At 68.9% G+C, this 222,747-nt stretch carries 220 protein-coding genes, 3 tRNA genes and 1 pseudogene (1 of these 224 only partly in view); 117 read left to right on the forward strand and 107 right to left on the reverse strand.

The window, feature by feature from the left end:
* Positions 1 to 15: 15 nt before the first annotated feature.
* Positions 16 to 1,806 carry an aminopeptidase P family protein gene (locus tag ACMGER_RS02220; RefSeq protein ID WP_436810492.1) on the reverse strand — a complete coding sequence of 597 codons (1,791 nt, stop codon included), beginning with the start codon at positions 1,804 to 1,806 and terminating at the stop codon, positions 16 to 18.
* A gap of 165 nt (positions 1,807 to 1,971) precedes the next feature.
* Between ACMGER_RS02220 and ACMGER_RS02225 the strand changes: the two genes are divergently transcribed.
* Positions 1,972 to 2,109 carry a hypothetical protein gene (locus ACMGER_RS02225; protein WP_436810493.1) on the forward strand — a complete coding sequence of 46 codons (138 nt, stop codon included), beginning with the start codon at positions 1,972 to 1,974 and terminating at the stop codon, positions 2,107 to 2,109.
* Between the two features lie 193 nt (positions 2,110 to 2,302).
* Here ACMGER_RS02225 and ACMGER_RS02230 read toward each other — a convergent pair whose 3' ends face one another.
* Together ACMGER_RS02230 and ACMGER_RS02235 are read right to left on the reverse strand one after the other, a co-directional pair.
* Entirely contained in the window at positions 2,303 to 2,530 is a 228-nt protein-coding gene (locus ACMGER_RS02230) for an AtaL-like protein (RefSeq protein WP_436810494.1), read from the reverse strand.
* Between the two features lie 22 nt (positions 2,531 to 2,552).
* On the reverse strand, positions 2,553 to 3,416 hold the full coding sequence (locus tag ACMGER_RS02235) for an NmrA/HSCARG family protein (protein WP_436810495.1): 864 nt from the start codon (positions 3,414 to 3,416) through the stop codon (positions 2,553 to 2,555).
* 108 nt (positions 3,417 to 3,524) lie between these two features.
* Between ACMGER_RS02235 and ACMGER_RS02240 the strand changes: the two genes are divergently transcribed.
* Positions 3,525 to 4,415 (forward strand): LysR family transcriptional regulator, encoded by an 891-nt coding sequence (locus ACMGER_RS02240; protein ID WP_436810496.1) that lies wholly within the window; start codon positions 3,525 to 3,527, stop codon positions 4,413 to 4,415.
* A gap of 146 nt (positions 4,416 to 4,561) precedes the next feature.
* Here the strand turns inward: ACMGER_RS02240 and ACMGER_RS02245 are convergent, their stop codons facing one another.
* A complete protein-coding gene (locus ACMGER_RS02245) occupies positions 4,562 to 4,777 on the reverse strand; it encodes a hypothetical protein (RefSeq protein WP_436810497.1) in 216 nt (71 codons plus the stop codon).
* A gap of 45 nt (positions 4,778 to 4,822) precedes the next feature.
* Positions 4,823 to 5,827: a fumarylacetoacetate hydrolase family protein gene (locus ACMGER_RS02250; RefSeq protein WP_436810498.1), complete on the reverse strand. Its 1,005-nt coding sequence runs from the start codon at positions 5,825 to 5,827 to the stop codon at positions 4,823 to 4,825.
* A gap of 111 nt (positions 5,828 to 5,938) precedes the next feature.
* On the opposite strand from ACMGER_RS02250, the gene ACMGER_RS02255 reads away from it, so the two are divergent.
* Both ACMGER_RS02255 and ACMGER_RS02260 read left to right on the forward strand, forming a co-directional pair.
* On the forward strand, positions 5,939 to 9,301 hold the full coding sequence (locus tag ACMGER_RS02255; protein WP_436810499.1) for a PAS domain-containing protein: 3,363 nt from the start codon (positions 5,939 to 5,941) through the stop codon (positions 9,299 to 9,301).
* Positions 9,302 to 9,370: 69 nt separating this feature from the next.
* Positions 9,371 to 10,660: an adenylosuccinate synthase gene (locus tag ACMGER_RS02260; RefSeq protein ID WP_436810500.1), complete on the forward strand. Its 1,290-nt coding sequence runs from the start codon at positions 9,371 to 9,373 to the stop codon at positions 10,658 to 10,660.
* 16 nt (positions 10,661 to 10,676) lie between these two features.
* On the opposite strand, the gene ACMGER_RS02265 is transcribed toward ACMGER_RS02260, so the two are convergent.
* The 9 genes from ACMGER_RS02265 to ku form a co-directional block, all read right to left on the reverse strand.
* On the reverse strand, positions 10,677 to 10,898 hold the full coding sequence (locus ACMGER_RS02265) for a hypothetical protein (protein WP_436810501.1): 222 nt from the start codon (positions 10,896 to 10,898) through the stop codon (positions 10,677 to 10,679).
* Positions 10,899 to 11,070: 172 nt separating this feature from the next.
* Positions 11,071 to 12,138, reverse strand: a complete 1,068-nt coding sequence (aroC, locus tag ACMGER_RS02270) for a chorismate synthase (protein ID WP_436810502.1) — start codon at positions 12,136 to 12,138, stop codon at positions 11,071 to 11,073.
* A complete protein-coding gene (locus ACMGER_RS02275) occupies positions 12,135 to 12,662 on the reverse strand; it encodes a GNAT family N-acetyltransferase (RefSeq protein ID WP_436810503.1) in 528 nt (175 codons plus the stop codon). Before ACMGER_RS02275 ends, aroC begins: the two co-directional genes overlap by 4 nt.
* Before the next feature lie 9 nt (positions 12,663 to 12,671).
* Positions 12,672 to 13,475 (reverse strand): enoyl-ACP reductase FabI, encoded by an 804-nt coding sequence (gene fabI / locus ACMGER_RS02280; protein ID WP_436810504.1) that lies wholly within the window; start codon positions 13,473 to 13,475, stop codon positions 12,672 to 12,674.
* A complete protein-coding gene (locus ACMGER_RS02285; protein ID WP_436810505.1) occupies positions 13,472 to 14,422 on the reverse strand; it encodes a YihY/virulence factor BrkB family protein in 951 nt (316 codons plus the stop codon). The genes fabI and ACMGER_RS02285 overlap by 4 nt, the downstream gene beginning before the upstream one ends.
* A gap of 5 nt (positions 14,423 to 14,427) precedes the next feature.
* The gene (locus ACMGER_RS02290; RefSeq protein WP_436810506.1) at positions 14,428 to 15,363 is read right to left on the reverse strand and encodes a DnaJ C-terminal domain-containing protein; all 936 of its coding nucleotides are present in this window, start codon (positions 15,361 to 15,363) and stop codon (positions 14,428 to 14,430) included.
* Between the two features lie 108 nt (positions 15,364 to 15,471).
* Positions 15,472 to 17,949, reverse strand: coding sequence for a DNA ligase D (gene ligD, locus ACMGER_RS02295; RefSeq protein WP_436810507.1), 2,478 nt, complete (start codon positions 17,947 to 17,949; stop codon positions 15,472 to 15,474).
* Positions 17,936 to 18,064, reverse strand: coding sequence for a hypothetical protein (locus ACMGER_RS02300; RefSeq protein ID WP_436810508.1), 129 nt, complete (start codon positions 18,062 to 18,064; stop codon positions 17,936 to 17,938). Before ACMGER_RS02300 ends, ligD begins: the two co-directional genes overlap by 14 nt.
* Complete coding sequence (gene ku / locus ACMGER_RS02305) at positions 18,057 to 18,941, reverse strand: non-homologous end joining protein Ku (RefSeq protein WP_436810509.1); 885 nt, start codon at positions 18,939 to 18,941, stop codon at positions 18,057 to 18,059. The genes ACMGER_RS02300 and ku overlap by 8 nt, the downstream gene beginning before the upstream one ends.
* 112 nt (positions 18,942 to 19,053) lie before the next feature.
* Between ku and pdxH the strand changes: the two genes are divergently transcribed.
* Genes pdxH through ACMGER_RS02325 form a run of 4 tightly spaced genes read left to right on the forward strand, consistent with a single transcriptional unit; the run spans position 19,054 to position 22,206 of the window.
* Positions 19,054 to 19,629 carry a pyridoxamine 5'-phosphate oxidase gene (gene pdxH / locus ACMGER_RS02310; protein ID WP_436810510.1) on the forward strand — a complete coding sequence of 192 codons (576 nt, stop codon included), beginning with the start codon at positions 19,054 to 19,056 and terminating at the stop codon, positions 19,627 to 19,629.
* Positions 19,629 to 20,576 (forward strand): cation diffusion facilitator family transporter, encoded by a 948-nt coding sequence (locus ACMGER_RS02315; RefSeq protein WP_436811646.1) that lies wholly within the window; start codon positions 19,629 to 19,631, stop codon positions 20,574 to 20,576. The genes pdxH and ACMGER_RS02315 overlap by 1 nt, the downstream gene beginning before the upstream one ends.
* Entirely contained in the window at positions 20,573 to 21,370 is a 798-nt protein-coding gene (locus ACMGER_RS02320) for a PhzF family phenazine biosynthesis protein (protein ID WP_436810511.1), read from the forward strand. Before ACMGER_RS02315 ends, ACMGER_RS02320 begins: the two co-directional genes overlap by 4 nt.
* Positions 21,371 to 21,426: 56 nt before the next feature.
* Positions 21,427 to 22,206, forward strand: a complete 780-nt coding sequence (locus tag ACMGER_RS02325) for a hypothetical protein (RefSeq protein ID WP_436810512.1) — start codon at positions 21,427 to 21,429, stop codon at positions 22,204 to 22,206.
* Positions 22,207 to 22,530: 324 nt separating this feature from the next.
* Here the strand turns inward: ACMGER_RS02325 and mnmA are convergent, their stop codons facing one another.
* Positions 22,531 to 23,643 (reverse strand): tRNA 2-thiouridine(34) synthase MnmA, encoded by a 1,113-nt coding sequence (gene mnmA, locus ACMGER_RS02330; RefSeq protein WP_436810513.1) that lies wholly within the window; start codon positions 23,641 to 23,643, stop codon positions 22,531 to 22,533.
* A 111-nt stretch (positions 23,644 to 23,754) separates the two neighbouring features.
* Here mnmA and ACMGER_RS02335 point away from each other — a divergent pair, with 111 nt between their 5' ends.
* The 3 genes from ACMGER_RS02335 (at position 23,755) to ACMGER_RS02345 (ending at position 24,800) form a co-directional block, all read left to right on the forward strand.
* Positions 23,755 to 23,979, forward strand: a complete 225-nt coding sequence (locus ACMGER_RS02335; protein ID WP_436810514.1) for a hypothetical protein — start codon at positions 23,755 to 23,757, stop codon at positions 23,977 to 23,979.
* A gap of 103 nt (positions 23,980 to 24,082) precedes the next feature.
* Positions 24,083 to 24,382 carry a CtrA inhibitor SciP gene (sciP, locus tag ACMGER_RS02340; protein ID WP_436810515.1) on the forward strand — a complete coding sequence of 100 codons (300 nt, stop codon included), beginning with the start codon at positions 24,083 to 24,085 and terminating at the stop codon, positions 24,380 to 24,382.
* A 166-nt stretch (positions 24,383 to 24,548) separates the two neighbouring features.
* On the forward strand, positions 24,549 to 24,800 hold the full coding sequence (locus ACMGER_RS02345) for a GlsB/YeaQ/YmgE family stress response membrane protein (RefSeq protein WP_436810516.1): 252 nt from the start codon (positions 24,549 to 24,551) through the stop codon (positions 24,798 to 24,800).
* Between the two features lie 66 nt (positions 24,801 to 24,866).
* Here the strand turns inward: ACMGER_RS02345 and ACMGER_RS02350 are convergent, their stop codons facing one another.
* Both ACMGER_RS02350 and ACMGER_RS02355 read right to left on the reverse strand, forming a co-directional pair.
* Positions 24,867 to 25,586: an SIMPL domain-containing protein gene (locus ACMGER_RS02350; protein WP_436810517.1), complete on the reverse strand. Its 720-nt coding sequence runs from the start codon at positions 25,584 to 25,586 to the stop codon at positions 24,867 to 24,869.
* 93 nt (positions 25,587 to 25,679) lie between these two features.
* A complete protein-coding gene (locus ACMGER_RS02355) occupies positions 25,680 to 26,069 on the reverse strand; it encodes a GlsB/YeaQ/YmgE family stress response membrane protein (protein WP_436810518.1) in 390 nt (129 codons plus the stop codon).
* A gap of 99 nt (positions 26,070 to 26,168) precedes the next feature.
* Here ACMGER_RS02355 and ACMGER_RS02360 point away from each other — a divergent pair, with 99 nt between their 5' ends.
* The 3 genes from ACMGER_RS02360 to ACMGER_RS02370 all read left to right on the forward strand — a co-directional run bounded on the left by ACMGER_RS02360 (position 26,169) and on the right by ACMGER_RS02370 (position 31,855).
* Positions 26,169 to 27,374 carry an efflux RND transporter periplasmic adaptor subunit gene (locus tag ACMGER_RS02360; RefSeq protein WP_436810519.1) on the forward strand — a complete coding sequence of 402 codons (1,206 nt, stop codon included), beginning with the start codon at positions 26,169 to 26,171 and terminating at the stop codon, positions 27,372 to 27,374.
* Positions 27,371 to 30,529 (forward strand): efflux RND transporter permease subunit, encoded by a 3,159-nt coding sequence (locus tag ACMGER_RS02365; protein WP_436810520.1) that lies wholly within the window; start codon positions 27,371 to 27,373, stop codon positions 30,527 to 30,529. The genes ACMGER_RS02360 and ACMGER_RS02365 overlap by 4 nt, the downstream gene beginning before the upstream one ends.
* Positions 30,530 to 30,646: 117 nt before the next feature.
* Positions 30,647 to 31,855 carry a DUF445 domain-containing protein gene (locus ACMGER_RS02370; RefSeq protein WP_436811647.1) on the forward strand — a complete coding sequence of 403 codons (1,209 nt, stop codon included), beginning with the start codon at positions 30,647 to 30,649 and terminating at the stop codon, positions 31,853 to 31,855.
* Positions 31,856 to 31,974: 119 nt separating this feature from the next.
* On the opposite strand, the gene ACMGER_RS02375 is transcribed toward ACMGER_RS02370, so the two are convergent.
* A complete protein-coding gene (locus ACMGER_RS02375; protein WP_436810521.1) occupies positions 31,975 to 32,649 on the reverse strand; it encodes an HAD family hydrolase in 675 nt (224 codons plus the stop codon).
* Between the two features lie 62 nt (positions 32,650 to 32,711).
* Between ACMGER_RS02375 and ACMGER_RS02380 the strand changes: the two genes are divergently transcribed.
* From ACMGER_RS02380 to ACMGER_RS02395, 4 genes are read left to right on the forward strand one after another with little or no spacing between them, the layout of a single operon-like run.
* On the forward strand, positions 32,712 to 33,818 hold the full coding sequence (locus tag ACMGER_RS02380; RefSeq protein ID WP_436810522.1) for an ABC transporter permease: 1,107 nt from the start codon (positions 32,712 to 32,714) through the stop codon (positions 33,816 to 33,818).
* Entirely contained in the window at positions 33,818 to 34,633 is an 816-nt protein-coding gene (locus ACMGER_RS02385; protein ID WP_436810523.1) for an ABC transporter ATP-binding protein, read from the forward strand. The genes ACMGER_RS02380 and ACMGER_RS02385 overlap by 1 nt, the downstream gene beginning before the upstream one ends.
* A gap of 9 nt (positions 34,634 to 34,642) precedes the next feature.
* The gene (locus ACMGER_RS02390; RefSeq protein WP_436810524.1) at positions 34,643 to 35,623 is read left to right on the forward strand and encodes an MlaD family protein; all 981 of its coding nucleotides are present in this window, start codon (positions 34,643 to 34,645) and stop codon (positions 35,621 to 35,623) included.
* The gene (locus ACMGER_RS02395) at positions 35,620 to 36,204 is read left to right on the forward strand and encodes an ABC-type transport auxiliary lipoprotein family protein (RefSeq protein ID WP_436810525.1); all 585 of its coding nucleotides are present in this window, start codon (positions 35,620 to 35,622) and stop codon (positions 36,202 to 36,204) included. The genes ACMGER_RS02390 and ACMGER_RS02395 overlap by 4 nt, the downstream gene beginning before the upstream one ends.
* A 64-nt stretch (positions 36,205 to 36,268) precedes the next feature.
* Here the strand turns inward: ACMGER_RS02395 and ACMGER_RS02400 are convergent, their stop codons facing one another.
* Positions 36,269 to 37,159 carry a peptidylprolyl isomerase gene (locus ACMGER_RS02400; protein ID WP_436810526.1) on the reverse strand — a complete coding sequence of 297 codons (891 nt, stop codon included), beginning with the start codon at positions 37,157 to 37,159 and terminating at the stop codon, positions 36,269 to 36,271.
* A gap of 44 nt (positions 37,160 to 37,203) precedes the next feature.
* On the opposite strand from ACMGER_RS02400, the gene ACMGER_RS02405 reads away from it, so the two are divergent.
* Positions 37,204 to 37,294, forward strand: a tRNA-Ser gene (locus ACMGER_RS02405).
* A 231-nt stretch (positions 37,295 to 37,525) separates the two neighbouring features.
* Here the strand turns inward: ACMGER_RS02405 and ACMGER_RS02410 are convergent.
* The 3 genes and pseudogenes from ACMGER_RS02410 to ACMGER_RS02420 form a co-directional block, all read right to left on the reverse strand.
* A pseudogene (locus ACMGER_RS02410) lies at positions 37,526 to 38,431 on the reverse strand (serine hydrolase domain-containing protein); the annotation flags it as partial.
* A gap of 52 nt (positions 38,432 to 38,483) precedes the next feature.
* Positions 38,484 to 38,924: a putative quinol monooxygenase gene (locus tag ACMGER_RS02415; protein ID WP_436810527.1), complete on the reverse strand. Its 441-nt coding sequence runs from the start codon at positions 38,922 to 38,924 to the stop codon at positions 38,484 to 38,486.
* Between the two features lie 44 nt (positions 38,925 to 38,968).
* Positions 38,969 to 39,763, reverse strand: a complete 795-nt coding sequence (locus tag ACMGER_RS02420; RefSeq protein ID WP_436810528.1) for a carboxymuconolactone decarboxylase family protein — start codon at positions 39,761 to 39,763, stop codon at positions 38,969 to 38,971.
* Positions 39,764 to 39,904: 141 nt separating this feature from the next.
* On the opposite strand from ACMGER_RS02420, the gene ACMGER_RS02425 reads away from it, so the two are divergent.
* From ACMGER_RS02425 to ACMGER_RS02465, 9 genes are all read left to right on the forward strand, one after another.
* Positions 39,905 to 40,798, forward strand: coding sequence for a LysR family transcriptional regulator (locus ACMGER_RS02425; protein WP_436810529.1), 894 nt, complete (start codon positions 39,905 to 39,907; stop codon positions 40,796 to 40,798).
* A gap of 78 nt (positions 40,799 to 40,876) precedes the next feature.
* On the forward strand, positions 40,877 to 41,044 hold the full coding sequence (locus ACMGER_RS02430; protein WP_436810530.1) for a hypothetical protein: 168 nt from the start codon (positions 40,877 to 40,879) through the stop codon (positions 41,042 to 41,044).
* Positions 41,045 to 41,457: 413 nt separating this feature from the next.
* The gene (locus tag ACMGER_RS02435) at positions 41,458 to 42,282 is read left to right on the forward strand and encodes a cyclase family protein (protein WP_436810531.1); all 825 of its coding nucleotides are present in this window, start codon (positions 41,458 to 41,460) and stop codon (positions 42,280 to 42,282) included.
* A gap of 150 nt (positions 42,283 to 42,432) precedes the next feature.
* Complete coding sequence (locus ACMGER_RS02440) at positions 42,433 to 45,273, forward strand: TonB-dependent receptor plug domain-containing protein (protein WP_436810532.1); 2,841 nt, start codon at positions 42,433 to 42,435, stop codon at positions 45,271 to 45,273.
* 316 nt (positions 45,274 to 45,589) lie between these two features.
* The gene (locus ACMGER_RS02445) at positions 45,590 to 48,202 is read left to right on the forward strand and encodes a TonB-dependent receptor domain-containing protein (protein ID WP_436810533.1); all 2,613 of its coding nucleotides are present in this window, start codon (positions 45,590 to 45,592) and stop codon (positions 48,200 to 48,202) included.
* Positions 48,203 to 48,234: 32 nt separating this feature from the next.
* Positions 48,235 to 49,122 (forward strand): 2-hydroxy-3-oxopropionate reductase, encoded by an 888-nt coding sequence (locus tag ACMGER_RS02450; protein ID WP_436810534.1) that lies wholly within the window; start codon positions 48,235 to 48,237, stop codon positions 49,120 to 49,122.
* A gap of 40 nt (positions 49,123 to 49,162) precedes the next feature.
* Entirely contained in the window at positions 49,163 to 51,334 is a 2,172-nt protein-coding gene (locus ACMGER_RS02455) for an alpha-amylase family protein (protein ID WP_436810535.1), read from the forward strand.
* A gap of 32 nt (positions 51,335 to 51,366) precedes the next feature.
* Positions 51,367 to 53,535 carry an alpha-amylase family protein gene (locus ACMGER_RS02460; RefSeq protein WP_436810536.1) on the forward strand — a complete coding sequence of 723 codons (2,169 nt, stop codon included), beginning with the start codon at positions 51,367 to 51,369 and terminating at the stop codon, positions 53,533 to 53,535.
* Between the two features lie 80 nt (positions 53,536 to 53,615).
* A complete protein-coding gene (locus tag ACMGER_RS02465) occupies positions 53,616 to 54,410 on the forward strand; it encodes an FCD domain-containing protein (protein WP_436810537.1) in 795 nt (264 codons plus the stop codon).
* A 10-nt stretch (positions 54,411 to 54,420) separates the two neighbouring features.
* Here ACMGER_RS02465 and ACMGER_RS02470 read toward each other — a convergent pair whose 3' ends face one another.
* Both ACMGER_RS02470 and ACMGER_RS02475 read right to left on the reverse strand, forming a co-directional pair.
* Positions 54,421 to 55,290, reverse strand: coding sequence for a 2-keto-4-pentenoate hydratase (locus ACMGER_RS02470; protein WP_436810538.1), 870 nt, complete (start codon positions 55,288 to 55,290; stop codon positions 54,421 to 54,423).
* Positions 55,272 to 56,900: an L-lactate permease gene (locus ACMGER_RS02475; RefSeq protein WP_436810539.1), complete on the reverse strand. Its 1,629-nt coding sequence runs from the start codon at positions 56,898 to 56,900 to the stop codon at positions 55,272 to 55,274. Before ACMGER_RS02475 ends, ACMGER_RS02470 begins: the two co-directional genes overlap by 19 nt.
* A 437-nt stretch (positions 56,901 to 57,337) precedes the next feature.
* Here ACMGER_RS02475 and ACMGER_RS02480 point away from each other — a divergent pair, with 437 nt between their 5' ends.
* Positions 57,338 to 58,624: a glycerate kinase type-2 family protein gene (locus ACMGER_RS02480; protein WP_436810540.1), complete on the forward strand. Its 1,287-nt coding sequence runs from the start codon at positions 57,338 to 57,340 to the stop codon at positions 58,622 to 58,624.
* A 33-nt stretch (positions 58,625 to 58,657) separates the two neighbouring features.
* A complete protein-coding gene (locus tag ACMGER_RS02485; RefSeq protein ID WP_436810541.1) occupies positions 58,658 to 58,909 on the forward strand; it encodes a hypothetical protein in 252 nt (83 codons plus the stop codon).
* On the opposite strand, the gene ACMGER_RS02490 is transcribed toward ACMGER_RS02485, so the two are convergent.
* The 5 genes from ACMGER_RS02490 to ACMGER_RS02510 all read right to left on the reverse strand — a co-directional run bounded on the left by ACMGER_RS02490 (position 58,906) and on the right by ACMGER_RS02510 (position 62,923).
* Positions 58,906 to 59,184 (reverse strand): substrate-binding domain-containing protein, encoded by a 279-nt coding sequence (locus ACMGER_RS02490; RefSeq protein WP_436810542.1) that lies wholly within the window; start codon positions 59,182 to 59,184, stop codon positions 58,906 to 58,908. The two genes, ACMGER_RS02485 and ACMGER_RS02490, sit on opposite strands and share 4 nt — an antisense overlap.
* A 182-nt stretch (positions 59,185 to 59,366) precedes the next feature.
* Positions 59,367 to 59,951 carry a hypothetical protein gene (locus tag ACMGER_RS02495; RefSeq protein WP_436810543.1) on the reverse strand — a complete coding sequence of 195 codons (585 nt, stop codon included), beginning with the start codon at positions 59,949 to 59,951 and terminating at the stop codon, positions 59,367 to 59,369.
* A 17-nt stretch (positions 59,952 to 59,968) separates the two neighbouring features.
* Positions 59,969 to 61,051, reverse strand: a complete 1,083-nt coding sequence (locus ACMGER_RS02500; protein WP_436810544.1) for an MBL fold metallo-hydrolase — start codon at positions 61,049 to 61,051, stop codon at positions 59,969 to 59,971.
* A gap of 48 nt (positions 61,052 to 61,099) precedes the next feature.
* Positions 61,100 to 62,101 carry a L,D-transpeptidase gene (locus ACMGER_RS02505; protein WP_436810545.1) on the reverse strand — a complete coding sequence of 334 codons (1,002 nt, stop codon included), beginning with the start codon at positions 62,099 to 62,101 and terminating at the stop codon, positions 61,100 to 61,102.
* Positions 62,102 to 62,149: 48 nt separating this feature from the next.
* Entirely contained in the window at positions 62,150 to 62,923 is a 774-nt protein-coding gene (locus ACMGER_RS02510; protein ID WP_436810546.1) for a transporter substrate-binding domain-containing protein, read from the reverse strand.
* 176 nt (positions 62,924 to 63,099) lie between these two features.
* On the opposite strand from ACMGER_RS02510, the gene ACMGER_RS02515 reads away from it, so the two are divergent.
* Genes ACMGER_RS02515 through ACMGER_RS02530 form a run of 4 tightly spaced genes read left to right on the forward strand, consistent with a single transcriptional unit; the run spans position 63,100 to position 65,411 of the window.
* Positions 63,100 to 63,768, forward strand: coding sequence for a DUF3011 domain-containing protein (locus ACMGER_RS02515; protein ID WP_436810547.1), 669 nt, complete (start codon positions 63,100 to 63,102; stop codon positions 63,766 to 63,768).
* 22 nt (positions 63,769 to 63,790) lie between these two features.
* Positions 63,791 to 64,192 (forward strand): lysozyme inhibitor LprI family protein, encoded by a 402-nt coding sequence (locus ACMGER_RS02520; RefSeq protein WP_436810548.1) that lies wholly within the window; start codon positions 63,791 to 63,793, stop codon positions 64,190 to 64,192.
* A 46-nt stretch (positions 64,193 to 64,238) separates the two neighbouring features.
* A complete protein-coding gene (locus tag ACMGER_RS02525) occupies positions 64,239 to 64,862 on the forward strand; it encodes a trimeric intracellular cation channel family protein (protein ID WP_436810549.1) in 624 nt (207 codons plus the stop codon).
* A gap of 51 nt (positions 64,863 to 64,913) precedes the next feature.
* Positions 64,914 to 65,411: a hypothetical protein gene (locus tag ACMGER_RS02530; RefSeq protein WP_436810550.1), complete on the forward strand. Its 498-nt coding sequence runs from the start codon at positions 64,914 to 64,916 to the stop codon at positions 65,409 to 65,411.
* A 77-nt stretch (positions 65,412 to 65,488) separates the two neighbouring features.
* Here ACMGER_RS02530 and ACMGER_RS02535 read toward each other — a convergent pair whose 3' ends face one another.
* Both ACMGER_RS02535 and ACMGER_RS02540 read right to left on the reverse strand, forming a co-directional pair.
* On the reverse strand, positions 65,489 to 65,746 hold the full coding sequence (locus ACMGER_RS02535; RefSeq protein ID WP_436810551.1) for a hypothetical protein: 258 nt from the start codon (positions 65,744 to 65,746) through the stop codon (positions 65,489 to 65,491).
* A 359-nt stretch (positions 65,747 to 66,105) separates the two neighbouring features.
* A tRNA-Gln gene (locus tag ACMGER_RS02540) sits at positions 66,106 to 66,179 on the reverse strand.
* A gap of 181 nt (positions 66,180 to 66,360) precedes the next feature.
* Between ACMGER_RS02540 and ACMGER_RS02545 the strand changes: the two genes are divergently transcribed.
* Positions 66,361 to 67,365 (forward strand): Ppx/GppA phosphatase family protein, encoded by a 1,005-nt coding sequence (locus ACMGER_RS02545; protein ID WP_436810552.1) that lies wholly within the window; start codon positions 66,361 to 66,363, stop codon positions 67,363 to 67,365.
* Positions 67,362 to 68,027, forward strand: a complete 666-nt coding sequence (locus ACMGER_RS02550) for an RlmE family RNA methyltransferase (protein ID WP_436810553.1) — start codon at positions 67,362 to 67,364, stop codon at positions 68,025 to 68,027. Before ACMGER_RS02545 ends, ACMGER_RS02550 begins: the two co-directional genes overlap by 4 nt.
* A 44-nt stretch (positions 68,028 to 68,071) precedes the next feature.
* On the opposite strand, the gene ACMGER_RS02555 is transcribed toward ACMGER_RS02550, so the two are convergent.
* Genes ACMGER_RS02555 through recQ form a run of 5 tightly spaced genes read right to left on the reverse strand, consistent with a single transcriptional unit; the run spans position 68,072 to position 73,133 of the window.
* The gene (locus ACMGER_RS02555; RefSeq protein ID WP_436810554.1) at positions 68,072 to 69,652 is read right to left on the reverse strand and encodes a GMC family oxidoreductase; all 1,581 of its coding nucleotides are present in this window, start codon (positions 69,650 to 69,652) and stop codon (positions 68,072 to 68,074) included.
* Complete coding sequence (locus ACMGER_RS02560; RefSeq protein ID WP_436810555.1) at positions 69,586 to 70,542, reverse strand: sterol desaturase family protein; 957 nt, start codon at positions 70,540 to 70,542, stop codon at positions 69,586 to 69,588. Before ACMGER_RS02560 ends, ACMGER_RS02555 begins: the two co-directional genes overlap by 67 nt.
* Positions 70,543 to 70,552: 10 nt before the next feature.
* Entirely contained in the window at positions 70,553 to 70,942 is a 390-nt protein-coding gene (locus ACMGER_RS02565; protein WP_436810556.1) for a hypothetical protein, read from the reverse strand.
* Complete coding sequence (locus tag ACMGER_RS02570; protein WP_436810557.1) at positions 70,939 to 71,370, reverse strand: TIGR01244 family sulfur transferase; 432 nt, start codon at positions 71,368 to 71,370, stop codon at positions 70,939 to 70,941. The genes ACMGER_RS02565 and ACMGER_RS02570 overlap by 4 nt, the downstream gene beginning before the upstream one ends.
* The gene (gene recQ, locus ACMGER_RS02575; protein ID WP_436810558.1) at positions 71,367 to 73,133 is read right to left on the reverse strand and encodes a DNA helicase RecQ; all 1,767 of its coding nucleotides are present in this window, start codon (positions 73,131 to 73,133) and stop codon (positions 71,367 to 71,369) included. Before recQ ends, ACMGER_RS02570 begins: the two co-directional genes overlap by 4 nt.
* A gap of 422 nt (positions 73,134 to 73,555) precedes the next feature.
* Between recQ and ACMGER_RS02580 the strand changes: the two genes are divergently transcribed.
* Positions 73,556 to 75,346, forward strand: coding sequence for an ABC transporter ATP-binding protein (locus tag ACMGER_RS02580; RefSeq protein ID WP_436810559.1), 1,791 nt, complete (start codon positions 73,556 to 73,558; stop codon positions 75,344 to 75,346).
* A gap of 161 nt (positions 75,347 to 75,507) precedes the next feature.
* Here the strand turns inward: ACMGER_RS02580 and ACMGER_RS02585 are convergent, their stop codons facing one another.
* Entirely contained in the window at positions 75,508 to 77,322 is a 1,815-nt protein-coding gene (locus ACMGER_RS02585) for an ABCB family ABC transporter ATP-binding protein/permease (protein ID WP_436810560.1), read from the reverse strand.
* A gap of 109 nt (positions 77,323 to 77,431) precedes the next feature.
* Between ACMGER_RS02585 and ACMGER_RS02590 the strand changes: the two genes are divergently transcribed.
* Positions 77,432 to 77,839 (forward strand): hypothetical protein, encoded by a 408-nt coding sequence (locus tag ACMGER_RS02590; RefSeq protein ID WP_436810561.1) that lies wholly within the window; start codon positions 77,432 to 77,434, stop codon positions 77,837 to 77,839.
* Between the two features lie 78 nt (positions 77,840 to 77,917).
* Here ACMGER_RS02590 and ACMGER_RS02595 read toward each other — a convergent pair whose 3' ends face one another.
* The 5 genes from ACMGER_RS02595 to ACMGER_RS02615 all read right to left on the reverse strand — a co-directional run bounded on the left by ACMGER_RS02595 (position 77,918) and on the right by ACMGER_RS02615 (position 82,828).
* Positions 77,918 to 78,862: a phytoene/squalene synthase family protein gene (locus ACMGER_RS02595; protein ID WP_436811648.1), complete on the reverse strand. Its 945-nt coding sequence runs from the start codon at positions 78,860 to 78,862 to the stop codon at positions 77,918 to 77,920.
* Positions 78,862 to 79,443, reverse strand: coding sequence for an LOG family protein (locus ACMGER_RS02600; protein WP_436810562.1), 582 nt, complete (start codon positions 79,441 to 79,443; stop codon positions 78,862 to 78,864). The genes ACMGER_RS02595 and ACMGER_RS02600 overlap by 1 nt, the downstream gene beginning before the upstream one ends.
* Positions 79,440 to 80,921, reverse strand: coding sequence for a phytoene desaturase (locus ACMGER_RS02605; RefSeq protein WP_436810563.1), 1,482 nt, complete (start codon positions 80,919 to 80,921; stop codon positions 79,440 to 79,442). Before ACMGER_RS02605 ends, ACMGER_RS02600 begins: the two co-directional genes overlap by 4 nt.
* Positions 80,921 to 82,081 (reverse strand): lycopene beta-cyclase CrtY, encoded by a 1,161-nt coding sequence (gene crtY / locus ACMGER_RS02610; protein ID WP_436810564.1) that lies wholly within the window; start codon positions 82,079 to 82,081, stop codon positions 80,921 to 80,923. Before crtY ends, ACMGER_RS02605 begins: the two co-directional genes overlap by 1 nt.
* Positions 82,082 to 82,210: 129 nt before the next feature.
* Positions 82,211 to 82,828: a glutathione binding-like protein gene (locus ACMGER_RS02615; RefSeq protein WP_436810565.1), complete on the reverse strand. Its 618-nt coding sequence runs from the start codon at positions 82,826 to 82,828 to the stop codon at positions 82,211 to 82,213.
* A gap of 85 nt (positions 82,829 to 82,913) precedes the next feature.
* Between ACMGER_RS02615 and ACMGER_RS02620 the strand changes: the two genes are divergently transcribed.
* The 3 genes from ACMGER_RS02620 (at position 82,914) to ACMGER_RS02630 (ending at position 86,297) form a co-directional block, all read left to right on the forward strand.
* Positions 82,914 to 83,504 (forward strand): TetR/AcrR family transcriptional regulator, encoded by a 591-nt coding sequence (locus ACMGER_RS02620; protein WP_436810566.1) that lies wholly within the window; start codon positions 82,914 to 82,916, stop codon positions 83,502 to 83,504.
* Between the two features lie 59 nt (positions 83,505 to 83,563).
* Complete coding sequence (locus tag ACMGER_RS02625) at positions 83,564 to 84,892, forward strand: PQQ-dependent sugar dehydrogenase (protein ID WP_436810567.1); 1,329 nt, start codon at positions 83,564 to 83,566, stop codon at positions 84,890 to 84,892.
* A 112-nt stretch (positions 84,893 to 85,004) separates the two neighbouring features.
* Positions 85,005 to 86,297, forward strand: a complete 1,293-nt coding sequence (locus ACMGER_RS02630) for a homoserine dehydrogenase (protein WP_436810568.1) — start codon at positions 85,005 to 85,007, stop codon at positions 86,295 to 86,297.
* A gap of 173 nt (positions 86,298 to 86,470) precedes the next feature.
* Here ACMGER_RS02630 and ACMGER_RS02635 read toward each other — a convergent pair whose 3' ends face one another.
* The 4 genes from ACMGER_RS02635 to ACMGER_RS02650 all read right to left on the reverse strand — a co-directional run bounded on the left by ACMGER_RS02635 (position 86,471) and on the right by ACMGER_RS02650 (position 90,838).
* Positions 86,471 to 87,352 (reverse strand): helix-turn-helix domain-containing protein, encoded by an 882-nt coding sequence (locus ACMGER_RS02635; RefSeq protein WP_436810569.1) that lies wholly within the window; start codon positions 87,350 to 87,352, stop codon positions 86,471 to 86,473.
* 48 nt (positions 87,353 to 87,400) lie between these two features.
* On the reverse strand, positions 87,401 to 89,680 hold the full coding sequence (gene ptsP / locus ACMGER_RS02640; RefSeq protein WP_436810570.1) for a phosphoenolpyruvate--protein phosphotransferase: 2,280 nt from the start codon (positions 89,678 to 89,680) through the stop codon (positions 87,401 to 87,403).
* A 67-nt stretch (positions 89,681 to 89,747) separates the two neighbouring features.
* A complete protein-coding gene (locus tag ACMGER_RS02645; protein WP_436810571.1) occupies positions 89,748 to 90,446 on the reverse strand; it encodes a hypothetical protein in 699 nt (232 codons plus the stop codon).
* An 89-nt stretch (positions 90,447 to 90,535) separates the two neighbouring features.
* The gene (locus tag ACMGER_RS02650; RefSeq protein ID WP_436810572.1) at positions 90,536 to 90,838 is read right to left on the reverse strand and encodes a hypothetical protein; all 303 of its coding nucleotides are present in this window, start codon (positions 90,836 to 90,838) and stop codon (positions 90,536 to 90,538) included.
* A 241-nt stretch (positions 90,839 to 91,079) separates the two neighbouring features.
* On the opposite strand from ACMGER_RS02650, the gene ACMGER_RS02655 reads away from it, so the two are divergent.
* Positions 91,080 to 91,394 (forward strand): hypothetical protein, encoded by a 315-nt coding sequence (locus tag ACMGER_RS02655; RefSeq protein ID WP_436810573.1) that lies wholly within the window; start codon positions 91,080 to 91,082, stop codon positions 91,392 to 91,394.
* 293 nt (positions 91,395 to 91,687) lie between these two features.
* Here the strand turns inward: ACMGER_RS02655 and ACMGER_RS02660 are convergent, their stop codons facing one another.
* Both ACMGER_RS02660 and ACMGER_RS02665 read right to left on the reverse strand, forming a co-directional pair.
* Positions 91,688 to 92,716, reverse strand: coding sequence for an NAD(P)H-dependent flavin oxidoreductase (locus tag ACMGER_RS02660; protein ID WP_436810574.1), 1,029 nt, complete (start codon positions 92,714 to 92,716; stop codon positions 91,688 to 91,690).
* A gap of 50 nt (positions 92,717 to 92,766) precedes the next feature.
* Positions 92,767 to 94,035, reverse strand: coding sequence for an aspartate kinase (locus ACMGER_RS02665; protein WP_436810575.1), 1,269 nt, complete (start codon positions 94,033 to 94,035; stop codon positions 92,767 to 92,769).
* 51 nt (positions 94,036 to 94,086) lie between these two features.
* Here ACMGER_RS02665 and ubiG point away from each other — a divergent pair, with 51 nt between their 5' ends.
* The gene (ubiG, locus tag ACMGER_RS02670) at positions 94,087 to 94,824 is read left to right on the forward strand and encodes a bifunctional 2-polyprenyl-6-hydroxyphenol methylase/3-demethylubiquinol 3-O-methyltransferase UbiG (protein ID WP_436810576.1); all 738 of its coding nucleotides are present in this window, start codon (positions 94,087 to 94,089) and stop codon (positions 94,822 to 94,824) included.
* A 150-nt stretch (positions 94,825 to 94,974) separates the two neighbouring features.
* Here ubiG and ACMGER_RS02675 read toward each other — a convergent pair whose 3' ends face one another.
* Positions 94,975 to 96,054 (reverse strand): alkene reductase, encoded by a 1,080-nt coding sequence (locus ACMGER_RS02675; protein ID WP_436810577.1) that lies wholly within the window; start codon positions 96,052 to 96,054, stop codon positions 94,975 to 94,977.
* A 57-nt stretch (positions 96,055 to 96,111) separates the two neighbouring features.
* Here ACMGER_RS02675 and ACMGER_RS02680 point away from each other — a divergent pair, with 57 nt between their 5' ends.
* The 5 genes from ACMGER_RS02680 to ssb all read left to right on the forward strand — a co-directional run bounded on the left by ACMGER_RS02680 (position 96,112) and on the right by ssb (position 100,603).
* Positions 96,112 to 97,056: a DMT family transporter gene (locus ACMGER_RS02680; RefSeq protein ID WP_436810578.1), complete on the forward strand. Its 945-nt coding sequence runs from the start codon at positions 96,112 to 96,114 to the stop codon at positions 97,054 to 97,056.
* The gene (locus ACMGER_RS02685; RefSeq protein ID WP_436810579.1) at positions 97,049 to 97,708 is read left to right on the forward strand and encodes a COQ9 family protein; all 660 of its coding nucleotides are present in this window, start codon (positions 97,049 to 97,051) and stop codon (positions 97,706 to 97,708) included. The genes ACMGER_RS02680 and ACMGER_RS02685 overlap by 8 nt, the downstream gene beginning before the upstream one ends.
* A gap of 193 nt (positions 97,709 to 97,901) precedes the next feature.
* A complete protein-coding gene (locus ACMGER_RS02690) occupies positions 97,902 to 98,171 on the forward strand; it encodes a FeoA family protein (RefSeq protein ID WP_436810580.1) in 270 nt (89 codons plus the stop codon).
* Positions 98,172 to 98,208: 37 nt separating this feature from the next.
* The gene (gene feoB, locus ACMGER_RS02695; protein WP_436811649.1) at positions 98,209 to 100,053 is read left to right on the forward strand and encodes a ferrous iron transporter B; all 1,845 of its coding nucleotides are present in this window, start codon (positions 98,209 to 98,211) and stop codon (positions 100,051 to 100,053) included.
* A 10-nt stretch (positions 100,054 to 100,063) separates the two neighbouring features.
* Positions 100,064 to 100,603, forward strand: a complete 540-nt coding sequence (gene ssb / locus ACMGER_RS02700; RefSeq protein WP_436810581.1) for a single-stranded DNA-binding protein — start codon at positions 100,064 to 100,066, stop codon at positions 100,601 to 100,603.
* A 29-nt stretch (positions 100,604 to 100,632) separates the two neighbouring features.
* Here ssb and ACMGER_RS02705 read toward each other — a convergent pair whose 3' ends face one another.
* From ACMGER_RS02705 to metX, 4 genes are all read right to left on the reverse strand, one after another.
* The gene (locus ACMGER_RS02705) at positions 100,633 to 101,649 is read right to left on the reverse strand and encodes an LLM class flavin-dependent oxidoreductase (RefSeq protein WP_436810582.1); all 1,017 of its coding nucleotides are present in this window, start codon (positions 101,647 to 101,649) and stop codon (positions 100,633 to 100,635) included.
* Positions 101,650 to 101,731: 82 nt separating this feature from the next.
* A complete protein-coding gene (metW, locus tag ACMGER_RS02710; protein WP_436810583.1) occupies positions 101,732 to 102,325 on the reverse strand; it encodes a methionine biosynthesis protein MetW in 594 nt (197 codons plus the stop codon).
* Positions 102,303 to 102,755 (reverse strand): GNAT family N-acetyltransferase, encoded by a 453-nt coding sequence (locus tag ACMGER_RS02715; RefSeq protein ID WP_436810584.1) that lies wholly within the window; start codon positions 102,753 to 102,755, stop codon positions 102,303 to 102,305. The genes metW and ACMGER_RS02715 overlap by 23 nt, the downstream gene beginning before the upstream one ends.
* Positions 102,748 to 103,881, reverse strand: a complete 1,134-nt coding sequence (gene metX, locus ACMGER_RS02720; protein ID WP_436810585.1) for a homoserine O-acetyltransferase MetX — start codon at positions 103,879 to 103,881, stop codon at positions 102,748 to 102,750. The genes ACMGER_RS02715 and metX overlap by 8 nt, the downstream gene beginning before the upstream one ends.
* 95 nt (positions 103,882 to 103,976) lie before the next feature.
* Between metX and hisC the strand changes: the two genes are divergently transcribed.
* Both hisC and ACMGER_RS02730 read left to right on the forward strand, forming a co-directional pair.
* Positions 103,977 to 105,077: a histidinol-phosphate transaminase gene (gene hisC / locus ACMGER_RS02725; protein ID WP_436810586.1), complete on the forward strand. Its 1,101-nt coding sequence runs from the start codon at positions 103,977 to 103,979 to the stop codon at positions 105,075 to 105,077.
* Positions 105,077 to 105,985 (forward strand): prephenate/arogenate dehydrogenase family protein, encoded by a 909-nt coding sequence (locus ACMGER_RS02730; RefSeq protein WP_436810587.1) that lies wholly within the window; start codon positions 105,077 to 105,079, stop codon positions 105,983 to 105,985. Before hisC ends, ACMGER_RS02730 begins: the two co-directional genes overlap by 1 nt.
* Here the strand turns inward: ACMGER_RS02730 and ACMGER_RS02735 are convergent.
* From ACMGER_RS02735 to ftsE, 5 genes are read right to left on the reverse strand one after another with little or no spacing between them, the layout of a single operon-like run.
* Positions 105,979 to 106,470: an anthrone oxygenase family protein gene (locus tag ACMGER_RS02735; RefSeq protein WP_436810588.1), complete on the reverse strand. Its 492-nt coding sequence runs from the start codon at positions 106,468 to 106,470 to the stop codon at positions 105,979 to 105,981. The genes ACMGER_RS02730 and ACMGER_RS02735 overlap by 7 nt on opposite strands.
* Positions 106,471 to 106,475: 5 nt before the next feature.
* On the reverse strand, positions 106,476 to 107,174 hold the full coding sequence (locus ACMGER_RS02740; RefSeq protein WP_436810589.1) for a lysophospholipid acyltransferase family protein: 699 nt from the start codon (positions 107,172 to 107,174) through the stop codon (positions 106,476 to 106,478).
* Positions 107,171 to 107,713, reverse strand: a complete 543-nt coding sequence (locus ACMGER_RS02745; RefSeq protein ID WP_436810590.1) for a YdcF family protein — start codon at positions 107,711 to 107,713, stop codon at positions 107,171 to 107,173. Before ACMGER_RS02745 ends, ACMGER_RS02740 begins: the two co-directional genes overlap by 4 nt.
* Complete coding sequence (locus ACMGER_RS02750) at positions 107,710 to 108,609, reverse strand: cell division protein FtsX (RefSeq protein WP_436810591.1); 900 nt, start codon at positions 108,607 to 108,609, stop codon at positions 107,710 to 107,712. The genes ACMGER_RS02745 and ACMGER_RS02750 overlap by 4 nt, the downstream gene beginning before the upstream one ends.
* A complete protein-coding gene (gene ftsE, locus ACMGER_RS02755) occupies positions 108,606 to 109,310 on the reverse strand; it encodes a cell division ATP-binding protein FtsE (RefSeq protein WP_436810592.1) in 705 nt (234 codons plus the stop codon). Before ftsE ends, ACMGER_RS02750 begins: the two co-directional genes overlap by 4 nt.
* 178 nt (positions 109,311 to 109,488) lie before the next feature.
* Between ftsE and ACMGER_RS02760 the strand changes: the two genes are divergently transcribed.
* Positions 109,489 to 110,268, forward strand: a complete 780-nt coding sequence (locus tag ACMGER_RS02760) for a zinc-ribbon domain-containing protein (RefSeq protein WP_436810593.1) — start codon at positions 109,489 to 109,491, stop codon at positions 110,266 to 110,268.
* A 3-nt stretch (positions 110,269 to 110,271) separates the two neighbouring features.
* Here ACMGER_RS02760 and ACMGER_RS02765 read toward each other — a convergent pair whose 3' ends face one another.
* Positions 110,272 to 111,615 (reverse strand): MATE family efflux transporter, encoded by a 1,344-nt coding sequence (locus ACMGER_RS02765; protein ID WP_436810594.1) that lies wholly within the window; start codon positions 111,613 to 111,615, stop codon positions 110,272 to 110,274.
* Positions 111,616 to 111,727: 112 nt separating this feature from the next.
* Between ACMGER_RS02765 and ACMGER_RS02770 the strand changes: the two genes are divergently transcribed.
* Positions 111,728 to 111,814, forward strand: a tRNA-Leu gene (locus tag ACMGER_RS02770).
* 25 nt (positions 111,815 to 111,839) lie between these two features.
* Here ACMGER_RS02770 and ACMGER_RS02775 read toward each other — a convergent pair.
* From ACMGER_RS02775 to flgB, 13 genes are all read right to left on the reverse strand, one after another.
* Positions 111,840 to 112,745 (reverse strand): flagellar motor protein MotB, encoded by a 906-nt coding sequence (locus ACMGER_RS02775; protein WP_436810595.1) that lies wholly within the window; start codon positions 112,743 to 112,745, stop codon positions 111,840 to 111,842.
* Between the two features lie 4 nt (positions 112,746 to 112,749).
* Positions 112,750 to 113,613 carry a flagellar motor stator protein MotA gene (gene motA, locus ACMGER_RS02780; RefSeq protein WP_436810596.1) on the reverse strand — a complete coding sequence of 288 codons (864 nt, stop codon included), beginning with the start codon at positions 113,611 to 113,613 and terminating at the stop codon, positions 112,750 to 112,752.
* A 104-nt stretch (positions 113,614 to 113,717) separates the two neighbouring features.
* The gene (flgL, locus tag ACMGER_RS02785) at positions 113,718 to 114,620 is read right to left on the reverse strand and encodes a flagellar hook-associated protein FlgL (RefSeq protein WP_436810597.1); all 903 of its coding nucleotides are present in this window, start codon (positions 114,618 to 114,620) and stop codon (positions 113,718 to 113,720) included.
* A gap of 11 nt (positions 114,621 to 114,631) precedes the next feature.
* The gene (flgK, locus tag ACMGER_RS02790) at positions 114,632 to 115,963 is read right to left on the reverse strand and encodes a flagellar hook-associated protein FlgK (RefSeq protein WP_436810598.1); all 1,332 of its coding nucleotides are present in this window, start codon (positions 115,961 to 115,963) and stop codon (positions 114,632 to 114,634) included.
* Positions 115,960 to 116,277, reverse strand: a complete 318-nt coding sequence (locus tag ACMGER_RS02795; protein WP_436810599.1) for a rod-binding protein — start codon at positions 116,275 to 116,277, stop codon at positions 115,960 to 115,962. Before ACMGER_RS02795 ends, flgK begins: the two co-directional genes overlap by 4 nt.
* Positions 116,274 to 117,368, reverse strand: a complete 1,095-nt coding sequence (locus ACMGER_RS02800; protein ID WP_436810600.1) for a flagellar basal body P-ring protein FlgI — start codon at positions 117,366 to 117,368, stop codon at positions 116,274 to 116,276. The genes ACMGER_RS02795 and ACMGER_RS02800 overlap by 4 nt, the downstream gene beginning before the upstream one ends.
* An 11-nt stretch (positions 117,369 to 117,379) precedes the next feature.
* Positions 117,380 to 118,063, reverse strand: coding sequence for a flagellar basal body L-ring protein FlgH (locus ACMGER_RS02805; RefSeq protein ID WP_436810601.1), 684 nt, complete (start codon positions 118,061 to 118,063; stop codon positions 117,380 to 117,382).
* Positions 118,064 to 118,072: 9 nt separating this feature from the next.
* Complete coding sequence (flgG, locus tag ACMGER_RS02810; RefSeq protein ID WP_436810602.1) at positions 118,073 to 118,861, reverse strand: flagellar basal-body rod protein FlgG; 789 nt, start codon at positions 118,859 to 118,861, stop codon at positions 118,073 to 118,075.
* Between the two features lie 15 nt (positions 118,862 to 118,876).
* Positions 118,877 to 119,626, reverse strand: a complete 750-nt coding sequence (gene flgF, locus ACMGER_RS02815) for a flagellar basal-body rod protein FlgF (RefSeq protein ID WP_436810603.1) — start codon at positions 119,624 to 119,626, stop codon at positions 118,877 to 118,879.
* 28 nt (positions 119,627 to 119,654) lie between these two features.
* Positions 119,655 to 120,983 (reverse strand): flagellar hook protein FlgE, encoded by a 1,329-nt coding sequence (locus ACMGER_RS02820; protein ID WP_436810604.1) that lies wholly within the window; start codon positions 120,981 to 120,983, stop codon positions 119,655 to 119,657.
* Positions 120,984 to 121,012: 29 nt separating this feature from the next.
* Positions 121,013 to 121,699, reverse strand: a complete 687-nt coding sequence (locus tag ACMGER_RS02825) for a flagellar hook assembly protein FlgD (RefSeq protein ID WP_436810605.1) — start codon at positions 121,697 to 121,699, stop codon at positions 121,013 to 121,015.
* 2 nt (positions 121,700 to 121,701) lie between these two features.
* Positions 121,702 to 122,112: a flagellar basal body rod protein FlgC gene (gene flgC / locus ACMGER_RS02830; RefSeq protein ID WP_436810606.1), complete on the reverse strand. Its 411-nt coding sequence runs from the start codon at positions 122,110 to 122,112 to the stop codon at positions 121,702 to 121,704.
* A gap of 2 nt (positions 122,113 to 122,114) precedes the next feature.
* Positions 122,115 to 122,462: a flagellar basal body rod protein FlgB gene (gene flgB, locus ACMGER_RS02835; RefSeq protein ID WP_436810607.1), complete on the reverse strand. Its 348-nt coding sequence runs from the start codon at positions 122,460 to 122,462 to the stop codon at positions 122,115 to 122,117.
* A gap of 296 nt (positions 122,463 to 122,758) precedes the next feature.
* Here flgB and ACMGER_RS02840 point away from each other — a divergent pair, with 296 nt between their 5' ends.
* The 8 genes from ACMGER_RS02840 (at position 122,759) to ACMGER_RS02875 (ending at position 128,987) form a co-directional block, all read left to right on the forward strand.
* A complete protein-coding gene (locus tag ACMGER_RS02840; RefSeq protein ID WP_436810608.1) occupies positions 122,759 to 123,418 on the forward strand; it encodes a motility protein A in 660 nt (219 codons plus the stop codon).
* Entirely contained in the window at positions 123,415 to 123,921 is a 507-nt protein-coding gene (locus ACMGER_RS02845) for a flagellar motor protein MotB (RefSeq protein WP_436810609.1), read from the forward strand. The genes ACMGER_RS02840 and ACMGER_RS02845 overlap by 4 nt, the downstream gene beginning before the upstream one ends.
* Complete coding sequence (locus ACMGER_RS02850) at positions 123,918 to 124,451, forward strand: flagella basal body P-ring formation protein FlgA (protein WP_436810610.1); 534 nt, start codon at positions 123,918 to 123,920, stop codon at positions 124,449 to 124,451. The genes ACMGER_RS02845 and ACMGER_RS02850 overlap by 4 nt, the downstream gene beginning before the upstream one ends.
* A 66-nt stretch (positions 124,452 to 124,517) precedes the next feature.
* Positions 124,518 to 124,829 carry a flagellar biosynthesis anti-sigma factor FlgM gene (gene flgM / locus ACMGER_RS02855; RefSeq protein WP_436810611.1) on the forward strand — a complete coding sequence of 104 codons (312 nt, stop codon included), beginning with the start codon at positions 124,518 to 124,520 and terminating at the stop codon, positions 124,827 to 124,829.
* The gene (locus ACMGER_RS02860) at positions 124,816 to 125,127 is read left to right on the forward strand and encodes a flagellar protein FlgN (protein ID WP_436810612.1); all 312 of its coding nucleotides are present in this window, start codon (positions 124,816 to 124,818) and stop codon (positions 125,125 to 125,127) included. Before flgM ends, ACMGER_RS02860 begins: the two co-directional genes overlap by 14 nt.
* 177 nt (positions 125,128 to 125,304) lie before the next feature.
* Positions 125,305 to 126,147, forward strand: a complete 843-nt coding sequence (locus tag ACMGER_RS02865; RefSeq protein ID WP_436810613.1) for a lytic transglycosylase domain-containing protein — start codon at positions 125,305 to 125,307, stop codon at positions 126,145 to 126,147.
* A gap of 3 nt (positions 126,148 to 126,150) precedes the next feature.
* Positions 126,151 to 128,235 carry a flagellar biosynthesis protein FlhA gene (gene flhA, locus ACMGER_RS02870; RefSeq protein ID WP_436810614.1) on the forward strand — a complete coding sequence of 695 codons (2,085 nt, stop codon included), beginning with the start codon at positions 126,151 to 126,153 and terminating at the stop codon, positions 128,233 to 128,235.
* The gene (locus ACMGER_RS02875) at positions 128,232 to 128,987 is read left to right on the forward strand and encodes a sigma-70 family RNA polymerase sigma factor (protein ID WP_436810615.1); all 756 of its coding nucleotides are present in this window, start codon (positions 128,232 to 128,234) and stop codon (positions 128,985 to 128,987) included. The genes flhA and ACMGER_RS02875 overlap by 4 nt, the downstream gene beginning before the upstream one ends.
* 360 nt (positions 128,988 to 129,347) lie before the next feature.
* Here ACMGER_RS02875 and ACMGER_RS02880 read toward each other — a convergent pair whose 3' ends face one another.
* The gene (locus ACMGER_RS02880; protein ID WP_436810616.1) at positions 129,348 to 130,163 is read right to left on the reverse strand and encodes a flagellin N-terminal helical domain-containing protein; all 816 of its coding nucleotides are present in this window, start codon (positions 130,161 to 130,163) and stop codon (positions 129,348 to 129,350) included.
* A gap of 300 nt (positions 130,164 to 130,463) precedes the next feature.
* Between ACMGER_RS02880 and ACMGER_RS02885 the strand changes: the two genes are divergently transcribed.
* From ACMGER_RS02885 to ACMGER_RS02975, 19 genes are all read left to right on the forward strand, one after another.
* On the forward strand, positions 130,464 to 131,732 hold the full coding sequence (locus ACMGER_RS02885; RefSeq protein ID WP_436810617.1) for a sigma-54 interaction domain-containing protein: 1,269 nt from the start codon (positions 130,464 to 130,466) through the stop codon (positions 131,730 to 131,732).
* Complete coding sequence (gene fliE / locus ACMGER_RS02890; protein WP_436810618.1) at positions 131,729 to 132,091, forward strand: flagellar hook-basal body complex protein FliE; 363 nt, start codon at positions 131,729 to 131,731, stop codon at positions 132,089 to 132,091. The genes ACMGER_RS02885 and fliE overlap by 4 nt, the downstream gene beginning before the upstream one ends.
* Positions 132,092 to 132,094: 3 nt before the next feature.
* Positions 132,095 to 133,768 (forward strand): flagellar basal-body MS-ring/collar protein FliF, encoded by a 1,674-nt coding sequence (gene fliF / locus ACMGER_RS02895; RefSeq protein ID WP_436810619.1) that lies wholly within the window; start codon positions 132,095 to 132,097, stop codon positions 133,766 to 133,768.
* Complete coding sequence (gene fliG, locus ACMGER_RS02900; protein ID WP_436810620.1) at positions 133,765 to 134,772, forward strand: flagellar motor switch protein FliG; 1,008 nt, start codon at positions 133,765 to 133,767, stop codon at positions 134,770 to 134,772. The genes fliF and fliG overlap by 4 nt, the downstream gene beginning before the upstream one ends.
* Complete coding sequence (locus tag ACMGER_RS02905; RefSeq protein WP_436810621.1) at positions 134,765 to 135,505, forward strand: FliH/SctL family protein; 741 nt, start codon at positions 134,765 to 134,767, stop codon at positions 135,503 to 135,505. Before fliG ends, ACMGER_RS02905 begins: the two co-directional genes overlap by 8 nt.
* A complete protein-coding gene (locus ACMGER_RS02910) occupies positions 135,502 to 136,821 on the forward strand; it encodes a FliI/YscN family ATPase (protein WP_436810622.1) in 1,320 nt (439 codons plus the stop codon). Before ACMGER_RS02905 ends, ACMGER_RS02910 begins: the two co-directional genes overlap by 4 nt.
* Positions 136,814 to 137,236 carry a hypothetical protein gene (locus ACMGER_RS02915; RefSeq protein ID WP_436810623.1) on the forward strand — a complete coding sequence of 141 codons (423 nt, stop codon included), beginning with the start codon at positions 136,814 to 136,816 and terminating at the stop codon, positions 137,234 to 137,236. The genes ACMGER_RS02910 and ACMGER_RS02915 overlap by 8 nt, the downstream gene beginning before the upstream one ends.
* Before the next feature lie 37 nt (positions 137,237 to 137,273).
* Positions 137,274 to 139,034 (forward strand): flagellar hook-length control protein FliK, encoded by a 1,761-nt coding sequence (locus tag ACMGER_RS02920; protein WP_436810624.1) that lies wholly within the window; start codon positions 137,274 to 137,276, stop codon positions 139,032 to 139,034.
* Positions 139,035 to 139,052: 18 nt separating this feature from the next.
* Positions 139,053 to 139,670, forward strand: a complete 618-nt coding sequence (locus tag ACMGER_RS02925) for a flagellar basal body-associated FliL family protein (protein WP_436810625.1) — start codon at positions 139,053 to 139,055, stop codon at positions 139,668 to 139,670.
* A gap of 6 nt (positions 139,671 to 139,676) precedes the next feature.
* Positions 139,677 to 140,633, forward strand: coding sequence for a flagellar motor switch protein FliM (locus ACMGER_RS02930; RefSeq protein WP_436810626.1), 957 nt, complete (start codon positions 139,677 to 139,679; stop codon positions 140,631 to 140,633).
* Positions 140,630 to 140,926 carry a flagellar motor switch protein FliN gene (fliN, locus tag ACMGER_RS02935; RefSeq protein WP_436810627.1) on the forward strand — a complete coding sequence of 99 codons (297 nt, stop codon included), beginning with the start codon at positions 140,630 to 140,632 and terminating at the stop codon, positions 140,924 to 140,926. The genes ACMGER_RS02930 and fliN overlap by 4 nt, the downstream gene beginning before the upstream one ends.
* Positions 140,926 to 141,180, forward strand: a complete 255-nt coding sequence (locus ACMGER_RS02940; protein ID WP_436810628.1) for a flagellar biosynthetic protein FliO — start codon at positions 140,926 to 140,928, stop codon at positions 141,178 to 141,180. The genes fliN and ACMGER_RS02940 overlap by 1 nt, the downstream gene beginning before the upstream one ends.
* Before the next feature lie 56 nt (positions 141,181 to 141,236).
* Entirely contained in the window at positions 141,237 to 142,013 is a 777-nt protein-coding gene (gene fliP, locus ACMGER_RS02945; RefSeq protein WP_436811650.1) for a flagellar type III secretion system pore protein FliP, read from the forward strand.
* A 4-nt stretch (positions 142,014 to 142,017) separates the two neighbouring features.
* Positions 142,018 to 142,287: a flagellar biosynthesis protein FliQ gene (fliQ, locus tag ACMGER_RS02950; RefSeq protein ID WP_233784395.1), complete on the forward strand. Its 270-nt coding sequence runs from the start codon at positions 142,018 to 142,020 to the stop codon at positions 142,285 to 142,287.
* A gap of 154 nt (positions 142,288 to 142,441) precedes the next feature.
* Complete coding sequence (fliR, locus tag ACMGER_RS02955; RefSeq protein ID WP_436811651.1) at positions 142,442 to 143,212, forward strand: flagellar biosynthetic protein FliR; 771 nt, start codon at positions 142,442 to 142,444, stop codon at positions 143,210 to 143,212.
* On the forward strand, positions 143,212 to 144,342 hold the full coding sequence (flhB, locus tag ACMGER_RS02960; protein WP_436810629.1) for a flagellar type III secretion system protein FlhB: 1,131 nt from the start codon (positions 143,212 to 143,214) through the stop codon (positions 144,340 to 144,342). Before fliR ends, flhB begins: the two co-directional genes overlap by 1 nt.
* A gap of 47 nt (positions 144,343 to 144,389) precedes the next feature.
* Entirely contained in the window at positions 144,390 to 145,769 is a 1,380-nt protein-coding gene (gene fliD, locus ACMGER_RS02965) for a flagellar filament capping protein FliD (RefSeq protein WP_436810630.1), read from the forward strand.
* 9 nt (positions 145,770 to 145,778) lie between these two features.
* Positions 145,779 to 146,174 (forward strand): flagellar export chaperone FliS, encoded by a 396-nt coding sequence (locus ACMGER_RS02970; protein ID WP_436810631.1) that lies wholly within the window; start codon positions 145,779 to 145,781, stop codon positions 146,172 to 146,174.
* Between the two features lie 113 nt (positions 146,175 to 146,287).
* Positions 146,288 to 146,824, forward strand: coding sequence for an NADPH-dependent FMN reductase (locus tag ACMGER_RS02975; protein WP_436810632.1), 537 nt, complete (start codon positions 146,288 to 146,290; stop codon positions 146,822 to 146,824).
* 50 nt (positions 146,825 to 146,874) lie between these two features.
* Here the strand turns inward: ACMGER_RS02975 and ACMGER_RS02980 are convergent, their stop codons facing one another.
* The 5 genes from ACMGER_RS02980 to argH are packed head-to-tail and all read right to left on the reverse strand — an operon-like array spanning position 146,875 to position 151,443.
* Positions 146,875 to 147,819, reverse strand: coding sequence for a zinc transporter ZntB (locus ACMGER_RS02980; protein ID WP_436810633.1), 945 nt, complete (start codon positions 147,817 to 147,819; stop codon positions 146,875 to 146,877).
* A complete protein-coding gene (locus tag ACMGER_RS02985; RefSeq protein WP_436811652.1) occupies positions 147,816 to 148,568 on the reverse strand; it encodes a precorrin-2 dehydrogenase/sirohydrochlorin ferrochelatase family protein in 753 nt (250 codons plus the stop codon). The genes ACMGER_RS02980 and ACMGER_RS02985 overlap by 4 nt, the downstream gene beginning before the upstream one ends.
* On the reverse strand, positions 148,565 to 149,821 hold the full coding sequence (gene lysA, locus ACMGER_RS02990) for a diaminopimelate decarboxylase (protein WP_436810634.1): 1,257 nt from the start codon (positions 149,819 to 149,821) through the stop codon (positions 148,565 to 148,567). The genes ACMGER_RS02985 and lysA overlap by 4 nt, the downstream gene beginning before the upstream one ends.
* A 12-nt stretch (positions 149,822 to 149,833) precedes the next feature.
* The gene (locus tag ACMGER_RS02995; protein WP_436810635.1) at positions 149,834 to 150,070 is read right to left on the reverse strand and encodes a hypothetical protein; all 237 of its coding nucleotides are present in this window, start codon (positions 150,068 to 150,070) and stop codon (positions 149,834 to 149,836) included.
* Complete coding sequence (argH, locus tag ACMGER_RS03000) at positions 150,067 to 151,443, reverse strand: argininosuccinate lyase (protein WP_436811653.1); 1,377 nt, start codon at positions 151,441 to 151,443, stop codon at positions 150,067 to 150,069. The genes ACMGER_RS02995 and argH overlap by 4 nt, the downstream gene beginning before the upstream one ends.
* Before the next feature lie 28 nt (positions 151,444 to 151,471).
* On the opposite strand from argH, the gene ACMGER_RS03005 reads away from it, so the two are divergent.
* Entirely contained in the window at positions 151,472 to 152,065 is a 594-nt protein-coding gene (locus ACMGER_RS03005; RefSeq protein ID WP_436810636.1) for a TlpA family protein disulfide reductase, read from the forward strand.
* A gap of 117 nt (positions 152,066 to 152,182) precedes the next feature.
* Here ACMGER_RS03005 and ACMGER_RS03010 read toward each other — a convergent pair whose 3' ends face one another.
* On the reverse strand, positions 152,183 to 152,812 hold the full coding sequence (locus ACMGER_RS03010; protein ID WP_436810637.1) for a peptidylprolyl isomerase: 630 nt from the start codon (positions 152,810 to 152,812) through the stop codon (positions 152,183 to 152,185).
* Positions 152,813 to 152,979: 167 nt separating this feature from the next.
* Here ACMGER_RS03010 and ACMGER_RS03015 point away from each other — a divergent pair, with 167 nt between their 5' ends.
* From ACMGER_RS03015 to ACMGER_RS03030, 4 genes are all read left to right on the forward strand, one after another.
* Positions 152,980 to 153,891: a tetratricopeptide repeat protein gene (locus ACMGER_RS03015; protein WP_436810638.1), complete on the forward strand. Its 912-nt coding sequence runs from the start codon at positions 152,980 to 152,982 to the stop codon at positions 153,889 to 153,891.
* Positions 153,892 to 154,015: 124 nt separating this feature from the next.
* A complete protein-coding gene (tilS, locus tag ACMGER_RS03020) occupies positions 154,016 to 154,990 on the forward strand; it encodes a tRNA lysidine(34) synthetase TilS (protein WP_436810639.1) in 975 nt (324 codons plus the stop codon).
* Between the two features lie 80 nt (positions 154,991 to 155,070).
* The gene (gene ftsH, locus ACMGER_RS03025; RefSeq protein ID WP_436810640.1) at positions 155,071 to 157,035 is read left to right on the forward strand and encodes an ATP-dependent zinc metalloprotease FtsH; all 1,965 of its coding nucleotides are present in this window, start codon (positions 155,071 to 155,073) and stop codon (positions 157,033 to 157,035) included.
* A gap of 95 nt (positions 157,036 to 157,130) precedes the next feature.
* Positions 157,131 to 157,529, forward strand: coding sequence for a hypothetical protein (locus tag ACMGER_RS03030; protein ID WP_436810641.1), 399 nt, complete (start codon positions 157,131 to 157,133; stop codon positions 157,527 to 157,529).
* 87 nt (positions 157,530 to 157,616) lie between these two features.
* Here the strand turns inward: ACMGER_RS03030 and ACMGER_RS03035 are convergent, their stop codons facing one another.
* Entirely contained in the window at positions 157,617 to 158,522 is a 906-nt protein-coding gene (locus ACMGER_RS03035) for an SDR family oxidoreductase (protein ID WP_436810642.1), read from the reverse strand.
* Between the two features lie 98 nt (positions 158,523 to 158,620).
* Between ACMGER_RS03035 and ACMGER_RS03040 the strand changes: the two genes are divergently transcribed.
* Entirely contained in the window at positions 158,621 to 159,496 is an 876-nt protein-coding gene (locus ACMGER_RS03040; protein ID WP_436810643.1) for a helix-turn-helix transcriptional regulator, read from the forward strand.
* 39 nt (positions 159,497 to 159,535) lie between these two features.
* On the opposite strand, the gene ACMGER_RS03045 is transcribed toward ACMGER_RS03040, so the two are convergent.
* Positions 159,536 to 160,609 (reverse strand): DUF3667 domain-containing protein, encoded by a 1,074-nt coding sequence (locus ACMGER_RS03045; RefSeq protein WP_436810644.1) that lies wholly within the window; start codon positions 160,607 to 160,609, stop codon positions 159,536 to 159,538.
* Positions 160,610 to 160,659: 50 nt separating this feature from the next.
* On the opposite strand from ACMGER_RS03045, the gene ACMGER_RS03050 reads away from it, so the two are divergent.
* The 6 genes from ACMGER_RS03050 (at position 160,660) to ACMGER_RS03075 (ending at position 172,160) form a co-directional block, all read left to right on the forward strand.
* Positions 160,660 to 161,907 carry a glutamate-5-semialdehyde dehydrogenase gene (locus tag ACMGER_RS03050; protein ID WP_436810645.1) on the forward strand — a complete coding sequence of 416 codons (1,248 nt, stop codon included), beginning with the start codon at positions 160,660 to 160,662 and terminating at the stop codon, positions 161,905 to 161,907.
* Positions 161,908 to 162,175: 268 nt separating this feature from the next.
* The gene (locus ACMGER_RS03055) at positions 162,176 to 164,371 is read left to right on the forward strand and encodes an autotransporter assembly complex protein TamA (protein ID WP_436810646.1); all 2,196 of its coding nucleotides are present in this window, start codon (positions 162,176 to 162,178) and stop codon (positions 164,369 to 164,371) included.
* Complete coding sequence (locus tag ACMGER_RS03060) at positions 164,371 to 168,594, forward strand: translocation/assembly module TamB domain-containing protein (RefSeq protein ID WP_436810647.1); 4,224 nt, start codon at positions 164,371 to 164,373, stop codon at positions 168,592 to 168,594. The genes ACMGER_RS03055 and ACMGER_RS03060 overlap by 1 nt, the downstream gene beginning before the upstream one ends.
* Positions 168,595 to 168,755: 161 nt before the next feature.
* Entirely contained in the window at positions 168,756 to 169,076 is a 321-nt protein-coding gene (locus ACMGER_RS03065) for a hypothetical protein (RefSeq protein WP_436810648.1), read from the forward strand.
* Between the two features lie 537 nt (positions 169,077 to 169,613).
* A complete protein-coding gene (locus ACMGER_RS03070) occupies positions 169,614 to 171,527 on the forward strand; it encodes a ribonucleoside-diphosphate reductase subunit alpha (RefSeq protein ID WP_436810649.1) in 1,914 nt (637 codons plus the stop codon).
* 147 nt (positions 171,528 to 171,674) lie between these two features.
* Positions 171,675 to 172,160 carry an endonuclease domain-containing protein gene (locus ACMGER_RS03075; RefSeq protein ID WP_436811654.1) on the forward strand — a complete coding sequence of 162 codons (486 nt, stop codon included), beginning with the start codon at positions 171,675 to 171,677 and terminating at the stop codon, positions 172,158 to 172,160.
* A gap of 2 nt (positions 172,161 to 172,162) precedes the next feature.
* Here the strand turns inward: ACMGER_RS03075 and ACMGER_RS03080 are convergent, their stop codons facing one another.
* Positions 172,163 to 172,405: a DUF2171 domain-containing protein gene (locus ACMGER_RS03080; RefSeq protein WP_436810650.1), complete on the reverse strand. Its 243-nt coding sequence runs from the start codon at positions 172,403 to 172,405 to the stop codon at positions 172,163 to 172,165.
* A 161-nt stretch (positions 172,406 to 172,566) separates the two neighbouring features.
* On the opposite strand from ACMGER_RS03080, the gene ACMGER_RS03085 reads away from it, so the two are divergent.
* Genes ACMGER_RS03085 through ACMGER_RS03105 form a run of 5 tightly spaced genes read left to right on the forward strand, consistent with a single transcriptional unit; the run spans position 172,567 to position 174,968 of the window.
* Complete coding sequence (locus ACMGER_RS03085; protein ID WP_436811655.1) at positions 172,567 to 172,866, forward strand: hypothetical protein; 300 nt, start codon at positions 172,567 to 172,569, stop codon at positions 172,864 to 172,866.
* A 34-nt stretch (positions 172,867 to 172,900) separates the two neighbouring features.
* The gene (locus ACMGER_RS03090; RefSeq protein WP_436810651.1) at positions 172,901 to 173,056 is read left to right on the forward strand and encodes a hypothetical protein; all 156 of its coding nucleotides are present in this window, start codon (positions 172,901 to 172,903) and stop codon (positions 173,054 to 173,056) included.
* A complete protein-coding gene (locus ACMGER_RS03095) occupies positions 173,053 to 173,256 on the forward strand; it encodes a hypothetical protein (protein WP_436810652.1) in 204 nt (67 codons plus the stop codon). The genes ACMGER_RS03090 and ACMGER_RS03095 overlap by 4 nt, the downstream gene beginning before the upstream one ends.
* A 5-nt stretch (positions 173,257 to 173,261) precedes the next feature.
* The gene (locus tag ACMGER_RS03100) at positions 173,262 to 174,320 is read left to right on the forward strand and encodes a ribonucleotide-diphosphate reductase subunit beta (protein ID WP_436810653.1); all 1,059 of its coding nucleotides are present in this window, start codon (positions 173,262 to 173,264) and stop codon (positions 174,318 to 174,320) included.
* A gap of 3 nt (positions 174,321 to 174,323) precedes the next feature.
* Entirely contained in the window at positions 174,324 to 174,968 is a 645-nt protein-coding gene (locus ACMGER_RS03105; RefSeq protein ID WP_436810654.1) for a DUF4145 domain-containing protein, read from the forward strand.
* Between the two features lie 26 nt (positions 174,969 to 174,994).
* Here ACMGER_RS03105 and ACMGER_RS03110 read toward each other — a convergent pair whose 3' ends face one another.
* Positions 174,995 to 175,279, reverse strand: a complete 285-nt coding sequence (locus ACMGER_RS03110; protein ID WP_436810655.1) for a type II toxin-antitoxin system RelE/ParE family toxin — start codon at positions 175,277 to 175,279, stop codon at positions 174,995 to 174,997.
* A complete protein-coding gene (locus tag ACMGER_RS03115) occupies positions 175,276 to 175,443 on the reverse strand; it encodes a hypothetical protein (protein ID WP_436810656.1) in 168 nt (55 codons plus the stop codon). The genes ACMGER_RS03110 and ACMGER_RS03115 overlap by 4 nt, the downstream gene beginning before the upstream one ends.
* Positions 175,444 to 175,564: 121 nt before the next feature.
* Here ACMGER_RS03115 and ACMGER_RS03120 point away from each other — a divergent pair, with 121 nt between their 5' ends.
* Positions 175,565 to 176,206, forward strand: coding sequence for a hypothetical protein (locus ACMGER_RS03120; protein ID WP_436810657.1), 642 nt, complete (start codon positions 175,565 to 175,567; stop codon positions 176,204 to 176,206).
* 349 nt (positions 176,207 to 176,555) lie between these two features.
* On the opposite strand, the gene ACMGER_RS03125 is transcribed toward ACMGER_RS03120, so the two are convergent.
* The 4 genes from ACMGER_RS03125 to ACMGER_RS03140 form a co-directional block, all read right to left on the reverse strand.
* Positions 176,556 to 177,944 carry an alpha,alpha-trehalose-phosphate synthase (UDP-forming) gene (locus ACMGER_RS03125; RefSeq protein WP_436810658.1) on the reverse strand — a complete coding sequence of 463 codons (1,389 nt, stop codon included), beginning with the start codon at positions 177,942 to 177,944 and terminating at the stop codon, positions 176,556 to 176,558.
* The gene (locus tag ACMGER_RS03130; RefSeq protein ID WP_436810659.1) at positions 177,941 to 179,737 is read right to left on the reverse strand and encodes a glycoside hydrolase family 15 protein; all 1,797 of its coding nucleotides are present in this window, start codon (positions 179,735 to 179,737) and stop codon (positions 177,941 to 177,943) included. Before ACMGER_RS03130 ends, ACMGER_RS03125 begins: the two co-directional genes overlap by 4 nt.
* Positions 179,734 to 180,486 carry a trehalose-phosphatase gene (gene otsB, locus ACMGER_RS03135; protein ID WP_436811656.1) on the reverse strand — a complete coding sequence of 251 codons (753 nt, stop codon included), beginning with the start codon at positions 180,484 to 180,486 and terminating at the stop codon, positions 179,734 to 179,736. The genes ACMGER_RS03130 and otsB overlap by 4 nt, the downstream gene beginning before the upstream one ends.
* A 264-nt stretch (positions 180,487 to 180,750) precedes the next feature.
* A complete protein-coding gene (locus ACMGER_RS03140) occupies positions 180,751 to 181,140 on the reverse strand; it encodes a response regulator (protein ID WP_436810660.1) in 390 nt (129 codons plus the stop codon).
* 33 nt (positions 181,141 to 181,173) lie between these two features.
* Here ACMGER_RS03140 and ACMGER_RS03145 point away from each other — a divergent pair, with 33 nt between their 5' ends.
* The 4 genes from ACMGER_RS03145 to ACMGER_RS03160 all read left to right on the forward strand — a co-directional run bounded on the left by ACMGER_RS03145 (position 181,174) and on the right by ACMGER_RS03160 (position 183,712).
* The gene (locus ACMGER_RS03145) at positions 181,174 to 181,437 is read left to right on the forward strand and encodes a DUF3572 family protein (RefSeq protein WP_436810661.1); all 264 of its coding nucleotides are present in this window, start codon (positions 181,174 to 181,176) and stop codon (positions 181,435 to 181,437) included.
* On the forward strand, positions 181,434 to 182,081 hold the full coding sequence (locus ACMGER_RS03150) for an HAD family hydrolase (RefSeq protein ID WP_436810662.1): 648 nt from the start codon (positions 181,434 to 181,436) through the stop codon (positions 182,079 to 182,081). The genes ACMGER_RS03145 and ACMGER_RS03150 overlap by 4 nt, the downstream gene beginning before the upstream one ends.
* Complete coding sequence (locus tag ACMGER_RS03155; RefSeq protein ID WP_436810663.1) at positions 182,078 to 182,554, forward strand: RidA family protein; 477 nt, start codon at positions 182,078 to 182,080, stop codon at positions 182,552 to 182,554. Before ACMGER_RS03150 ends, ACMGER_RS03155 begins: the two co-directional genes overlap by 4 nt.
* 354 nt (positions 182,555 to 182,908) lie before the next feature.
* Entirely contained in the window at positions 182,909 to 183,712 is an 804-nt protein-coding gene (locus tag ACMGER_RS03160; protein WP_436810664.1) for a TorF family putative porin, read from the forward strand.
* Between the two features lie 134 nt (positions 183,713 to 183,846).
* Here the strand turns inward: ACMGER_RS03160 and ACMGER_RS03165 are convergent, their stop codons facing one another.
* The 8 genes from ACMGER_RS03165 to ACMGER_RS03200 form a co-directional block, all read right to left on the reverse strand.
* A complete protein-coding gene (locus ACMGER_RS03165) occupies positions 183,847 to 184,278 on the reverse strand; it encodes a DUF3035 domain-containing protein (protein ID WP_436810665.1) in 432 nt (143 codons plus the stop codon).
* A complete protein-coding gene (gene lspA, locus ACMGER_RS03170) occupies positions 184,271 to 184,777 on the reverse strand; it encodes a signal peptidase II (RefSeq protein ID WP_436810666.1) in 507 nt (168 codons plus the stop codon). The genes ACMGER_RS03165 and lspA overlap by 8 nt, the downstream gene beginning before the upstream one ends.
* 1 nt (position 184,778) lies before the next feature.
* Positions 184,779 to 187,616, reverse strand: coding sequence for an isoleucine--tRNA ligase (ileS, locus tag ACMGER_RS03175; protein WP_436810667.1), 2,838 nt, complete (start codon positions 187,614 to 187,616; stop codon positions 184,779 to 184,781).
* A 116-nt stretch (positions 187,617 to 187,732) separates the two neighbouring features.
* Positions 187,733 to 188,662 (reverse strand): bifunctional riboflavin kinase/FAD synthetase, encoded by a 930-nt coding sequence (locus ACMGER_RS03180; RefSeq protein WP_436810668.1) that lies wholly within the window; start codon positions 188,660 to 188,662, stop codon positions 187,733 to 187,735.
* A gap of 19 nt (positions 188,663 to 188,681) precedes the next feature.
* Positions 188,682 to 189,851 carry a dipeptidase gene (locus tag ACMGER_RS03185; RefSeq protein WP_436810669.1) on the reverse strand — a complete coding sequence of 390 codons (1,170 nt, stop codon included), beginning with the start codon at positions 189,849 to 189,851 and terminating at the stop codon, positions 188,682 to 188,684.
* A 113-nt stretch (positions 189,852 to 189,964) separates the two neighbouring features.
* On the reverse strand, positions 189,965 to 190,435 hold the full coding sequence (locus tag ACMGER_RS03190) for a dihydrofolate reductase (RefSeq protein WP_436810670.1): 471 nt from the start codon (positions 190,433 to 190,435) through the stop codon (positions 189,965 to 189,967).
* 7 nt (positions 190,436 to 190,442) lie between these two features.
* Positions 190,443 to 190,601, reverse strand: coding sequence for a hypothetical protein (locus tag ACMGER_RS03195; RefSeq protein ID WP_436810671.1), 159 nt, complete (start codon positions 190,599 to 190,601; stop codon positions 190,443 to 190,445).
* Between the two features lie 67 nt (positions 190,602 to 190,668).
* Complete coding sequence (locus tag ACMGER_RS03200; RefSeq protein WP_436810672.1) at positions 190,669 to 191,463, reverse strand: thymidylate synthase; 795 nt, start codon at positions 191,461 to 191,463, stop codon at positions 190,669 to 190,671.
* A gap of 129 nt (positions 191,464 to 191,592) precedes the next feature.
* Between ACMGER_RS03200 and ACMGER_RS03205 the strand changes: the two genes are divergently transcribed.
* Positions 191,593 to 191,982, forward strand: a complete 390-nt coding sequence (locus ACMGER_RS03205; protein WP_436810673.1) for a JAB domain-containing protein — start codon at positions 191,593 to 191,595, stop codon at positions 191,980 to 191,982.
* Here the strand turns inward: ACMGER_RS03205 and ACMGER_RS03210 are convergent.
* From ACMGER_RS03210 to ACMGER_RS03225, 4 genes are all read right to left on the reverse strand, one after another.
* Entirely contained in the window at positions 191,960 to 192,718 is a 759-nt protein-coding gene (locus ACMGER_RS03210; protein ID WP_436810674.1) for a class I SAM-dependent methyltransferase, read from the reverse strand. The two genes, ACMGER_RS03205 and ACMGER_RS03210, sit on opposite strands and share 23 nt — an antisense overlap.
* Entirely contained in the window at positions 192,715 to 193,842 is a 1,128-nt protein-coding gene (prfB, locus tag ACMGER_RS03215; protein WP_436810675.1) for a peptide chain release factor 2, read from the reverse strand. Before prfB ends, ACMGER_RS03210 begins: the two co-directional genes overlap by 4 nt.
* Before the next feature lie 117 nt (positions 193,843 to 193,959).
* Complete coding sequence (locus tag ACMGER_RS03220; RefSeq protein ID WP_436810676.1) at positions 193,960 to 196,488, reverse strand: penicillin-binding protein 1A; 2,529 nt, start codon at positions 196,486 to 196,488, stop codon at positions 193,960 to 193,962.
* Positions 196,489 to 196,525: 37 nt separating this feature from the next.
* Entirely contained in the window at positions 196,526 to 197,704 is a 1,179-nt protein-coding gene (locus tag ACMGER_RS03225; protein ID WP_436810677.1) for an N-acetylmuramoyl-L-alanine amidase family protein, read from the reverse strand.
* Positions 197,705 to 198,098: 394 nt separating this feature from the next.
* Here ACMGER_RS03225 and ACMGER_RS03230 point away from each other — a divergent pair, with 394 nt between their 5' ends.
* The 5 genes from ACMGER_RS03230 to ACMGER_RS03250 all read left to right on the forward strand — a co-directional run bounded on the left by ACMGER_RS03230 (position 198,099) and on the right by ACMGER_RS03250 (position 204,771).
* Complete coding sequence (locus ACMGER_RS03230; RefSeq protein WP_436811657.1) at positions 198,099 to 200,660, forward strand: Rne/Rng family ribonuclease; 2,562 nt, start codon at positions 198,099 to 198,101, stop codon at positions 200,658 to 200,660.
* A gap of 79 nt (positions 200,661 to 200,739) precedes the next feature.
* A complete protein-coding gene (locus tag ACMGER_RS03235) occupies positions 200,740 to 202,116 on the forward strand; it encodes a M48 family metalloprotease (protein WP_436810678.1) in 1,377 nt (458 codons plus the stop codon).
* On the forward strand, positions 202,113 to 202,829 hold the full coding sequence (locus ACMGER_RS03240; protein WP_436810679.1) for a DsbA family protein: 717 nt from the start codon (positions 202,113 to 202,115) through the stop codon (positions 202,827 to 202,829). Before ACMGER_RS03235 ends, ACMGER_RS03240 begins: the two co-directional genes overlap by 4 nt.
* A 251-nt stretch (positions 202,830 to 203,080) precedes the next feature.
* Complete coding sequence (locus ACMGER_RS03245) at positions 203,081 to 204,004, forward strand: ABC transporter ATP-binding protein (protein WP_436811658.1); 924 nt, start codon at positions 203,081 to 203,083, stop codon at positions 204,002 to 204,004.
* Positions 204,004 to 204,771 carry an ABC transporter permease gene (locus ACMGER_RS03250; protein WP_436810680.1) on the forward strand — a complete coding sequence of 256 codons (768 nt, stop codon included), beginning with the start codon at positions 204,004 to 204,006 and terminating at the stop codon, positions 204,769 to 204,771. Before ACMGER_RS03245 ends, ACMGER_RS03250 begins: the two co-directional genes overlap by 1 nt.
* 40 nt (positions 204,772 to 204,811) lie before the next feature.
* Here ACMGER_RS03250 and glpX read toward each other — a convergent pair whose 3' ends face one another.
* The gene (glpX, locus tag ACMGER_RS03255) at positions 204,812 to 205,780 is read right to left on the reverse strand and encodes a class II fructose-bisphosphatase (protein ID WP_436810681.1); all 969 of its coding nucleotides are present in this window, start codon (positions 205,778 to 205,780) and stop codon (positions 204,812 to 204,814) included.
* 119 nt (positions 205,781 to 205,899) lie between these two features.
* Here glpX and ACMGER_RS03260 point away from each other — a divergent pair, with 119 nt between their 5' ends.
* On the forward strand, positions 205,900 to 206,202 hold the full coding sequence (locus ACMGER_RS03260; RefSeq protein ID WP_436810682.1) for a hypothetical protein: 303 nt from the start codon (positions 205,900 to 205,902) through the stop codon (positions 206,200 to 206,202).
* Here the strand turns inward: ACMGER_RS03260 and murI are convergent.
* Positions 206,123 to 206,920, reverse strand: a complete 798-nt coding sequence (gene murI / locus ACMGER_RS03265) for a glutamate racemase (RefSeq protein ID WP_436810683.1) — start codon at positions 206,918 to 206,920, stop codon at positions 206,123 to 206,125. The two genes, ACMGER_RS03260 and murI, sit on opposite strands and share 80 nt — an antisense overlap.
* Before the next feature lie 122 nt (positions 206,921 to 207,042).
* Here murI and plsY point away from each other — a divergent pair, with 122 nt between their 5' ends.
* From plsY to topA, 4 genes are all read left to right on the forward strand, one after another.
* Entirely contained in the window at positions 207,043 to 207,666 is a 624-nt protein-coding gene (gene plsY, locus ACMGER_RS03270) for a glycerol-3-phosphate 1-O-acyltransferase PlsY (protein ID WP_436810684.1), read from the forward strand.
* Positions 207,659 to 208,741, forward strand: a complete 1,083-nt coding sequence (gene dprA / locus ACMGER_RS03275; RefSeq protein ID WP_436810685.1) for a DNA-processing protein DprA — start codon at positions 207,659 to 207,661, stop codon at positions 208,739 to 208,741. The genes plsY and dprA overlap by 8 nt, the downstream gene beginning before the upstream one ends.
* Positions 208,738 to 209,388, forward strand: coding sequence for a glycerophosphoryl diester phosphodiesterase membrane domain-containing protein (locus ACMGER_RS03280; protein ID WP_436810686.1), 651 nt, complete (start codon positions 208,738 to 208,740; stop codon positions 209,386 to 209,388). The genes dprA and ACMGER_RS03280 overlap by 4 nt, the downstream gene beginning before the upstream one ends.
* Positions 209,389 to 209,506: 118 nt before the next feature.
* Positions 209,507 to 212,017, forward strand: a complete 2,511-nt coding sequence (gene topA / locus ACMGER_RS03285) for a type I DNA topoisomerase (protein ID WP_436810687.1) — start codon at positions 209,507 to 209,509, stop codon at positions 212,015 to 212,017.
* A gap of 101 nt (positions 212,018 to 212,118) precedes the next feature.
* On the opposite strand, the gene ACMGER_RS03290 is transcribed toward topA, so the two are convergent.
* Both ACMGER_RS03290 and panC read right to left on the reverse strand, forming a co-directional pair.
* Positions 212,119 to 212,415, reverse strand: a complete 297-nt coding sequence (locus ACMGER_RS03290) for an SEL1-like repeat protein (protein ID WP_436810688.1) — start codon at positions 212,413 to 212,415, stop codon at positions 212,119 to 212,121.
* A gap of 68 nt (positions 212,416 to 212,483) precedes the next feature.
* A complete protein-coding gene (gene panC / locus ACMGER_RS03295; protein WP_436810689.1) occupies positions 212,484 to 213,332 on the reverse strand; it encodes a pantoate--beta-alanine ligase in 849 nt (282 codons plus the stop codon).
* Positions 213,333 to 213,418: 86 nt separating this feature from the next.
* Here panC and ACMGER_RS03300 point away from each other — a divergent pair, with 86 nt between their 5' ends.
* The 4 genes from ACMGER_RS03300 (at position 213,419) to ACMGER_RS03315 (ending at position 217,435) form a co-directional block, all read left to right on the forward strand.
* Complete coding sequence (locus tag ACMGER_RS03300) at positions 213,419 to 214,216, forward strand: division plane positioning ATPase MipZ (protein ID WP_436810690.1); 798 nt, start codon at positions 213,419 to 213,421, stop codon at positions 214,214 to 214,216.
* Positions 214,213 to 214,470, forward strand: coding sequence for a J domain-containing protein (locus ACMGER_RS03305; protein ID WP_436810691.1), 258 nt, complete (start codon positions 214,213 to 214,215; stop codon positions 214,468 to 214,470). Before ACMGER_RS03300 ends, ACMGER_RS03305 begins: the two co-directional genes overlap by 4 nt.
* A gap of 443 nt (positions 214,471 to 214,913) precedes the next feature.
* On the forward strand, positions 214,914 to 216,296 hold the full coding sequence (pgmG, locus tag ACMGER_RS03310) for a phosphoglucomutase/phosphomannomutase PgmG (RefSeq protein WP_436810692.1): 1,383 nt from the start codon (positions 214,914 to 214,916) through the stop codon (positions 216,294 to 216,296).
* A 383-nt stretch (positions 216,297 to 216,679) separates the two neighbouring features.
* Positions 216,680 to 217,435, forward strand: coding sequence for an exonuclease domain-containing protein (locus ACMGER_RS03315; protein WP_436810693.1), 756 nt, complete (start codon positions 216,680 to 216,682; stop codon positions 217,433 to 217,435).
* 336 nt (positions 217,436 to 217,771) lie between these two features.
* Here the strand turns inward: ACMGER_RS03315 and ACMGER_RS03320 are convergent, their stop codons facing one another.
* Both ACMGER_RS03320 and ACMGER_RS03325 read right to left on the reverse strand, forming a co-directional pair.
* Positions 217,772 to 218,752 carry a DUF6607 family protein gene (locus ACMGER_RS03320; protein WP_436810694.1) on the reverse strand — a complete coding sequence of 327 codons (981 nt, stop codon included), beginning with the start codon at positions 218,750 to 218,752 and terminating at the stop codon, positions 217,772 to 217,774.
* A gap of 11 nt (positions 218,753 to 218,763) precedes the next feature.
* Positions 218,764 to 221,034, reverse strand: coding sequence for a TonB-dependent hemoglobin/transferrin/lactoferrin family receptor (locus ACMGER_RS03325; protein ID WP_436810695.1), 2,271 nt, complete (start codon positions 221,032 to 221,034; stop codon positions 218,764 to 218,766).
* A gap of 141 nt (positions 221,035 to 221,175) precedes the next feature.
* On the opposite strand from ACMGER_RS03325, the gene ACMGER_RS03330 reads away from it, so the two are divergent.
* Positions 221,176 to 222,210, forward strand: a complete 1,035-nt coding sequence (locus tag ACMGER_RS03330) for a glycosyltransferase family 2 protein (RefSeq protein WP_436810696.1) — start codon at positions 221,176 to 221,178, stop codon at positions 222,208 to 222,210.
* Here the strand turns inward: ACMGER_RS03330 and ACMGER_RS03335 are convergent.
* Positions 222,132 to 222,747: the 3' portion of a class I SAM-dependent methyltransferase gene (locus tag ACMGER_RS03335; protein WP_436810697.1), read on the reverse strand. The gene runs 125 nt beyond the window's last position; 616 of the gene's 741 nt are visible here — the last part of the coding sequence; its start codon lies beyond the right edge, outside the window; it ends in the stop codon at positions 222,132 to 222,134. The two genes, ACMGER_RS03330 and ACMGER_RS03335, sit on opposite strands and share 79 nt — an antisense overlap.

Genomic DNA, 222,747 nt, shown 5'->3' on the forward strand with positions numbered 1-222,747 from the left:
ACCGCGCCGCGAGGATTAGATCGGCGCGCATTTGGCGAGCAGCCAGCGACGATGCTCGGCGTCGAGGCCGGGGCCGAGCACGTCCAGCACCTCGGCATGATAGGCATTGAGCCACTGCCGCTCGGCGTCGCTCAGCAGCCGCGGCTCGATCAGCGCGCGCTCGATCGGGGCGAAGGTGAGCGTCTCGAACGCCAGCATCGGCGCGTCGCCGCCAAGCACCTCGCGCTCGACGACCAGGATCAAATTCTCGATGCGGATGCCGTATTCGCCCGCCTTGTAATAGCCGGGCTCGTTCGAGAGGATCATGCCCGGCCGCAGCGGCTCGGCCGGGCCGCCGCCCGGATAGTTGGGCTTGGCGATGCGCTGCGGCCCCTCATGGACCGACAGATAGGCGCCGACGCCGTGGCCGGTGCCGTGGGCGAAATCGAGGCCGGCTTCCCAGAGCGGCCGCCGCGCGAACGAATCGAGCTGGCCGCCGGTGGTGCCTTCCGGAAACACGGCGGTGGCGATGGCGATATGGCCCTTGAGCACGCGGGTGAAGCGGTCGCGCATCTCCAGCGTCGGCTCGCCGACGGGCACCACGCGGGTGATGTCGGTGGTGCCGTCGCGCCACTGGCCGCCCGAATCGATCAGGTAGAGCTGACCCGGCGCGATCGGCGCGTTCGATTCGGCATCGGCCTTGTAGTGCGGGCTGGCGCCGTGGGGGCCGGTCGCCGAGATGGTGTCGAACGAGAGGTCGACCGCCCCCGCCTCCTCGCGCAGCGTCTGGAGATGGTCCGAAGCCGCGATCTCGGTCAGCCCGCCCTTGGGCGCCTCGGCCTCGAGCCACTTCAGGAACCGGACCATCACCACACCGTCGCGCGCCTGCGCCGCCTTGTGGCCGGCGATCTCGGCGGGATTCTTCTGCGCGCGCGGCAGCACGGTGGGATCGCGCAGCGCCAGCACGGTCGCGCCTCCCGCATCGAGCGCATCGAATACCGCCGCCACCGACCGCTCGGGATCGACGACGACGCGCTTGCCGGCGAAGCGGCCCAGCGCCGGCGCGAACTCGCGGCGATCGTGGATGCGCACCGCGTTGCCGAGGTGCTGGGCGACCTCCTCCGTCATCTTCTCGGGCGCGACGAACAGGTCGGCGGTGCCGTCGGCATTGACCAGCGCATAGGCGAGCGCAACCGGCGTATGCGCGACGTCGCTGCCGCGGACGTTGAAGGTCCAGGCGATCGAATCGAGTGCCGAGAGCACCGCCGCGTCCGCGCCCTGACCGGATAGCCAGTCGGCCACCTCTGCGCGCTTGGCGGCCGAGGATTTGCCGGCCACCGCATCGTCCTGCACGATCAGCTTGGCCTCGGACGGCGCCGGCCGATCGGACCACACCGCGTCGACCGGATTGGTATCGACCGCCACCAGCTCCGCACCCTGGCCGGCGAGGGCCTTCCCCGCTTCCTCGACCCAGGCGCGGGTGTGGAGCCAGGGATCATAGCCGATCCGCGCTCCCTGCCGGGCATTGGCCCGGAGCCATTGGGCGACGCTGGTCTCCGGCACCGACACGAACTGCCAGTCGCTGCCGTCGACTTGGCTGCGGACCTGCAGCGTATAGCGCCCGTCGGTGAAGATCGCGGCGCTTTCCGGCAGCACCACCGCGGTGCCGGCCGAGCCCTGGAAGCCGGTCAGCCATTCCAGCCGGCGTGCATAGGCGCCGACATATTCGGACATATGCTCGTCGGTGAGCGGCACGACGAAGCCGTCGAGCTTGTCAGCCTTGAGCTGCTCGCGGAGCGCCGCGAGGCGGTCGTGATGGGTGGACATCGGCAGGCTCGTTCCGGTGAAAATGTTGACTGGATTGACTCCGCTTCGTGCCTGATGCGTCAGGCGGCGCCCTCCACGCCGATGTGGCAGATGCCGTCGATGTAGGAAAGAGCCGCACCGCCGGCGAGGCCGGAACAGGTGCGGCGTCCATGCATTGCCGCCGCGATGACGAGGACGGTCGAGTTGGTGGTCGGCACCTATGCCGCGCAGGGCGGCGCAGGGCTGGTGCCGGTAACCTATGATCCCGCGGCGGAAGAGCGCTTTCCGCCGGGTCTTTACGCCCGCCAGCAACAGGCGGCGTGAAACGCAGGGTGGCGGGAGCACGCGTCCGCGTTCCCGCCACCCCCAAGGACTTTAAAGCCTGCCGTCGGCCAGCAGCTCGCGGGTGCACTTCAGCCCCAGATGGCAGTAGAAGCAGAGCTGCAGCTGGCGGCTTCGTCCTCGAACAGCTCGTTGACGATCGCGCCCTCGCGCGGGCCAGTGGCCTGAAAGAGGGTCACCTTGGATCGCGGCTCCAGCACGATGGGTCGGCATCGGCGATCGTCGCCTCGCGGACGAAGTGGCTGGGGCTCTCCTCCGTGACGCCGCAGCGGGTGCATAGGCCCGGCGGCAGGAACAGGCGGGCGTCGCGCGCCTTGCGCTCGAGGCCCTTCCACACCTGCTCGTGGGTGAGTTTCGTCTCGCCATCCGGGTTCACCGACACGGTCGCAGTCGAATAGATCATGTCAGGTCTCCAGATTTGAGGATCAGGTCGCGACCTGCGCGGCGAAGTCGCGGTAGGAGCGGAGCGGACGGCCGAGCAGGCTCGTCAGCCGGTCGACGTCGCCGGCCTCGGGCACCATCCCGTGCTCGAGGAACCGCTCGGCCATCACGCGCATGTCGAGCGCCATCCAGCTCGGCATGAACTGGCGCAGATTCTGCTCGAACCCGGCAGTGTCCTCGCCCGGATAGACGACGGGACGGCCGAGCACGTCCGACCAGATGGCGGCGACATCCGCACCGGTCAGGGTGTCGGGGCCGACCAGGTTGATACGGGCCAACGGCAGCGGCGTGGAGGATTGCTCGCGCCGGATCAGCTCGATCGCGGCTACCTCGCCCACGTCGCGAGCATCGACCATCGCCAGCCCACTGGCGCCGATCGGCATCGGGTAGATGCCATAGTCGGTGATCACGTCCTTCACCGTGGCATCGTTGTCCATGTAATAGGCCGGGCGAAGGATGGTGGCGGGGATGTTCATCGTCTCGATCATCCGCTCGACGCCGAACTTGCCCGCGAAATGCGGCACGTTCACGTACAGGTCGCTGTGGATCACTGATAGGTAGACGACCCGCTCGATTCCGGCCTCGCGCGCCAGGTTCAGCGCGATCAGCGCCTGGGTGTATTCGTCCGCCACCACCGCGTTGAGCAGGAACAGGGTGGAGATGTCGGTGAAGGCGCTCCGCAGCGCGTCGACATCGAGCAGGTCGCCCTGGACGACTTCCACGCCTGCGGGGAAGCCGGCCTTCGACGGCTCACGGACGAGCGCGCGAACCTTGGCGCCGCGATGCACGAGCTGTTCGACGACGTGGCGGCCGACGTTGCCGGTGGCGCCGGTTACGAGAATGGTCATGGGAGGTCACTCCTGTGGTTGAGCCGATTGGCTCATCCGAAATGATCGATCCACATTCGTGCCGGTAGACGCTATATCTGGACACACCGTCTCACAGATGGAACGCATATGGACCTGCTCGCGCTCGCCGACTTCATCCTCGTCGCACGCCACGGCGGCTTCGGCCGTGCCGCACGGGCGGCCGGGCGCCCAAAGGCGACGCTCTCGCGGCGCGTGGCGGAGCTGGAGGCGCGGCTGGACCTGCGCCTGTTCGAGCGCGGCGCACGCACGCTGAAGCTGACGGAGGAGGGGCGCGCGCTGTTCGAGCGCGCCGGGCAGCAGCTCACCGAGTTGGAGGAGACGGCCGCCGCGATCGCGTCGCGCGGCGAAACGCCGCGGGGACGGCTGCGGATCAGCGCGCCGCTGCTCTTCTCTCAGATCGCGATGGGCAAGCTCGCCGCCGGGTTCGCGCTACGCTACCCGGAGGTACGGCTGGAGGTCACGACCGAGGACCGGCCCGTCGACATGATCGAGGAAGGCTATGACCTGGTCATCCGGGTCGACCCAAGCCCGGACGAGAGCCTGGTCGGTCGCGCTTTCCTGCGCGACCGGATCGTCGTGGCGGCGGCGCCGGAGCTCATCCGACCTTCGGCGGGCGGATCGGTACCGGTGGTGGTGCGGTCCATGGGCGATCGGAGCGCCTGGCGCGTGAAGGCGGGCGACGAGGTAGTGAGCATCACCGTCGAGCCGGTGCTCGCCCTTTCGTCGCTGGTGATGATCCGTGACGCGGTACGCGCCGGGATTGGCGCTGCGCGTCTTCCGATCTCGCTCGTCATGCACGACCTGGCCGACGGAACGCTGGTGACCTGGGGCGACGTCGATGCACCGGAAATCCCATTGTGGTCGCTCTACCCCTCACGGCGACTGCTGAGCGCGCGCGTATCGGCGTTCCTCGACCATCTGAAACAGGCGTTTCCCGCCGGCACGCCGGACGAGCTGGCCGCCTATGTCGGCAAGTGAGAGCGGTGGCCTATGTTGCCTCACGCGCCGATGCAGCGGGCGAGCCAGCATGGCTATCCCCTGCCGTGCGAGCGCCGTTGAAGGACAGACCGATGAGCGCTGCCACTGCCAGCCTGGCCTCTATGCCGGCTTTCTCTGTCCGCCCTCTAAAGCGGCCGGTCGGCAAAGTCCCAAAGCCAGCCATCCCGCTCTGATCGCTGCCCCAACAGGCCGGCAACGCCGGAGGCCGCGATCGCCTGCCCGAAGACGAGGTCATCTTCCTCGTGATGCCGGACCGCTTCGCCAACGGCGACCTTGCGAGCGATCGCGGCGGGCCCGCCGGCGACCGGATGCAGACCGGATATGCCTGGTTGGATCGACATTCAAATCCTCCCCCGCCTGGGGCAGGATTGAAAAGGGGGCCGGTCCTAGATGCCGACCAGCTGCTCGATCACGCCGAAGATCGGGTGGTGCCGGTCGTCCTCCGCCCAGATCCGCACGGTATCGCCATGCTTCAGGAACGGCGTCCGCGGAGCGCCTTCGCGGATCGTCTCCACGGTCCGCACCTCGGCGATGCAGGAATAGCCGACGCCTCCCTCCGCGATCGGCCGGCCGGGCCCGCCGTCGGCATCGCGGTTGGAGACGGTGCCGGAGCCGATGATCGTGCCCGCCCCCAGCGCCCGCGTCTTCGCGGCGTGCGCGATCAGCGTGCCGAAGTCGAAGGTCATGTCCTCGCCCGCCTCGGCGCGGCCGAACGGCTGGCCGTTGACGTCGACCATCAGCCTGCGGTGAAGCTTGCCGTCCCGCCACCAGTCGCCGAGCGCATCGGGGGTCGCGAACACGGGCGAGAAGGCGCTCGCCGGCTTGGACTGGAAGAAGCCGAAGCCCTTGGCCAGCTCGCCGGGGATCAGGTTGCGCAGCGACACGTCGTTGGTGAGCCCGACCAGCCGCACCGCCGTCAGCGCCTCCTCGCGCGAGGCGCCGAGCGGCACGTCGCCGGTCACCACTACGACCTCGGCCTCGAGGTCGCAGCCCCAGCTCTCTTCGGCGAGCGGGATCGGATCGCGCGGTCCCAGGAAGCCGTCGGAGCCGCCCTGGTACATCAGCGGATCGTGCCAGAAGCTCTCCGGCATCTCCGCCCCGCGCGCCTGCCGCACGAGGGCGACATGATTCACATAGGCCGAGCCGTCCGCCCATTGATAGGCGCGCGGCAGGGGCGCCGCCGCCTCGCGTTCGTGGAACCGCTCGCGTGGGATCGCTTCATGCTCCAGGTCCGTGGCGAGGTTCCGGAGCGCGCCTTCGACCTGCTCCCAATCGTCGAGCGCCGCCTGCAGCGTCGGCGCGACCAGGCTCGCGTCCGCGCACCAGGCGAGATCGTTCGATACCACCACCAGCCGCCCATCACGGCCGCCCTTCAGGCTTGCGAGCTTCATCCGCCTCTCCTTGCTGCGTCGGTCCATGGCGGCAGCAGACGGCGATGTCGAGCGGTGGTGACGCAGGTGCGCGGTTGACTCGGGAGACCGCGGGGGCACAATCGCCGAGCCATGCCCGCGCGGACCTTTCTCAACCATCCCGGCGAGATGGCGGCGCGAATCCGCGATACGGACTGGTCGGACCATCCGCTCGGCCGGCCGGAGACCTGGCCGGACGCGCTGCGGGTGGCGATCAACATCTGCCTGGGTTCGAGCTTCCCCACCGCCATCTACTGGGGGCCGGAGCTTCATCTCCTCTACAACGACGCCTGGGCGCCGGTCCTCGCCGAGCGCCATCCCGGCGGCCTCGGCCGGCCTGCCGCCGAGGTGTGGCCGGACATCTGGGAGATCATCGGCCCGCAATTCGCGGCGGTGCTGCGCGGCGAGGCCTGCTCCGCCTATGACCAGATGCTGCCGATGCTGCGGGGCGGCGTAGTGCGCGAGACCTATTGGAACTACTCGCTCTCGCCGATCCGCGACGACGGCGGCGCGATCGCCGGCGTCTTCAACCAGGGCAACGAGACCACCGCCCATGTGATCGCCGAACGCGAACGCAGGATCGAGATCGACCGGATGCGCGAGCTGTTCCAGCAGACGCCCGGCGCCGTCGCGGTGCTGCAGGGCCCCGATCATGTCTTCGCGCTCGGCAACGACGCCTATATGGAACTGATCGGCCGTCGCCCGATCCTCGGCATGACCGTCGCCGAAGCGCTGCCGGAAGTCGTCGAGCAGGGCTTCGTCGACCTGCTCGACAGCGTCTATGCGACCGGCAAGGCCTTCCGCGCCAGCGCACAGCCGGTCCGGCTGATCCGCACGCCCGGCGCTCCGCCGGAAGAGCGCATCCTCGACTTCGTCTATCAGCCGATCCTCAACCGCCGCGGCGAGGTCACCGACATCTTCGTTCAGGCGACCGACGTCACCGACCGCGCGCGGGCCGAACAGGCGGCGCGGGCCAGCGAGGAGCGGCTCGAGCTCGCGCTCGACGCGTCGATGGGAATCGGCATCTGGGACTGGGACATCGTCAACGGGCTGGCGCGATCCGACACCCGCTTCGCCAAGCTCTATGGCCTCCCCACCGAGGAGGCGATGGCAGGCATCCCGCTCGCCGCCTTCTTCGAGCGCGTCCATCCCGACGACGCGCCGCGCGTGCTGGCGGCGGTCGAGCATTCGGTCGAGACCGGCGCACCCTTCAACGAGGAATATCGGCTGCTCGGGCCCGATGGCGCGATCATCTGGGTCGCGGCGCAGGGGCGGGCGGTCTATGACGCGGGTGGTCGGCCGGTGCGGTTCCCCGGCGTCAGCTTCGACGTCACCAAGCGGCACGAGGCCGAGGACCGCGCTCGCGCCGCCGCGGACGACCTCAGGATCGCGACCGAGGCGCAGGGCTTCCTGTTCCGCCTTGCCGAGCGCCTGCGCCGGCTCGATTCGCCCGCCGCGATCATGCGGCTGTCGGCGACCGCGCTCGGCCGGCGGATCGTTGCCGACCGGGTCGGCTTCTACCGTGCGCTTTCGGGGGAGGAGGAGATCCAGTTCCTCGCCTGCTGGACCAGCGAGCGCCTGCCGCCGCTCGGCGGAACCATGGCGCTCGCGGACATCGGCAGCGCCGGGCTTGCCGCCTATCGCGTCGGCGAAACCCGCGTGGTCGCCGATTTCGGCAGCGATCCCACCACTCGAGACGCGGCGATCGGCCGGCTGATGGCGGCAGCGATCAGCGTGCCGCTCCGCCGCCACGGGCAATGGGCGGGCTGCCTGTTCGTCAACCAGGCCGTACCGCGCCGCTGGACCGCCGACGAGATTGCACTGGTCGAGGCGGTGGCGGAGATCGCCTGGGATGCGGCCGACCGCGCCAATGCCGCCGCGGCGCTCCGCGAGAGCGAGGAGAAGTTCCGCGCGATCGCCAATTCGATCGACCAGATGGTGTGGTCGTCGCTCGCCGATGGCCGGCACGATTTCTACAACGAGCGCTGGTACGCGTTCACGGGTGCGGCGGAGGGATCGATCGAGGGCTGGAACGACCTCGTCCACCCTGACGAGCGCGATCGGGCGCGTGCCGCATGGCAGCGCAGCCTCGCGACCGGCGAACCCTATCGGATCGAATATCGGCTGCGCCATCGTCCCTCCGGCGGCTATCGCTGGGTGCTCGCCTCCGCCCAGCCGGTACGCGACGAGCAGGGCCGGATCAGGCGCTGGTTCGGCACCTGCACCGACATCCAGGAGATCGTCGAGGCGCGCGAGGTGTTGGCCCGGTCGCGCGCCGACCTGGAGGCGGCCGTGGCGGAGCGGAGCGAGCAGCTCATGGCGGCCGAGGAGCAGCTCCGCCAGGCGCAGAAGATGGAGGCGATCGGGCAGCTCACCGGCGGCATCGCGCATGATTTCAACAATATGCTCGCGGTGGTGATCGGCGCGCTGGACATGATGGAGCGTCGGCTCGGCCAGGGCCGCACCGATGTCGGCCGCTATGTCGAGGCCGCGCGCGACGGCGCTGCCCGCGCCGCCGCGCTCACGCAGCGGCTGCTCGCCTTCTCGCGCCAGTCGCCGCTTGCGCCCGCGGCGGTCGACATGAACGCGATGATCGCCGGCATGGTCGATCTGCTCGCGCGCACGATCGGCGAGAGCATCGTCGTCGAGACCGCGCTCGACGACGGGCTGTGGCCGGCGACCGCGGACCCGAGCCAGCTCGAGAACGCGATCCTCAACCTCGCGGTCAATGCGCGCGACGCGATGCCGCAGGGCGGCCGGCTGACGATCGCAACCGCCAGGCGCACCCTCGGCCAGGGGGAGGCGCGCGCGCGTGGCCTTTCCGCCGGCGACTATGTCGAAGTCGCCGTCAGCGACACCGGCGTCGGCATGAGCTCCGATGTCGCCGTCAAAGCGTTCGATCCGTTCTTCACCACCAAGGCAGTGGGCAGGGGGACCGGGCTCGGCCTCAGCCAGGTGTTCGGCTTCGTCCACCAGTCGGGCGGCCATGTCGCGCTCGAAACCGCGCCGGGCGAGGGCACGACGGTCCGGCTGCTGCTGCCGCGCGACGGCGGCGCCGCGGTGCCGGCGCCGGGCCGGCGCGGTGCCGGCGCCGAGCTGCCGCATGGTAACGAGGTGGTGCTGGTGGTCGAGGACGACGAGCGCGTCCGCGCCTATTCAGTCGAGGCGCTGAGCGATCTCGGCTATCGGGTGGTCGAGGCGCCCGACGGCGGCACGGCGCTCAGGCTGATCGAGGGCGGCCAGGCGGCCGACCTGCTGTTCACCGACGTGGTGATGCCGGAGATGACCGGCCGCGAGCTCGCCGAGGCGGCTCGCGCGCGGCTGCCGGCGCTGCGCGTGCTCTACACCAGCGGCTATACCCGCGATGCAGTCGAACCGGTCGGCGGCACGGTGCTCCGCAAGCCGTTCGATGTCACGACGCTCGCCGTCCATATCCGCGAGGCGCTGGACGCCTGACGGCTTGGGCATGGACCTGCCAGCCGCGCTGCTCTAGGGCCGCGCGCGGCAGTTGGAGGACTTGGGAAATTGGCCAATGTCGCGGTGATCGGCGCCCAATGGGGCGACGAGGGCAAGGGAAAGATCGTCGACTGGCTCGCCGAGCGCGCCGACGTGGTGGTGCGCTTCCAAGGCGGGCACAATGCCGGCCATACGCTGGTGGTGGGCGGCAAGACGTACAAGCTGGCTCTGCTGCCCTCGGGCGTGGTGCGCGGCACGCTGAGCGTGATCGGCAACGGCGTGGTGTTCGATCCCTGGCATTTCCGCGACGAGGTGAACCGGATCGCAGAGCAGGGCGTGGCGATCACCCCCGAGGTGCTCCACGTCGCCGAGACTGCGCCGCTGATCCTGCCGCTCCACCGCGACCTCGACGCGCTGCGCGAGGACGCCTCGGGCGCGGGCAAGATCGGCACCACCCGCCGCGGCATCGGCCCCGCCTATGAGGACAAGGTCGGCCGCCGGGCGATCCGGCTGTGCGATCTCGCCCATCTCGACGATCTCGAGCTCCAGCTCGACCGCCTGTGCGCGCATCACGACGCGCTGCTCGCCGGCTTCGGCAAGCCGCCGGTCGACCGCGCCGCGCTGATGGAGGAGCTGCGCGACATCGCCGGTTTCGTGCTGCCCTATGCCAGGCCGGTGTGGGTGACGCTCAACGAGGCGCGCGACCGCGGCGCCCGCATCCTGTTCGAAGGCGCGCAGGGCGTGCTGCTCGACGTCGACCACGGCACCTACCCGTTCGTCACCTCGTCGAACACGGTGGCGGGCACCGCCTCGGCCGGCTCGGGGCTGGGGCCGAGCCGGGTCGGTTTCGTGCTGGGGATCGTCAAGGCCTATACGACCCGCGTCGGCTCGGGACCCTTCCCGACCGAGCAGGACAACGAGATCGGCGACTATCTGGGGACGCGCGGCCGCGAGTTCGGGGTCAACACCGGGCGCAAGCGGCGCTGCGGCTGGTTCGACGCGGTGCTGGTGCGCCAGTCGGCGGCGGTGAGCGGCATCACCGGCATCGCGCTGACCAAGCTCGATATCCTCGACGGGCTCGAGGAGATCAGGATCTGCACCGGCTACAGGCTCGGCGACAGGCACTTCGACTATCTGCCGCCGCACCCGCAGGACCAGGCGGCGGTCGAGCCGATCTATGAGACGATGCAGGGGTGGAGCGAATCCACCGCCGGCGCACGCAGCTGGGCGGAGCTGCCGGCTCAGGCGATCAAATACATTCGGCGGATCGAGGAGCTGATCCGCTGTCCGGTCACGCTGGTCTCGACCAGTCCGGAGCGCGAGGACACGATCCTAGTCCGCGATCCGTTCGCGGACTAGGAACGCTTCCCACTGATTACATCGTCGCGTTCGGCGGCGTACCCGTGTCCGGAGTCGTGGAGGTGTCCGGCGTGGTCGTGGTGTCCGGCGAGGTCGGGGTGGTCGAATTTTCCGGCATCGTCGAGTTGTTGGCAGACCAGTTCTGCGGACCCGAATCCGCCGGAGCCGACGCAACGTGAGCGATGGCGGCGGTGGAGCCGCAAAGAATCAGAAGGCTGGCAACAGTAGCTTTGCGCATGACTTACTCCCTCATGGACGCCGTGATGGCGTACCCGAGGAATTAACGCGCCGATCCCGGCCATGGCACCAATTGTGGCAGAAATTCGTCCTGCAAAAGGTGCGGTTAGCCGTGCATTGTGCTTGCGAAACGATTAGCCGATCAAGCTAGATCATTCATTTCTAGTTCATTTTCAGCCGCATTGTGCCCGATGAAGCAGCTTCTGGTCGGCAAGGACCAGCGCCATCATTGCCTCGACTACGGGTACTCCGCGGATGCCGACGCACGGGTCATGGCGGCCTTTGGTGGCGATCGTCGTCGCCTCGCCCTCGCTGGTTATTGTCTCGACCGGGGTCAGGATCGAGCTGGTCGGCTTGAACGCGACACGCATCCTCACCGGCTGCCCCGTCGAGATGCCGCCTGCGATCCCGCCCGCGTGATTGGAGAGGAAGCGCGGGCCTTCGTTGCCAGGCCGCATCGCGTCGGCATTCTCCTCGCCGGAGTGCGCCGCCGCGATGAAGCCGTCGCCGATCTCGACGCCCTTTACGGCGTTGATCCCCATGCAGGCGTGAGCCAGTTCGGCGTCGAGCTTGGCGTAGAGAGGTGCGCCCCAGCCGGGGGGCACGCCGGCCGCCTCGCAGGCGACCACGGCGCCGAGCGACGATCCCGCCTTGCGCGCGGCATCGATCTTGACCTCCCAACGCGCGGCCGCTGCGGCGTCGGGGGAGAAGAAGGGATTGCGGTCGATCTCCTCGGGATCAAAACTGGCCGGGTCGATCGCATCGCCGCCGATCGACTCCACCCAGCCGCGGATCGTCACTTCCGGGATCACGAGCCGCGCGACCGCGCCGGCCGCGACCCGCATCGCCGTCTCGCGCGCGGAGGACCGCCCGCCGCCGCGCGGGTCGCGGAATCCGTATTTGGCGTCATAGGCATAGTCGGCATGTCCGGGTCGGTAAGCGCGCGCGACCTCCGAATAGTCCTTGGAGCGCTGGTCGACATTCTCGATCAGCAGGCCGATCGGCGTGCCGGTCGTCCGCCCCTCGAACACGCCGGAGAGGATGCGCACCTCGTCGGGCTCGCGCCGCTGCGTGGTGAAGCGCGACTGTCCCGGCCGCCGCTTGTCGAGCCAGGGCTGGATGTCGGTTTCCGACAGCGCGATCCCCGGCGGGCACCCGTCCACCACCGCGCCGATCGCCGGGCCGTGGCTCTCCCCCCAGGTGGTGAAGCGGAAGACGTGGCCGAAGCTGTTGTAGCTCACGCCGCTTCCCCCAGTGCCGCGAACGCCGGCGCATGGACCGCCGCGCCGCGCACGCCGCAGGGCATGGCCCCCTGCTGCAGCGGCAAGGCCATGAAATACTCTCCGGCATAGGGGGAGTCGAAGCCCTGCGCCCAATCGGCGGCAAAGCCGAATCGCTCGTAGAAACCAGGCTCGCCGAGCACGAAGCACAGGATCGTGCCGGCATCGGCGAGATGGGCCAGCCCCGCCTGGATCAGCGCCTCCGCCACGCCCTGGCGGCGATAGCGATCGGCGACCGCGACCGGCGCCAGTGCGACCGCGGCGATCGGTCGGCCGGCGATGTCGACCGTCATCCGGCTGAACGCGATGACGCCCGCCAACTGCCCGGTGTCCTCGTCGTCGGCGATCAGCGTCAGCACCATGTCGCCGTCCACGCAGAGCCGCTGCACCAGGTGCGCCTCGTCGGGCGCGGGGAACGACGCGCGCAGCAGCGCGTCGATCGCCGCCACGTCGCCTCCGGTCGCGGTTCGGATCGCGAAGGTCATGCGCCGCGGTCAGGCCAGCGCGATGTCGGGCGCGTCCTCGGCCTTCATGCCGATGACGTTATAGCCGGCGTCGACGTGGTGGATCTCGCCGGTCACGCCCGAGGAGAGGTCGCTCAGCAGGTAGAGTCCGGCGCCGCCGACGTCCTCGATCGTCACGTTGCGGCGAAGCGGCGAGTTGAGCTCGTTCCATTTGAGGATGTAGCGGAAGTCGCCGATTCCGCTCGCCGCCAGCGTCTTGATCGGACCCGCCGAGATCGCGTTCACGCGGATGTTCTCCGGTCCCAGATCCATCGCGAGATATTTGACCGACGTGTCGAGCGCCGACTTGGCGACGCCCATGACGTTGTAATGCGGCACCACCTTCTCCGAGCCGTAATAGGTCAGCGTCAGCAGCGAGCCGCCGTTCGGCATCAGCGGTCGCGCGCGCTGGGCCACCGCGGTGAACGAATAGACGCTGATGTTCATCGTCATCAGGAAATTGTCGAGGCTGGTGTCGTAATAGCGGCCGCGCAGCTCGTTCTTGTCGGAAAAGCCGATCGCGTGGACGACGAAGTCGATCGTCGGCCAACGCTCCTTGAGCGCATCGAAGGTGCGGTCGAGCGCCGCCATGTCGGAGACGTCGCAGTCGATCAGGAAATCCTGCCCGAGCTGCTCGGCGAGCGGGCGCACCCGCCGCTCGAGCGACTCGCCCTGGTAGCTGAACGCCATCTCGGCGCCATGGTCGGCGAGCTGACGCGCGATCCCCCAGGCCAGCGACCGATCATTGGCGAGCCCCATGATCAGCCCGCGCTTGCCCTGCATCAATCCGGTCACGCCGTCCGCGCCTCCCTGTGGTTGGTTTCGGCGGCTTCTAGACCTTTAGCATCCGGCTCCGCCAGTGCCGCGTTCAGATGCGCGCCGAACACGAGGCCGAGCCCCACCAGATAGAAGAACAGCAGCGCCACGATCACCCCGGCGAGACTGCCATAGGTGAGGTCGTAGTTGGTGAAGCGTGCGATCACCGCGGGCAGCAGCGCGGTGATCCCCACCCACCAGGCGGTGGTGAACAGCGCGCCCGGCCATTTGCGGCACGCCGACTTGCGATACTTGCCCGGCGTCACCGACAGGAACAGCATGTAGAGCGCGCCGAACATCACCACGCCGGGAATCGCGCGCGAGATGCCGATCCAGCGGGCGACGTCCTCGGCATGGGGCAGCAGCCGGTATACGAACTGCTCGACGCCGAGCAGGACGCCCTGCACCACCAGCGACAGCAGCGCCAGGATCACCGCGGCGACGATCACCGCCGCCGATCCCAGCCGGTACCGCCAGAAGGAACGCGTCGCGCGCACGCCATAGGCGCGGCGGAAGATGTCGCGCAGCGTCTCGACGAAGCTGCCCACGGTCCACAGGCCGACGAGCGCGCCGAACCACAGCACCGCCCCCTGCCGCGCCGCCAGCACGTCGCGGATCGGCTTGCGCAGGATGTCGCTCACCTCGGGCGGCAGGACGTGGAGGAAGGAGGCGACCGCGCGCTGCGTCTCCGGTCCCTGGCCGAGCAGCGAGGCGATCGCCGCGGCGACGATGAAGAAGGGAAACACGGTCAGCAGCGCGAGATAGGCGAGGTTGCCCGCGTGGATGAAGCCGTCGTTGTAGACGCCGATCGCAGCGCGCTTGACGATCTCCCAGGCCGAGACGAACGGATGGCGTCGGTCGAGCCGACGCTCGCTCTCGGGGTGCTCCGCGCGTTCCTCGGGGGAAAGGGGCGAGACCTCGGCCACGCCGGTCAGACGTCCATCCGGCCCCTGGGGTTCCCGCGGTCCTTGCCGGGCCAGCCCTGCACGAATTCGACCAGCGCGTCGTCGTCGACCGGCAGGTCGACCATCAAGGTCACGAGCTGGTCGCCGCGCCCGCCGCCCTTCCGGTGGAAGCCGCGGCCCTTGAGGCGGAGCACCTTGCCCGAGGTCGAGCCCTTCGGGATCGACAGCATCACCGCGCCGTCGACGGTGGGCACGCGCACCTGGGCGCCGAGCACCGCCTCGGCCAGGCTGACCGGCAGGTCGAGCCGCACGTCGTCGCCGTCGCGGGTGAAGAAGCGGTGCGGCTGCACCTCGACCGTGACGATCGCGTCGCCGAAGCCGCCCGGTCCCTCCTCGCCCTTGCCGGCGAGGCGCATCTGCGTGCCGGTCTCGACGCCGGCGGGCAGCTTGATGTCGATCGTCTTGCCGTCGCGCAGCGTCACCCGCTGAGGGGCGAGCGTCGCCGCATCCTCGAAGCGGACGGCGAGGCGGTAGGGGACGTTCGCGCCCTTGGCCGCGCCCCGGCGCCCGAACCCGCCGAACCCGCCGGTGAAGCCGCCGCCACCGCGCGCGGCGCCGCCGAACAGCCCCTCGAAGATATCGGTGAAGTCGCTGCCGCCGTCGTTGAACTCGAAGCCGGCGGTGCCCGGCCGCGCCCCGGCGCCCGCGCGCCCGCCGCCGAAGCCGAACGGCATCGTCGGGTTGCCGTCGCCGTCGATCTCGCCGCGGTCGAAGCGGGCGCGCCTGTCCTTGTCGGTCAGGAGGTCATAGGCCGAGGTCACCTGCGCGAATCGCTCGGCGGCCTTGGGATTGTCCTGGTTGCGGTCGGGATGCAGCTCCTTGGCGAGCTTGCGATACGCCTTCTTGATCTCGTCTTCGGACGCGCCGCGGGCGACTCCAAGGGTTGCGTAGGGATCTGCCATATCCACGCCTATTTGGGTGAAGCGGCGCCGGAGCGCAATTCGCTCGTGAATCGCGCCTGTTGAAGCACCAGTGCTCCTGCCTTCGCAGGAGCACGAGTCCGCTCGATTCTAGAGGTCCGGCAGCACCTGGGCGGATTCGCCCCAATGCTCCAGCGTATGGCTGTTGGCGCGTTCGATCAGCCGGGCGACATCGCGCACCGTGAAAGCCGCCGGGCTGTCCACGTCCCGGAGCTCGGTCCAGCTCACCGGCGCCGCCACCGGCGCGCCCGGCCGCGCCCGCACGACATAGGGGAGCACCGCGGTCGCGCCGCGCTGGTTGCGCAGGTAATCGAGGAAGATGCGGCCCTTGCGCTTGGCCTTGGCCATGTTGGCGGTGAAGCGCTCGGGCTCGGCCTCGCCCAGGGCGCGGGCGAAGCGTTCGGCGAAGCTCCTGACCGCCGACCATTCCGCCTGCGGCTGGAGCGGCACGACGACGTGCACGCCCTTGCCGCCCGACAGCATCGGATAGCTGGTGAGGCCGATGTCGGCGAGCTGCTGCTTCAGATCCTCTGCGGCTTTCTTGACCGCGGCAAAGCCGAGCCCCTCGTCGGGATCGAGGTCGAACACCATCCGATCGGGCTTCTCGATGTCCGCGACCAGGCTGCCCCAGCCGTGGAACTCGATCGTCCCCATCTGGACGCAGGTGAGCAGCCCTTCGAGATCGGAGACGTAGAGATAAGGTTCGACCGACCCGTCCTTCTCGCGCACGTCGACATGGTGGACGTGCTCGCCGAAGCTGCCGGCGTCGTGCTTCTGGAAGAAGCATTTCTTGGCGCGGCCCTGCGGGCATCGCACCAGGCTGATCGGCCGATCGGCGAGCCAGGGCAGCAGGATCGGCGCGACCGCGGCATAATAGTCCGCGAGACCGCCCTTGGTGAGCCTGCTGCTAGGCTCGATCACCCGGCCCGGGTTGCTGATCCGGATCGGCAGCTCGGGCGCTTTCGGCACCGGCACCGGCTTCTCGGCGACCACGTCCTTCGGCGTCTTGTCCTCGCGTAGTCCGATGAAGCTCGCGTGCCGCACGACATCCTCCGCGGTGAATTCGCTGAACGCGATCTCCGCGACCAGCTCGGGCCTCACCCAATGCGCGCCCCGCGTCGCGGCACGCGGCGCCTTCACCGTCGGCGTATCGGCGGCGAGACGGTCGAGCCGTTCGCGCAGGTCGATCATCGTCTCGCCGTCGAAGCCGGTGCCGACCTTGCCGGCATAGGTGAGCCCCTCGGGTCCATTCACCGCCAGCAGCAGCGCGCGGAAGCCGCGTCGCGCCTTGTCGCTCGGCGTCCAGCCGACGATCACGAACTCCTGGCGGCGGATGCACTTGGTCTTGAGCCACGCCTTGGTGCGCTCGCCGCGATAGGGGGCGTCGGCGCGCTTGGAGACCACGCCCTCGTAGCCCTCCTTGCACATCGCCTCGAACAGCTGCTCGCCGGAGCCGACGACATGCTCGGAGAAGCGCAGCGGCTCTCCCGCCTTGTCGAGCAGCGGGCGCAGCCGCTCCTTGCGCTGGACCTGCGGCAGGCGCGTCAGATCCTCACCGTCGAGCTCGAGCAGGTCGAAGGCGAAGAAGATCAGGTCCTGTCGCCCCTCCGACAGCGCTTCCTGCAAGGTCGAGAAGTCAGGCTTGCCGTCCGTGAACGCCACGGCCTCGCCGTCGATCAGTGCGGTCGCGACCGGCAGCTTCGCGGCGGCGCGGGCGATGTCGGCGAACTTGTCGGTCCAGTCGAGGCCGGTGCGGGTATAGACCTTGGCCTTGCCCCCGCCGACCGCGATCAGGGCGCGGTAGCCGTCGAGCTTCATCTCGTGCAGCCAGCCGTTGCCGGCGGGGACGGTGTCGACCAGCGTGGCGAGCTGGACAGAACGGAACTCCGGCAGCTCTCCGTCGCCCCGGCGGAGGCCTGGGCCGCCGGGTTTCTTCTGACCGCCCGATCCACCGGCCGGCCCCAGCCTCCGCCGGGGCGACGCATGAGCCTTCCTCCCCTCGGCGATCTCCTGCATCGTCCGGCCGGTCTTGATGCTCGTGAGCCCGGTCTCGACCAATTCGTCGGTACCGCCCGCCGCGGCGTCGTCGATCTTGCGCAGCAGCCAGTTCTCGGTCCGCTCCCTGGCGCGGGGCCTCAGGCGGATCAGCAGCCATTCGCCCTTCATACGCTCGCCGTCGAGGCGGAAGTGGAGGTGGCCCTTCTCCAGGTCCTTCGACGATTTGCCCTCGACCGGCGCCCAGATGCCGTCGTCCCACAGCATCACCGTGCCGCCGCCGTACTCGCCCTTGGGGATCGTTCCCTCGAAATCGGCATAGGACAGCGGATGGTCCTCGGTGCGCACCGCCAGCCGCTTCTCCGCGGGGTCGAGGCTGGGGCCGCGCGTCACTGCCCAGCTCTTGAGCACCCCGTCCAGCTCCAGCCGGAAGTCCCAGTGCAGCCGGGTCGCATCGTGCTTCTGGACGATGAAGCGGCGGCCCTTGCCTTCGGCGATCCGGCCCGCCGGCTCCGCCGTCTTGGTGAAGTCGCGCTTGGCGTTGTATTTCGCGAGGAGATCAGCCTTCGCCATCGCGATGCGCCTCCATCGGTTTGGGTTCGATCAGGCGCGCCAGCGTCAGCAGCGCCACAGGCTTCCAGCCGATCGCAAGCAGGACGGGCACGTTGAGATCCATCGCGTCAGGCACGCTTGCGCGCCGGCGCCTTCCGGGCGGCCGGCTTGCGCGCGGTGGATTTGCGTGCCGGCGCCTTCTTCGCCCCCTCGCTCGCCGGCGGGCCCGGGCGCTCCAGGCTCTTCTTGAGCGCCGCCATCAGGTCGACGACGTTGTGGCCGGTCGGCCGGCCCTCGTCCTTCTCCTCGATGATCTTGCGGCCCTTCGACTTCACCTTGCGCTCGATGAGGTGCTTGAGCGCATCGACGTAGCGGTCGTGGAACTCCTTGGGATCGAACTTCGCCGTCTTCTTCTCGATCAGCGTGGTGGCGAGGTCGAGCAGGTCCTCGTCGGGCTCGCTGTCGGGGATGTCGCGGAAATAGCCCTGCGCCTTGTTGACCTCGTCGGCGTAGCGCAGCGTCTCCAGCACCATGCCGCGCCCGCAGGGCTTGAGGCTCACCACATATTCGCGCCCGCGCATCGCCAGCTGGCCGAGGCCGACCTTGCGGCTGCGGCGCAACGCCTCGCGCAGGACGATGAACGCCTCTTCGGCGAGGTCGTCGGCGGGCACCACGAAATAGGGGCGCTCATAATAGAGCACGTCGATCTCGTCGGCGTCGACGAATTGCGTCAGCTCCAGCGTCTTCTTCGATTCGAGCTTGACCGCGTCGATCTCGTCCTGCTCGAGCAGGACATATTCGCCCTTCTCGAGCTCATAGCCCTTCATGATCTCGTCGGGGTCGATCGGACCGATGCCGGGCACGACCTTCTCGTACTTGATCCGCTTGCCCGAGGGCTCATGGACCTGGTGGAAGCTGATCTGCGCCCCCGATTTGGTCGCGGTGTAGATCTCGACCGGGATGGAGACGAGCGCCAGCCTGATCTGTCCCTGCCAATAGGCGCGTGCCGCCACCGGACCTTGCTCCTTCGTTGCGAGACCGATTCAAAGCATGGGCGGGGGAGTCGTTCCGGCAGGCGGCGGTTCATGCGTTGGCGGAGGCGGTTTCAGGGTTTAAAGGCGCGCGATGGCCGACGATCCCTTCGCTCTGTTCGCCGCCTGGCTCGCCGAAGCCGAGGCGAGCGAGCCCAACGACCCGAACGCGATGGCGCTCGCCACCGCGGACGCTCATGCGTGGCCCTCGGTCCGGATCGTGCTGCTCAAGGGGCATGGGCCCGGCGGCTTCGTCTTCTACACCAACCGCGAGAGCCGCAAGGCGGACGAGCTCGAGGCGAACCCGCGCGCCGCGCTGCTGTTCCATTGGAAATCGCTGCGTCGCCAGGTGCGGATCGAGGGGCTGGTGAGCCGCGCGAGCGATGCCGAGAGCGACGCCTATTTCGCCTCGCGCGGCCGCGATTCGCAGCTGGGCGCCTGGGCGTCGGACCAGTCACGCCCGCTCGATGCGCGCGTGACGTTCGAGGCGCGCTATGCCGAGGCAGGCGCGCGCTTTCCGGGCGCCGTGCCGCGCCCGCCGCATTGGGGCGGCTATCGCGTCGTGCCGGAGCGGATCGAGTTCTGGGAGGATCGCGCGCATCGGCTCCATCATCGCCGCCTGTTCGTTCGTGAAGGCAATGGCTGGTCGGAAGGGCTGCTGTACCCATGATGACCGAGAGCGAACGCCGGCGGATCATCCCGCTCGCGACGCGTGCGGCGCTGTTCAGCGTCGGCATGGCGTGCTTCCTGTTGTGCCTGAAGGGCTTCGCGGCATGGCAGACCGGGTCGGTGGCGATGCTCGGCAGCCTGGCCGACACGGGGCTCGACCTGCTCGCGAGCCTCGTCACCCTCTACGGCGTCCGCCTCGCCGCCGAACCGGCGGATCACGACCATCGCTTCGGCCACGGCAAGGCGGAGGCGCTGGCGGCGCTGTTCCAGGTCGCGCTGATCACCGCGTCGGCCGGAATCATCGCCTGGCGCGCGATCGATCGCTTCCGCAATCCGCAGGCAGGCGCCGACGCCGAGTTCGGCATCGGTGTCTCGCTGGTCGCGATCGCCGCCACCTTCGTGCTGCTCGCCTATCAGCGCCACGTCATCCGCCGCACCGGATCGGTCGCGATCCTCGCCGACAACGTCCATTACCAATCGGACGTGCTGCTCAACCTCGCGGTGATCGCCGCGCTGGCGCTCGACCAGTATTTCGGCGTCACCGGCGCCGATCCGGTGTTCGGCGTGGCGATCGCATTGTGGCTCGCCTGGGGCGCGTTCCAGGCCTCGTCCAACGCGATCGACCAGCTGATGGACAAGGAATGGCCGGAGGCGGATCGGCGCGCCTATATCGAGGTCGCCGCGCGCCAGCCCGGCCTGCTCGGCATCCACGATTTCCGTACGCGCCGCTCGGGCAGCCACGACTTCGCGCAGTTCCATATGGAGGTCGCGCGCGACCTCACCGTCGCGGAGGCGCACGATATCGTCGAGCGCGTCGAGCGCGCGCTGCGCGACGCCTTTCCCAAGGTCGAGGTGCTGATCCATCTCGATCCCGAAGGTCATGTCGACACCGACAATCCGCTGGTCGAGGCCGATGTGACCCCCCATTGGTTCGGGAAACGCCTGTGAGAATCCCTTTCGCGCAGATCGACGCGTTCGCGAGCAAGCCGTTCGAGGGCAATCCGGCGGCGGTGATGCCGCTCGGCGCCTGGCTCGACGACGCGGTGCTCCAGGCGATCGCCGCGGAGAACAACCTCAGCGAGACGGCCTTCCTGGTCCCCGACTCCGGCGCTGATGCGGATTACGAGCTGCGCTGGTTCACGCCCGGCCACGAGGTGCGGCTGTGCGGCCATGCCACGCTGGCGAGCGGCCATTATCTTCTTCAGGGCGATCCGGCGCGATCCGCGGTCCGCTTCCGCACGCGTCGGGCCGGAATCCTCGCCGTCTCGCGTGCGGACACGGGCTATGAGCTCGCGCTGCCGGCCTGGGCGCCGTCGCCCAGGCCTCTGCCCGAAATGGTGGCGGCGCTCGGCGTCGAGGGCGTGGTCGAGACGCTGTGGCGCGAAGGCGGCTACGGCGTGGTCGTGCTCGAATCGGAGGAGGCGGTGCGTGCGCTCCGCCCGGACCTGCGCGCGCTCGCCGCGACGGGAGACCATCAGGCGATCGTCACCGCGCCCGGCCGCAATACCGATATCGTCAGCCGCATGTTCGCGCCGGGTGCCGGCGTCGACGAGGATCCCGTCACCGGCTCCGCCCATGCGGTGGTCGTCCCCTATTGGGCGAAGCGCCTCAACCGCGACCGCTTCACCGCATTCCAGGCGAGCGCGCGCGGAGGCCATCTCGACTGCCGGCTGGAGGGCGAGAACGTCGTGCTCGGCGGCCGCTGCGTGACGGTGATCGAGGGCAGCTTCCTGCTCGGCTGACGCGTTCCGCATCGCGGGCATTGCCCGCGGCCGCGACCGGTCCTAGCTGCGCCTCCATGCGTGCGGCGTCCTACCGCTCTTCACCGGATTCGGGCGGTACCTCGCCGCGGCGGCGCGTCGTCTCGCTGGCGCTGACGGCGATCGTCCACCTTCTGCTGCTGCTGATGCTGCTGCGGATCGCGCCGTTCGTCCCGTCGTCCGAGCCGCCGCAGTCGGAGACGGTCACCTTCGATGTCGCCGCCGAGGGCGAGAATGCGACGCCGCGCCCCGCCGCCAAGGCCAGGGAGAAGGGCGGCAGCGCAGCCAAGGCCGCACCGACTCCGCCGCCTCCGCCGCCGCCGAGGCAACCGCCGCAGGAGCGGTCGGCGCCGGTCGCCTTGCCGCCGGGATTCATCATGATGAGCCGGGATCAGTTCGCCTCCTCCGATATCGACCGGATGCCGCGCTCTCCGGGCAACGCGGGCGCGGCGAAGGCGGAGGGCAGCGGTGACGACAGTGCCGACGCCGACGCGGGCGGCTCCGGCGGCTCGGAACGGCTCTACGACGTCGATTGGTATCGCAAGCCGACCTCGGCCGAGCTCGGCTTCTACCTGCCGAAGCGCCCCGGCCTCAGCGGCTGGGGGATGATCGCGTGCCGGACGGTCGAGAACTACCGCGTCGAGGATTGCCGCGAGATCGGCCAGTCCCCCGCCGGCTCCGGCTTCGCCCGCGCGGTGCGCGAGGCGGCGTGGCAGTTCCGCGTGCTGCCGCCCCGCGTCGGCAGCAAGCCGATACTCGGCGCCTGGGTCCGCATCCGCATCGATTATATCGAAGGCGTGGCGAAGTCGTCCGACTAGGGTGTGTCCGTTCCTCGCCGTCGCTTGCAATGTAGGATTTCGCCTGACAGCCTCGCGAACCGGTTCCTTGTCGTTCATGGAGACTCGCTGTCGTGACCGGGCTCGTGCGTGCGAAGGATTCGCGCAACCAGAGTCAATTTGGTCAACGTTTTGCGAACTTTCATGTAACATTATATCACGAAAGTCACAGTCGGCGTCCACCCATGACTTTCGTGACCTTCGACGGATTTCCGCGGGTTTCGGCGCCTGCCATCACCGGTACTTCGGGGGGAGGGGGTGGCGCGATTTCAGTCGAGGGCGACAGGTGGACCGGGGAGCGACGACTCAGGCGGCTGCGGCGAGCTCCGCCCGCTCCGTCTCGGCGATCCAGCCGCCGCCGAGCACGCGGTCGCCTGCGTAGAGCACGGCTGCCTGGCCGGGCGCCACGCCATATTCGGGCGCGGCGAACACCACCCGGTCGCCCGCCAGCCGCGCCGGCACCGGCTTGGCGAGGCTGCGCACCTTGACGGCCATCGGTCCCTCATAGGCGCCGCCGATCCAGTTGATCCGCTCGATCCGCGCCGCCGATACCGCCAGCGCGCGCTTCGGCCCCACCACCACGCGACGCGTCTCCGGCTCCAGGCGGATCACATAGAGCGGTTCGGCGAGCCCGCCGATCTCGAGCCCGCGCCGCTGGCCGACGGTGAAATGGATGAAGCCGCGGTGCGTCCCCAGCACGCGGCCGCTCTCGTCGACGATCTCGCCTGCGGTATCGGCATCGGGCCGCGCCTTGCGCACCACTGCGGCATAGTCGCCGTCGGGGACGAAGCAGATGTCCTGGCTGTCGGGCTTATGGGCGACACCGAGACCGAGCTCGGCGGCGATCTCGCGCACCGCGGCCTTGGGCAGCCCGCCGAGGGGAAAGCGCAGATAGTCGAGCTGCTCCGCGGTGGTCGCGAACAGGAAATAGCTCTGGTCGCGCGCGGGATCGGCGGCGCGGTGGAGCTCGGCGCCGGCCGGCCCCTCGACGCGGCGGACATAATGTCCCGTCGCCAGGCAATCGGCGCCGAGATCGCGTGCGAGGGTCAGGAGGTCGGCGAACTTCGGCCCCATGTTGCACTTGACGCAGGGGATCGGCGTGCGTCCGGCGAGATACTCGTCGGCGAAGTCGTCGATCACCGCCTCGCGGAAGCGGCTGGCATAGTCGAAGACGTAATGCGCGATGCCGAGGCTGTCGCACACCGCGCGCGCATCGCGGATGTCGCGGCCCGCGCAGCAGGCGCCGGCGCGGCCGACCGCCTCGCCATGGTCGTAGAGCTGGAGCGTCACCCCGATCGTCTCGGCGCCGCTGCCCGCGGCAAGCGCGGCCACGACCGAGCTGTCGACGCCGCCCGACATGGCGACGACGATCCGCCGCCTCGCCAGCGGCCCGGGAAGCTGGAAATCGCCGGGAATCATCGCGGGTCCTTTAGTGGCTCGTGGTGCGCAGTGCAAAAACGGGGCTTTACCTGCTCTTCAGCAATGCTGCGCTAGCCGAGTCGTCTCGTTTCGACTCGCAGGACGGTGCATTTGGACTTCAGCTTCGCCCGTGCCCATGACCGCCAGGTCACCGCGCTCCCCACCGAGCTCGCGGTGCTGATGGTCGGCATTGCCAGCCGGCAGGCGGCGAGCCCGACCGCACAGACGCAGGCGCAGCTCACGTTCGCCGCGCCGGACGCGGAGCCGCTGGCGCCGGCCGCGGGCGCCTTCCACGCCGTTGCGGCGGCGTCGCTGACCCGGCGGCAAGGCGAGTGAACGGCGCGTTTACCCTAGGGGTTGAGGGAGCGTTCAAGCTCCGGCGCTAACCGTCGTTTTACGGAATGAGCGTAGGGGGCTTGTCCCAGTATTGAGGGTTGGAATGATCGAGAACCAGAAAATCCGGCCAGCCAAGGTGATCGGTCCGCTCGGCGAGCCGCTGACCCTGGACACGCTGCCGCCGCCCGACACCACCCGCTGGGTGGTGCGCCGCAAGGCCGAGGTGGTGGCCGCGGTCAACGGCGGGCTGCTGACGGTCGACGAGGTCTGCGAACGCTATGGCCTGACCGCGGAGGAGTTCGCCGGCTGGCAACGGGCGATCGATCGTTCCGGGATGCCGGGCCTGCGCGTCACGCGCATCCAGCATTACCGCTCGCTCTACGAGCGCCAGCAGAAGTTTTGAGCGTTCCCTTGCCGGGAAACGCAGGCGGCCCGCCGTCCCTTCGGGGGATGGCGGGCCGCTCTGCCATGTGCGACAGTCAAAACGCGAGCGGAACTAATCGGACGCATCGCGAGTCATGCACAGCGAAGGTCGGTCGACCGGCCCGGCTCAATGGAGGGACTTGAATATGGGCATCATCATCTGGCTCGTTATCGGCGGCATCGTCGGTTGGCTCGCCAGCATCGTCATGCGCACCGATGCACAGCAGGGCATCGTCCTGAACGTCGTCGTCGGCATCATCGGCGCCTTCATCGGCGGCCTATTGTTCGGCGGCTCGATCAATCAGGCGGTCACGCTCTACACATTCCTGGCTTCGCTCGTCGGCGCGATCATCCTGCTCGCGATCGTCAACCTGGTCCGCCGCGGCACCGTCCGCTGACCGGACCGGCCGGAAAGATATAGGAGGAAGGGGCCGCCCGGCGACGTCGGGCGGCCCCTTTTCCCGTCACTTGAGCAGGAAGCGCACCGTCACGCTGACCGTCACGTCCTGCTCGCCGGCGGCGATCTTGGAGTCCGCGGCTTCCTGCGGAGCGGCCGCCATGCGCGCCATCATCATCGGCACGGGCGGCGGCGGCGCGAAGCCGCCCTCGCTGATCGAGACGATCCGCTCGACGCGCAGCCCCGCCGCCTTGGCATAGAGCTCGGCCCGCGCGCGCGCCTTGGCGACCGCATCGGTGCGCGCCTCGTCCTCGGCCGCATCAGGTTGGTCGATGGTGAGGCTGGGGCCGTCGATCTGGTTGGCGCCTTCCTTCACCAGCGCATCGAGGATCGCGCCGCTCTTACCGATGTCGCGGAAGCGGACCTGGACGTTGTTCGAGGCCTGATAACCGGTGATCACCGGCGCCTCGTTCTGTTGGTAACGATACTGCGGCTGCAGCGCGATGTTGGCGGTCTGGACGTCGCGGTCGGCGACGCCGGCGCGCTTCAGCGCCGCCAGCACGCGCGCCATGCGCTGCGCATTGTCGGCGAGTGCCGCCGCCGCGGTCTGCGCCTGGCTCACCACGCCCGCGCGGATGATCGCGACGTCGGGGATGCGCGTGGTCTTGCCGGTCGCGGTCAGATCGAGCAGCGTGCCCTCGGGCAGCGCCACCGGAACGGTCGCGACCTGCGCATTCGCCGCTGCCGGCATCGCGAGGGCGAACGAAAGAAGGGCGACGGATCGCATAGAATTCTCCTCAGCAATTGGCCGGAGCCGGTCCCCGGGCCCGTGATTGTCGGCACAGCCCTAGCCGGCCCCGGCCAACCGGGAATGAACGGCTCAGGGTGTGCGGCGCGACATCACGACGCGGTACAGCGCCAGCAGCACGATCGCACCGACGGTTGCCGCGGCGTAATTCATTATTCCTCCCTGGATCGTGACTCCGGCCGCCTGCGCGATGAAGCCGGCGAGCAGGGCGCCGACGATGCCGACCAGGATCGTCACGATGATGCCGCCGGGATCCTTCCCCGGCATGATCCACTTACCCAGAATTCCCGCCACAAGTCCGATCAACAACCAGCCGATGATACCGCGTTCGGGCATTTTCTGTCTCCCATGTGGTGCGCGTCGACTGCGCGCGGGAGAGAGCGTTGCTCCAGAGCCGCGGCAACGCAACCATTTCTTGAACGCAACCTTTGTTCCGTTGCCTTTAGGCACCGGAATCGTCATGAAGCCGCGCTCCCACAATGACCCGCTTGAGGTCGGTGACTTATTCATATAATACAGCACCGCATGAACGCCTAAGGGGGCGGGACGAGAGTGGCGCATATGAACTACGAGACGAAGATGGTGGGCGGCGAAGCGGGCGGATATGCAGCCCTGCCCGGAGAGGTCGCGCCGCCGCGGCGGCGGCGCTGGCTGATCGTGACCGCGATCGTCGCGATCGTCGTCGTGCTCGCCGCGGCGGCGATGTTCATGCGCGGCGGCGCCGCCGAACCCCCCAAGGGCAAGGCCGACGCAGCCAACAGCCAGATCCCGACCGTCACGGTCGCGGCGCCCGGCCGCTCTTCGATCCGCAACATCATCTCCGGCACCGGCAGCCTTGCCGCCAAGCGCGACATGCCGGTCGGCGTCGCCGGCGAAGGCGGCATCGTGACGCGCGTGCTGGTCGAGCCCGGCCAGTGGGTCGACGCCGGCCAGGTGCTGGCGACGGTCGACCGCTCGGTGCAGGTCCAGACCGCCGAATCGCTTGCCGCGCAGATTCGCGTCGCGCGCGCCGACGCCCAGCTCGCCCAGTCCAATTACGACCGCGCCAAGCAGCTCGTCGGCAACGGCTTCATCTCCAAGGCAGACCTCGACCAGCGTGAGGCGACCCGCGACGGCGCGCTCGCGCGCGTCCGGGCGGCCGAGGCGGCGTACAAGGAGGCGCTGGCGCGCAACCGCCGGCTCGACATCCGCGCGCCCACCGCGGGCCTGATCCTCACCCGCGAGGTCGAGCCGGGGCAGATCGTCAGCTCCGGCAGCGGCACGCTGTTCCGCATGGCGATGGACGGCAAGATGGAGATGCGCGCACAGCTGAGCGAGGCGGACATCCAGCGGCTCCACGTCGGCATCCCGGCCGAGGTGCGTCCGGTCGGCACCGGCAAGGTGTTCCACGGCCGCATCTGGCAGGTATCGCCGGTGATCGATCCCCAGACGCGCCAGGGCATCGCGCGCATCGAGCTCAACTATGATCCGGCGCTGCGTCCGGGGGGCTTCGCCTCGGTGCAGATCGTCGCGGGCGCGGCGGTGGCGCCGCTGCTGCCGCAATCGGCGGTTCAGAGCGACGTGACCGGCAATTTCGTCTATATCATCGACGACAGGAATCAGGCGGTGCGGCGCAAGGTGACCACCGGCGAGGTCTCGGATGAGGGCATTGCCATCACCAGCGGGCTATCGGGCAACGAACGGGTGGTGCTGACCGCCGGCGCGTTCCTCAATCCGGGGCAGAAGGTGATTCCGGTCCTCAAGAAGGCGGAGCAGGCGAACCCATGAGCTTCCGGAACATCTCCGCCTGGTCGATCCGGAACCCGGTTCCGCCGATCGTCCTCTTCCTGTTCCTGACCGTCGCCGGGCTGGTCAGCTTCTGGCGGATGGACGTCAACAACGATCCGGACATCGATTTCCCGATCGTGTGGATCTCGATCTCGCAGCCGGGCGCGGCGCCGAGCGAGCTCGAGACCCAGATCACCCAGCAGGTCGAATCCGCCGTCCGCAGCCTGCAGGGCATCGACGAGATCAACTCGACGGTGACCGAGGGCCAGTCGCAGACCGTCGTCCAGCTCGACATCGGTATGCCGGTCGATCGCGCGGTCGAGGACGTGCGCAGCGCCATCCAGCAGATCCGCGGCAACCTGCCCGACGGCATCCTCGAGCCGCAGATCGGGCGGGTCGACACCTCCAGCGACAACGATGTCGCGAGCTTCACCGCGCTCGCGCCCGACATGACCGTCGAGCAGCTGAGCTGGTACATCGACAACACCGTGCGCAAGGAGCTGCTGTCGATCTCCGGCATGTCGGCGGTCAACCGCAACGGCGGCGTCGACCGCGAGATCCGGGTGATCCTCCACCCCGACAAGCTCCAGTCCTACGGCCTCACCGCCAGCCAGGTGAACCAGCAGCTCCGCCAGGTGAACCTCGACGCCGCCGGCGGCAAGGCCGAGATCTCGGGCTTCGAGCAGGCGGTGCGCGTGCTCGGCAACGCCAAGGACGCCTATACGCTCGGCCAGACCCAGATCGCGGTCGGCAACGGCCGTACCGTCCGCCTGTCCGACATCGCCGACGTCAAGGACCTCTACGCCGAGCAGAAGAGCTTCGCCCGCTTCAACGGCCAGCAGGTGATCTCGTTCGACATCCAGCGCGCCAAGGGTGCGTCGGACGTGACCGTGTTCCACGCCGCCGAGAAGAAGCTCAAGGAGCTTGAGAAGAGCAATCCCAAGGTTCATTTCGAGCTGCTGTTCAACCAGAGCAAATATGCCGAGGAGCAGTTCCACACCGCCATGGAGGCGATGGTGGAGGGCGCGGTGCTGGCGGTGCTGGTGGTGCTGCTGTTCCTGCGCGACTGGCGGGCGACGGTGATTTCGGCGCTGGCGATCCCGCTGTCGGCGATCCCGAGCTTCTGGTTCATGGACCTGATGGGCTTCACGCTCAACCAGATGACGCTGCTGGCGCTGAGCCTGGTCGCCGGCGTGCTGGTCGACGACGCGATCGTCGAGATCGAGAACATCGTGCGCCACATGCGCATGGGCAAATCCGCCTATCAGGCCTCGATCGACGCCGCGGACGAGATCGGCGTGGCGGTGCTCGCCACGACGATGTCGATCGTCGCGGTGTTCCTGCCGGTCGGCCTGATGCCGGGCATCTCGGGGCAGTTCTTCAAGAACTTCGGCCTCACCGTCGTTGCCTCGGTGCTGATGAGCCTGGCCGTCGCGCGCATGGTGACGCCGATGGTCGCGGCCTATTTCCTGAAGGCGCATGGCCATGCGGAGCACGCCGGCGGACCGGTGATGGGCGTCTATATCAAGCTGCTGAGCTGGACGCTGCGTCATCGCTGGTCGGCGGTGGTGGCGGGCATGATCTCGCTCGGGCTCACCATCTGGCTCGCCTTCTCGGGCGTGATCCCGATGACCTTCCAGCCCGAGCAGGACCAGGACAACGTCACCGCGACGATCGAGATGGTGCCGGGCACCTCGCTCGAGCAGACCCAGACGGTGGTGACGCGCGTCGCCAACCTGCTCCGCCGCGAGCCGATCGTCGAGAACGTCTACGAGCGCAGCTTCGTCGGCAACGGCCGCGTGATCGCGATGCTCAAGAAGGAACGCGACGAGAAGAGCACTGCCTTCGAGCGCCGGCTGACGCCCGAGCTGCTCAAGATTCCGGACGCCCGCGTCGGCTTCCGCTCGCAGTTCGGCTGGGGTTCGAGCGGCCGCGATCTCACCATCACGCTCGGCGGCGAGGACCCCAAGCTCCTGACCGAGACCGCGCTCAAGCTGGTCAACCAGATGGCGGGGATGAAGCAGGTGGTGGCGCCGCGCATCGCCGGCGATCTCAACCGGCCGGAGATCGTGATCCGGCCGCGGCTTGACCTTGCCGCAGACCTCGGCGTGACCACGGCGGCACTGAGCAACGCGATCCGCATCGCGACCTTGGGGGACATCGACCAGAACAGCGCCAAATTCTCGCTGAGCGACCGGCAGATCCCGATCCGCGTCGCGCTGCAGGAAAGCGCGCGGGCGCGGCTGTCGACGATCAAGAACCTGCCGGTGCAGACCGAGAGCGGCGGATCGGTGCCGCTCGGCGTCGTCGCCGATATCGGCTTCGGCGCCGGCCCGACCAAGATCGAGCGCCTCAACCTCCAGCGCCGCCTGATCGTGGGCGCCGATCTCGCCCAGAACCCGGCGACCGGCAAGCCCTATGTCTCGGGCGAGGTGATGAAGCAGATCCACCAGCTGCCGATCATGAAGACCCTGCCGGTCGGCGTCGGCGAGCTCACCGTCGGCCAGGCCAAGTGGCAGGCGGAGATGATCACCAACTTCCTGATCGCGCTGGTGTCCGGCGTGTTCCTGGTGTTCGCGGTGCTGGTGCTGCTCTACCGCAGCTTCATGTCGCCGCTGGTCAACATGGGCTCGCTGCTGCTGGCGCCGCTCGGCGGCCTGATCGCGCTGGCGATCGCGGGCGAGCCCCTGTCGCTGCCGGTGCTGATCGGCGTGCTGATGCTGTTCGGCATCGTCGCCAAGAACTCGATCCTGCTGATCGATTTCGCGCTGGAGGAGATGAACAAGGGCGTCGACATGTTCACCGCGCTGGTCGACGCCGGGCACAAGCGCGCGCAGCCGATCGTGATGACCACGGTGGCGATGGTCGCCGGCATGGTGCCGACCGCGCTTTCGCTGTCGGGCGACTCCTCGTGGCGCGCGCCGATGGGCACGGTGGTGATCGGCGGCCTGATCCTCTCGACCTTGCTGACGCTGGTGATCGTGCCGGCGAGCTTCAGCCTGGCGGTGGGGATCGAGCGCTGGATCGGGCCGAAGCTCGGCCGCCGCCTGCTCACCTATCGCCCGGGCGACGACGGCAAGCCGGTGATCGAGCATCAGCCGGGCGGACGCATCGAGCACAAGCCCGGCGACGGCGAGGTCCAGCCGGCGGAATGACGAGAGTGGCGCTCCGGCCTTGAACAATCCCCGCTTTCGGGGATTGTTTCGGGCATGACGCTCGCGCCGCGCGCTCTCAACCTCAACGGAAGTGCGGCGCCGCCTGCGCTGAGGCGGATGCGGCTGGTCGCGACGGGACTCCTGGTGGCGATGGCCGGAGTCTATCTCGCCGCGCGCTATTTCCAGCCGGTGCACCCCGCGGTGGGGTTCGTGCGCGCCTTCGCCGAGGCGGCGATGGTCGGCGGGCTCGCCGATTGGTTCGCGGTGACGGCGCTGTTCCGTCATCCGCTCGGGCTGCCGATCCCGCACACCGCGATCATCCCCCGGAACAAGGATCGCATCGCCGGCGCGCTCGCGGCATTCCTGCGCGACAATTTCCTGATCCCGCGGGTGGTGGCGCGGCGGATGCAGCGCGTCGACCTCGCCGGGGCGGCGGGGCGCTGGCTCGCCAACCCCTCGCCGGCAGGCGAGGGCAAGCTGCGGCGCGGCGCGAGCCGGCTCGCGGCCGACGTGCTCGAATCGCTCGACCAGGAGCGGTTGGGCGGCATGGTGCGCGGCGCGCTGGCGGGGCGGCTGCGCGCGCTCAACCTCGCGCCGCTGCTGGGGCAGGCGCTTGCGGCGGCGATCGCCGACAACCGCCATGTGCCGCTGCTCGACGGCATCATCCGCTGGGCGGGACATGTGGTCGAGGCGAACGAGCCGATCGTCCGCGACATGGTGCGCCAGCGCGCCGGCGCGGTGCTGCGGTGGACCGGCCTCGACGCGACGCTCGCCAACGCGATCCTCGACGGGCTCACCAAGCTGATGACCGAGATGGCGGATGACCCGGACCATCCCTTGCGGGAGAAGGCGGAGGAGGGGCTGGCGAAGCTCGCCCATGACCTCCAGCACGATCCGGCGATGCAGGAGCGGGTGGCGGCGTTCAAGAATGAGCTGCTCGACAATCCCGCGCTCGCCGACTGGTGGCAGGGGGTGTGGGAGCAGATGCGCGCGGCGATGCTCAAGGCCGCGCGCGATCCCGACGCGGTGATCGCCGGCCGCTTCGGCGAGGCGCTGCGCCAGCTCGGCACCACGCTCCAGCAGGATGCCAGGCTCGCCGCGACGATCAATCGCTTCGCGCGCCGTACGGCGGTCGGCACCGCCGCCGACTATGGCGACGCGATCGTGCGGCTGGTGTCCGATACGATCCGCAGCTGGGACGCGCGCACCATCACGGGGCGGCTCGAGAACACTGTCGGCCGGGACCTTCAATATATCCGCGTCAACGGCACGCTGGTCGGCGGGCTGGTCGGCGTGCTGATCCACGCCGTGGACATGGCGCTGTGATCCACGCACTTTCCTGTCATGCCGGACTTGTTCCGGCATCCACGGTGCAACAATGCACGGCAGTAGGTGAGGATGGGTGGACCCCGGCACAAGCCCGGGGTGACGGATGGGGTGAGGGGCTAGCGCCAATCCAGAAGCGGCCAGCCCCGCTTCGCCGCCAATGTGCGGAGCGGACCGTGGGCATTCACCGGGAACGGCTCGTCGGCCCATTCCAGCGTCGGCGCATCGGAAACATGGTCGCTGTAGAAGCGGATGTGAGCCTCACCCCGCGCGATCCCCTCCGCCGCCAGCCAGGCTTCGATCATCCGCAGTTTGGCGGGACCGTAGCAATTCTCGCCGGCGATGCGCGGCAGGATCGCGTCCGCCGCGCCGCGCTCGCTGTCGGTTGCGATCACGTCGTCGAAGCCGAGCCGCCGCGCGATCGCCCGCACGTAGAAGGCATAGGAGGCGGTCGCCATCACCAGCCGATAGCCGGCCGCGCGATCCGCAGCGATCCGGTTCCGCGCTCCGTCGAGCACGCCGCCCGCAAGCAGCCGGTCGGCGAACGCCTCCGCCAGCACCCCCGCCCGCGCCGCGGACAGCGAGCGGCCAAGCATCCAGCGCTGCGTCGCCTGCTTGAGCCGTGCCCGATCGATCAGCCGGGCGCCATAGGCGAGCGTCGCCGCGCCCGCCGCCGGCCACAGCACCGCGCGCCGGCCCCCGCTGTGCGCCACCGCGAAGCGCAGGAATCGCGTCCAGGTCGGATGGCGCGTGATCGTCTTGTCCATGTCGTAGATGGCGATGCGGTGCGGCATGAAGGCGCGCTTCGCACCCTTCTCCTTGCGGTGCCAGCCGAATGTGGTGCAAGGACGGGCCGATGAGCGCCCAGGCCGACTTCGTCGAGGATGCCGCCGATGGCGGGACGCTGCGCTTTTCCGGCCATCTCTCGCTCGCCTATCTGGGCGACGTGCCCGAGCGGCTGGCGGCGCTGAGCGGGGATGTGGCGCGGATCGATCTGTCCGGCATCGACCGCATCGATACGATCGGCGCCTGGGTGATCCACCGCTTCGCGCGCAATCGCGGCGCGACGGTGGAGGGGCTTTCCGCCGACGGGAAGCATCTGCTCGACCAGGTCGAGAATGCCGACCAGCCGATCGCGATGCCGGAGCGCCCGCTGCCGGCGTTCCTGCGGGTGATCGCGGAGATCGGCCAAGCGATCATCACGGCGGGCAAGACGCTGGTCGGCCTCCTGGGCTTCATGGGCGCGACGGTGATCGCGTTCCTCACCCTGATCCGCCACCCCTCGCGCTTCCGCTTCAACGCGACGGTGCAGCGCTTCGAGGTGGTCGGCGTCACCGCGCTCGGCATCATCGGCCTGATGAGCTTCCTGATCGGCATCGTCATCGCCCAGCAGGGCGCGGTGCAGCTGCGCCAGTTCGGGGCCGAGGTGTTCACGATCAATCTCGTCGGCCGCATCACGCTGCGCGAGCTCGGCGTGCTGATGACCGCGATCATGGTCGCCGGCCGCTCGGGATCGGCCTTCGCCGCGCAGATCGGCACGATGAAGCTGACCGAAGAGATCGACGCGATGCGCACCATCGGCGTGTCGCCGATGGAGGCGCTGGTGGTGCCGCGCACGCTGGCGGCGGTACTGATGATGCCGTTGCTCGGCTTCTACTCCTCGGTGATCGCGATCATCGGCGGCGGCCTGCTCTGCTGGGTCAATCTCGACATTCCGCCGATCACCTTCGTCCAGCGCATCCGCGAGGTGGTGCCGATCACCGACCTCTACGTCGGCCTGGTCAAGGCGCCGGTGTTCGGCGCGATCATCGCCATCGCCGGCTGCTTCCAGGGGATGCAGGTCGAGGGCGACGCCGAGCAGGTCGGCGCGCGCACCACCGCCGCGGTCGTCCAGGCGATCTTCCTGGTGATCGTGCTCGACGCCTTCTTCGCCGTGTTCTTCACCTGGATCGGCTGGATCTGATGGCGCCCCCCTCCTCGAATGACGACATCGTCATCCGCGTGCGCGGGCTCCGGAACAGCTTCGGCGAGCAGGTCGTGCACGAGAATCTCGATCTCGACGTGCATCGCGGCGAGATCCTGGGCGTGGTCGGCGGCTCGGGCACCGGCAAGTCGGTGCTGATGCGATCGATCATCGGCCTTCAGGTTCCCGACGAAGGCGAGGTCGAGGTGTTCGGGGAACCCACCATCGGCCGCGACGACAGCGAGACGATCGACATCCGCAAGCGCTGGGGCGTGCTGTTCCAGGGCGGTGCGCTGTTCTCGACGCTGACCGTTTCCGAGAATGTGCAGGTGCCGCTGCGCGAGTTCTATGGCGGCATGGACCCGGTGCTGATGGCCGAGATCGCCGCCTACAAGGTGGTGATGACCGGCCTGCCGCCCGACGCCGGCCCCAAGTTCCCGGCGGAGCTGTCGGGCGGCATGAGGAAGCGCGCCGGCCTCGCCCGCGCGCTCGCGCTCGATCCCGAGCTATTGTTCCTCGACGAGCCCACCGCCGGCCTCGACCCGATCGGCGCCGCCGCCTTCGACGACCTTACCAGGTCGCTCCAGAAGACGATGGGGCTCACCGTGTTCCTGATCACGCACGATCTCGACACGCTCTACGCGATCTGCGACCGGGTCGCGGTGCTCGCCGACAAGCGGGTGATCGCCGTCGGCACGATTGACGAGCTGCTGGCGCTGGATCACCCGTGGATCCAGGAATATTTCAACGGCCCCCGCGGCCGCGCCGCGACGGCGAGCGTCGCGCGCGCCGGGGCACAGGCGACGGCAGGGTGAGGTAAGGCGATGGAAACGCGATCCAACCACGTCCTGGTCGGCGCCGTGACGCTGATCCTGCTGCTGGTGCTGGCGGCTTTCACCGTCTGGCTCTCGCGCTGGGGCAGCAGCGAGGCCAAGGAATATGACATCTTCTTCAAGCAATCTGTCGACGGGCTCAACAAGGGGTCGCAGGTCGCCTTCTCGGGCGTGCCCTCGGGGCAGGTGAAGGACATCTCCCTCTACAAGCCCGATCCGCAGTTCGTGCGCGTGCGCATCACCGTGAACGAGGACACGCCGGTGCTGGAGGGGACTACCGCCACCATTCAGGGCGTCGGCTTCACCGGAGTCAGCCAGATCCAGCTCGACGGCGCGGTCAAGGGCGCGCCGCCGATCCGCTGCCCGACCCGCGACGCGTCGGCCGCCTGCCCCTACGGCGTCCCGGTGATCCCGACCAAGCAGGGCGGGCTCGGCGCGCTGCTGAGCTCGGCGCCGCGGCTGCTCGAGCGGCTGACGACGCTAACGGAGCGGCTGACGGAGCTCCTCTCCGACAAGAACCAGGCATCGATCGCCGGCATCCTCGCCAACACCAACCGCCTGACCGACGCGCTCGCCGATCGCGGGCCGGAGATCGCGGCAACGCTAGCGCAGACGCGCATCGCGATCCGGCAGGCCGGCGACGCCGCCGAGAAGATCGGCGATCTCGCCGCCACCAGCAACGGCCTGCTCCGCGACGACATCCGCCCGGTGGTCGGCAACCTCAACAAGGCCGTCGCCGCCGCCCAGCACAGCATGGAAAGCCTCGACAGCGCGATCGGCGATGCCAAGCCCGCGATCCAGGGCTTCTCCAAGACCACGCTGCCCGAGATCAACCAGCTCATCCAGGATCTCCGCGTGATGTCCGCGTCGCTGTCGCACGTCGCCGAGCGGCTCGATCAGGGCGGCGCCGGATCGCTGGTCGGCTCGCCCAAGCTGCCCGATTACGAACCCCGGAAGGGAGAGCGCCGATGAAGAAGCCCGCGATCCTTGCCCTGCTGCCGCTGGCCGCCGCCGTCGCGGGCTGCATCCGCTTCGGCGCCGAGCCGCCGCCGTCGTTGCTGACGCTGAACTCCCAGGCGGCGCCCCAGTCCGGCGCGGTGCAGGGCGGCGGCACGCCGATCGCGATCGTCGTTCCGTCCGCGCCGCAAGAGATCGCGACGCAGCGCGTGCCGGTTCGCGCCACCGGCACGAGCATCGCCTATGTCAAGGATGCCGTCTGGGTGGAACAGCCCGCGCGGCTGTTCGCACGCCTCCTGTCCGATACCCTGACCGCGCGCGCCAACCGGATGGTGGTGTCGGGTCGGCAGGCGCTGTCCAACCCCGGCGCGATCCTCGGCGGCGAGCTCAGGAGCTTCGGCGTCGAGGCTTCGAGCAACGAGGCAGTGGTGATCTATGATGCTAGCCTCACGCGCGAGCAGGGCGACAAGCTCGAGAAGCGCCGCTTCGAAGCGCGGGTGCCGGTGAGCGCGGTCGAGCCGGGCCCGGTCGGCGTCGCGCTCAACCAGGCGGCCAACCAGGTCGCGACCGAGGTCGCGGACTGGGTGGGGCGGTAGGATCTCTTGTCCGTCACCCGGCCTTCGCCGGCGTAACGGCAGATGCCTTTCAGCTCTTCGGAGCCTACGGCGCCCGGCGCACGCCGACCGGCAGGTCGCAGACGTTGGCGCCGACCGGGACCATCGGCGGCTCCGGGCGCTCGCGCGATCGGATATAGGCGGCGAAGCGCGGGTTGTCGGTCGCGCGATATTGGAAGTGCGGCCGCTCGGCGGCAGGGATCTCGCTCGCCAGGCGCACGCCGACGATGCCGGTGCGCTCAGCCGCCGTGGCGTAGACGCCCATCGGCGCCTCGCTCCGGGGCAGCGACGACAGGTTCGCCATCCCCTCGACGATCCGGCCCACCACCGTATAGTTGCGGTCGAGCCGCCGCGCCGACTGGCCGATCGGAGTGAACAGCTCCGATCCGCTGCCGGTGTTGGGCAGCGCATCGCGCGCCACGCCGACCGAGCCGTAGCAATGGGTGAGCCACGCCGCCTTGCCATCGGTCGCGACCGGCCAGCCGTCCGCGGTGAAGCCCGCGGCCGTCGAATAGGCGTCCGCCTTCCCCATCCGCTGCGCCGCCTCGAACGCGCCGATCTCGAACTCGGCGGCGGGGGAGGCAACGACGCCCGCCGGCAGCGGCTTCTTCTCGGTAGGGTCGCCCCATTGCGCGACCCAGTTCTCCTGCACGCGATAGACGCTCTCGCCGTCCCACCAGCGCGCGGCGATCAGTCGTTTGATGTTGGCGACATGCTGGGGGGCGAAGCGCGTGGCGAGGCGCACGACTACGGTGCGGTCGCCGGTGAGCGTGATCACCATGATCTCGTCGTCGGGGATCGGCCGCCAGTCCTCGGGCACGGGATCATAGGGTTTGGGCGGCGTCGGCGGCGTGGCCGGGGCGGCTTGCGCGAGGAGCGCGGCGATGATCGGCGTCAGCATGAACCCGAACGTCGCACGCACGCCGACGTCGCGCAATCGCTTGCCTCCCAGCCTCGCGTCCCTTAGGGCGCTTCGCTCGCGGAGCGGTGGCCGAGTGGTCGAAGGCGCTCGCCTGGAAAGTGAGTATACGGCAAAACCGTATCGAGGGTTCGAATCCCTCCCGCTCCGCCATAAGATGTTGATCTTATTAGAATTCCTCGCACCACCCCTCCGCAACCCGGTTTCCGGCGCGAATTGCCTCGCAGCGGAGGCACCTTTCTCCGCTGCGGGGATGATGCCGTCGGAGAGCAGCGCATAGAGCGCAGGCACATGGCTTTCCGCCCGCGGATGCGACGACGGATCGGAGATCATCACCACCGTCAGCGCGAGATCGGGCACGATGAACAGCATCTGCCCGCCATAGCCCCAGGCGAAATGGATGTCGTATCCCCTCACGCGCTGCGAGAACCAGCCAAAGCCATAGGGATTACCACTCCATGGGGAGGTCGTGCGCTCCCGCCAGCTTTCGGCGACCCAGCCTTCCGGAAGAATGCGCCGCCCGTTCATCACCCCGTCCCGTCGGTAGAGCTCGCCGAAGCGGACCAGCGCCCGCGGCGACATCAGCATATCGTTGCCGCCGAAGTAGATGCCCTGCGGATCGCGCGGCCAGGGCGGCAGGTCGATACCGAGCGGCTCGGCGAGCCACTCCCGTGCCAGATCGTGGGTGGACCGTCCCGACGCGCGCGTCAGCACTGCGGAGAGCAGGTGCGACGATCCGGTCGAGTAGAGCATCGCGCCGCCCGGTTCGTCGACGAACGGACGCGACAGCGCGTAGCGGATCCAATTCGGGCTTGCGACCCAGGCGCCATAATTGGGGCCGGAGGTTCGATCGAGCCCCGCCTGCATGGACAGCAGATGACCGACCTCGATGCGCTCGATCCGCGGGTCGGCGCCGGGCGGTATGTCGGCGCGGAGAATAGGTGCGATCTTCTGCTCCGGCCCCTCCAGAATGCCGCGCCCGATGGCGATCCCGACCAGTGCGGAAAGGACGGACTTGGATGCGGACTTGATGTTGACCGGCTGGTCGAGTGCGGGGCCGCCGAAGCGGTGCTCGGCCATGATCTCCCCATGCCGTGCCACGATCAGCGCGCGCAGCCGCGGAAGCGCCTCGGCCCGGATGGCAACTTGCCGCATGAGCGACGGATCGAGGCCCCGGGTTGCCGACCGTCGTATCGACTGCTCCTGGCTCGAACCGGTCGGCTCCGGACTGGAACAAGCGGCAACGGCTACCGCCGGTAGAGCGAGCAGGAAGGGAAAAACGCATCTCATTGATTGCAGATAGGCATTACCAGGCCATCGCAAGGACTGCTCGGCCCGGTGCTTACAGGCAGGTCATCGGGCCTCCCGCCCGACCCCGCGACTTTGCGCACAGCAGGATCGGATCGGTGGGAACCAGCTCCAGCGACCTCACCATTCGCTCCGTCGAAGTCTTGTATTTGATGAAGTGGGGTGACCTGATATGCGCCTCGTAGGCGGCGCGGCTGGCATAGACCTCGAGCAGCCGGATCTGCGTGGGATCATTGGCGAACTGGACCGAGTGGAGCATCATAACTCCAGGTTCCAGTCGCACCGAGGCCTCCTGTTCCTCCCGCAGAATCGCCTTGTAGGCGTCGAGTTGCGCCGGATCGATCTCCAGCACGGCGATGCGGACCATGAGTCCTTCCTTGGGAGCGGCACCGCTCTCCGCGCGGGACTGCCGCCAAGCCAGAGCGGTGCCCGCCAGCACGATCCCGGCGCCGAGCATCAGCGCGGCTCGCTTCATTGTTGTCCCGCGCATTTTCGACTCCCGTTGAGCGCATCGCCGGATCAGTTGCCCGATCGGGCGTCGCTGCGGCTGGCGAACACCTCCTTGGCGACCGGCAGCGCCGACATCGCATTGGGCCAGCCGGCATAGAAGGCGAGATGGGTGATGACCTCGGCAGCCTGCCCCTGGGTGAGGCCGTTGTCCATCGCGCGGTTGAGATGGAAGGTGATCTGCTCGGTCTTGCCCGAGGCGATCAGCGCGGCGACGGTCACCAGGCTTCGGTCACGGGGGACGAGATCGGGGCGCAGCCACAGGTCGCGGAACAGATAGTCGGTCGTGTATTCGACGAGTCCGGGAGCAACGGCGCCGAACCGATCGCCGACCGTCCCGGCGCGCCGCGTTTCGGCGACCTCGTCCAGCGGCAGGGGCTGCGGCGTCTCTTGCGGAAGCTGATCGCGACCGATCCCGCGCCTTGCGAACACCTCGCCCACCGGCCCGACCGCCGCCATCGCATCCCCCCAGCCCGAATAATAAGCGAGATGGACGATGGTCTCGGATAGCTCGCGGGGAGTGACGCCGTTCTCGAGCGCCTGGTCGCCGTAATAGCCGAGCGCCGGCGCTTGACCGCGGGCAATCAGTGCAGCGACCGTGATCAAGCTGCGGTCGCGGCGATTGAGGCCGGGGCGGCTCCAGACTTCGCCATAGAGACGCTCCTGCGTGTATCTCTCCAGCGCGGGCACGACCGAGCGGACCTGCTCGGGCGAGAGACGGCGGCCTTCGACGTTCGGCTGCTGGGCCTCGGCGGGCGATGCGCCCATGACGATTACTCCTGCGATCGATGCGGACAGATGCTTCACGTCTGAGCTCCTCGGCTCGATTGGATCGTGGCCGGTTCGTCCTGGACGGGACGGGAACCGGCTCGCCGGGACGATGTAGGTACTGCGTGGTTGCTCAATTAGACGCTAAAGATCGCACGAACCGTTGAAAAGGATTCATCAATGGCACGCGAGACGATGGCTGACCTTATGGCCCTCCTGGCCGTCGCCCGGGAACGCAGCTTTACTCGCGCGGCGGCTAAACTCGGCGTTTCCACATCCGCCCTCAGCCATGCGATCCGCGGGCTTGAGGGCCGCGTCGGCGTTCGGCTGCTCACGCGCACGACGAGAAGCGTTGCGCCGACCGAAGCGGGTGAGCGGCTGTTGCGGAAGATCGGGCCGCATCTCGACGAGATCCAGACCGAGGTCGCACGCCTTAGCGAACTTCGCGACACGCCCGCCGGCACGATCCGGATCACCACGGGAGATCACGCCGCGGAGACGATCCTCTGGCCCGCGCTGGAGAAGCTTCTGCCCGCCTATCCCGACGTCCAGGTCGAGATCAGCGTCGACCTGGGCTTCGTCGATATCGTAGAGGAGCGGCTCGACGCCGGTGTGCGAATGGGCGAGACGGTGGCCCAGGACATGGTGGCCGTGCGGATCGGACCTGACATGCGCATGGCGGCGGTCGCATCGCCGGCGTATTTCGCCAAGCGGTCCGTCCCGCAAACACCGCACGATCTGGCTGGCCACTGCTGCGTCAACCTGCGTTTTCCGACCCTTGGTGGCCTTTACGCCTGGGAGTTCGAGAAGGCCGGTCGCGCCCTCAACGTTCGCGTCGAGGGACAATTGGTGGTCAACGATATCGCGCTTGCAAGAGCGGCGGCGCTTGGCGGATCGGGAATCGCCTATTTGCCGGAAGATTATGTCGAGCCCCATATGGAAGCTGGAAGGCTTCAGCGCGTGCTCGGAGACTGGTGTCCCCCTTTCCCTGGATACCACATATATTATCCGAGCCGTCGACAGCAGTCGCCCGCTTTGGCGGTGATCGTCGATGCTCTTCGATACCGAAAATGACCCATCTTCGTCGATGTGGAAGCTTCAGCCGGCTCGCCGGTCTCCGACGCGGCTGATCTCGACCGGCTCCACGCCGCGGTGAAGGCCGAGCGCGGAACCCTCGACATCGTCTTCGCCAATGCCGGGGCTGGAAGTCCGCTTCCCCTCGGCGCGATCACCGCCGAGCATATCGACGAAACTTTCGGCACCAATGTGAAGGGCAACAAAACCCATACTGAAAAACGCCCGCACGTCCCCTCATGCTAGGTTGCTATCTTATGCGACCTGGACTTGAGAGTATGTGTTGCGTCGCGCGTCGACTGAGTGTGCGATGTTGCATCATCTCGCGTTCGGCTTGGGCTGGTTGAGAACTCCCTGTGAACGCGACTTCCTCAAGCAAAACCTCCAGCTCCTGTCAGCTTCGATTTTGCTAGCTTCCTCTCATTCTCACTGAAGGCATTTCGGAGACGGGTCAAATTTTAAAATAATTCAAATATTTATGGATGATCCTATGAAAAATTGTACATAAACTTTCCAATTGAGATACACGGTAATAAAATATATCCAATCCTTGGAACGGTCTCAAATGGTCGTCATGAGGAGAGGATCGTTATGATATCCCGGATGGCACTTAGCCGTGGCGTGCGGATCGCCGACGGCGCCGCGGCTGGCCAGACCACATGAAAGCCCTTGCCGTCGACCGCCGTACGCTCCTCTCCGGCGGTATGGTCGTTGCGGCGGCGCTCGCCAACGGCGGGCAATCTGACGCCGCGGTGATTGCTGGTGGGGCGGTCGAGGTCATGCTGGGCCGGCGACCGTTGCGGATCGTCGACCTGACCCATGCCTTGACGACCGCCTTCAACTGGATGCCTGCGCGGCCGCGCATCGCGATGGATCCGATCGTCGGATCGGGGCTGGCGGTCGGCATGAACCTCAACCGGCTCATGCTGGTCGAGCATACCGGCACCCACGTCGACGTGCCGCGCCATTTCAGCGATGACGGAAAGAGCCTGGGAGAGATCCCGATCGGTGACCTGGTCGTCCCGCTGGCGCTGATCGATCTCAAGGCCAGGGCCGAAGCCGATCCGGATGCCGGCCTGTCACCCGGCGACATCCTCGCTTGGGAGCACACGAACGGGCGGCTGCCCGACGGCTGCTGCGTTGCCATCAACAGCGGTTACGATCCGATCGCGCGGATGCGGGACATGGCGGCGGGAGGTCGGCGGGGGAGCCCGGGCTTCAGTCCGGAGGCATCCGCCTTCCTGATCGGCGAGCGCAAGGTGAAGGGAATAGCGGTCGACGCCATGTCGATCGACCAGGGCAGGAACGGGCCTGCCTATCCGGTCCACCAGCAATGGCTGCGGAGCGGCCGCTGGGGGATCGAAGGGCTCACCAATCTCGATGCCGTGCCCGCGGTGGGCGCGCTGCTGTTCGTCGGTGCCGCGCCGATCGCCGACGCGACCGGCATTCCGATCCGCGCCATCGCGATGTTCGACGCGCGATAGCGCCGCCGGGACCGGCCCCGGCGGCGTCGGTCCCACAATCATATCGGCGACGGCGAGCAACGCCGCGCTCGGCTGGAGGGGAGGATGATGACGATGATACGAGCTTCGCTTCGCGCAGCGCAGATCTGCGGGGTTTCGGCATGGGCTTTGATGGTCGCATTGCCGGCCTTCGCGCAGCAGGCGACGCCCGCGCCGGCGGGCCCGCCCACCGACGCCCTGGACCAGCAGGCAGCGAGCGACGGCGCGCAGCCGGCGACGGCAAGCGACATCGTCGTGACCGGATCGCGTATCGTCCGCTCGGGCTACAATGCGCCGACGCCAGTCACGGTGATCGGCACCGACACTTTGACCAGGACCGCGCCGAGCAACGTGCCCGACGCGCTCAACCAGCTCCCCCAGTTCCAGGGCTCGATCAGCCAGAACGCCCAGGCCGATACCGGCGCGTCGAAGGTGCGGTCGGGCAATTATCTCGACATCCGCGCATTGGGCCCCCAGCGCGTGCTGATCCTCGAGGACGGTCGCCGCCTGCCGCCGACCAGCAGCAATGGCGCGACCGACGCCAATCTGATCCCGCAGATGCTGGTCGAGCGCGTCGAGGTGGTCACCGGCGGCGCTTCGGCCGCCTATGGATCGGACGCGGTGTCGGGCGTCGTGAACTTCATCATGGACAAGAAGTTCGAGGGCGTGAAGCTGAACGCCCAGGGCGGCGTGTCGCACTACGGCGACAACGGCTCCTACAAGCTCGGCATCGCCGCCGGTGGCGGGTTGCTCGACGATCGGCTGCACGTGATCGCCAGCGCCGAATATTATCGCTCCAACGGGATCGGCAATCGCGCCTCGCGCTTTACCGCAACGGGCGAAAATACCGAATCCGCGCTGACCATCGCCGGCCTCGGTACCGCGGCGGACCCTTATTATTACATCGGCGGCATCCACAACAATGCCAGCGCCTATGGCGGCTTCATCGTCAACGGGCCGCTCGCCAACCTCCAGTTCCTGCCGTCGGGGCTGACCGCGCCGTTCGTCAAGGGAATGACGCTGACTGGACGCCCCGGCTACGGCATCGGCGGCGACGGCGTCGTCAATCCGTCGGTCGGCCGCACCGGCGTCCCGACGCTCGATACCAGACAGATCTTCGGCCGGGTCTCGTTCGACGTCAGCGACGGCGTCACCGCCTTCGCGGAGGTGAGCTACAACACCGGCAAGAACACCGATACCAACAGCACGCCGGGTACCATCGGCGCCGGCGCGATCATCTTCAGCGACAATGCCTTCCTCCAGCCGAGCGTGCGGGCGGCGCTGGGTGGCACCACCAGCTTCACCCTCGCGCGGCCGTTCGCCGAATGGTCGCTCAACCGCCAGAGCCAGGAGAGCCGCAACACGGTCATCAACGCGGGGCTCGAGGGCAGGATCGGCGGGTTCCGGTGGAGCGCCTATTACACCCACGGCTATTCGTCGTTCCTCACCCGCGCCGAGGGCATCGACAACCAGCGCTTCTTCGCCGCGGTCGATGCGGTGCTGAGTCCGAGCGGGGAGGTCGTCTGCCGGGTGACGCTGACCAATCCCGGCCTCTACCCCGGCTGCGTGCCGCTCAACATCATCGGGGTCGGCAACGCCTCGCTCGCCGCGCAGAGCTATGTCCGCCGCGACTCGATCTGGCGCGCGAACAACGTGATGGACCTGGGCGCGGTGACGATATCGGGCGAGCTGTTCTCGCTGTGGGCGGGGCCGGTCGCCTTCGCGGCCGGCGCAGAAATCCGCAAGCAGTCGCTCGAGCAGACCAGCAACAGCAATCCCGCCGTGCCGATCGACACCACGGGCCTGCGCGGCGTCACCAGCACCAACCAGTTCCAGTCGGTCAACATCGGCTTCGCCAGGGGCTCCTATGTGGTGAAGGAGCTGTTCGGCGAACTCGACGTGCCGCTGGCCAAGGATTCGGCGATCGGCACGCTCGACCTCAACGGCGCGGTGCGCCTGACCGACTACAGCACCTCGGGCACGGTCACGACGTGGAAGGTCGGCAGCACCTACACGCCGATACCGGACGTGCGTCTGCGCGGCACCTATTCGCGTGACATCCGCGCACCATCGCTGTTCGAGCTGTTCGCCGGCCGACAGCAGACCACCAGCCCGCTGACCGATCTGCACACGGGTCTGTCGCAGGGGGTGAACGTGATCTCCTCGGGCAATCCCGACCTCAAGCCCGAGGTCGCGACCACCGTCACCGCCGGCGTGGTGCTCAGCCCGACCTTCATGCGCGGGTTCAACCTGTCGGTCGACTTCTACAGCATCCGTATCCGCGATGCGATCGCCCAGCCCTTCACCTATATCCAGCTCGCCGACTTCTGCGAGCAGAGCAACGGCACCAGCCCGCTATGCGCCCAGGTGATCCGTCCCTACGGCTTCGACAATCGCGCCCCGGAGAATTTCCCGACCGAGATTCGCCTGCAGAACCTCAACCTCGCCAAGGTGCAGACCAGCGGCCTCGACTTCGAGGCGAGCTATCGCGGCGAGATCGGTACGGGCGCGTTCAGCGCGCGCCTGCTCGCGACGCGGCTGATCAGCTATCGCCAGCAGAACTCGACCGTGCTGCCCGAGCGGCAATATGCCGGGAACGCCGACTTCATCCAGGGCTTCTATCCGCTGCCGATGCCCAAGTGGCGCGGGACGCTCAACCTCAACTATGCGGTCGACGGCTTCGGCGTCGGCATCCAGGAGCGCTACGTCGGCGCGTTCAACATCTCCGACATCTTCCAATACAAGAACAACCGGGTTCCGGCGACCTTCTACACCGATCTCAATCTTTCGATCGACATCGGGCCGAAACAGCCGAAGGGCTTTCAGTTCTACGTCACTATCAACAACCTGTTCGACCAGAAGGGGCGGCTGTTCCTGATCAGCCCCGTGCCTGGGCTCAACATCCCGACGTCGCGCAACGTCTACGACGTCATCGGGCGCTACTACACCGCAGGCGTGAAGGTTGGCTTCTGACCGACTTCGCCTCCGTCGCCAAACATCGCGCTAAGGCAATAAGGCCATAAAAAATGGCCGTTGCATATCTTGGTATAAATTGTTATCCAAAATTATCGACAAAGTCGACGACGTGGCAATGGCCACTGAAAGCAGGGAGGGGAGAATGGGGATAGTATCCCGGTCAGCCGCGCTCATCGCGGGCGTCAGCGCAGTAGCGCTGTGTCAGCCGGTTTTTGCGAGGGCCGCTGACGCTCCTCAGGACATTGCGCCAGCGCAAACTGCCGGCAATGTGCAGGACGAGGCCACTCAGGGTGCGACCAACGCGGATATCGTTGTGACCGGCAGTCGCATCGCGCGCTCGACGTTCGAGACGCCGACGCCGGTGACCGCGATCGGCGAAGCCCAGCTCGAGCAGAAAGCGGCGACCAATGTGGTCGACCTCCTGCGCGACGTGCCGGCGCTTCGCCCCAACCGGGTCAACGGCAGCGGGCGCAACATCGGCCTCAGCACGTTCAACATGCGGTCGCTGGGCTCGACCCGCACCCTGCTGCTGCTCGACGGACAGCGCGTGCTCGACAGCAGCCCGGTTGCGGGCGGTTTCGACATCAACATCATCCCCGCGCCGCTGGTCGAGCGGATGGAGATCGTGACCGCTGGCGCCTCGTCGGTCTACGGGTCCGATGCGATCACCGGGGTCGTCAACGTCATCCTCAACGACAAGATCACGGGCGGCAAGCTCGACGCCCAGTACAATGTCTCGACCCATGGCGACCTCCGCCAGCTATCGGTCAGCGGCATCTACGGTCTGAAGTTCGGCGGCGGCCGGGGCCACGTCGTCATGGCCGGCTCCTATTTCGACACGCCGGACATCGTGTATCAGGGCGCGCGCGATTGGGGGCGCCAAGGCTACACGCTTGTCCCCAATGCCGCATACACGCCGACAAACGGCCAGTTCCGCCAACTGATCATTCCCAACCAGCGCTATTCGTCGATGACCGCGGGCGGCGTGATCGTCACGCCCGGACCGCTGCAGAACATCCAGTTCGGCGAGAACGGCGTACAGAGCCCCTTCCAGCGCGGCACCAACGTCGGCAGCGTGTGGATGACCGGCGGCGAGGGCCTGATGCCGCAGCCCGACTTCGGGATCATCCAGGTCGCGTCGAGGCAGTACAGCGGCTTCGGGCGCCTGACCTATGACGTCACCGAGGACATCACGCTGCGCGCCGATGTGCTCGCGGCCCACACGGAGGCGCGCGCCACCAACAACTTCAACTACAATAACGGCGACATCACGATACGTCGCGACAACGCCTTCCTGCCCGCCAACATCCTGGCGGCGATGATTGCGAACAATCTGCAGACGATCCGCGTCGGCCGCTACAATCCCGAGACGGGGATCAATCTCAACACCACCGCCAACAATTACTACCGCTACGGCATCGGCTTGACCGGATCCTTCTCTTCCGTATGGAAATGGGAGCTCGGCGGCAGCTACACCTATGCCAAGTCGACCAATCTCGGTCACAACAATCGCAACAACATCAATTGGAACCTGGCGCTCGATTCGGTGATCGGGCCGAACGGCCAGCCGATCTGCCGATCGACGCTCGCCAACCCCGACAACGGCTGCGTGCCCGCCAACATCTTCGGCATCAATTCGCTGACGCCTGCGGTCGTCGCCTATGTGACCGGCACGTCGTCGCAGGTGTCGAAGTCGTACAGCGGCATCGTCAACGCCAACGTGAACGGCGAGCTGTTCGATACCTGGGCGGGGCCGATCAAGGCGGCGTTCGGCGCCGAATATCGGCGCGACACAGTCAACAGCATTTCCGATCCCATTTCCGACATCAGCGGCTGGCGCCAAGGAACGTTCGGCTCCTACCGGGGCAAGCTGGAGGTGAAGGAAGGTTATGGCGAGCTGAGCATCCCGCTGGCCAGGGACGCAGGCTTCGCGAAGAGCCTCGATCTCGATCTGGCCGGCCGTGTCGTCGATTACAGCACGGTCGGCTCGACCGCGGTGTGGAAGGTCGGCGGCAACTGGGCGATCAACGACAGCATCCGCCTGCGCAGCACCTATTCGAAGGATTTCCGCGCGCCGAAGATCAACGACCTGTTCTCCCAGGCCAATCTGCGGGCGGGCAACACCGTCATCGATTTCCTCACCAACCGCAGCGTCAACGTCAATCTGCTGCAGGGCGGCAATCCGGACCTGAAGCCCGAGACGGCCTATACCTTCACCGGCGGCATCGTGCTCCAGCCTTCGTTCATCCCGCGCCTGCAGCTCTCCGCGGACTATTTCAACATCGACCTGCGCGACGCCCTGATCGTTCCCGGAGCGCAGGAGGTCGTCGATCGCTGCGGTCGCGGCGACCAGACGTTCTGCGCCGGCATCACGCGCGATTCGACCGGCCAGATCACCCAGGTGAACGCGACCGTATTCAATGCGCAGACGCTGAAGACGAGCGGCATCGATTTCGAGGTGAACTATCGGGTCCCAGTGGGCAGCGCCAACATCGGCGCGCGCATCGTCGCCACCTATACCGACAAGCTCGTCGCCTCGACGCTGGGCGGCGACGTGGATACGGCGGGGCAACTCACCGGCACCTACGCGACGCCCAAATGGCGCGGCTCCGCCACGCTGACCTATGACGACGGTCCGTTCAACTTCAGAGTTCTGTTCAACTATGTCGGCAAGGGCAAGTACAACAACAGTTACGGCTCGCTCGACCTGAACAGAAACAACTATCCAGCCTATCTCTATACCGACATCTCGATGTCGTACGACGTGACCGATGCGTTCCAGCTGTACGCGAAGGTCGAGAATCTGCTGGATACCGACCCTCCGTTCCTGGCCGACAACACTATCACCGTCGCGAACACCGCGTCCTCGCAATTTTACGATCAGCGCGGCCGGGTGGTCGGCATCGGCACGCGCCTTCGCTTCTGAAGGTGCTTTCAACAAGGGATGAGAAAAGGCGCATGAGGATCGGGTTCATCGGCGTCGGCATCATGGGGCGGCCGATGGCCGGTCATCTTCAGGCGGGCGGGTATCAATTGCTGCTGGTGTCGCACCGCTCACCCTTGCCGGAGGAGCTGATCGCCGGCGGCGCGATCAAGTGCGGCTCGGTGCGCGAGGTCGCGGCGGGGTCCGAGGTCGTCATCCTCATGCTCCCCGACACGCCGGACGTGGCGGCGGTACTGTTCGGCGACGATGGCGTCGCGGCCGGGCTCAGGCCGGGCACGGCCGTGATCGACATGAGCTCGATCGACCCGGTCGAGACGTGCGGGTTCGCCGAACGGATCAAGGCTTTGGGCTGCGACTATGTCGATGCGCCCGTCTCGGGCGGCGAGGTGGGGGCGAAGGCGGCCAGCCTGACCATCATGTGCGGCGCCGATCCCGCGGTGTTCGACCGCGTACGTCCGCTGTTCGAGCTGATGGGCAAAAACGTCACCCATGTCGGCGGCATCGGTGCCGGACAGGTCGCCAAAATCGCCAACCAGATCATCGTCGCGCTCAATATCGAGGCGGTGGCCGAGGCGCTGGTGTTCGCCGCCAAGGCCGGTGCCGACCCCGCCAGGGTGCGCGAGGCGCTGATGGGCGGTTTCGCCGCGTCGCGCATACTCGAGGTTCACGGGCTGCGCATGATCGAGCGCACCTTCGCACCGGGCTTCCGGATCGCGCTGCATCAGAAGGATCTTAATCTCGCCCTATCGAGCGCCCGTGCGCTGGGCGTGGCGTTGCCGAACACGGCGAGCGTGCAGCAGCTGCTGAACGCCTGCGTCGCGCAGGGCGGCGGGGATTGGGATCATTCCGCGATGGTCCGCGCGCTCGAAATGCTAGCCGATTTCCGGGTTGCGGGCGACTAGCCTGTCCGCACCTCGCAGAACGAACAGGGGAGGAGAGGACATGGACGGGCAGATGATCCAGACGGGTACCTCGCGCCGCACGGTACTGGGGGGTATGACCCTCACCGCGCTGGTGCTGGGAAACGGCGGTGCCGGAAAGGCCCTGGCTCAGGCGGGGGTCGCCGCCGGCTTCGATCCGCGCCGCTGGTACGAGCACGACTATCGCATCGTCCAGACGAACCTTCGCGAGATCGACGCGCTGGAGAAGCCACGCGACATCGCCAAGGCGGTCAAGGAGTTCGGCGGCAACGTCATCGTCTCGAACATCGGCGGCATCATCGCCTTCTATCCGACCGACCTCCAGTATCACTATCGCAACCCCTATCTGAAGGGCGACTTCGTCGGCGAGATGATCGAGGCCGCGCATTCGGAAGGGCTCGCCTATCTCGGCCGGTTCGACCTGGCGAAGGGGATGAAACCCGCGTTCGACGCGCACCCCGAATGGTTCTCGCTCCGGCGCGACGGGCAGCCACGCGAGTATAACGGCACCTATCAGGGCTGTCCCACCGGCGGCTGGATGCAGGATTATGGGATCGAGATCCTGAAGGAGGCGCTGACCCGCTACAAGCCGGACGGGGTGTTCTTCAACGGCGTCTATTTCCCGTCGACCAACTGGTACAACGGCAAGGACGAAGGCAATTGCACCTGCGACAATTGCCGTCGCGCCTTCCGCGCGATGTATAACCGCGAACTCCCCAAAGGCGACAATGCGACCGATCCGGCGTGGAACGACTATCAGGCGTTCCAGCGCCGCGTGCTCGGCGACCTGCTGAAGAAGATCGACGCCGCCACCGGCCCGCTGCTGCAGGGCGCGCCGATCATGGGGCGCAGCGTCGTCGGGCGCGGCGAGCTGCAGCGGGGCGTCCATCGTCCTCCGCCCGAATGGCCGTACCAGGGCGGCGAGCAGTCGCGCCAATATATGGCGGCCAATCCCGGCAAGCCGTGGTCGGCGACCTCCGCGAGCTTCGTCGACTTCCCCTGGCGGAAGGTGACCGAGACCGCGGCCTATCACGAGCTGCGGCTGGCGCAGGTGATGGGCGTCGGCGGGCACCTCGACCTCTATCTCATGGGCACGCTGGCCGATCAGGTCGAGCCCAGCTGGCTGCCGCCCGTCTCGCGCATGTTCAAATGGCGCGCGGCCAACGCCGCCGCCTATGAGGGAATGGTTCCCGATGCGCGGGTCGGCCTGTACGATTCCGGTGCGACCAAGCGCTTCACCGGTGCGATCGACTTCTTCGGCGCCTATGAGACTCCCTATCGGAAATACCAGATCGGCGCCGGCCGCGGCTCGTACATGATGCTGGTCGACTCGCGCGCGCCGTTCCGTATGGTGAGCGACGCGCGCGTCGCCGACGGAACGACGAAGCTCGGCGACGGCCTCGACGTCCTTTATCTGCCGAACACGATGGTGCTGACGCCGCCCGAAGCGGCCGCGATCGATGCGTTCGTGGAGAACGGCGGCCTACTGATCGCGACCGGCATGACCGGCGGCTTCGACCCAAAAGGCGAGCGCATCGCCACCGTGCCGCTCGCCTGCCTGCCGACCGCGCGCTACGGCGAACCCGCGGAGGCGGAGGGCTGGTCGCTCGATCCGGTCAAGGGCGCGCTCAAGGTGACGGGGCGGGTGCCGATCGACGCCTTCTACTACGGCGGCGATCTCCGCGCCGGCGTGACCGACCTCATCCCCTTCGCGCCGGACCAGCGCTACGGGCCGCCGGAATTCAGCTATGCGGTGCCCGGCGCGCCGGTGCGCACGGTGCCGGGTATCGCCATCCGCAAGCACCGCAAGGGCCATGCGGTGCACATCCCGTGGCACATCGACTGGATGTACTATCGCGACGGCCTGCCCGTGCATCAGGAGATCATCGCCGCGCTGATCGCGAGATATGCGCCCGCGCAGAGATACGTCCTCACCGGTGACGGAGCCGTGGAGCTGATGCAGCTCGGGCGGAAGGATGGCCAGGCGCTGCTCCACCTCGTCAACTACGCCGGCCAGCGTAATGGACGCTACAATCCCGCGCCGCGGCTGACCGGCCTGCGGCTGGGCGTGCAGGGGACGGCGGGCTCGCTGCGCACGCTCGTCAGCGGACAGATCCTGCGCGGCCGCATGGAGGGCGGGCGGACCTGGTACGACCTGCCGCCGCTCGGCGCCTATGAGGCGATCCTGGTGTGAAGGCGCAAGACCATGAGCCGGGGGAGGATAGGGTGGAGGAAAGCACGACATCGAGCGGAATCAGCCGGCGCCTGATCCTGCAGTCGCTTTCGCTGGCGGGGCTGTCGGTGACCGGCGGCGCATTCGGCCCGGCCGCGCGGGCCGCGGGCCAGGCGTCCGGCGGTTGGAACCCCAAGCGCTGGTGGACGCAGGACTATCGCATCGTCCAGACCAACCTGCGCGAGACCGACGCGATCGAGAAGCCGCGCGACATCGCCAGGGCGATCAGGGAGTTCGGCGGCAACGTCATCGTCTCGAACATCGGCGGGATCGTCGCCTTCTACCCGACCAGGCTCGGGCTCCAGTACAAGACGCCTTACCTCAAGGGCGATTTCGCCGGCGAGATGATCGAGGCGGCCCATGCCGAGGGTCTCGCCTATATCGGGCGCTTCGATCTGTCGAAGGCGATGAAGCCGGCGTACGACGCGCATCCCGACTGGTTCATGCTCAACCGCACCGGCAAGCCGCGTGTCTATGAGGGGACGTATCAGGCCTGCCCGAACGGCGGCTGGGCGCAGGATTACGGGTTGCGCATCCTGGAGGAGGGGCTGACCCGATACAAGCCGGACGGCGTGTTCTTCAACATGACCGGCTATCCGCGGACCGACTATGCCAACGTCAACCATGGCATCTGCGTGTGCGGAAACTGCCAGCGCGTGTTTCGCGAGATGTTCGGCAGGGAGTTGCCGAAGGCGGATGATTTCTTCGATTCCGCCTGGCGCGATTATCTGACGTTCCAGCAGCGCACGTCGCGCGCGCTGTCGGACAAGATCGAGGCGTTCGTCGGCCCATTGATCCCCGGCGTGCCGATCATGCGCGGAGACGGCTTCAAGCAGGTCGGCCGCGGTGAAGTGCAGCGCCGCGTCGATCGGCCGGCGCCTGAATGGGCGTACCAGTCGGGCGAGCAGTGCCGCGTCGCGATGGCACGCAATCCGGACAAGCCCTGGTCGTCGACCTCGGCCGCGCACGTCGACTATCCCTGGCGCCAGGTGACCGAGACCGCCGCCTATCACCAGCTGCGGTTCGCGCAGATGCTGGGCGTGGGCGCCAGGCTCGACCTCTATCTGATGGGCTCGCTCGCCGATCAGGACGATCAGAGCTGGCTGCCGCCGGTGTCGGAGCTGTTCAAATGGGAGGCGGCGAACGGCGCGCATTATGCCGGCATGGCGCAGGCCGCGCGCGTCGGCCTCTATCATTCGTCGGTCACGGACCGGCTGGCGGGGCTGACCCCGTATCGCGCCTACCAGACCGCGTCGTTCCGCGGCGCTTATTCGGCGCTGGTCGATTCGCGTATCCCGTTCCGGATCGTCAGCGATGCGCGGGTCTCCGACGGCACGACCGGGCTGGACGGCTTCGACGTGATCGTCGCGCCGAACGTGATGATGCTGTCGGCGGCGGAGGCTAAGGCGCTCGATGCGTTCGTTCGGGGCGGCGGCTTGCTGATCACCTCCGGCATGACCGCCGGATATGACGAGAAGGGCGAGCCGGTCGGCGCGATCCAGCTCGAGTCCTTCCCGCTCGTGCGTTACGCCGCGCCGGAGCACGCCAAGGGCTGGACGCTTGATCCGGTGCCGGCGGGGAACGACCTGGGGCTGGCGGGGCGCGTGCCGCTGGACGCCTTCTATTTCGGCGGGCCCTCCAGGCCGGGAGCCACGAGCCTCTTGCCGTTCGCGCGCGACCAGCGTTGGGGACCGCCGGAGTTCAGCTATGGCATCCCGACCGACACGCCGCGCAAGAGCCCCGGCGTGTCGCTCCTGCCCTATGGCAAGGGCCATACGGCGCACATCCCCTGGCTGATCGAATGGCACTATTATCGCGACGGACTGCCGGTGCATCAGCAGCTGATCGCCGGTCTGATCAATCGTTATGGCGCGCCGCAGCGCGTGACCCTGAAAGGCGCCGGCCCGGTCGAGCTCATGTACCTGCGTAGGCTGGGCGACGGCGCGTCGCTGCTTCACATCGTCAACTATGCCGGTCAGCGCAACGGCCGCTACGACGCGCCGCCGCAACTCCATGGATTGAGCGTCGGCGTGCGCGGAACGCCCCCTGCCGAGGCCCGTGCGCTGGTCAGCGGGCAGAGCGTCCGCGGTGTCGCCCAGGATGGGATGATCTGGTACGAACTGCCGCCCGTCGGCCCGTTCGAAGCGCTGCTGCTCACCTAGGATGAAAGGCTTTGCCGTGACCTTCCGATCGTGAAAAGCAGGGGCTATATCTCTTGGAAACATCGCGAATGGTTCCCCGCATGACCACCCAATCAATCAGGCCCGCCAAGCTGGCGGATGCGATCGCCGAACATATCCAGCAGCTGATCCTCGAGGGATCGCTGCAGCCCGGCGAGCGGCTGCTGTCCGAGCGCGAGCTGTCGGCCAAGCTGGACGTGTCGCGCCCGTCGCTGCGCGAGGCGCTCGACAAGCTGATCGGGCTGGGGCTGCTCACCACCAACGCCCAGGGCGTCGCCCATGTCAGCGAGGACGTCGGCAAGAGCCTGCGCGATCCGCTGGTCCTGCTGATGGACGCGCCGGAGGCGCAGTTCGACTGCCTCGAGCTGCGCTCGATCGTGGAGGCGGCGGCGGCGGCGTTCGCGGCGGAGCGGGCCTCCGACGTCGATCGCGACGCGATCCGCCGTTGCTTCGAGGCGATGGTCGCGGCGCATGGGGAGCAGGACGTCGACCGGATCGCCAAGACCGACGCCGAGTTCCACTTCGCGATCTACGAGGCAAGCCACAATCTCATGATGCTGCACTTCATGCGCAGCCTCGAAAGCATCCTGCGGTCGAACGTCTATCTCAACCGCAAGAACCTCTACGAGCACCGCACGCAGAAGGATTCGCAGCTGCGCGAGCATCAGGCGATCTACGAGGCGATCATGGCACGCGACCCGGACCGCGCCCGTGCCGCGGCTGCCGAGCACATGACAACCGCGATGCGCACCCAGCGCGAGATCTACGAAGCGGAGCAACGGCTCAAGGCCTCGATCCGCCGGCTCGCGCGCAATGATCTGGTCGCCGCCCGCAAACCGCGCGTTTCGGCGGATTAGGCGCCTCTGCTCAGCCGGCGCAGGGCGTCACCGCGAAGCTCACCGTTCCGAGCGGCCCGTAGTCGGCGCGATAGTCGCCGGGCAGGAGCCAGTCGCGCTCGCCGATCTTGCCGGTGATCACGAGGTCGCCGGCGTCGACGCGGCGGCCCGAGGCGAGGATCTGCCGCACGACCATCGCCAGGCTCGCCCATTGATTGCCGAACGATTCCGACCCGCGGCCGGATGTCAGCGGCCGGCCGTCGCGCGCCATGGAGACCGCGAGCGCGTCCAGGTCGAGATCTTGGGGCTCGTGCTCGGTGCCGCGGACGTAGCGGAAGGCGGAGACATTGGCCGCGACCATGTCGACCGCCGAATATCTGTCCGGGTTGCGATAGGCGATGTCGGGCAGGTCGACGACCGGAACGATCCCGGCGACGGCCTCTGTCAACGCCGCGCCATCGGCCGGCGGTGTCGCGACGGTGCGGGAGAACAGGAAGCCCAGCTTCATCTCGAACGATGCCTTGCGATAGCCGCACAGCGAGACCGGCGATCCGCTGTCCCGCCGGTCGGAGCGGAACAGCACGCCGACCAGCGGCTCGCTCACGCCGCGCGCCTTGAGCGACGCCTGCGACATGAGGCCGCCCTTGTATCCGGCGACCCGGTCGCCCTTCGCGATCCGTCGCGCGACCAGCCGGCGCTGGAGCCTGTATGCGCCGGGAAGATCGAGCCGCGGCTGGCTGTCGGTAACCGGCGCGAACGGGACGGCAGCGCGCGCTGCGGCCTCGAAACCCGCAATATAGGCGCGATCCCGCGCCGCTGGCCCGGCGCAGGATGCGAGCACGGCGGCGGCGAGCGTCGCGGCGAGCGGACGGCCGGCCGCGATCACTGCGGGATCACCCATGGGAAGACATGCTGCTGGAGCATCACGATGATGCCGAGGATCAGCGTCAGCACGACGCTGTGCTTGAAGGTGCGGGCGAGGATCGCGCCTTCCTGGCCCTTGAGGTCGGTGGTCGCGGTGCCGGTCGAGATGTTCTGCGGCGAGATCATCTTGCCGAGCACGCCGCCCGATGCATTGGTCGCGGCCATCAGCACCGGGCTGAGGCCGAGCTGGTGTGCGGCGACGACCTGCAGGTTGCCGAACAGCGCATTGCCCGAGGTGTCGCTGCCCGACAGGAACACCGCGAGCCAGCCGAGGAACGCCGAGACCAGCGGGAACAGGATGCCCACCGAAGCGATGCCGACGCCCAGCGTATAGGCGATGCCCGAATAGTTCATCAGATAGGCGAGGCCGACGATGATCATCGTCGTCGCCAGCGGCAATCGCACCTGGCGCAGCGTTCCGCGGAGCGCGGTCAGGAACTGCGCGGGCGACAGGCGCACGAGCAGCGCGGTGATCAGCGTCGCGACCAGGATCGCGGTGCCGGTCGCCAGCGGCTGGAAGCTCCATATCGCGGCATAGGGCTTGCCATAGGTAGTGACGAACACGGCATCGTGGAGACCGGGCCACTGGACCTTGATCTCGCCGATGAGGTTGACCTTGAAGTGCACCCAGACGATCACCGTGACCGACAGCACGATCCACGGCAGCCAGCCCTGCCAGGCGGAGATCGCCGGGCGCTCGACATGCTCGGCCGCCTCGATCCGGGCGAGCGCGCTTTCCTGGTCGACGCGCAGGGCGAAGGCGGGATCGGGCGCGACCTTCCACAGCCGCACGAACAGCAGCGCCGCACCCAGCGAGGCGAGCGACGACAACACATCGGTCAACGCGTAGCTCAGATAGTTGGCCGACAGGAATTGGACGAAGGCGAACGAGCCGCCGGCGACGATCAGGATCGGCCACACGCCGCGGATCGCCCTGAGGCCGCCGTAGACCGCGATCACGTAGAAGGGGAGGAACAGCGCGATCAGCGGCAGCTGACGCCCGATCATCGCGCCGAGCGTGACGTCGTGCAGCTGGGTCACGGCGGCGAGCGTGGTCACCGGCGCCCCGAGCGCGCCGAACGCCACCGGGGCGGTGTTGAACATCAGCGTGAAGACGATCGCGTCGATCGCGCGGAACCCGAGCGCGACGAGCAAGGCAGTGGTGATCGCGATCGGCGTGCCGAATCCCGACACGCCTTCGAGCAGGCAACCGAACGAGAAGCCGATCACCACCAGCACGACGCGGCGATCGTTGGGCAGGTTCTCGACCATCCACGCGCGGAACGCCTCGAACCGCCCCGACACGACCGAGATATTGTAGAGCAGCAGCGCGTTGACCACGATCCACATCACCGGCCAGGCGGCGAAGGTCGCGCCCGCGGCGATGCTGTTGAGCGCGAGCGCGACGGGCATCTGCCACACGGTCACGGCGAGCAGCAGCGCGACGGCGACGCCCGCGATCGATGCCTGCCAGGCCGGCCGCCGCACGATGCCGAGCAGGACCAGCACCACCGCGATCGGCAGCGTCGCGGTCAGGAACGAGAGCGCGAGATTGCCGGCGACCGGCGTGACCAGCTGATGGAACATCCCTCTCCCCTTTTCGGGAGCACATGATCGGCTCCTCGGGTTCCTGTCTATATCATTTATACCAGGATCACAATTGGTAAGAAAAAATATCCAATGTGCGACAGGGCGGCCGGCAATGTAGGCAGATTGCTGCGATCCGGCCTGGCCAGCCGGGTGGTGTCCCGGCGTTTCAGTGAGAGTCGGATTGATCGATGGCTTTGATCGCGGCTAACGGCGACCTCATCGAGGCATCGGCGCGGTGAGCGAGTGCAAATCTCTGTTTGGTAAAAAAGTCTATCCAATCTTGCGAAAAATGCATAATGAGGCCGGGCAATGGCGCGAACGATTGAGATCGGGGGGAAAGCGATGGCTCATGGCGCCGGTGTCGGCGGGTTGATTGCTGCGGATCGTTTCCTTGGTCGGGCGGCGTGGTGTCGGCACCGCCAGGGAGCGCGCCGGTGAAGCTGTCGGCAAGCCGGCCTGCGGCTCCGGACGAGCGAACGGCGCGCGCGCTCCTGCGGCAGATGTTCGATGCGGCGGTCGACGCGGCCGATCCGCTGAAGGTGCTTGCGCCGCACCTGCCGCCGAAGCCGGCCGGCCGCTGCGTGGTGGTCGGCGCCGGCAAGGCTGCGGCGGCGATGGCGATCGCGGTCGAGCGGGCGTGGCCGGATGTCGACATCTCCGGCGCGGTCGTCACGCCCTATGGTTATGCCAGGCCCGCCAGCCGCATCCGGGTCCGCGAGGCCGCGCATCCCGTACCGGACGCCAACAGCGAGGCGGCGGCAAGGGAGATGCTCGAGCTGGTGCAAGGCTTGACCGGGGACGATCTGGTGTTGTCCCTCATCTCCGGCGGCGGGTCGGCGGTGATGTCGCTGCCCGCGCCGGGGCTGACGCTCGCCGACAAGCAGGGCGTCAACCGTGCGCTGCTCGCGTCGGGGCTCGACATCCGTTCGATGAACGCGATCCGGCGGCGCCTGTCGGCAATCAAGGGCGGCAAGCTTGCGCTCGCCGCGGCACCCGCGCGGGTGGTGACGCTGGCGATCAGCGACATCCCTGGCGACAATATCGCCGCGATCGCTTCCGGGCCGACCGTTCCCGATCCGGACGCGGAGCGCGATCTCGCTCCGCTGGCGGCGCAGCTCAGGGAGCATATCAGCGCCGCCGCCTATGACCGGCTCGTCGCGCCGCCGGTGCCGGGTCCGCCGCACCGGCCGGTGGATGTGCGGCTGATCGCCACCCCGCGCGCGTGCCTGGAGGCCGCGGCGGAGGTCGCGCGGCGTGCCGGCGTCGACGTCGACCTGCTCGGCGACGACCTGGAAGGCGAGAGTCGCGATCTTGGCCGGCATATGGCCAAGCTGGCGACCCGCTCGACCGGGCGGCCGCGCGTGCTGCTTTCGGGCGGCGAGACCACGGTCACGCTGACCGGCCAGCGCACCGGGCGTGGCGGCCGCAATACGGAATTCGCGCTTGCCTTTGCGATCGCCGCCCGCGGCATCCCGGATGCCTGGGCCTTGGCAGCCGATACCGATGGTGAGGATGGTGCGAGCGGAGGCGGGGCTGGAGCCGTTGTCTCACCCGACACGCTGTCGCGTGCCGCGGCGCTCGGCTTCGATGCCGACGCGCATCTCGCGGGGCACGACAGCGGCAGCTTCTTCGAGGCGCTGGGCGATCTGCTCGTGACCGGGCCGACCTGCACCAACGTCAACGATTTTCGCGCGATCCTGCTCCTGAGCGGCCAAGGATAGCGGGATGAGATAATTCTAGCTGTGGTGGATGATATGTTTGACCAAACCTCGCATTTCCGCGCCTCCTTGAGCGCCCGGCCGGTCGATCCCGCAGTAGCAAGGGCGATGAAGGCGATGGTCTACCGTCAGACGGATGAGGGGCTGACCGAGCAGTTCGGGCTGAGCTACAACACATGGCGCAAGGTCAGGTCAGGTCTTCCGATCCGGGCGTCGGTTGCCGAACGGGTCGAGCTGCGCGTGCGTAAGCTGATGGAAGCGACTGTCGCCGAATCGGTTGCATCCTAGGTCTGACATAATCGACAGGTCGCAGGCGAGCAGGGTTTGCCGGTATCGAACCCGACGCGCTGATAGGCTTGGCTAATCGTCGTCGGTGAAAAGCCGGCGACCGCAAGGTCATGCGGAATATTGAGGCCGCGCCGCTTCGCGGCCGACATGACGCCAAGCGCCATGCCGTCGTTCGCGGCAAGGACAGCCGTTGGCGGTCGATCCTGCGACATGAGCCGCTCGGCGGCCATGGCACCGGTGAGGAAAAGGAAATCGCCGGGGACGATGAGGTCCAAGGTCTGTTTTTCTCGGCTCGAGAGCCAAAAAGCTGCCGGTCAGCAATCGGACCAGTTCCCGCCATGACAGCTATGCGCCTTAATTCCATCATTCATGAAGATTCAGTGATACTGAAAGCTGTCGCGCAGACTAGCAATTCTGGCGCAAAGGCACAGGTCGCATTGGTTGTGACTTGGCTATTTTAAACCGCCAGGACGGTGAAATACTCGAAGACGAAATAGGCGATCTGATAAGCCAATGCTGCGGCCACCAGGGCGATCTGGGTCTGCCGGCTCTTTGACGATATGCCGATGACGGCGATCCCCAGCATCAACACCGCGTGAACGGGATATGCCGCCCCCAACGCATGCCAGCGGCTGACGCCTTTGAGCACGGTATCGACGAGATCCATGACGGTGATCATCGCGATCAGCCCGAAGAACCAGGGACGCCGGTGAAGAAGATAGCCTTCGTAGCTGCCGTATTCGTCGACATCGGACGGGAAGAGCAGAGCTGTCAGGACGAAATACAGCGATCCATAGATAATGATGAATAGATAAGATTCGAACGTCCAGCTTTTGACCTCGACCAGTCGGAATTCCCACCACCAGAAGGTGACGATGGACAGCAGCGCCCAAATCACCCAGCCCATATGGATCCAGGACCATTTGTAGCGGCGAGGATGTTCGACGATCGACGTGATGCCGGTCAGCAGCTTGGTGATCGCCAGCCCCAGCAGGATGCCGAGCACGACGCGGATGTGCATGTAAAGCTGATCGATATCCATCGCTGATCACCTCGCCGCTATGACGGAGCCAGGCGGGGAACGTCCCAGCTTTGTCCTGCCTCCAGCGTTCGGAAGCTGCCGGGATCGAGCCTTTGCTTCATAAGCGTCTCGCGCAGCCGCGCCGGCGGCCCGTCGATCGGCTCCTCACCCAGTTCGAAGGTTCCCCAGTGGACCCCGAGCGCATAGGGCGCCCCCGTCTGCCGGAACGCGGTGACGGCGTGCTCCGGATCGATGTGGTTGCCGGTCGGCGGCGACGTCACATGGTAGGGGGCGATCGGCAGAACGGCCAGGCGGACGGGGCCGTAGTGGCGCGCTGCCTCGGCCCAGCGCATGTCGCCCGCTCCGGTGTCGCCGGCATAATAGAGATTGCCGCCGGGAAGGGTCACGGTGAAGCCCGTCCAGAGGGCTCGATCATGATCGTCGGTCCAGTGCGCGCTCCAATGATGCACGCGGTTGAGGATGACGTCGACGCCGGGGCGTATCGCCACCCGCTCGCCCCAGTCGCGTGCGGTCGCCTCGATGCGATGCTCGCGCAGCAGCGTGTCGTTGCCGAGGCCGGTCACGATCCGCGGACGGTCGCGGGCGACGATCGCCTTGAGCGCGCCGATGTCGAGATGGTCGTAGTGATTGTGGCTGATCAGGATCAGATCGATCCGGGGCAGGTTCGCCAGCCGGACTCCGGGGGCGCGGACGCGTTTCGGACCGACGATCTGGACGGGCGAGTCGCGATGCGCCCAGACCGGATCGAGCAGGATGTTGAGCCCCTGGGTCTGGACCAGCGTCGTCGCATGGCCGATCCAGGTGACGCGGAGAGCCTCGCCTTCGACGCGGGGAGCCGGAACAGAGGGTGTGACGGGGACCGTTTGCGGCCAGCCCTTATGGCCGCCGCCGAGGCCGATCGACAGGAACCGCTTGGCGCCGTCGCGCTGCGCGCCGCCGGAGCCTTGCTCGCCGTCGGGATTGAAGAATTTCTGGCCGTCGAAATGATCGCTCACCGGTCCGCTGTGGTAGATGCGCGATGCAGGCGCCCTCCCGCCATGGGAGCAGCTCGCGGCAACAGGAGCCAGGAGACCGAGCAGCAGCAGCTGTCGACTAGGCATCATGTTCAAACCTCCCTGTGATGACGCGACATGACGGCGAGGCCATGCTCATTTGCTGGCGATCACCGTCATCGGTTCGGCGCGACCCGTCGCCGAGAGCGAAAGATCGGTGATGACGAGGGTGGTTCCAGCCTCGATCATCGGCAGCAATTGCACGAGGAAGCCGCTTGGAACCGAGACCCTCGCGAGAGCCGCCGTGCCGTCCGCGTTGTCGGATGCGGCGGACGGCAACGTGACCTGGTGCCAAGTGTAGCCGGCCTTGGCGAATTCGCTTGAATTCGAGTCTTTTCCGTTCCCCGCGACCAGCGTCAGCGCGTGCGTGCCGAGAGGATCGCCGCCGCCGAGCTCGAGCTGCGTCCAGCCGATCTCGACGCCGTTGCGCATGACGACCAAACGTCGATCCGCGCCGCTGATGATGATGCTGAGCGGACCGGCCGGTGCGCGGTCGGGCATCCATCCCGATGCGGCGCCCTCGCCCGCGATCGCTCCGTTCCGCCCCTTGGGATCATAGGCGGCAAGCAGCGCGGACGCCGTGGGCGTGGCCGGGCGAACGGGTTTGTCGGTGATCACGACGGTCATGCCCGTGGTCGTGACGCCGAACAATTCCTTCGCGAAGGCCAGAGGGAGGTGGATGCACCCATGCGATGACGGGTAGCCAGGAAGGCCGCCCGCGTGCAGCGCTACCCCCGACCAGGTCAGGCGCTCGGTATAGGGCATGAGCGCCTTGTTGTAGATCGATGAATGGTGGTTGGCGTCCTTCTGGAGGATCGTGAAGACGCCGGTCGGAGTCGTGAACCCAGGTTTCCCGGTGGACACGTTCGTCGCGCCGATGCGCACCCCGTTTCGATAGACCACCGCGAACTGCTCGGCGAGATTGACGAGGATCACGACCGGTCCCTGCGGCGCCGCATCGGGTTCCCAGACGAACTGGCCCGGCTTCAGATCGAAGACGCGCTCGCTTGCGGGCTCGGATGTCTTCGCTCCCTGCGCCCGCGCGCCGATCGGCAGGCAGAACGACAGCAGCAACAACGCCGGTACGAACGGGTGCATCGCCATACCCCGGAAATGGATCTCAACGTCGCAGGCGGTTCGCGGCCCTTATCTGGCGGCCCGTTGCGGCTTCAAGTCGCCCTCGGCCGCCCTCAGCCATTTGTGGCCGTCGAACCAATGGGTGCCCACATTGCCGATGAAGCCGTCGATCTGGCGCGCCGCGATCCAGTTGTTGGCATAGGTGAGCAGGCGGACGTCGTCCGGGCGGAAGGCGAAGGCCTCGCCGGTCCGTTCGAGGGGGCCGCCGATCAGGCGCAGCTTGGCATCGTAAAGCGATGCCGCCATGCGCGGCACCGGCGAGGTTGCGACCATGGCCTGCGCCTGGCCATCGATCAGCGCCGCGAGTGCCGCGGCCGCCGTCGGGTAGGTGACGACGCTCGCCTTGGGAAAGGCATTCCGCGCCGCCGCCTCGTCCGTGGACTTCGCCAGGACCGCGATCCTGAACGACGGCTTCTCCAGCGCGGTGGCGGGATCGGTGCCGAGTGCCTTGCGATCGGCGACGGTTCCGATCTCCTGCATGCCCGTTGGGGCGGAGAATGCGACGCTGCGTGCGCGTTCGGGCGTGATCGCGATCCCGGCCGCGATCATGTCGACATCACCTTTGGCGAGGCGCGGGACGAGATCGGCGAACGGCATCTCCACGAATTGCGCCGTGACGCCGAGATCTTCGGCGAAGGCTTCCACCAGGTCGATGTCGTGGCCGGCGAAGCTGCCGTCCGGCTTCTTGATGACCCAGGGAGCGTTGGGCGCGACGCCGACTTTCAGGACCTTGGCCGCGATCACGCGCTGGAGACTGTCGTCGGCAGCAACAGCCGGAGACATCGGAGACATCAACGCGATCAGCAGCACAAGCAACCAATGCGAGTACGCACGCATAGTCCATCCCCCTGTTAGTCGAACCGTAACATTAGAAATGGGCTGTTGTCACAACCTGCGCATAGTGCCACAGTTTCGCCGCAAGTCGAATCATTTCCAACGACTTAGTTGGGAGAATTGCGATGCAGCCAACCAACAGGGGTATCGGTCTTGGCGTCTTCGGCCTGATTCTGGCGAGTGGAAGTCCCGAGCGTCTCTCGCTCGCGCCGACTTCGGCAGCGGCGGCAACCAAGCTGGTGTGCTCGAGCGTGAATTATGACTATTCCTATTGTCCCATCGACACGCGTAACGGAGTAAGGCTGCTCCAGACGCTCTCGCGATCACCGTGCATCGAGGGGCGGACATGGGGCAAGGACCCGCGCGGGATATGGGTCGATCGCGGCTGTTCGGCGCAATTCTCGGTCAGTTCGGGTGGCGGCGACGCCGGTTCCGTCATCGGCGCGGCGATCATCGGCGGCATCGTCGGTGCGCTGCTTGGCGGCAGCTCGCATGGGGACGGCGATTCCGGTCACCACCATCATCACCACGATAACCCGTCGCCTCCGCCCTATGACCGGTACGGCAACGCCAATTACGACAGGAAAGGCCGTTACGTGGGCTGCCATGGCCTGGGTTGCACGGTCGACAATCCCGACGACCATTCCCAGGACGTCGATACCACGCCGCAGTTCGACAAGGACGGGAATCCCAATTTCGATACGCACGGGAATTATATCGGCGCCCATGGACTGGGATCGCTGGTCGACAATCCCGATGCACCCTCGTCGGACGGCAGCAACCCAAATCAATGACGCGCGGAAGGAGAGATGGCGTATGAGGATTTTCCTGACGGCAGTCGCGCTTGCGACGTGCGCCCTGCTTCTTCCCATAAGCTCCGCGCGAGCGGATGGTCTCTACGACAAATGCGTCAATGCGGCGAGCGACAACGCTTCCTGGAGCCAGTGCGGAAGCGACTCTGTCAAGCGCGAGGACGCCAAGCTCAATGCGGTCTGGAAGCAGGTGTATGGCCGGACTAACGGACAGACCAAGACGGACCTGCTTGCCGAGCAACGCGCTTGGATCGCGTTCAGGGAAGCAGCGTGCAAATTCTACGCGAACGGCGATTTCGGACGTGAGGGTCAGGTCCTGAGCTATCCCGCCTGTATCGCGAGGGTGATCTCCGATCGCACCAACGCGCTGGCCGAGCTGGGGAAGGAATTCAGTCAAGGGCAGTAACCCGCCCGCTCGACCACCGCCACCAATCGGAACCTGGCATCGGCGCATGAGCAGCATATCCGGTACCGCGGCGATCATCCGCGTTGCCGATCTCGCAGGAACCTTCGTCTTCGCCGTCGAGGGCGCGTTGATCGCGATCGGTGCCGGCTTCGATCCGGTGGGGATCGTGACGCTCGCCTTTGCGACCGCGCTCGGCGGCGGCGTCATCCGCGATCTCCTGATCGGTATCCGCCCCGCCGCCGTCGCCGACTGGCGATACGGGATGATCGTGCTGGGGGCGGCGATCGCCACGATCATCCTTCACCCGCTCGCCGGGACGCTGCCGTCGTGGATCATGATCGTGCTCGACGCCGCGGGGCTGGGATTGTTCGCGGTTGCCGGCACCGAGAAGTCGCTCGATCATGGCGTGCATCCGCTGCCGGCGGCTTTCCTGGGTACCGTCGGCGGCGTGGGCGGGGGTGCGATACGGGATATTCTGCTCAACGATGTTCCCCGCATTCTGCATGTGGATATCTACGCCAGCGCGGCTTTCCTCGCGGCCGCGATCGTCGTGCTGGGAAGGTCGGCGGGGGCGAATGCTCGCATCGTCGCGCTCCTCGCGGGAGCCGCGTGCTTTCTGCTCCGCATCGCGGCCGTCGCGCTGGCATGGCAGCTGCCGCGTTTCGCCTGATCGTCGTAGAGGAGCGGGACTGCTATGATGACATCGAACGGAACGTCGACCATGCGTGCAAACCGTCCGACCCTGTTGCTTGCCGCACTGCTGCTGACCGGATTTGATCAGGGGCCGTCCATATCTGCGGCGACGGCGAATGCGGCCGATCTGAGGATTCGCGTGACAGTGTCGCGCGCGGCGCAGGCGAAGCTGAGCTCCAGCAGGGAGCTGATCTCGGTCGATGCCTCCTTCTACGGTGATCCGGCGCCGAAGGCGCGACGGCATGCGGACGAGAGCGGCCGCGTGCCGTTGCTCAACCGGATCAGGACATTGCCGGCTGGGGGCGGCATCGCCACCTTCCCGCTCGGCGAGATTCCTCCGGCAAGGAGAAGATGGATATCGGGACCGATCAAGGTCAACGTGAACGTCTATTCGGCGCGCAGGAGCAGTCCGGACAATGTCCTGGCCTGCGATTTCATGGACGGACCGCTGTCCGCTTCACGCATACCGGTCGAGCTGCGCTGCTCGTTGATTACCGAAGGGACGCAGACGCGCTTCGCCTCCTGACGAGGCGAGGCGGCTCCCGAGCTTGCTTCGCCTGGCCGGAGCGCCGAGATGACGGGGCACCTTGCCTCGAGCGTGTATCACTTCGCCTTGCGGTAACCCTTGGCCTTCATGCATTTCTTGATAAGGCTCGTCTGCTCCATTCCGGCCACGATGCCCGAGCTCACGCCGTCGCTGACGGCCTCGGACGTGCTCTTTGGCCGGTCATTCGTCCCGATCGTGGCGGTGGCGGCGGCCGCCTCCCTGGTGCCCAGCGCGCGCTTGCGGCCGCCGCGCCGCCGCACTCGCAGGTTCTCCTCACGGTAAATCCGTCGCAGCTTCTTGTGGTTGGGCGTCATGCCCTCCCCCGCCGCGAAGCGCGCGGCGAACTCCCCCTCTCAAGAAGTTGTCCGCGTTGAACCCTGCCCGGGGACCGTCTGCCGCTTGCCAGCACGAAGCGCCGCGCGGAGCGGTTCATCGATGCTCAGAACGCACAGGGATCAAACGCACTTCGACTCCATTCCGGAAGGCTTAGCTGATCGATTCATGGCGGATTTCCGGGTGTTTGGCCTGCACTCCATGCTCCATCTGGGGTGCATGGAGCAGCCGGTGCTTGATAGAAATCAGCGAAATTCAAGGGGAAGCGGCGGAATCGCTCAAAGGGCGGCTCAGCCAAGCCTTGCGCCTGCGTAACTTGCTGATTTACATAGTTTTATATTGGATGCCCCGCGTGGATTCGAACCACGATTGACGGAGTCAGAGTCCGTAGTCTTACCATTAGACGACAGGGCAATGGGCCGCGCCAATTAGGGCGCGCCTCCCGCGCTGTCAACGCCCGGGAGGCATCCGGCTTGTCGTTTCGCCGCCATGCCGCTAGCATCCGCGCCAAGCACCGAGCGGCGCAATACGGCGCCGTGACGGACGAGAACATAAGTAGTGAGTACGACGGCACGTGGGGGATCGACCCGCCAACATGCCGACCGCCCGGCGCCATGACGCGCCGCGACCGGCTCCAGAGGTTCCAGCGCGCGGGCGCTGGCCGCACGCGCGGCATTATGCCGCGCTCGATCTCGGCACCAACAACTGCCGGCTGCTGATCGCGCGCCCGCAGGCGAACGGCTTCGCGGTGGTCGACGCCTTCAGCCGGATCGTGCGACTCGGCGAAGGGCTCGCCGCCACCGGCCGGCTTTCCGAGGAGGCGATCGAGCGCACGATCGCGGCGCTCAGGGTCTGCGCCGACAAGCTGCGGCGGCGCGACGTCGCGCTCGCGCGCTCGGTCGCGACCGAAGCCTGCCGCCGCGCCGCCAACGGCGCCGAGTTCATCGCGCGCGCCCATGCCGAGACCGGCATCCTGCTCGACATCATCTCCGCCGAGGAGGAGGCGAAGCTCGCCGTGCTCGGCTGCCATGCACTGATCGAGCCGGGCGAGGGGCCGGCGCTAGTGTTCGACATCGGCGGCGGCTCGACCGAGCTGGTGCTGGTCGACACCCGCTATGCCAGCCCCGCGATCCTCGACTGGCACAGCGCACCCTGGGGCGTGGTCTCGCTCACCGAAAGCGTCGGCATCGGCGGCCCCGGCACCTATCAGGTGATGCGCGACAAGGTGCGCGAGGCGATCGCGCCCTTTGCCGAGCGCCTGCCCGCACGCGAAGGACGCCTCCGCCTGCTCGGCACCAGCGGCACCGTGACCACGCTCGCCAGCGTCCATCTCGGCCTCGCCAGCTACGACCGTTCGGCGGTGGACGGGCTGCTGATGCCGACGGGGGCGATGCGCGAGGTGAGCCGGCGCATCGCCAGCCTGGACATGGCGGGACGCGCCGCGGTACCGTGCATCGGGCACGAGCGCGCCGATCTGGTGGTGGCAGGCTGCGCCATCCTCGAGGAGATCCTTGACCTCTGGCCCGCCGAACAGCTCGGCATCGCCGACCGCGGCATCCGCGAGGGCATCTTGCGCCGCTTGATGGGATCGCGGCATTGAGCCGGGGTGGCGGCCTGCGCACGCGCGTGCGCACCGCACGCGGCCGCAGCGCGCAGTCGACGCGCTGGCTCGAGCGGCAGCTCAACGATCCCTATGTCAAGCGCGCCAAGGCGGAGGGCTATCGCAGCCGCGCCGCCTACAAGCTGATCGAGCTCGACGAGCGTTTCGGCATCCTGAAGGGCGCGAAACGGGTGGTCGACCTCGGTATCGCGCCGGGCGGATGGACGCAGGTGGTGCGGCGGCAGGCACCCAAGGCCGCCGTGGTCGGCATCGACCTGCTGCCGGTCGACCCGATCGAGGGCGTCACCATCTTCCAGATGGATTTCCTCGACCACCGCGCGCCCGAGCGGCTGAGCGAGGCGATGGGCGGTGCGCCCGACCTCGTCCTTTCGGACATGGCCGCGAACACCGTGGGTCATCCGCAGACCGATGCGTTGCGGACGATGGCGCTGGTCGAGGCTGCGCATCAGTTCGCGATCGAGGTGCTGGAACCGGGCGGGACCTTCGTCGCCAAGGTATTTGCGGGTGGCGCGGATGCCAGCCTGGTCGCCGAGATGAAGCGCAACTTCGCCACGGTGAAGCACGCCAAGCCGCCAGCGAGCCGCAAGGGCTCGTCGGAATGGTATGTCGTGGCGCAGGGGTTCAAGGGGCGGACGGAGTAACCCCGATAAATCCTCCCCGAACGGGGATTATGGATGGCGCCGCCTCACCGCAGATCAGCCCGCACGAAATCGGCGCAGCGCTCGCCGATCATGATCGTCGGCGCGTTGGTGTTGCCGCTCACCAGCCGGGGCATGATCGAGGCATCGGCGACGTAGAGCCCGCCCACGCCGCGCACGCGGAGCATGGGGCCGCAGACCGCCTCCGCATCGCTCCCCATTCGCGCCGTTCCGACCGGGTGATAGATGGTGTCGGAGCGCGCGCGGATCATGGCTTCGAGCGCTTCGTCGTCGTCGGGATTGATCGGATAACGCTCGCGCCCGCCGTAAGCGGCGAGCGCCGGTGCGGCCATGATGCGGTACATGAGGCGCACGCCCCGCTTCAGCAGCGCCATGTCGCGCGGATCGGCGAGGAAGGCCGGATCGATCAGCGGCGCGTCGGCGACGTCACCGCTGGCGAGCCGCACGCTGCCCCGGCTCTCGGGCCTCAGCACGCAGGCGTGGCAGCTGTAGCCGTGCCCGCCGACCGCGGCACGGCCGTGGTCGTCGACCGGCGCGATCACGAAATGATACTGGACATCGGGCGCCGGCGAGGCCGGATCGACCGTCACGAACGCGCCGCTTTCGGCGAAGGGCGTGGTCATCGCGCCGCTGCGCTTCAGGTGCCACTGGGCGATGGCGCAGAGCGCGCGGAAATTGCCCTTCAGCGACTTGCCCATCAGGCCGGGCGCGTCGCTCTCGTAGATCGCGGTATAATCGCAATGGTCCTGGAGGTCGGCGCCAACCGCTGGTCGCTCGACCGCCACCGGGATACCGTGTTCCGCGAGTTGACCACCCTCGCCGATGCCCGACAGCATCAGCAGCTGCGGCGTCGCGAACACGCCGCCGGCGAGGATCACCGCACCCTTCGCCCGGATCGTGCGGCACTCGCCCCTGCGGCGATAGGCGACGCCGGCAGCACGGCCCTCCTCGAACAGGATGCGCTCGGCCACGACGTCGGTGAGAATGCCGAGGTTGGGCCGCGCCTCGCCGAGATAGGCCCGCGCCGAGGTCCAGCGCTCGCCGCCGCGCTGCGTCACCTGGTAGAGCCCGGCGCCCTCCTGCCGCTCGCCGTTGAAGTCGTCGTTGCGCGGGATCTGGAGGCTGGCCGCCGCTTCGATGAAGGCGAAGCTCGCCGGATGCGGGCAGACCTGCTCGCTCACCCATAAGGGCCCCTCGCCGCCGTGCCAGGCGTCGGCGCCGCGGCCATTATGCTCGGCGCGGCGGAACACCGGCAGCACGTCGGCATGGGACCAGCCGGTGCAACCCAGCGCCGCCCAATTGTCGTAATCCCAGGGATTGCCGCGCACGTAGAGCATCGCGTTGATCGCGCTCGACCCGCCGAGCCCCTTCCCGCGCGGCTGGTATCCGCGTCGGCCGCCGAGCCCCGGCTGCGGCACCGTCTCATAGGCCCAGTTGGTCTTCGGCGTCTGCCGCGCGAGCATCGCCGGCATCAGCGTGGCGGCGGAAGCGTTGCGCCCGCCCGCCTCCAGCACCGCGACGCGGTACTTCCCGCCCTCGCTCAGGCGGCCCGCGGCCGCGGCGCCTCCCGATCCGCACCCGATGACGATGATGTCGGCGTCGTCCATTGGCCCTCCTGCCGCGCGGCCCAGGCCGCACGGATCCCCTCCGAAGTCTCGCGGCTGCCGTCGTGGCTCCAGCCCGGCGGCGCCGTCATGTATCTGATCTTGCTGGCGATGCCCGGCGCGCGCCACACGTCGCGGGCGATGCCGATCCACTCATGGAACGCGGCCCAGAGGACGTTGAAGCTGCCGAGGTTCCTGACGATGCCGTAGCACGGCTTGTCCCCGTCCCGCTCGGGCTCGAAGGTGCCGAACAGCCTGTCCCATACGATGAACACGCCGGCATAGTTGCGGTCGAGGTAACGCGGGTTGATCGCATGGTGGACGCGGTGGTGCGACGGCGTGTTCATCACCGCCTCGAACCAGCGCGGCATCCGTCCGATCGCCTCGGTGTGGATCCAGAACTGGTAGACGAGATTGAGCCCCGCGACGAAGAACACCATGGCCGGCGGGAAGCCGATCAGGAACAGCGGCAGGCGGAAGAGGAAGCTGAGGGCGATGAGGCCGGTCCAGGTCTGCCGGAGCGCGGTCGAGAGGTTGTAGTGCTGGCTCGAGTGATGGACGACATGGCTCGCCCAGAACCAGCGCACGCGGTGGGCGGTGCGATGGAACCAGTAATAGGCGAGGTCGTCGAGCACGAACGCCGCGGCAAACCAATACCATTGCCAGCCGATGTCGAAGAGCCGGAAGCGATAGACCCACAGCGACACCGCCAGCACCGCCCCGGCGCTCAGCACCCCGGCGATGGTGCTGCCGAGCCCGAGCAGCAGCGAGGTCAGCGTGTCCCTAGGCTCATAGCGCGAGGGATCGCGGACCCGCGCGATCAGCATCTCCAGCGCCACCAGCAGCACGAAGGCGGGAATCGCGAGCGTGACGGGATCGGGCAGGTCGGGCACCCGCCGTCACTTACACCAGTGTCAGCGACGCTTCCAGCCTGCGCACGTCGTCGGCGATCACGCCGGTCAGCGTGACCGGGCCGAACCAGCGCTCGCCGGTGTCGATCGTGATCCCCTCGACCGCCTCGCGGATGCGCAGCGGCGGCACCAGCCGCCGCGCCGCCACCCGCGCGCCGTGGCGCTTCAGCACCGCGATCGTGCCGTTGCCCGCGACCAGCGCGGCGCGGCCGTCCTCGCTCAAGAGCACGCGGCCGGCCTCGAACCCGGCGAGCAGCGCCTCGGCATGTTCGCGGGCGCGGGCGGGATCGTCGATCCGGCTTTCACCGAGCCGCAGCCACCGTGCGAACCCCGCCAGCGCCAGCACCGCGGCCAGCGATCCGGCGAGGATCGTCCAGCTCACTTGTGCGCGGCGGCCAGCGTGTCGAGCATCGCCCGGATGCCCGAGATGTCGTAGCCCGCGTGATGCGCCTTGGCGACCAAAGTCTCGGGATCATCGCCCATCCGCGCCCGCGCCAGCGCCCACAGGTGCACCGATCGCGTGCCCGAGCGGCAATAGGCGAGCACCGGCCCTTTGGCGGCGGTCAGCGCCTGCGCCATCGCCTCGACCTGACCGCCGGAGAAGCCCGCGTGCGTCACCGGGATCGCGCGATATTCGATGCCGGCCTTCTCGGCGGCGGCGGCGATCTCGGCGCCGGTCGGCTGGCCCGGCTCCTCGCCGTCGGGACGGTTGTTGACGATCTCGGCGAAGCCGGCGTGCGCGGCCTCGATCACTTCCCGCACGGTGATCTGCGGTGCCACCGAAACATGATCGTCGATTCTGCGGATCATGCCGCCCCCCGAATGATGGATAGGAATGCCTCGCCATACGCATCCAGCTTGCGCGCGCCAACGCCTGAAATGCGACCCATCGCCGCGAGGCTGTCCGGCTTCGACGCGGCGAGCTCGCGCAGCACCGAATCGTGGAAGATGACATAGGGCGGCACGCCCGCCTCCTGCGCGAGCTCGCGGCGCTTGGCCCTCAGCGCATCGAACAGCGGATCGCCGACGGGATTGGCAGCGGCGTCGGCGCCCGCCTTGCGTCGCCGCTCGCGCTTGGGCGGCAGCACCAGCGCCAGCGTCGCCTCACCCTTTAGGATCGGCTTGGCGGCGGGCCCGAACTCCAGCCCTCCGTGCGCGTTGGTGCGCAGCGCATCCCGCAGCAGCAGCGCCCGCGACACCGGCTTCAGCAACGCCGTCTCCTCGCCGTCGACGATGCCCCAGACCGACAGCCGCTCGTGGCCGTTCATCAGGCTGCGCTCGCTCGACTGGCCGAGCAGGATCGACTCGACATAGCCGACGCCGAACATCTGTCCGGTGCGGAACACTGCCGAGAGGAACTTCTGCGCCGTCGTGGTCGCGTCGATCGCGGCCGGCGGGTTGAGGCAATTGTCGCAATTGCCGCAGTCCTGCGCCAGCGTCTCGCCGAAGTGGCGGAGCAGGATGCGCCGCCGGCACCCGCCGGTCTCGACCAGCGCGCCGAGCGCGTTGAGCCGCGCCCGCTCGCCCGCCTGGCGCGCCGGCTCGACCTCGCCGATCCGCTGGCGCGCGCGGGCGAAGTCGTCGGCGCCCCAGAACAGATGCGCCACCGCCGGATCGCCGTCGCGCCCGGCGCGGCCGGTCTCCTGGTAATAGGCCTCGATCGACTTGGGCAGGCCGGCATGGGCGACGAAGCGCACGTCGGGCTTGTCGATGCCCATGCCGAACGCGACCGTCGCGACCATCACCATGCTTTCCGAGGCGACGAACGCCGCCTGGTTGGCCGCCCGCACCGCCGGATCGAGCCCGGCATGATAGACGCGCGTCTCGCGCCCGGTCCGCGCGAGCCCCTCGGCGAGCTTCTCCGCGGCGGCGCGGGTCTGGGTATAGACGATGCCCGGCCCCGGCTGCTCGGCGATGAGGTCTGCGACCTGACGGCCGACATTGTCGCGCGGCGAGATGGCATAACGGATGTTCGGCCGGTCGAAGCCGGCGACGATCAGACCGTCCTCGGGAATGCCGAGCTGGTGAAGGATGTCGGCACGGGTATGCGCGTCGGCGGTCGCGGTGAGCGCAAGCCGCGGTACCGCCGGAAAGGCATCGAGCAAAGGCCTCAGCAGCCGATAGTCGGGCCGGAAATCGTGCCCCCATTCGCTGACGCAATGCGCCTCGTCGATCGCGAACAGGCAAACGCGCCCGCGCTCCATCAGCTCGCGGAAATCGGCGCCCGAGGCGCGCTCCGGCGCGACGTAGAGCAGGTCGAGCGCACCGTCGAGAAAGCGCCCACGCGTCTCCGCGCGGTTGGTGTCGACGCTCGTGAGGGTCGCCGCGCGGATGCCGACCGCCTCGGCGGCGCGGAGCTGATCGTGCATCAGCGCGATCAGCGGGGAGACCACGACGCACGTCCCCTCCTGCATGACGGCGGGAAGCTGATAGGTGAGCGACTTGCCCGCGCCGGTCGGCATCACCGCCAGCGTGCTGCGGCCCGTGAGCACGCGCTCGATCACCGCGTGCTGGACGCCGCGGAACTCGGAAAAGCCGAAGACGGTCTGGAGCGTCGCGCGCGGATCGGTCACGCTCCGTTCTATCCCCTGTCCGGCGCAGGTTGGCAACTTGGGTCGGCGCGTCGTGGCGACGGATGCTTCATAAGGAGACGAAATCCGCATCACCAATCCAGCGTCCCCCCGGCCTTTGTGCCGGGGGCCACCGGGCAGCGCTTCCTCATGTGTGAGGATCAAGGGCACGGTGGATGCCGGCACAAGGCCGGCATGACGATGGAGGTTCGGCAGTTGGCAATGCGTGCCGCTTTTGCTAAACGGCGCCCCGGTCACGCCAGCAGCAAAGGAGGGCATGATGACGACATCACATATGCGCCTCCGCCGTCGGTTCGGGCACCGCTTCCGTTAGGTCCGCGCGAGAGGTCCGCCTCGTCGCCGTGACCGCTCGCCCTTCCCCTGATCCGTAAAGAGGACGCGCGGCGACCCCGCGCGCTCACTGCATGACCGAGTCTCCCCGTCGCGGCGACGCCGCGATTCGTGCCGTCCTGTCGTTCCTGTTCGCCCGCTGGGGGCGGCATCCCTGGAACGTCGCGCTCATCGCCGCCGCGATCACTGCGGCGACGCTGGCGGAAATCCTGGTGCCGCTGTTCGCCGGACGGCTGACCGACGCGCTGGCAAGCGGCGCCGCCGGGCGCTTCGCGGCGCTCGACGCCTTCGCGGCGATGGTGGCGCTCGGCCTCGCGACGGTGGTGCTGCGCCATCTCGCCTGGTCGGCGGTGACACCGCTCACGCTCGGCGTGATGCGCGATGCGGCGCTCGACGCCTTCCACCGCGTCCAGCGCTTCTCGACCGACTGGCACGCCAACAATTTCGCCGGTTCCGTGCAGCGCAAGATCACCCGCGGCATGTGGGCGTTCGACATTCTCACCGACATACTGCTGATGATGATGCTGCCGTCGCTGGTTGCGCTGCTCGGCACGATGGTGTTGCTCGCGCTGCACTGGCCCGCGGTCGGGCTGGTGATGGCGCTCGGCGCGACCGCCTATGGCGCCTTGACGATGGGGCTGGCAACGCGCGTGGTCGCGCCCGCCTCCAGCCTCTCCAACCAATGGGATACGCGCGTCGGCGGTATGCTGGCCGACGCGATCGGCGCCAATGCCGTGGTCAAGGCGTTCGGCGCCGAGGGACGCGAGGACGCGCGGCTCGGCCGCATTCTCGCGAAGTGGCGCCGCCGCACCCGGCGCGCCTGGCGCCGCGCGGTGTGGAGCGGGTCGGCGCAACTCGTGCTGCTCTGGGCGGTGCAGGCCATGGTCACCGGCAGCGCGCTATGGCTATGGTGGCAGGGGCAGGCCAGCGCGGGCGACCTCGTCTACGTCCTCACCACCTATTTCGTCGTCCACGGCTATCTGCGCGACATCGGCCAATATGCGCATCAGCTGCAGCAGGCGGTGAACGAGGCGGAGGAGATGGTCGAGCTCGACCGCCATCCGCTCGGCGTCGCCGACCGGCCCGACGCGCGGCCGATCCGTGTCGCGGCAGGCGGCATCCGCTTCGAGCATGTCGATTTCCGCTACGGCGGGCACATGCGGCCGCTGTTCGAGGACCTCGACGTCGCCATTCCGGCCGGCCAGCGCGTCGGACTGGTCGGCCGCTCGGGATCGGGCAAGACCAGCTTCGTCAAGCTGATCCAGCGCCTCTACGACGTCAGCGGCGGCCGGGTGCTGATCGACGGGCAGGACGTCGCGCACGCCACGCAGGAGTCGCTGCGCCGGCAAATCGCGATCGTGGCGCAGGAGCCGATCCTGTTCCACCGCAGCCTGGCCGAGAACATCGCCTATGCCCGGCCCGACGCGAGCCAGGCCGAGATCGAGCACGCGGCGATGCTCGCCAACGCGCACGGCTTCATCGCACGCCTGCCGCGCGGCTATCGCACGCCGGTCGGCGAGCGCGGGGTCAAGCTCTCCGGCGGCGAGCGCCAGCGCGTCGCGAGCGCGCGCGCGTTCCTTGCCGATGCGCCGATCCTGATCCTCGACGAGGCGACGTCGAGCCTCGATTCGGAAAGCGAGGCGGCGATCCAGCAGGCGATGGGGCGGCTGATGGCCGGCCGCACCGCGATCGTGATCGCGCACCGCCTGTCGACCGTGCGCGCGCTCGACCGCATCCTGGTGTTCGACCACGGCCGCATCGTCGAGGACGGCCCGCACGAGGCGCTGCTCGCCCGCGAGGACGGGGTGTACCGCGCGCTGTTCGATCGGCAGGCGGGAGGGATACTGGTGGATGCCGCGGAGTAGGCAGGGAGGGAGGGCCATCCTTCCTGCCATCTGTCCGCGGGGCTCGCGCTCCTGCGAAGGCAGGAGCCCTGGACCACATGCCACGCCGCTTGCGGCCATGGCTGCTGCCTTCGCAGGAGCACTCGTATTGCTTGGGGAGAGAGTGGGCCCCGACAGTGCCTCTACTCCGCCGCGATCGCCGCCTCCTGCTCGGCCGCCTGCCGCGCCCACATCTCGGCATAGAGCCCGTTGCGCCGGAGCAGCTCGGCGTGCGTCCCGCGCTCGGCGACGCGGCCGGCCTCCAGCACGACGATCTGGTCGGCGTGGACCACGGTCGACAGCCGGTGCGCGATGACGATGGTGGTGCGGCCCGCCTCGATGCCCTCCAGCGTCGCCTGGATCTCGGCTTCGGTGCGGCTGTCGAGCGCGCTGGTCGCCTCGTCGAGGATCAGGATCGGCGGGTCCTTGAGCAGCGTGCGCGCGATCGCGACGCGCTGCTTCTCGCCGCCGGAGAGCTTGAGCCCGCGCTCGCCGACGCGGGTCTCATACCCGTCGGGCAATGCCTCGATGAATGCGGCAATCGCCGCTCCGCGCGCCGCCGCGCGGATCTCGCTCTCGCCCGCGCCCTCGCGGCCATAGGCGATGTTGTAGCCGATCGTGTCGTTGAACAGCACCGTGTCCTGCGGCACGATCCCGATGGCGGCGCGCAGGCTCCGTTGGCTGACTTGGGCGATATCCTGCCCGTCGACGGTGATGCGCCCGCCGGAGAGGTCGTAGAAGCGGTAGAGCAGCCGCGCGAGCGTCGACTTGCCCGCGCCCGACGGTCCCACCACCGCCACCGTCGCCCCGGCGGGGATGTCGAGGTCGATGCCCTTGACGATCAGCCGGTCGTCGTCATAGCCGAAGCGCACGTCCTCGAACCGCACATGACCCTGCACCACCGCCAGCGGCGGCGCTCCGGGCGCGTCGACCACCTCGGACGGGGTATCGATCAGGTCGAACATCGCGCCCATGTCGATCACCCCCTGGCGGATGGTGCGATAGACCATGCCGAGCAGGTCGAGCGGCCGGAACAGCTGCGACAGCAAGGTCGACACCAGCACCACCTCGCCCGGCGAGAACTCCCCACGCGCCCAGCCATAGGCGACCAGCGCCATGCCGCCCGCCAGCATCGCATTGGTGATGAACGCCTGACCGACGTTGAGCCAGGCGAGCGAGTTCTCGCTCTTGACCGCGGCATTGGCATAGGCGGCGACCGCTCTCTCGTAACGCCGCGCCTCGCGCTCCTCCGCGTTGAAATATTTGACGGTCTCGAAGTTGAGCAGTGAATCGACCGCGTGCGCGACCGCACCGGTGTCGAGGTCGTTCATCGTCTCGCGGAGCTTCGCGCGCCAGTCGGTCACCACCCGGGTGAAGACGATGTAGAGCGCGACCATCACCAGCGTGCCCGCGACCAGCCACCAGCCGAACCGGCTGGCGAAGATCTGGAGGACGAGGCCGAGCTCGAGCACGGTCGGCGCGATGTTGAACAGGAGGAAGTAGAGCATCGTGTCGATGCTCTTGGTGCCGCGCTCGACCACCTTGGTGACCGCGCCGGTACGCCGCTCGAGATGGAAGCGCAGCGACAGATCGTGGAGATGACGGAACACCGCCGCCGCCAGCCGCCGCGTCGCGTCCTGGCCGACGCGCTCGAATATGGCGTTGCGCAGATTGTCGAACACGATCGTGCCGAACCGCGCGGCGGCATAGCCGATCACCAGCAGCACGACGAGGGTGATCGCGTCGCGCGGTCCGCTCGCCATGCGGTCGACCGCTCCCTGCAGCGCGAAGGGCGCACCATAGACCTGCACCAGCTTCGACAGCAGCACGAAGACGAGCGCGCCGACGATGCGGGCCTTGAGCATCGGCTCGCCGGGCGGCCAGAGATAGGGAAGGAAGCGCCGCAGCGTGCCGATCATGGGGCGCTCGGCGCCGCCGGCGGGGAAGGCGGGGGGCATGGGCCCAGAAGTTAGGCGCATGGGACGCCGATGCAACCGCAGTGCGCGCCGTGCGTGATCGGCGGCGCGAAATACTGTAGAAATGGGGCGAGGCAGGGAAGAGATCGCCATGCGCAAACTCCTGGGAGTGATCGCCGGCATCGTCACCGCGATGGTGGTGATCTTCGTCGTCGAGATGATCGGCCACCGGATCGCGCCGCCGCCCGCCAATCTCGACATGACCGACAAGGCTGCGCTCTCGGTCTATGTCGAGGGCGTGCCGTTCGCGCTCGAGCTGATGGTGGCGCTCGCCTGGTTCCTGGGCGCGCTTGCGGGCGGCCATGTCGCACTGCGCATCGCCCATTGGCCGCCGGCGAGCTGGATCGTCGCGGTGGTGATCGCCGCGGGCGGCATCGCCAACGTCATCCAGCTCCCCAGTCCGCTATGGATGCAGGCCGCCGCGGTGCTGGCGCCGCTCCTCGGCGGCTGGGCGGCGTTGCACGTACCGGGCTGGCGGAAGGTGGCGGCATCCATATGAATCCGTTCGGGCCGAGCTTGTCGAAGCCCGAGTTCGCGATCGAGAGTTCGCCCCTCCGACAGGCTTGGAGCGAGCGGATCAGGATCGCGGCCGCGTCCATAGGCCGGCGGGTCTCGGCACCGGCCGATAGAGCCGCTCGCGCCCCGCCGTCTCCCACCAACTCGCCCCGATTGCTGAGAGCTTCTCGGCTGCCGAGGTGGAGATGCGCCGCTCCCATGCTGCTCCACCCGCCGTCGTGACCTTGCGTCCGATCCCGCCATAGATGCGCGCGGCCGCCAACGCCGCCCAGCCCGCCCGGAAGCCGAGCCGTCGCGTGCCGACTCGCGCGCTCGCCTCATAGGCGGCGGCGCGCTCGACCAGCCGCGCCGCCAGCACCACCAGCCCGGGTCGGAACGCCGGATCCATAAGCCGCTCGCGCGCGATTCCCTGCTCGGCCAGCCATGCCTCGGGCAGGTAGCAGCGCCCCATGGCATGATCCTCGCCTATGTCCCGCGAGATGTTGGCGAGCTGGAAGGCGATGCCGAGATCGCTCGCGCGGTCGAGCGTGTCCGCATCGGCCGCATCGGCTCCCATCACCACCGCCATCATGCAGCCGACCGTGCCGGCGACGTGATAGCAATAGCGATGGAGATCATCCTCGCTCCGCGGCCGCCATCCTTCGGTATCGAGCGCGAAGCCGGCGACCAGGTCGTCGATGAAGCCGCGCGGCATCCCCGTCTCGGCGACGACGAAACGCAGCCCGTCGAACGCCGGATCGCCGACCCATTCGCCCGCCAGCACCGCGTCCGTCCGCTCGCGGATCGCTGCCAGTCGGGCCGCCGGATCGCCCGCCGCTTCGTCGCCCTGCCCCAGCAGCTGGCCGTCGGCGAGGTCGTCGCACGCGCGGCACCAGGCGTAGAGCAGCCAAGCCCGCTCCCGGCTGGTACGGTCGAGCAGCCGGCTCGCCGCGGCAAAGCTCCGCGAGCCCACACCGATGATCTCGCCCGCCGTGGCGACGAGTGCCGCTCGACTGGGTCGCTCGATCACAGATCCTTGGCGCCGATCTGGGCGATGGTGGCGGCTGGCCGGAACTCAGCCATCTTTCCGAGCAGCCCGTCCAGCGTCTCGTCGACGATCAGCAGCCCCTGGTGCTGCGGGCGCAGGAAACCGACCTCGCCCATCGTCCGCACGAACGCGATCAGCCCGTCGTAGAAGCCGGCGACGTTGAGCAGGCCCACCGGCTTGGCGTGATAGCCGATCTGCGCCCAGCTCATCGCTTCCCACAATTCGTCCATCGTGCCGGTGCCGCCGGGCAAGGTCACGAAGCCGTCGGACAGGTCGGTGAACGCCTGCTTGCGCTCGTGCATCGTGCCGACGATGTGCAGTTCGGTGAGACCGCGGTGCGCCACCTCGGCGTCGACCAGCGCCTGCGGGATCACCCCGATCACCTCGCCGCCGGCCGCGAGCGCGCTGTCCGCCACCGCGCCCATCAGTCCCTTGCGTCCCCCGCCGTAGACCAAGCCGATGCCGCGCTCGGCGAGGGCGCGGCCGACCATGCGGGCGGACTCGACATAGACCGGATCGGCCGGTGTCGCCGAACCGCAATAGACCGCAAGACGCTTCACTTCACGCTCCCTTCCAACATCAGCCCCGCGGTCGCCTTGGCGCTCGCGACCACGCCGGGGATGCCCGCGCCCGGATGCGTTCCCGCGCCGACCAGATAGAGGTTGGGGATCGCGTCGTCGCGGTTGTGCGCGCGGAACCAGGCGCTCTGCGTCAGGATCGGTTCCAGGCTGAACGCGCTGCCCAGATGGGCGCCCAGGTCGTCGCGGAAATCGGTCGGCGCATAGCTGAACTTGGTGACGATCCGCTCGTGGATGTCGGGGATCAGCCGCCGCCCGACCTCGTCGAGGATGCGCTTCTCCAGGATCGGGCGGACCTGCTCCCAGTCGGCGGGGAACTTGCCGAGGTGCGGCACCGGCGCCAGCGCATAGAAGGTCGAATGGCCCGGGGGTGCGAGGTCCGGATCGGTCACCGTCGGATGATGCAGGTAGAGCGCGAGATCCTCGCTCAGCAATCCATGATCGTAGATATCGGCGAGCAGCTCCTGATAGCGCGGCCCGAACAGCACCATGTGGTGCGGGATACCGGGCCAGCTTCCCCTGATGCCGAAATGCACGACGAACAGCGACGGCGAGAAGCGCTTGCGCTCCAGCCGCTCCGCCTGCCGCTGCGCCGAGCGCGAGGCGCGCAGCAGGTGGCGGTAGGTATGGACGAGGTCGGCGTTGGACGCCACCGCATCGGCCGGGATCGTCTCCCCGCCCGCCAAGGTCACTCCGGTCGCGCGGTCGCCGAGCGTCTCGATCGTCTCGACCCGCGCATCGAGCCGCAGCGTCCCGCCCAGCCGCTCGAACTGCCGCGCCATCCCGGCGACGAGCTGCCCCGTGCCGCCCATCGCGAACCACACCCCGCCGTCGCGTTCGAGCTTGTGGATCAGGGCGTAGACCGCGCTCGCCGTCATCGGGTTGCCGCCGACCAGCAAGGTGTGAAAGCTCAGCGCCTGCCTCAGCTTCTCGTTCTTCACGAAACGCGATACGGTGGCGTAGACCGACCGCCATGCCTGGTGCTGCATCAGCGCCGGCGCGGCCTTCGCCATCGACCGCCAGTCGAGGAACGGCTGCGCGCCGAGGCGGACATAGCCTTCGTCATAGACCGCGGTCGAATATTGCAGGAAGCGCGCATAGCCGGCGATGTCGGCAGGATCGAGCCTGGCGATCTCGGAACGCAGCCGCGTGTCGTCGTTGGTATAGTCGAAGCTGGTCCCGTCGGGCCAGCTGAGGCGATAGAAGGGATCGACCGGCACCAGGGTGACGTCGTCCGCCATCTCGCGGCCGGACAGCCGCCACAGCTCGCGCAGCGCCTCGGGCGCGGTGATCACGGTCGGCCCCGCGTCGAAGGTGAAGCCGTCGCGCCGCCACACGTACGCGCGCCCGCCGGGCTTGTCGCGCGCCTCGACGATGGTGGTGGCGATGCCCGCCGACTGCAGCCGGATGCCGAGCGCGAGCCCGCCGAAGCCGGCGCCGATGATCACCGCGCGCTGCATTATCTCACTCCCCGGATCGCCGCGAACGCGCGGCCGAGCGGCACCGGCGGCCTGCCGGCGAGCACCCGCGCCTTGTCCCATAGGCTCGACTGGCCGGCATAGAAGCGTCCGATCAGCGCTTCGTCCAGCCCGTAGAAGCGCCGGAGCACCCGCCACCGCTCCCTCGGCTCGGCGGCACGGAACAACATCGCTCCCAGCAGGCGGTAGAAATAGCGCGTCCGCCAGGCCTTCATCGCATGGTCGCGAAGCAGCGCGTGCAGCCCCGCACCGGACAGGTCCTCGGCTTCCGCAACCAGAACCGCCGCCCGCACCGCGTCGGGCAGCGAATAGCTGGTGGTGGGGTGGAACAGCCCCGCGCGCACTCCGCCCTTCGCCACCTTGTTGCCGCCCGACCGCCAATAGGCCGCGAAGTCGCCGCCGATCACCACCGGCAGTGATCCCGCCTCCTCGCGTGCCACGCCCGCGATCGTCCAGCCGCGCGCGCGGGCATAGTCGTCGATCCGCCGCGCCAGCGCCTTGCGGTCGACCGGCCGGCGATCGGAATAATAGGTGTCCTCGACGAAGACGCGGTCGGGCGCGAGCGGCAGCGTATAGACGAAGCGATAGCCGTCGATCTGCTCGACGGTCGCGTCCATGATCATCGGCCGCTCGAGCCCGTGCGGCGCCTCCAGCACCAGCTCGCGCCCGAGGAACTTCTGCCAGCCGAGCTTCAGCGCGGTGAGGTCGCCCGCGCCGCGGCAGTCGATCACGCCGCCCGCCTCGATGCGCTCGCCGCCGTTCAGGATGACGCTGGTCGGGCTCGCCGCCAGCGCCTTGCGGCCCCCCAGGATCGCCCCCTCGGGCAGCCGCTTACGCACCGCCGCGTCGATCCGCTCGGAGGTGATCGTTCGATAGGGCATGGCGATATGCCGGGTCAGGCCGCGGAAGGCGACGTCGTAGCCGCGCCAGGCGTGGACGACCAGCGGCTCCACCAGCCAGCGATGGGCTGGGGCGATGTCGCGATCGAAGAACGACCAGAGATGATTGCCGCCGAGCCGCCCGCCCGCCTCGACCAGCCGGAGGCTGAGCTCGGGTCGCCGCTCGGCGAGCGCGAGCGCGAACAGGCAGCCCGAGAGCCCGCCGCCCACGATCGCGACATCGCAGGTGATGACCGCTGCCATTCGCTCAGCGCCTAGCGGATCGCAGTCGGCGCGTTAAGTCCTGACGGCAGTCTTTATGGAATAGCTTCGCCTCGTATCCGCCGTCATCCCCGCGAAAGCCGGGATGACGGCAAGAGGGGGGAGCGTTCCTTAGGCCGCCTTGAGCAGCGGCATCTCCTCGGCCATCGCCTGCGCCACCGAGGGCCGCCGCCGGATTGCGGCACGCCAGGCCTTCACCGCCTGCCACTCCTCGATCGGCACGCCGGCGTGCTCGCACCAGTTGAGCACCGCGAGCAGATAGGCGTCGGCCACGCTGAACGTCTCGACCAGGAACGGCCGTCCCTCCGTGAAATGCGCCTCGAGCACCGCGAAGGGCCGCGCCGCCCGCGCCTTCGCCGCCGCGCGCTCCTCGGGACCGGCGGTCCGGCCCATCAGCGGCGCGAACACCGATTTGTGCAGCTCGGTCGCGACGAAATTGAGCCACATCGTCATGCGGTAGCGCTCGTCGCTGACCAGCGGCGGCGCCAGCACGCCCTCGGCAGCGAGATCGGCGATATAGGAGAGCACTGCTGCGCCCTCGGTCAGCATCAGGCCGGCCTCGGTCTCCAGCGCGGGGACGTAGCCCATCGGGCTCACCGTCCGGAACGGCCGCCCGTCGGCGAGCACCGCGTCGGGCGTCACCTGCACGAACTCGGCATCGAGCTCGGCTTCGATCACCGCGATCCGCGCCGCAAGGCTGCAGGCGAAAGGAATGAAATAGAGTTTCATGACATAGGACTCCTTGGCGACTCCATTGGACTTGATTTTCATACTGTCTCGCATGAAATTGGTCGGGTCAAGGATTCCTTGCGAAATGGTACAAAAAACTTCCGGCCGTCCTCGCGGCCGTCCGCGCAGCTTCGATCCCGACCGCGCGCTCGCCGCGGCGACGGAGCGGTTCCGCACGCGCGGCTATGCCGGCACCTCGCTCGACGAGCTGGCGGACGCGACCGGGCTCAACCGGCCGAGCCTCTATTCGGCGTTCGGCGACAAGCGCGCGCTCTACCTGGCAGCGCTCGAGCGCATTCATGCGCGTGCGATGCGCGGCTTCGATCGCCTCGCCGAGCAGCGGCTGCCACTGCGGCCGATGCTGGAGACGATGTTCCGCGTGATCATCGACGGCTATCTGACGGGCGAGGACCGCCCGTCCGGCTGCGTCTTCATCTCCACCGCCGCCACCGCCGCCGTTGCCGACGAGGAGGTTCGCGCGCAGCTCGCCGGGTTCCTCGCGATGGAGGATGAGCGGATCGAACGCCTCCTCGCCGATGCAGGGGACGAACACGCGAGGACGCACGCCCCCGTCATCGCCGGCATCGTCCATTCCCTCAGCGTCCGCGCACGGGCGGGCGCTCCCAAGGAGGAGCTGGACGCGCTGGCGAGGAATGCGATCGATCTGATCGCCTGACCCGCGCGGCTGGCTGCGGCCGATTGCGTGCGCGCACGCCGGGCCTTAGGCTGGTACCCATGCGCAGACATATCCTGATCGTCCTCGCTCTCGTGCTGGCGGTGGTCGCCGCCGGCTGGTGGTGGATCAGCCGGCCCGACCAGGCGCGGACGCCGATCGAGCAGGTCATGGGTCCGCGCCCCGATATCACCGAGCCGCGCCGTCAGACGGTGCCGACGGTCAGGATCGCCGACGTGGTCGGCTGGCGCAGCGGCGCCAGGCCGCAGGCGGCGCCGGGCCTTCAGGTCCAGGCCTTCGCCGCGGGACTCGATCATCCGCGCTGGCTTTATCGCCTGCCCAACGGCGACGTCCTGGTCGCCGAGACCAACTCGCCCCCGCGTAAAGGCGGCGGCATCCAGGGCTGGGTGATGCGCCGCCTGATGGGCCGCGCGGGCGCCGGCGTGCCGTCGGCCAACCGCATCACTCTGCTGCGCGACGCCGACCATGACGGAGTGGCCGAGGGAAGGACGGTGCTGGTCGGCGGTCTCAACTCGCCGTTCGGCATGGCGCTGATCGGCGACTGGCTCTACGTCGCCAACACCGACGCGGTGGTGCGCTTCCCCTTCAGGCCGGGCCAGACCAGGATCACGGCGAAGCCCGAGCATGTGACGCGGCTTCCCGGCGGCGGCAATCACTGGGCGCGCAACCTCCTCGCCTCCCCCGACGGCAAGCTGCTCTACATCACCGTGGGTTCGGCCTCGAACATCGCCGAGAACGGCCTGGATGCGGAGAAGTATCGCGCCAACATCCTCGAATATAATCTGGAGACGAAGGCGCTACGCATCTTCGCCGCCGGGCTGCGCAATCCCAACGGCATGGCGTTCGAACCCAAGACCGGCCGGCTGTGGACGGTGGTGAACGAACGCGACATGCTCGGCTCCGACCTGCCGCCCGATTATCTGACCGAGGTCGACCTCGGCGACCATTTCGGCTGGCCCTGGTATTATTGGGGCGGCTATCCGGACAGGCGCGTCGAGCCCGCCAATCCGGCGCTGCAGGAATATTCGAAGCGTCCCGACTATGCGCTCGGCGCACATACCGCCGCGCTCGGCCTCAGCTTCGCCGCCGACGCCAAGCTCGGGCCGACCTTCACCAACGGCGCCTTCATCGGCCTGCATGGCTCGTGGAACAGGGTGCCCCCGGCGGGGTACAAGGTGATCTACGTCCCCTTCGGCAACAACGGCTTCCCCCTGCCGAATGCCAAACCCGTCGATGTGCTGACCGGCTTCCTCAATGCCGAGGGCAAGGCCCAAGGGCGCCCGGTCGGGGTGATCACCGACGCGACCGGCGCGCTGCTGGTCGCCGACGACGTCGGCAACGTGATCTGGCGGGTCAGCGCGGCGCGGTAGACGAACGCACGCATGGCCGACCGAGCCAAACCAAGAAATAATTCTTCGAGGTCGGGCTTGTTCCGGCATCTCTCCTTCCGCTAGCGCAGCCGGCGCTTGGAAGGGTTATCGAATGACTGAACCGTTGCGCGTCGCTCTGGCAGGCCTCGGCACCGTCGGTGGCGGGGTGATCCGGCTGATCGACGCCAATCGCGAGCTGATCGCGCGGCGGGCGGGGCGGCCGATCGAGGTGGTGGCGGTATCCGCGCGCGACCGCGCCAAGGATCGCGGGGTCGACATCTCGCGCTTCGCCTGGGTGGATGATACGGCTGCGCTCGCCAATCATCGCGACGCCGACGTGGTGGTCGAGCTGGTCGGCGGTTCGGACGGGCCCGCGCTGGCGCTCGCGCGTGCGTCGCTCGCCGCGGGCAAGGGCTTCGTCACCGCCAATAAGGCGATGATGGCGCATCACGGGCTCGAGCTCGCCGAGGCGGCCGAGGCCAAGGGCACCCCGCTCAAGTTCGAGGCGGCGGTCGCGGGCGGCGTGCCGGTCGTCAAGAGCCTGCGCGAAGGCGCCGCCGCCAACGAGATCAGCCGCGTCTACGGCATCCTCAACGGCACCTGCAATTTCATCCTGTCGAAGATGGAGTCCGAAGGCCGCGGCTTCGGCGACGTCCTCGCCGAGGCGCAGGCGCTCGGCTATGCCGAGGCCGATCCCAGCTTCGACATCGACGGCGTCGATGCCGCACACAAGCTGTCGATCCTTGCCAGCCTCGCCTTCGGCACGCGGCCGGCGTTCGACCGGGTCGAAGTGACCGGAATCCGCCACGTCATCGCCGCCGACATCGCCGAAGCGGCCGCGCTCGGCTTCCGCGTGCGGCTGGTCGGCATCGCCGAAGCCGGTGCGCACGGGCTGTTCCAGCGCGTTCATCCGCATCTCGTCCCGCTCGACCACCCGCTCGCGCATGTCGTCGGCTCGACCAATGCGGTGGTGGCGGAAGGCAACTACGTCGGCCGCCTGCTGTTCCAGGGCGCCGGTGCCGGCGACGGGCCGACCGCCTCGGCCGTCGTCGCCGACCTCATCGACATCGCGCGCGGCGAGTTCGGGCCGCCCTATGCGATGCCGGCCGCCTCACTGAGCGAGCTGCCCATCGCCGATTCGGGCGAGCGGCGCGGGCGCGCGTATCTGCGCTTCACCGTGCCCGACAAGGTCGGCGTGCTCGCCGAGATCGCGGCGGCGATGCGGGATGCCGGCGTCTCGATCGAGAGCCTGATCCAGCGCGGCGCCGCGGAGGACGGCCGCGTGTTGGTCGCGATCGTCACGCACGAGGTGCCGGAACGCGCGGTCGCGCAGGCGCTCGACAAGTTGCGTGGATCGCAGAGCGTGGCCGGCCAGCCGATGTGGATGCCGCTGCTGGGCGGCTAGGTGTTTTGTGTGGACGGCGCCCGCGGGACAAGAGGTTTGAAGTTGGAAATGACGTTCTGGCCGACAGCAGCCATGTGTCCGGCCTGTTTAGGCGGCGTATGTGACCGCTGGCCCTGATGAGATCCGCGGGTCGGGTTCCAAACAGTCCCGCGCGCTCGTGAAGCGCGAAACACCTAGGGGGTGGCAGTGGCGTTCGATCCGTCCACCGCGGCCGGCGGCGCGGTGCGGGCGAGCAGCGCGGTCGCGCTGACCGGCACGTCCTTGATCGCGACCCGGCCGTCGCCGAGCGGCGCCACGCGCGATCCGTTGACGGTGACCTGGAGCTTGTCCGGCCGGCCGATGTTGATCATCGGCCCATTGGCGTCCATCGGCACATCGTAGCTCTCGCCGGGCGCCAGCGTCTTCATCAGCAGCGTGTTGTTCACGGCATCGTAGACGCGCACCCACACCTCGTCGGTGGCGGTGAGCGTGACCTGGCCGCCGGTCGGCGCGGGCGCCGGCGTCGGCACCGCGACGGCCACCGTGTCGGCCGGCGCCGCCTGCGGCTCCGCCGGCGCCTCGGCCGCCGTGGGCGCGCTGTCGCCGCGGAAGATGCCGGTTCCGTACCACAGGCCGATCCCGGCCAGGATCAGCAGCGCGAGCAGCGCCCCGCCCCATACCAGCCCGCTCGGCGGGGTTCGCGAAGGCTCGTCGGCCTCGTAGAGCGGCGTCGGCTCGCGCCCCGGCATCACCGACAGCTCGCTCCGCACCTGCGCGCCGAGCGTCACCTCGTCGACACCGACCGCGCGGGCATAGGATTTGGCGAAGCCGATCGCATAGGTGGTCGACGGCAGGCTCGCATAGTTGCCCGCTTCGATCGCCTCAAGGTGGCGCTGGGGAATGCGCGTGCGCGCGGCGACGTCGGCGATCTCCAGCCCCTGCGCGATCCGCGCGTCGCGCAGGACCTCGCCCGACTGTTTCGGGAACAAATTCGCGTCGCCTTGCGCCTCGCCTTCGACCATTGCCGTCTCCGTGGGGAGCCACGCCACGAGCCGCAGCGCGCGGGTGTGTCCCATGCGGTCGAAGCGCTTGTCAATGGCGGAAAAGCGCGATTCGTTGCCGAGTCAGTCGAGCACCACCCCATGCGCCCGCGCCCATTCTTCCAGCACGCCCCTCAGGTCGCGTGACGGCGGCGCAGCGAGCCACTCGCGCATCTGCGCCACGATCGCGGCGCGGTCGAGGCTGCGCACCATCGCCTTGATCGGCCCCACCGCCGCCGGCGTGATCGAGATGCGGTCGATGCCGAGCCCGATCAGCGCCATCGCCTCCAGCGGCCGCCCACCCATCTCGCCGCACACCGCTACCGGCTTGTCCAGCGCCTGCGCCGGCGCCGCGACCCGGGCGAGGAAGCGCAGGATCGACGGGCTCAGCCAGTCGTAGCGCAGCGCCAGCTTGGGATGCGCGCGGTCGGCCGCGAACAGGAACTGCGTCAGGTCGTTGGTGCCGACCGACAGGAAATCGAGCCGCGGCAGCAGCTGGTCGAGCACCTCGGCCAGCGCCGGCACCTCCAGCATCGCGCCATAGCGGATCTCGTGCGGCATCTTGCGATTGCGCCCGGCCAGCCATTCGCGCTGCGCCTCGAACAGCGCCTTGGCCTCGTCGAACTCCCACGGCTCGCTCACCATCGGGAACATGACGTTGAGCTGCCGCCCCGCCGCCGCCTCGATCAGCGCACGCGCCTGCGCCTTCATCAGCCCCTCGCGCTCCAGCGCGAGCCGCAGCGCGCGCCAGCCCATCGCCGGGTTCTCCTCCTCCCCGTTCTCGTCGTGGTTGAGGTAGGGGAGCGCCTTGTCCCCGCCGATATCGACGGTGCGGAAGATGACGGGCTTATCCCCGGCGGCGTCGAGCACGTCGCGGTACAGCCGCTGCTGGCGCTCGCGCTGGGGCAGCGTCGCCGAGACCAGGAACTGGAACTCGGTGCGGAACAGCCCGATGCCGTCGGCGCCGGTCAGGTCGAGCGCGGCGACGTCGTCGCGCAGCCCGGCATTGACCATCACGGTGATCCGGTGCCCGTCCTTGGTCACCGGCGGCTGGTCCCGCAGGGCGGCAAAGGCGGCGCGGCGCTTCTGCCCGACCGCCAGCTTGGCCTCGAACGCCTCCTCCATCGCCGCCGACGGGCGGACGATCAGGCTCTCGGAGGTGACGTCGAGCAGCAGCCGGTCGCCTTCCCCCACCAGCCGGCGGATGTCGCGCGCGCGGCCGAGCACGGGCACGCCCATCGCCCGCGCGACGATGGTGACGTGCGCGGTCAGGCTGCCCTCCTCCAGCACCACGCCCTTGAGGCGCCGGCGGTCGTATTCGAGCAGCTCGGCCGGCCCCAGGTTGCGCGCGAGCAGGATCGAATCCTCGCGGAGGCCCATCTGCGCCGCCGTGCCGAGCCGGCCCGAGACGATGCGCAGCAGCCGGTTGGAGAGATCCTCCAGATCGTGCATCCGATCCCTGAGCAGCGGATCGTCGATCTCGCGCATCCGCATCCGGGTGCGCTGCTGCACGCGCTCGATCGCCGCCTCGGCGGTGAGGCCGCTGTCGATCGCCTCGTTGATCCGGCGCGACCAGCCCTCGTCATAGGCGAACATCTTGTAGGTCTCGAGCACCTCGTCATGCTCGCCGCCGACGCCGAACTCGGCCTGCGCGGCCATGCGTTCGATCTGGTCGCGCATTTTGTCGAACGCGGAATAGACGCGGCGCCGCTCCTCTTCGATGTCCTCGGCGACGGTGTGCTCGATGACGATGCGCGGCTGGTGGAACACGGCGACGCCCGCGCCCATGCCGTCGACCAGCTTGAAGCCGCTGATGCGCGCGGTCGCGGTCGACTGCGGGCGAGTGGTGCCGCCGCCCGTCATGTCGATCAGGCCGGCGTTGGCGATCAGCTCGGAGAGCACCATCGCCACCGTCTGCAGCGCCTCGATCTCGACCTCGTCGTAGCGCCGCGGCTCGACATGCTGGACCGCGAGCACGCCCACCGCACGCTCGCGGCGGATGATCGGCACGCCCGCGAAGCTGTGGAAACGCTCCTCGCCGGTCTCGGGCCGATAGGCGAAGTCGGGATGGCTCGCGGCCTCGTCGAGGTTCAGCGTCTCGACGTTCGCGGCGATCGTGCCGACCAGGCCCTCGCCGGGCGCGAGCTTGGTGACGTGCACCGCCGCCTCGTCGAGTCCGCGCGTCGCGAACAGCTCGAGCACGCCTTCGCGCAGCAGGTAGATCGAGCAGACCTCGCTCTCCAGCGCCTCGCCGATGATGTCGACCACGGCATTGAGCTTGGCCTGCGCGGTGGTGCGCGCCGCCATCACGTCATGAAGGCGGACCAGGATCTCGCGGGCGGAGGCGGCGGCGGTGAAGGCCATGGCGCAGCGCTATCAGATAGATCGGGCGGGTGCCAACGCAAGCGCCTGCAATACCGGCGCCTGCTATTCAGGGCACGCCAGCGTTCGTGAAGGTCCGAGCCCGCAGGCGGGGGAAAACGTCCTCGATCGGCTTGGTGTCGGGCAGTACATAGACATATCCGCCCTTCTTCCGGAAAAGCGGACGCACGCCCTTGTTGTAAAGCGCCAAGGGCACGTTGATGCACCCGAATGTTATGCGGTTGTCGTCCGCCGTCGGCGACAGCATCCGCTGGCGGCGCCGTTCCTTCTTGCTGGCGCCTGGCGGGATCGGATGGAGCGCCACCGACGTGGCATAATCGACCCAGAGCACCCGTTGCCGTCCGGCCGCCAGCCCGTATTTCGCCAGGAATCGCCCGGCCGGCGTCGTCTTCTCCGCGGGACCGATCTCGGCGAGATTCTTGCTGCCGACGCCAGGGGTGGCGTCATCCCCGACGGCGACGCCGATCAGGACCGGAGCCTTGCCGAGCGGCTTCCCCTTGGCATCGAACAGAAAGAGCGACGCCGCCTTCTTGTCGATGATGATGTACGGCAGGGAACCATTGTCCCCCGACGCGGCGATCCAATCGGCGACGCGCGTGGTCGTCGCCGAGCGGATCACGCCGCTCTCGGCGTTCCGACTCCCCGGCCGCGACGGCGTTGTCGTTTCCGGCGGCCGACCGCCCTCCGCCCGTGCAGGCACGGGAACGGTCAGCGCAAGTCCGGCAAGCGCCACAAGGACATGGATCATCGCTCGGGGCGTTCGAAACGTAACGCCCGCCCCGAGAAAAGGCCGACGCGGGAAATCACGATCCGATCAGCATTCGCTCGCGTGCGGCATCAATTACGCGGCCGCTTCCGCTGATTCTCCTGCATCCGCTGCTCGATGCCGTCCACGCGGGCATTGAGCTGATCGAGACGCTGGCCATTGTTCTGCGCCTGCCCGGATGCGGCCTGCGCCTCCGACAGTGCCGACTTCGCCGTGCCGTCGGTCTCCTGCAATCTCGCCTCGAGTGCGTCGACGCGCTGGCTCACGGTGGCGACCTGCTCTCTCACGAACCCCTTGGTGGCACAGCCACCCAGCCCCAGCGCACCAACCAAAATCACAACCGCAGGGGCCAGTTTCGTCACGGACGGCGACATTGCATTCTTCCAATGGTTAACGAACCGTTACAGTCAGAGCCGAGCGCTCCTGTTCCAACAATCCGATTCTGTCCGGCTGTGCATCTGCTCGGGTGAGTGGACGATGCCGGCGTGCTCATCGCGCGGGTCCGGCGAATTTCCTGCTTGCATGGGGCAGGCATCCCTGCTCGTCGCAAATCGATTGCCTTGCGTCGACCGCCAGGTGAATAATGGGCGCGAGGGCATGGAGGGGCGCATGTTCATGAAGTTCGGTTCGTTTGCCTGCGCGCTTGCAACGAGTGCAGCGCTGCTGCCGACGGCGGCGCTTGCCGACGATCCGCGCGATCCGACGAGGCGCGGCGCGGCGGCGCGCGAGCGCGATCGCGCGATCATCAAGCGCATGAATCAGGACCAACTCGCCCATGTCCGCCAACGCGACGCCAGGAACTGGCAGAGCTACCGCGAGGCGCGCGACACATATGCCGACGCCCATGCCGAATATGCGCGCAAGATGGCAGCCTGGCGCCGCGCAGTCGCCGCCTGCGATGCGGGCCGCTGGGAATATTGCGACGATTGAGCCGCGGGCGGGCGTCTGGGCCTGAACGGTTTGCTGTCCGTTTCATCGTCGACCGCCGGGACATGCCTCTGGCCGCTTATCCTTGAAATGTAGGACTTCGCCTGCCACGCGGGACGGGCTCTTTCTCAGGACCGACTTCCCTCGTCACGATTGCGCACCTCACGCGCACACGCGACGGCAGAGTCAACTTGGTCAACATTTTCGGGTATCGCGATACCGCTCCGGAGTGCTGCCCCGCGCGCGTACGCGAAAGAGGTGCGACTTTCGTGACTTTCGGCAACCGGCGGTGACGGTCACCCCGCCCGCTTCTCCAGCGCCTGCGCCGCCTCGGCCATCAGCGTAGCGACGATCTCGGCGACCGGCTCCTCGCGGGTCACCATGCCGACCGACTGGCCCGCCATCAGGCTGCCGTGCTCGACGTCGCCGTCGATCACCGCGCGGCGCAGCGCCCCGGCCCAGTAATGCTCGATCTGCAGCTGCGCCTCGGCCATCTCGATGCCGCCGTCGTCGAGCGCCTGCGCCACCTCGCGCTGCTTGGCGGTGAACAGCTCGGTGCCGGCGTTCTTGAGCGCGCGCACCGGGATCACCGGCAGCCGCGGGTCGACCTGGACGCTGGCGACCGCGTCGCGGGCGGAGGCGCGCAGGAACGCCTTCTTGAAGTTGGGATGGGCGATGCTCTCGCTCGCGCAGACGAAGCGGGTGCCGAGCTGCACCCCCGCCGCACCCATGTCGAGATAGCCCGCGATCGCCTCGCCCCGGCCGATGCCGCCGGCGACGAACACGGGCACGTCGGCGGCGACCTCGGGCAGGATCTCCTGCGCGAGCACGCTGGTCGAGACCGGGCCGATGTGGCCGCCGGCCTCCATCCCCTCGATCACCAGCGCGTCGACGCCGGACCGGATCAGCTTCTTGGCCAGCGCCAGCGCCGGGGCGAAGCAGATCAGTTTCGCGCCATTGCCCTTGATCGCATCGAGGCTCCCCGCCGGCGGCAGCCCGCCCGCGAGCACGACATGGCTCACTTCGTGCTTGCGGCACACGTCGATCAGGTCGAACAGCTGCGGATGCATGGTGATCAGATTGACGCCGAACGGCTTGGTCGTCAGCGCCTTGGTCCCGGCGATCTCGGCGTCGAGCAGCTCGGGGCTCATCGCCCCGCACGCGATCAGGCCGAAGCCGCCCGCGTTGGAGATGGCGGCGACCAGGTTACGCTCGGACACCCACGACATCGCTCCGCACAGGATGGCGACGTCCGAGCCGAGGAACTGCGCGCCGCGCGCCATGCGCCGGGCCAGGCGCTCGCGGCCGATCGAGGAGTCAGTCATCCGCGCGCCGGTAGCCCCGCCGACCCGGCGCGGCAAGCGGCATCGCCGCCTCAGGCCGCCGCATCCTCCGGCGCGTCGAGCCCATAGGCGGTGTGAAGCACGCGCACCGCGAGCTCGGTATAATCCTCCTCGATCAGCACGCTGACCTTGATCTCGCTGGTCGAGATCGCCTGGATGTTGATCCCGCGCTCGCCCAATGTACGGAACATGGTCGAAGCGACGCCGGCATGGCTGCGCATCCCCACGCCGACGATCGAGATCTTGGCGACGCGCGTATCGTGCATCAGCTCCGCGAAGCCGATCTCCTCCTTGGCGCGGGTCAGCATGTCGATCGAGCGCGCGAGGTCGGCGTTGGTCACGGTGAAGGTGACGTCGGTCGACCCGGTCGTGTGCGCGATGTTCTGGATGATCATGTCGACGTTGATCCCGCCGTCGGCGAGCGGCGCGAAGATGCTCGCCACCGCGCCGGGGCGGTCGGGCACCTTGGTCAGCGTGATCTTCGCCTCGTTCTTATCGTGGGCGATGCCGGTGATGAGCTGGCGTTCCATGTCTCCGATCTCCTCTTCCCCGACGATCATCGTGCCGGGCTCCGCCCCACCCCCGCTGCTGCCTTCCTCGTCGACGAACGACGAGAGCACCTGGACGCGGACATTCTCCTTCATCGCGAGCCCGACCGAGCGCGTCTGCAGCACCTTGGCGCCGACGCTGGCGAGCTCGAGCATCTCCTCATAGGTCACGCGCTTCAGCTTGCGCGCCCGCGGCACGATGCGCGGGTCGGTGGTGTAGACGCCGTCGACGTCGGTGTAGATGTCGCAGCGGTCCGCCTTCATCGCCGCCGCCATCGCCACCGCCGAGGTGTCGGAGCCGCCGCGGCCGAGCGTCGTCACGCGCTCGCCGGCCGCAAGGCCCTGGAAGCCCGGGATCACCGCGACTTCGCGGTCGGCGAGACTGTTGTTGAGCGCGGTCGTGTCGATCTCGGCGATGCGCGCCGAGCCGTGGCCGTCGGAGGTGCGGATCGGCAGCTGCCAGCCGAGCCAGCTCCTCGCCGGCACCCCGATCGCCTGCAGCGCGATCGCGAGCAGCCCGCTCGTCACCTGCTCGCCCGAGGAGACCACCACGTCGTACTCGCGCGGATCGTAGAGCGACGACGCCTCGCGGCAGAAATTGACCAGCCGGTCGGTCTCCCCGGCCATCGCCGAGACGACCACGGCGACCTCGTTCCCCGCCTCCCATTCGCGCTTGACCCGCGCGGCGACGCTGCGGATGCGCTCGATGCCCGCCATCGAGGTGCCGCCGAACTTCATCACGATGCGGGCCATGGGTGTCGCTTATCCCTTGGGTGAGGTGGGGCGCCCTGATAGGGAGACGGCATGGGTCACGCAACCGTAACAGCCGCAACTATCGATCCGGCCGAGGCCGCCCATTTCGGCAGGCTCGCCGCCGACTGGTGGGACCCGAAGGGATCGTCGGCGATGCTTCACCGGCTGAACCCGCCGCGCCTGGCTTACCTCCGCGGGCAGGTCGACGCGCATTGGGGCGGCGATCCGGCGAGCTTCACGCCGCTCGCGGGCAGGACCGCGCTCGACATGGGCTGCGGCGCCGGGCTGCTTGCGGAGCCGCTCGCCCGGCTGGGCGCGGCGGTGACGGGTGTGGACGCGGCCCCGGAGAACATCGGCGCGGCCCGCGCTCATGCGGCGGCGGGCGGCCTCGCCGTCGACTATCTCGCGGGAGGAGTCGAAGCCGTCGCCGGCCGACGCTTCGACCTGGTGGTGAGCTTCGAGGTGATCGAGCACGTCACCGACCCCGCAGCCTTCGTCCGCGGGCTGGCGGACGTGCTGGCGCCGGGCGGCCTCATGCTGCTGTCGACGCCCAACCGCACCGCATTGTCGCGCCTCGCGATGATCACCATCGGCGAGGGCACCGGCCAGATCCCCAAGGGCACGCACGACTGGCACAAGTTCCTGACCCCCGACGAGCTCACAACCCTGGTCGAGGATGCAGGGCTGAAGGTGATCGACACGCGCGGGCTCAGCCTGTCGCCGGGTCACGGCTTCTTGCTCAGCGACAGCCGCGCGCTCGATTATTTCGTGACCGCCCGTCGCGCTTAAGAGCGGATCGGCATTCGAGGAGAGGACTGACGTCCCGCCCCTCCTCAGCGTCACCCCGGAACAAGTCCGGGTGACGGCTGGAAACCAGGCTACGGAAGGAGCCTTCCCAAAATGTCGACCGATCCCAGGCCGTGACCATGCGGCCGTTGATCACGCAGCCTTGGTCTCGGGCAGCGCCGGATAGTCGGTGTAACCCTCGGCCCCCGGCGTGTAGAAGGTCCTGGGGTCGACCGGGTTGAGCGGTCCCCCGCGGCGCAGGCGTTCGACCAAATCCGGATTGGCGATGTACGGCCGGCCGAAGGCGATCGCATCGGCCAGCCCCGCGTCCAGTGCCGCCTGCGCGCCCGCGAGGTCATAGTCCTGGTTCAGCACCAGCGGGCCCGGAAAGACCTCGCGGATCTTCGGACTGAGCGGAGGCACGTCGCTCTTGCCGAAAGTTCCCTCCGGCGTGAGCTCGCGCAGCTCGAGGAAAGCGATGCCGCGCTCGGCGAGCGCCTTCGCCGCCGGCATGAACACCGCTTCGGGATCGCTGTCGTCGGCGCCCTGGGTCTCGCCGTTGGGCGACAGGCGCACGCCGGTTCGCGCCGCGCCCGCCTCGGCGATCAGCCGGTCGACGACTTCGAGGAGCAGGCGGGTGCGGTTCTCCGGCGCGCCGCCATAGTCGTCGTCGCGCTTGTTGACGCCGTCACGCAGGAACTGGTCGATCAGATAGCCATTGGCAGCGTGCAGCGCGACGCCGTCGAAGCCGGCGCGCAGCGCATTGCGGGCGGCGGCGGAAAAATCATCCAGGACACGCTTGATGTCGTCGAGCGTCGCCGGCCGCGGCTCGTCATAGGGGTTGGGTTTGCCGGGAACATAGGGCGCCTGGATCGACGAGGAGGACAGCGACTGCTGGCCGGTGATGTCCGGCCGCGCCAGCCGGCCCATGTGCCACAACTGCGGCACGATCCGCCCGCCCGCCTCGTGCACCGCGTCGACGACCGGTTTCCAAGCCTCGACCTGCTGGTCCGTCCACAGGCCGGGCGCCTTGGGCCAGCCGAGCCCTTCGCGGCTGATGCCGGTGCCCTCGGTGATGATCAGCCCGGCGCCGGCCCGCTGGCGGTAATAGTCGATCATCAGCGGCGTCGGCACATGGTCATCGGTCGAGCGGCCACGGGTCAGCGGCGCCATCAGGACGCGATTGGGCGCGCGGATCGCGCCGAGATCGATGGAGTCGAACAAGCTGGGCATGACCGATAAAACCTCCCTCGGGGGCGACGCCGCGAAGCTAGGACGTTACAGGGCCACATGCACCGGAGCGGAGACCCAAGAAAAGCTGCACCGCAGCAAAGCCAGATCTTACCCTTGCTGGCCGTGGCGGGGGCGAACGTCGCGCTCGCCTTCGGCCCGTGGTTCGTGCGGATGTCCGATACGGGGCCGGTCGCGGCGGCCTTCTGGCGCATGATGCTCGCCGCGCCTCTGCTGCTGGCGGCAACGGGGCTGCTGCGCCAGCGGACCATTGCCAGCGCCAAGGGGCTGTGGTGGGTGCTGGGCGTGAGCGGCCTCGCCTTCGCCGCCGATCTCGGGAGCTGGCACGCCGGCATCCATCAGACCACGCTCGCCAACTCGACGCTGTTCGGCAACATCGCCACGCTGGTCTTTCCGATCTATGGCTTCGTCGCCGCGCGGAGCTGGCCGTCGCGCTCGCAGGCGACGGCGCTCGGCATCGCCGCAGTGGGTGCCGCGCTGCTGCTCGGCCGCTCGGCCGAGCTGTCCTCGCGCCATCTCGTCGGCGATCTCCTCTGCCTCGCCGCGGGCCTGTTCTACGCCTTCTACTTCATCCTCATGTCGCAGGTGCGTGAGCGGATGGCGCCGCTGCCTGCTCTCGCCCTGTCGAGCGTCGCCAGCGTGCTGCCGCTGCTCGCTGCCGCCTGGCTGCTCGGCGAGACGATCCCGCCGCAGCGCTGGGGGCCGCTGGTCGCGCTGGCCGTGGTGAGCCAGGTGGTGGGGCAGGGGCTGATGATCTACGCGCTCGGCAAGCTCTCGCCGCTGGTGGTCGGCATCGCGCTGCTGATCCAGCCGGTGGTGGCGGCGGCGATCGGCTGGGTCGTCTATGACGAGCGGCTCGGCACGCTCGATTTCGTCGGTGCCGCGCTGGTCGCGCTCGCGCTGGTGCTGGTCCGCCGGGGCGGGCGCACGCCGGTGCAGCTTGCGCCCGTCGGCGCGCAGGCGCAAAGGAGCCGGGATGGCTGACCTCACCGACGCCACGCTCGACGAGATTCGCGACGCGCTGATCGGCGATGTCGCGGTCAACGCCGCGTTCGACGGCTGGACGCCACGCGCCATCGCCGCCGCCGCCGCGATGCGCGGGGTCGATCCCGACGTGGCGAAGCTTGCCTGGCCGGGCGGCGCGGTCGAGATGATCGACGCCTGGTTCGCCCACATCGACCGCGCGATGCTCGCCAAGCTGCCGCCCGAGGCGCTGGCGGCGATGAAGGTGCGGCAGAGGATCGCGGCGCTGGTCGAGGTGCGGCTCGATCTGCTCGCCCCGCTGCGCGAATCGCTCCGGCGGACCTATGCGGTGCTGGCGCTGCCGCAGAACCTGCCGCGCGCGGCGAAACTCGGCTGGCGCTCGGCCGACGTCATGTGGCGCGCGGCGGGCGATACCGCGACCGACTACAACCACTATACCAAGCGCGCCATCCTCGCCGGCGTCTATGCCGCGACGATCCAGGTGTTCCTCGGCGACGAGAGCGAAGGCCATGGCGACACCAGCGCCTTCCTCCAGCGGCGCATCGACGGCATCATGGCGTTCGAGAAGGCCAAGGCCGGCTTCCTTGCCCGCACCGCCAACCGGCCGAGCCTGTCGCGCTTCGTCGGGCGCCTGCGCTATCCGGTACGTTAGAAGCTGCCTGGACGGAGGTAGCATCGGGCTCCCGCGAAGGCAGGAGCCCTGGATTACGGGCGCATCGCTTGCGGCCCAAGCTCCTGCTTTCGCAGGAGCACCGATGCTCCTTCAATCAGAGCGGGAAGACACAAGAAAAGAAGTGCAATTTGCACTGGCATCGCTGCGCTCCTATTGATAATCACTCGCAGCAATGAACGCTCCCGCCATCTTGTCCGCTCCCGTCCGACTCGGCCACCTCCCCCGTCGCGTGCCCGGCACCGTCGCCGCGGTCGACTGGGACACGCTGAGCGTCCCGGAGGCGCGGCGGCTGCGCGAGCTCGGGCTCGACGAAGGCGTCGAGGTCGAGCTGCTGCACAAGGCCTCGCTCGGCAGCGGGCCGATCGCCTGCCGGATCGGACGGATGACGGTGGCGATTCGCCGCCACGTCGGCCACGCCATCCACGTCGCCCCCGCCAGCTAGAGTAGGTCCGACGCACGCCCCCGCCACCCTCGCGCCGCTGGTCGCGGTCGTCGGCAATCCCAATGCCGGCAAGAGCGCGCTGTTCAACGCGCTCACCGGCGCGCGGCAGAAGGTCGGCAATTATCCCGGCGTCACCGTCGAGCGCCATTCGGGACGGATGGCGCTGCCCGACGGACGCCCGATCGAGCTCATCGATCTGCCCGGCGCCTACAGCCTCGACCCCGCCTCCCCCGACGAGCGGGTGACGCGCGACGTCGTGCTGGGACGGCAGGAAGGCGAGCGGCTGCCCGATGCGATCCTGGTGGTGGTCGACGCCGCCAACCTCGACAATCACCTCCGCTTCGCGCTCCAGCTCATCGCGCTCGGCACGCCGGTGGTGGTCGCGCTCAACATGATCGATCTCGCCGAGCGCGACGGGCTGGTGCTCGATCCGGCGCGGCTCGAGGAGGAGCTCGGCGTGCCGGTGGTGCCGACCGTCGCGGTCCGCAAGCGCGGCACCGATCAGCTCAAGGAGCGGCTCGCCGAGGCGGTGCAGGTCGCCGGCGCGCGGCCGGTCCGGGCCGGCGGCGGGGCGGTCGACGACATCGCCACGCTCCAGCGCCTCGCCCGCTCCATTGCGGCGAAGGCCACCGTCTCCGAGACGGCGGTGCGGCGGTGGACGCATCGGCTCGACGCGATCGCGCTGCATCCGGTGGCGGGGCCGGTGCTGCTGCTGACGCTGTTGTTCGTGATGTTCCAGGCGGTGTTCACCTGGGCGACGGTCCCGGCCGATGCGATCGACGCCGGCTTCTCCTCGCTCGGCAATTGGATGCGGGAGGTGATGCCGGACGGCTTCGTCCGTTCGCTGATCACCGACGGCCTGATCGCCGGCGTCGGCGCGGTGATCGTGTTCCTGCCGCAGATCCTGATCCTGTTCCTGTTCATCCTCGTGCTCGAATCGACCGGCTACATGGTGCGCGCGGCGTTCCTGATGGACCGGCTGATGGCGAGCGTCGGCCTGTCGGGCCGCGCCTTCATCCCGCTGCTGTCCTCCTTCGCCTGCGCCGTGCCGGGGATCATGGCGACGCGCACGATCGACGACGAGAAGGACCGGCTCACCACCATCCTGATCGCGCCGCTGATGACCTGCTCGGCGCGCTGGCCGGTCTATACGCTCATCATCGGCGCGATGATCCCCAACACCCAGGTGCTGCCGTTCGTGCGGCTGCAGGGGCTGGTCATGTTCGGCCTGCTGATCGTCGGCGTCGCGGGCGCCTATGGCGCGGCGCTGGTGCTGCGGCGCACGGTGACCAAGGGCGCCTCCTCCGGCTTCATGATGGAGATGCCGAAGTACCAGTGGCCGAGCGTGCGCGACGTGCTGATCGGCCTGTGGCAGCGCGCGCTGATCTTCCTGAAGCGCGCCGGCACGATCATCGCCGCGACCACGGTGGTGCTGTGGCTGCTGCTGAGCTTCCCCAAGCCGCCCGAGGGCTCAGGCATCTCGCCGGTCGATTACTCCGTCGGCGGCCGCATCGGCCAGGCGATCGAGCTGGTGGTGAAGCCGATCGGCTTCAATCGCGACATCTCGCTGGCGCTGCTGCCGGCGATGGCGGCGCGCGAGGTGGCGGTGGCGGCGATCGGCACCGTCTATGCGATCGACGGCACCGACGCCGCCAACGAGGGCCGCATCCAGGACCAGCTCAAGGGCCGCTGGACCTTGCCGACCGCGCTCGCCTTCCTGATGTGGTTCGTGTTCGCGCCGCAGTGCATCTCGACCATCGCCGTCACCCGCCGTGAAACGAATGGATGGAAGTGGCCCGCCTTCATGGTTGGCTATCTGTTCGCATTGGCCTACATCGCTGCGGGGGCGACCTATTGGGTCGCGACGGCAATCGGATTGTAGGAATTTTTGAATGGCGGGCAGCGTCAACAAGGTCATCCTGGTCGGCAACCTGGGACGCGATCCCGAGAGCCGCAGCTTCCAGAACGGCGGCAAGGTCGTCGAGCTGCGCATCGCGACGTCGGAAAGCTGGAAGGACCGCGCTACCGGCGAGCGCAAGGAAAAGACCGAGTGGCACACGGTCAAGGTCTTCAACGAGGGCCTCGCCAACGTCGCCGAGCGCTATCTGCGCAAGGGCAGCAAGGTCTATGTCGAGGGCGCGCTGCAGACCCGCAAATGGCAGGACCAGCAGGGCCAGGACCGCTATTCGACCGAGATCGTGCTGCAGGGCTTCAACAGCGTGCTGACGATGCTCGACGGCGCGCCGGGCGGCGGTGGCGGCGCCCCGCGCGGCGGTGACGACTGGTCGGGCGGCAGCGACGATTTCGCGGGACAGAGCTCGGGCGGTCGCGGCGGCAACTTCAACTCGGGCGGGCAGCGCTCAGGCGCGGCCAAGGGCAACGACTTCGGCGGCGGCCTCGCGGACGACCTCGACGACGATGTGCCGTTCTGACGACTAAGGTCCAGATCGCGCGGTAAGGGTTACCGCCATCCGAGCGCGGGGGCCACGTACTTGAGTATCGCCTCGATGACATGGGCATTATACTCGACGCCGAGCTGGTTGGGGACGGTGAGCAAAAGCGTGTCCGCTTCCGCGATCGCCTCGTCCGCCTTCAGCTCCTCCGCCAGCCTGTCGGGCTCGGCGGCGTAGGATCGGCCGAACACCGCGCGCATGTTGTCGATGATGCCGATCTGATCGCTGCTGTCGCTGCGCCCGAAATACATGCGGTCACGATCGTCGACGAGCGCGAAGATCGACCGTGAGACCGACACCCGCGGCTCGCGGGAATGGCCGGCCTCCTTCCACGCCTCGCGATAGGCACGGATCTGCTTCGCCTGCTGGACGTGGAACGGCTCTCCCGTCTCGTCGGCCTTCAGCGTCGAGCTCTGCAGGTTCATGCCCATCCGCGCCGCCCAGACCGCGGTCGCGTCGGACGCCGAGCCCCACCAGATGCGCTCGCGCAACCCTTCCGAATGAGGTTCGAGCCGCAACAGGCCCGGCGGATTGGCGAACATCGGGCGCGGATTGGGCTGCGCGAAGCCGTCTCCCTTCAGCAGCTCGAGGAAGACCTCGGCGTGACGGCGCCCCATGTCGGCGTCGCTCTGCCCTTCCGCCGGTGCGTAGCCGAAATGGCGCCAGCCATCGATCACCTGCTCGGGCGAGCCGCGGCTGATGCCGAGCTGGAGCCGTCCGCCGCTGATCAGGTCCGCCGCGCCGGCGTCCTCGGCCATGTAGAAGGGATTCTCGTAGCGCATGTCGATCACGCCGGTGCCGATCTCGATCCGCCTGGTCCGTGCGCCGACCGCCGCCAGCAGGGGGAAGGGCGAGGCGAGCTGACGCGCGAAGTGATGGACGCGGAAATAGGCGCCGTTCGCGCCCAGCTCCTCCGCCGTCTCTGCGAGCTCGATCGATTGCAGCAGCACGTCGGCGGCGGATCGTGTCGCCGACTGAGGGGACGCGGACCAATGTCCGAACGAGAGGAAGCCGATCTTCTTCATGGAACGGAGCTGGCGCCGCCCCGCTCACGCTGCAAGCCTCCCATTGGAATAGCAGCGTTTACGATTCTGTTGCTTGCGCCGGTCAGCGCTTCAGCAGGAACACGGCGTGCTCGGCGAACAGGTTCGCCGCCGCCGGCCGGGCGGGAGCACCATTCGCGAGGAACCATGCGCCCTCCACCGTGATCCCGCGCTGCCTCACGAAGGCGCGGAAGTCGTCGACGGTGACGTGGTGGATGTTGGGTGTCTCGTACCATTCGAGCGGCAGCAGCCGCGTGACCGGCATCCGCCCGCCGAACAGCAGCGACGCACGCACCCGCCAGTGCGCGAAATTGGGGAAGGAGACGAACGCCCGCCGTCCGATCCGCAGCAGCTCGTCGAGCACATGGTCCGGCCGCCGCGTGGTCTGGAGCGTCTGGCTCAGGATCGCATAGTCGAAGGCGTCGGTCGGATAGTCCTTGAGGTCGGCGTCGGCGTCGCCCTGCACCACCGACAGCCCGCGCGCGACCGCCGTCGCGACGTCGCCCGGGTCGAGCTCGAGCCCGCGCGCGTCGACGCCGCGCTCGTCGCGCAGCGCCGCCATCAGCGCGCCGTCGCCGCAGCCGACGTCGAGCACGCGGCTGCCCGGCGCGACGTTGGCGGCGATGATCGCGAGATCAGGACGCAAGCTGCTCGGCATCGCTCTGCATCAGCCGGATCGCCCAGGGCGCCAGCCGCTCCATGAAATAGTCGGGCCGGTGGAGCGGCGTGAAGCCGCACGCCGCATAGACGTCATGGGCATCGCGCGTGACGAGGCCCGTGCGCCGGATCGTGGCGAAGTCCGGATGGTCGAGGAACCAGCGCACCATCCGCCGGGCGATGCCGAGCCCGCGCGCCGCCTCGTCGACCCAGACGTCCGCCAGCCAGGCGAAGGTGGCGTGATCGGTGATCATCCGCGCGAAGCCGAGCTGCTCGCCATCGCGATAGGCACCGAGGCAATGCGATCCCGCGATGGCCCGCTCGACCAATGCCCGCTCGATGCCGGGGGACCAATAGCTGGAGGCGAGCCAGCCGTGGATGCGCTCCACATCCAGTCGCGCGCGATCGTCGGAGAGGATGGTCTCAGCCATGTCCGTTGGTCCGCAGGAAACCGTCGACGACCCGGTTCAATTCGGGCGATTCGAGCAGGAAGGCGTCATGGCCGTACGGCGAATGGAGCTCGACGAAGCTCGCCGCGGCGCCGGCGGCGTTGAGGGCATGGACGATGGTGCGCGATTCAGCGGTGGGATAGAGCCAGTCGGTGTCGAAGCTCACCAGGCAGAAGCGGGTCCTCGAGCCGCGAAAGGCGTTGGCGAGCAGGCCGCCATGCTCCTCCGCCAGGTCGAAATAGTCGAGCGCGCGGGTGATGTAGAGATAGGAGTTGGCGTCGAACCGGTCGGTGAAGGTCAGCCCCTGGTGGCGCAGGTAGCTCTCGACCTGGAAATCGGCGTCGAAGCCGAAGGTCTTGGCGCCATTGGGTTTGTCCGGCCGCGCCTGGAGCTTGCGGCCGAACTTCTCGGTGAGGCCGGCTTCGGAGAGATAGGTGATGTGCGCGGCCATGCGGGCGACGGCGAGGCCCGCGGTCGGCGGATCGCCGGTGCCGTAATAGTCGCCGCCGCGCCATTTGGGATCGGCCATGATCGCCTGGCGACCGACCTCGTGGAAGGCGATGTTCTGCGCCGAATGCCGCGCGGTCGAGGCAATCACCACCGCCGCGCGGACGCGCTCGGGATAGGTCGCCGCCCAGCTCAGCGCCTGCATCCCGCCCATCGACCCGCCGACGATCGCCGCCAGCGTCGGGATGTCGAGGTGGTCGAGCAGCATCGCCTGCGCGCGCACCATGTCGCGGATGGTGATGACCGGGAAGCCCATGCCATAGGGGCAACCGTCGGGTCTCGGGCTGGCGGGGCCGGAGCTGCCCATGCAGCTCCCCAGCACGTTGGTGCAGATGACGAGGTAGCGGTCGGTGTCGATCGGCTTCCCCGGCCCCACCATCCGCGTCCACCAGCCGGGCTTGCCCGTGCGGGGGTGATTGGAGGCGACATGCTGGTCGCCGGTCAGCGCGTGGCAGACGAGGATCGCATTGTCCTTCGCCGGCGAGAGCGTGCCGTAGGTCTCGTACGCGATCTCGACCCCCGTCAGGCTGGCCCCACTGTCGAGCGACAATGGAGAATCGAGACGGGCAATGCGGTCGAGACCGAAGCGGGCGTCGCTCATCGCCTCGCTGCTAGGCCGTTTCCCCGGCAACGCAAGTCCCATGCCGTGCCGCAATGCTTGCCAGCGCGCGTGCATTGGGCCATCGCCTCGCCCTCATGAACGCTCCTGTCCCCAAGCCCTGGATCATGGCGATCGCGCCCTACGTGCCCGGGCGATCGACCACCGACGACGGCCGCAAGGTCGTCAAGCTCTCGTCGAACGAGAATCCGCTCGGCACCAGCCCGGCCGCGCGCGAGGCGTTCGCGAGCGCCGCCGGCCGGCTGGAGCGCTATCCCGACGCCGGCGGCGCCGAGCTGCGCGAGACGCTGGCGGCGAAATACGGGCTCGATCCGATGCGGATCATCTACGGCAATGGATCGGACGAGATCCTGCACCTTGCGGCGGGCGCCTTCGCCGGCCCGGGCGACGAGGTGATCTTCGTCAAATACGGCTTCGCGGTGTACGAGATCGCCGCGCGGCGCGTCGGCGCGACGCCGGTGGTCGCGCCCGACAAGGACTATGCGACCGACGTCGACGCGATCCTCGCCGCGGTGACGCCGCGCACGCGCATCGTCTACATCGCCAATCCCAACAACCCGACCGGCACCTATGCGGGCAAGGCGGAGATCGCCCGGCTGCACGCGGGCCTGCCGGGCGACGTGCTGCTGGTGCTCGACCATGCCTATGCCGAATATATCGAGGGGGAGGCCGAGGATGGCGGGATGGCGCTCGCGGAGAGCGCGTCCAACGTCCTGGTCACGCGTACCTTCTCCAAGATGTACGGGCTCGCCGCCGAGCGGATCGGCTGGGGCTATGCCTCGGCTGCGATCATCGAGGCGATGCACCGCATCCGTCTGCCTTTCTCGATCACCATCGCCGGCACCGCCGCCGCGATCGCCGCGCTCGGCGACACCGGGTTCGTCGAGCACACCCGCGCGCACAACGCCGAATGGCGGCGCTGGTTCGCAGAGGAGGTTGCCAAGCTCGGCAACGCAGGGCTGCGGGCGGTGCCGAGCCAGGCCAATTTCGTGCTGGTGCTGTTCGAGGGCAAGCTGACCGCCGAGGCAGCCTACAAGGGGCTGATGGACGCCGGCTATATCGTGCGCTGGCTGCCGGGGCAGGGGCTGCCGCACGGCCTTCGCATCACCGTCGGCACGGAAGACGAGACGCGCGGTGTCGCGGCGGCGTTGCGCGACCTTGTCGAGAAGGCCGGCTGATGCTGCCGTTCTCGCGCGTCTCGATCATCGGGCTCGGGCTCATCGGCTCGTCGATCGCGCGCGGCGTGCGGGAGGCGATGCCGAGCGTGGCCTTGTCCGGCTACGACGCCGATCCCGAGGTGCGGGAGATCGCACGCGCCCTCGGTCTCTGCGACGACATCGCCGACAGCGCCGGCGCGGCGGTGATCGACGCCGACCTCGTCGTGCTGTGCGTCCCCGTCGGCGCGATGGGCACGGCCGCAGCGGAGATCGCTGCCGACCTGCCGGCCGATGCAATCGTCAGCGACGTCGGCTCATGCAAGGCGAGCGTGGTCGAGGCGCTGGCGACGGCGCTGCCGGGCACGACCATCGTCCCCGCCCATCCCGTCGCCGGCACCGAGAACAGCGGCCCCGAGGCGGGCTTCGCGACGCTGTTCCACAAGCGCTGGTGCATCCTGACACCGCCCGACGGCACCGATCCGGTCGCGGTCGAGCGCATAGCGGAGTTCTGGCGGCGGCTCGGCGCCAACGTCGAGCAGATGGCGCCCGACCATCATGACCGCGTGCTCGCGGTGACCAGCCACCTGCCGCACCTCATTGCCTATACGATCGTCGGCACCGCCTCCGACCTCGAGGAGGTGACCAGTTCCGAGGTGATCAAATATTCGGCCGGCGGCTTCCGGGATTTCACCCGCATCGCCGCCTCGGACCCGACGATGTGGCGCGACGTGTTCCTGGCGAACCGGGAGGCGGTGCTCGACATGCTCCAGCGCTTCTCGGAGGATTTGACCGAGCTCCAGCGCGCGATCCGCTGGGGCAAGGGCGAAGTGCTGTTCGACAAGTTCACCGAGACGCGCGCCGTCCGCCGCTCGATCATCGAGCAGGGCCAGGACGACGCGCGGCCCGACTTCGGCCGCTCGGATCATTGACGGCTGAGATCCCGCCAGCCGAAGATCAGCAGCACCATCGCCGCCACCGCCGCCCAAGTGCGGATCGTGTTCCAGAAGGTCCAGTCCTTGAGGTAGGTCGCCCACAGCGCTGCGGCTTCCTGCGTCGCCGGGTCGGCCGCGGCGAGCCGGTTGTTGAGCGGTACGTTCAACGCCATCGTCACGCCGAAAGTGCCGATCGCGTAGGCGAGCCCGCCGACGATCGCGAGCACCGCGCCCGGCGTCCCCAGCCGCAGCAGCCCGCCGCCGGCAAGCACCAGGCCGACGACGGCTGTCCCCATGAACACGGACAGGAACAATGGGTTCAGCACCACGACATTGACGTGCTGCATCGCCGCGGCCCCCTGCGCCGGCGGCATCCGGCCGAGCGCCCCCATCACCGTGTTCGAGAAGGCGAAGAAGAACCCCGCGATCAATCCCGACCCGATCGCGCCGATCAGCGCCAGCCAGCACAGCACCATCTTCATCTTGGCTATCCTCTCACGTTGGACTCCAGCACGTTGATCGCGGCATGGACGCGCGCCTCGATCTCGCGGCGCGGCAGGCCCGGGGGGATCGGATCGCCGAAGGCGATGGTGACGGTGCCGGCGCGCTTGGGCCCTCGCTTGGGCCACAGCCGGCCGCTGTCGAGCGCGACCGGGATCACCGGCAGGCCGAGCGCGCGGTAGAGGCCGGCGAAGCCGGGCTTGAGCGGCGGCATCTCGCCGGGCTTCACGCGCGTGCCCTCGGGGAAGATCACCACCGGCCGGCCCTCGGCCAGCGCCTCTTCGGCATCGCGCATCATGCGCCTGAGCGCCGTGGCGGAGGCGCTGCGGTCGACCACGATCACGCCGTAGCGCTGCGCCGCCCAGCCCCAGATCGGGATGCCGGCAAGCTCGCGCTTCATGATCGGCGCGGGCGACCCCAGCATCCGCGCGACCTCGAACGTTTCGAACATCGCCTGGTGCTTGCAGGCATAAAGCGCGGGCCCCTCCGCCGGCGCGCCGATCACCCGCGTGCGGATGCCGATCAGCCAACGCGTCGCCCAGCTGTGGAAGCCGAGCCAGGCTCGCGCATAGCGCCGAAGCGCCGGCCGCCCGAACAGCGCGGCGATCGGCGCGCCGAGCACGAACGGCACCGATCCGCCCCAGAAGACGAGGATGAACAGCAAGGTGCGCGCCCAGGCGATCATCCGCCGATCCCGAACAGGATCGCCGCGCGGCGGACGAGATATTTGTTGTATTCGCGCGTCAGCGTACCGACCCTCGGCCGGGTGACGACGGCGTCGCCCACCACCTCGATATCGGGCCCCAGCGCGTGGGTGAGCTCGAGCCGCGCGCGTGGCATATGCCATTCCGCCGTCACCAGCCGCACCGACCTGAAACCGTGCGCGCGCACCCATTCGGCCGTCTCGTCGCCGTTGGAGCGGGTATCGACCGCCTCCTGCCCCAGGTCGATGCAGCAGGTGAACCATCGCGGCTCGACGCCATATTCGATCGCGAGCTCGATCGGGCGCACGTCGGGCGCGGTGCCGCTGATCAGCATCCGCTTCGCCTCGCCTGCCTTGAGCACCGCGATCCCGCGCGCGATCCGGCCGGGGCCGCCGGTCGGCACCACGATCGCATCGGTCTTGCGCGCGCCCAGAGGACGGCCGAGCGAGAAGCCGAACAGCGCGAAGCCGAGCAGATAGAGCAGCGCGGCAAGCGCGAAGAGGCGGACGAGGATCCTCACAGCACCTGCCTCAACGCCCGGATCACGGTGATGCGGGCCGCGGCCATCGCCAGCAGCGCGAAGGCAAGCGGCATCAGTGCGAGCAGCAACCAGTCGAATGCCGAGAGGCCGATCCCGCTGGCGAGCGCCGAATCGAGGCTGGCGATGCGGCTCCCGAGCAGTGTGACGGTCGCCAGCGCGAACACCGTTCCGATCGCGCCCCCGACGAGCGTGTCGATCGCAATGCGCCGCTGGAACAACCGCGCGACCTGCACGTCGGTCGAGCCCAGCATGTGCAGCACCTCGATGGTGTCGCGGTGCGTGTCCAGCCCGGCGCGCGCAGCCAGCAGCACGATCGCCGCGGTCGCGCCCGCCATCAGCAGCACGAGGCCACCCGCCAGCCAGGCGAGCGACAGCACGAAGCTGCGCACCGGCGCCAGCCAGGCGGCGTTGCGATCGACCCGCACGCCGGACGCGGCGGCGCGGGCGGCTGCCGAAACGCGCGCGACGGTGGCGTCCGCGGAATCCCGAAGGTCGACATCGATCATCGCCGGCATCGGCAGGTCGGCGTCGAGCCCGGCGTCGCCCAGCCAGGGCTCGAGCAATTCCGCCAGCTCGGTGCGCGGCACCTGCCGCACGGCCTTCACCTCGGGCATCGCGCGCAGGCGCTGGGCGAGGTCCGCCGCCGCGTCGTCGTCCGCGCCCAGGAGCTGCACCGTGAGCCGCCCCGCGAGCTGGCTGTCCAGGCCGGTCGCCGCGCCGAGCGTGCCGAGCCCCAGCGCACCGGCGAGCACGGTCAGGAACAGCATCACTGCCATCACCCAGCTCATCGCCCGCGTGCGCCGGCCGTCGTCGAGCAGCCGCCAGCGCGGCCTGACGCGGCCGCCCTCCGCGATCTCGTCCTCGACCTCGCTCATGCCGGCCGTCCCGGCGGATGGCGCAGGCTGCCGGTCGGGTCGAGCAGCCGGCCGTGCTCGATCCGCATCATATGCGCGTTGGAGATGCGGCTCAGGAGATGGAAATCGTGCGTCGCCACCACCACCGTGGTACCGAGCCGGTTGAGGCTGTCGAACAGATGGAGCAGCCGCGCCGCCATCTCGGGATCGACGTTGCCGGTGGGCTCGTCGGCGACGAGCATCTCCGGCCGGCCGATCACCGCGCGGGCGATGGCGATGCGCTGCTGCTCGCCGCCCGACAAGGTCGGCGGCCTGGCGTGGGCGCGTTCGGACAGGCCGACCCAGGCAAGCATCTCGCGCACCGGCGCCTCGATATCGCCCTCGGGCACGCCCGACAGGCGCAGCGGCAGCGCGATATTGTCCCAGGCGGTGAGGTGCGGGATCAGGCGGAAATCCTGGAACACCACGCCGATCCGTCGCCGGAATCCCGGCAGGCGCGAGCGCGGCAGCGTCACCGCATCCTCGCCGAACAGGCGGATGGTGCCGCGCGTCGGCCGCTGCGCGAGGTAGAGCAGCTTCAGGAGGCTGGTCTTGCCCGCCCCGCTGGCGCCGGTCACGAAGTAGAAGGCGCCGGTCGCCAGCGTGAAGCTGACGTCGGACAGTGTCTCCAGTCCCGTGCCGTAGCGCAGGCCGACGTTCTCGAACTGGACGATGTTCGCCATGCCGGCGCCGGCTTACCCGCTGCTTGCCCCGATGCCCACAGCCATCGCACAGGCGCCCTCGTGCCACAATATGTCTCTTGACTCTTTCGAGACTCTTGCTCCCCGAGTCGTTTCGTGTTTAGATTCAGCGCGGTTGATCGGGTGTGATGAGCCGAACAGCCTGTGTGAGTGACGACGCATGATCCTAGAATGCGCCGAGTGCGGCACGCGATACCTCGTTCCCGACAGCGCGGTCGGTGCGGACGGCCGCACTGTCCGCTGCGCCAATTGCAAGCATAGCTGGTTCCAGGCGCCGGCGTCGGCTGCGGTCGACCGATCGACGCCGGCGGTCGAGCGTGCGGCGGCGCCGCCTATTCCGCCCGCTCCTCCGGCAGAGGCGCCTGAAACGGCGCCGGTCGCGGCAACAGCGGCTGAAGCCGCGCCTCCCGCCGCCGGACCCCGGCCGGCGCCGGTCAGAAGCTTTGTCGACGATGCCGTGGCCGAACCTCGGCGCGACTTCGACGCCTTCGCACACCATCCGCCGTTCAAGCCGCGGCGCAATCCGGCGCGGCGGTGGACCGCTGCGGCGATGGTCGCGGGTGCCTCGATGCTGATCGGCGCGGGGGCGATCCTCTATACGGGCCAGCCCGGCATCGCCGCGCAGCTCGGCCTGCCGCTCGGCGATGCCGAGACGCCGCTGCGCTTCGCCGACAAGTCGATCGACCGCCGCAACCTCGCCAGCGGCAACGAGCTGTTCGCGGTCTCGGGCCGGGTGGTGAACCCGACCGGTGCGGTGCAGCGCGTGCCCGACATCCGCGCGGAGCTGCGCGACGCGCAGGGGCGACTGGTCTACAGCTGGACGATCGAGCCCAAGGTGCGCTCGCTCTCCCCTAACGGCGGGATCGAGTTCAACTCGGCCAAGCTCGACGTGCCGGCCAATTCGCATGTACTCGAGCTGAGCTTCGCGCGGGGGATCTAGTCTTCACAGCCTCCGGCTCACCCAGGCGAGCCGGAGGCCGTTGAGCAGCGCCGCCGCGACCATGCCGATGCCCGAGGCCCAGACCAGCGCCATCGGGCCGACGCCCTGCTCGACCAGCAGCCAGCCGAGCCCGCCGGTGACGACGAAGAAGGCGGCGATGCCGTTGAGGCCGGCCGCGACCTGGTCGCCGAGCGAGCGCAGCGTATAGACCAGCACCACCTGCACCCCGTCGAACAGGATGAAGGGCGCCCAGACGAGCAGCATCGCCGCGGCGAGCACATGCACCTCGGCGGCGGCGGGGAAGGCACCGGTGATGCCGCGGTCGAACACGAGCAGGATGACGGCGCACACCCCGGTCGCCGCAGCTGCCAGCGCGGTCGCGATCGTGGCTCGCCAGGGCGCCTCGCGCGGCAGGCCCTCGCCCACCGCATTACCCACGCGCACCCCGGCCGCCGATCCCATGCCGAGCGCGAGCGCAAAGGTCACGTTGTGGATCGAGAAGACGATCTGGAAGGCATGGGTGGCCGCCTCGCCGAGCCGCGTCGACAGCGCGATCAGCACCGAGAAGCCGGCGAGCTCCAGCGCGGAAGCGATCGCGGGCACCAGGCCGAAGGCGGCGAGGCGGCGTACGCCCTCTCCCGTCGCCCGCCACCGGCGCACCTCGCGCGCCTCGGCCTGCGCCAGCGTGAGCGCGGCCGCGATCATCAGCACGGCGCCGAGCACCGACGCGATCGCCGTCGCCGCCGCCGCGCCCACCGCGCCGAGCGCGGGCAGCCCGACGTGCCCGCCCGACAGCGCCCAGGCGAGCACTGCGTTGACCGGCAGCGTGATGACGTTGACGACCGTCACCCGCCGCGGCCGGCTGACCCCCTCGAGGAAGAAGCTCGCCGCGATGATCAGCGTCTGGAACGGATAGGCGAGCGCCATCACCCGCACCACCGCGGCGGCATCGGGCGCGATCGCCGGTGCCACGCCGATCGCCAGCAGCATCGGCTCGGCAAAGGCGAAGAGGAACGCCCCCGCGGCGAGGCCCAGCGCCAGGCCGAGCACCAGCCCCTCCTGGAACACACGGCCCGTCGCGGGCAGGTCGCGGGCGCCGTCGGCGCGGGAGGCGAACACCAGGATGCCCGTCAGCCAGCCGAGCACGGCGACGATGCCGATGAAGGTGAGGGCCCGGCTCGCCCCCAGCGCCGCCGCCTGCTCGGTCGAGACCAGCCCGACCACCACCACGTCGGTGACGTGGAGGATCGTCCAGTTGAGGCTGGTCAACACCACCGGCCAGGCGAGCGCCAGCAGCCGCCGGGTCTCGGCCGCGACATGGCGGCTGGGAACGGTGTGCTCGGACATGGTTCCGCCGGTAACCGTTCCCGCGCGATCAAGGAAGCTTGCCAGCGCGATCCGGCTGCGCTAGGGGCGCTCGCCTTACCAGCCGCCGGCACTCGTCCGGCGGGTTTCACGTGCGGTCGTGGCGGAACTGGTAGACGCGCAACGTTGAGGTCGTTGTGTCCGAAAGGACGTGGAAGTTCGAGTCTTCTCGACCGCACCATCATCCCGGCTGAGCCCCTGGCGGCTCAGCCCCCGAACATCCCCCGCCGATAGAGCAAAGTGATCGCGACACGGCGGTTGCGCGGGTCGGCCGGGTCCTTCACGATCATCGGCTCGCGGTCGGCGACTCCCTCGATCCGCTCGAAATGGGTCTCGGGCACGCCGCCCAGCGCCAGCCGGCGGCGCGTCGCCTCCGCGCGGCCTGACGAGAGCATCCAGTTGTTCATCGCGCGGGGATCGCCCCAGGCGAGGCTGTCGGTATGGCCACGGATCATGATCGGGTTGTCCATGCCGCGGATCGATTCGGCGACGAGACCGATCAGCTCCGACGCGTCGGGCACCAGCGCAGTGGTGCCGAGCGCGAACATCGAATAATCGGCATCGTCGAGCAGGTCGATGCGCATCCCGTCGCGCGTCGCGACGAATTTGACGTGCTTGCCGAGCTTGGCGAGCCGCGCGTTCTGCTTGATCTTGAGCTCGACCTGCCGGCGCAGGCGATTGAAGTTGGCCTCGTCCTCCGCGAAGATCGAGGCGCGCTTGAACGATCCCTTGTCGCCCGAACCCTCGCGCAGGCCGCCCGTCGCGCTGGCCGGCACGGTCAGCGATCGCGTGCCGGTCTGCGAGGCGCGGTGCGGGTAATTGTCCTTGTCGATGAGCGAGGCGCCGCCGAACAGCCCGTTGGAGCCGGCGCTTTCCTGGCGCAGCTCGACCAATGTCGGCGCGAAATAGTCGGCGATCGACTTGCGCTGCTTCTCGGTGGTCGCGCCGAGGATCCACAGCAGCAGGAAGAAGGCCATCATCGCCGTCACGAAATCGGCATAGGCGACCTTCCAGGCCCCGCCATGGTGGGCGCCGTGCTCCTCGATGTAGACCTTCTTGACGATGATCTTGGGCGGCTGGTTCGAGCCGTGCGGCGCCCTGGCGGCGGGCATGACGTTACCGCCCCCTCAATCCGTCGAACACCTCGCCGAAGCCAGGCTGGTTCTTGTGCGCGATGCCGGAGCGCGCCGCCTCGATCACCAGCGGCTGCGGGTGACCGTGGAGCGAGGCGATGATGATCTGCTTGACGACATGATAGATCGCCCCGTCGGCATCGATCACCTGCTTCAGGCGATTGGCGAGCGGGCCGACGATGCCATAGGCGAGCAGCACGCCGAGGAAGGTGCCGACCAGCGCCGACCCGATCATCGCGCCGAGGATCGCCGGCGGCTTGTCGATCGAGCCCATCGTCTTCACCACCCCCAGCACCGCGGCGACGATGCCGAGCGCGGGCAGCGCGTCGGCGAGCGACTGCAGTGCCGTCTGGGGCCCCTGCACCTCGTGGTGGTGGGTCTTGATGGCGTTGTCCATCACCTCCTCGACCGCATGGACGTCGAGCGTGCCGGAGGAGACGACGACCAGGCGCAGCGTGTCGGCGATCAGGTTGACCAGCGTATCGTCGGCGAGGAGGCGAGGATAGTCGGCGAAGATCGCGGAGGATTTGGGATCCTCGACATGCGGCTCGAGGGCGATCGGGCCGTCGGTCCGCAGCATCTTCATGAGCTTCGAGACCAGGAAGATCGTGTCGAGATAATCCTGCTTCTTGTACTTGGGGCCCTTCAGCACCTTCATCACGCCGCCGCCGAGCGCCTTCAGCTCCTTGCCCGAGTTGCCGATCACCAGCGCGCCCAGCGCGGCGCCGCCGATGATCAGCATCTCGTGCGGGATGGCGTGCAGGATCGGGCCCAGCGCGCCGCCGGTGATGACGAAGCCGCCGAAGACCATCGCGAGCAGGATGACGAGACCGATCGCCGGAAACATGAACTCGATTACCCCCTGGCGAAGACCGTCCCTGTCAGGGTTAACGGCCGTTTCGGGTTATCTTTGAGGGCTGGATGTGGGAATTTGGTTAAAGACGCCGCGGTTCAGCTCAGATAGTTGAACAGCGACAGCGAGGTGAGCTTGGAAAAGCTCGCCTGGGTCGCCTGCAGAACGGTCATCGTCTTCTGGAGCTCGATCACCGCGGCGGTGACGTCGGTGTCCTCCAGCGAGCTGCGCGTCTCCTCGCGCGCCGCACCGGCGTTGGTGAGGCGCTGCTGCTCGAGATCGAGCCGGGCGCCGCGCGCGCCGAGCGAGGCGCGGGCATTGCCGACCGAATCGAGCGCGGTCTTGAGGTCGTCGATCGCGGTGCCGGCATCGCCGCCGGTCTTGAGCGAGGCGGACAGGTCCTGGAGGACCTTGAACATGTCGGTGGTGGTGCCGTCCGCCTTGGGCAGGTTGTCGAACACCTCCTCGCCGGTGATCGTCGCGCGCAGGCTCGAGCCTTCGCCGATCGGGATCGCGCCCGGCGTGCCGGTGCCGGCGTAGCTGATCGTGCCATCCGCCGCCTGGGTGTAGGCGGTGTCGCCGCTCGCGCCGCCGAACAGCGGAGCGCCGCTGGTGTCGCGGGTGTTCACCAGCTTCAAAAGATCCTCGATCATCGCATCGAGCGCGGAGGCGATGGTTGTCTTCTGATCGGCGGGCAGCGCGCCGCTGTTGGCCTGGATCGCCAGCTCGCGCGCCTGCTGGAGCTGCTCCTCGATGTCGCCGAGCGTTGCGTCGGAGGCGCTGAGCAGGGTGCTCGCCAGCGTCACGTTCTTGGCGTTCTGGGTTGCATCGGCGCCGGTACGGGTGACGTTCGACAGCTGGCGATAGGCGACCGCGTCGCTCGACGGCGCGGTGAGCCTCTTGCCGGTCGAGATCTGCGTCTGCAGCTCTCCGGCCCGCTCGCTGAGCGTGCCGAGGGTGGCGGTGGCCTGGTTGTAGAAGAGGCTGGAGGCGATGCGCATGGAAAGGGTCCTCAGCGGATATCGAGGATGGTCTGGAGCGTTTCGCGCGCGACCTGGATGATGCGGCTCGACGCCTGATAGGCCTGCTGGAAGCGGATCAGCTCGACCGCGCTCTCGTCGAGATCGACGCCGGCCGCCGAATCGCGCGCGGCGACCGCGGCGTCGCGGATCGAGTTCTGCGCCGCGGCGACGTTCTTGCGCGCGGCGAGGGCGGCGGCGTTGGTGGTGATGGTATCGGACAGCCCCGCCTCGAACGCGCCGTCGGTGCGCAGCGTCGCGAGGTTCTGGAGATTGGAGTTGCCGCGCGTGCCCTCGCCCGGCGCCGCGGCGGCGATGCCGCGCGGGTCGGTCAGAACCAGCGCGATCTCGGTCGGCGGATCGCCCGCGGCGAACATCGGCGAGCCGGCGGCGCCGTCGAGGTCCTGGCCGCTCGCCTGCACCGCATTCACTCCGTCGACGAAGCGCGTGGCGAGATCGTTCAGCGCGTCGCGCGCGTCGACAAGCCGTTGCGCCCCTTCGGTGATGCCGGCGAAGGCGCCGCCCTGCGCCGGGATGATCGTCGCGGTGGCGCCGCGGTGGAGCTGGAACTGCGCGGCGCCGGTGGCGCTCATCGCGAAGCTGACCTGGCTGGCGCCGGCCGCGTCGACCAGCACCGGTCCGGACGCGCCGCCGGCGCGGACGATCGCGCGACTCTGGGCGTCGAAGGTGACGTCGATGTCGACCAGCGCGCTCATGCTCTCGAGCAGGCGGTCGCGCTGGTCGAGCATCGACATCTGCATCGCCGAACCGGCATCGGCGCGCGAAAGCCCCTGGTTCACCTGATAGAGCTGCTGCGCGAGGTCGTTGAGGTCGCGCGCCGCGTCGCGGCCGGTAAGGCTGAGGTCGCCGATCGCGGTATCGAGCGCGCGGCCGGTGGCGGTGAAGGCATTGGCGAGGGTCGCCGCGCTCTCGACCATCACCCCGCGCGGCGCCACCGCGGCGGGATCGGCGGCGACGCCCTGCGCGGCATTGAAGAAGGCGGTGAGCTGCGCGCCGAGCTCGTTGCCGGTCAGCACCTGCTCGACCCGGTCGAGCCAGACGATGCCGGCTTCGGTCCGCGCGAGATCGGAACCCGACGTGCGCACGTCGGTATTGCGGAACTCGTTCGCCGAACGGGTCAGCGCGGTCGCGAGCGAGCCGTTGCCCGACATGCGCAGGCCCTTGGTCGCGGGGATCTCCTGCACCTGGACCGCGCGGCGCGCATAGCCGGCGGTGCCGACGTTGGCGATGTTCTCCGACGTGGTGCCGAGCGCCGACTGATAGGTGCGGATGCCCGAGGCGCCGATGTAGAGCATGTCGCTCATGTCGTCGTCTCTCCGGTGGGCGACGCTGCCTTGGCGAGGAACTCGGTCATCGCCTTGCCGATGCCGATCGGCGTGTGCGCGGCCATGCTCTCGGCGAGCTGCTGGTCCTGCATGTCGCGGAACTGCTCGCCCGCCTTGTTGTCGAACAGGCCGTCGGCGAGCCTGGCCGAGCGCATCGACTTCAGCATCATGTTGACGAAGATCGCCTCGAAGCGCTCGCCGGCTTTCTCGAGGTTCCCGCGCGAGGCGGTGCGCGACGTGTCGTTGGACACGCCGCCCGCGGTCGAGGCGACGGGGGTGCCGATCGCCGTCACAGTACCACCAGCTCGGCGTTGAGCGCGCCGGCCTCCTTCAAGGCTTCCAGGATCGCGACCAGGTCGGCCGGCGAGGCGCCGATCGCGTTGACCGCCTTGACCACGTCGCTGAGCTTGGGGCCGGGCTCCAGCAGGAACATCGGGCGCTTCTCTTCCTCGACGCCGACCGCGCTCTGGCGCTCCAGCGCGGTCTGGCCGCGGCTGAACGGCGCGGGCTGGCTGATCCGCTGCGTCTCGTCGATGCGGACGGTGAGCTTGCCGTGGGTCACCGCCGCCGGGCTGACGCGCACCGCCGAGTTGATGACGACGGTGCCGGTGCGCGCGTTGACGATCACTCGCGCCGGCGCCTCGGCGGCGGCGACCGGCAGGTTCTCGATCTCGCTCATGAGCGTCGCGCGCACGTCGCTGCCCTGCGGTGCCTGCACCGCGACCGACACGGCATCGACGGCACGGGCGGTGCCCAGGCCGAAGCGGCTGTTGATCGCGCCGGCGACGTTCTGCGCGGTGGTGAAATCGGCGCGGGCGAGGTTGAAGGTCAGCGTCGGCGCGGTGGCGAAGCCGGTGTCGACCGCGCGCTCGACCGTGGCGCCTTCCGGAATGCGGCCCGACGAGGGGATGTTGACGACGATCTTCGAACCGTCCGCGCCTTCCGCGCCGAGGCCGCCGACGGCGAGGTTGCCCTGCGCCATCGCATAGATCTGCCCGTCGGCGCCCTGCAGCGGGGTCAGCACCAGCGTGCCGCCGCGCAGGGACTTGGCCTTGCCCATCGCCGAGACGGTGATGTCGAGCTTCTGCCCCGGCTTGGCGAAGGGCGGCAGCTCGGCCGTCACGATCACCACCGCCGAATTCTTGAGGCTCGGGTTGACGCTCTGCGGCAGCTGGAGGCCGAAGCGCGAGGCGACGCCCTTCATCGACTGGACGGTGTATTCGAGGTTGTCGTCGCCCGTGCCCGGCAACCCGACGACGATGCCGTAGCCGGTGAGCTGGTTGGTACGGATGCCCTGGAAGGCGCCGAGGTCTTTCACACGCTCGGCGTTTGCCGGAGCGGCGATCAACAACGCTGCAAGGGTGGCGAGGATCAGACGAAGCATCGGGTGCATCCTCAGAACGGGCTGATGACCTGGAAGAAGCGGCTCAGCCACCCCTGGCGGCTGGCGCGGGCGACGTCGCCGCGGCCGGTGTAGGCGATGCGGGCATCGGCGACGCGGGTCGACAGCACGCGGTTGTTGACGTCGACATCGGCCGGGCGGACGAGGCCGCGGATCTGGACGAACTCGTCGCCGCGGTTGAGCGTCACCGTCTTCTGGCCCTGCACGACCATGGTGCCGTTGGGCAGCACCTCGGCCACCGTCACGGTGATCTCGCCCGACAGCGCGTTCGACTGGTCGGCGGTGCCGGTGCCGTTGAAGTTGCGCCTCCCGCTGGCGCTGGCGTCGGTCGGGTCGAACAGGTGGAGCGCGCCGGTGCTCGGGCCGGTCAGGCCGAAGCCGCCGCCCGAATCGAGCTTGGAGCCGGCCGACTTCGACGCCGAGGTGCGCTCGACCAGCACGATCGTCAGCGGATCGCCGACCGATCGCGCGCGGGCGCCCTCGTAGAGACCGGCATAGCCGCGGGTCGGCTGGAAGATCGCGCCGTTGGCGGGCTCCGGCGGCCGTATCGGCTGCGGCGGGGTCGCCTGATATTCGGGCGGCGGCACTACCTTCTTCTTGCCGCCGAAGATGCCGGCGTGGGCGGAGGCCGGCGCGAGCATGGCGGCGAAGGCGCCGAGGATGAGGGAAGACCGCATCATCCAGCCTCAGATGTTCTGGTTGACGTATTTGAGCATGTCGTCGGTCGCCGAGATCATCTTCGAATTGACCTCATAGGCGCGCTGGGTCTCGATCATGTCGACCAGCTCCTCGACGACGTTGACGTTGGAGCCTTCGAGCATCCCCTGGCGGATCTGCCCGCGGCCATCCTGTCCGGCGATGCCGAGATTGACCGGGCCCGAGGCGGCGGTCTCGATGACATAGTTGTCGCCGGTCGCCTGCAGCCCCGCCGAATTGGGGAAGCTCGCGACCTGGATCTGGCCGAGCTGGCTCGCCTCGGTCTGGCCGGGCACGGTCGCGGAGACGGTGCCGTCGGTGCCGATGGTGATGTTGGTGGTGCCTTCGGGAATGGTGATGCCCGGCATCACCTGATAGCCCTCGCTGGTCACCAGCAGCCCCTCGGGCGAGCGGGTGAAGTTGCCGGCGCGGCTATAGGCGAGCTGGCCGCCGGGGAGCTGGACCTGGAAATAGCCGTCGCCGTCGAGCGCGAGGTCGAGGCTGTTGCCCGTCGTCTGCATCGACCCCTGGGTGTCGATCCGCGCGGTGCCCTGGATGCGCACGCCGGTGCCGAGGTTGAGCCCGGTCGCGTAGCGCGTCTCCTGGGTGCTGGCGGCGCCGGGGGCGGTGACGATCTGATAGGCCAGCGTCTCGAACGCGGCGCGGTCCTTCTTGAACCCCGTCGTGTTGACGTTGGCGAGGTTGTTCGAGATCACCCGCATCCGGGTGTCCTGCGCGTCGAGCCCGGTGCGGGCGATATGAAGAGCGGCGGACGACATCGCTTATTTCCTTCCTCAGACCGGCATCCGCATCAGCGATGCGGAGCTTTCGTCGAGAGATTTGGCTTCCTTGAGCAGGCTGGCCTGCACTTCGTAGCTGCGCTGGTTCTCGATCATGTCGACCAGCGCCTGCGTCAGGTTGACGTTCGATCCCTCCAGCGCGCCCGACTTGACCCGCGCCTCGGCATCGTCGGGGAGCACGCCGCCGCCCCGGACATGGAGCAGGTTGTCGAGCCCCTTGACGGTGTCCGAACCTTCGGCGCTGGCGAGCCTGATCTTGTCGATCTCCTGCGGCGCCTGGCCGGGCTCGGCGCCCAAGGGCACGATCGAGAGCGTGCCGTCCTCGCCGATGATCACCTTGTCGGCGGGCGGCACGGTGATGGGGCCCCCCGACCCCATCACCGGGAAACCGTCGCCGGTCTCCAGCACGCCCGAGGCGTTGATGCGAAGATCGCCGCGCCGGGTGTAGGCTTCGCTGCCGTCGGGCGCCTGCACCGCGATCCACGCGGTGCCGGTGACGGCGACGTCGAGCGGGTTGCCGGTGTCCTGGATCGCGCCGCCGCTCCTGTCGGCGTCGCGCACCTCCTCGCCGGTCGGTGCGCGCGATTCGAACCCGCCGCCGCCTTTCAGCATCATCGTCTCAAAGGCGACGCGATCGGCGCGATAGCCGGTGGTCGAGGCGTTCGCGATGTTGTTCGCGATCGCCGCCTGCGCCGCCATCTGGCCCTTGAGCCCCGACAATGCAGTGTAGACCAGCCGGTCCATCGTTCAGCCTTTCCCGAGCCGCCTCTGGTTACGAACGGATGTTGAAGATGGCCTGCGAGATCTGGCTCGACGTATCGAGCGCCTTCGCATTGGCCTGGAAGTTGCGCTGGGCCGCGATCAGGTTGACCAGCTCCTCGGTGATGTCGACGTTCGAGCGCTCGATCGCGCCCGACATCAGCGCGCCGAAGCCGTCGGCGCCGGGCTGACCCATGCGCGGGTCGCCCGAGAGGCCGGTCGGCGACCAATAGCTGTTGCCGAGCTGGCGCAACCCCGAGGGATTGGCGAAGTTGGCCAGCGCGACCATGCCGAGCGCCTGGCTGTCGCCGTTCGAGAAGGTGGCGCGGACCATGCCGTTCTCGTCGACGCTGAGCCCTTCGAGCTTGCCGACCGCGGCGCCGTCCTGGCTCTGCGCGACCAGGTCGAACGGCTGGGCGAGCTGGGTGGTGGCGCTGCCGAAGTCGAGCGAGATCGTCTGCGGCTTGGCCGCCCCGGTCGGGGTGAACTCGCCGAAGGTGGTGGCGCCGGTCGGCGCCGTCAGCGCGCCGGTGTCGTCGAAGCTCAGCGTGATCGGGTTGGCGCCCGCCGTGCCGGCATCGGCGTCGAGCTGCTGGTCGCCGACGAAGCTGTAGACCTTCCAGGTGCTCGGTCCCAATGGCGCGACCGTCGCCGGCGGCACCACGGCGGGGGCGGTCTCGCGGACGAAATAGCTGGTCATCGTCATCGCGTTGCCGTCGGTGTCGTACACCGTGGTCTGCGTCGAATTATTGTAGGTCGCCGGATTGAAGCGATCGAAAGCATAGGGATTGGCGGCGTCGAACACCGGGTTGCTCGAGGGCACCGACGCGTTTCCCGACAGGTTGAGCGACTGGCTGACCGCGCCGGTCGCCTTGGGCGTGCCGCTGAAGGCCGGGACGCGAAGGCTCACCGTCGAGCCGGCGCCGGTTGCCACCACCGTGCCAGAGCCGTCGACCGGATAGACCTGGAGATGGCCGCCGTTCGCGTCGACGACATAGCGGTCGGGATCGACCATGAAGCCGCCGTTGCGGGTGTAGTTGACCTTGCTGCCCTCGAGGTCGGGCTTGACCACGAAGAGGCCGTCGCCGGAGACCGCGAGGTCGAGCGAGGATTCGGACTGGACGAGCCCGCCCTGGCTGAATTCCTGGCGGATCGCCTTCACCACCGAGCCCGATCCGACCATCTGGTTCGGATTGACCGACACGCTCGACGCGATGACGTCGGCGAACTCGGTGCGGCTCTTCTTGAAGCCGTTGGTCGAGACGTTGGCGAGGTTGTGCGAGATGGTCGACATCTCGGTCTGCGAACCCTTGAGCCCGCTGAGCGACGTGTAGAAGGACATGGAACTTGCTCCCTTGAAGGTTCTTGGGTTCAGCCGACCTGACGGACGGCGGAGACGGGGACCTGGCCGACGCCGGGCAGCGACAGCACCGGCTCCCCGGTCGACGGAATCGAGACCGACGCGACCGGCGCCCACACCAAGGTGCGGCTGGCGACCTGAGTGGTGCCGTTGCGGGCGGTGGCGGTGATGGTGAACGGGCCGTCGCCGGCCTCGCTGCCGGTATCGGTGCTGCCGTCCCAGTCGAAATCGACCGTGCCCTTCTTCTGGGCGCCGAGGTCGACCGACTTCAGGACCTTGCCGTCCTTGTCGGCGATGGTGAGGATGACGCCGCTCGCATCCCCGTCGAGCTCGACCTGGCCGGCGAAGCCGCCCGCGGTGCGCGGGTAGGCGACCGACCCTTCGGTCAGCACGGTCTTGCCGACATAGGCCATCGCGTCGCTGGCCGAGGTCGCATTGAGCTTGTCGGCGATAGACTTCAGCGTGGTCGACATCTCGGTGATGCCGGCGAGGCTGGAGAATTGCGCCATCTGCGCGACCATCTGGGTGTTGTCGACCGGATCGAACGGATCCTGGTTCTGCATCTGCGCGGTCATCAGCTTCAGGAAGTCGGCCTGGCCGAGCGTCGTGTTCGCCGACGAGGCGGGCTGGACCGGCGTGCCCGAATTGGTGCGCGGGATGCCGAGCGCGTCGAGCGTGGAATCGAAGGAAGAGGCCATGGTCAGCGTCCCAGCTTGAGGGTGTCGACGATCAGCGACTTGGCGGTCTGCATGACCTCGACGTTGTTCTGGTAGGTCCGCGCGGCCTCGAGCATGTCGACCAGCTCGCGCGTCTCGTCGACCGCATTCTCCCAGACGTTGCCGTCCTGGTCGGCCATCGGGTTGCCGGGATCGTAGCGCTTGGTCGGCGCCTCGCCGGCGGTGACGACCTGCTCGACGTTGACCGTCGCCATGCCGCTCGCCTGGTCGAACTGGGTGCGGAACACCGGCTTCATCGTCCGGTAGGCCGCGTCCGGCGTGGAAGCGACGCCGCCGGCGTTGGCGAGGTTCGACGCGGTGGTGTTCATCCGCACCAGCTGTGCGCTCATCGCGCGGCCGGCGACCTGGAAGATGGTCATGGGATTGTCGGCCATCGTCACTCGCCCTTCAGCGCGCGGGTGATCTGGCCGATGCGGCCATTGAGGAATGACAGCGTCGTCTGATAGGCGATCGCGTTCTCGGCGAAGGCGGTCTGCTCGGTGGCGAGCTCGACGGTGTTGCCGTCCATGCTCATCTGCAGCGGGAGGCGGTATTTGGTCGCCGCCCCGATGCCGCTGTCGACCTGCCCGCTCTCGGCCGAGTGCAGCGCCTCGGCGAAGTCGATGTCCTTCGCCTTGTAACCGGGCGTCGAGGCGTTCGCGATGTTCGACGCGAGCACGCCCATCCGCTGCGAGCGCACCTCGAGCGCCACGCCGTGGACGCCGAACAGGCTGTCGTTGCTCATCTCGTCGGTCTCCCGCACTTGTTCGCGAGCAGCTCTGCAATGGCCGTGCCAAATCGGCGTGGGCGCCGCTTTTACCGGCGGAGGAAGAGCGGAGCGGCAAGGATTTGCCGGTGGCGGCAAGTGATTGCCGGCTGCGCGACCCTCGAATTCCACTGTCACCCCGGACTTGTTCCGGGGTCCACCGTGCCACCTTCCCGTGGCGTGGAGGCGCGCCGAGACGTGGATGCCGGAACAAGTCCGGCATGACGGCGAAGGGAACGGAATTGGCCCCGCCCTTGCAACGCGTGAGGGTGATGATGCTGCATTCACTCCCCTCGCTCGACAGCTTCGCCGATCCCGCCGCGTTGGCGATCGTCGGCGGCGGCACGCTGCTGGCGCTCGTCCTGCGCACGCCCGGGCGCGACCTGCTACGTGGGTTCGCTGCGCTCGGCACGCTGTGGCGCAGGCCCTTTCAGGCCGACGCGCTGCTGACGCAGATCGACGCGCTCTCGCGCATCTCGGCGCGGCATGGCGTGATTCGGCTCGATCGGACCGTCATCGCCGATCCGGACGTCGCCGCGGCCGTCGGCCGCATCGTCGATGGCGCAGGCGGCGAGGAGGTCACGGCACTGCTCGACCAGCGCCGCGCCGCGCGTGCCGAACGGCATCGCGCCGCGATCGATCTATGGTCGGCGGCGGCCGAAATCTTCCCGGCGATGGGCATGGTCGGCACGCTGATCGGGTTGGTCAGGATGTTCGCCGGCATGACCGATCCCGCGACCATCGGCGGATCGATGGCGGTGGCGGTGCTGGCGACCCTCTATGGCGCGCTCGCCGCCAATCTGGGGGCGATGCCGGTCGCGGCGCGTCTCGAACGCCTCGCCCGCGCCGAGCTGGTCGAACGCGCACGCCTGATACAGCCCCTCGCCGCACTCGCCGAGCGCGAGCGCCCGCGCGTCAGGAGGGGTGCGGCGTGACCGACCTTCCTGCTGACGATCCCTTCGAGCAAGGCGCGCGCCGGCCGCTGTGGCTGATCACGCTCGCCGATCTCATGTTGCTGCTGGTCGGCTTCTTCGTCTTCCTCCAGGCCAACCCCGCGCTCGACGGGCGCGCGATCGCCGAGGGGCTGCGTCAGGGCTTCGATGCCGAGCAGGCCGCGCCGATGCCGGTCGACGCCGGCGTGATCGCGGGGTTCGCGCCCGGATCGGCCGCACTTCCCTCCAACGACGCGCTCGCATGGGCGCGGGGGTCGGCACGCGACCCACGCACGGTGCTGCGCGTGATCGGCGGCACCGACGGCACCGCCGCCGACGTCGATCGCGCGACCGGCAGCGCCGCGATCCTCGCCGCCGACCGCGCCCGCGCCGCCGCCGCGCTGCTCGCCCGCGCGGTGCCGGCCGACCGCCTGACCATCGAGACCCGCCCCGGCGCCGGCCGCGCCGTCCAGCTCCAGATCGGTTTCGCAGGAGACCTCAAATGATCCGTCCGCTCATTCTCGCGATCGCGCTGGCGCCGCTGCCTGCGGCCGGTCAGACGCTCCGCTTCCAGGACACGACCGCGATCGACGTCGCCGTCGCCGCCTTTACCGGCCACGCCGTCGGCGAGGAAGGCGGCGCGCGCGCTGCCGTCGACAAGCGCCTCAGGCTCGCCGCCTGTCCGCTGCCCAAACTCGACTGGCGCGGCAGCTATCAGGATTCGGTGGTCGTCACCTGCGACGCGCCGAGGTGGCGCATCTATGTGCCGATGGTCACGCCGCCCCACGCCAAGCCGATGGTCGCGGCCGCCGCGCCGGTCGCGCCCGCGCCCCGGCCCGAGCCGGTGATCCGACGCGGCGACGCGGTGACGCTCGAGGTCGGCGCGCCGGGCTTCTCGATCACCCGCGACGGCGTGGCGATGGGCGATGCGCCGGCCGGCGGCCGGGTGGCGATCAAAGTCGATCCGGCCAAGCCGCCGGTGCAGGCGGTCGCGGTCGAGGCCGGCCGCGCGACGCTGCCCGGCTGGGCACAATAAAAATGCTTAAACTTGCTGCCGGCCGGCCGTTTGATCGTCTGAAGAGATTGTTCGAGGACGTGAGCCATGGTGGATCCGATCGGGTCCAAGCCCAGCGTACCGATCGACCGGCGCATCGCGCCGGTGGCATCGGCCGCGCCCGTATCCGCGTCCCAGCCGGCGGCGCAGGACGTGGCGGTGCGCGCCGATCCCTCGACGCTGCGCGCGCTGGCGCAGCCGCTCGCGGCGACGCCGCCGGTCGATGCTGAGCGGGTCGCCAAGGTGCGCAAGGCGATCCAGGACGGCAGCTTTCCGCTGCTGCCCGCCACGGTCGCCGACCGGCTGCTGGCGCTGCGGCTGCAATGGTCCCCGGAAGGAGGCAGCGATGAGCCGTCGTGACGCGCTGGTCCGCGTGATCGAGGCGCTCCATGCCGAGATCGCCGCGCTCAAGGCCAACGACATCGACGCGCTCGAGGCGGCGACCGGCGCCAAGCTCAAGGGTATCGACGCCGTCGCAGCGGCCAGGGAGCCGTCGACGCCCGAGATCGAGGAGCTCGCGCGCGAGGCGCACCGGCTCAACGAGACCTGCCGCGTCTACGTCAACCTGATGGCGGCAAACGTCCGCCGCCGCCTGCAAGTTCTTGCCGGTGCGCCGGCGCAATCCTATCGGCCGCTAGGCGGGGCAGCCATCGCCTAACCTCTCTCCGTCCGCCCTGAGCTTGTCGGAGGGCCGTTTTTTCCAGAGACTATCCTAACCGCGTCCGTGCTCCTGCGAAGGCAGGAGCACGATCCCACCTCGTCTCTGTCATCCCAAAATCTTGGCACGCTCCTTGCTGAATGTTCCGGTAACCATGGGACTTCAGGCAAGAGCTCGATGAGCATAAACTCGATCCAGCGCCTCGGCGGTGTCCAGAATGCGATCGCCGTCGCCAGCGAACGCACCGGCATCGACTTCAATTATCTGCTGGGCCAGGCCCAGGTCGAAAGCGGCCTGCGCGCCAATGCTCGCGCCGGCACCTCCAGCGCGAGCGGGCTCTACCAGTTCATCGAGCAGAGCTGGCTCGGCGTGGTCAAGGAACATGGCGCCGAGCACGGCCTCGGCTGGGCGGCCGACGCGATCAAGCAGACCGGCAGCGGCCGCTTCGTGGTGAGCGATCCCGCCGCGCGCCGTGCGATCCTCGACCTGCGCAACGATCCCGCCGCCGCCTCGCTGATGGCGGCCGAGCACGCCAGCGACAACAAGGACGCGCTGGAGGCAAGCCTCGGCCGGACGGCGACCGGCACCGACCTCTATATGGCGCACTTCCTCGGGATCGGCGGCGCCAGGAAGTTCCTCTCCGCGATGGATGCCAATTCCGGCCGCAGCGCCGCCTCGCTGTTCCCGGCGGCGGCGCGCGCCAACCGCAATGTCTTCTACACCGCCGACGGCCGCGCCCGCTCGCTGGGCGAGGTCTATCAGCGCTTCGCCGCCAAGCTCGACAAGGGCGCGGCGGCAAGCGGTGGCACGGGCCTCGCCTCCGACGCGCTCGACGCGACGTACCCTCACGTCGAGGTGGTGCTCGGCACCGGCGCCGCCAACGGCGACCGTGAATGGCTGGCGAGCACGCTCGACCGGCTCAAGGCCGCCCAGCCCGCCACCGCGGACGGCTCGCTGCTCCGTCCCAATCCGGAGAATGCGCGGCTCGCCTATCTGATGCTCGCGAGCCTGGGCGGCTGAGCGATGGCGACGCTTCCCTTCCTGCCGGCCCGCATCGGGCCGACGGCCAAGAGCTTCGCGCTGCCGCTGGCGATGCTGACCCTGGTCGCGCTGATGGTGGTGCCGATCCCGGCGGCGCTGCTCGACGTGTTCTTCGTCACCAACATCATGATCAGCCTCGCCGTGCTGATGGTCGCCCTCAACGCGCAGAAGCCGCTCGACTTCTCCGCCTTCCCGACCGTTCTCCTGTTCGCGACGCTGTTTCGCCTCGGTCTCAACGTCGCCTCGACCCGCGTCGTGCTGGTCCATGGCCATGAGGGCGAGGCGGCCGCCGGCCACGTCATCGAATCCTTCGGCACCTTCCTGATCGGCGGCGACTATGTCGTCGGCCTGTTCGTGTTCGCGATCCTGATCATCATCAACCTGATGGTGGTGACCAAGGGCGCCGGCCGCGTCTCGGAGGTCTCCGCCCGCTTCACCCTGGATGCCCTCCCCGGCAAGCAGATGGCGATCGACGCCGACCTCAACGCCGGCCTGATCACCCCCGACGAGGCGCGCGCGCGCCGGGTCGAGGTCGCGACCGAGGCCGATTTCTACGGCGCGATGGACGGCTCGTCGAAGTTCGTGAAGGGCGACGCGCTCGCCGGCCTGCTGATCCTCGCGGTCAACATCGTCGGCGGGCTGATCCTCGGCACGCTGAGCCACGGGCTCGGCGTCAAGGAAGCGGCGCAGACCTATGTGCTGCTCGCGATCGGCGACGCGCTGGTGGCGCAGCTTCCCTCGCTGATGCTATCGATCGCGGCGGCGGCGATCGTGACCCGCGTCACCTCGACCGACGACCTCGCCGGCCAGATCGGCAGCCAGTTCAGCAGCCACAAGACCTGGACGCCGGTCGCGGCGATCCTCGCCATCCTCGGCGCGATCCCGGGGATGCCGCATTTCGTGATCCTGCCCGCGGCGGCCGCCGCCGGCTTCGCCGCCTGGCGCCTCCGGAAGGCTGCCGCGCGTCCGGCTCCGATCGTCGAGGCACCGGCCGAGCCGCAGGACCTCTCCAAGATCGGCTGGGACGAAGTCACCGACACCATGCAGGTGATGCTCGACATCGGCTACGGGCTGGTGCCGCTGGTCGACGAGCGCAAGGGCGCGCCGCTGATGGGCCGCATCACCGGCGTGCGGCGCCAGCTCTCCAAGGAGCTGGGCTTCGTCGTGCCGCAGGTGCGCGTGCGCGACGACATCAACCTGGCGCCCTATACCTACCGCATCCTCGTCAACGGCGTGATCGTCGGCGAGGACCAGGCCTCGCCCGACGAGATGCTGGCGCTCGACACCGGCCAGGCGGTCGGCACCATCCCCGGCAAGAAGGTCAAGGACCCGACCTTCGGGCTCGACGCGATCTGGATCTCCCAGGCCGACGCCGACGCGGCGACCGGCGCCGGCTATCTGGTGGTCGACGCCGGCACGGTGATCGCGACCCACCTCAACCAGAATCTGCTCGCCCATGCCTCCGAGCTGCTCGGGCCCGACGAGGTCCAGTCGCTGCTCGACGGCCTCAAGGAGCGCGCGGCCGCGCTGGTGGCGGCGCTGTGCCCGCAGCCGGTGCCGCTCACCACGCTGACATTGGTGCTGCGCGGGCTGCTCGCCGAGGGCATCCCCCTGAAGGAGTTCCGCCGCATCGCCGCCGCGATCGCCGTCGCCGCGCAGCGCACCGCCGATGCGGAGGAGCTGATCGAGCTGATCCGGCCCGAGCTCGGCGGGCTCATCATCCAGAAATTGTGCGGCGTGCGCGAGCCGCTGCGGGTGATGACGCTCGAGGGCCAGCTCGAGGCGCTGCTCGGCCAGGCGGTCCGCTCCGATCCCGCCCGCCGCCATACGATCGAGCCCGACCTCGGCCGCCGCATCGTCGACGCGATGCAGCGCGCGGCCCAGCCGCTGATGGCCGAGGCCAAGCCGTTCGCCCTCGTCGTCCAGCCGGCGATCCGCATCGCGATGCGCAAGCTGGTCAAGTCAGTGCTGCCCGACACGCCGGTGATGAGCTTCTTCGAGGTCCCCGAGGACAAGGCGGTCGAGGTCGTCGCCGTGATCGGCGCGCCGGAGGCGCTGCCGGCATGACGATGCCCGCCCGCATCCGGCCCGATCCGGCCAAGCCGCTCACCTACGCCCCCACCCCGGCGCGCGACGTCGAGGGGCTGGTCCGCAAGCACCTGCCGATGGTGCGCCGCATCGCCTGGCACGTCCACGGCAGCATGAGCACGATCGTCGACATCGAGGATCTCGTCCAGGTCGGCCTGGTCGCGCTGGTCGAGGCGGTCGGCAGCTTCGAGGAGCGCGGCGCCGTCACCTTCGAGCAGTATCTGCTGACCCGCCTGCGCGGGAGCATGATCGACGAGCTCCGCCGCCAGGCGACGCTGACCCGCGGCGCGATGCGGCGGCGGCGGGCATACAATGACGCGGTGGCCGGGCTCGTGGAAGCGAACGGCCGCCAACCTACGGACGGCGAGGTGGCGGAGAAGCTCGGCGTCACCGTCGACAAGCTGCGCACCGATTATGCCACCGCGGAGGCGGTTCGCTTCGATCCGATCGACGACGTCTATTCGGACGAGGGCCCGTGGTTCATGTCCGACGAGCCTTCCGCCTTCGACCAGCTCGCCGAGACCGACCAGCGCGATGCGCTCGCCGCCGCGATCGCCGAGCTGCCCGAACGCGAGCAGATCGTCGTCCAGCTCTATTATGTCGAGGAGATGAACCTCGAGGAGATCGGCCAGGTGCTCGGCGTCGGCGCCGCGCGCGTCTGCCAGATCAAGGCGGCCGCGCACGCTCGGCTGAAGAAGGCGCTGGCCAGGCGATTGGGCTTGAGCAGTTAGGTCGATTCCCATCCCCGTTCGCCCTGAGCTTGTCGAAGGTCCTTACTTTCCTTCGCTGGGATGAAGACAGCCCTTCGACAAGCTCAGGGTGAACGCGAAAGGGTGATCCCCGCCGGCCCGGCGGGCTTGTCGTGTCGCCGATGCGGCGATCTCCGGACGGACTCTGCGATCTGTGACGGACCGACCATAGCCTCGTTCAGACAACCCGTTCGTGTCTCTTCATCGATTTGGGTTTGCCCGTGTCCGGACCATGAGAAAGCCCCGGCGGCCGCCCGGCCGTCGGGGCTTCTCGATATGCGGGAACATGTCGCTTCCCGGCGCCCTGAAGGGGGGAGGCGCCGGAAAGGACCTTGCATTCTCTTAGCGCAGCAGCGTCAGGACGCTCTGCTGGCTCTGGTTCGCCTGGGCGAGCATCGCGGTCGATGCCTGGCTCAGGATCTGCGCCTTGGCGAGGGCCGCCGTCTCGGTCGAGAAGTCGGCATCCTCGATACGGCTGCGCGCGTCGGACAGGTTGGTGACGTTGTTGGTCAGGTTGTTGACCACCGACTGGAGACGGCTCTGCGCCGCGCCCAGCGTCGCGCGGGTGGTGTTCACCGTGTCGAGCGCGGTGTCGACCGTGCCCAGCGCGGTGCCGGCGTCGGTGGCATTGGCGACGGTGACGCCGTCGATGCCCAGCGTGATCGCACCGAACGACAGGTCGACGGTGTCGCCCTGGTTCGAGCCGACCTGGATCGACACGGTGCCGCTGGCGCCGGCGGTGCCGTCGAACAGCTTGACGCCGTTGAACTCGGTGTCGCTGATGATCGAGGCGATCTGGCTCTTGAGCGCGGTCACTTCGACGTTGAGGTTGGTGCGGTCGCCGGCATCGTAGGTGCCCGAAGCCGACTGCACCGCCAGCTCGCGGATACGCTGCAGCATATTGGTGACTTCGTTGAGCGCGCCTTCCGCGGTCTGCGACATCGAGATGCCGTCGTTGGCGTTGCGGACCGCCTGGTTCATGCCGCGGATCTGCGCGGTCATCGACGAAGCGATGGCGAGGCCGGCGGCGTCGTCCTTGGCCGAGTTGATGCGCTTGCCGCTCGACAGGCGCTGCATCGCGACGTTGAGGGCGTCGTTCGCCTGGGTCGAGGCGTTGCCCGCGCGCAGCGACGAGATGTTGGTACCGATGACAGTCATGTCTTGTCTCCGTTCAAAGCCGGCGATCCCGTCATCCCCCCGTTCACGGGAGCTCAGGCCGCCACAGGGGGTAACGGCCGGCCGCGGCGGCGATTAAGCACTTTCGCAAACCATCGGGCGGCGAAGGGCAGGTGTCCGCCTTCGAGGCGCATGGCGAGAAAAGGGAATCACGCGCGGGCGGTCGTGCGCCGGGTTTCCTTTTCCGCGCGGACCTGCCCGGAAAGAATTTGCCGCCGGCAGCCGTACTTTACGCGCCATTAACCATCGCTGCGCCATCTGGTCCCCGTCACGGGGGAGCTCATGGTTTCACTTTTTCCATCCGCGGCGGTGATCCGCCAGAAATATGCGCTCGTCTCGGGCCTTCGCGCCCAGGGGTTCGACATCGGCTCGTTCGAGACCGGCCGGCCGACGCCGGGGGACCTGTTCCTGATCGCCGAGGGCGAGACGCCGCCGGTCGCCGGCCGCACGCTGATCGTCGGCGACGGCGAGCTCAAGGCCGTTCCGTTCCGCGACGGCAGTCCCGCGCGGCTGAGTTACGGGCAGGACGACGCCGGCCTCGGCGCCGGCTTCGCCGCGGCGATGCTGCGGCCCGGCGCGCCGGTCGCCGCCGATCCGGAGAGCCTCGCGCTCTATGCGCTGGCCGAACGCATCGCCCAGTCCGACATCACCGTCCTGGTGAACGGCCCGACCGGCACCGGCAAGGAAGTGCTCGCCCGTGCGATCCACCTCGGCAGCACGCGCGCCGACGGACCGTTCATCGCGATCAACTGCGCCGCGCTGCCCGAGACGATGCTCGAGGCGATGCTGTTCGGCCATGTGAAGGGGTCGTTCACGGGCGCCTCTTCGGGCGGCCAGGGCTTCTTCCGCGCCGCCAACGGCGGCACCTTGCTGCTCGACGAGATCGCCGAGATGCCGGTCGCTCTCCAGGCCAAGCTGCTGCGCGCGCTGCAGGAGCGCGAGGTGGTGCCGATCGGCGCGACCGAGGCCGAGAAGGTCGACGTCCGCGTGATCGCCTGCGCCAACCGCGATCTCCAGGCCGAGGTCGCCGCCGGCCGTTTCCGCGCCGACCTCTACTATCGCCTGTCGGTGTTCCCGCTCGCGACGCGCGCGCTCGCCGAGCGCCGTGGCGACATCCCCGCGCTCGCCGCGGCGATGATCGCGCGCCATGCCGGCGACCGCGCGTCGCTGCCGTGGCTGAGCGACGAGGCGCTGGGTGCGCTCCTCCGCCACGACTGGCCGGGCAACGTCCGCGAGCTCGAGAACGTCATCCAGCGCGCGCTGCTGCTGGCGCGCGGCGACCGGATCGAGGCGGGGGACATCGTCTTCGACCGCCCGGCCGCGCCGGTGATGCCCGCCTTCGCCAACGACGGACCAGCCACGCTCGGCAAGGTCGTGCAGATGAGCGAGTTCGCCGCGATCCGTGAGACGCTGGCGGCGTGCGGCGGCAGCCGCGCCGAGACCGCGCGCCGGCTCGGCATCTCGGAGCGGACGCTGCGCTATCGCCTCGCCAAGGCCCGCGAGCAGGGCGAGGATATCGCCCGGATGCCCGATCAGGCGATGTCGGCATGAGCGGCGCGGGCGGCATCAGCGGCGCGATGGGCGTCGACCGGGTGATGGAGCTGCGCGCGCAGATCCTCGAGCGCAACGCCGCGCTCCAGCGCGCCAACGCCGCGGCGGCGGCCGCGCCGGTTGGGCAGGCCAGCCCGGTCGCGAGCTTCACCGACACCTTCAAGCAGGCGGTGACCTCGGTCAACGAGAGCCAGGCCCAGGCCGGCGCGCTCTCCGCCGCCTATGAGCGCGGCGAGACGATCGACATCGCCAAGGTGATGCTCGCCCGCCAGGAGGCCTCGATCGGGTTCGAGGCGACCCTGCAAGTCCGCAACAAGCTCCTTGCCGCATACAAGGACATCATGAGCATGCCGGTATAAGCCATGGCCACCGACCTCGCCACCGTGCCGCAGGGCACGCCGCTCGCCGGGCGCTTCGCCAATCCGCTGAAGCAGATTACCGGTCTCCTCGGCCAGCCGGCCGTCAAACGCTCGCTGCCGCTGATCTTCATGATCGGCCTGGTCGCCGCCGCCGCGCTCGCCTGGGCGACGCTGCGCCAGCCGCCGCAGAAGGTGCTGTTCCCCAATCTCGCCGACAGCGACAAGGGCGCGGTGATGCAGGCGCTGAAGGCTGCCAGCATCACGGCCGACATCGACGAGACCGGCTCGGTCACCGTCGCCGAGGACCAGTATCACAAGGCGCGGATGCTGCTCGCCAGCCAGGACCTGCCCAAGGCGGCGCCGGGCGGCTATGCGCTGCTCGATCAGCTGCCGATGGGCGTCAGCCGCGCCGTCGAGGGCGAGCGCCTGCGCCAGGCGCGCGAGACCGAGCTCGCCCGCTCGATCGAGGAGATCGACACCGTCGCCGAGGCGCGCGTGCATCTCGCCACGCCGGAGAGCACCGTGTTCGTCCGCGACCGGGCGGCGCCGTCGGCCAGCGTGATCCTGAAGCTCCAGCCCGGGCGCGCGCTCAGCGAGGCGCAGGTGCGTTCGATCGTCAACCTCGTCGCCTCGTCGGTGCCGGGGATGAAGCCCGACGCGGTCACCATCGTCGACCAGATGGGTGCGCTGCTCTCCAGGGGCGGCGACGGTGCGGCGAGCGATGCCCGCATCGCCCTCCAGCGCCAGGTCGAGGACAAGGTGCGCGGGCAGATCGGCCAGCTGCTGACCCCGCTGGTCGGCGCCGGCAACTTCACCGCCGAGGTCCAGGCCGACGTCGACATGGACGAGACCCAGGCGACGCGCGAGACCTACGACAAGCAGGGCGCGCTCCGCGCCGAGCAGGGCAACTGGACCGGCAACCAGCCCGCCGGCAGCGCAGGTGCGCCCGGCGGCATCCCCGGCGCGCTGTCGAACTCGCCGCCGGCGCCGGCCACGCTCCAGCTCGGCCAGGGCCAGCAGCCGCCGGTCGCCGACGCCCAGGGCACGCCCGCCACGCCTGCCGGAGCGGCCGCGCAGGCGACGAAGCAGTCGGACAGCTTCACCCGCGCCTATGATCTCGGCAAGGAGGTGTCGGTCACCCGCGCCGCGCCCGGCGGCATCAAGCGGCTGTCGGTCGCGGTGCTGTTGCGCGAGCCCGACAAGGGCCGCCGCACCGCGATGGAGATCCAGCAGATCACCGGGCTCGTCCAGGCCGCGGTCGGCTACGATCCCGCGCGAAGCGACCAGGTGACGGTGATCTCGAAGAAATTTTCCGGCGCGACCGAGGCTGCGCCCGAGCCCGCCTGGTATCAGGCCGAGTGGGTGCCGATGGTGCTGCGCAACGCCACCGCGGTCGTGATCGCGCTCCTCGTGCTGCTGCTCGGCGTCCGCCCGCTCGCCAAGGCGCTGATGAAGAAGCGCGATGAGGCCGGCGGCGCGCGGCTCGCCTTCGCCAGTCCCGAGGCGGCGCCGGGCACCGTCCGCGCCGACGGATCGGGGCCGGTCACGGTCGAGATGCTCGACAACGCCCGCGGCTATGACCAGCGTGTCGGGCTGGTGCGCGGCTTCACCCGCGAGAATCCGGCGCGCGCCGCGCTGGCGGTACGCGACATGATCAAGACGGAGGGCGCGCAATGACCATGCCCGTCCGCCTCTACAACGGCGTCGAGCGCGCCGCCGTGCTGATGATGCTGGTCGGCGAGGAGGAGGCCGCGGCGATCCTCCGGAAGCTCGATCCCGAGGAGGTCCGCCAGCTCGGCAAGGCGATGTTCGCCGTCGCCGACGTCAGCGAGGCCGAGGTCGAGCTGGTGCTCGACGACTTCGTCGCCAGAGCCAAGGAGCGCACCGACGTCGGCTTCGATCCCCGGCCCAAGATCGAGACGATGATGACCCGCGCGCTCGGACCGGACAAGGCCGACAGCGTGCTCTCCCGCATCACCCCGCCCGAGGCGGCGGGGCAGATCGACCTGCTCGACTGGCTCGACGCGAGCGAGATCGCGGCACTGATCGAGAACGAGCATCCGCAGATCGCGGCGGTATTGATCGCCAACCTCGATCCCGCGGTCGCGGCGCAGGTGCTGGAGATCCTGCCCGAGCCGATGCAGCCCGAGGTGGTGCACCGCATCGCCAAGCTCGAACCCGTCTCGCCCGAGGCGCTCGACACGCTGCGCGCGATGCTTTCCAGCCGCGTCGGCAGCGCGGGCGCGCCCGCCGGCGTGCAGCTCGGCGGCACGCGCGAGGCGGCCAGGATCATGCAGAACGCGCGCAAGATCACCGAGGCGCGGGTGATGCCCAAGCTCGCCAAGATCGACCGCGAGGTCGCCCGCGCGATCGAGGAGGCGATGTTCGTCTTCGACAATCTGCTCGAGCTCGACGACAAGAACCTCGGCGTCCTCATCCGCAACATCGACGCCGACACGCTCACCCGCGCGCTCAAGGGCGTCGACGAGGGCGCGCGCGAGCGCTTCCTCTCCTGCATGTCGAGCCGCGCCGCCGACGGCATCCGCGACGAGATGGAGGAGCGCGGACCGATGCGCCTCAGCGAGGTGCTGGAGGCGCAGAAGGCGATCATCGCGATCGCGCGCAGCCTCGCCAAGGACGGCACCATCATCATGAGCGGCGGCGAGGACGACTATGTCTGAGTTCCGCGCCGGCTTCGTCAGCCGGCACGACGCGGCCGCGGCGGCCCTCAGCGCCGCCTTCGCGCTTCCCGCCGGTTTCGAGGCGATCGACCCGCGCGAGCGGGCGAGCAGCCGCGTGACCCCGCGGTCGTTCGTGCCGCAGGGGGAAGAGGGGCCCCGCCACTTCTCCCCGCGCGATCCCGACAGCAATCCGACCGCAGGCTGGAATCCGCTCGATGCCGACATGACGCAGCCGGAGACCGGCGCCTTCATCGACCCGATCGCCGCAGCGCGCGAGGCCGGCTATGCCGAGGGCCTGGCGGCTGGCCTCGCCCAGGCGGCGGCAGATGCCGAGCGCGACCGCGCACTCGCCGAGGCGATCGGCGCAGCGCTGGCAGGCGGCGACCGGCTCGACCGCGAGCGCATCGCGCGCCAGCTCCGCGAGACGGTGATGCTGCTGGTATCGCGGCTGGTGGGCGAAGCGGGAGTGTCGGGCGAGCTGCTCGCGGCGCGGATCGACGCGGCGGTCGAGCTGCTCGCCGATTCGGCCGAATCGGCGCTGCTCCGCCTCCACCCCGCCGACATGGCGCTGATCGAGGGCAAGCTGCCCAAGACGCTGTTCCCGGTCGCGGACCCGGCGGTGGCGCGCGGCAGCTTCGTGCTCGAAAGCGCCTCGACCATCGTCGAGGACGGGCCCGAGCAATGGCTCGACCAGCTCGCCCACGCGATCGACCGGGTGGCGATGCCCAAATGATGAACGCTTTCACCGCCGACTATCTCGACAACCTCGCGCTACGCGATTTCCGGCCGCAACCCAGGGTATCGGGACGGCTCGCTTCCTATGACGGCCTGCTGATGGAAGCGGTCGGCCTGTCGCTGCCGGTCGGGACCGTCTGCACGGTGGGCGAGACGATCGAGGCCGAGGTGATCGGCTTTCGCGACGGCAAGACCTTGCTCATGAACCTCGGCGGTCCCGCACCGCTGCTGCCCAACGCGCCGGTGCGCCCGGTCGGGCCGCCGGGCGAGGCGGAGGTCGGCGCAGCGCTGCTCGGCCGCGTCGTCGACGGCGCCGGCAAGCCGATCGACGGCCTGGGGTCCATCCGCGGCGCCGATCGCTGGCCGCTCGCCGGCCGGCTACAGTCGCCGCTGGACCGGGGAAGGGTGCTCGATCCGCTCGACGTCGGCGTGCGCGCGATCAACGGCCTGCTCACCATCGGCCAGGGTCAGCGGGTCGGCATCATGGCCGGCTCCGGCGTCGGCAAGTCGGTGCTGCTCGGCATGATCGTGCGCGCGGCCAAGGCCGACGTCGTGGTGGTCGGGCTGATCGGCGAGCGCAGCCGCGAGGTCGCCGACTTCCTCGAAACCAAGGTGTCGGGGGAGGCCCGCGCGCGGTCGGTGGTGGTGGCGGTCCCTGCGAACCACTCGCCGGTGCTGCGTATCCGTGGGGCATTGCGCGCGACGGCCATTGCCGAGGCGTTCCGTGCCGAGGGCAAGCGCGTGCTGCTGATCATGGATTCGCTGACCCGCGTCGCCCATGCCGGGCGCGAGATCGGGCTCGCGCTGGGCGAGCCGGCGTCGGCACGCGGCTATCCGCCGTCGGCCATCGCGATGCTGCCGAGCCTGATCGAACGCGCCGGCACCGACGTCACGACCGGGGGCTCGATCACCGCGATCTATACCGTGCTCGCCGACGGCGACGACGGCAACGATCCGGTGGTCGACTCGGCGCGCTCGATCCTCGACGGCCATATCGTGCTCTCCCGCGCGCTCGCCGAGCGCGGCGTCTATCCCGCGATCGACATCGGCCCGTCGGTCAGCCGCGTGATGACCGACATCGCGCCGCGCGAGCACGTCCACGCCGCGCGCGTGCTGCGCCGCCATCTCGCCACCTATGAGGAGAATCGCGATCTGGTGCTGATGGGCGCCTATCGCGCCGGCGCCGATCCCGCGATCGACGCGGCCATCGCCTATCATCCGGCGGTGATGGAATATGTGCGGCAGGACGCCGACCGGGTCGTGCCACTCGGCGAGGCGGTGACCGAGCTGATCGGCGTGTTCGGCGATGGCTGACCGCAACAGGCTGAATCGCCTGCTGCGCGTCCGCACGCTTCAGCTCGGCTGGGTGCGCGCCGAGGAGATCGCGGCCCATGCCCGGCTCGACAGCGAGACCGCGCTCAAGGCGCGCATCGTCCAGCTCGCCGACAACATCACGCCGCAGGAGGCGGAGACGGGCTTCGCCGCGAGCCTCGCCGCCGCGGCCTATTACCGCGACCGGCTCCACGCCTCGGCACTCGCCGCGCAGGCGCGGGTCGAGGCCGCCGAGGCGGGCGTCGAGCGCGCCCGCACCGCCACCCGCGAGGCGCGGCGCGACCAGTCGGCGATCGAGAAGCTGATCGAGCGTACCGAGGCCGAGGAAGCGATCAGGGCGCTGCGCGCGCTCGAGGAAGCCCCGGCCCTCCGGAGAAAACGGCACGCTCCTTGCTGAGCCGGTGGCGAAGCTTCGCCACGGGGGGACTGTCCGCATGATCCAGCTCACGACCCTGCTCGCCACCGGGCCGATCGACGCGCCCCGGCCCGCGGGGTCGATTCCGCCGCTTGCGGCCGATTTCGCGCTCGCGCTGGGCCAGCTGCTGGCTCCGGCGACCAGCCCGCTCGTGCCTGGCGCGGCAGCCGAGATGTCGGCGATCGGGCGGCAAATGCCTGCCGCGGGCGGCAAGGATTTGCCGGTCGGAGACGTGCCGCGCGCCGATGCCGGGACGGCGTTTCTTCTTCCTGACGACGAGATCGCGCGGCCCGCCTTCGAGATGATCGGACAGCGGATCGACCTGACGACGCCGGCAGTCGACGACGCGACCGTAGCCGGCAAGGCGCTTCCCGAGTTGGCCGGAACGGCCGGCACCGCACCGGCGACGGGCAAGCCCAAGGCTGCGGTGCGCATTCGTGCCGAATCCGCGAGCGAGAATCACGCCCGATCCGACGCGGTGGCAATGCCGACGAGCTTACCGGTCACGGAAGCAGGCAAGGAAAGGAACGCGGACCCGGCCTCCGTCGATGCGAAGCCGCGGGAGCGCAGGGCAAAACGGCCGGCATCGGACCTGCCCCACTCGGCGCCGTCGATCGCCGTCGAGCCCGTTCCGGTTCCCGCTGCACCTGTGACCGCAAGGGTCGCACCTCGGTACGAGCCGCAGCAGACGGAGACGCTGCCGCTCGGGATGGCCGCGTCGACACCCGAAATCCATGCCGCGCCAGGTGTCGCGTCAGCGGACGAGCCTGTCCTCGCGGCTGCGGTGCCCGCAACTGCCAGGCCCGCGTCCTTGAACGACAGGAAGGCCGAAACACCGTCACCGGGGATGACCCTATCGGTGCGCGAGCCGCACGCCTCGCCACTCCGGACACCGTCGGCAGCGCAACCACCTGCGGACTCCGCGGTCGCGCGCGAGCCGGTCGATCCGGCCGCGGCACGGCTCGCCAGGCGCGCCGATGCCGATGACGCGGCCGCCACACTCCGCCCGGCGATCGTTTCCGAGACGGCTCAGGCGTCCGTCATCCGCTTGCCCATCGCTTCGACACCGACGCGCCCGCTCCAACCGAGCGAGCCGCCGGTCGCGCTCCCGGCGGAACGGCCGGCGGCTCGCGCCGTCACGGCGGTGTCGCGGCCGGTCACGACCGGGCCGAAGCCGCAACCGGTTATCCTCGCGGGTCCGACGGCGCAGCCGGCCGGCCAAGCCTTTGCCGCAGCGATCTTCGCCGCCGAGCACAGTGGGCCGGTGAAGCGAAACGATGGCTCCCTCGATCCTGTCGGCGCCCTCCCCCTGTCCGGTTACACCGCACCCGCGCAGCAAGCGCCGACCGCAATTCATGCCACCGCCCAGGCGCACGGCGCTCCGCTCGACACCCGCCGCGACGACTGGATGGGTCAGATGATCGAGCGGATCGAGATGATCCGGGACGAGGGCGGCGCGCGCGAGGCGCGTATCCGCCTTGCCCCCGACGCGCTCGGCAAGGTCGACGTGGCGATCCGCCACGACGGCGACGGCGTGCACGTCCAGCTCACCGCCGACACGCCGGCGGCGCGCACGCTGCTCGCCGACGCCGCCCCGCGGCTTGCGGAGATGGCGGAGAGCCGGGGCCTGAAGCTCGGCGGCACCGGCGTCGACTCCGGCAACCCCCAGGCGCAGCCGGACGGTCGCGATCCGCGCCAGCCCGCGGCGCCGCTCCGCCCGCGCGGCCCGGCCACCGCCGACCGAGGCCTCCCAGAAACCAGCGACGAGCGCGTCGCCTGATATCCGAAGGATCGAGCCATGAGCGACAAGACCGAAGAGACACCCAAGAAGAAGAAAGGCGGCCTGGTGAAGCTGCTGATGATCGGCGGCGGCCTGCTGGTGCTGGTCGGCGGCGGCGTCGGCGCCGGGCTCTATGCCGCCTCGATCGGCCTGATCGGCGGCGGCAGCCATGCCGCAGCGCCGAGCGGCCCCCGCCTCGTCCCCGCCTCCGAGCAGAAGCCAGCGGCCGCAGGCGAAGGCGGCGGCCATGGCGAGGAGGGCGAGAGCAAGGGCGCCGGCCACGGTCTTCCCACGCCGGCCGGCTCCGGCGGGGACAAGTACGCCTCCAACTATTACACGCTCGACAAGGAGTTCACCTCCAATCTCAAGGAGAGCGTCCACTTCATCCAGGTCGGCGTCGCCGTCTCCACGCCTTATGACGACACCGTCATCAACAACCTGAAGACGCACGAGATCGCGGTGCGTTCGGCGATCCTGATGGAGCTCGGCAACACCGAGGAGGACAATGTCTTCACCGAGGACGGCAAGCTCGCCATCCAGAAGCGCCTGGCCGCCGCGATCAACCGCACGCTCAAACAAAAAACGGGCTTCGGCGGGGTCAGTAACGTCTACTTTACCAATTTCGTTGTTCAGTGACCGGGCATGGTTAACGACGCGGCAACCACGAACGGCAGCGAACGACGCGGGCGCGCGCGCGCGGCGGCGGAGCATGTCGCGTCGCTGGGCGCCGCGAACCTCAACCCGTTCGGCGACCTGCACACCGTGCAGCATCTCTCCGCCCGCCTCGCGCGGACGCTGCGCGGGGTGTTCGAGCCGGTGCTGCGCCGCTCGGTCAGGAGCTGGGCCGAGCCGCTCGTCGTCCAGCGCTTCGGCGATTATGTCGCCGAGCGCCCGCACGGCCTGACCGCCTGGCTGCCGCTGGTGATGACGCCGGGCGAGGCGCGCGCGCTGATCGTGTTCGACGGCGGCTTCGTGCTCGAGACGCTCGACCTCTATTTCGGCGGCCCCGGCGAGCGCCCCAAGCCGCTGCCGGGCGAATTCACCCCCGCGGCGGAGGCGATGATCGTCCGCCTCGGCCAGATGCTGGCCGAGCCGCTCGCCTCCGCCTGGGAGCCGCTCGCGCGCATCGGCTTCGCGCCCGGCCACCCCGAGGCGAGCCCGGCGATGCTGCAGCGCCTCGACGGCGACGACGCGATGGTGGTGACCCGCTTCGGCATCGCCGCGGGCGAGAGCCACCCGGTGTTCGTCGACATCCTCTATCCGGTCGCCGCGCTGAAGCCGTTCGCACCGACGCTGATGGGCAAGGTCGTCAACGGCCGCTCGACCGCGGTCGAACCCAAGTGGCGCGCCGGCCTGACCCGCGCGGCGATGAACGTGCGCTTCCCTGTCCGCTCGGTGCTGGCCGAGCCGGTCATCTCGCTCGGCCAGCTCATGGAGCTCAAGGTCGGCGACGTGCTGCCGGTCAGCTTCGGCGCCGAGGTGCCGATCATGGTCAACAACGACCGGCTCGGCATCGGCCTGGTCGGCACCGCCAACGGTCGCGCCGCGATCCGCATCACCCAGCTCAACCGCTTCGACGAAGAGGAAGCCGTCCAATGAACGACATGACCGGCGCCATTCCGGTCGATCCGTCCGTCGCCGCCAATTTCCGGCTGCTGCAGGACGTCGACGTCAAGCTTACGGTCGAGATCGGCTCGACCTCGCTCACGCTGCGCGAGCTGCTCGCGCTGGGCGAAGCGAGCGTGATCGAGCTCGACCGCCACGCAAACGAGCTGCTCGACGTGTTCGTCAACGGCACGCTGATCGGCCGCGGCGAGGTCGTAACCGTCGGCGAGAAGTTCGGCGTGCGCATGACCGAGCTGGTCAGCCCCGACAAGCGGGCCGCCCGCTGATGATGTGGGGCTATGTCCTGAAGCTGGTCGTGCTGCTGCCGCTCGTCTGCGGCCTGCTGATCGGCTGTCTCTACCTGTGGCGCCGGCTCGAGGCGCGGATGCCCGGCAACCAGGGCGAGCGGCTGCTCAAGGTGCGCGAGACGATGATGATCTCGCCGGGCCTTCGCCTCGCGGTGCTCGATTTCGAGGGACGGCGGCTGCTGGTCTCGGTCGGCCGCGGCGGAGTCAATCTGATCGACAAGGCCGACCAGTGACGCTTTCCGATTTCCTGCCCGCCGCCCGGAGCAATTCGGGCCGGACGCTCCGCGCGCTGCTGGTGGTGCTCGCGGTCATCACCACACTGCTGATCGCCTTCCCGGCCTTCGCGCAGGCCACTCCGGCGGTGCCCGCGCCCGCAACACCTGGCGTCGGCGATGCGGTCGACCGGGCGCTCGGCGATCTCGGCGGCGGCAATGCGCCGCTCAGCCTCTCGCTGCAGATCCTCATCATCATGGGGCTGCTCACGATCCTGCCGGGCATCCTGCTCATGATGACCAGCTTCACCCGGATCGTGATCGTGCTGGCGATCCTGCGCCAGGCGCTCGGTCTCCAGCAGTCGCCGCCCAATCAGGTGCTGATCGGCCTTTCGCTGTTCCTGAGCTTCTTCGTGATGGCCCCGGTGATCGGCGAGATCAACACCGCGGCGATCCAGCCCTATGCCGCAAGCCGCATCGGCGCGACCGACATGATCGCGACCGCCGCCAAGCCGCTCCACGCCTTCATGGTCAAGCAGACCCGGGTCAAGGACGTGACGATGTTCGCCGGCATGGCGAAGAGCGGCCCCTACGCGAACTCGGCGGACGTGCCCTTCGCGGTGCTGCTCCCGGCCTTCGTCACCAGCGAGCTCAAGACCGCCTTCCAGATCGGCTTCCTGATCTTCCTGCCGTTCATCATCATCGACCTGGTGGTGGCGACGGTGCTGATGTCGCTGGGCATGATGATGCTGAGCCCACAGATCATCTCGCTGCCGTTCAAGCTGCTGCTGTTCGTCCTCGTCGACGGCTGGGCGCTGACGATGGGCAGCCTCGCCAACAGCTTCGTGAGCTAGTGCGATGGACGCCGATTACTTCCTGACGGTCGCGCGCGAGGCGATGTGGGTGCTCGCCCTCGCCGCCGCGCCGATCCTGATCCCGGCGCTGCTCTCCGGCCTGATCCTCGGCATGATCCAGGCGGCGACCTCGATCAACGAGCAGACGCTGAGCTTCGTCCCCAAGCTGATCGTGGTGGCGGTCAGCCTGGTGATCTTCGGCGGGATGATCCTGGGGCTCCTCAGCGATTTCACGCTCAGCATCTTCGAGCGCATTCCGGATTTGGTGAAATGACCCAAACCCTCTCCCGTTGGGAGAGGGAGGGACCCGCTCGGCGCCAGCCGAGTGGGAGGGTGAGGGTGACTACCGCTCACCGCAGTCGCCCTCACCCTCCCGCCGCCTTCGGCGGCTCCTACCCTCTCCCACAGGGAGAGGGAGAGGGACAGTGATGGGCTTCGGCCTCTCGATCGAGCCGCAGCTCTGGACGCTCTTGTTCTGCATGGTGCGGATCGGCGCTGCGTTCGTCGCGGCGCCGGTGTTCAGCGCGGTGGCGGTGCCGCTGCCCGTCAGGATCGCGCTCGCGGGCGCGATCGGGGTGCTGGTGATGAACGTCACGCAGATCCGCGCGCCCGAGCAGATCTTCGCACTCGCGACCTTCCTCGCGGTGGCATCGGAAGCGCTGGTCGGCCTCGCGCTCGGCTTCGTGCTCCAGATCGCCTTCGCCGCGCCGCTGGTCGCCGGCGAGCTGATCGGCGGCTCGATGGGAATCGGCTTCGCCGCCCAGATCGATCCGCAGCATGGCGTCTCCACTCCCGCGATCGGCAACTTCCTATCGGTGCTGCTGACGCTCCTGTTCCTCTCGGTCGACGGCCATCTCGTGCTCGTCGACCTCGTCGTGCGCAGCTACGAGGCGCTGCCGCCGGGCGCCGCCTGGATCGCGCCGGGGCAGCTCATGAACATCGCGCTGTTCGGCGGCTATACCTTCCTCGCCGGGCTGTTGCTGGCGCTGCCGGTCGGCTTCCTGCTGCTGTGCCTCAATGTCATCGTCGGAATGCTGTCGCGCTCGGCGCCGGCCCTCAACCTGTTCGCGGTCGGCCTGCCCGCCAGCCTCGCGGTCGGCGTGATCGCGATGTTCATCGCGCTGCCGGCGATGGGCGACTATATGCAGGTGATCGTCCGGGAGGCGCTCGACATGGCCGCCAAGCTGGTGCTCGGCTGATGGCGGAGGGCGAGCGCACCGAAGCCCCGACATCCAAGCGCCTGCAGAAAGCGCGGGACGAGGGCGACGTCCTTCGATCGCGCGAGTTCGCCTCGGCGCTGGTGATCCTGATCGGCTGCGGCTGGATGGTGTTCTTCGGCCCCGGACTGCTGCGCGCCTGTCGGCAGGTGATGGCGGCGAGCTTCGCCTTCGGGCGCAACGACGTCGAGCATTTCGAACCGTTCCGCCCGCTCGCCGAAGCCGGCTGGAAGCTGGCGCCGTCGCTGGGCGCCCTGTTCGCGGTGGCGCTCGCCGCGGCGGTGCTGAGCCAGGCCGGCCTCGGCGCGCTCACCTTCAACGCCAAGAACCTCGGCTTCAAGGCCAGCAAGCTGAACCCGGCGAGCGGGCTCAAGCGCATCTTCGGCCTGCAGGGCTGGATCGAGCTCGCCAAATCGCTGCTCAAGGTGCTGCTGCTGGGGTCGATCGGCCTGTGGATGCTGTGGCGTACCGCCGAGGGATCGATGGGTCTCGTCTCGTCCGACCTTGATCGCGCGGTGGGATCGCTCGGCTCGACCTTCCTCGTCCTGCTGTTCGCGATGGCCGGCGGGCTGGTCGCGATCGCCGCGATCGACGTGCCGGTCGCTGCCTTCCGCCGCCTCCAGAACCTGCGCATGACCAAGCAGGAGGTGAAGGAGGAGCACAAGGAAAGCGAGGGCTCGCCCGAGGTGAAGGCGGCGATCCGCGCCAAGCAGCGCGCGGTGCTGAAGCGCAGCTTCAGGAAGGCGGTGGCCGAGGCGCATGTCGTGCTCACCAACCCGACCCATTTCGCGGTGGCGCTGCGCTATGACCGGATGAGCGACCAGGTGCCGGTGGTGGTCGCCAAGGGCCGCGGCGAGACCGCGCTCGCGATCCGCGATCTCGCCGGCGAGATGGCGGTGCCGGTGCTCGAATATCCGACGCTCGCCCGCGCGGTCTATTATACCAGCCAGGAGGGGCAGGAGGTCCGCGACGACCTCTACCTCGCGATCGCGACGGTGCTCGCCTTCGTGTTCGGCCTCAACGTTCAGGCGGGCGGCGCGCCGCCGCCGGTCACGGTGCCCGAGACCGCGCGGTTCGACGAGAATGGACGGAAAACGGCGACCGTCCACTAAACCTCCGCCGTCCGCGGCCGCTTATTCTTTTGAAGGGGAAAGAGCCGATGGTCGATTCGATTGCCAAGACGCTCGGGGTCGGTTCGGGCATCGACATCCAGGCGCTGGTGACCTCGCTGCTCGATGCGCAGTTCGACACGCGCACCAAGCAGCTCGACCAGCGCGAGGAAACGCTGACCGCGCAGGTCTCGGCGGTATCGCAGCTCAAGAACGGCATCACCGGCTTCAACACCGCGCTCAAGTCGCTGGTGACCGGCGGCACGCTCCAGACCCAGCCGACCAGCGCCAACACGTCGATCGTCAAGGTGAGCGCCCTCGCCGGCGCCAAGCTCTCCGGGCTCAGCGCCACCGTCGAGGTGCGTGCGCTCGCCTCGGCGCAGGTCGCGAGCACGGCGGCCGCCATTCCTGCCGGCACGCGCATCGGCACCGGGACGCTCCAGTTCGCCTTCGCCGACGGCACCAGCGTCGCGCCGATCACGATCGGCGACGGCGACGCGACGCTGTCGGGCATCGCCGCCAAGATCACCGCCGCAGGCATCGGTATCACCGCGTCGGTGGTGAGCGATTCGACCGGCGAGCGGCTGGTGATGAAGGGCGCGAGCGGCGAGGCCAAGGCGTTCACGCTCGCCGCTAGCGAGACCGCAGGCGACGAGGGCCTCGCCGCGTTGAACGTCGGCGGCGGCGCGACCGGCACCGAGATCGTCTCCGAGGCGGCCGACGCGGTCGTCGCCGTCGACGGCGTCGAGGTGCGCCGGTCGGCCAATGTCATCACCGACCTCATCCCCGGCGTCCGGCTCGACCTCCAGTCGGCCGCGATCGGCACCAGGGTCGCGATCGGCAGCACGCCCTCGACCGAGGCGCTGACGCAGGCGGTGAACGACGTCGTTTCCACCTATAACGAGCTCTACGCGATGCTGGAGGAGGCGACCGACCCGGTCAGCGGCAGCCTCGCCCGCGATCCCGGCGCGCGCGACATGCTGAGCCGTTTGCGCGAGCTCACCACCGTCGACCTGACCAGGGCCGGCGACGACAGCCCCAACAGCCTGGCCGCGATCGGCGTCGTCACCAACCGCGACGGCACGCTCAGCCTCGATTCCGCAAAGCTCACCGCGCAGCTCGCCAAGGCGCCCGACGCGATCGAGGCGATGTTCACCGATCGCGGCGACGGCACCGGCCTGTCCTCGGCGCTCAACGCCGTCACGATCGCGGTGACCAGCCGCACCTCGGGCCTCGGCGCCAGCGAGACGCGCTACGACAAGGCGCAGACCACGCTGGGCGAGGACCGCGACAAGCTGTCGGCCGACGAGGAGACGACGCGCACGCGCCTGACCCAGCAGTTCGGCAGCATGGATGCCAAGGTCGCCGTCTACAAGAGCACGCAGAGCTTCCTGGAGCAGCAGATCGCCGCCTGGAACAGCGACGACTGAGCCCGGCACATGCGCTATTCCTCCGCCTTCGCGCGTCCCGAGGACACCTATCGGGCGGTCGACCTGGCCGGCCGCACCGGCGGGGAGGACCCGGCCGGACTGGTCTCGCTGCTCTATGCCGAGGCCGCGCGGGCGCTGCGCACCGCCGCCTGGGCGGCCGAGCACCGCCGCTTCGACGTCAAGGGCGAGCGCGTGACGCGCGCGTTGTCCATCCTGTTCGCGCTCGAAGGTGGGCTCGACTTCGACAGGGGGGGTGAGGTGTCGAAGACGCTCGCCCGCGTCTATCAGGGTGCACGCGCCGAGCTGGTCGAGGCGAGCCTCGACGCCGATCCTCGTCGCTTCATCGCCATCGCCGAGATGATCGAGGAGATCGCCGCAGCGTGGGAGACCGTGCGGCGGGGATAGACCGCGGTCTGTCCTCCGTCACAAGGCCGGGTCGGCCTTCGCTGGGATGGCAGGGAAGGCGGAAGGACCGGAAAAAGGATGCGCCGAGCCGCACCTTCGACTAACCGCGTCGCATGAGCCAGCCGCATATCGTCGCTCTCGGGGGCACCACGCGCGCCGAATCAGCCACGGGCCGCACGCTGGCGACGGCGCTGCAGATCGCCGAGGCGCGCGGCGCACACACGACGTTGCTCACGGGCGAGGCGATCGACTTCCCGAACTATGACCCGGCCGGGATCGAGAGCAGCGCCGAGATCGACGCCTTCCTCGCCGCGCTGCGCCGCGCCGACGGGATCATCCTCGGTTCGCCGGGCTATCACGGCACCTTCTCCGGCCTGGTCAAGAACGCGCTCGACCATGTCGAGCTGATGGCCAACGACGAGCGACCCTATTTCAGCGGGATGCCGGTCGGGCAGATCGCGATCGCCGCCGGCTGGCAGGCTGCGGTGTCGACGCTGACGGGCCTTCGCACCATCACCCATGCGCTGCGCGGCTGGCCGACGCCGCTGGGGGTCGCGATCAATTCGGCCGAACCCGAGGCCGTCGCCCGCGCCGAGCCGCAGATCGCGCTGATGGTCGGGCAGATCCTGGATTTTCTGGCGCGGCGCTAAGCCCTTTGCTCTAAAGCCCCTCCCTTTCAGGGAAGGGACTCAGGTCACGGCTACCGCGTCCAGTGGCGCCAGATGAAATAGGCGGTGATCCCGACGCCGACGATCGTGCAGAATGCCAGGATCGCATCGAACGCCCAGGGCTGCTGGGCATAGGGCAGCCCTTCGACGTTCATCCCGTAGAGCCCCGTGATGAAGGTCAGCGGCAGGAACACCATCGCCGCGATTGCGATCACCAGGCTGCGCTGGTCGATGAGTTCGCCGCGCAGGTCGGTCAGCGTCTCGTGCATCAGGCCCGCGCGCTCGCGGATCGACTCCACCTCCTCGGCCATGCGCGCGGCGCGGTCGGCGGCGGTGACGAGGTGCTGGCGATCGTCGTCGTGCAGCCAGTCGCACGGCAGCGCCGCCAGCTTCTCGAGCGCCGTACGCTGTGGGAAGAGGAAGCGGCGATAGCCGATCGCGTCGATCCGTATCCGCGTGACGCGGCGGCGCAGCTCGAACGCGCCGTGCGCCTCGAGCTTGCTCTCGCACTCGTCGAGCGAGTCGCCCAGGTCGGCGACGAGCGGATCGAGCTCGGCGGTGATCGCCACGGCGAATTCGGCGATGAGGTCGCCGGGATCGGCGACCATGCCGTCGGCGACCAGCTTGCGCACCTCGTCGAGCGCGTTGAACGGACGTCGGGTGACCGAATAGACCGTGCCCGCCTGAGCATAGATGCGGACCGAGGCGAGCTCGTCCAAATCGGGGTCCGACGAGGGGCCGCGCAGGTTGATGAACGCGCCGGGTCCCATCGCGTCGCAGCGCGGCCGCGTCTCGGCGGCGGTGAGCGCGTCGATCACATAATCGGGCAGCTCCGCCTCGCCGCCGAGCCAATGCTGCGCCTCGTCGTTGCCGACCGTGAGATGGATCCAGAGCAGCTCGGCACGCTGGCCGGGCGCCTGCTTCAGCGGGACCTCGGTCACCTGGCCGTCGTTCACCGCATAGGCGAAGCCGCTCACCCCGCCGTCTCCAGCACCACGCTCAGCCCCGGCAGCGGCATTGCGGGCGGGACGCCGACGATGCGCTCGGCATCGCCGCGCGCACGGTCGAGGATCGCCGCCGGCACGCTGGCGTCATGGTAGATGCGGTCGGCGAGGCCAAGCCAGCGCGCGGCGCGCAAGCTCAGGTCGTCGGGATCGGACGAGACGAGGGTGACGGTCACCACCCGCGGTTCCGGAACGGCGTCCGCGCCGGCGAGCCACGCATCGACGTCGGGCGCCGCGAAGGGGTCGAGCGGGCCTCCCTCGGCGAGCGCGGCGCCGATCGCGCGGCGGCGGTCGTCGAACTCGGGCCAGCGCGCGTGGATCGCTTCGCGCGCCGCCTTGAGCCCCGCCGCGAGCGCGCCGAGCCCGGCGGGCAGCCAGGTCTCGAGCCGCTGGCGGAGCTGCGCCGACAGGCCGGCGGAGGCCCCGCCGGTGCCGACCGCGACCACCACGTCGCCGCGCTCGACGATCGCCGGCATGGTGAAGTCGCACAGGTCCGGGCGGTCGGCCGCGTTGACCAGCACGCCCCGCGCGCGCAGCCGCACCGCCGCCGCCTCGTCGCCGACGACGAAGGCGAAGCGCGCCTCCGCATCCTCTTCATCGACGACGATGCCGCCGGCGCGCTCGATCAGCCGCCGCTTGGCGTCGGCGATATGCCCCTCGCCGACCAGGATCACCGGCCGCCCCGCCAGCCGCACGAACAGCGGCAGGCTGTGGAGGGTCACAGCCACGCGGGCATCCGCTCCGCGGCCATGATCGTGCCGGGCACGATGCGATCGGCGACCACGGCGTAGCGGTCGCCGTCGACCAGCACCTCGGGCACCAGCGCGCGGCTGTTGTAGGTCGACGCCATCGTCGCGCCATAGGCTCCGGCAGTGTGGAACACGGCGAGGTCGCCGCGCGCGACCGCGTCGATCTCGCGGCCCTTGGCGAAGGTGTCGCCGCTCTCGCACACCGGGCCGGCGATGTGCGCGGTCATGCGCTCGCCGGTCGGGCACACCGCGCCGAAGCCGTGATAGGCGTCGTAGAGCGCCGGGCGGGCGAGATCGTTCATCGCCGCGTCGACGATCACCCAGGGATCGCCGACACCCGGCTTCACCCAGATCACCTCGGTCAGCAACACTCCGGCATTGCCGGCGATGAAGCGGCCGGGCTCGAACATCAGCGTGACGTCCCAGTCGGCGGTCGCGCGCGCGACCATCGCGCCGATCTCGGCGGGAGCGGGATAGACTTCGCCCGGTCGATAGGCGACGCCGAAGCCGCCGCCCAGGTCGACGTGGGTAACGGCGTGCCCCGCCGCGCGCAGCTCCGCGACGAGGTCGCCGATGCGGCGGTAGCTCATCTCGAGCGGCTGGAGGTCGGCGATCTGGCTGCCGATGTGACACGCGACGCCGCGCATCACGAGGCCGGGCAGCGCCGCGAGGCGGGCATAGATCGCCGGCGCGTCGCTGATCGCGACGCCGAACTTGTTCTCGGCCTTGCCGGTCGAGATCTTGGCATGGGTCCCGGCGTCGACGTCCGGGTTGACGCGCAGCACCGCCGCCGCGCGCACCCCACGCGCAGCCGCCAGGTCGGAGAGCACCGTGCCCTCCTCCTCGATCTCGAGGTTGAACTGGCCGATGCCGGCGTCGAGCGCCGCCTCGAGCTCGTCGATGCGCTTGCCGACGCCGGAGAACAGGATGCTCTCGCGCGCCATTCCCGCCGCAAGCGCGCGGTACATCTCGCCCGCCGACACCACGTCAGCGCCGTAGCCGAGCTTCGCCAGCACGTTGACGACCGCCAGGTTGGGATTGGCCTTGATCGCATAGGCGAGGTGCGCGTTCGGGACCTGCGCCAGTCCCTCCTGCAGCGACCGCGCATTCGCCTCGAACGCCGCGCGCGAATAGACGTAGACGGGGGTGCCGACCTCCCGTGCGATGCGCGTGAGCGGGACGTCCTCGGCGTGGAGCTCGCCGTTCTTCAGATGGAAATGGGTCATCGGTGGCTCTGGTCAGCGGGGAGGCAGGTCGAATTCGTCGCTGTCGCGCTCCTGCGAGCTCCTGAGCAGCTCATCGGTGCGTTCAGGGCGGGCCTGGGCGCCCGGCGTCATGAGCTGGTCCGGCGTCGGCGTCGCCTGCGCACCGAACGGCTTGACCGGCAGCGGCTGGCCCGGCTCCGGCTTGAGCGAGCCGCGGCCGCCGCAGCCCGCGACCAGCAGCAGGGCGAGGATTGGGATCACATGCTTCATCTCTCGGCCTCCCGTGCCGTTCTGGCTGCCGCCACCGCCTCGCGCACCCGCGCGGGCGCGGTGCCGCCGAAGCTGGTGCGGCTGGCGACCGAGGCGTCGACGCTGAGCACGTCGAACACGCGCCGGTCGATCCGCTCGTCGATGTCCCTGAGCGCGCCGAGCGGCAGCGAGTCGAGCCGGACGCCCAGGCTCTCGGCATGGGCGACGGCGCGGCCGGTGATGTGATGCGCCTCGCGGAACGGCACGCCGACCTCGCGCACCAGCCAATCGGCGAGGTCGGTGGCGGTGGAGAAGCCGGTCTCGGCCACGGCACGCATCCGATCGGTGCGGAACTCGGCGCTCTCGACCATGCCGGTCATCGCCGCGATCGACAGCGCGAGCAGGCCGTGCGCCTCGAACACCGGCGGCTTGTCGTCCTGCATGTCCTTGGAATAGGCGAGCGGCAGGCCTTTCATCGTCACCATCAGGCTGACGAGGCAGCCGGTGATCCGCCCGGCATGGCCGCGCACCAGCTCGGCGGCGTCGGGGTTGCGCTTCTGCGGCATGATCGAGCTGCCGGTCGACCATTGGTCGGACAGGCTGGCGAAGCCGAACGGCTGCGACGCCCACAGCACGAACTCCTCGGCGAGGCGCGAGAGGTGGAGCGCGCACTGGCTGGCGGCGGTCAGATATTCGATGGCGAAGTCGCGGTCGCTGACCGAATCGAGCGAGTTGGTGGTCGGGCCGTCGAAGCCCAATGCCATCGCCGTGGCCTCGCGGTCGATCGGGAAGCCGGTGCCGGCGAGCGCCGCCGATCCCAACGGGCATCGGTTGAGCCGCGCGCGCGCGTCGCGGAACCGGCCGCGGTCGCGCGCGATCATGTCGTGATAGGCCATCAGGTGATGGCCGAGCGTCACCGGCTGCGCGCTCTGGAGATGGGTGAAGCCGGGCATCACGCTTTCGGCATGTTCCTCGGCGCGGGCGATGAGCGCGTCCTGGAGACTGCCCAGCCCGGCGTTCGCCTGGTCGATCGCGTCGCGCACCCACAGGCGGAAGTCGGTCGCGACCTGGTCGTTGCGGCTGCGCGCGGTATGGAGCCGGCCCGCCGCCGACCCGATCTTCTCGGCGAGCCGCGCCTCGGTCAGCATGTGGATGTCCTCGAGGGCGAGGTCCTCGGGCACGCCGTCGCGCTCATAATCGGCGGCGACCTGGTCGAGCCCGGCAAGGATCGCCTCGACGTCCGCGGCGTCGACGATCCCCTGCGCGCCCAGCATCGCCGCGTGCGCCTTCGATCCGGCGATGTCCTGCCGCCACATTTGCTTGTCGAACGGGATCGAGGCATTGATCGCGCGCATCACCGCCGACGGGCCTTCGGCGAAGCGCCCGCCCCACATCGAATTGGAGTTGCTCATGCGATCAGCGATGGCTCTCGTCCTCGTCTCGGCCCTGCTGGCCGGGGGCTGCGATAGGCAATCGCCGCCCGCCGCACAAGGCAATGTGGGCGCGGGCAACGGCGCCGACGAAGTGCCCCCGCCCGCCCCGGACGAGGTCGCCGCTCCCTCCGCCGCGGCGCCCAAGGCGGGCAGCTTCGACACGTCGCACAAGGGCGAGGCGGCGCCCGGCTTCGCCTTCCAGGACCCGGCGGGCAAAGAGGTGACGCTCGCCGATTACCGCGGCGGGCCGGTGCTGCTGAATCTCTGGGCGACCTGGTGCGCGCCGTGCATCAAGGAGATGCCTTCGCTCGACGCCCTCGCCGCGCGCGAGGGCACGAAGCTGCGGGTGATCGCGCTTGCGCAGGATCTCGACGCTTCCAAGGTCGCGCCCTTCTGGAGCAAGGGCGGCTACCAGGCGATCCGGCCCTCGCTCGATCCCAAGATCGCATTCAGCACCGGGCTCGGCGTCAACCTGCCGACGACGATCCTCTATGATTCGCGAGGGAAAGAGGTGTGGCGGGTGAGCGGCGCGATCGACTGGGCCGGCGCGGAGGCGGCGAAGGCGCTCGCCGCCGTATCGTAGATCGATCCGAACTGCATCGTCATCCCGGCGAAAGCCGGGCTCCGGCAGTTGCAGGACGTAGGCCGCACGAGATCCCGGCTTTCGCCGGGATGACGGCTCATTTCGGTGACCCTTGGTTCAAGGCGTCCGCCGCGCCGTCAGGATCTTGATCGGCGGCGCCAGCATCTGACCTTTCATCACCCCCTCTCCCTCGGTCGGAGAGGTCGGCGCCGACTGGATCCTGCGCACCACGTCCATCCCCTCGACGACATGGCCGAAGGCGGCGAAGCCGGCATTGTCGCCGGTCGCCTTGGGATTGGCATCGAGCCCGGTCATGTCGCCGATCATGATCGAGAAGTCTGCGGTCGCCGTCCCCGGCGCGAAGCGCGCCATCGAAATGGTGCCGTCGGTGTGGCTGAGCCCGGTCTGTGTCGTCGGTTCATGCGCGATCGGCGGGAACAGCTTACGCGGATCGCGCTGCCCCGCCTGGATCAGGCCGGCGCCATTGCCCCACGACGTCTTCATCGCACGGTAGAAGGCGATGCCGTCGAAACGCTTGGCATCGACGTAGCGGAGGAAATTGGCGGTGGTGACCGGTGCCCGCTCCTTCTCGAGCTCGAGCGTGATCGGCCCCTCGGTGGTGGCGAGCGTCACCTTGACGGTCGCCGGCCTGGACGGAGGCGGGGTGGGAGGGGTGACCGCATCCTGCGCCATCGCCGGCAGCGCGAACAGCAGCGCGGCGAGCGGAACCAGGGCGAATCGCAGCATCATGCAGTCCCCGCGCTCCCATGTAGAATCTCGCCCATACTGCACCCTCAGTTCCTTCGCAGATAATGCACCAGCGCACGCCCGGATCAAATACCTGGCACTGGCGGCATGACGCCAAAGCTGCGATAGGGGGCGCCCTGGGTTCGAGACACCGGGGATTGATGAGAATGCGTATCGTTTTGGCCGCGGCGATGGTTGCCGCAACGCTCGGGTTCGGCGCTCCGGCGCAGGCGCAGAGCGGGCTCGAGGGACGCGTGGGCAAGCTCGAGAGCGAGATGCGCGCGGTGCAGCGGAAGGTGTTTCCGGGCGGTGCCGGGATGACGGTCGAGCCGCAGATCACCGCGCCGCAGGCGCCGGTCGCCGAGCCGGGCACACCGGCGGGTGGCGGACTTGTCGACCTCACCGCGCGGGTGAGCGCGCTGGAGGCAGGCGTACGCAACGTTACCGGGCAGGTCGAACAGGCCAACTACCGCGTCCGCCAGCTCGAGGATGCGTTCAATGCCTATAAGACCGCGACCGACGCACGGCTGAAGGCGCTGGAGGGCGGCGCTCCCGACGGCGACGCTCCGGCGGTGGGCGGCCCGGCCGAGGCTGCGCCGCCGGCGGCCACACCTACCCGTCCCGGAACGACCGCGGGCGCCGATCCGGAGCGCGCCGCCGCGGCGGGGATCGAGCGGCCCAACACCGGCGACGAGGCCGAGGACGGCTACGTCTACGGCTATCGCCTGTGGCAGGCGAAGCTCTATCCCGAGGCGGAGGCGGCGCTGAAGGCGGTGGCCGACAAATTCCCCAAGCACCGTCGTGCGAGCTATGCGCAGAACCTGCTCGGCCGCGCCTATCTCGACGAGGGCAAGCCCAATCTCGCGACGCTCGCCTTCTACGACAGCTACAAGAAGTTCCCGGACGGCGAGCGGGCGCCGGACAGCCTGTTCTATCTGGCGCAGGCGCTGGTCCAGCTCAAGAAGCCGGCGGATGCCTGCAAGGTCTACAGCGAGCTGAGTTCGGTCTATGCCGGCAAGATCACGACCGCCATGGCCGCCGACATCGCCAAGGGCCGCACGGCTGCCAAGTGCCAGTGAGGAGTGGCGTTCTTAAGCCCTTCCCCTTCAGGGGAGGGGTTGGGGGTGGGGCAGCGCGGCAGGCAGGTCGCTCGTGGACAGGCCCCACCCCAACCCCTCCCCTGAAGGGGAGGGGTATGCTGTTGTGAGCGGCCCGGAGCGCTTCGCCGTCGATGTCGCGGCGGTGCTCGGGTGCGAGCTGGACGAGGGTGAGCGGCTGGCGCTTGCCGTCTCCGGCGGTCCTGACAGCATGGCGATGCTGGCGCTGGCTCATGCCGCCTTCCCCGGCCGCATCGTCGCCGCCACCGTCGATCATCGCCTCCGCACCGCCTCCGCCGAGGAAGCCGCGATGGTCGCCGCCTGCTGTGCGCGGCTCGGCGTGCCTCACGCCACGCTCGTTCCGGCCGAACCGATCGCCGGCGCCAGCATCCAGGCGCGAGCGCGCGAGGCGCGCTATGCGCTGCTCGGCGGCTGGGCGGAGGCGCAGGGCGCCGCGGCGCTGCTCACCGCGCATCATCGCGACGATCAGACCGAGACCTTGCTGATGCGCGCGGCGCGCGGATCGGGCGTCGCCGGACTTGCCGCGGTCCGGGTGCGGCGCGACCTGGGTGCGGTGCCGCTGATCCGGCCGCTGCTCGACTGGAGCCGGGCCGAGCTGCGCGCGATCGCCGAGTCGAGCGGCCTGCCGTTCGTCGACGACCCCAGCAACCGCGACGACGCGTTCGACCGCACGCGCATCCGCCGCCTGCTGGAGGAGAACCGCTGGCTCGACGCCGCCGGACTCGCCCGCAGCGCCGCGCACCTCGCCGAGGCGGAGCAGGCGCTCGCCGCCTGGTTCGAGCAGCTCTGGGCGGAGCGGGCGCGGAGCGACGGGACTGCCCTGACCTTCGACCCTGCCGACCTTCCCCGCGAGCTCCGCCGCCGCGCTGTGCGGCGCGGAATCGCCGAGGTTCGCCGCGCGGCGGGCATCGCCGCCCCCGCCTGGTCCGATGCCGCCAATGTCGAGCCGCTGCTCGACGCGCTCGATGGCGGGAGAGGCGCGACGCAGGCCGGGGTGACGGTCCGCCCCTCCCGCGGGCGCTGGCGCTTCGCCGCGGCCCCGCCGCGTCGCCCGCACTGATCGACCCGATCCCTCGTCCGTTCCATTGCCATTAACCCGGCAAGTCCTATCTTATCGGGTGGAAAGGTGATTCCCACGCGATGAACGACAACGACAAGCAGCCCGGCGGCCAGGACAACGGCGGCGGCAACCCCTGGATGAAGAGCCTGCTGATCTGGGTGGCGATCCTGCTCGGCCTCGCGCTGTTCGTCACGCTGATCGACGGCCGTTCGACCGCCGCTGCGGGAAGCGCGATTCCCTATTCGACCTTCCTCGACAAGGTCGACGAGGGGACGGTCAAGGACGTCAACATCTCGCGCGATGTCATCACCGGCACGCTTTCCTCGGGCGAGAAGTTCCGCACCTATCCGATCCAGGACCCGACTTTGGTCCAGACGCTCAGGAAGAAGAGCGTCCAGATCAACGCGCGTCCGGAAGAGGGCACCAATATCTGGCTGCTGCTGATCTACCAGTCGCTGCCGTTCCTCTTGTTCCTCGGCATCGCCTTCTTCGTGCTCAGGCAGATGCAGAAGAGCTCGGGATCGGGCGCGATGGGCTTCGGCAAGTCGCGCGCGCGGATGCTGACGCAGAAGGAAGGCCGCGTGACCTTCGACGACGTCGCCGGCATCGACGAGGCGCGCGAGGAGCTGCAGGAGATCGTCGAGTTCCTGAAGGACCCGACCAAGTTCGCCCGCCTTGGCGGCAAGATCCCCAAGGGTGCGCTGCTGGTCGGCTCGCCCGGCACCGGCAAGACGCTGCTCGCCCGTGCGATCGCGGGGGAGGCGGGCGTGCCGTTCTTCACCATCTCGGGCTCCGACTTCGTCGAGATGTTCGTCGGCGTCGGCGCGAGCCGTGTCCGCGACATGTTCGAGCAAGCCAAGAAGTCGGCGCCGTGCATCGTCTTCATCGACGAGATCGACGCGGTCGGCCGCCATCGCGGCGCGGGCCTCGGCAACGGCAACGACGAGCGCGAGCAGACGCTCAACCAGCTGCTGGTCGAGATGGACGGCTTCGAGGCGAACGAGGGCATCATCATCATCGCCGCGACCAACCGGCCCGACGTGCTCGACCCGGCGCTGCTGCGCCCGGGCCGCTTCGACCGTCAGGTGGTGGTGCCGCGCCCGGACATCGAGGGCCGCGTCAAGATCCTCCAGGTCCATATGAAGAAGGTGCCGCTGGCGCCGGACGTCGATCCGCGGGTGATCGCGCGCGGCACGCCGGGCTTCTCGGGCGCCGACCTCGCCAATCTCGTCAACGAGGCCGCGCTGCTCGCCGCGCGCAAGGGCAAGCGGCTGGTCGCGATGCAGGAGTTCGAGGAGGCCAAGGACAAGGTCATGATGGGCAGCGAGCGCCGCTCGATGGTCATGACCGACGACGAGAAAAGGATGACCGCCTATCACGAGGCGGGCCATGCCATCGTCGCGCTGCACGAGCCGGCGTCCGACCCGATCCACAAGGCGACGATCATCCCGCGCGGCCGCGCGCTGGGCATGGTGATGCGCCTGCCCGAGCGGGACAGCTACAGCTACCATCGCGACAAGATGTACGCCAACCTGGCGGTGTCGATGGGTGGCCGCGTCGCCGAGGAGATCATCTTCGGCTACGACAAGGTCTCGTCGGGCGCGTCGAGCGACATCCAGTATGCGACCGGCCTGGCGCGCGACATGGTGACGCGCTGGGGCATGTCCGACGAGCTGGGGCCGCTCCAGTATGCGGAGGCGGACGAGGAGGTGTTCCTCGGCTATTCGGTCAACCGCACGCGCCAGATGTCGAACGAGACCGCGCTCAAGATCGACGCCGAGATCAAGCGGATCGTCGAGCAGGGCCTCAATCGCGCCAAGGAGGTGCTGACCAAGCACATCGATCAGCTCCATACGCTGGCGCAGGCGCTGCTCGAGTTCGAGACGCTGTCGGGCGACGAGATCAAGCGGCTGCTTGCCGGCGAGCCGATCGACCGCGGCGACGCGGGCGCGACCGCCGCGCCGGCGCCGGTCGGCGGCACCTCGGTGCCCAAGACGCGCCGGCCCAAGGGGCCGTTCGGCAATCCCGCGCCGCAGGGCGCCTGACCGCCCCGCGCCGCAAGGCGTATAACCGCACGCCCATTGACGGCGGCGGATGTGCTTCATAGCCCTCCCGCATCGAAGGATGCGGGAGGGTTTTCATGAGGCTTGCCGGGCTGGCGCTCGTGCCGCTCGTGCTGTGCACGCCGATGGCGGTGGCGCAGCAGCTGCCGATGACGGTCGCCGACTTCATCGCGCGGACCAATGCCTTGCGCACGATGGGCGCCGCCGCGGCGCAGTCACCGGAACTCCAGCAGCTCAAAGCCGAGATCGCAGGCGTGATCGCCGCCTATCGCGCCGATCTCGCCGCCGCGCGCCAGGCCGGCCAGCCGCCGCACAGCTGCCCGCCGCCGCGCGGGCACACGGGCATGACGAGCACCGACCTCATCCGCGAGTTCAACGCGATCCCGCCGGCGGACCGCGGGATCGGCGTCAGGGACGCCTTCTACGCGATCATGAAGAAGCGTTACCCGTGCAAGGACGAGGGTCGCGGACCCTGATCGCCCTCGAACGCGCCCGGACGTGTGCAGGCATCGAACGGCACCCGATCGGCTGCCGTTCGAAGCGATCGTTCCAGCAGGCAGGTCCTACTCGGCTGCTGCGGCCTTCGAATAGTCCATTCGTTCGAGATCCGCGATCAGTCCCGGCCCGGTCGGTTGCCACCCGAGCCGCTCGCGGGTCCACGCGCTGGAGGCGGGAAGGTCCAGGCCGACGAACATCGCCAGCCATCCGAAATGCGCCTGCGCTTCTTCGCGGGACAGGGAGGCCACCGGCACGTCGAGGCCCGCACCCACCGTTTCGGCGATCGTGCGGGCGGCGATGCCCTCCTCGGCGACGGCATGGTACCGCGCACCCGCCTCGCCCTTGTCCAGCGCCAACACGTACAGCTTCGCCACGTCGAGCACGTGCGCCGCAGGCCAGCGATTGAGGCCGTCGCCGACATAGGCCGCGACCCCCTTCTCCCGCGAGATCGCGACGAACGGGGTGATGAGGCCCTGCCTGACCGTATCGTGGACCTGCGGGAGCCGCACCACCGACACGTTGACGCCCGCCTGAAGCATCGCATAGCCCGCCAGTTCGGATGCCGAGCGCGGATTGGGATGGTCGAGGTTGAACACGTCCTCGGTCGCGGGTTTGCCGGTCCCGGCATCGCCCATCCCGGTGCCCGACGTGATGAGCAGCGGCCGATCGGAGCTTCTGAGCTCGGAACCCAGCGCCTCGATCACGCGCCTGTCCTTCTCGCAATTGGCCGCGAAGTTCGAGAAATCGTGATCGAAGGCGGTATGGATCACGGCGTCCGCCTGGGCCGCGCCCGCGCGCAGGCTGTCGAGATCTTCCAACATACCTCGGTGCGCTTCGGCGCCTGCCGCGGCGAGAGGCCGCGAACCGGCGTCGGATCGCGTCAGGCCGAGCACCTGGTGCCCGGCGGCGAGCAGCTCGGGCACGATACGGGATCCGATGAAGCCGGTGGCACCTGTGAGAAACACGCGCATTGGAAGCTCTCCGATATTGTCCGGAGCGGCATGTCGGCCTAGGTACGATCGTATAAAAGTAGTGACTTTATCATGGTATAATCACCAACAGGATCACCATGCCCACCGCAACCGCCAACGCGCTCGGCAGCTTCCTCCGCGATCGCCGCACCCGGCTCGATCCGGCCACGTTCGGCTTCCCGTCCGGGCGGCGGCGCACGCCCGGCCTGCGCCGGGAAGAGGTGGCGCAGCGCGCCAACATCAGCCCGACCTGGTATACCTGGCTGGAGCAGGGCCGGGGCGGCGCCCCTTCCGCGGACGTGCTCGATCGCATCGCGGCGGGGCTGATGCTGACCGAACCGGAGCGCGAGCATCTCTTCATCCTCGCCCTCGGCCATCCGCCCGAGCCGCGCTACAAGGGGCCCGAGGGGATCACGCCCCGGCTGCAGCGCGTGCTGGATGCATTGCCAACCAGTCCGGCGATCATCAGGACCGCGACCTGGGACGTGGTGGCCTGGAACGGGGCGGCGGCGGTGCTGCTGACCGACTATGCGAAGCTCCCGCAGGGGCAGCGCAACATCCTGCGCCTGATGTTTTCCGATTCGCGCGTGCGTGCCGCACAGGAAGACTGGCAGAGCGTCGCCCGCTTCGTGGTCGGGGCGTTCAGGGCGGATGCCGCGCGCGCCGGGGCGTCCGCGGAGATCGCCCAGCTCGTCGAGGAGCTTTCCCGGACCAGCCCCGAGTTCGAGGCGCTATGGCGCAACAACGAGATCGCCGGCCATGGTGAAGGCACGAAGCGCCTTCGCCACCCGGAAATCGGACCGATCGAGCTGGAATTCTCCACCTTTGCGGTCGAGGGCCGGCCGGACCTGAACATGATGGTCTACAATCCCGCCACCGACGAAGCGACTGAGCGCATTCAATCCCTCATCGCCGCCGCGCCATGCAAGGCGCAGTCCGGGATCGGCAGGATTAGTGCGAGCGCGCGGCCATGATCCGCGCCGCAGTCCGGTGCCGTCGCGCTTCTTCCGAAGCTAACCGACCAATCCCAGCCCGATCACGAGCACCAGGAACAGCGTGAGGATGATTACGACGCACACCAGCATGAGGAAGGTGCGCAGGATCGCGGTCGTGCGCCGCAGCTGATAGGCGCCGCGCAGCTGGCGGTAGAGATGGACCAGGGGAATGACCGTGCCCGCCAGCACCAGCCAGCTGTTGCCCACGCCAATCGCCCCGGCGATCGTCAGGACGATGAACAGCAGCGACATGAACGCAAGCGAATAGGTCACGAACACGGCGTGATCGTACATCTTGTAGCCGCGCTTCCAGAAGAACATCAGCCACATGAACGGCAGCGACAGCGGGATCAGCAGCCAGGAGAATTTGTAGCTGTTCGACTGGAGCTTGTAGAGCATCAGCTCCGGGTGCTTCTGCGCCTTCTCCAGCCCATGGTCGAGCCGCGCCCAGCCGGTGTGGATCGAGGTCTTGCTCGTCGACAGCGCCGGCTTCAGCACCGTTTCCGTTTTCTTGAAGGCGTCGAGCGCCTGCTCGGCATCCGCGACCTGCTTGTCGAGCGCCGCCGCTTCGTTCGTGCCGTCGGGCACCTTCGCGCGGTTCTTCCGTGCCTGCGCGAGATCCGTTTCGAGCCGCTTGTGGCCTTCCTCCAGGCCGACCGCGAGCTCGCCCTTGCCGCCGAGGTTGACGTCGCTCGGCGGCGAGATGCCGAGGATCTGGAACATCGCGAACATGGTGAAGATCGAGAACAGGAACAGCGCCATCGGCGAGACGAAGCGCGCGCGCTCGCCATGGATGTAGCGCCGCGTGAGCTCGCCCGGGCGCCAGGCGAGCAGCGGCAGCGTCGACCACAGCTTGCCCTCGAAATGGACGACGCCGTGCAGGATATCGTGCCAGATCGCGCCGAACGAGCGATGGATGTGCGCGCTCTGGCCGCAGCGGTGGCAATGCGGCCCGACCAGCGCCGTGCCGCAGTTGAGGCAGAGGCCGCCGTCGCCATGGCTCCCGTCCCCATGAGCCTCGCCCGCGTGCGGCTCGACCGCACGGCCGAGCAGCGCGCCCGTGATGATCTCTCCGGCTGCGTCCACCCCCATGGTCCCTCCGCCTACCATCTCGCGCCGCGCCATGCTAGCGGGCGGAGACGATGACCGACGCCACGCGACTGATCGCCGAGATGGGGGCCCGGGCCCGCGCCGCCGCTAGGGCGCTGGCCGGGATGCCGAGCCCAGCCAAGGCCGGGGCGCTCCGCCAAGCGGCGCAGGCGCTGCGCGATGCCGAGAGCGCGATCCTGGCCGCCAATGCCGAGGACATGGCGGCGGCCGCCGACCTCTCCCCGGCGATGCGCGACCGGCTGCGGCTCGATCCTGCGCGGGTGCAGGCGACCGCGGACGGCGTTGCCGCGATCGCGGCGCTCGACGATCCGGTGGGACAGGTGATCGACCAGCGCGAGCGGCCCAATGGCCTGAAATTGGCGCGTGTGCGCGTGCCGATCGGCGTGATCGGGATCATTTACGAGAGCCGGCCCAACGTCACCGCCGATGCCGGGGCGCTGTGCGCGATGGCGGGCAATGCCGCGATCCTGCGCGGCGGCTCGGAGGCGGCGCGCTCCAATCGCGCGGTCCACGCCGCGCTGGTCGAAGGACTGGCGGCGGGCGGGATGCCGCGCGATGCGGTGCAGCTCGTCCCCACCACCGATCGCGCCGCGGTCGGCGCGATGCTGGCGGGCGAGGGCGTGATCGACATGGTGGTGCCGCGCGGCGGCAAGGGCCTGGTCGCCCGCGTGCAGCAGGAGGCGCGGGTGCCGGTGCTCGCGCATCTCGACGGCAACAACCACGTCTATGTCCATGCCGCCGCCGATCCGGAGATGGCGCGCCGGATCGTGCTCGACGCGAAGCTGCGCCGCACCGGCATCTGCGGGGCGGTCGAGACGCTGCTGATCGACCGCGGTTATGCCGATCCCGCGCCGATTCTCAGGATGCTGCTCGACGCCGGCTGCGAGCTGCGCGGGGATGCGGCGGCGCGCGCGATCGACGGGCGGATCGTACCGGCGAGCGACGACGATTGGGATACAGAGTTCCTCGAATCGATCCTCGCCGTCCGCATCGTCGGCGGGTTCGACGAGGCGCTGGACCACGTCGCCGCGCACGGATCGCACCATACCGATGCGATCGTGACCGAGGATGCTGCGGCCGCCGAGCGGTTCCTGGGCGCCGTCGATAGCGCGATCGTGCTGTGGAACGCCTCGACCCAGTTCGCCGACGGCGGCGAGTTCGGGCTGGGCGGCGAGATCGGCATCGCCACCGGCCGGCTCCATGCGCGCGGGCCGGTCGCGCTCGAAGGGCTCACCACCTACAAATGGGTGGGCCGAGGGACGGGGCAGATTCGCGGGTAGCGCAGGTTTCGAGACGGTCGGGCGCAACGGTACGGATCGTGAGGGTCCCGACCGCTCCGGAACGAGAGGAACCTCTCTGGGCGCGCGCGGGCATCCGCTCAGGGTCCGGACATTGGAGCAGCGCGGTTCGGGTCCTTGTGGGTCGCCGATGGGCAGGATATGCTCAGGAAACGACGCCATCTCCTCGATTGGCACCAAATTTGGTTCGAGTCGTTACGTCTCATGGCAAAAGGGGGCGCCTGGACGGATATAGCCCCGGGGCGGAGACATGCGGGGCGTGCGGGCAGATTCGATCGCGATCATTCCGGGTGTGATGATCTGCGTGGCGGCGGTGCCGGCGGGTGCGCAAGCTCAGGTCACGACGTCCGCGCCCGAGCAGAGCGCTCCGCCCGCCGGGCCCGACCGCCAGCTGCAGGATCGATCGCCACCCGACGGGGACATCGTCCCCGACGAGCAGTTCGAGAAGTCGATCCCGCCGCTGTCCGGTGACATCGGCGCCCCGTTGGAACCGCTGCCACCCTCGCCCGCCACGCCATCCGCGCAGGCGGGCGCGGAGCCGCCGCCGGACGAGCTGACGCCTGCCCCGCTTCAATCGGAGAGCGAGCTGGCCCAGCCGCTGCCGCCGCTGTCGGGCTTCGACGTGACCCCCGTCGCCATCGCCGGTGTCGACGATCAGCCGGCCGCCGGAATCCGCTACGAGACGCAGGTCGTGGGGCTCGAGGCGATCGGCCTGACCGGCCAGTTCAACGCGCTGTCCGCGCTGCGCAAGGACGACGACGCGCCCAACGCCGCCGTGGTCAACGCCCGCGCGAAGGAGGACGAGGGCCTCGCCGTCCGGCTGATGACCTCGCTCGGCTATTACGACGCGACCGCCACCTCCATGATCGAGCAGGTCCCGAACCAGTCCGGCCGCGTTCGCGCGACGATCACCGCCGTGCCGGGCCAGCGCTATACGCTGGGGTCGATCGCGGTGAAGGCGGGGCCGACCGTGCCGCCGGACCTGATTGAGAAGGAACTGCCGCTCAAGGTCGGCGATCCGATCGAGGCCGCGCGGATCGAGGGCGCCGAGGCCAATGTCGCGCTCAAGCTGCCGCAGCAGGGCTATGCCTTCGCCGAGGTCGGCCAGCGCGACATCCTGCTCGACGAGGCGACGCTGAAGGGCGACTATACGCTGCCGGTCGACACGGGGCCGCGCGGCAGCTTCGGCGGTTTCCTCACCCGCGGCGATCCGGTGTTCGACACCGATCACATCGCCGTCCTCGCCCGCTTCAAGCCCGGCGAGCTCTACGACAGCCGCAAGGTCGACGACCTCCGCCAGGCGCTGGTCGCCACCAGCCTGTTCTCGAGCGTCGGGGTGTCGCCGCGCAAGACCGGCCGGCCCGGCCCCGACGGCACCGAACAGGTCGACCTGATGGTGCGGCAGAACAAGGGACCGCAGCGCACGCTCGCCGGCGAAGTGGGCTACGGTACCGGCCAGGGCATACGCGCCGAGGCGAGCTGGACGCACCGCAACCTGTTCCCGCCGGAAGGGGCGCTGATCCTCTCCGGCGTCGCCGGCACCCAGGAGCAGGGGCTGTCGGCGACCTTCCGTCGCTCGAACGCAGGCAAACGCGATCGCACCTTCTCGCTGACCGCCGCCCTGAACCATAGCAACTACGACGCCTTCAGCGCCTACACCGGCACGCTGTCGGCGCGGATCAGCCGCGATTCGACGCCGATCTGGCAGAAGCGCTGGACCTATTATTACGGCGTCGAGCTGGTCGGCACCAACGAGAGCGTCTACGACTTCGACTTGAACGATCGGGTGCGGCGCACCTACGGCATCGCCGCGCTGCCGTCGTTCCTCGGCTACGATAGCTCGGACAATCTGCTGAACCCCACGCGCGGCTTCCGCGTGAAGCTGAACGTCAGCCCCGAGACGTCGGTGCAGGGGGCGGTGCGTCCCTATGTCCGCGCGATGCTCGAGGGCACGGCCTATTACCCGCTCAGCGACAGCCTGGTCGTCGCCGGCCGGGCACGGGCCGGAGCGATCGCGGGGGTCGCGCGCGACGACCTCGCGCCGTCGCGCCGCTATTATGCCGGCGGCGGCGGGTCGGTGCGCGGCTTCGGCTTCCAGGAGCTCGGGCCGCGCACGGTCGAGCCCAACCCGGACTATGACCCGACCGATCCGGACGAGGAGGATTCGCCGACGATCAACCGGCCGGTCGGCGGGCGCAGCCTCAACGAATTCTCGATCGAGGCGCGCTACCGCTTCGGCAATTTCGGCATCGTGCCGTTCGTCGACGCGGGCCAGGTCTACGAAAGCGAGCTGCCCAAGGGGTCGGACATCCGCTTCGGCGTCGGCATCGGCGCGCGCTACTATACCAATTTCGGGCCGTTCCGCCTCGACGTCGCCACGCCGATCAACCGCAAGCCGGGCGAATCGAGGATCGCGCTCTACATTTCGATCGGGCAGGCGTTCTGATGGCGGAAGAGGAAACGCCTCCGTCGGCGTCGTCGCCCGCAGCTGCGACGGCGGTGGTGCGCCGTCCGCTGTGGCAGCGCATCGCGCTATGGGTCGCCTTCGGCGCGGTCGGCTTGGTCGTGCTCGCCGGGCTGCTGGTGTTCGGGCTCGATACCCAGCCGGGCCGTCGCTTCGTCGCGGATCGCATCGCCGGCTACACCATGGCGAACGGGCTCAATTTCCGCGTCGGCCGGATCGACGGATCGCTCTATGGCGCGATGGTGCTGCGCGACGTCAGGGTGCGGGACCAGCACGGCACCTTCGCCACCTCGCCGGAAGTCGCCGTCGATTGGCGGCCGTTCGCCTTCATCCGCAGCCATGTCGACGTCCGATCGCTGACCAGTCCGCTGATCGGCGTCGCGCGCCTGCCCGAGCTCAAGCCGGTGCCGAGCGATCCCAACGCACCGATCCTGCCGGACATCGACATCGACGTGAACCGGCTGGCGATCCGCCGCATCGACCTCGCGCCCGCGGTGAGCGGCCAGCGCCGGCTGCTGACCCTGAGCGGCAGCGCCCATGTCGCCGATCGGCGCGCCCAGGTGGTGGCCAATGCCGCGACGATCGGCGGCGGCGACCGGCTTGCGCTCAACCTCGACGCGGTGCCGGACGCCGACCGGCTCGGCATCGACCTCGAGCTCCGCGCGCCGAAGGGCGGTCTCGTCGCGACCCTGGCCGGGCTCGAAGCGCCGCTCTCCGCGACGATCGACGGCAAGGGCAGCTGGAAGGCGTGGACCGGCCGCGCCGTCGCCGATCTCGGCACCGGGCGGCTCGCCGACCTGGCGATCGAGGCGCGCAACAGCACCTTCCGGGTGCGCGGCCCGACGCGGCCGGGGCTCTACCTCAAGGGGCCGGTGGAACGGCTGACCGCGCCGCAGCTCGACGTCGCGCTCGACGCGACGCTCAACGACCGCAAGGCCGATACGAAGCTGCAGCTTCGTTCGAGCGCGCTGGCGGTGGCGGCCGAGGGGCTGCTCGACCTCGGGGAGAGCCGGTTCGGCAACGTCCGGGCGGAGGCGATGCTGCTCACCCCCGGCGCGATCGCGCCCAACCTCAACGGCCGGTCCGTGCGCGCCGCGGTCGCGCTCGACGGGCCGTTCGCGGGGCCGGTGGTTGACTATAAGGTCCAGGCCGCAGCGCTCGGCTTCGGCTCGACGGGAGTCGAAGGGCTCTATGCCGAGGGCAAGGCGCGGGTCGACGCCGACCGTATCCTGATCCCGGTCGCCGCGCGCGCGGCCCGGGTGACCGGGCTCAACGCCGCGGCCGGCGGGCTGCTCACCAACGTCCGCATCGACGGCGATCTCGCGATCAACGGCGGCACCGAGATCCTGTCGGACAATCTGCGCGTGCGCTCGGACAAGATCGACGCCACGGCGATCGTCGCCGCCGACATGGCCAAGGGCCGCTATACCGGGGCGCTCAAGGGCCGCGTCAACGACTATCGCGTCGACGGCTTCGGCATCGTCAATCTCAACACCGATGCGAAGCTCTATTCGCCGGCGGCGGGCGGCTTCGGCATCCGCGGCCGCATCGTCGCCAGGACCGCGCGCATCTTCAACGACGGCCTGCGCGAGTTCCTCGGCGGCAATGCCTACAGCCGCGTCGACGTCGACTATACCCCGCAGGGGATCGTCGCCTTCTCGGGCCTTCGGGTGAACGCACCCGAGTTCAAGGTCACCAATGGTGCGGGCCGCTACGATCCGGCCGGGCCGATCCTGGTCAACGCCGATGCCTGGTCGCGCCAATATGGCCCCTTGTCCGCGCGGGTGAACGGCACGCTGGCGGCGCCGGTGGTCAACCTGCGCGCGCCGCGGCCGGGAGTCGGGATCGGCCTGGTCGATCTCAACGCCACCATCCGGGGGCAGGGCGCGCGCTATGCCGTCGTCGCGACCGGCGGCACCGACTACGGCCCGTTCAACGCCAACCTGCTGATCGCCACCGCGCCGCACCTCACCGCGGATGTGCGCAATACCCGTTTCGCCGGCATCCTGTTCAACGGCCGCGTCCAGCAGACCGCCGCCGGCCCCTTCGCCGGCAGCCTGCGCTTCGCCGGTTCGGGCGTGAACGGGACCCTCGGGCTCGGCGCACAGGGCAATTACCAGCGTGCCGATGTCGATGCGCGCGCCTACAACGCGGTGATCCCCGGCACCGCCGGTCTCACCATCGGGCGGGCGATCGTCACCGGCAACGCGGTGATGTATCCGGACAAGCCCGCGATCGTCGGCGACGCGCAGGTCGCCGCGCTCAAGATGGGCGACTTCATGCTGAAGGCCGCGCGGGCGAAGATCGACTATCGCGGCGGCAGCGGCACGGCGCAGGCGTTCGCCGAGGGCTCGTCCAGCGTCCCGTTCCGGATCGGCGCCAATGCGCGCTTCTCGCCGAAGCTGTGGCTTGCCGCGTTGCAGGGACAAGCCAACGGCATCAACTTCCGCACCGCCGCGCCGGCGCGCGTCGAGCCGCACGAGGGCGAATACCGGCTGCTGCCGACGCGGATCGATTTCGACCAGGGCTCGGTGCGCCTCGCCGGCACCTATGGTCGCGGCCTCTCCCTCCAGTCGCGTCTCGACCGGCTCGACCTCGCCGTGGTCAATGCGTTCGTGCCCAATCTCGGCATCGGCGGCGCGGCGACCGGCAGCGTCACCTTCACCCAGCCGACCGGCGCCAGCGTGCCGCAGGCGGACGCGCGGATCACCGTCGCCAACTTCACCCGCTCGAGCCTCGCCTCGATCTCGACGCCGGTGAACATCGATTTCCTCGGCCGCCTCGACGCCGACGGCGGCGAGGCGCGCGCGCTGATCAAGCGCGGCACCACCACCGTCGGCCGCCTGCTGGCGACGCTGCGCCCCTTGGGCGAGGGCGGGTCGTGGACCGAGCGCCTGTTCGCGGCGCCGCTCGCCGGCGGCATCCGCTACAACGGCCCGGCCGCGGTGCTGTTCTCCTTCGCCGGCTTCTCGGGTCAGCAGCTCGGCGGCGGGATCGGGGTGGCCGCCGATTTCGGCGGGCGCCTGTCCGCGCCCCGGCTCGACGGCGTGGTGCGGGCCAACCAGCTCACCTACGAGAACGAGACCTACGGCACGCGCCTCACCGACATGCGGGTCAACGGCCGTTTCACCAACGACCGGTTCGAGCTGGTCGAGCTCGCGGCCAGGGCGGGCGAGGGAACGGTGGCGGCGCAGGGAACGGTCGGCCTCGCCGCCGACAGCGGCTTCCCGATCGACATCCGCGCGAAGCTGGACAACGCCTCGCTCGCCCGCAGCGACGACCTCGGCGCCACCGCCACCGGTACGATCCAGGTCACCAACAGCCGCGAGCGCGGCGGCCTGATCCAGGGCGACCTCAACATTCCGGAGGTGCGCTACCAGATCGTCACCCAGGGCGCGGCGGAGGTGCCGCAGCTCACCGGCGTGCGCCGCAAGAGCGACGTCGCCAGGGCGGCGGCGCAAGGGGAGGGAGCGGGCGATGAGCTTCCGAGCCGCTTCCGGCTGGCGATCCGCATCCATGCCGATAATCGGATCTTCATCTCGGGGATGGGTCTCGAATCCGAATGGAAAGCGGACCTGCGCGTCAGGGGCAGCACCGCCAGGCCGCGCATCACCGGCGAGGCGCGGCTGATCCGCGGCACCTACGCCTTCGCCGGCAAGAATTTCGAGGTGGCGCGCGGTGTGGTCCGCTTCGAGGGCGCCGCGTTGACCAACCCGGCACTCGACATCGTCGCCAACACCACCACCGAAGGGATCACCGCGTCGATCCAGATCGGCGGCACCGCCCAGGCGCCCCAGCTCGCCTTCACCTCGACCCCCAGCCTGCCGCAGGACGAGGTGCTGTCGCGGCTGCTGTTCGGCAGCTCGGTCACCAACCTGTCGGCGACCGAGGCGATCCAGCTCGCCGCCGCGCTCAACTCGCTGCGCGGCGGCGGCGGCGGTCTCAATCCGCTCGGCAAGCTGCGGTCGGCCGCCGGCATCGACCGGCTGCGCCTGCTCGGTTCCGACGAGGCGACCGGACGCGGCACCGCGCTCGCGGCCGGCAAGTACATCACCGACGACATCTACATCGAGATCGTCACCGACGCGCGCGGCTTCACCGCCACCCAGCTCGAGATCGCGCTCACCAAGGCGCTCAGCCTGCTGTCCTCGACCGGCTCGTTCGGCGGCTCGAACGTCAATCTGCGCTACTCGCGGGATTACTGACGGACCGCGGCCCCAACATTAATTTGATGAGTCACGAAACGACTTCACTTGGATCGAATAAACCGGCGTTGCAGGATCATGGCGTGGTCTTTCCTGATCCGTCACTTGACTTGACGGATAAAGCATGATGCACTCGGTTAGTGCTCGGACGAGGGCATTGTGTGTCGGTTCACTTCGTGAAAGGGGCGACGATGGATTTTACCGCACTGATCATCGAGGCCGTCAGCGGCGCCATCGGCGGAAACGCCGCGGGGGCAGCGTCGAAGACCACCAGTCTGGGCCCGCTCGGTAATACGATCGCGGGCGCGATCGGCGGCGGCGTCGGCGGGCAGATCCTGACCTCCGTCCTCGGCCTCGGCGCAGGTGCCGCGTCTTCCGGCCTCGACGTCGGCTCGATCGTCGCGGGCTTCGCAACCGGCGGTGTGAGCGGCGCGGTCACGGCGCTGGTGATCGGCCTCATCAAGGCCAAGCTCGCGAAATAGGCCGGCGCGCACGCTTCATGTTCCTCGCGCACGGCGTCGCGGGGCGGCGTCGGGCTGTCGTGCCGGTGCCATGCACTGCGGTGCTGGAGCCCTGTTTTCGGGCGGAATGATGGATCCCTCTCCTCCCGAACGGATCGCGCAAGTCCGACCGGAACCGCCGCCCCTATCCTCGCCGAAATCTCCAGAATATTTTTTGAGTTCATCATCTGTTCTCTTGCGTTTCGCGAACGCAAGGAAAGTCCGCGCGTCGCTGCGCCGCACCGACTCGTCCCGGCCGCGAGCCGGGGCTTTTCAGCGGCGGCCGGGGGCTTCATCGTGCATTTACCAGTTGCGCTCCCGGACAAATGGGCACAATCTATTGTGGCTCCGCAGGGGGACACACGCAATCGTTGGTAAGTCGGACCTGCGACCCCATATCGCGGGCGGCGACCCGTCTGCGCCTGCGGTGGAGAGCGGTCATGCTTTGTTCTTGAGCGTGGCGGGTGTAGGATGGGGGAATCGCCCCCGAGTCGATCGTACGAAGCAGGGGTTGGTGCCATGGATTTCAGAGACACGTCGGAGAGCCGGGTGAACGAAGCCGCCACCGCCACGCTGGAGGCCGCCGGAGCCGCGGTCGCCGCCGCGGGCGCATCGCTCGATGATTCGAAGTCGGTGGCGCCGCAGCCCTATCCGGTCGAGATCGACCATAGCCGCGACGCGCTGCTCACCGATTTCGGCAAGGAGACGCTGCGCGACCGCTATCTGCTGCCCGGCGAGAGCTACCAGGACCTGTTCGTCCGCGTGGCCAGCGCCTATGCCGACGACGCCGAGCACGCCCAGCGCATCTACGACTATATCTCCCGGCTGTGGTTCATGCCGGCGACGCCGGTGCTGTCGAACGGCGGCACCGGGCGCGGCCTCCCCATTTCCTGCTACCTCAATTCGGTGCCGGACAGCCTGGAGGGCATCGTCCAGACCTGGAACGAGAACGTCTGGCTGGCGAGCCGCGGCGGCGGCATCGGCACCTATTGGGGCAACGTCCGCGGCATCGGCGAGCCGGTCGGCCTCAACGGCAAGACCAGCGGCATCATCCCGTTCGTGCGCGTGATGGATTCGCTGACCCTGGCGATCAGCCAGGGCTCGCTCCGCCGTGGCTCGGCCGCCTGCTACCTCGACATCTCGCACCCGGAGATCGAGGAGTTCCTCGAGGTGCGCAAGCCCTCGGGCGACTTCAACCGCAAGGCGCTCAACCTCCACCACGGCGTGCTCATCCCCGACGCGTTCATGGAGGCGGTGCGCGACGGCGCCGAATGGGAGCTCAAGAGCCCGAAGGACGGTTCGGTCCGCGGCAAGGTCGACGCGCGTGCGCTGTTCCAGAAGCTGGTCGAGACCCGCCTCGCCACCGGCGAGCCCTATATCGTGTTCTCCGATCACGTGAATGGGGCGATGCCCAAGCATCACCGCGACCTCGGGCTCAAGGTCTCGACCTCGAACCTCTGCTCGGAGATCACGCTGCCCACCGGCCGCGACCATCTCGGCAACGATCGCACCGCGGTGTGCTGCCTCTCGTCATTGAACCTCGAGACCTGGGACGAGTGGAAGGGCGACAAGCGCTTCATCGAGGACGTGATGCGCTTCCTCGACAACGTCCTGACCGATTACATCGAGCGCGCCCCCGACGAGATGGCCCGCGCCCGCTATTCGGCGAGCCGCGAGCGGTCGGTCGGCCTCGGCGTGATGGGCTTCCACAGCTTCCTCCAGGCGCGCGGCCTGCCGATGGAGGGCGCCACCGCCAAGGCGTGGAACCTCAAGATGTTCAAGCACATCAACGCCCAGGTGAACGAGGCGTCGATGGCGCTGGCGATCGAGCGCGGCCCCTGCCCCGACGCCGCCGAGATGGGGGTGATGGAGCGCTTCAGCTGCAAGATGGCGATCGCGCCGACCGCGTCGATCTCGATCATCTGCGGCGGCACCTCGGCCTGCATCGAGCCGATCCCCGCCAACATCTACACCCACAAGACGCTGTCGGGCTCGTTCTCGATCAAGAATCCCTATCTGGAGAAGCTGCTCACCGAGAAGTCCAAGAACTCGGACGCGGTGTGGAACTCGATCCTGGAGAAGGGCGGCTCGATCCAGCACCTCGACTTCCTGAGCCAGGACGAGAAGGACGTGTTCAAGACCTCGTTCGAGATCGATCAGCGCTGGCTGCTCGAACTGGCCGGCGACCGCGCGCCCTATATCGACCAGGCGCAGTCCTTGAACCTGTTCATCCCGGCCGACGTCGAGAAGTGGGACCTCTTGATGCTCCACTTCCGCGCGTGGGAGCTCGGCATCAAGTCGCTCTATTACCTGCGCTCCAAGTCGGTCCAGCGCGCGGGCTTCGCCGGCGGGGTCGAGGCGGACAACACCATCGACCTCAAGCAGATCGAGCTCGAGGCGAAGGACTATGACGAATGCCTGGCGTGCCAGTGAGGTGGGACGGGTAGGTCACCCTCACCCTTCCGCCGCTTCGCGGCTCCCTCCCTCTCCCGAAGGGAGAGGGAATTGGTGTGCGCTGCAACCCCTCTCCCTTTGGGAGAGGGAGGGGCCCATCGCGTCAGCGATGGGAGGGTGAGGGCGATGCGCCTCTACGCCAATCAGCCCGCCGGCACGGTAACCCAGCTCCGCACGCTTCGCCGCAACGCGACGGAGGCGGAAAAACGCCTGCTTCGCGCGCTCAAGGAAGCGTTCCCCACGCGCAAATGGCGCTTCCAGGCCCCGCTCGGTCCCTATCGCGTCGACGTCCTATGCTTCTCCGAGCGGCTGGTGATCGAGATCGACGGCGGCCAACACGCTGAAGCCGCGGCCTATGACGCCGCCCGCACGCGCTTCATCGAACGCGAGGGCTACCGCGTCCTGCGCTTCTGGAACAACGACGTCATGGACAACACCGACGGCGTGATCGAGGCGATCCGCAACTCCCTCTCCCTTTGGGAGAGGGAGGGAGCGCCGAAGGCGCGGAAGGGTGAGGGTGATCGGAGACCATTCTCACCCAACTCCCCCTCACCTTCCCACACCGCTCCGCGGCGCGGGCCCCTTCCTCTCCCAAAGGGAGAGGAGCTATGAGCCTAAGCCTCCTCCTCGAACGTCACCGCCACGTCGGCATTGGCGCTGAGGCGCACCCTGTCGCCCTCGACGTCGGCGACCAGGCCGAGCGAGATGTAATGATGGTGCCCCTGGTGGCGGCCTTCGCCGCTGTCGGCCTTGATCAGCTTGATGCGGTCCCCCTCGACGCGGTCGACGGTGCCGACATGGACGCCGTCGGCGCCGATCACTTCCATATGTTCGCGGATTGCACTGGCATCGGCCATGGACTGTCTCCTTCGTGGGGTTCGCGCCGCCAACGCCCCAACCCGGGAATCGCTGCATGAGCCGGAACGCCTCCCCGTCCCCATTGTGCTCCCGCGCAGGCGGGAGCCCAGAGTCGCGGGCGGTGCGCTCGATAGCCCTGGGCTCCCGCCTGCGCGGGAACATGGGGAAGGTGGCCGCCCTCGCCCTCCTCCTCCCGCTCGCCGCCTGCGCCAGGCAGGTGAGCTCCGCGGTCGCGCCCGCCGCGCCCGGCTTCCTGTGGGGCGTGTGGCACGGCTTCATCTTCCCGGTCGCCTGGGTGCTGTCGCTGTTCATGCCGGACGTCGCGATCTACGCGGTGCCGAACAACGGCGGCTGGTACGACTTCGGCTATTTCGTCGGCATCGTGTTCCTCGGCGTCGGCGCCCGCAGCACGCGCAAGGTCTACATCGAGCGCATCGTCTACCGGGACCGCGGCCGATGAGCCGCGCCCCCTCATCATGTACGGCGTCGGCGCCTTGAGCCTCATGGGCAGCGCGGTCGTCGCGACGCGCCCGGCGCGGGACGAGGGCGCGGTCTACCGCCGCCGCATCGCCGCCGCGATGCTCGGCGCCTTCGCCCTGTTCATGACCGGCTTCGCCACCGCGAGCCTGCTGGCGGGAGTGGGGGGATGAGTGAGTTCATGCTCTCCGTCGCGATCGTCATTGGCCTCGCCGGTGTGTTCATGATCGTCGCGCCACAACGTGCCGCCATTCGCCTGAGGCTATTGTCGCCGCTCCCGAACGACGCGGCGTCGCTTCGTATCTTCCGCATTGGCGGCGGCGTCTTGATCGCCCTTGCCGCCGTCCTTCTCATCAAGTCCGCCTCGGAGTAAGTCCCATGCCCCTTCTCGACGCCCGCAAGACCTACAAGCCCTTCGAATACCCTTGGGCGTATGACTTCTGGAAGCGCCAGCAGCAGATCCACTGGATGCCGGAGGAGGTGCCGCTGGGCGAGGATTGCCGCGACTGGGCGCAGAAGCTCGACCAGACAGAGCGCAACCTGCTGACGCAGATCTTCCGCTTCTTCACCCAGGCCGACGTCGAGGTGCAGGACTGCTACCACGACAAATACGGCCGCGTGTTCAAGCCGACCGAGATCAAGATGATGCTGGCCGCGTTCAGCAACATGGAGACGGTGCACATTGCCGCCTACAGCCACCTGCTCGACACCATCGGGATGCCCGAGAGCGAGTACGGCATGTTCCTCGAATATGCCGAGATGAAGGACAAGCACGACTATCTGCAGCAGTTCGGCGTCGACAACGACGAGGACATCGCCAAGACGCTGGCGATGTTCGGCGGCTTCACCGAGGGGCTGCAGCTGTTCGCGAGCTTCGCGATGCTGATGAACTTCCCGCGCTTCAACAAGATGAAGGGCATGGGCCAGATCGTCAGCTGGTCGGTGCGCGACGAGACCCTGCACTGCGAGGGCATCATCCGCCTGTTCCACGAGTTCGCGAAGGAACGGGACTGCCTGACGGCGGCGGTCAAGCGCGACATCCGCGACATGTGCCACACCACGGTCGATCTCGAGGACGCGTTCATCGACCTGGCGTTCGAACAGGGCCCGGTCGACGGCATGAGCGCGGAGGAGGTGAAGCGCTACATCCGCTACATCGCCGACTGGCGCCTGGGTCAATTGGGCCTGAAGCCGATGTTCATGATCAAGGAGCACCCGCTCCCCTGGCTGTCCCCGCTGCTCAACGGCGTCGAGCACGCCAACTTCTTCGAGACCCGCGCGACGGAATATTCGAAGGGCGCGACGCGGGGCGACTGGAACTCGGTATGGGATTCGTTCGACAAGCGCCAGAAGGCCAAGCGCGACAAGGCGGCGAACGAGGATGGTGACGGGGCTGGCGGGGATATGTTCTCGGCGGCTGGGGTCGCGGCGGAGTGATTTGTGGCTGAATTTACCAATGATTGCCCCCACTGTTTAACCCGAGGAGCGGGGTTTCGGATTCGGTTCCAATGGGAATCGCGTGAGGCACTCGATCAATCAAATTTGGTCGCAACTTGTGGCGTCTGCAATCATGGGATCATAATAGCATCAAGATGCTTGGTAGCTTCTTCGCATCCGGATGCGGTTCAATTTAACTTTACGTTTCCTGGCTCAAATTTTCAGATCGAGCATATATGGCCGGCCCCTTCGATAGAGGTTCCCAGCTCACTGCCTAAAAACGTTGAGAGTTTCTATACTCAAGGTATTGAAAATATTCGATCCAGAAGATGGGATGCGGCAGGTGCGATGTTTCGTAAGGCACTTGATGTCGCTACTAAACTTATTGATCCAGAGAAAAAAGCAAATAACCTATACACTCGTATAAATGATTTAGTTTATTGTGGCCTTCTTACACCCGCTATGGGCGAATGGTCTCACGAGATAAGAATTGACGGCAATGAGTCCGTGCATGGAGATGAACCAGAAAGCGAGCAGGATGCTAATATAATGCAGAGATTTACCGAAGCTTTTCTTCGATATGCATTCACAATGCCTGCCATGGTAGCTGAAAGTCGCGCAAACCGCGAAATGGTCGTTGAGAGTTGAATGAGTAAATCTATGTGTGATTGCCGCTAAACGGCAGGATATTTCCTGCGCGTATGAATCACTGTCAACACATCCACTTCCGTCTCCGACGCAATCTGATAGACGATCAGATACGGCAGCCCCACCACAGAAAACTCGCGCGTACCCTCGACCACGCCTGTTCGCCCAAGCATCGGGAATTGCCCGAACATCATTGCCGTCTGCACGATCCTCGCGATTACCCGATCGGCAGCGCGCTCGTCATCCTCCGCGATCCAGCTACGGATCGCAGCAAGGTCGTCCCGCGCCTGCGGCGTGAAATTGACGTTCAAGCGTTGAGGTCGCGCAGAATCTGCTCGGCCGGGATCATCGCCGAGCGGTCCTTGCTCTGCTCGATGCCGCGCTCGATCTTGGACCGCTTCCAAGACTCATAGCCACGCTCCACAGCACCCTCATCAGGGAGGATCTTGTCGTTCAGATCGCTCGCGGTTCGCATGATCATAACATAGGCTCGAAGTGCCTTCGGCGGAAGACACACTTCGCGGCGGAAACCATTTTCCTACACGAACCAATATGGTTATATACCCCGACCCCCTCAAACCAGAAGGAGTCGCACGATGCACCACAACCCCACGAACCCCGACACCGCCGAGCCGCTGGCGGACTATACCCCCGTAGACATCTCCACCCGCCGCGACGGCTGGACCGCCGAACGCCAGCGCAAGTTCCTCGAGGCGCTCGCCGAATCCGGCCGCGTCGCCGTGGCGGCGCAGGTGGTGGGGTTGTCGGTGCGCTCGGCCTATCGGCTGCGCCATCATCCGCAGGGCCGGCGTTTCGCCGAGGCGTGGGATGCGGCGCTCTATTGCGGCGCCAACCGGCTGATCGCGATCGCGCTCGAGCGCGCCACCGTCGGCGGCTATCGCGAGGTGTGGAAGGACGGCAGGATCCAGTCGGAGGTGCGCGCGCCGTCCGACAAGCTGCTCATCTACCTGCTTAACAATCTCGCGCCGCACGTCTTCAGCCGCGGGCCGGTCAAGCACCACCAGAACCTGGTCGGCCCGGCCGAGGCGGGCTTCGCCGACCAGCTCGCCGCGCTCGCCGACGTCGCGCCCGACGCCGTCCGCGCCGACCCGCTGGGCGAGGCGGACACCTCCCCGCCGCCCCACGCCGCGCGCGAGCGGCCGACGGCGAAAGATCCCTACACCGGCGAGGAGTATGACTGGGGCGACGACGACGGCGACTGGATGGACGACGAATGAGGCGGAAAGGATGCAAGTGTCGCCCCCCGCGCTACCCGTGACTTTCGTGACCTTCGACGGATTTCTGCGGGTTTGCGGGAGGGGGTGGTCGCTAGCAGGCTCTCGATTTCAGGTTGGTCACGCCGGCCGGGTCACCCTCAACCCTTCCGCGCCTACGGCGCTCCCTCCCTCTCCCAAAGGGAGAGGGAATATTGCGTCCCACACTCCCTCTCCCTTTGGGAGAGGAGCGTTGGGTCGGCCATGCCCCCGGCATGGCCTGAACGATGCGGGGCATCGTTCACCCAACGCTGGGCCCGCCGCCGTCAGGCGGTGGGAAGGGTGAGGGTGACCCGCCGCCCATGAGGTCCCCTCAAGCCGGCACGTTCCCCGCCGGCGCCTCCTCGAACAGCACCTCGGTGAACCGCTTGAGCCACCACATCACGTCCTGCTGCTCGACATTGTCCATCATCCGCCGCCACCGCTCGATGCGTTCGGACAGCGGCATCCGCAGCGCCTGCATGATCGCGTCGGACATCTCCTCGGCGCTGTAGGGATTGACCAGCACCGCGCCCTCCAGCTGCGTCGCCGCGCCCGCGAAGCGCGACAGGATCAGCACGCCGGGGTCCTTGGGGTCCTGCGCCGCGACATATTCCTTGGCGACCAGGTTCATCCCGTCCCTCAGCGGCGTCACCAGCCCGATCCGCGCCGCCCGGTACACCCCCGCGAGCACGTCGCGCGGATAGCCCTGGTTGACGTAGCGGATCGGCACCCAGTCGAGGTCGGCATGGGCCCCGTTGATCCGCCCCGACAGCCCCTCCAGCGTGGCGCGGATGCGCTGATAGCTCTCGACCGCGGCGCGCGAGGGCGGCGCGATCTGGAGCAGGAACACCTCCTTGCGCTCCTCGGGATGCTCGATGAGGAAGCGCTCGTAGCCGAGGAAGCGCTCCTCCAGCCCCTTGGAATAGTCGAGCCGGTCGACGCCGACGATCATCTCGCGTCCGACCGCGCTGTCGCGCATCTGGCGGAAGGCGAGGCGGGCGGCGGGGCTGGCGGCGAGCTGGGCGAACTCCCTGGCGTCGATCCCGATCGGGCAGTCGATCAGCCGCACCCGCCGCCGGCCGAGCACGACCACGCCGCCCTCGATCCGCGCGCCCATCTCCTCGCGCACGAAGTCGCAGAACGCCTCCAGCCATTCCGAGGTCTGGAAGCCGATCACGTCATAGGCGAACAATGTCTCGACCAGCCGGTTCGCCCCCGGCAGCGTGCCGAGCAGCCGCCGCGGCGGCCAGGGGATGTGGAGGAAGAAGCCCATGCGGTTGCGGCACCCGCGCCGGCGCAGCTCCTCGCCCAGCGGGAACATGTGATAGTCCTGCACCCACACCACGTCGCTGGGCTCGATCAGCGGCCGCACCGTCTCGGCGAAGCGCTCGTTGGCGCGCCGGTAGCCGCCGGCGAAGTCGCGCTCATATTCGGCGAGGTCGATGCGATAGTGGAACAGCGGCCACAGCGTCCGGTTGGCGTAGCCGTTGTAATATTCCTCGACGTCCTGTTCCTCGAGGTCGACGGTGGCGGTGGTGACGCCGCCCTTGCGGTCGAGGTTGACCTGGCCGGTGAACTGCTCGGTCAGCTCGCCCGACCAGCCGAACCAGATGCCCCCCATCTCCCGCAGCGCCGAGGTGAGCGCGACCGCCAGCCCGCCCTGCGCCCCGTTGGAGCTGGTCGCGCTGACACGGTTGGAGATGACGATAAGACGGCTCAACGGATCGAACTCCACGGCTTGCTCAACAGGACGGCGCAGTTGACCAGGCCGACCAACGAGTATGTCTGCGGGTAATTTCCCCATAATTCGCCCGTCTGCGGGTCGATGTCCTCGGACAGCAGCCCGGCGGGGGTGCGGCGCGCCAGCATCTCCTCGAACAATTGCCGCGCGTCGGCGTCGCGGCCGGTCGCGTGCAGCGCCTCGATCAGCCAGAAGGTACAGACGTTGAACGCAGTCTCGGGCAGGCCGAAATCGTCCTCGGTGGCATAGCGCAGCATATGGCTGCCGCGTCTCAACCCCTCCTCGACCGCGACCAGCGTGCCGCGGAACCGCGCGTCGTCGGGCGGCAGGAAGCGGAGGTCGAGCAGCTGGATGATGCTGGCGTCGAGGTCGTCGCCGCCGAAGGTGGCGGACAGCCGCTGGCCGTCCTCCCGCCATGCCGCCCCCTCGATCCGCTCCCGGATGCGGTCGGCACGGTCCTGCCAGAAGGCGGCGCGCTCGCCGAGCCCCAGCGCGGTCGCGGCATTGGCGAGCCGGTCGCACGCCGCCCAGCACATCGCCGCCGAATAGGTATGGACATGGCTCTTGGTGCGCAGTTCCCACAGCCCCGCGTCGGGCTTGTCGTAGACCTCCCAGGCGCGCTCGCCGACCGTCTCCAGCGCCTCGAAGTCGGGCACGCCGCCTATCCGCAGCAGCCGCTGGTCGAAGAAGCTCTGCGTGCTCGACAGCACGATCTGGCCATAGGCGTCGTGCTGGACCTGCGCATAGGCCTGGTTGCCGACCCGCACCGGCCCCATGCCGCGATAGCCGGTGAGCCCCTCGGCCACGCGCTCCTCCAGCCGCGCCTCGCCGCCGACGCCGTAGAGCGGCTGGATATGCCCGCCCCGCGCGTTGTCGACGATGTTGCGGAGGTATTCGAGATAGGTCTCCAGCACGTCGAGCGCGCCCAGCCGGTTGAGCGCCTGCACCGTGTAATAGGCGTCGCGGATCCAGCAGTAGCGATAGTCCCAGTTGCGCTGCGAGTTCGCGTGCTCGGGGATCGAGGTGGTGAGCGCGGCGACGATCGCCCCGGTCTCCTCGTGCTGGCACAGCTTGAGCGTGATCGCCGCGCGGATCACCGCCTCCTGCCATTCGAGCGGCGTGGCGAGCCCCCGCGCCCACTCGCGCCATTCCTGCGCCGTGCGGTCGAGCATCGTCTCCAGCGCGACGCGCAGGTCGTCGGAAAAGCTCTCGTCGGGTCCCAGGAAGAAATGCAGCGGCCGCTCGACCCGGAACAGCCTTTCGTCCCCGACCCAGCCGACCGGCGCGGTCGTGGTGAGCCGCAGCGTCATGTCGGGCAGCAGGTAGCGGATATGGTTCGATCCGCGCGTGGTCGGCGCGCTCTCCGCTCCCCAGTCGCGCGCGGGACGCAGGCGGATGCGGATGCGCGGCGAGCCCTGGATCGGCCGCACGATCCGCGCGAAGGCGACCGGGCGATAGGTGCGCCCGTTGCGCCGGAAGCGCGGGCAGAAATCGATCACCTCGACCGCATTGCCCTGCCGGTCGACGTGCCTGGTCGACAGGATCGGCGTGTTGCGCAGGTAGCTCTGTTCGGTGCCGATGCAATCCTCGAGGTCGATCTCCCAGAAGCCGCGCGCCCCCTCGCCGGCGCGGGGGGCGGCGTCGAGCAGCGAGGAGAACACCGGCTCCCCGTCGACCCGCGGCACGCAGCCCCACACGAACCGCCCGGCACGGTCGACCAGCGCCGAGACCTGGCAGTTGCCGATCGGCCAGAGGTCGAGCGTCGCGGTCACGCCACCGCCTCGCTCAGCCAGGCGCGCACCGCGGCAGGGCCGGCGAGGCGGTATTGCGCCGCGGTCTCGCGCTCGGGGCCGACCAGCACGCCGCTGCCGCCGAGCTGCCGCGCCGCCTCGAACCCGGGCTCGTCGGTGAGGTCGTCCCCCAGGAACACCGGCCGCGTGCCCGCCATCGGCGGCCGGCGCATCAGCCGGCGCACCGCAGCGCCCTTGTCGCCGCCCGGCACGCGCAGCTCGACCATCATCTTGGCGGGCTGGACCGTAAGGCCATGCTCTCCGGCCAGCGACTCGGCCAGCGCCAGCGCAGGCGCTGCGACCGCGGGGGCGAGGCGATAGTGGAGACCGACGCCATAGCTCTTGCCCTCGACCATCACGCCGGGATGCGCGCCCGCGAAGCGTCGGAACGCCTCGGCGACGCGATCGAGCGATGCCGGCCGCTCCGGCTGGGCGAGCACGCCGCGCCAGCGATGCTCGCAGCCATGGCTGCCCGACAGCGCGATCGCGTCGCACACCGAGCCCAGAATCGCGTCGAGCTGGGCCAGCGAACGCCCGCTCACCACCGCGACGCGCCCGCCGAGCCGTTCGGTCAGCGCGAGCAGCAGCGCGCGCAACGCATCGTCGGCGACGACGTCCTCGGGCCGGTCGATCAGGTCGAGCAGCGTGCCGTCGAGGTCGAGGAACAGGCTGGCGCCGTCGAGCAGGGCGGCCGGCGGCTGCGGGAGGCTGGTATGGATATCGACGGAGATGTTTCGCCCCCTGGGTCGGTGGTCATGGACAGGTTCGGACACCCGACGCGGGTATCCAAGCAGGCGCATTGCCCCGGCGGCCTGCCCCCGGCGAACGGCCGTGAGCCGAAAGGGTTCCCCTTCGAGGCTAGGCCTTCCCCGTCATGCCGGACCTGGTCCGGCATCCACCGAGCCGCACATGCGCAGGCCGGTCGACTCGCTGAACCGTGGATGCCGGACCAGGTCCGGCATGACGGGAGAGCGGCTGATCGCGCTTCGCCGAAGTCAGGCCACCGCCGGCTCCGGCGCCTCGGGCACCAGCGCGCGCACTTCCTCGATGAAGCGGATCACCGAGATCGGCTTCGACACATAGGCGTTGGCGCCCGCCGCGCGGATGCGTTCCTCGTCGTCGCGGCCGGCATAGGCGGTCACCGCCATCACCGGCACCGGGCGGAGGTGCGGGTCGCGCTTCATCTGCCCGATCAATTCGAGCCCGCTGACGTGGGGGAGCTGGATGTCCATCACCACCAGGTCGGGCTCGAAGCTCCGCGCGCGCGCCACCGCCTCGCGCCCGTCGCGCACCGGCTCGGCCGCATAGCCGTGCGCGCGCAGCAGGTCGCAGAACAGCTTAAGGTTGAGTTCGTTGTCCTCGACAACGAGCACTCTTTTTGCCACGCGATCCGAGCCCCTTCGGAAACGACTCTAGCAATGCCTGCCGCGGAAACAAACCAGATGACGCTCGCGCTCCATGCGCTCGCCTGGACGGTGGCCGAACCGGGCCGCGCCGAGCGGCTGCTCGCGCTGACCGGCCTCACCCCGGCGGAGCTGCGCATCTCCGCCGATCGCCCGGCGACCCTGGCGGCGGTGCTGGGCTTCCTGGAGGCGCATGAGCCGGACCTCATCGCCTGCGCGGCGGCGATCGACACCACTCCGGTCGCGCTGATCGCTGCCCGGCGGGAGCTGGAGGCATGAGCCGGCCGCTGCTGATCTGCGACTGCGATGAGGTGCTGCTGCACATGGTGCGCCATTTCGGCATGTGGCTGCGCGAGCGTCACGACATCGCCTTCGACGCCGCCGAGGGCCGCTTCGCCATGACTCGCGCCGACGGCAGCCTGGTGCCGGGCGAGGAGATGTGGGCGCTGCTCGACCATTTCTTCCCGGCCGAGATGAGCCGCCAGACGCTGGTCCCGCACGCCCGCGAGGCATTGGAGCGTCTGGGCGCCGAGGCCGACATCGTCGTCCTCACCAACCTCGGCGACCATTGCCGCGACGCGCGCATCGCCCAGCTCGCCGCGCACGGCATTCCCCACCGCGTCGAGACCAACCAGGGCGGCAAGGGCACACCGGTCGCGCGGCTGGTCGCCGAATACCGGCCGAGCGTGACGGTGTTCGTCGACGACCTTCCCGTCCACCACGAATCGGTCGCGAAGCACGTCCCCGAGGTCCACCGCCTGCACATGGTGTCGGAGCCCGACCTCGCCCCGCGCGTGTCGCGTGCGCCTCACGCTCATGCCCGCATCGACGACTGGCGCGAGGCGGCCGAGTGGATCGCCGCGCGCTTCGCCGCGGGCCTTCCCGCCCAACCCGCCACATCCGTCGAAGGAGCCCAGCCATGACCACCGCGATCGACCGCAAGCTCGCCGAGCTCGGCCTCACGCTTCCGGAGGCAGCGTCGCCGATCGCCGCCTATGTGCCGACGGTCGAGGCGGGCGGGCTGCTCCACATCTCGGGCCAGCTGCCGTTCAAGGACGGGCAGGTGATGACCGGGCGGTTGGGCGAGGACCGCGACCTCGCCTACGGCCAGGAAGCCGCGCAGCGCTGTGCGCTGATGCTGGCCGCGCAGATCAAGACGGCGCTGGGCGGGTTCGACCGCGTCGACCGCATCGTCAAATTGGGCGTGTTCATCAACAGCGCCCCCGACTTCACCGATCAGCCCCAGGTCGCCAACGGCGCCTCGGAGCTGATGCAGGCGCTGTTCGGCGAGGCCGGGCGCCACGCCCGCAGCGCTGTCGGTGTGCCCGCGTTGCCGCGCGGCGCCGCGGTCGAGGTGGATGCGATCGTCGCGCTGCGGCCTAACTCGCTCGACTGAGCCCTCCTTTCCCCCTCTCCCATCGGGAGAGGGAGGGGCCCGCCCGGCGTTAGCCGGGTGGGAGGGTGAGGGTGCCCTCGCTGGCCGCAGTCACCCAGTCACCCTCACCCTCCCGCGCCTTCGGCGCTCCTTCCCTCTCCCACTGGGAGAGGGACAGTGGGGGCCTGGAACTGTTTCTGGATTGTTGCTCGACGGCAACAGTCCTTGAACGAATTGTGTCTGCCGGCGGCCTTTTCGGTTGTGCGGCGCAATATCCTGCGCCACATCTCCGCGCGTCCGGCCAGCCGCGCGGGGAGACGACGCGGCACCCGGCAAGCAGGCGGGAACCATCGACCCAATTCAGGAGGTCTTTCGATGCGTTTCTCGACTCTCGCGCTCGGCACGATCGCGTTTCTCGCCGCCACGCCTGCCATGGCGCAGGACGAGACGGCGCCGCCCAAGTCCTTCACCGTCACCGGCAGCGTCACCGCGGTGACCGACTATCGCTTCCGCGGCGCCACCCAGACCAACGAGGACCCCGCGATCCAGGGCACGCTCAGCGTCAACCATTCGTCGGGCTTCTATGTCGGCACCTTCCTGTCATCGATCGACGGCGGCGCCGACGGCAGCACCCCGGCGCTCACCAACTACGGCGACGTCGAGGTCGACCTCTACGGCGGCTTCACCAAGACGCTGCCGAGCGGCCTCGGCTTCGACGTCGGCCTGCTCTATTACTGGTACGCCGACGGCGCGAAGAGCGTGAACACCGACTTCTTCGAGCCCTATGCCTCGGTCAACTACACCGTCGGCCCGGCCAATCTGAAGGTCGGCGGCAACTATGCCTGGGGCGGGCAGAAGGGCCTGAACTTCACCTCGGGCAACGACGACAGCCTCTACCTCTACGGCGAGGCGTCGGTCGCCGTGCCGAGCACGCCGGTGACGCTGAAAGGTCATTTCGGCCGCACCAAGGGTTCGCTCGGCCTGCTCAACCCGACCATCGCCGACGACAGCTACCTCGACTGGTCGCTCACCGCCGAGGCGGTCGGCGGGCCGCTCAAGGTAGGCGTGAGCTACGTCGACACCGACATCACCGACGACGTCGTGCCCGGTGTCGGCCATTACGCGCAGCAGCTCGGCCGCGGCTCGACCGTGCTCGGTTACGTCGCCTTCAGCTTCTGATCGGATGGCGGGCGGCGGCGCTCAGGCGTCGCCGCCTCACCGCCATGCAGTGCTCCTGCGAAAGCAGGAGCCCAGGCCGCAAGCGACATCCGCTAATCCAGCGCTCCTGCCTTCGCAGGAGCACGAAGCTATCCTTACTGCCCGCCGGTAGGCTGCTGCCCGGCGGCGGCCCGCGTCGACTGGCCGTCTCCCTGGGGGGCGGCGATGATGTCGCGGGTGGTCGTGCCCTTCTCGACGACATTGGTCTGGGGATCGCCGACGCCCGAGCGCACGCCCACATCGGCGACGTCGCGGCCGGCGGCGTTCAGCGCGCTGGTCTCGCTGTTGCTGCGCGGCGCCGGGCCGCCGAACAGCGCGTCGAGCGCCTGGTTGGCCGGGCCGGTCTCCTGCGGGCGCGGCGCGCCGGGCTGCGGCGGCTTCAGCGCGAAGTCGGGCGGGATCACCAGCGGCGCCTGGCGCGCCACCGCGAACTCGTCCGGACGCGAGCGGTCGAAGCCGCGGTTGCCGCAGCCGGCGAGCGCCAGCGCGGCGATGCCGACGGCGGCGAGGGTGATGGCCTTACGCATTCAAACTCTCCCGAGGAGCAGGCTTCTCGCGCACGAACAGTGCCCGCGCGAGCAAAATCAGGACGCCGATGGTAATCGCGGCGTCGGCGACATTGAAGACCAAAAACGGCTGCCAGTCGCCGAAGTGCAGGTCGGCATAGTCGACGACATAGCCGAAGCGCACGCGATCGAGGATGTTGCCGAGCGCGCCGCCCAGCACCATGCCGAGCGCGATCAGGTCGAACCGGTTCTTCTCGCGCAGCATCCACCAGGCGACGCCCGCCGCGATGATCCCGGTCAGCGCCACCAGCCCCCAGCGCATCGCGTCGCTGTCCGCCGCCAGCATCCCCAGCGACACGCCGACGTTGGGCACGAACTTCAGGTTGAAGATCGGCAGCACGGTGATCGATTCGCCGATCTGGTCGAGCCCGAGCACGCCGGTGACATAGGCCTTCACCGCCTGGTCGGCGAGGAACAGGATGAGGGCGACGAGGAAGCCGTTCAGGCGAGGACGATTCATATCAGCCAACTACTCGGGCACAGCGGTCGCACAGAGCGCCGTCGCGCGCAACCTCGGGAAGATGACGCCAGCACCGGCCGCACTTCTCGTAGGCGGTGCGGGCGACGGTGACCTCCGGCCCCCTGGTCACTCTGGCGACGATGAACACCTCGGCGAGCTCGTCCTCGGCCAGCAACTCCTCGGGCACCGTCACCTCGGCCTCGAGGCTCGATCGGATCACCTTGTCGCGGCGATAGGGCTCGATCGCCTCGGTGACGCGCTCGCGCAACTTGCGGACATCGTCCCATTCGGTCGCCACCGGCCGGTCGGCGGGCGGGCTCGGCAGCTCGGGCCATTCGAGGAAATGCACCGACCCGTCCTCGCTCGGGAAGCGCGTCAGCCACACCTCCTCGGCGGTGAAGGGGATGATCGGCGCCGCGTAGCGGACCAGCGCGTGGAACAGCACGTCGAGCATCGTGCGATAGGCCCGCCGCTTCAGGTCCGACGGCGCATCGCAGTAGAGCGAATCCTTGCGGATATCGAAGAAGAAGGCCGACAGGTCGTCCTGCGCGAAATCGGTCAGCGCACGGGTGTAGCGGTTGAACTCATAGGCCTCCGCCGCCGTGCGCAGCTCGACGTCGAGCTGGCCCAGCCGGTCGAGGATATAGCGTTCCAGCTCCGGCATCTCGGCGACCGGCAGCCTCTCCGCCTCGGTGAAGCCGTCGAGCGCGCCGAGCAGGTAGCGGAAGGTGTTCCTGAGCTTGCGGTAGGTGTCGCTGGTGCCGGCGAGCACTTCCTTGCCGATGCGCACGTCCTCGAAATAGTCGGTCTGCGCGACCCACAGGCGGAGGATGTCGGCGCCCGCCTCGTCGATCACCTTCAAGGGATCGACGACGTTGCCGAGGCTCTTCGACATCTTGCGCCCGTTGCCGTCGAGCGCGAAGCCGTGCGTCAGCACCGCGTCGTAAGGCGCGCGACCGCGCGTGCCGCACGATTCGAGCAGCGACGACTGGAACCAGCCGCGATGCTGGTCCGATCCCTCGAGGTAGAGGTCGGCGCGCACGCCCTCGCCGTAGCGCTGCTCGATGGTGAAGACGTGGGTCGATCCCGAATCGAACCAGACGTCGAGGATGTCGTTGACCGGCTCGTAATCGGCGAGGTCGTGTTGGTCCCCGAGCAGCGCCTGATGATCGGCGCCGAACCAGGCGTCGGCGCCGCCGGCCGCGAATGCCGCGACGATGCGGTCGTTGACCTGCGGATCGCGCAGATACTCGCCGGTCGCCTTGTGGACGTAGAGCGCGATCGGCACGCCCCAGGCGCGCTGGCGGCTGATCACCCAGTCCGGGCGCCCCTCGACCATCGAGCGGATGCGGTTCTTCGAGCGCTGAGGCACCCAGTGCGTGCGCTCGATCGCATCGAGCGCGAGCTCGCGCAAGGTCGGGCCGTTGCCGATCCCGGCACCCATCATCACGCCGGTGCCGGTGGCGAGCTCGACCGGCTGCAGCGCCGCGGCGGCGGCGACCACGTCGACCTCGACGCGCTGCGGCCGGTCCATCGGGATGAACCACTGCGGCGTGCAGCGGAAGATGATCTTGGCCTTGGACCGCCAGCTGTGCGGATAGCTGTGCGCGAAGTCGTCCGACGCCGCGAGCAGCGCCCCGGCGTCGCGCAGGTCGTTGCAGATCGGCCCGTCGGACGCGACGAACTTCTTGTTGATGACGCTGCCCTGACCGCCCAGCCACAGCCAGTCGGCCCGGTAGAAGCCGCCATCGTCGACCGCGAACACCGGGTCGATGCCATGCGCCTTGCACAGCTCGAAATCGTCTTCGCCATGGTCCGGCGACATGTGGACGAGCCCGGTGCCGGCATCGGTGGTGACGAAATCGCCCGCCAGGAACGGACGCGGCTTGGCGAAGAAGCCGCCGAGATGATGCATCGGATGGCGGGCGACGGCGCCGGCTAGGTCAGAGCCCTTTAGTGTCCCAATGAACTCAGAACCAGCGTCAGACAGCCATGCAATTACTTTTGCTCTGGCTTCTGCGAGAAGCAGCCGACGGCCGCTTGGCAATCTGACGACTCCGTATTCAATCTCCGGCCCGTAGGCTAATGCCTGGTTCACCGGGATCGTCCACGGCGTGGTGGTCCAGATCACCGCATGGGCGCCGACCAGCTCAGGCGCGTTCGGCGCCTCGACGATCTCGAACGCGACGTCGATCTGGGTCGACACCACGTCCTCATACTCGACCTCGGCCTCGGCGAGCGCGGTCTTCTCGACCGGGGACCACATCACCGGCTTGGCGCCGCGGTAGAGCTGGCCGCTCTCGGCGAACTTCAAGAGCTCGCCGACGATCGCCGCCTCGCTGCCGAAGTTCATGGTGAGATAGGGATCGTCCCAGTCGCCCATCACGCCCAGGCGCTCGAACTGCGCGCGCTGCACGCCGACCCAATGCGCGGCATAGGCGCGGCACTCGGCGCGGAACTCCTGCGCCGGCACCTCGTCCTTGCTGCGCTTCTTGGCGCGGTACTGCTCCTCGATCTTCCACTCGATCGGCAGGCCGTGGCAGTCCCAGCCCGGGATGTAGGGCGCGTCCTTGCCCATCAGCGACCGGCTGCGGACGATGATGTCCTTCAGCACCTTGTTCATCGCATGGCCCATGTGGATGTCGCCGTTGGCATAGGGCGGGCCGTCGTGGAGGATGAAGCGCTCGCGTCCGGCGCGCTGCTCGCGCAGCCGCTCGTAGATGCCGATTGTCGCCCAACGCTCGAGGATCGCCGGCTCCTTCTGGGCGAGGCCGGCCTTCATCGGGAATTCGGTCTTCGGCAGGAAGACGGTGGAGCGATAGTCTGGAGCGTCGGTCATGGGAACGCGCGCATTAGCGGACAACGCGTCCGGGACAAACACCCCTTCGCCCTGAGCTTGTCGAAGGGCGAAAGCCACAGGCGATTCGGTTGAGGCACACTCGCCCTTCGACAAGCTCAGGGCGAACGGAGGAGGGCCTTGGCCCGCTCGCAATCCTCGGCGATCCGCGCCTTGAGCGCGTCGAGGTCATCGAACTTCTCCTCGGGCCGGATATGGTCGATCAGCCGGACCTCGATCTCCTGTCCATAGAGGTCGCCCGAGAAATCGAAGAAATGGGGTTCGAGCAGTTCGACCGGCGGATCGATGCTCGGCCGGATGCCGAGGCTGGCGACGCCGTCGAGCACCCTGCCGCCGGGAATGCGCCCGCGCACGGCGTAGATGCCATAGGCAGGACGGAGATAGGTGCCGAGCGTCAGGTTAGCGGTCGGATAGCCGAGGACGCGGCCGAGCTTCGCCCCCGGCTCCACGAGCCCGCGAATCGCGAAGGGCCGGGTGAGCAGCCGCGCCGCCTCGCGCGGATCGGCCGCCTGCAGCGCCTCGCGGATGCGGCTGGACGAGACGGGCTCGCCGCCCTGCGTCACCGGAGGAACGACGTCGGTCGAGAAGCCCAGCTCGCGGCCGAGCGCGGCGAGCACTTCGGTGTTGCCGCCGCGACCCTTGCCGAAGGTGAAGTCCTCGCCGGTCACCACCCCGCCGACACCGGCCAGGCCGACCAGCCGCTGCTCGGCATAGTCGCGCGCGGTCAGCGCGACGAGCTCGGCGTCGAACTCGAACACCAGCATCGCATCGGCGCCCGCCGCGGCGAACAGCTCCTCGCGCTGGTCGAGCGTGGTGAGGCGGAACGGCGGCGTATCGGGGCGGAAGAAGCGCACCGGATGCGGATCGAAGGTGGCGACGATCGCCGGCCACCCCTCGGCGCGGGCACGCGCGATCGCCCGGCCGACCACCGCCTGGTGCCCGAGGTGAAACCCGTCGAAATTGCCGAGCGCGACGATGCCGCCACGCAGATGGGCCGGCACCGCCGAGCTGCCGGAGAGCCGCTCCATGGTCGCGCCTATAATCGGGCTAGCGCTGCGGCACCATCCCCGCGCGCAGCACGCGGAGCACGTTGCCGCCCATCACCTTGGCGACCTCGTCGTCGGTGAAGCCCCGATCCCTGAGGGCCTGGGTGATGACGACGAGCTGGCTCGTGTCGAATCCCGTAGTGACCGCCCCGTCGAAGTCGGAACCGAGCCCGACATAGTCGATGCCGACGAGGTCGCGGACATGCGCGATCGCGTCGGCCACCTTGCGCGGATCGGTCGAGCAGATCGCCGCGTCCCAATAGCCGATCCCGACCACGCCGCCGGTCCTGGCGACGCCGCGAATCTCGTCGTCGGTAAGATTGCGGTTGACCTTGCACACCGCCTGCACCCCGCCGTGGCTGGAGACGACCGGGCGCCGCGCCATCGCCAGGATCTCCGCGACCGAACGGTGGCTCGAATGGGCGATGTCGACGACCATGCCGAGCTGCTCCATCCGCCGCACCGCCCGCTGGCCGAGCGGGGTGAGCCCGCCCTTGGCGACCCCGTGCATCGATCCTGCCACCTCGTTGTCGAAGAAATGCGCGAGCCCCGCCATGCGGAAGCCGGCGGCATGGAGCCGGTCGAGATTGGCGAGCCTGCCCTCGATGTCCTGCAGCCCCTCGATCGACAGCATCGCCCCGACCAGCTTCTGCCCCTTCGCGCGGTCGGCGAGCAGGCGGTCGAGCCCCTCCGGCGTGGTGATCAGCCGGAGCCGGCCGTCCGACGCGGCGGCGGCGCGCTTCAGCTTCTCCGCGTGCCAGATCGAGCGCTCGAACAGCGAGCCCCAGGTGCGCGGCGGCTGGAGCTGGGCGAAGGCGAGCAGCGTGATGTTGTCGGTATCGCCCGAGTTGGCGTCGTAATTCTGACCCTTCGGCGTCTTGGTGACCGACGAGAAGACCTGGAGCGCGACATTGCCCTCGATCAGTCGCGGCAGGTCGACCTGGCCGCGATTCGCCCGCTTCAGCAGGCTGCGCGACCACAGCAGCGTGTCGGCGTGCATGTCGGCGATCGCGAGCTTGGCGTGCAGCGCCCGCGTGCCGGGCGTGACGCGCGGTAGAGGCGTGGCGACGACCTGGTTCATGTCGCCCTCGACCTTGCCCGGCACGAGCGTGAAGAAGCCGATGGCGGCGATCACGATCAATGCCAGAATGATGAACAGCCACTTGCGCATCGTCCCCCTCCGTCATGCCGGACTTGTTCCGGCATCCACCGTGCCGGCAGTTCCTTGGCTGAGGGGTATGCGGAACCGTGGACCCCGGCACAAGCCGGGGTGACGGGAAGGGCTCAACGGCGTTCCAGGGTCACGAAACTGTAGCCCTCATGATCCTCCCGGAACGTCTCGCGCCAATCGGCGGAAGCGAACGCCGGTACCGTCGCCTCACCTTCCGGCGCAGCATGAACCTCGGTAAGCTCCACCCGGCCGGCGCGCGGCAGGAACAGCGCGAACACCTCCGCCCCGCCGATCACCGCGATTTCCGGCACGTCGCCCGCAAGCGCGATCGCTTCCTCGGGCGTATGCACGACTTCCGCACCCGCCGCCGACCACAACGGATCGCGCGTCAGCACGATATGCCGTCGTCCGGGCAGCGGGCTCGGGAAGCTCTCGAAGGTCCTGCGCCCCATCACCATCGGCTTGCCCATGGTGAGCGCCTTGAACCGCTTGAGATCGGCCGGCAGCCGCCACGGCAGGCCGCCGTCGCGGCCGATCACGCCGTTGTCGGCACGGGCAAGATAGAAGGTGATGCGCGCAACCACCCGCCCGCTATGCGGCGGGAAGCGGCCGTTGCCAACCGTCGCCGACCAGCATCGGCGGCAGGCACGGGTGCGGCTTGGCGGCAGAAGGAGCGATCAATCCGGCCACCGCCGAGGCGGGAATGACCTGCGCGAGCAACACGGCAACGGCGAGCAGCGGTCTCAGCATCTCGTTTCCTCCCCGATACGGACTACAGATGTAGTCGTTCGGCTGAACCGAAGCTGAACGCCGGTGTTCAGACGGCGACGGCGGCCTTGATGTGCGGCTGCGCCTCATAGCCGTGGAGGACGAAATCCTCATGCTCATAGGCGTCGATCGACGGCGGTTTGCGCGCGATCTCCAGCCGCGGCAGCGGCCCAGGCGTGCGGCCGAGCTGCTCCCGCGCCTGCTCCAGATGGTTGGCGTAGAGATGGCAGTCGCCGCCGGTCCAGATGAATTCGCCCGGCGCCAGGCCGCACTGCTGCGCGAGCATGTGGGTCAGCAGCGCATAGCTGGCGATGTTGAACGGCACGCCGAGGAAGATGTCGGCCGAACGCTGGTAGAGCTGGAGCGACAGCCGTCCGTTCGCGACATGGGTCTGGAACAGGCAATGGCACGGCGCCAGCGCCATCGCATGGAGCTCGCCGGGATTCCAGGCGGTGACGATCTGCCGGCGCGAGGCCGGGTTCGTCCGGATCGTCTCGATCAGCTCCTTGATCTGGTCGATGTGCCGGCCGTCGGCGGCTTCCCAGTCGCGCCACTGCTTGCCGTAGACGGGCCCGAGGTCGCCGTTCCCATCGGCCCATTCGTCCCAGATGCTCACCCGCCGTTCCTGCAGCCAGCGGACGTTGGTGTCGCCGCGCAGGAACCATAGCAGCTCGATGATGATCGACCTCAGGTGCAGCTTCTTGGTGGTCAGCACCGGAAAGCCATCGGCCAGGTCGAAGCGCATCTGGTGGCCGAACACGCTCCGCGTGCCGACGCCGGTGCGGTCCATCTGCTCGGCGCCCTGGGTCAGGGCGCGCTCCATCAGCTCGAGATACTGGCGCATGGTGGGACTTTAGCCGGGCAGGACGGACAGGCAAGCAGTGCCTCCGAAGCGGTGGGATCAACCTCCAGAATCGAGGCGATCGGAATTCGATAGCAAGGAAGCTTATGTCACAATTTCAGTATGATGCCGGTGCTGAACGACACCGTTCCAACCTATCTCGCCACCTTGGCGGAGGCGCGGGCCTTGTTCGGCATCATCGCCGGCGCGCCGGCGGAGATCGCGGTGATCGCCTATCTCGCAAAGGACCGGCGGCTGATCGGGCTCGACTATGTCGTCGGCACGTCCGATTCGGTCGAGGTCGCGCCGCGCCGCGTGGTCGCAGGCGTGCTGCGCCATGATGCCAGCCGGGTGGTGATCGCGCACAATCATCCGAGCGGCGACCCCAGGCCCAGCAGCACCGACGTCGCCCATGCGCGGCGACTCGCGCAGGCGCTGCAGCCGATCGACGTGCGCTTCGACGATCAGCTCATCCTCACCCGGTCGGCGACGACCAGCCTCAGGGCTTTGGGGTTGCTTTAGCCTGCGGCGCCGCCGCGGGCGGCCGGGGAGCGCGGCATGGCACGATCTCCGACGGATCGGGCCGCAGCCCTTGGGGGCGGAACAGCGCGATATAGCCGCCCGCCGACGGCATCGCCTGACGCTCGATCTGGACATAGCCGACCGCGGCGAACTCGCACTGGAGCAGCGCCGGCGGCGTGCCGTGGTTGCGCGTCTCGCGATTGGCGTCGACCACCACCACCGCGCCGTCGGGCTTCAGCGACGGGCGAAGGTTCCACAGGAATTCGTAGGGCGACTGGATCTCGTGATACATGTGCACCATCAGCACGCGGTCGAAGCTCGTCGGCGGCAGCTTGGGATCGGCCGGCTCGCCCAGGCGCACGCTGACATTGTCGAGCCGTTCGCGGGTGACGCGCTGGGCGAGCGCGTCGCGCACCGCGGGCACGATGTCCTCGGCCAGCACCCGTCCCTTGGGGCCGACGCGCTGCGCGAGGCGGATGGTGTAATAGCCCTCGCCCGCGCCGATGTCGGCGACGGTCATGCCGGGGGCGATCCCCGCCTTGTCCATCACCGTCGCCGCCTCGTTGAGGCGGTCGCGCGCCTCTTCGGTCGACCAGCGCGGCGAGACGATGCTCGCGACCGGGCGGTCGGCGGCCGGGAACTCCGGCTTCTCCTCCTGCCGGTTGGCGAGCTCGACCGGCGCGCTTTCGCAGGCCGGAAGCAGCAGCAGCAGCGCGAAGGCGGCCCTTCGGATCAATCGACGTCCTCCACCTCGACCTTCTCCCCGGTCACGCGCTGGGATAGCGCGGCCGCCATGAACTCGTCGAGGTCTCCGTCGAGCACGTCGGAAGGCGAGGTGGAGGTGACGCCGGTGCGCAGGTCCTTGACCATCTGATAGGGCTGCAGGACGTAGCTGCGGATCTGGTGGCCCCAGCCGATGTCGGTCTTGGTCGCGTTCTCGGCATCGGCCGCCGCCTCGCGGATCGCCAGCTCGCGCTCGTAGAGCTTGGCGCGAAGGCGCCGGAACGCCTCGGCGCGGTTCTTGTGCTGGCTGCGGTCGTCCTGGCACTGGACGACGATGCCGGTCGGCAGGTGGGTGATGCGCACCGCCGAATCGGTCCGGTTGACGTGCTGCCCGCCCGCGCCCGAGGCGCGATAGGTGTCGATGCGCAGGTCGGCGTCGTTGATCTCGATCTGGATGTCGTCGTCGATCACCGGATAGACCCACACCGACGAGAAGCTGGTGTGGCGCCGCGCCGCGCTGTCATAGGGCGATATGCGCACCAGCCGGTGCACGCCGCTCTCGGTCTTGGCATAGCCGTAGGCGTTCTCGCCCTTGACCAGCAGCGTCGCCGACTTGATCCCCGCCTGCTCGCCGGCGTGATGGTCGACCAGCTCGACCTTGTAGCCGTGGCGCTCGGCCCAGCGCGTGTACATGCGTTGGAGCATCTCGGCCCAGTCCTGGCTCTCGGTGCCGCCGGCGCCGGCGTTGATCTCGAGATAGGTGTCGTTGGTGTCGGCCTCGCCGGAGAGGAGGGCCTTGACCTTGTTGTCGTTGGCGCGCCGCGCGAGCTCGGCGAGGCTCTGCGCCCCCTCCTCGGCCATCGCCTCGTCGCCCTCGGCCTCGGCCATCTCGATCAGCTCGGCGGTGTCGGCGAGCTCCCGCTCGATCGCGCGCGTCGCGGTGATCGCCTCGTCGAGGCGGCGACGCTCGCGCATCACCTCCTGCGCCGCCTTGGGATCGTTCCACAACGCCTGGTCCTCGACGCGCGCGTTGAGCTCGTCGAGCCGGCGCAGCGCCTGGTCCCAGTTGAGGAACCGGCGCAGCAGCGCGAGCGCGTCATTGATGCTGTCGACATGGGCCTGCGCTTCGGCGCGCATGGGAATCAACTCCAAATCAAATGTCATCCCGGCGAAAGCCGGGATCTCAGGCAGCGAGCGATACGCCTGTGGCACGAGAGCCCGGCTTTCGCCGGGATGACGATGTAGGAAAGCGGGCTAGTAGATTCCGCCTTCCCTTTGCAAGAAATCGCTGTCGCTCGGCCGTTGCTGCGCCTGAGGTGCGGCCTGGGTGGCGGCGGCGGCCGCCTTGCGCGCCTGATCTTCCTGCGTACGGCGGGCGCGGCGCGGCTCGGTCTCGGGCTTGAAGGCCTCCCAGATCACCGCCGGTTTGCCGTCGTTGGAAACCGGCCAGGCGCCATAGACCGGCCGCCCGCTCGCGCGGTCGATCCGCATCATCCGGATGCCGGGCGGCGCGCGGAAGGGGACGACCGACAGCCCCTCATAGGCCTTCTGCGCGAATGCCTTGAAGATCGGCGCGGCGATGGTGCCGCCTTGAGCATAGCCGCCGAGGTTCGAGGGCGAATCATAGCCGAGGTAGAGGCCGCCGATCATCTGCGGCGTGCCGCCGACGAACCACACGTCGGTCGGGCCGTTGGTCGTGCCGGTCTTGCCCATCATCGGCCGCTTGAGATCGCGCAGGATCGTCGCGGTGCCGCGCTGGATCACGCCCTCGGTGATGTGCACCATCTGATAGGCGGTGAGCGCGTCGACCGCCTGGCGCCAGCGGATCGTCGGGCGCGGCATCGGCTTGCCGTCCCAGTCGGGCGCGTTGCAGCGCTCGCACGCGCGCCAGTTCGCGGGCCAGATCACCTTGCCGTGGCGGTCCTGGACATAGTCGATCAGCGTCGGGGTGAGCGCACGGCCCTGGTTCACCAGGATCGCATAGGCGTTGACCATGCGCGTCACCGTCGTCTCGCCCGCGCCCAATGCATAGGAGAGATAGGCCGGCAGCTTCCGCTCGCTGACGCCGAGCCGCTGGATCATGTCGACGACGTGGTTCATGCCGACCGTGGCGGCGGCGCGCACCGTCATCAGGTTGCGCGACTGCTCGATGCCCCAGCGCATCGTGTGCGGGCCCGATCCGCCGCCGCTGAAGTTGCGGAAGCATTTCTGGCCGAGCCGTGCGCCCTGGTAGACGCAGAACGGCCCGTCGACGATGATCGTCGCGGGGGTCATGCCGTTGGCGAGCGCCGCCGAATAGACGATCGGCTTGATCGTCGATCCCGGCTGGCGCATCGCCTGGGTCGCGCGATTGAACGAGCTCAGCCGCGAATCGAAGCCGCCCTGCATCGCCAGCACGCGGCCGGTCGCCGGCTCCTCGACGACGAAGGCGCCCGAGATCCTGGGCACGCTGCGGAGCGCCCATTGCCCGTTCTCCGGCGCGACCGCGATGATGTCGCCGGGCTTCAGCGCCGCGAAGGCGGTGCCGCCCCGGCCCCTGACCGGCATCTGCGCGCCCCAGCGCGGCAATGTGCCGGTCCTGCCGTCGCCGAAGCCGATCGTCGCGGCGTCGCCGCCGGCGTCGATCACGATAGCGGTGCGCCAGTCGGCATAGTGGATGCCGATGTTGGCGGCGATGAACGGCCCGAGCCAGCTGCCGCCCTCGATCTCCGCGCGCCCGAGCGGCCCGGACCAGCCGCGCCCGCGGTCGAAGCGCAGCAGCCCTTCGCGCAAAGCGTCCTGCGCATATTGCTGGAGCCTGGGATCATAGGAGGTGCGCACCCACAGACCCCCGGCATAGACGCTGTGCGGTCCGTCCTTGTCGGTCTCGCCGAAGCGCTCGAGCAGCTGCCGGCGCACCTCCTCGATGAAATAGCCGCCGTTGGGGTCGTAGCGCGGGCTGCGGCGGCTGACGGTGCCGAGCGGCTCGGCGACCGCCTGGTCGTGCTGGGCCTGGGTGATGAAGCGGTTGCGCAGCATCTCGCCCAGCACCCAGTTGCGCCGCGCGAGTGCGCGATCGGGATAGCGGTCGGGGCTGTAGTTCGACGGGCCCTTGGGCAGGATCGCGAGATAGGCCATCTGCGCGAGGCTGAGCTCGTTCAGCTCCTTGTCGAAATAGGCATGGCTCGCCGCCTCGACGCCGAACGCGTTGCGGCCGAGTGAGATCGAGTTGAGGTACAGCTCCAGGATCTGCGGCTTGGTCAGCGTGTCCTCGATGCGGAAGGCGAGCATCGCTTCCTTGGCCTTGCGGATGTAGCTGCGCTCGTTGCCGATCAGCAGGTTCTTGGCGACCTGCTGGGTGATGGTCGAGGCGCCGATCGGCCGCCTGTCGTTGGTGAGGTTGGTGATCATCGCCGAGACGATGCCCGGATAGTCGACGCCGTGATGCTCGAAGAAGGTGCGGTCCTCGGCCGCCAGGAAGGCGCGGACCAGAAGCGGTGGATATTCGTCGTAGCTGAGCTGCACGCGGCGCTCGCGCGCATAGCTCTGGATCGGCGTGCCGTCGCCGCCGCGCACGTTGGTCGGGAGCGGCGGCTCATAGGCCTTGAGCTTGTCGACCGAGGGCAGGCCGCTCGCGAGCGAGACCCAGAGGATGCCGAACAGGACGGCGAGCCCGCCGGCGGCGTAGCTGAGCCAGCGCACCCAGCGCCGCGCCCACACCCGCCTGATCGCGGCCCAAAGTCCACTGGCGTCTCGCTGCAGGCGCAGGCGGAGGTCGGGCTGGTCGGCGGCACTCTCGAACATCGGCGTGCGGTTTAGCAGGTCCGGCGCGGGTTGGAAGTCAGCGTGAGGCCATCCGAGTGGCGAAATGGATTTCCATGGCGCGGCGCACGCCCTCGGCGATCCGCTCGCGGCCCTCGCGCGAGTCGAGGAAATCGGCATCGCGCTGGTTGGAGATATAGCCCGTCTCGAGCAGGACCGACGGCATGTCGGGCGCCTTCAGCACGATCAGCGAGGCCATGCGGTGGAACGGCGTCCTGGTCGCGATCAGCGGCCCGGCCTCGCGCCCGAGCAGGCGGGCGAAGCTCGCCGAGGTGTTCATCGTCTCGCGCTGGGCGAGGTCGATCAGGATCGAGGAGATGTCGGGCGAGGCATCGGCGAGGTCGATGCCGGCGAGCACGTCCGCCTTGTTCTCGCGCGCGGCGAGCCGGGCCGCCTCCTTGTCCGAGGCGACCTCGGACAATGTGTAGACGGTCGCGCCGGTGGCGTCGGGGTTGCCGGCGCTGTCGCAATGCACCGAGATGAACAGCCTGGCGCCGAGCCGCCGCGCGATGCCGTAGCGTTCCTGCAGGATGAGGAACCGGTCGTCGTCGCGGGTCATCGCCACGCGCACCTTGCCGCCGGCGAGCAGCGCGTCGCGGATCGCGCGGGCGACCTCGAGCGTCAGGTCCTTCTCGCGCAGCCGGCCGTCGGGCGAGAGCGCGCCGGGATCGTGGCCGCCGTGGCCGGCGTCGATCACCACCAGCGGGCGCGAGGGATCGCCCGCGACCGGCGGCAGCGGCGCTGCCCTGGCGGGCGGCGGCACCGCCATGCTGACGCTGTAGGCGTGGCGCACCGGCGGCGCGAGATAGCTGAACGGCGGCAGGAAGCGCAGTTGCCCCTCGGCGGCGGCGCGTGCGAAGGTCGCGTCGTCCACCGTCCGCAGCGCGAAGGTGATGCTGCGGCCGTCGAAGCGACCTTCGATCGTGATTGCCGGCCGCGCGAGATCGAGCACTACGCGCGCGCCGCGCTCTCGATCGACCGGACCGGCGGCCGTCCGCGATCCGCCGAGGATGAACGCGCCTGCCTCCGCGGCACGGCCGTCGACGTCGAGCGTGACCGCATTGCCGCTCACCCGCACGTCGCGCAGGACGCCCGCCCATGCCGGTACGCCCGCGAGCCAACCGGCAAAAAGGGCGAGGAGGGCGAGCACCGCTATGCTATGCCGTGCCGCCGCGGCCACGGTCCAGCCAAAACGCATGAGGAGCGCTCGCCGGGCGGACGACGGCGGGCAAACGATGCCGCGATGGTTGTCCTTCCGGGTCGGCGATGCTACCTAGCCGGTGCCGGTACGGAACGGGACCGTTCCAAGCCGGCCGAGAAACCGCCGCGGCCGTCCGGGCCCGGCGCGCAATCAGGTTGATGCTGCATGAGGCAAAATCCGCTCCGCCTCCACCAGACCGCCGAGCGCGGCTGCGTGGACGGACCGGCCGCCCCGGACCACGGCTCCGGGCGGGCATCGGCAGCAGACGCATCACACCCATTCGTTCGTCCCGTAAGGCGCCGCACCGACGGCGGAGGGACCAGCACATCGCGCGCGCCGCGCTCCCCAGCGGAGGCCGCGCGCGCCCGGAGAAAATATAATGACCATGCGTATGTTGATCGACGCTCGCCACCGGGAGGAAACCCGCGTGGCGGTCGTCAAGGGCAACCGAATCGAGGAATTTGACTTCGAATCCGCCGAGCGCAAGCAGCTCAAGGGCAACATCTATCTCGCCAAGGTGACCCGCGTCGAACCGTCGCTGCAGGCGGCGTTCGTCGACTACGGCGGCAACCGCCACGGCTTCCTCGCCTTCTCGGAAATCCACCCCGACTATTACCAGATCCCCAAGGAAGACCGCGACGCGCTGCTCCGCGAGGAGGCCGAGCACGCTGCCGAGGAGGCGGCGCTCCGCGCCGAGGCCGACGATCATGACGACGACCATGCCGAGCACGACGACGATCATCACGACGACGTGATCGCCGAGGGCGACGAGGACGCGCCCGCGCGCAAGCCCAGGTCGAACGGCTCCGACGATCACGCCGTCGAGGCGCTGCGCGAACGCCGCATGAACCTCCGCCGCCGCTACAAGATCCAGGACGTGATCCGCCGCCGTCAGGTGCTGCTGGTCCAGGTCGTCAAGGAAGAGCGCGGCAACAAGGGCGCGGCGCTCACCACCTATCTCAGCCTCGCCGGCCGCTACTGCGTGCTGATGCCCAACACCGCGCACGGCGGCGGCATCAGCCGCAAGATCTCGAACGCCGGCGACCGCAAGCGCCTCAAGACGATCATGGCCGAGCTCAAGCTGCCGCCGACGATGGGCTGCATCGTCCGCACCGCCGGCCTCCAGCGCACCAAGACCGAGATCAAGCGCGACTTCGACTATCTCGCCCGGCTGTGGGACGGCATCCGCGAGACGACGCTCGGCTCGTCGGCGCCGGCGCTGATCTACGGCGACAGCGACCTCATCAAGCGCGCGATCCGCGACATCTACAACAAGGACATCGACGAGGTCATCGTCGAGGGCGACGACGGCTATCGCCAGGCCAAGGACTTCATGAAGCTCTTGATGCCCAGCCACGCCCGGCGGGTGAAGCATTATTCGGACGCGGTGCCGCTGTTCCAGCGCGCGCACGTCGAGGACCAGCTCGCGGCGATGTACCATCCCGTCGTCCAGCTCAAGTCCGGCGGCTATCTCGTCATCAACCCGACCGAGGCGCTGGTCTCGATCGACATCAATTCGGGCCGCTCGACCCGCGAGCACAATATCGAGCAGACCGCGACCGCGACCAACCTCGAGGCCGCGCAGGAGATCGCCCGCCAGCTGCGCCTGCGCGACATGGCCGGCCTCATCGTCATCGACTTCATCGACATGGACCATTCGTCCAACGTCCGGAAGGTCGAGAAGGCGATGAAGGAGGCGCTCAAGAACGACCGCGCCCGCATCCAGGTCGGCCGCATCAGCTCGTTCGGCCTGATGGAGATGAGCCGCCAGCGCCTGCGCACCGGGGTGCTCGAGGCGTCGACCCGCCAGTGCCCGCATTGCGAGGGCACCGGGCTGGTGCGCACCGCCTCCTCGGCCGGCCTGTCGGCGCTGCGCCTGATCGAGGACGAGGCGGCGCGCGGCCGCGGCTCCAACCTGGTGCTGCGCGCGAGCCAGGAAGCGGCCCTCTACGTGCTCAACAAGAAGCGCGCCGAGCTCGCCGAGATCGAGGATCGCTACGGCGTGACGATCGAGGTCGCCTCCGACGGCGAGCTCGAGGGCGCGCGCATGTCGGTCGAGGCCTCGGGCCCGCCGCCGGCCTACGCGCCCAAGTTCGAGCCGGCGATGGTCGAGGCGGAGGAGTTCGACGAGGTCCCCGAGGACATCGAGGAAGAGATCGACGAGGAGCTGGAGGCGGAGGCGGTCGAAGGCGAGCCGCGCCGCGAACGTCCCCAGGGCGAGAGCGAGGGCGAAGGCCGTCGCCGCCGCCGCCGCCGCCGCGGCCGCCGCGGCCGGGGCCGCGACGCCGTTGCCGGCGAGGGCGGTGGCGCCGAGGGCGAGGCACCAGCCGAGGCCGCCGAGGAGGCGCAGGAGGAAGCATCCGCCGAGGTGGCTGCCGAGGGCGAGGGCGGCGAGCCGCGCAAGCGCCGCCGCCGCGGCCGCCGCGGCGGCCGTCGCGGCGAGGCAGGCGAGATCCTCGCCGGCGAGATGGCCGAGGAGGCGGAGACCGTCGCCGAACCCGAACCCGGGCCCACGCCGGTGGAGGCCGAGGCCGAGGCCGAGCCGGCCGCAAGGGAAGAGGCTCCCAAGCCCAGGCGCTCGCGCCGCAAGCAGGCCGCTCCGGCCGAAGCCGAGAGCGCCGAAGCTGCCGTCGAGCCCGCACTCGCCGATACGGCTGCGCCGGAAGCGGAGGTGAAGCCCAGGCGCAGCCGCCGCAAGACGGCTGCACCGGCCGAAGCCGAGGCGCCGGCGGAGACGGCAGCGCCCGCGCCCGCCAACGACGACAGCGTCGAGGAAGCACCGAAGCCGAAGCGCACCCGCCGCAAGACGGCTGCCGCCAACGGCGCGGAACCGGCCGAAGCCGCACCGGTTACCACGCCTGAAGCGACCGGGGAGGACTCTGCCGAAGCTGCAACGGACGCCGATGGCGAAGGGCCGCGCCGCGGCTGGTGGCAGCGGACCTTCGGAGCTTGATGCGGGGCCGCTCCCGTCCCACCGGATGGGAGCGGCCGTTTCAGGAGCGATTCAGTCGATGCCGGCAAAGAGGCTGCACATGCGAGCTTCGATGACGCGCTGGGCCAGGCTGCTGGCAGCGATGGTCGCCGTCGCCGCGATGGCGATCGTCCATCCGGCGGCCGCCCAGTCGATCCTGCGCGATGCCGAGACCGAGCAGCTGCTCGCCGACATGACGCGGCCGATCATCCTCGCCTCGGGCCTGTCGCCGGCCAACGTCAAGGTCGTGGTCATCAGCGATCCGTCGATCAACGCCTTCGTCGCCGGAGGGCAGATCGTCTATATCCACTCGGGCCTGATCGACGCCGCCGACAATGCCAACGAGGTGCAGGGCGTCGTGGCGCACGAGATCGGCCACATCGTCGGCGGCCATGTGCCGCTCCAGGATCAGGGCTATCGCAGCGCGATGGGCATCTCGATCCTGAGCCTGGTGCTCGGCGTCGCCGCGATGGCGGCGGGCGGGGGCGAGGCGGGCGCGGGCATCCTCGCTGCCGGCCAGCGCGCCGCGCTCGGCAAGCTGCTCGCCTTCACCCGTACGCAGGAGGCGAGCGCCGACGCGGCGGGGGCGCGTTTCCTCAACACCGCCGGCATCACCGGCAAGGGGATGCTGGACTTCTTCAAGAAGCTCCAGAACCAGGAATATCGCTATGGCGTCGACCATAGCGAGGGCAGCTTCGACTATACCCACCCGCTGTCGGGCGAGCGCATCGCCTCGCTGACCCATGACCTCGTCGATTCGCCGTCGTGGAACAAGCCGCTCGACCCCGGCATCGAGGAACGGTTCAAGCGCGTGCAGGCGAAGCTGCGCGGCTATGTCAACGATCCCAAGCAGACGCTGGCCAAATATCCGCCGTCCGACCAGTCGATCCCGGCGCATTATGCGCGCGCCTACGCCTATCACCTCTCCGGCTATCCCGATCAGGCTGCGGCCGAGTCGGCGGCGCTGGTCAAGGCCGCGCCGCACGACCCCTATTTTCTCGAGCTTCAAGGCCAGATCCTGCTCGAATCGGGCAAGCCCCGGGACGCGCTGGCGCCGCTGCGCGAGGCGACCGAGGGCTCGCGCAACCAGCCGCTGATCGCCACCACCTTCGGCCATGCGCTGCTCGCGACCGAGGACCCGCAATATCTGCCCGAGGCGGAGAAGGTGCTGCGCCAGGCGGTCGCGCGCGACGACGACAATCCCTTCGCCTGGATGCAGCTCGGCACCGTCTATGAGCGCAAGGGTGACGAGCCGCGCACCGCGCTCGCCACCGCCGAGCGCGCCAGCCTGATGGGCGACGCGCGCGTCGCGCTGGTCAGCTCCAAGGCGGCGATGGCCGGCCTGCCACAGGGCAGCTCCGACTGGATCCGTGCGCAGGACATCATGCTGGTCTCGCAGACCGCGATGGAAGAGCAACGACGGAACCGACGCAATTGACGCTACGACCTTTCCTTCTCGCGCTGCTGCTGGTGGCGGCGGGCGCCGTCGGCGGCGCGGCCGTGCTCGCCATCCAGACGCTGCGGCCGGCGCCCGCGACGGGTGACGTGCGCGGCTATCTCCTCGCTCATCCCGAGGTGATCCCCGAGGCGATGAATGCGCTGCGCGACCGCGAGAGCGCCAAGGCGGTGGCGGCGAACCGCGGCGCGATCGTCGATCCCTTCCCCGGCGCGGTCGGCGGCAATCCGAACGGCGACGTCACCGTGGTCGCCTTCATGGATTATGCCTGCGGCTATTGCCGCGCGAGCCTGCCCGCGCTCGCCGAGCTGGTGAAGACCGATCCGGGCGTCCGCATCGTCTACCGCGAGCTGCCGATCCTCTCGCCCGATAGCCGCACCGCCGCCGAATGGAGCCTGGCCGCGGCCGAGCAGGGCAAGTTCATGCCCTTCCACGAGGCGCTCTACGCCGCCGGCCACGTGAACCAGGCGAGCATCGCCGCCGCCGCGGCCATCGCCGGCCTCGACCGCACCCGGGCGAGCGCGGTGGCGCGCTCGCAGCCGGTGGCGGCGGAGATCGCCAAGAATCTGAAGACGGCGGGCGAGCTCGGTGTCACCGGCACGCCGAGTTGGGTGATCGGCGACAGGTTCGCCTCGGGCGCGATCGGCTACGACGCGCTGGCCGAGGCGGTGAAGGCGGCGCGGGCGAAGGGCTAGGCAATCACTGTCCCTTACTGTCCCTCTCCCTTTGGGAGAGGGAAGGAGCGCCGAAGGCGCGGGAGGGTGAGGGTGAGGGTGACTATGGCCAGTGGTGGTCACCCTCGCCCTCCCACTCGGGCTGCGCCCGAGCGGGCCCCTCCCTCTCCCAATGGGAGAGGGGGAATGGAAGCACGATCGCGCAGCCCTGACCGCCTTGTCCAGCGCCCGCCCGCGCCCTACCTACGGCGCAGCAAAGGGGCCCGTCCGTGGTGCAATCGATCCTCGCCGTTTCCGGCGTCAGCAAGACCTATGCGTCCGGCCATCAGGCGCTGAAGCACGTCGATCTCGACATCCGCAAGGGCGAGATCTTCGCGCTGCTCGGCCCCAACGGCGCCGGCAAGACCACGCTCATCAGCATCATCTGCGGCATCGTCACGCCGTCGACCGGCACGATCACCGTCGCCGGCCATGACGCGCTCGCCGACTATCGCGCCGCGCGCAGCCGGATCGGGCTGGTGCCGCAGGAGCTGTCGGTCGACATGTTCGAATCGGTGCTCGCCACCGTCCGCTTCTCGCGCCGGCTGTTCGGCCGGGCGGGGCACGACGCCTATATCGAGCAGCTGCTCAAGGACCTGTCGCTGTGGGACAAGCGCGACGCCAAGATCATGGAGCTGTCGGGCGGCATGAAGCGCCGCGTGCTGATCGCCAAGGCGCTCAGCCACGAGCCCGACATCCTGTTCCTCGACGAACCCACCGCCGGCGTCGACGTGTCGCTGCGCCGCGACATGTGGAAGCTGATCGGCTCCCTGCGCGAGCGCGGCACCACCGTCATCCTCACCACCCACTATATCGAGGAGGCGGAGGAGATGGCCGACCGCGTCGGCGTCATCAACAAGGGCGAGCTCTTGCTGGTCGAGGACAAGACCGAGCTGATGAAGAAGCTCGGCAAGCGCGAGATGGGCATCGCGCTGGTCGAGCCGCTGGCGGCGATCCCGTCCGAGCTCGACGAATGGCACCTGAGCCTGGAGAACGAGGGCCGGACGCTGCGCTACGTGTTCGACGCCCAGGCCGAGCGTACCGGCATCCCCTCGCTGCTGAGGAAGCTCCACGACCTCGGCATCGCCTTCAAGGACCTCGAGACCTCCAAGTCGAGCCTCGAGGACATCTTCGTCGACCTGGTGGAGCACAAGTGATGGGATTCAACCACCACGGCGTCTGGGCGATCTACCGCTTCGAGATGGCACGGGCGCTGCGCACGCTTTGGCAGAGCCTCGTCACGCCGGTGATCACCACGGCGCTCTATTTCGTCGTGTTCGGCGGCGCGATCGGCAGCCGGATGCAGGAGCTGGACGGCGTCGGCTACGGCAGCTTCATCGTGCCGGGGCTGATCATGATGAACCTGCTCCAGCTTTCGATCTCGAACGCTTCGATCGGCATCTACTTCCCCAAGTTCACCGGCACGATGTTCGAGCTCCTGTCCGCGCCGGTGTCGGCGATGGAGATGGTGCTGGGCTATGTCGGCGCGGCGGCGACCAAGTCGATCGCGATCGGGCTGATCATCCTGTTCACGGCGATGCTGTTCGTCCCCGTGCCGATCGCGCATCCGTTCACGATGCTGGCGATGCTGGTGCTGACCTCGCTCACCTTCAGCCTGCTGGGCTTCATCATCGGCATCTGGGCCAAGGGCTTCGAGCAGCTCTCGTTCGTGCCGGCGCTGGTGGTGACGCCGCTCACCTTCCTCGGCGGCGCCTTCTACACGATCAACATGCTGCCCGAGCCGTGGCGGACGGTCAGCCTGGTCAATCCGGTGGTCTATCTGGTGAGCGGCTTCCGCTGGAGCTTCTTCGACAAGGGCGACGTGTCGATCTGGGTGAGCCTCGGCTTCACCGCGGCGTTCCTGCTGCTGTGCCTCGGCGTGGTCGGGTGGATCTTCAGGACCGGGTGGCGGCTCAAGAACTGACGCCATTCTCCCTCTCCCTTTGGGAGAGGGAGAATATAGCTCACCCCACCCGATGCTCGCCCTTCACCCAGCGCACCGTCCCCGACGAGGCGCGCATCACCACGCTCTCGGTGGTCATCTTGGCACCCTTGCGCTTGACGCCGGCGAGCAGCGAGCCGTCGGTGACGCCGGTCGCGGCGAAGATGCAGTCGCCCCTGGCGAGCTCGGTCAGGTCGTAGATCTTGTCGAGCTCCTCGATCCCCCATTTGCGGGCGCGGGCGCGCTCGTCGTCGTTGCGGAACAGGAGCCGCCCCTTGAACTGCCCGCCGACGCAGCGCAGCGCCGCGCAGGCCAGCACGCCCTCGGGCGCGCCGCCGGCACCCATGTAGACGTCGATGGTGGTGTCGGGGTCGGTGGTCGCGATCACCCCGGCGACGTCGCCGTCGGGGATCAGCATGATGCCGCAGCCGACCGCGCGCAGTTCGGCGATCAGCTTCTCGTGGCGCGGCCGGTCGAGCACGCAGGCGATGATCTCGTGCGGCGCCACGCCCTTGGCGGCGGCGATCGCCTCGATATTCTCGGTCGGGCTCCTGGCGAGGTCGATCACGCCCTCGGGATAGCCGGGACCGACCGCGATCTTGTCCATGTAGACGTCGGGGGCGTTGAGCAGGCAGCCTTCCTCGGCGATCGCCAGCACCGCGAGCGCATTGGGCCCGGCCTTGGCGGTGATGGTGGTGCCCTCGAGCGGATCGAGCGCGATGTCGATCCTCGGTCCCTTGCCGATCGCGCTGCCGACCTTCTCGCCGATGTAGAGCATCGGCGCCTCGTCGCGCTCGCCCTCGCCGATCACCACGGTGCCGTCCATATAGAGGCCGTTCAACGCCTCGCGCATCGCCTCGACCGCGGCGGCGTCGGCGTCCTTCTCGTTGCCGCGGCCGACCATGCGGGAGGCGGCGATCGCCGCCGCCTCGGTCACGCGGACCATCTCCAGCACCAGCACGCGGTCGAGGATCTTGCTCGCAGACGGCATCGACGTCCCCCAGGGAAGCTTTGGCGGCGGGATAGGAGGCGCCGGGCCGATTGTCGAGGCTTGCTCCGTTCGGTCCGCCGAGGCATGGCTATCCGTCGGTCGTTTCGAAAGGCGTCCGGATGCGCCTCGTGCCGTTGCTGATGCTGCTCGCCGACGACGACACGCTGATCGCCGCCGCGCGGGAACGGACGCGAGCGGAAATGCCCTGTGCCACCAGCCACCGGTCCGACGATATCCTGGTGTGCGGCCGGCGCGAGGCGGATCGCTACCGCGTCAGCCTCGTCACCAGCGACATCCGCGATGCGGTGCCGATCGAGCGCTCGCGACTGCTCGACCAAGCATCTAGAGTTCCGCCACTCTGCCGAGCCCGTGACGCGCCAGCACCGGCGCAAGGCTGCGCGCGCGGTCGTCGAGCCGCGTGAATACCGCCAGCCCTTTCCCGGCTGCATCCGGCCATTCCTGTCCCTTGGTCAGATGCGCGATGCGCCGCGCGATGCCCGGTCCTCCGTCGACGAAGCGCACCGGGCGCGGCGCCGCCGCCGTCAGTTCCTCCTCGACCAGCGGGAAATGGGTGCAGGCGTTGACGATCACGTCGATGCGCTCGCCGCCCGATTGGCCGAACAGCCCGTCCAGCACGCGCGCATAGGCTGCGGGATCGGTCGCCTCCCCGCGCAGCTTCGCCTCCGCAAGCTCGACCAGGTCCGCCGAGCCGTGGCGCAACACCAGGCAGTCGGCGGCAAAGCGGGCGGTCAGATCGTCGACATAGGGCTGGCGCACCGTCGCGTCGGTGCCGAGCACGCCGATAACGCGCGCCTCGCTCATCTCCGCGGCGGGCTTGATCGCGGGCACCGTGCCGACGATCGGCAGGTCGAGCGCCGCGCGCACCGCCGCCAGCGCGATGGTCGAGGCGGTGTTGCACGCGATCACGATCAGCCGCGGATCGTAGCGCTCGGCGAGTCGCCCGAGCAGCGCCGGCACTCGCGCCGCGATCTCGGCTTCGCTGCGCGTCCCGTAGGGGAACCCCGCCGAATCCGCGACATAGATCAGCGGCGCGCGCGGCAGCAGCGCGCGGGCCGGCGCGAGCACCGACAGTCCGCCCACGCCCGAATCGAAGAACAGCAGGGGACGGGCATCGCTCATCGCCGCCGCTTCGCGCAGCGCCGCCCCGCCGTCAAACAGGTTGTTTCGGATTTCAAATAGATGATCAGGATTATTGCGCCGCCGGCACGAGGCCCCTACCTTCGCCGCGGGAACAGGGGAAAATGGCCGCGGAAACCGTCTGGATACCGCCGCTCGGCGCGCTGGTGCTCGGCTATCTGCTGGGCTCGATCCCGTTCGGTGTGCTGCTGACACGGCTCGCCGGCGCGGGCGATCTTCGCCAGATCGGCTCGGGCAACATCGGCGCGACCAACGTGCTGCGCACCGGCCGCAAGGGACTCGCGGCGGCGACGCTGCTGCTCGATGCGCTCAAGGGCTTCGCGGCAGTGTGGATCGTCCACCTGATCTGGTCGGGCGACGAGCTGCTCGCGGCGGCCGGCGCCTTCATCGGCCATTGCTATCCGGTGTGGCTCGGCTTCAAGGGCGGCAAGGGCGTGGCGACACTGATGGGCATCGTGCTCGCGCTCTACTGGCCGTGCGGGCTCGTCTATGCGCTGGTGTGGCTGGGGCTGCTCGCTGCGCTGCGCATCTCCTCGGTCGCCGGCATGGCGGCGGCGGTGAGCGCGCCGGTCGGCGCGGCGGTGTTCGGCCGCTTCGACGAGGTGTTCCTGCTGATCGCGCTCGCGCTGATCGTGCTGTGGAAGCATCGCGACAACATCGATCGCCTGCTGTCGGGCACCGAACCCAGGATCGGTGCGGGCAAGAACAAAACCGAGGCACGTGGCTGAGGCGGGCGCGGCGGCCCGGCTGCGCCTGATCCGCACACCAGGTATCGGCCCGGTCACCTATCGCCAGCTCATCGCCCGCTTCGGCTCGCCGGAGGCGGCGATCGAGGCGTTGCCGACGCTCGCGCGGCGCGGCGGCGGCGAAGCGCCCCGGCTGGCCGACGAGCGCTCGCTCGCTCGGGAGAGGGTGGCGGTCGAGCGGCTGGGCGCCCGCTACTGGTTCATCGACGACGCCGATTATCCGCCGCTCCTCGCCGAACTCGAGAATGCTCCGCCCGCGCTGATCGTCCGCGGCGAACGGGCGCTGACGGGCCGCACGGTGATCGCGATGGTCGGCGCGCGCAACGCCTCCGCCGCCGCCTGCCGCATCGCCCGCGGGCTTGCGGCCGAGCTCGGTCAGGCGGGCGCCGTGATCGTCTCCGGCCTCGCTCGCGGCATCGACACCGCCGCGCATAACGCCAGCCTCCCCACCGGCACGATCGGCGTGATCGCGAGCGGCATCGACGTCGCGTTTCCGCCCGAGAATGCCGAGCTTCAGGAAACCGTCGCGCGCCTCGGCCTGCTGATCGCCGAGCAGCCGCCCGGCGCCGAACCGCTCGCGCGCCATTTCCCGTCACGCAACCGCATCATCGCCGGCCTCGCGCTCGGCACGGTGGTGGTGGAGGCGGCGCCGCGCTCCGGCTCGCTCATCACCGCCCGCATCGCCGCCGAGGCGGGGCGCGAGGTGATGGCGGTGCCCGGCTCCCCGATCGATCCGCGCGCGCAGGGCTGCAATCTGCTGATCCGCGAGGGCGCGACGCTGGTGCAGTCCGCAGCCGACATCCTGGAGGCGGTACGGCCGATCGATCCGCGCGCGGTGCGGGCGCCGGCGCACGGCTTCGAAGCAGGCCCGGCCGGCGATCCGAGCGACCGCGACCGGCAGGCGGTCGCCCTGCTGCTCGGCCCGGCGCCGGTCGCGGTGGACGAGATCATCCGCCAGTCCGGCCTTGCTCCGGCGATCGTCCAGACGATCATGCTGGAGCTCGAACTCGCGGGGCGCCTCGACCGCCATGCAGGAGGACGGGTGAGCCTGGCATGATTCCGACCATTCCCGTTCTCCTGGGCGCATGGGGTCGGCTGGTCGCCCGCCATGGAGGGCCGGTTGCTGCGATCGTCGTGCTGCTGACGGCGGCCGGCGTGCTCATCGACATGCTGATCCCGAACGACACGGCGGCGGCCGCCGCCAACTTCGGTTTCAGCATCGCCGCCACGGTGGCGGAGAGCTGGCTCACGTTGCGGATGCTCGAGGCGACGCCGGGCTATGACGCGCGGGAAAGCCGCCCCCGCGTCGTCGGGCTGATCGTGCTCGGCATTCCCGTCACCCTTGCCGTCGGCGCCGGGCTGCTCCTGCTGGTGCTTCCCGGTCTCTATCTCGCCGCTCGCTGGATCGCGGCGGCGCCGATCCTGATCGGCGAGGACACCGGCGTGGGCGAAGCGATGGGCAGGAGCTGGCGGCTGACCCAACGCGCCGCGCCGGCGATCGCCGCCTGCTTCGCGCTGATGGCAGCGCCGCTGGCGCTGGCGTTCGTGGTGATCGCAATGACCCTGGACCAGCCGCTCACTGCAGGCTGGAGCCTGCTCTTCAATTTGCTCTTCGTGCTGACGTTGGCTGGAGAATGGGTGCTCGGCATCGCGGCCTATCTGCTGCTGCGCGAAAGCCCGGCGGCCGACGGCGCGGTCGTTTGAGCCCTCGCCGATATCCCCTAGCGCCGCCGGGCCGGCCTCCTTATCTCCGCCGCCCTTGACGCCCCCCGCCGAGCCTCTCCACCCTCGCGCGTACACGTAAGGGACACTACCGAAGCCCATGCAGCTCGTCATCGTCGAATCGCCCGCCAAGGCCAAGACCATCGAGAAATATCTCGGCAAGGATTATCGCGTCCTCGCCTCCTACGGCCATGTCCGCGACCTGCCGGCCAAGGACGGCTCGGTCGATCCCGACCAGGGCTTCGCGATGGAGTGGGAGACCTATGCCGACAAGGGGAAGCAGCTGAAGGCAATCGCCGACGAGGCCAAGAAGGCCGACCGGCTGATCCTCGCCACCGACCCCGACCGCGAGGGCGAGGCGATCAGCTGGCACGTCCAGGAGGTGCTGAGGAACCGCAAGGCGCTGCCCAAGGAGGTCGAGCGAGTCACCTTCAACGCGATCACCAAGCCGGCGATCCTGACCGCGATGGCGCATCCGCGCGAGCTCGATACCGATCTGATCGACGCCTATCGCGCCCGCCGCGCGCTCGATTATCTGGTCGGCTTCACCCTGTCGCCGGTGCTGTGGCGCAAGCTGCCCGGCGCCAAGTCGGCGGGCCGCGTCCAGTCGGTCGCGCTCCGCCTGATCGTCGATCGCGACCGCGAGATCGAGGCGTTCCGCGCCCAGGAATATTGGTCGGTCGAGGCCGCGTTCGAGCACGACGGCACCGCCTTCACCGCGCGCCTCACCACCTGGGAGGGCAGGAAGCTCGACCGCCTCGCGATCGGCGACCAGGGCACCGCCGAGCGGGCGAAGGCCGACGTCGAGGCCGGCCGCTTCACCGTCGCCAGCGTCGAGACCAAGCCGGCGGGCCGCAACCCGCCGCCGCCCTTCACCACCTCGACCCTGCAGCAGGAGGCGGCGCGCAAGCTCGGCTTCTCGGCGAGCCACACGATGCGTATCGCCCAGGCGCTCTACGAGGACGGGCTCATCACCTACATGCGGACCGACGGCGTGCAGATGGACGCCTCGGCGATCGACGCGGCGAGGCTGGCGGTGACCGAACGCTATTCGGGCCATTACGTCCCCGAGAAGCCGCGCCAGTACCAGACCAAGGCCAAGAACGCCCAGGAAGCGCACGAGGCGATCCGCCCGACCGACTTCGGCCGCGACAAGGCGGGCAGCGGCGACCACGGCCGGCTCTACGACCTGATCTGGAAGCGCGCGCTCGCGAGCCAGATGGCCTCGGCGCGGCTGGAACGCACCACCGTCGACCTTGAGGATGGCACCGGCCGCACCGTGCTGCGCGCGACCGGCCAGGTGGTGCTCTTCCCGGGCTACCTCGCGCTCTACGAGGAGGGCCGCGACGATAGCGATGAGGAAGACAGCCGCCGCCTGCCGCTGCTCCGCTCGGGCGACGCGCCGGCCAAGACCGGCGTCGCCGCCGAGCAGCATTTCACCCAGCCGCCGCCCCGCTTCTCGGAGGCGTCGCTGGTCAAGCGGCTGGAGGAACTCGGCATCGGCCGCCCCTCGACCTACGCTTCGACCATCCAGGTCCTCAAGGACCGCGCCTATGTCCGCGTCGAGAAGAACCGCTTCTTCGCCGAGGAATCGGGCCGGTTGTTGACCGCCTTCCTCGAACGCTTCTTCGAGAAATATGTGAGCTACGACTTCACCGCCAGCCTGGAGGAGGAGCTCGACGATATCTCCGGCGGCCGCGCCGAGTGGCAGGCGGTGCTCGACGCCTTCTGGCGCGACTTCAAGCCGCGCACCGAGGACGTGAAGGAACGCCAGCCGAGCGAGATCACCGCCGCGCTCGACGCGTTCCTCGAACCCTATCTCTTCCCGGCCAAGGCCGACGGATCGGACCCGCGCCTCTGCCCCAATTGCGGCGTGGGGCGCCTGTCGCTGCGCGGCGGGCGGTTCGGCGCCTTCGTCGCCTGCTCAAACTATCCCGAGTGCAAATACACCCGCCGCTTCGCCCAGCCGGGCGGCGCCGCGGGCGAGGACGGCGGCCCCGATAACCTCGGTACCGATCCCGAGACCGGGCTGGAGGTGTCGCGCCGCGCCGGCCGCTTCGGCCCCTATCTCCAGCTCGGCGAGGGCAAGGACGCCAAGCGCGCCTCGATCCCCAAGGACGTGCCCGAGCCGGTCGAGCTCGAAATGGCGCTGAAGCTCCTGTCGCTGCCCCGCACGATCGGGAACCATCCCGAGACGGGCAACCCGATCACGGCGTCGATCGGCCGCTATGGCCCCTATCTGGCGCATGACGGCAAATATGCCCGCCTCTCCTCGACCGCCGAGGTGTTCGAGACCGGCATGAACGCGGCGGTGGTGAAGCTGGCCGAGGCGGCGGCGAACGGCGGCCGCCCGGCGCGCGGGGCCGCCCGCGAGCCGCTCAAGACGCTCGGCAAGCATCCGCGTACCGAGGCCGAGATCAAGCTGATGGACGGCCGCTACGGCGCCTATGTCACCGACGGCACCACCAACGCGACCTTGCCCAAGTCGGTCGACAAGGACCAGCTCACGCTGGAGGAAGCCGCCCAGCTCATCGACGCCCGCGCCGCCGCGGCGCCGGCGAGGAAGGGCAAGGTGGGCGCGAAGAAGAAAGCCCCGGCGAAGAAGAAGTAGCGCACTTGGCTGTGCTCCTGCGAAGGCAGGAGTCCTGGCATCAAGCGATACGCCGTCGGCCACGGCTCCTGCCTTCGCAGGAGCACAGCACGATCAAGGGGTTACGCCGCCAGCCGCGTCGTCACCTGAAGCCACGCCCGCGCCGCCTTCTGCGCCTCGGCGATCTCGCGCGCGGTCATGTCCTCGGCGATCTCGGCGCGGCATTCCTGCGCGCGGGTGTTGCCCTGCATCGCCGCCAGATTGAACCATTTGTGCGCCTCGATGAGGTCGACGTCGACCCCCTCGGCGCCGCTCGAATAGGCCATTCCCAGCTCGAAGCAGGCGCGGACGTTGCCGCGCGCGGCCTGGACCAGCCGGCTCTCGATCAGGAAATTCGCACTCGTCAGGCTCTGACCCATGATTGCTCCCCTCGGTCTTCCCTGACGAGGGGTTCTGCAGCCGCGGTGTCACCAAATGGTTAACGCGGTTAACCCTGTCCGTTCACCGTGACCGCGACATTGTCGATGAGGCGCGTCCCGCCGATCCGCGCCGCCGCCAGCAGCCGCATCGGCCGGGCTCGATCGGGCTCGCCGAGGGTCTCGGCATCGACCAGCGCGACATAGTCGATCGCGAAGCCCGCCGCGGTCAGCGCCTCGCGCGCGTGCGCCAGCGCCGTCCCGGCATCGCCGCCCTCGCCGATCGCCTTGGCCGCCGCCCCCAGCGCGCGCGGCAGCGCCACCGCTGCCGCGCGATCCTCGGGCGCGAGATACGCGTTGCGCGAGGACAGCGCCAGGCCGTCGTCGTCGCGCTGGGTCGGCACGCCGACGATCTCCAGCCCCATGTCGAGGTCGGCCACCATCCGCCGGATCACCGCGAGCTGCTGGAAATCCTTCTCGCCGAACAGCGCGACGTCCGGGCGCACCTGGTTGAACAGCTTGGCCACCACCGTCGCGACCCCGTCGAAGTGGCCCGGCCGTGCGGCGCCGTCCAGCCCTTCGCTCACCCCCGCGACCGACACGTTGGTGGCGAAGCCGCCCGGATACATCTCCTCCGCCGCCGGCGCCCACAGCAGGTCGACCCCGGCCTCGCTCAGCATCCGCGCGTCGGCCGCCTCGCGGCGCGGATATTTGTCGAGATCCTCGTTCGGCCCGAACTGCCTGGGATTGACGAAGATCGACACCACCACGCGCTTCGCCAGCCGCCGCGCCTCGGCGACCAGCGCCATGTGGCCGGCGTGCAGCGCCCCCATCGTCGGCACCAGCGCCACCTGCTCGCCGGCCGCGCGCCATTGGGCGATCTCGGAACGAAGATCGGCGACGCGACGGATGGTTTGCACGGGGTTTGGCCCTTCGATAAAGCGACACGAAAGCGCGGCCTTCTATGGGGGGTGCCGACGGCGATCAAGCAGGGGAATCAGGCATCTTGGCCGACGGTTCGAACAGGGTGCACGTCATCGTCTTCGCCAACGAGAAGGGCGGGACGGGCAAGTCGACGACGGCGGTGCACGTCGCGATCGCGCTCGCCACGCGCGGTGCGCGAGTCGCGGCGTTCGATCTCGACCATCGCCAGCGCACGCTCGGCCGCTATCTCGACAACCGCGCGGCGACTATCCGCCGCACCGGTCACGACCTGCCGATGCCGGTGCACGAGACCCATGACGGCGAGAGCCTGGTCAAGTTCCAGCACGCGCTCGAGCGGCTGGGGTCGAACGCCGATTTCCTGGTGATCGACACGCCCGGGCGCGACGACCGTTTCGCGCGCATGGCCGCGACCAACGCCGATACCCTGGTCACGCCGATGAACGACAGCTTCGTCGACTTCGACCTGATCGGCCAGGTCGATCCCGACACGTTCAAGGTCACCCGCCCGAGCTTCTACTCCGAGCTGATCTGGGAAGCGCGCAAGACCCGCGCCAAGGCCGACGGGGCGACGATCGACTGGGTGGTGCTGCGCAACCGCCTCCAGCATATCGAGGCGCGCAACATGCGCCGCGTGTCGGAGGCGATCGACCAGCTGTCCAAGCGCGTCGGCTTCCGCGTGATCCCGGGCCTCAGCGAGCGCGTGATCTACCGCGAGCTCTTCCCCCAGGGCCTCACCATGCTCGATTCGCGCGCGTTCGGCGAGATGGGGCTGGCGCATGTCGCCGCCCGGCAGGAGCTGCGCGAGATGATGGCCGGCCTGGCGCTGCCCGAGCCGGCGATGCCGCTGTTCGCCGCATGACCAAGCTGCTCCTCGCGGCGCTGATCGTCGGCGCGATCTGGTGGTATTTCCGCAAACCCGCCGCCAAGCCTCTGCCGGACGTCGCGGAGGCACGCGCGATCCTGGGCGTAGGACCGGACGCCACCGCGAGCGACGTCCGCGCCGCCCACCGCAGGCTGGTGAGCGCCGTCCATCCCGACAAGGGCGGCTCGGCCGAGCTCACCCGCCGCATCAACGCCGCCCGCGACGTGCTGCTGCGGCGGCTGGGGGGCTAGCGAGTTGGCCTTCACTGTCCCTCTCCCAAAGGGAGGGAAGGAGCAGCGAAGCTGCGGGAGGGTGAGGGTGGCTACGTCCGGCGTGGTCACCCTCACCCTCCCACTCGGCTGTCGCCGAGCGGGCCCTCCCTCTCCCAACGGGAGAGGGGGCAGTCCCGACCAACAAACCGCTTTCCTAATAGGATTTGCTCTGCTTCGTTCGTCGCGCAGCCGCATGAGACGGCTGCAGGGGATAAGTGGAGCAAAGTGAACGAATGCCGCGCGCCTCCCTTCACTTTCACGCCGGCCGCACGGTTCCGTCTACCCATGACTTTCGTGACCTTCGACGGTTTTCCGCGGGATTTCCGGCACCGTCTGTCGCGCCGCAGCGCAACATAAATCGTACCGCCATTGCAACTTCCGCCGCGCTCGCGCTTTAGGCGGGCGACCAATCGGGAGGCCCCATGATGCACCGTTTCGATCCCACCTCGCTCCGCGAATATGACATCCGCGGCATCGTCGGAAAGACGCTCGGTCCGGCCGACGCCAACGCGATCGGCCGCGGCTTCGCGACGCTGGTCCGCCGCGCCGGCGGCACGCGCGTCGCGGTCGGGCGCGACGGGCGCGTCTCCTCGCTCGAGCTGGAGGCGGCGTTGGTCGAGGGGCTGACGGCGAGCGGCGTCGATGTCGTCCGCGTCGGCATGGGCCCGACGCCGATGCTCTACTATGCCGAGGCGACCTTAGAGGTGGACGGCGGCATACAGATAACCGGCAGCCATAATCCCGCCGATTACAACGGCTTCAAGATGGTGCTGCAGCACCGCCCGTTTTTCGGCGAGGACATCCAGCTGCTCGGGCGCATGGCGGCCGAGGGCGACTGGGAGGACGGCTCCGGCACCGTCGCCGACGCCGACATCATCGACGATTACGTCGGCCGCCTCTTCGCCGGCTATTCGGGCGGCGCCTATCGCATCGGCTGGGACGCCGGCAACGGCGCCGCCGGCCCCGTGATCGAGAAGCTGGTGAAGCTGCTCCCGGGTGAGCACCACACGCTGTTCACCGACGTGGACGGCAATTTCCCCAACCATCATCCCGATCCCACCGAGGAGAAGAACCTCGCCGATCTCCGCGCGCTGGTCGCGGACAAGAAGCTCGATTTCGGATTCGCCTTCGACGGCGACGGCGACCGGATCGGCGCGATCGACGGCGAAGGCCGCGTGATCTGGGGCGATCAGCTTCTCTCCATTCTGGCGGAACCTGTGCTGAAGGAGCTGCCCGGCGCGACGATCATCGCCGACGTGAAGGCGTCGCAGATGCTGTACGACCGCATCGCCGAACTCGGCGGCCAGCCGCTGATGTGGAAGACCGGCCACAGCCTCATCAAGACCAAGATGAAGGAGACCGGCGCGCCGCTGGCGGGCGAGATGAGCGGCCACATCTTCTTCGCGCACGACTATTACGGCTTCGACGACGCGCAATACGCCGCGGTCCGCCTGATCCGCGCCGTGCACATGATCGGCAAGTCGCTGACCGAGATCCGCGGCGCCATGCCCGAGTTCGTCAACACCCCCGAGATGCGCTTCCAGATCGACGAGAGCCGCAAGTTCGCCGTGGTCGACGAGGTGCTCGACCGGCTCGAGACGGCCGGCGCCGACGTCAACCGCACCGACGGCGCGCGCGTGACCACCCCCGACGGCTGGTGGCTGCTGCGCGCCTCCAACACCCAGGACGTGCTGGTCGCCCGCGCCGAGGCCAAGTCGCAGGAGGGCCTCGACCGCCTGATGGCGCAGATCGACGAACAGCTCGCGCTCAGCGGCGTCAAGCGCGGCCCGCAGGCGGCGCACTAGGATCGATCGATATTTGAAGCTCCGAGCCTTCTCCGGCCCAATTCCCAACCGTCGCCCCGGCCTTGTGCCGGGGTCCACCCAGCCTCACCGGAGACGCTGAAGCCTCTTGCTCAGTCCTTGCCTCCCGGTGGACCCCGGCACAAGGCCGGGGTGACGAAGAAGAAAGGGCCGAAATCCCCTTCTTCTCTTCGCCATGCCGGGCTTGATCCGGCATCCAGGGTCACGAGCGGTATCGCCTGCCGTCCTAGATCCCGGGCCAAACCCGGGATGACGCTGGAAGTAATTGTCAGCTCAACTGTCGATCGACTCTACCCCCTCTCCCGCGTGCGGGGAGAGGCCTTTTGGGGGTGGTGCCGCGTAACCACTGGCCCCACATAGAGGTAATGCCCTCCCCCTCCATCATCCGCGTCATCGACCTCGAGACCACCGGCAACGCGCCTCCCGCCCATGGCGTGTGCGAGGTCGGCTGGCAGGACGTGGCGCTGGGCGAGGATGGGCGCTGGGCGCTCCACGGCGAGGGCGGGAGCAGGCTGGTCAACCCGGGCCGGCCGATCCCGCCCGTCACCATGGCGGTGCACCACATCCGCGACGAGGACGTCGCCGACGCGCCCTGGTGGCACGACGTCGCCCGGCCGATCCTCGATCCGTGGCCGCGCCGCGTCGCGCTCGCCGCGCACCGGGCGAGCTTCGAGCAGCTGTTCTGCACCTCCGCCCTGACCCATGGCGCGGAGTGGATCTGCACCTGGAAATGCGCGCTCAGGCTATGGCCCGACTCGCCCGGCTTCTCCAACCAGTTGCTCCGCTACTGGCGAAGGCCGCAAGGCCTGATCCACGAGCGCGGCTTGCCCGCGCACCGCGCCTTTCCCGACGCCTATGTCACCGCGCACCACCTGCGCGACATGCTGAACGAGGCGTCGGTCGCCCGGCTCATCCAATGGTCGAACGAGCCGGGCCTGCTGCCGCGCGTCCGCTACGGCCCCGACCGCGGCAAGGAATGGCACGAGATCGACAATGAATCGCTCTACGCCTTCCTCAGCGACCGCGACCCCGACATCCGCTTCACCGCCGAGACCGAGCTCGCCCGCCGCCGCGGCGGCGGCGAGATCGGCCCCGCCACCGCGCAGGAGCTGCTGCTGTAGAGTCGGATCCGGCCAGCGTGACTCTGTTCCGGTTGCTTCAAGCCGGATGGCGGCACGACTGGCGAGACAGTCGCACCTCTTGCAATGTAGGATTTCGCCTGCGAACCCGCGCGGTCCGGTGCTGCTGCGACACCGGCTCGCTCTTTGAGTCTGTCCATCTCATCCACGTCGCGCCGATGTCGCGTTGGCGTCGCCCCAATGCGCGCCCTGTCGCTTCCGTGCCGCGTAGGTTCCTACACGCGTCAGGTGAGTCAACTTAGTCAACATTCCTGAAGTCCGACCCGTCCGGATTGAAGGAAACCAGTGCTCCTGCGAATGCAGGAGCACGAACCCACCTTATCGGGGAGCGCGCGTCGCCTGGTCGATCAGCGCCCGACCCGCTTCGATCGCCTTCGCCTCGCTGGTCTTGCTCTGCTGGATGTCGTCGGCAAGCGCGAGCAGGCGTCCGGCGATGACGGTGCCGGTCTCGGCCTCCTCGGCGACGCGGATGCCGTTCCCGGCCTCGCCGACCCGCGACCATTCGGCACGGATCGCCGCCCAATAGCCTTTGGTCGCGGCCCAATAGTCGTCCGCCGCCTTCACGTCGAAGCCGTCGCTGCGCGTATAGGTGTTGAGCACCGATTCCTGGACGAAGGGGACGAGTTTGCCGTCCTTCCTGCCCATCTTGGTGTTGTCCTGCCAGTGGATCCAGCCGGTCGGTGTCGGCTGGTGGCGGTTGATGCCGTAATAGCGGTCATAGGCCGGATGCCGGACCGCATCGCGCCGGGCGAGCGGGCGCCACGTCCAGTTGGAGCGCCAGCGGCGGATGCCCGCCTCGGTGGTCCATTGCCCCCAGCCGCCGTAGCGCGGCGAATCGTCGACCTGGTAGACCGTCTGAGACCAGCGCCCCTTGCGCATCGCCTGGGGCACCGCTTCCCAGGCCCAGCTGCCCGGCGCCGAATAGACCAGCACCCGCGCCGGCTCATATTCCCAGTCCTGCCGCCAATGCTTGATCACCATCGGCTTGCCGTCGCCATCGACCACCAGCAGGTGCTGGAGCCGGATCACGCGCCCGGTGTCCTCGACCACCCGCACCGCCTCAAACCCGCCGGAGACCTTGGGCGGGATCGGCGTATAGTCCGTCCGCCAGGGCGTGGTCTCCTGCATGTCGAACCTGACCTTGTAGTTGCCCGCCATCGCCAGGATGTCGCGGCGGTCGGCTTCGAACGAGGCAGCCTCGGCCTCGGCGGTACGCGCCTTGACCGGACCGTCGGCGAGCGCAGGCTGGGCGATGAAAGCGACGGCAAGCAGGGCGCCGGCAGTGAGGGTGCGGATCATCACGGTCTCCATCAGAAGCGGAAGCTGAGCGAGACGCTGCCGTTGCGCCCCGGCTGGGAATAGGCGTCCCTGATCGGCGAGCTGGCCGCGACGCCGCGGATGTCGCTCCACCACCAGTATTTCTCGTCGGTGATGTTGAAGACGCCGGCACGCAGCGTGAGCGCATCCGTCAGCCGCGCATAAGCGGTGAGGTCGAGGATGAAACGCTCGGCGCCCGTGAAGCACTGGCCGGCGGGCGGCACGTCGCAGGTCATGCCGGCGGTGCGCCTCAGCTCCTTCTGCCCGACATAGGTGACGCTGAACCGCCCACCGAACCGCCGGTCGGCGTGGTCGTAGCCGAGCCCCGCCACCACCTTCATCGGATCGATCGACTGCAGCGGCGCGCGTGTCCCGTCCGGATCGATCGCATCGCCGACCGTGTAGGAAGCGGCAAGCGAAGCCGTGACGCCGGATACCGGCCGCGCCTCGATCCGTGCCTCCGCGCCGTCGATCTTCACCCGTCCCCGATTGACCCATTGGTAGATCCACGGGTTCGCCGGACTTGGGAACGGTCGCCCGGTCGTCTCCACCTGCTCGATGAAGTTCCGGTAGTCGGCGTGGAATCCCGTGATGTCGACCGAGACCGCGCCGCCCGTGACGCGCACCCCCGCCTCGTAGCTCCGACTGGTCTCGGGCCTGAGGTCGGGATTGGGGATGCTGGTGTAGCCGACCGCCGGATTGGCGAAGAAGTTGTTCACCTGGCTCGGCTCGGGCGCCTTGAAGCCCTGGGCATAGTTGGCGAACAGCCGGATGCCCTCGGTGAGCTTCACCACCGCGCCGATCTTGGGCGACAGCCGCGATCCGTCCTGCTTGGCGCCGGCGAAGGCCGGGAGCAGCGGATCGTCGGTCGGGTCGAGGTCATAGGCGTCGAAGCGCAGCGCCGGATAGAGCGTGACCGGCCCCGCGATGATCTCGTCGGCGAGGAAGAGGCCGGCGAGCGTGTAATCGGTCACCGGAAAGGCGCGGGTCGGGAAGGTTTCGCCGGCGGGCGGCACCACGCCGTCGCGCAACCCCTTCTGGCGGGTGAAGCTGAGGTCGCCGCCCAGCACGAGCCGGTGGCGGAGGCCGCCCGTCTCGAACCCGAACCGCACCTCGCCCGAAGCGCCGTAGACGCGGTTCTCGAAGGTGTTGCGCCGCTCGCGGTCGGCGGCGGGGGTGCGATCCTCGTCGGTGAACTGCACATCGTCGGAATCCTGCCAGAAGGCGGCGAGCCGCGCGAACTCGATCGCGCCGGCGCCGTCCCAGCTCCAGTCGAAGGCGAGCCGCTTGCGTTCGCTGGTGTCGCGGCCCTTCAGCAGGTCGACCGTCCAACCAGGCTGCGGACCCAAGCCCGACAGCACGTCGGTGAACAGATAGCTGTCGAAATACTCGCCGGTCAGCCGCAGCCGGTGCCCGCCCGTCTGATAGACGATCCGCGCCAGCGCCGCATTGCTGTGCCCGTCCTGCGGGTTGGGTTCCGTCCGCGCGGCACCGGTCGAATCGTTGGAACCCTTGTTGTCGAGCTCGTGGAAGTCGCGGCGCGTATAGGCCGCCATCGCCGACCAGTCGCCGCTTCGGCCCGCCACGATCGCCGTCTCGGCGAATTCGTCGTCGGCGCTGGCATAGCTCGCACGCACCAGGCCGCCGACGCTCTTGCCGCCCTCCAGGAAATCGGCCGGATCGCTGGTGACGAAGCTCACCGCACCGGCGAGGCCGTCGCTGCCGTAGAGCGCCGAGGCGGGACCGCGCAGGATCTCGACCGACTTGACGAGGCCGAGGTCGACGTAATCGCCTCGCCCCGTCGCCTGCGGACCGAAGCTGAAGCCGTCGGGCACGCGCACGCCGTCGACCTGGATCAGCACGCGGTTGCCGCCGATGCCGCGGATGGTGAAGCCCTCGTTGCCTGCGCGGCCCACCGCACTGCCTGCGGCCGAGAAGCGGGCCGGCTGGCGCGGGACGCTCACGCCGGGCTCGAAACGGACCAGGTCCTTGATATCGGTCACCAGTTCGTCGGCGATGCGCCGGGCGTCGATCACCGTCACCGTCGCCGGCGCATCCTCGACCGGAACCGGCAGGCGCGTCGCGGTGACGGTGATCGACTGGCCGTCGCCGTCCGCCGGCGCGGCGGAATCCGTGGCCGCGGCGGAGGTTCCGTCCGCCACGCCCCCTTTTTCCCCGGGCGCGAGCGCCTGCGCAGGCACCGCCCACGCGGCCGCCGCGATCGCGGCGGCCGCCGCACCCGCCATCCATCCGTTCCGAACCATGCTGCCCCTTTTCTTGCTAACGCGACTGACTCGCATTTGCAGATCGCTTAGGAGCCGCTGCCGTGCGCGTCAATGCCGTTCGTGCCGCGGGCGAATCGACGCCCGTGACGCGCCGCGCGCAACCGGCTAAGGAGCGCCGCCATGAAGCGGCCGAAGCTCTCCGTCGTCGTTCCCTGCTATAATGAGGAGCACTGCCTCGAGGCATTGCACGCGCGCGTCTCCGCGGCGGCCAAGGCGGCGGTCGGCGACGATCATGAGATCGTGCTGGTCAACGATGGCTCGCGAGACGGCAGCTGGGCGGTAATGCAGCGGCTCGCGGCGGCCGATCCGCGGCTGGTCGCGATCAACCTCTCGCGCAATCACGGCCACCAGCTCGCATTGACCGCGGGTCTGGACCTGTGCGCCGGCGAGCAGATCCTGATCATCGACGCCGACTTGCAGGACCCGCCCGAGCTGCTCGCCGACATGCGCGCGACTATGGCGGCAGAGGGTGCCGACGTGGTGTACGCAGTGCGCCGCAAGCGCGAGGGCGAGACCTTCTTCAAGAAGCTCACCGCCGCGGTGTTCTATCGGATGCTCGACCGGATCACCGATACGCCGATCCCGCTCGACACCGGCGATTTCCGGCTGATGAGCCGCCGGGCGCTCGATGCCCTGCTGTCGCTGCCGGAGCAGGCGCGGTTCATCCGCGGCATGGTCGCGTGGGTCGGCTTCCGCCAGGTGCCGTTCGTCTACGACCGCGCCGAGCGGCTGGCGGGCGAGACCAAATATCCGCTCGGCAAGATGGTCCGCTTCGCGCTCGATGCCGTCACCGGCTTCTCGACCGCGCCGCTGCGCTTCGCGAGCCATGTCGGGCTGGCGCTGACCGGCGCGACGCTGATCGTGCTGGTCTATGTGGTGATCAGCTTCCTGATGGGGCAGACCGTGCAGGGCTGGACCTCGACCATGCTGGTCGTGCTGTTCCTCGGCTCGGTGCAGATGTTCGTGCTCGGCATGATCGGCGAATATATCGGCCGGCTCTATGTCGAGTCGAAGCGGCGCCCGCTCTATCTCGTCGCCGACGTCGCCGGCCCGATCCGGGGCCGCGCGACCCTCGGCTATCGGTCCGGGGACGAGAGCGACGCCAGCGTGATGATCGACAGCCCGGGCGGCAGCGGCACGCGCCCGACCAGGTGACGTTCGAGGCGGAAGATCGCCTCGAACAGCGCGTTGACCGGGCGGGGGGGCGGCGAATCGTCGCTGTCGTCCTTGCCGGTGATCCTGCCGACCCCGCGCGCGGCGACCGCGGCCGGGAACAGCAGCGAGTTGAAGTAGCTGAGGCCATTGTGCGTCAGCCCCGCCGCACGGATCGCCGCGTCGAACGTCGCCTTGGAGTAGCGCCGCTTGTGATGATTCACCACGTCATGCGCGCTCCACATCCATTGGTGCGCCGGCACGGTGATCAGGATCTTGCCGCCGGGCTTCAGCCGCTCGGCCATGCCCCTCAGCGCGCCGACGTCGTCGTCGATATGTTCGACCACGTCGAGCACGGCGATCAGGTCGTAGCTCGCCGGCGCGACGCCGGTGAGGCCGGGCAGCGGCGCCTCGCCCACCGGCTTGCCGAGCCGCTGGCTGGCGATGTCGCGGGCGGCGGCGTCGATCTCGATCGCGTCGACCTCGCCGAACCGGGCCAGCATCGGCAGGTTGTGCCCGGTGCCGCAGCCGATCTCGAGC

The organism is Sphingomonas astragali, from assembly GCF_051400615.1.
GTDB lineage: Bacteria > Pseudomonadota > Alphaproteobacteria > Sphingomonadales > Sphingomonadaceae > Sphingomonas.

Bases quoted from the DNA above. Each gene is read 5' to 3' on its own strand.
- lspA (WP_436810666.1), bottom strand. From the start codon at position 184,777: ATGAATCGTCCTCGCCTGAACGGCTTCCTCGTCGCCCTCATCCTGTTC.
- ACMGER_RS02380 (WP_436810522.1), top strand. From the start codon at position 32,712: ATGAGCGCCCAGGCCGACTTCGTCGAGGATGCCGCCGATGGCGGGACG.
- ACMGER_RS02570 (WP_436810557.1), bottom strand. From the start codon at position 71,370: ATGATCCGCAGAATCGACGATCATGTTTCGGTGGCACCGCAGATCACC.
- ACMGER_RS02650 (WP_436810572.1), bottom strand. From the start codon at position 90,838: ATGTCGCCGTCCGTGACGAAACTGGCCCCTGCGGTTGTGATTTTGGTT.
- ACMGER_RS03005 (WP_436810636.1), top strand. From the start codon at position 151,472: ATGGCTCTCGTCCTCGTCTCGGCCCTGCTGGCCGGGGGCTGCGATAGG.
- topA (WP_436810687.1), top strand. From the start codon at position 209,507: ATGCAGCTCGTCATCGTCGAATCGCCCGCCAAGGCCAAGACCATCGAG.
- ACMGER_RS02485 (WP_436810541.1), top strand. From the start codon at position 58,658: ATGTTTGACCAAACCTCGCATTTCCGCGCCTCCTTGAGCGCCCGGCCG.
- ptsP (WP_436810570.1), bottom strand. From the start codon at position 89,680: ATGGCCTTCACCGCCGCCGCCTCCGCCCGCGAGATCCTGGTCCGCCTT.
- ACMGER_RS02425 (WP_436810529.1), top strand. From the start codon at position 39,905: ATGGCACGCGAGACGATGGCTGACCTTATGGCCCTCCTGGCCGTCGCC.
- ACMGER_RS02500 (WP_436810544.1), bottom strand. From the start codon at position 61,051: ATGCCTAGTCGACAGCTGCTGCTGCTCGGTCTCCTGGCTCCTGTTGCC.
- ACMGER_RS03220 (WP_436810676.1), bottom strand. From the start codon at position 196,488: ATGTTCGAGAGTGCCGCCGACCAGCCCGACCTCCGCCTGCGCCTGCAG.
- ACMGER_RS02775 (WP_436810595.1), bottom strand. From the start codon at position 112,745: ATGCCCGCCGCCAGGGCGCCGCACGGCTCGAACCAGCCGCCCAAGATC.
- ACMGER_RS03290 (WP_436810688.1), bottom strand. From the start codon at position 212,415: ATGGGTCAGAGCCTGACGAGTGCGAATTTCCTGATCGAGAGCCGGCTG.
- ACMGER_RS02515 (WP_436810547.1), top strand. From the start codon at position 63,100: ATGCAGCCAACCAACAGGGGTATCGGTCTTGGCGTCTTCGGCCTGATT.
- pdxH (WP_436810510.1), top strand. From the start codon at position 19,054: ATGGCCGACGATCCCTTCGCTCTGTTCGCCGCCTGGCTCGCCGAAGCC.
- ligD (WP_436810507.1), bottom strand. From the start codon at position 17,949: ATGGCGAAGGCTGATCTCCTCGCGAAATACAACGCCAAGCGCGACTTC.
- ACMGER_RS03330 (WP_436810696.1), top strand. From the start codon at position 221,176: ATGAAGCGGCCGAAGCTCTCCGTCGTCGTTCCCTGCTATAATGAGGAG.
- ACMGER_RS02440 (WP_436810532.1), top strand. From the start codon at position 42,433: ATGGTCGCATTGCCGGCCTTCGCGCAGCAGGCGACGCCCGCGCCGGCG.
- murI (WP_436810683.1), bottom strand. From the start codon at position 206,920: ATGAGCGATGCCCGTCCCCTGCTGTTCTTCGATTCGGGCGTGGGCGGA.
- ACMGER_RS02535 (WP_436810551.1), bottom strand. From the start codon at position 65,746: ATGACGCCCAACCACAAGAAGCTGCGACGGATTTACCGTGAGGAGAAC.
- ACMGER_RS03250 (WP_436810680.1), top strand. From the start codon at position 204,004: ATGGGATTCAACCACCACGGCGTCTGGGCGATCTACCGCTTCGAGATG.
- ACMGER_RS02630 (WP_436810568.1), top strand. From the start codon at position 85,005: ATGACTGAACCGTTGCGCGTCGCTCTGGCAGGCCTCGGCACCGTCGGT.
- ACMGER_RS02365 (WP_436810520.1), top strand. From the start codon at position 27,371: ATGAGCTTCCGGAACATCTCCGCCTGGTCGATCCGGAACCCGGTTCCG.
- fliR (WP_436811651.1), top strand. From the start codon at position 142,442: ATGGGCTTCGGCCTCTCGATCGAGCCGCAGCTCTGGACGCTCTTGTTC.
- crtY (WP_436810564.1), bottom strand. From the start codon at position 82,081: ATGGCAGCGGTCATCACCTGCGATGTCGCGATCGTGGGCGGCGGGCTC.
- ACMGER_RS03180 (WP_436810668.1), bottom strand. From the start codon at position 188,662: ATGGAGCGGCTCTCCGGCAGCTCGGCGGTGCCGGCCCATCTGCGTGGC.
- ACMGER_RS02245 (WP_436810497.1), bottom strand. From the start codon at position 4,777: ATGTCGATCCAACCAGGCATATCCGGTCTGCATCCGGTCGCCGGCGGG.
- ACMGER_RS02690 (WP_436810580.1), top strand. From the start codon at position 97,902: ATGAACGCTCCCGCCATCTTGTCCGCTCCCGTCCGACTCGGCCACCTC.
- ACMGER_RS02825 (WP_436810605.1), bottom strand. From the start codon at position 121,699: ATGGCCTCTTCCTTCGATTCCACGCTCGACGCGCTCGGCATCCCGCGC.
- ACMGER_RS02450 (WP_436810534.1), top strand. From the start codon at position 48,235: ATGAGGATCGGGTTCATCGGCGTCGGCATCATGGGGCGGCCGATGGCC.
- ACMGER_RS02740 (WP_436810589.1), bottom strand. From the start codon at position 107,174: ATGATCGCCTGGGCGCGCACCTTGCTGTTCATCCTCGTCTTCTGGGGC.
- ACMGER_RS02645 (WP_436810571.1), bottom strand. From the start codon at position 90,446: ATGATCCATGTCCTTGTGGCGCTTGCCGGACTTGCGCTGACCGTTCCC.
- ACMGER_RS02250 (WP_436810498.1), bottom strand. From the start codon at position 5,827: ATGAAGCTCGCAAGCCTGAAGGGCGGCCGTGATGGGCGGCTGGTGGTG.
- ACMGER_RS02605 (WP_436810563.1), bottom strand. From the start codon at position 80,921: ATGCAGCGCGCGGTGATCATCGGCGCCGGCTTCGGCGGGCTCGCGCTC.
- ACMGER_RS03165 (WP_436810665.1), bottom strand. From the start codon at position 184,278: ATGCGTAAGGCCATCACCCTCGCCGCCGTCGGCATCGCCGCGCTGGCG.
- ACMGER_RS02375 (WP_436810521.1), bottom strand. From the start codon at position 32,649: ATGCCGCACCGCATCGCCATCTACGACATGGACAAGACGATCACGCGC.
- ACMGER_RS02510 (WP_436810546.1), bottom strand. From the start codon at position 62,923: ATGTCTCCGGCTGTTGCTGCCGACGACAGTCTCCAGCGCGTGATCGCG.
- ACMGER_RS02325 (WP_436810512.1), top strand. From the start codon at position 21,427: ATGCGTGCGGCGTCCTACCGCTCTTCACCGGATTCGGGCGGTACCTCG.
- ACMGER_RS02750 (WP_436810591.1), bottom strand. From the start codon at position 108,609: ATGAGCGAGGTCGAGGACGAGATCGCGGAGGGCGGCCGCGTCAGGCCG.
- ACMGER_RS02885 (WP_436810617.1), top strand. From the start codon at position 130,464: ATGGTTTCACTTTTTCCATCCGCGGCGGTGATCCGCCAGAAATATGCG.
- ACMGER_RS02470 (WP_436810538.1), bottom strand. From the start codon at position 55,290: ATGGGTGATCCCGCAGTGATCGCGGCCGGCCGTCCGCTCGCCGCGACG.
- ACMGER_RS03070 (WP_436810649.1), top strand. From the start codon at position 169,614: ATGGATTTCAGAGACACGTCGGAGAGCCGGGTGAACGAAGCCGCCACC.
- ACMGER_RS03010 (WP_436810637.1), bottom strand. From the start codon at position 152,812: ATGCTGCGATTCGCCCTGGTTCCGCTCGCCGCGCTGCTGTTCGCGCTG.
- ACMGER_RS02395 (WP_436810525.1), top strand. From the start codon at position 35,620: ATGAAGAAGCCCGCGATCCTTGCCCTGCTGCCGCTGGCCGCCGCCGTC.
- ACMGER_RS02705 (WP_436810582.1), bottom strand. From the start codon at position 101,649: ATGAAGAAGATCGGCTTCCTCTCGTTCGGACATTGGTCCGCGTCCCCT.
- ACMGER_RS03095 (WP_436810652.1), top strand. From the start codon at position 173,053: ATGAGTGAGTTCATGCTCTCCGTCGCGATCGTCATTGGCCTCGCCGGT.
- ACMGER_RS02850 (WP_436810610.1), top strand. From the start codon at position 123,918: ATGATCCGTCCGCTCATTCTCGCGATCGCGCTGGCGCCGCTGCCTGCG.
- ACMGER_RS02355 (WP_436810518.1), bottom strand. From the start codon at position 26,069: ATGACGATTCCGGTGCCTAAAGGCAACGGAACAAAGGTTGCGTTCAAG.
- ACMGER_RS02545 (WP_436810552.1), top strand. From the start codon at position 66,361: ATGCCGACCGCCCGGCGCCATGACGCGCCGCGACCGGCTCCAGAGGTT.
- ACMGER_RS03200 (WP_436810672.1), bottom strand. From the start codon at position 191,463: ATGCGCCAGTATCTCGAGCTGATGGAGCGCGCCCTGACCCAGGGCGCC.
- ACMGER_RS02290 (WP_436810506.1), bottom strand. From the start codon at position 15,363: ATGGCAGATCCCTACGCAACCCTTGGAGTCGCCCGCGGCGCGTCCGAA.
- flgG (WP_436810602.1), bottom strand. From the start codon at position 118,861: ATGTCGTCCGCCGCTCTTCATATCGCCCGCACCGGGCTCGACGCGCAG.
- metX (WP_436810585.1), bottom strand. From the start codon at position 103,881: ATGAGCGACGCCCGCTTCGGTCTCGACCGCATTGCCCGTCTCGATTCT.
- ACMGER_RS02970 (WP_436810631.1), top strand. From the start codon at position 145,779: ATGCGCTATTCCTCCGCCTTCGCGCGTCCCGAGGACACCTATCGGGCG.
- metW (WP_436810583.1), bottom strand. From the start codon at position 102,325: ATGCCGAGCAGCTTGCGTCCTGATCTCGCGATCATCGCCGCCAACGTC.
- ACMGER_RS03225 (WP_436810677.1), bottom strand. From the start codon at position 197,704: ATGCGTTTTGGCTGGACCGTGGCCGCGGCGGCACGGCATAGCATAGCG.
- ACMGER_RS02805 (WP_436810601.1), bottom strand. From the start codon at position 118,063: ATGCGGTCTTCCCTCATCCTCGGCGCCTTCGCCGCCATGCTCGCGCCG.
- ACMGER_RS02930 (WP_436810626.1), top strand. From the start codon at position 139,677: ATGGTTAACGACGCGGCAACCACGAACGGCAGCGAACGACGCGGGCGC.
- ACMGER_RS03150 (WP_436810662.1), top strand. From the start codon at position 181,434: ATGAGCCGGCCGCTGCTGATCTGCGACTGCGATGAGGTGCTGCTGCAC.
- ACMGER_RS02735 (WP_436810588.1), bottom strand. From the start codon at position 106,470: ATGAAGATGGTGCTGTGCTGGCTGGCGCTGATCGGCGCGATCGGGTCG.
- ACMGER_RS03280 (WP_436810686.1), top strand. From the start codon at position 208,738: ATGATTCCGACCATTCCCGTTCTCCTGGGCGCATGGGGTCGGCTGGTC.
- flgK (WP_436810598.1), bottom strand. From the start codon at position 115,963: ATGAGCGACATGCTCTACATCGGCGCCTCGGGCATCCGCACCTATCAG.
- ACMGER_RS02530 (WP_436810550.1), top strand. From the start codon at position 64,914: ATGCGTGCAAACCGTCCGACCCTGTTGCTTGCCGCACTGCTGCTGACC.
- ACMGER_RS03260 (WP_436810682.1), top strand. From the start codon at position 205,900: ATGCGCCTCGTGCCGTTGCTGATGCTGCTCGCCGACGACGACACGCTG.
- ACMGER_RS02975 (WP_436810632.1), top strand. From the start codon at position 146,288: ATGAGCCAGCCGCATATCGTCGCTCTCGGGGGCACCACGCGCGCCGAA.
- ACMGER_RS02675 (WP_436810577.1), bottom strand. From the start codon at position 96,054: ATGCCCAGCTTGTTCGACTCCATCGATCTCGGCGCGATCCGCGCGCCC.
- flgL (WP_436810597.1), bottom strand. From the start codon at position 114,620: ATGCGCATCGCCTCCAGCCTCTTCTACAACCAGGCCACCGCCACCCTC.
- ACMGER_RS02475 (WP_436810539.1), bottom strand. From the start codon at position 56,900: ATGTTCCATCAGCTGGTCACGCCGGTCGCCGGCAATCTCGCGCTCTCG.
- ACMGER_RS02730 (WP_436810587.1), top strand. From the start codon at position 105,077: ATGCTGCCGTTCTCGCGCGTCTCGATCATCGGGCTCGGGCTCATCGGC.
- ACMGER_RS02345 (WP_436810516.1), top strand. From the start codon at position 24,549: ATGGGCATCATCATCTGGCTCGTTATCGGCGGCATCGTCGGTTGGCTC.
- ACMGER_RS02350 (WP_436810517.1), bottom strand. From the start codon at position 25,586: ATGCGATCCGTCGCCCTTCTTTCGTTCGCCCTCGCGATGCCGGCAGCG.
- ACMGER_RS02525 (WP_436810549.1), top strand. From the start codon at position 64,239: ATGAGCAGCATATCCGGTACCGCGGCGATCATCCGCGTTGCCGATCTC.
- ACMGER_RS03235 (WP_436810678.1), top strand. From the start codon at position 200,740: ATGCGAGCTTCGATGACGCGCTGGGCCAGGCTGCTGGCAGCGATGGTC.
- ssb (WP_436810581.1), top strand. From the start codon at position 100,064: ATGGCGGGCAGCGTCAACAAGGTCATCCTGGTCGGCAACCTGGGACGC.
- ACMGER_RS02580 (WP_436810559.1), top strand. From the start codon at position 73,556: ATGACCGAGTCTCCCCGTCGCGGCGACGCCGCGATTCGTGCCGTCCTG.
- ACMGER_RS02660 (WP_436810574.1), bottom strand. From the start codon at position 92,716: ATGACTGACTCCTCGATCGGCCGCGAGCGCCTGGCCCGGCGCATGGCG.
- fliF (WP_436810619.1), top strand. From the start codon at position 132,095: ATGGCCACCGACCTCGCCACCGTGCCGCAGGGCACGCCGCTCGCCGGG.
- lysA (WP_436810634.1), bottom strand. From the start codon at position 149,821: ATGACCCATTTCCATCTGAAGAACGGCGAGCTCCACGCCGAGGACGTC.
- ACMGER_RS02220 (WP_436810492.1), bottom strand. From the start codon at position 1,806: ATGTCCACCCATCACGACCGCCTCGCGGCGCTCCGCGAGCAGCTCAAG.
- ACMGER_RS02240 (WP_436810496.1), top strand. From the start codon at position 3,525: ATGGACCTGCTCGCGCTCGCCGACTTCATCCTCGTCGCACGCCACGGC.
- ACMGER_RS02465 (WP_436810537.1), top strand. From the start codon at position 53,616: ATGACCACCCAATCAATCAGGCCCGCCAAGCTGGCGGATGCGATCGCC.
- ACMGER_RS02860 (WP_436810612.1), top strand. From the start codon at position 124,816: ATGAGCCGTCGTGACGCGCTGGTCCGCGTGATCGAGGCGCTCCATGCC.
- ACMGER_RS03305 (WP_436810691.1), top strand. From the start codon at position 214,213: ATGACCAAGCTGCTCCTCGCGGCGCTGATCGTCGGCGCGATCTGGTGG.
- ACMGER_RS03055 (WP_436810646.1), top strand. From the start codon at position 162,176: ATGCGGGGCGTGCGGGCAGATTCGATCGCGATCATTCCGGGTGTGATG.
- ACMGER_RS03325 (WP_436810695.1), bottom strand. From the start codon at position 221,034: ATGGTTCGGAACGGATGGATGGCGGGTGCGGCGGCCGCCGCGATCGCG.
- ACMGER_RS02620 (WP_436810566.1), top strand. From the start codon at position 82,914: ATGGTACAAAAAACTTCCGGCCGTCCTCGCGGCCGTCCGCGCAGCTTC.
- ACMGER_RS03045 (WP_436810644.1), bottom strand. From the start codon at position 160,609: ATGGGGGTGGACGCAGCCGGAGAGATCATCACGGGCGCGCTGCTCGGC.
- ACMGER_RS02635 (WP_436810569.1), bottom strand. From the start codon at position 87,352: ATGGGACACACCCGCGCGCTGCGGCTCGTGGCGTGGCTCCCCACGGAG.
- ACMGER_RS02360 (WP_436810519.1), top strand. From the start codon at position 26,169: ATGAACTACGAGACGAAGATGGTGGGCGGCGAAGCGGGCGGATATGCA.
- ACMGER_RS02555 (WP_436810554.1), bottom strand. From the start codon at position 69,652: ATGGACGACGCCGACATCATCGTCATCGGGTGCGGATCGGGAGGCGCC.
- ACMGER_RS03155 (WP_436810663.1), top strand. From the start codon at position 182,078: ATGACCACCGCGATCGACCGCAAGCTCGCCGAGCTCGGCCTCACGCTT.
- ACMGER_RS02370 (WP_436811647.1), top strand. From the start codon at position 30,647: ATGCGGCTGGTCGCGACGGGACTCCTGGTGGCGATGGCCGGAGTCTAT.
- ACMGER_RS03080 (WP_436810650.1), bottom strand. From the start codon at position 172,405: ATGGCCGATGCCAGTGCAATCCGCGAACATATGGAAGTGATCGGCGCC.
- ACMGER_RS02655 (WP_436810573.1), top strand. From the start codon at position 91,080: ATGAAGTTCGGTTCGTTTGCCTGCGCGCTTGCAACGAGTGCAGCGCTG.
- ACMGER_RS02800 (WP_436810600.1), bottom strand. From the start codon at position 117,368: ATGCTTCGTCTGATCCTCGCCACCCTTGCAGCGTTGTTGATCGCCGCT.
- ACMGER_RS02225 (WP_436810493.1), top strand. From the start codon at position 1,972: ATGACGAGGACGGTCGAGTTGGTGGTCGGCACCTATGCCGCGCAGGGC.
- ACMGER_RS02665 (WP_436810575.1), bottom strand. From the start codon at position 94,035: ATGGCCCGCATCGTGATGAAGTTCGGCGGCACCTCGATGGCGGGCATC.
- fliN (WP_436810627.1), top strand. From the start codon at position 140,630: ATGAACGACATGACCGGCGCCATTCCGGTCGATCCGTCCGTCGCCGCC.
- ACMGER_RS02390 (WP_436810524.1), top strand. From the start codon at position 34,643: ATGGAAACGCGATCCAACCACGTCCTGGTCGGCGCCGTGACGCTGATC.
- ACMGER_RS02255 (WP_436810499.1), top strand. From the start codon at position 5,939: ATGCCCGCGCGGACCTTTCTCAACCATCCCGGCGAGATGGCGGCGCGA.
- ACMGER_RS02875 (WP_436810615.1), top strand. From the start codon at position 128,232: ATGACGATGCCCGCCCGCATCCGGCCCGATCCGGCCAAGCCGCTCACC.
- ACMGER_RS02585 (WP_436810560.1), bottom strand. From the start codon at position 77,322: ATGCCCCCCGCCTTCCCCGCCGGCGGCGCCGAGCGCCCCATGATCGGC.
- ACMGER_RS03230 (WP_436811657.1), top strand. From the start codon at position 198,099: ATGTTGATCGACGCTCGCCACCGGGAGGAAACCCGCGTGGCGGTCGTC.
- ACMGER_RS03040 (WP_436810643.1), top strand. From the start codon at position 158,621: ATGCCCACCGCAACCGCCAACGCGCTCGGCAGCTTCCTCCGCGATCGC.
- argH (WP_436811653.1), bottom strand. From the start codon at position 151,443: ATGTGGGGCGGGCGCTTCGCCGAAGGCCCGTCGGCGGTGATGCGCGCG.
- ACMGER_RS02275 (WP_436810503.1), bottom strand. From the start codon at position 12,662: ATGACCTTCGCGATCCGAACCGCGACCGGAGGCGACGTGGCGGCGATC.
- ACMGER_RS02235 (WP_436810495.1), bottom strand. From the start codon at position 3,416: ATGACCATTCTCGTAACCGGCGCCACCGGCAACGTCGGCCGCCACGTC.
- ACMGER_RS02435 (WP_436810531.1), top strand. From the start codon at position 41,458: ATGAAAGCCCTTGCCGTCGACCGCCGTACGCTCCTCTCCGGCGGTATG.
- ACMGER_RS03050 (WP_436810645.1), top strand. From the start codon at position 160,660: ATGACCGACGCCACGCGACTGATCGCCGAGATGGGGGCCCGGGCCCGC.
- prfB (WP_436810675.1), bottom strand. From the start codon at position 193,842: ATGCGCGCCGAAGCGCAGGCCCATGTCGACAGCATCAATGACGCGCTC.
- ACMGER_RS03145 (WP_436810661.1), top strand. From the start codon at position 181,174: ATGCCTGCCGCGGAAACAAACCAGATGACGCTCGCGCTCCATGCGCTC.
- ACMGER_RS03320 (WP_436810694.1), bottom strand. From the start codon at position 218,752: ATGATCCGCACCCTCACTGCCGGCGCCCTGCTTGCCGTCGCTTTCATC.
- ACMGER_RS02905 (WP_436810621.1), top strand. From the start codon at position 134,765: ATGTCTGAGTTCCGCGCCGGCTTCGTCAGCCGGCACGACGCGGCCGCG.
- ACMGER_RS02315 (WP_436811646.1), top strand. From the start codon at position 19,629: ATGACCGAGAGCGAACGCCGGCGGATCATCCCGCTCGCGACGCGTGCG.
- ACMGER_RS02880 (WP_436810616.1), bottom strand. From the start codon at position 130,163: ATGACTGTCATCGGTACCAACATCTCGTCGCTGCGCGCGGGCAACGCC.
- ACMGER_RS02230 (WP_436810494.1), bottom strand. From the start codon at position 2,530: ATGATCTATTCGACTGCGACCGTGTCGGTGAACCCGGATGGCGAGACG.
- ACMGER_RS02910 (WP_436810622.1), top strand. From the start codon at position 135,502: ATGATGAACGCTTTCACCGCCGACTATCTCGACAACCTCGCGCTACGC.
- ACMGER_RS02520 (WP_436810548.1), top strand. From the start codon at position 63,791: ATGAGGATTTTCCTGACGGCAGTCGCGCTTGCGACGTGCGCCCTGCTT.
- ftsE (WP_436810592.1), bottom strand. From the start codon at position 109,310: ATGGCGAACATCGTCCAGTTCGAGAACGTCGGCCTGCGCTACGGCACG.
- ACMGER_RS03060 (WP_436810647.1), top strand. From the start codon at position 164,371: ATGGCGGAAGAGGAAACGCCTCCGTCGGCGTCGTCGCCCGCAGCTGCG.
- pgmG (WP_436810692.1), top strand. From the start codon at position 214,914: ATGATGCACCGTTTCGATCCCACCTCGCTCCGCGAATATGACATCCGC.
- motA (WP_436810596.1), bottom strand. From the start codon at position 113,613: ATGTTTCCGGCGATCGGTCTCGTCATCCTGCTCGCGATGGTCTTCGGC.
- ACMGER_RS02455 (WP_436810535.1), top strand. From the start codon at position 49,163: ATGGACGGGCAGATGATCCAGACGGGTACCTCGCGCCGCACGGTACTG.
- ACMGER_RS02590 (WP_436810561.1), top strand. From the start codon at position 77,432: ATGCGCAAACTCCTGGGAGTGATCGCCGGCATCGTCACCGCGATGGTG.
- ileS (WP_436810667.1), bottom strand. From the start codon at position 187,616: ATGACCGACGCTCCAGACTATCGCTCCACCGTCTTCCTGCCGAAGACC.
- ACMGER_RS03100 (WP_436810653.1), top strand. From the start codon at position 173,262: ATGCCCCTTCTCGACGCCCGCAAGACCTACAAGCCCTTCGAATACCCT.
- ACMGER_RS02920 (WP_436810624.1), top strand. From the start codon at position 137,274: ATGATCCAGCTCACGACCCTGCTCGCCACCGGGCCGATCGACGCGCCC.
- ACMGER_RS03035 (WP_436810642.1), bottom strand. From the start codon at position 158,522: ATGCGCGTGTTTCTCACAGGTGCCACCGGCTTCATCGGATCCCGTATC.
- ACMGER_RS02940 (WP_436810628.1), top strand. From the start codon at position 140,926: ATGATGTGGGGCTATGTCCTGAAGCTGGTCGTGCTGCTGCCGCTCGTC.
- ACMGER_RS02685 (WP_436810579.1), top strand. From the start codon at position 97,049: ATGGCTGACCTCACCGACGCCACGCTCGACGAGATTCGCGACGCGCTG.
- ACMGER_RS03315 (WP_436810693.1), top strand. From the start codon at position 216,680: ATGCCCTCCCCCTCCATCATCCGCGTCATCGACCTCGAGACCACCGGC.
- ubiG (WP_436810576.1), top strand. From the start codon at position 94,087: ATGGGTCACGCAACCGTAACAGCCGCAACTATCGATCCGGCCGAGGCC.
- flhB (WP_436810629.1), top strand. From the start codon at position 143,212: ATGGCGGAGGGCGAGCGCACCGAAGCCCCGACATCCAAGCGCCTGCAG.
- ACMGER_RS02840 (WP_436810608.1), top strand. From the start codon at position 122,759: ATGCTGCATTCACTCCCCTCGCTCGACAGCTTCGCCGATCCCGCCGCG.
- ACMGER_RS02415 (WP_436810527.1), bottom strand. From the start codon at position 38,924: ATGAAGCGAGCCGCGCTGATGCTCGGCGCCGGGATCGTGCTGGCGGGC.
- ACMGER_RS02865 (WP_436810613.1), top strand. From the start codon at position 125,305: ATGAGCATAAACTCGATCCAGCGCCTCGGCGGTGTCCAGAATGCGATC.
- flgM (WP_436810611.1), top strand. From the start codon at position 124,518: ATGGTGGATCCGATCGGGTCCAAGCCCAGCGTACCGATCGACCGGCGC.
- glpX (WP_436810681.1), bottom strand. From the start codon at position 205,780: ATGCCGTCTGCGAGCAAGATCCTCGACCGCGTGCTGGTGCTGGAGATG.
- plsY (WP_436810684.1), top strand. From the start codon at position 207,043: ATGGCCGCGGAAACCGTCTGGATACCGCCGCTCGGCGCGCTGGTGCTC.
- flhA (WP_436810614.1), top strand. From the start codon at position 126,151: ATGGCGACGCTTCCCTTCCTGCCGGCCCGCATCGGGCCGACGGCCAAG.
- ACMGER_RS02615 (WP_436810565.1), bottom strand. From the start codon at position 82,828: ATGAAACTCTATTTCATTCCTTTCGCCTGCAGCCTTGCGGCGCGGATC.
- mnmA (WP_436810513.1), bottom strand. From the start codon at position 23,643: ATGATTCCCGGCGATTTCCAGCTTCCCGGGCCGCTGGCGAGGCGGCGG.
- ACMGER_RS03120 (WP_436810657.1), top strand. From the start codon at position 175,565: ATGCACCACAACCCCACGAACCCCGACACCGCCGAGCCGCTGGCGGAC.
- ACMGER_RS02385 (WP_436810523.1), top strand. From the start codon at position 33,818: ATGGCGCCCCCCTCCTCGAATGACGACATCGTCATCCGCGTGCGCGGG.
- ACMGER_RS02995 (WP_436810635.1), bottom strand. From the start codon at position 150,070: ATGAAGCATGTGATCCCAATCCTCGCCCTGCTGCTGGTCGCGGGCTGC.
- ACMGER_RS03185 (WP_436810669.1), bottom strand. From the start codon at position 189,851: ATGCGCAAGTGGCTGTTCATCATTCTGGCATTGATCGTGATCGCCGCC.
- ACMGER_RS02715 (WP_436810584.1), bottom strand. From the start codon at position 102,755: ATGGCTGAGACCATCCTCTCCGACGATCGCGCGCGACTGGATGTGGAG.
- ACMGER_RS03085 (WP_436811655.1), top strand. From the start codon at position 172,567: ATGGGGAAGGTGGCCGCCCTCGCCCTCCTCCTCCCGCTCGCCGCCTGC.
- ACMGER_RS02925 (WP_436810625.1), top strand. From the start codon at position 139,053: ATGAGCGACAAGACCGAAGAGACACCCAAGAAGAAGAAAGGCGGCCTG.
- fliE (WP_436810618.1), top strand. From the start codon at position 131,729: ATGAGCGGCGCGGGCGGCATCAGCGGCGCGATGGGCGTCGACCGGGTG.
- fliD (WP_436810630.1), top strand. From the start codon at position 144,390: ATGGTCGATTCGATTGCCAAGACGCTCGGGGTCGGTTCGGGCATCGAC.
- flgC (WP_436810606.1), bottom strand. From the start codon at position 122,112: ATGGCCGACAATCCCATGACCATCTTCCAGGTCGCCGGCCGCGCGATG.
- ACMGER_RS02505 (WP_436810545.1), bottom strand. From the start codon at position 62,101: ATGCACCCGTTCGTACCGGCGTTGTTGCTGCTGTCGTTCTGCCTGCCG.
- flgF (WP_436810603.1), bottom strand. From the start codon at position 119,626: ATGGACCGGCTGGTCTACACTGCATTGTCGGGGCTCAAGGGCCAGATG.
- ACMGER_RS03115 (WP_436810656.1), bottom strand. From the start codon at position 175,443: ATGCGAACCGCGAGCGATCTGAACGACAAGATCCTCCCTGATGAGGGT.
- ACMGER_RS02760 (WP_436810593.1), top strand. From the start codon at position 109,489: ATGATCCTAGAATGCGCCGAGTGCGGCACGCGATACCTCGTTCCCGAC.
- ACMGER_RS02625 (WP_436810567.1), top strand. From the start codon at position 83,564: ATGCGCAGACATATCCTGATCGTCCTCGCTCTCGTGCTGGCGGTGGTC.
- ACMGER_RS02680 (WP_436810578.1), top strand. From the start codon at position 96,112: ATGCACCGGAGCGGAGACCCAAGAAAAGCTGCACCGCAGCAAAGCCAG.
- ACMGER_RS03015 (WP_436810638.1), top strand. From the start codon at position 152,980: ATGCGTATCGTTTTGGCCGCGGCGATGGTTGCCGCAACGCTCGGGTTC.
- hisC (WP_436810586.1), top strand. From the start codon at position 103,977: ATGAACGCTCCTGTCCCCAAGCCCTGGATCATGGCGATCGCGCCCTAC.
- ACMGER_RS02820 (WP_436810604.1), bottom strand. From the start codon at position 120,983: ATGTCCTTCTACACGTCGCTCAGCGGGCTCAAGGGTTCGCAGACCGAG.
- ACMGER_RS02495 (WP_436810543.1), bottom strand. From the start codon at position 59,951: ATGGATATCGATCAGCTTTACATGCACATCCGCGTCGTGCTCGGCATC.
- ACMGER_RS03195 (WP_436810671.1), bottom strand. From the start codon at position 190,601: ATGCTGAGACCGCTGCTCGCCGTTGCCGTGTTGCTCGCGCAGGTCATT.
- ACMGER_RS02915 (WP_436810623.1), top strand. From the start codon at position 136,814: ATGGCTGACCGCAACAGGCTGAATCGCCTGCTGCGCGTCCGCACGCTT.
- ACMGER_RS03075 (WP_436811654.1), top strand. From the start codon at position 171,675: ATGCGCCTCTACGCCAATCAGCCCGCCGGCACGGTAACCCAGCTCCGC.
- ACMGER_RS03160 (WP_436810664.1), top strand. From the start codon at position 182,909: ATGCGTTTCTCGACTCTCGCGCTCGGCACGATCGCGTTTCTCGCCGCC.
- ACMGER_RS03030 (WP_436810641.1), top strand. From the start codon at position 157,131: ATGAGGCTTGCCGGGCTGGCGCTCGTGCCGCTCGTGCTGTGCACGCCG.
- ftsH (WP_436810640.1), top strand. From the start codon at position 155,071: ATGAACGACAACGACAAGCAGCCCGGCGGCCAGGACAACGGCGGCGGC.
- flgB (WP_436810607.1), bottom strand. From the start codon at position 122,462: ATGAGCAACGACAGCCTGTTCGGCGTCCACGGCGTGGCGCTCGAGGTG.
- ACMGER_RS02765 (WP_436810594.1), bottom strand. From the start codon at position 111,615: ATGTCCGAGCACACCGTTCCCAGCCGCCATGTCGCGGCCGAGACCCGG.
- fliQ (WP_233784395.1), top strand. From the start codon at position 142,018: ATGGACGCCGATTACTTCCTGACGGTCGCGCGCGAGGCGATGTGGGTG.
- ACMGER_RS02265 (WP_436810501.1), bottom strand. From the start codon at position 10,898: ATGCGCAAAGCTACTGTTGCCAGCCTTCTGATTCTTTGCGGCTCCACC.
- sciP (WP_436810515.1), top strand. From the start codon at position 24,083: ATGATCGAGAACCAGAAAATCCGGCCAGCCAAGGTGATCGGTCCGCTC.
- fliG (WP_436810620.1), top strand. From the start codon at position 133,765: ATGACCATGCCCGTCCGCCTCTACAACGGCGTCGAGCGCGCCGCCGTG.